The organism is Hyphomicrobium facile, from assembly GCF_900116175.1.
Lineage (GTDB): Bacteria > Pseudomonadota > Alphaproteobacteria > Rhizobiales > Hyphomicrobiaceae > Hyphomicrobium_B > Hyphomicrobium_B facile.
In genome coordinates this window covers 803,368-1,034,053 of record NZ_FPCH01000003.1, presented here as the reverse complement: position 1 = coordinate 1,034,053, position 230,686 = coordinate 803,368, and the positions used below count along the sequence as shown (strand labels likewise).

Genomic DNA, 230,686 nt, shown 5'->3' with positions numbered 1-230,686 from the left:
GGTTCTCGCTCACTTCCCAAATGGGGTAGTCAGTTCCGTTTCTTTCGTGTCCACTACGAACACCGCGAGTAGCTTGGCCGGCTGTGTCTCGCTGGCATTGGCGCTGACGCCGTGACGGTCTCCAGGCAGCTCGGAAAAGTTCTGTCCGGCCTTGTAGATCGTCACTGGTCCGTCGTTGACCTGACTCCGGATCGCCCCCTCAAGAACGGTAGCGTAGATGAAAGCGGATTTCGGATGCGTGTGGCTGGGCGAGTAACCTCCCGGCCCATATTCGACGAGCACGCCCTTAATACTCTTGCCGGGGACATTCGGCAGCTCGTGCTGGTAGACGAGGGTCACCTTCGCGTTCTTCGACTTCGGCGCATCCGCAAGGACGCTGCCGAGCGGCAGGGTAGCGACAAGCAGCGAACAGAGGATACGTTTCATGTCGGGTACGCTCCAATGTCGGCGACCGGCCTTGAATGGGCTCGAACGCAAGTGAGGAAATATGTGGACCTCAAACTGCGTCCAGAATGCCCCGTCGAATGTTAAACGGCATTAAACGTAGCCGGCGGCTTCCTCACAATCCACATTCGCGAAAATTGGGGCCTTCTCGAATGCTCTGAAGGATCAAAATCGGACGCGATGCTCATTGCACCGCGCATCCCTTTTGATGCGTGTCGCGCGGCAGGCCCGATGCTATGATCTCTGACTCTGAGGATCAGGGGAAAGCGGCCCGGCGGTTCGCGGCGATCCGTTGTCATCGAGACGGTGCCGCCAGGCCGATGGTGGAATCCCCACCATCTTCTTGAAAGCGCGGCTGAAGGCTGCCTCGGAACCGTAACCGACTTCGGCAGCAACGCCTGCAATATTGGTGTTACCACCGCTCAGAAGCCCCGAAGCTATCTGCATCCGCCATTTCGCGAGATAGTACATGGGTGGCACGCCGACGAGGTCGGCGAAGCGTTCCGCCAGCACCGAGCGCGAGGCCCCTACGTCTTTGGCCAACTCCCCAATTGTCCAGTTCCGCGCTGGCCTCGCGTGCATCAGCGACAAGGCCTTGCCGACAAACGGGTCGCGCAGACCCGCAAGCCATCCCGCCTGCTCCGGCGAGAGAGTCTCCAGGTGCCGGCGAACCACCTCGATGAACATCAACTCACTCAGTTTGGCCAACACGCTTTCTGCGCCGGCGCGTTTGTTCGCCGACTCGAGCATGGCCACGCGGATAAACTGACTGAGCCAGTTTGCATCGTCACCCTGCTTGGCCCTGACCTTGATGACCGGCGGGAGGTTTTCGAGAAGCGGATTGAATGGCTGGGCGTCGCACGCGAGGTAACCGCAGACGATCTTAGCCGAGACCGGCCCGTCGCCGCCGTAGTTGATGAGGAACGGCAATTGGCCGGCCGCCGCAGCATCGAGCGCGTCGAGCGCGCCGCGATTGGCCCGCATGCCGGGACTACTCGATAGGATATGCGGATCGCTCTTGGTGAAGACTATGACTTCGCCAGCTTCGATCGCGATCGGCTCCTCGCCGACGATATTTGCAAAGCAACGACCTTCGACGATCACATGATACGCGATCAGATGCGCGGCACCCGGCAAGATTTTCGGCAGGATCATTTCTCGCGGCGGCGACTCGGCCGCCCAAGGAGCCGCCGCGATAACGTCAAAGAACGTCCCGCCGGTAAGCCGAACCGTCTTCAAGACATCAGATAGCGCGTCAGCTGCCATTCTATCTCCGCCAGACGCCCGGGCATCTTACCAAGACGCCCTATCAAAAAGCCGAGATTTCCGACGCCGCGTCATGCATCGCGGACGCCTAGTCATTCGCGTCCGCCCCAATGTTCCTTAGGAAACCGACGTCGCGATCGCCTCCAAGATAGGAGCGAACATCATGGATCTTTATCTCATTTGCCGCCCGGGCGCATGGGCAAACATGGCCGGAATCGAAGCCGCTGGCGCCAAATTATCCAAGGCTGGCAACGAAGAGGACTGTCGAGACGCGGTCATCCGGGGACCGACCCGGCAGAGGCAAGCCCACTACCTGAATGATGCAACTGATGCGAAGTAGAAGGAGCAATTGATGATTGAGTCTCACGACGTGCTCGCGCAAAAATCGGAAGAGCACACCACATTTTCCAGCAAGAGCGGCGTCCTTGGTAGGGCAATCTCTTTCCTTTACGGAATCGCCGCCTACGCCATATTTTCCGTCACTTTTCTTTACGCCATCGGCTTTGTTGACGGACTCCTGGTGCCAAAGACGATCGATACAGGCGACGCGACCCCGCTGGCCGAAGCAATCGGCACTAACATTGCGCTTTTGGCATTGTTCGCCATCCAGCATAGCGTCATGGCGCGCCCGCAGTTCAAACGATGGTGGACGCAATTCGTACCGAAATCGATCGAACGCAGCACCTATGTGCTGTTGGCCAGCTTGGCGCTTGCCCTGCTGCTCTGGCAGTGGCAGCCAATTCCGGCAGTAGTCTGGGAGATTGGAGATCCGCGGATCGCAGCGGTGGTGACAGGCTTATCGCTCGCAGGTTGGCTGTTCGCGCTGACCAGCACATTCTTGATCAACCACTTCGAGTTGTTCGGACTGCATCAAGTGACCAGCAATCTCGCCGGCCGGCCCACACCGGCGCCACATTTTCTGACCCCGCTGTTCTACAAGGTCGTGCGGCACCCGCTCTACCTCGGTCTGATCGTCGCCTTCTGGGCAGCACCGACCATGACCGTCGGCCACCTGTTGTTCGCGGCTGGGATGACCGCATACATCTTAGTTGGCATAGCGCTGGAAGAGCGCGATTTGATCGATCTCTTCGGCGAAGAATACCGCCGCTATAAGGACCGCGTGCCGATGCTGATCCCGTGGCGAAAGTCAGTGTAATCGATCTGGCCGCCATTCAGCATTTTTGCCGTCGCGCCCGTCCCGAAAACCGGACTTCTGCAACGGCTAAGAACCGGACGCGATGCTCACCGCATCGCGTCCGAAACTTCAATCAAGCTATTTCCTTCGCGCGCAACCCGTTGATCGTCAGCTCGCCGTCGCGGACTGACACCTGCACCGTGTCGCCGTCCTTCACGTCGCCCGCCAGGATCTTCTCGGCGAGCGGGTCCTGCACGTTGCGCTGGATGACGCGCTTCAGCGGCCGCGCGCCATACGCCGGATCGTAGCCGCGGTTGGCGATCCACGTCTTGGCTTGCTCGTCGAGCTCTATTCTGATCTTGCGATCGCTCAAGAGCTTCTGCAGACGCGCGATCTGGATGTCGACGATCTTGGTCATCTCGCTCCGCTGCAAGCGGTGGAACAGGATGATGTCGTCGAGACGGTTCAGGAACTCGGGCCTGAACTTCGTCCGGACTTCCGCCATCACCTCTTCGCGCACGGCTTCGGTGTCCTCGCCCTCCTTCTGGTTGACGAGATATTCCGCACCGATGTTCGACGTCAGCACGATCAGTGTGTTCTTGAAGTCGACCGTGCGGCCCTGACCGTCCGTCAGGCGCCCGTCGTCGAGCACCTGCAGCAGCACGTTGAACACATCCGGATGCGCCTTCTCGATCTCGTCGAAGAGGATGATCTGATACGGCCGCCGGCGCACGGCTTCCGTCAGCGCGCCACCTTCTTCGTAACCGACGTAGCCCGGAGGCGCGCCGATCAAGCGCGCGACCGAATGCTTCTCCATGTACTCCGACATGTCGATGCGGATGAGCGCGGTGTCGTCGTCGAAGAGGTATCCGGCGAGCGCCTTCGTCAACTCCGTTTTACCGACGCCGGTCGGGCCTAAGAACATGAACGAACCGATCGGCCGGTTCGGGTCTTGCAGCCCGGCGCGGGCACGGCGAACGGCAGTCGACACGGCGACGACGGCTTCCCGCTGTCCGATGACGCGCTTCGAGAGAGCATCCTCCATCTTGAGAAGCTTCTCGCGCTCGCCTTCGAGCATCTTGTCGACCGGCACGCCCGTCCAGCGCGACACGACGGCCGCGATCTGATCCGGCGTCACCGCCTCTTCGACGAGCGCGCCCTTTCCTTCTTGGCTTTCGACTTCCTGCAGCTTCTTCTCGAGCTCGGGGATCCGCCCGTAGCGAAGCTCGCCCGCGCGCGCCAGGTCGCCCTTGCGCTGCGCCTGCTCGAGCGCGTTCCGCAGGTTATCGAGTTCCTCCTTGATCTTCTGCGCCGAACCGAGCTTCTTCTTCTCGGCCTCCCAGCGCTGCGTCATCGCCTTCGATTTTTCCTCGAGATCCGCGATTTGCTTTTCGATGCGGCCGAGACGGTCCTTCGAAGCCGCATCGGTTTCCTTTTTCAGCGCTTCGCGTTCGATCAGCAGCTGCATCAGATCGCGATCGATCGCATCGAGTTCCTCGGGCTTGGAATCGACCTGCATCCGGAGACGCGACGAAGCTTCGTCGACGAGGTCGATCGCCTTGTCGGGCAAGAAGCGGTCCGTGATGTAGCGGTTCGACAGCGTTGCTGCAGCGACCAGCGCGCTATCGGTGATGCGCACGCCGTGATGCAGCTCGTACTTCTCCTTCAAGCCGCGCAGGATCGAGATCGTATCCTCGACCGTCGGCTCCGTGACGAAGATCGGCTGAAAGCGCCGCGCCAAGGCAGCGTCCTTCTCGATGTGCTTGCGATACTCTTCGAGCGTGGTCGCACCGACGCAGTGCAATTCACCGCGCGCGAGCGCCGGCTTCAACAGGTTCCCGGCGTCCATCGACCCCTCGGTCTTGCCGGCGCCGACGATGGTGTGCAGTTCATCGATGAACAGAATGATGTTGCCGCCTTCGGCCTCGACCTCGGACAGAACGGCTTTCAAACGCTCCTCGAACTCGCCGCGATATTTGGCGCCTGCAATCAGCGCGCCCATGTCGAGCGAGAGCAGCCGCTTGTTCTTCAAGCTCTCGGGCACGTCGCCCTTGACGATGCGCTGCGCCAAGCCTTCGGCAATCGCCGTTTTGCCAACGCCGGGTTCACCGATCAGAACGGGATTGTTCTTCGTGCGCCGCGACAGCACCTGGATGGTGCGGCGGATCTCTTCGTCGCGTCCGATGACGGGATCGAGCTTGCCGGTCGCAGCCGCTTCGGTCAGGTCGCGCGAATAGCGCTTCAAGGCATCATAAGCCTGTTCGGCAGACGCCGTGTCGGCCGTGCGGCCCTTGCGGATGTCGTTGATCGCACCGTTGAGCTTGTCCGCCGTGACGCCCGCGTCGCGCAGGATCTTGCCCGCGTCGGTGGAAGTGTCGGCGGCCAGCGCAAGCAGCAGCCGCTCGGCCGTGACGAACTTGTCGCTCGCCTTGTCGGCAAGCTTCTCGGCGGAATCGAAAAGCCGCGCCATCTCCGGCGAAACGTAGACCTGGCCGGAACCGCCGGTCACCTTCGGCTTTTTGGCAAGATCCGCCTCGACCTCGCGCAGCGCCTTCCGCGAATCTCCGGCCGACCGCTGAATGAGGCCGCTTGCGAGACCCTCCGGGTCGTCAAGCAACACTTTCAAGAGATGAGAGGGGGTGACCTGTTGATGATTTTCGCGAAGCGCCAGCGACTGGGCTGCCTGAACGAAGCCCTTGGCGCGGTCCGTGTACCGTTCAAAATTCATGTCGCGTTCTCCAGCGCATTCTCACCACCCCATAAGGCCCGGAAAGAATGCCATGCGATTTGATATTTATCATCCAGGTGCGGACAAAGTCCCAATGGTAGGCATCCCCACCGCCCCGTATGATCAACGCGATATAGGCGCGGGCGGCGCCGGAAAAAGGGGCTCCGAAGGCAAAACCGAGGGAAAATTCGCGGCATGGCAAAGGTTGGTCCCGCAAGGATTGAAGCTCTTTATCGCTACCCGGTTAAGGGTTTGATGCCGGAACCGCTCGAAAGCGTTCCTTTGACCCCCATGCAGACTTTGCCCTTCGACCGTGCGTACGCGATCGAAAATGGACCCGGACCCTTCGATCCGGAAAACCCGCGCCATCTCTCGAAGATCCACTTCGTCATGCTGATGAAGAACGAGGAACTGGCAACGCTCCGCACGGAATTTGACGACAGGACGTCGACCCTCGCTATGGTCAAGGCTGGCATCGAAATCGCCCGCGGCGACCTGCTCACAGAAGACGGCCGCCGCCGGATCGAAGACGCCATAGCGCGGGTCGTCACCTCCGGCCTTCGGGGCCCGCCGCGGATCGTCTCGAGCCCCGGCCACAGCTTTTCAGACGTCGCGGCGAAGTGCGTGCACATCGTCAATCGAGAAAGCGTCGAAGCGCTCGGCGAGATGCTCGGCGCCACCGTCGATGTCCGCCGCTTCCGCCCCAATCTCGTGATCGGCGGCCTCGCGCCTTGGAGCGAACTCGATCTCGTCGGCAAAAAACTTCGTACCGGAAGCGGCACGGTGCTTCAGGTTTTCAAGCGCACCGAGCGCTGCGCCGCGACCAACGTCGATCCCGAGACCGGCGTCCGCGATTTAAAAATCCCATCGTTTCTGTCAAAGACACTCGGACACTGCGATTTCGGCGTTTACGCGCGCGTCGTTGACGGCGGCCACGTCCAGACCGGCGACGACTTCGAAATCACCGGCTGACTCTTATTGTCATCCCGGCCGAAGCGCAGCGCAGAACCGGGACCCAGGCGAAAACCACCTCACTGTCATCCTCGGCTTCAGGCCGAGGATCCATGGTTCAACGCGCGCTTGCTGTTTGATGGATCCTCGGGACAAGTCCGAGGATGACATTGCGTTGGCGTGTGCCCGCGGACTTCCAACACCATCATCCCGGCGAAGGTGGATCCCGGGTCTCGCAAGGTCGCTCGCCCGGGATGACAATCTTCGTGGCCCCTACTCTTGTCATCCCGGCCGAAGCACAGCGGAGAGCCGGGACCCAGGACCGCTCGGCCGAACTCACCCCAGCTCAACCGCACAAAAAAATTCGCCGGCCACGGAGACCGTGACCGGCGAAAAAATGTACACGCTGATGATTGCGCTTATTCCTGGTCGTCGTTTGCGTTCGCAGCAGCCGGCGGCGCAACCGGAGCCTCGGCGGGCTCCTCACGGCGCGGACGGCGAACCGGACGGCGAAGGAATGCCGGCTGCTCCTGCTCGATGGAGGCCGGAGCGGCCGCTGGCGGAGAACGCTCTGCCCGTTCGGGACGTTCAGCGCGTTCAGGACGCTCCGCCCGCTCAGGACGTTCCGCGCGTTCTACCCGTTCCGGACGCTCTGCGCGCTCGGGACGTTCAGCTCGTTCCGGACGTTCTGCCCGCTCGGCGACAGGCTGCGGCGCGCCAACGACCGGCTGCGGGAAACCATTGGCGCCGTCGCGATCACCGCCGTTGGGATTGCCGTTCGGGCCCTGATAACGTTCACGGCGGCGGAAACCGCCCTCGCCCTGATTGTGATTGCCTTCGCCGCCATGCGGACGCCGGTCGTCGCGGTAGCGGTTGTCGCCGCGTTCGTAGCGATCCCCGCGGAATTCTTGCCGGTCGTTTCGATCGTTGCGATCGTTCCGGTCGTACCGCTGTTGGTCGCCCCGATCGCCGCGATTATCGTTGCGATTGTTGTTGAAGCGCTCGTGACGCGGCTGCCGGTTCTCAAAGCGGTTCTGATTGTCGAAGTTGCGCGGCTGCTGCTGCGGGAACTGCGGCTGCTGCAGATCGGGCTGCTGCCCTCCCTGGCCACCAAGCGCCTGCTGAGCGGCGAACTCGTCGCCTTCCTCGTCACCGAACTCATCGCCGTCCGAACCCTCAGGGCCCGCGAGCGAATGCGTGCGGGCGGCCCCGTTACCTATGGGGTCAACACCGCCCTGCTGCGCCATCTGTTCGCGATAGCTGAGGATGATGCGATTGTAGTGTTCCGCGTGCTGCAGGTAATTCTCAGCCAGCACCGGATCGCCCGACGACAGCGCGTCACGCGCAAGCGTTATGTACTTCTCGGCGATATGCGAGGGCGTGCCGCGGATTTTCACATCGGGCCCCGAGCTCTCGAAACTGCGCATCAGGGGATTTTGCGATTTGCGGTTATTGTTATTATTATTGTTGTTGTTTCGACCGCGACCGCGACGGTTCTGTTGACCTTGCCTCATGGGCTCCCGTTCATGCTTGTTGATACGTTGCCACCGGCGCACGCTGATCGGTATGCGGCGCCATGGATCCTCCGATCCAATTCAATAATTCGATTCTAAAGCCACCACTGCCCCACGGACCTCAGTCCCGGCTCTTGCCCCACTGCCTTGCCTTGGGCAAAATCGCAGTAATCCCGTTCATCAACCCTGCAAAAGATACTAGAGCCGTTCTCAAAGGAGCTTTTGTCAGCACACGCGCCGAGTAAAGAAGCTCGACGCTCTACACTCAACGGACCAAGGCGTCCGAGAAAGTTTGCGCTGATGATCTGAGATGGGAAGGCCGGGTTTATCGCCGCTTCAGCGGCACGTCAGCTCCGGGCGCATCCGATCAAACTCTTCACTGCCGATATTACCCCGGAAACGCGTTTCCGCAAATAGAAATGATCGGTTAGGTTAGAGATGTATCTCCATAGCAACAGCTCGGGTATGTCCCCCGAGATCGAGACGCCGGCCGATGGGCCGCGCGCCGACAGCCTTGAACAGGCTTTCCACGGCATCCGCTTGGGTCGAGCCAACCTCGAGAATGACCCTTAGCGGGCACTGCAATTCCAAGGCGTTACGGGCGATCTCACGGTAAACGTCTAATCCGTCTACCCCGCCATCCAAAGCCAGAAGCGGATCGAAATCCTTCACTTCCCGCTCAAGGCCAGCAATCTCTGCTCCGCTTATATAGGGAGGGTTTGAGACGAGGAGGTCGAACGGACCAGCGCAACCGGCGAGACCTGATGTCGCAACGAACGCGATTCGGCCGGCAACGCCCAATCTCTCGGCATTTCCCCGGGCGACATCGAGTGCGGCTAAACTGACATCTGTCGCCACGCCCGTCGCATCGGGAAGCTCGGCCAGCAGCGTCGAAATGAGAATGCCCGAGCCCGTACCGACGTCGGCAATTCTAAGCGGCCGCCCCGAAAGCCCACTCGACCTTATGATGTCGAGGGCGAGATCGATGACGGCCTCGGTATCGGGCCTCGGATCGAGAACGTCCGGCGTCACGGTGAACATCCGGCCATAGAATTCGCGTCGCCCGAGAATCCGCGAAACGGGCTCGTGCGCGAGCCTGCGATTGACGCCGTCGCTGACGATCTCGGCCGCAGTTCCCAAGGGCCGCGAGGATGCCGAAAGCAGCTGCGCGCCATCGATCCCGAGCAATCCCTGCAGCAGAAAACGCGCGTCGCGTTGTGGGCTTTCGAGCCCTTCCTCGGTGAACGCCCGCGTCATTGCCGCCAAAGCATCGGCGACGGTCTGCTCCGGCCGCAGGCGAAGGGAAGCCGGCATGTTACGCCGCACTCAGTTCCGCAAGCATCGTCGCCTGATGATCGGTCACGAGCGCGTCGATCAAGGCATCGAGTCCACCGCCCGCAATGATCTCATCGAGATTGTAGAGCGTCAGGTTGATCCGGTGATCGGTGACCCGGCCCTGCGGAAAATTGTAGGTCCTGATCCGCTGCGAACGATCGCCCGAACCGACTTGCGATTTGCGTGCGTCGGACCGTTCGTTGGCAGCCTTCTCGCGTTCGAGTTCGTAAACGCGCGCCTTGAGAACGGCCATTGCCAGGCGGCGGTTCTGATGCTGCGATTTTTCCGCCGACACGACAACGATCCCCGTCGGCAAATGCGTCATGCGGACGGCGCTTTCCGTCTTGTTGACGTGCTGACCGCCCGCGCCGCCTGCCCGCATCGTATCGATGCGGATGTCTTCCGGCTTGATGTCGACGTCGATGTCTTCGGCCTCCGGCATGATCGCCACGGTGGCGGCCGACGTATGAATGCGCCCGCTCGCTTCCGTCGCCGGAACCCGCTGCACCCGATGCACCCCGGACTCGAACTTGAGCCGCGCAAACACGCCCTGCCCCGTGATCGAGGCGATGATTTCCTTGTAGCCGCCGAGATCGTTCTCAGACGCTGAAATGATTTCCGTCTTCCAGCCCTTGAGGTCGGCATAGCGCGTGTACATGCGGAAGAGATCCGCCGCAAAAAGCGCGGCCTCGTCGCCGCCTGTTCCTGCCCGGACTTCAAGGATCGCGCTTTTCTCGTCGGCGGCATCCTTGGGGAGCAGCGCGATGCGAAGCTGCTGCTCGAGCCCGGTGATGCGCTCCGAGAGGCTCGCGCGCTCCGCATACGCAAGATCGACCATGTCCTTGTCGGCGCTCGGATCGCGAATGAGCTGTTCGAGGTCTTTGTTCTCCGCCTCCGCTTTGCGCAGCGAGTCGATCTGCGCCACGACCGGGCTCAGCTCCGAGAATTCCTTGGTCAACTTCACGTAGTCGGCTTGCGAGACGCCATGGTTCAGCTGATCCTGAATGGCCATCCAGCGTTCGGAAAGACGGTCGAGTTTATCGCGCGGCAGTGCTGACATGTGTTCGTTGGGTTTCGCCGGTGGGCTTAGATGTGGGCTTTGATAACAGGCCGCGAAAGAGCCGCGGGGCGCTCTGAGCGCGAGGGTCGCGCATCAGCCAGCGCGTATCTAATACGAACCGCCGCCAATCCGCAATTTGTCCCCCCGCCGCGACCGGGGATCGTCGACCTCGATATAGCGCATGCCGTCCCGGATGGGGCCGTAATGTTCCTGAAAATAGCTGCTGGCCCAGCGCACGGCCGACCCGAACGGCTTTGATACGGTTTCAAAAATAGACGAATGCAACATAAGGAGCATCAGGCCGAGCGGCAGCGTCACGGCGTAAAGCGCCCGCTGCGGCCGTCGCCGGAACTGATTGAGCGCCTCTTGCGGCAGCCGCTTGGCGCCGTTCGCAATCGCCGAACCGGCGCGCATAAAGTTGGCCGCCTGTACGCTGCCTTGCCGGCCGGGTTGTCTGTCCCTCGGAGGGCTCGCCGGGTTGCCCGGTAGGGAGCGTGGCTCCGACCGCGGAAAGGGTTGCGAGCGCGGAAACGGCTGCCCCTGCGCCTGGGGCGGCGGTGAATAGGCCTGCACCGGAACGTGAACCGGCGCATATTCGCTGGCGGCGGGCAGGCTCTGAACGGGCGCGAAACTGGAAAGATACGAGATCAACTGACCGATAGCATTGAGCGCCGGGCGGCCATTGATGCCGGCCATGGACGTATACGTCACGACGATCGCTGAGGTGTCGGGCCAGTCCGGCAAATACTCGACGTGGCCCGTCTCGAGCGCTTCGATCACCTCCGGGCGAACCTGCAGATACTCCGCCGCCTGCGGCAGCGTCAGCCGCAATGCCCGTCTGAGATCGATGAAGAATTGCCCGATAAGAGCGCGGCTTTCAGCAATTTGCTGATGTTGAGCCGAATCTACGCGCGCCGTGACCGGCCGCGCATACTCATAACCCCCGACCGGAACGGTCTGCTCAAAGCCACGACGCATACAAATTCCGGCATCACGCGCCGGCCCCCAACGTTAAGCATACTCTTGGCTAAAAAATGCTTGTTTGTCAAAGCCCGAGCGCAAAAATGATCAACGTTCGTTAACCGTCGATCGCGACGCGCTCCTTTTCCGCGAATTGCTGCAAGGACATGCGGACGTCTTTCGCACCTTCTTTCAAAACTCCGTCGATGAAAGCGCTCGCCTTGGTGGCATCGAGCGACAGCACCATCGCCTTGATCGGACCGATGGAAGCCGGCGCCATCGACAATGACCGGAAGCCGAGCGCGATGAGCGTCATCGCCTCGAGCGCGCTTCCCGCCATCTCGCCGCAGAGCGTGACCGGCACGTTGTAGCTGTTCGCCGCCGTGACGAGCGTTCTGAGTGCCCTGAGTGGCGCGGGCGCCAGCACGTCGAAGCGGCTCGCGACGCGGGCATTGGTACGGTCCGAAGCAAACAGGAACTGCATCAGATCGTTGGACCCGACCGACACGAAGTCGACCCGGGTCAGAAATGCGTCGAGCTCGAACAGCAATGCCGGAACTTCGAACATGGCGCCGACGAGCACCTTTTCAGGCAGCGGATGCCCGTGCTCGGTCAGAAACGCCTTTTCCCGCTCGATCAGCGCCCGGATGGCCCCGAGTTCATAGCTCGCAGACACCATCGGTATCATGACGCGAAGCTCGCGCCCGGCCGCCGCCTTGAGCAGCGCGCGGATCTGAAGCCGGAAAAGCTCCGGCCGGTCGAGCGCCATTCGGATTGCGCGCCAGCCCATGGCCGGATTTTCTTCCTTCGGCTGGCGAAGGTACGGAAGAACCTTGTCGCCGCCGACGTCGAGCGTCCGGAATACCACGGGCTTGCCGCCCGCTTCGTCGATCACGGCACGGTAAAGCTGCGTCTGCCGGTCGAGGCGTGGAAACGACTCGGACAGCATGAACTGCAGCTCGGTACGATAGAGTCCGATCCCATCGGCGCCGGATTCATCGAGATGAGGCATGTCGACCAGAAGGCCGGCGTTCATCATCAAGGCGATCGGAACACCGTCCTTGGTGATCGCCGGGCGGTCGCGCAACGACTGAAAGCGCTTCTGCCGGCGCGCGCGGAACCGCACCTTGTCGGAATATGCCGAAATGAGCTCGCCCGTCGGCCGAAGGTGAACCTCGCCCGTGACCGCGTCGACGATCGCCGCGTCTCCGGCGGACACCCGGTCGACGATGCCGGTCGCCTGCCCAATTGCCGCGATGCCGAGCGCCTTCGCGACAACCGCGACATGGCTCTGGCTCGACCCGTCTTCGACAACGAGCCCCCGCAGGCGGCTTCGATCGTAATCGAGCAGCTCCGCAGGTCCCATAGTGCGAGCAACGAGGATCGTATCGGGCGGAAGCCCACCGTCGTCCTCGGAACTTTTGAGACGCCCGGCAAGGACGCGCAGCAGCCGGTCGGAGAGATCGTCGAGATCGCGCTGGCGCTCCCGCCAGTATGTATCGTGCTGGCGCAGCATGCGCGTGCGCATGGCGTTTTGAACGCGCTCGACCGCCGCCTCCGCCGTCAAGCCGCCTTCGACAGCTTCGCGCAAACGGCGATGCCAGCCCTTGTCATGCGCGAACATGCGATAGGCTTCGAGCACATCGCGATGCTCGCCGACGTTCGACAGGTGCTCCTGCTCGAACATTTCGTCGATATTTTTTTGCAGCTTGTCGAGAGCGAGATCGAGACGCTCGACTTCAATGGCGGGATTTTCCGCCAGCAGCTGCGTGACGACGATGCGCGGCTCGTGCAGCACCACATGACCGAGCGCGATGCCGTCCGACAGCGGCTCACCTTCGATCACGCCCGGCTGCGAGCGCGATGCTTCGATGGACGCGACCGTACCCGCGACCGCGCCTGAAACGAGGTTTTCCGCGATCACCATCGCGGTCGCCTGCAGCACTTCGACGTCCTCGTCGGAATATTCCCTCGGCGTCCGGTTCTGGATGACGAGCACGCCGAGAACTTGCCCCGACCGCGAAATCGGCACGGCGAGGAGGGAGTGATAAATCTCTTCGCCCGTCTCCGGCCTGTAGGAGAACGCCGGATGGTTCGAAGCCTCCGGCTCGTTCACCGTCACGCCGAGCTCCGACGCGCGCCCGACCAGGCCCTCGCCGCGCTTCAGACGGGTTGTATGAACAGAATCGGGATTGAGGCCTTCAGACGCGAAAAGCTCGAGCGAGCCGTCCTGACGCTTGAGATAGATCGAGCAGACCTCGGCGACCATCACGCCGGCGATCTGGCGGACGATACGGTCGAGCTTCTCCTGCCCCTCGCCGCCATCGGCCATGATCTCGCGCAAATGGCGCATGATCACCCGGAGCGAGGTTTCGCTCGGTAGGGGTCTCGGATCGTCGCGCCGCGCTATCATAACCTTGCCAACCGTCCCGCCGGCAGACTGCTGCCGCAGATTGTTTCATATCCGCAAAGAGACGGGGCTTGGAAGAGCGCCCGTCTAATCGTTGTCGAGGCCGTAGGCGGAATGTAATGCGCGAACGGCAAGCTCCGCATACGCCGCTTCGATCAATACACTGACTTTGATCTCGGACGTCGAAATGGCGTGAATGTTGATGCCCTTCTCCGAGAGCACCTTGAACATCTGCGCCGCGACGCCCGCGTGGCTGCGCATCCCGACGCCGATGACCGAAATTTTCACGATGTCAGCTGAGCTCTTGATGTCGAAATGGCCGATGTCGGCCTTCGCCTTCTTCAAGACGTCGATCGCGCGCGTAAGCTCGGCCGCCTGAACGGTAAACGTCATGTCCGTATGCTTGCCGTCGGCGCCGACGTTCTGGACGATCATGTCGACGTTGATGTTCGCATCCGCGAGCGGCCCGAAGATCCGTGCGGCGACGCCCGGCTTATCGTCGACCTTGAGCAGGGTAACCTTGGCCTCGTCCTTCGCATACGCGATGCCGCTCACGACTTGCTGTTCCACGATCTCATCCTCATCGCATACGATAGTGCCGATATCTTCGATATTGTCGGGGCTGAAGGCCTTCATGCCGTCGGGCGCGACAAAGCTCGAAAGAACGCGTGTTCTGACTTTGTAGACCATCGCCAGCTCGACGGAGCGGGTCTGCAAGACCTTCGATCCGAGGGACGCCATCTCGAGCATTTCTTCGTACGAGATCTTGGCTAGGCGTCTCGCCTTCGGAACGATGCGCGGGTCCGTCGTATATACGCCGTCCACGTCGGTATAGATGTCGCATACGTCGGCTTCGAGCGCGACGGCAATCGCAACGGCGCTCGTATCGGAGCCGCCGCGGCCGAGCGTCGAAATCCGCTTCTCGAGCGGCTCAATTCCCTGGAAGCCGGTAACGACCGCGATTTCGCCGCCCTCGATGGCCTTTTTGATCTGAGCGCCCGGAATTTCGGTGATGCGCGCCGTGCCGTGCGCAGCATTCGTCTTTATGGGCACTTGCCAGCCGGTCCACGAGCGCGCCCTGAGGCCCATGCCCTGAAGCGTGATCGCAAGAAGGCCGGCCGTCACTTGCTCGCCGGTTGCAACCACGGCGTCGTATTCCCGGGCATCGTAAAGGGGAGACGCATCCTTGACCCAGGCGACGAGCTGGTTCGTCACCCCGGACATGGCCGAAACGACGACGGCAACCTTGTTGCCGGCATCGACCTCGCGCTTCACGTGGCGAGCGACATTTTGAATCCGTTCGATATTGGCGACGGAGGTACCGCCAAATTTCATAACTACCGTCGCCATCGGCGAAGCGCTTTCCTTGAGCAAACCCGCTCGGACCCGGATAGGGGCCAAACGCGTAATGAGATTTGGATTGAGTCCGGCGCTTCTTAACCGCTCGCGCGGCCCCCTGCAACTGCCCCAGGGCCCGGCGCCACGACCCGGCAGGCCAAAACCCGGCCGGACCGGACAACCGCTTGACAATACGAGCGCCCGGCTCACGAGTAAGGCTCAAGACCGGAGAGGATAATGACCGCACCGCAACAATCTGGAGCTCCAAAATCTGGAGCTGGAGACCAAACGCTCGATAGCGAAGAGGTTGAGCGTTTTTCGCGTCTCGCGAGCGAATGGTGGAACCCTACAGGGAAATTCCGCCCCCTGCACCAGATCGGCCCCCCGCGCCTCTCGTTCATCCGCGATTCTGCCGTCGCACAGTTCGGCCGCGACGCCAAAGCCCTGAGGCCGTTGTCCGGCCTGACGGCGATCGACATCGGCTGCGGCGGCGGCCTCGTCGCCGAGCCGCTGGCGCGCATGGGCGCAACCGTGACCGCCATCGACCCCTCGGAACGCAATATCGCGATCGCCAAGTCACACGCCGAACCGCAGGGCCTCACAATCGATTACCGCGCAGCCCGCGTCGAAGACCTCGTCGCCGAACGCCGCTCGTTCGATATCGTCGCATGCCTCGAAGTCGTCGAGCACGTTCCGGACCCCGCGAGGTTCGTCGCCGAATGCGTGGCCTTGGTCGCGCCCGGCGGCATCGCCGTGTTCTCGACACTCAACCGGACGCTAAAGGCCTGGGCCCTCGCCATTGTCGGCGCTGAATATGTTCTCGGCTGGCTGCCGCGCGGCACTCATCAATGGGACCGCTTCATCACGCCCGAAGAGCTCGGGCAATATGTCAGAGCGGCTGGATTGGCCGACACGCACTTCGAAGGCATCACGTACAATCCGCTGCAGGATGTGTGGACGCGAAACCCCGATACCGGCGTCAATTATCTGATGTCGGCACGGAAACGCCACTCGGCCTGATCGGGCAAGTAAAAGCGTTGAGCACGGCGCAGCTTCTTGAGGGGACGGCCATGTTTCCAATCGGGGACGACGACTCGACCGTAGGCACCACTCCCGTCGTCACATACGCCCTGATAGTGGCCAACGTCCTTTTCTTTTTGGTCGAACTCAGCGCCGGCGACGCGTTCGTCGAAAAGTGGGCGTTTATCCCAAGCCACTTCAGTCAAAGCCCGGCGACGGAATGGCCGACGATCTTCACCGCCATGTTCATGCACGGCGGCTGGATGCACCTCTTCGGCAACATGCTCTACCTCTACATCTTCGGCGATAACGTCGAGGACAACCTCGGCCCGGTAAAATACCTCGCCTTCTATTTGACCGCCGGCATCGCCGCGACATTCGCCCAATATGTCTTCAATGAAGGCTCAAACATCCCGAACGTCGGCGCCTCCGGCGCCATTGCAGGCGTGCTCGGCGCTTACATTCTGATGTTCCCAAAATCCCGCGTGGACGTGCTCGTCATTCGCCAGGTCATCTCGATGCCGGCGGTGGTCGTCATCGGCTTCTGGATCGTCCTGCAGCTCTTCAGCGGCGTCGGCTCCATGGCAGAGACCGGCGAGACAGCCGATACCGGTGGCATCGCATACATGGCCCACGTCGGCGGCTTTGCCGCAGGTTTCCTAATCGCCTTGCTGTTCAGAAAGCGCGGCGGCCCCTCGCGAACGGCGTGACGCGCCGGAGAAACGTGACGCGAGAAAAGCGAACGAGCCGGAACCAGGTTCCAGCTCGCTCGAAACTTTCAAAGCATTTGAAACCAGAGACGCGTCACTGCTTCCGCAAAGCCCGCTCTCGCATCGGCTTCAAAACCAAGAGCGCGAGAATAGCCGCCAGGATATTCATGGCCGCTGCCACGTAGAACACCGCGTGCCAGCTTCCCGTCGATTGCGTCAGAATGCTGGAGAACGGCACGAGTAGCGCGGCCGTTCCCTTCGCCGTGTAGAGAAGACCGGCGTTCGTCGTCGCGAATTTCGAGCCGAACGTATCGCCGCACGTCGCCGGGAAGAGGCTGTAGATTTCACCCCACGCGAAGAACACGAGACCCGTCAACAGCACGAACATGACCGGATCATGCCCGTAGTGGCCAAGCGCGAGAATGCCGACGCCCTCGATACCGAAGGCGATGAACATCGTCTGCTCACGTCCGATCTTGTCCGAGACCCAGCCGAAGAACGGCCGCGTCACGCCGTTGAGAATGCGATCGAGAGAGAGCGCAAACGTCAACGCCGGCAGCGTAATGCCGAGAAGCGAAACCGGAACGTCCGCAACCTTGAAGTCTTTCGCAATGGGCGCGAGCTGCGCCGTGGCCATCAAGCCACCAGCCGCCATCATCACGAACATCGCATACATGACCCAGAAGATCGGCGACTTCAGCATCTCCACCGGTGAGAATGACCGCTGCGCCGAAACGAGCGTCACTGGCCGAGCCGCGAGCACTTCCTTCGACGGCGACCTGAGCAGAAACGAAGCGATCACGATGACGACGGATTGAAAAATTCCGAAATAGAGAAATGCCGCTTCATATCCGTCGGCGGCAATGACCTTCGAGATCGGAATGATCGTCAGTGCAGACCCCATTCCGAAGCCCGCGGCCGTTATACCGGCCGCAAGCCCGCGCCGGTCGGGAAACCATTTGAGCGCGTTTCCGACGCATGTGCCGTAAACCGCGCCCGCGCCGACGCCGCCGATCGCTTGTGCGACGTAGAGCATCATGAGCGAGTCCGCAAAGGAGTTCATCGCCCACGAAATGCCGACCATGATACCGCCGAACAGCACGAGCGGCCGCGGTCCGAACTTGTCTTCGAGGTAGCCTTCGAATGGTATGAGCCACGTCTCCGTCAGAACGAAGATCGTGAAAGCCCATTGGATCGCCGCCAGCTCCCAACCGAACTTGGTGGCCATCGGATTGACGAACAGCGTCCAACCGTATTGCAGGTTGGCGATCATCGTCATGCACACGACGCCAAGAAGCAGCTGCAGCCAGCGCTTCGACGACGCCGCGGAGACACTTGAGGCGGGAGCGCTCGACTCCGCTTGAATAGTCATAGTGTGGGCCTTCCCTCAGGCTTGTAATTCTTTTTGATTTCGCACTAAAAGCGCTCCGCACATAAATCGTGAAATATCGCGCTCGACAAGTGGAGCGTTGACGCGAACCGGCAACAAAGTTTTTTTGCTGCGCTGCGTAATACGTGAAGGACCAGGTTCAATGAAAATTTGTGTCGTCGGTGCAGGCGGTATCGGGGGCCTGCTTGCCGCACGCCTCGCGCAGTCCGGCGAAGAGGTCACCGTCATCGCTCGCGGGCCCCATCTTGCCGCGATCCGCGCGAATGGACTGAAGCTGATCGAAGAGGACGGCCGCGAAAATGTCTCTCGCATCGCTGCGACAGATAAGATCGCAGAGGTGCCTGAACAGGATTTGGTTATCCTCGGCATGAAGGCGCATCAGGTCGCAGCCGTCGTGCGCGATCTTCCCGCGATGTATGGTCGCGACACCGCCGTGCTCACCGCACAGAACGGAATTCCCTGGTGGTATTTTTTGCGCGTCAGCGGGCCGCACGAAGGCCGGCGCCTCGAAAGTGTCGATCCCGGCGGCATCATCGCCGACAACCTGCCGGCTGAGCGCGTGCTCGGCAGCGTCGTTTATCCGGCAGCCGAGATAACCGAACCCGGCGTTATTAAGCATATCGAAGGCAACCGCTTCTCGATCGCCGAAATCGATAATTCCAAAACTGAACGCATCGTGCGCATTTCCGAGGCGCTCCAGAAGGCGGGCTTCAAGGCGCCTGTCGCGGGTGATATCCGCGCCGAGATCTGGACGAAGCTCTGGGGCAATCTGAGCTTCAATCCGATCAGCGCCCTCACGCATGCTACACTTGAAGATATCTGCAAATTCCAGCCGACCCGGGACGCGGCCGCACGCCTCATGCGCGAAGCCCAATCCGTCGGCGAGGCTCTGGGCGTTCGCTTCCGCATTCCGTTGGAGAAACGCATTGCTGGCGCCGAGGCTGTCGGCCCGCACAAGACGTCGATGCTTCAGGATATCGAGGCAGGCCGCGGCATCGAAGCCGATGCGTTGATTGGTTCCGTCATCGAACTGGGCCAGATCGCAAACGTCCCTACCCCGCAGATCGAGACGGTCTACGCCTGCGTGAAGCTGCTCGCAGCCACGCTGGCACGGGACGGCGGCCGCCTGCGAATCGAGAAAGCCTGAGAGTTGAAAAAGCCCGACGACGCCTTCAAATGGCGAGGCACCGGAGACACGAGTAACAAAATGACAACGAGCACGACCCTTCACGACCTTCTCAAAGCGGGCGCCGACCAAGCCCCGGCGATCAGAGCTTCGGGCGCCGAACCGCTGACGTACGCGGGCTTTCGCACGCTCGTTTTGCGCACGATTGCTCGCCTCAATGAGTTTGGGATAGGCCGCGGAGACCGCGTCGCGATCGTTCTTCCGAATGGCCCTGAAATGGCGACGGCATTCGTCGCGACCGCATCGGCCTCGACCGCCGCACCGCTCAACCCGGGATATCGCGCCGACGAGTTCGACTTCTACATGTCGGACATCAACACGAAGGCGCTCATCGTCGAGGAAGGCAGCACGTCGCCCGCTATTGGCGTCGCTGAAAAACGTGGCATCACCATCATCACGCTGAAGCCCGATCCTGCGCACGGCGCCGGCGCATTCACGCTTTCGACTGCTGCCACCGGCCGCGAACAGCCTGCCCGGCCTGGCCCGGCAGATAGCGACGATACCGCGCTGATCCTGCACACGTCCGGCACCACGTCTCGTCCCAAGATCGTGCCGCTCACCCACGGCAACGTCGCAGCATCCGCTTCGAACATCGCGACGGCACTAAACCTCACGGCCGATGATCGCGCACTCAACATCATGCCGCTCTTCCACATCCACGGACTGATCGCGGGCGTGCTCGCGCCGTTGTCGCGCGGCGGCTCGATCTTCTGCACGCCCGGCTTCAATGCCCTCAAATTCTTCTCGGCAATGGAAGAGGCAGCACCGACTTGGTACACCGCGGTCCCGACCATGCATCAGGCGATCGTCGGCCGCGCCAACCACAATCGCGAAACGATTGCGCGTCACAAGCTGCGCTTCATTCGCTCGTCCTCGTCGTCGCTGCCGCCGCAAGTCATCACCGAGCTCGAAGCCGCATTCGGCGCGCCCGTCGTCGAAGCGTACGGCATGACCGAAGCGTCGCACCAAATGGCGTCGAACCCGATCGGTGGCGTCAGGAAACCCGGTACTGTCGGCATCGCCGCCGGACCCGAGGTCGCCATCATGGACCCCGAGGGCAATTTGCTCAAAGCCGGCGAAGTCGGCGAGATCGTCATCCGCGGCGACAACGTCACTGCCGGCTACGAGAACAATGACAAGGCGAACGGCGAAGCCTTCACCAACAGCTGGTTCCGCACCGGCGACCAGGGCACGATCGATGCCGACGGCTACATCACCATCACGGGCCGCCTGAAGGAGATCATCAATCGCGGCGGCGAAAAGGTATCGCCGCGCGAGGTCGACGAAGTTCTGATGGATCACCCCGCCGTCCTGCAGGTCGTCACGTTTGCCGTGCCGCACGACAAGCTCGGCGAGGACGTCGCCGCGGCCGTCGTGCTGCGGGAGGGCCAGGAAGCAACCGAACGCGAGCTGCGTGATTTCGCCGGCGAGCGCTTGGCCAACTACAAGGTGCCGCGCAAGATTCTGCTTCTGCCGGAAATTCCGAAAGGCGCGACGGGCAAGCTGCAGCGCATCGGCTTGGCGCAGAAGCTCGGCCTCGCCTGAGGCGACAGCACAGGTTGACGATAAAAAGCGCGCCGAGCTGACAGCCCGGCGCGTTTTTTTATGACGGCAATGATCGAAGAAGCTTAGCGATCGGTCGACTCGAGCTGACGGCTCATTGCGAGCGCCAGCAGGGTAACGACAGCGCCTGAGAGCAGGTACCCGCCCGCCGCCATCAAACCGAACTCGCTCGACAGATAAAGCGCGACGAACGGTGCGAATCCAGCGCCGACAAGCCAAGCAAGGTCCGTCGTCAACGCCGATCCCGTGTAGCGATAAGCCTTCGAGAAGTTCGACGCCACCGCGCCCGACGACTGCCCGAACGACAAGCCGAGCAGGATGAAGCCGGACACCATGAAGATGACTTCGCCGACGTCGCCGCCGTTGAGAAGCTGTGGCGCGAACCCGCTGAAGGCAGCAATGGCGGCCGCCGTCGCGGACAAGAGATTTCTACGGCCGACGCGATCGGCCACATACCCCGAGAGAACGATGGTGATGAGACCGACGACAGCGCCAATCAGCTCGATGACCAAAAAGCGCGATGGACTCTGGTCCGTGTAAAGGAAGACCCACGAAAGCGGGAACACGGTGACCATGTGAAAGAGCGCGAAGCTCGCGAGCGGCGCGAAAGCACCGATGATGATGTGCGCGCCCTCGGCACGGATCGTCTCGCCGATAGGCTTCGGCTCGAGTTCCCGCTGCTCGAAGTGCTCCGTGTATTCCGGCGTCACCACCATGCGAAGCCGCGCGAAGAGAGCGACGACGTTGATCGCGAACGCAACGAAGAACGGATAGCGCCAGCCCCAATCGAGGAAATCTTCCGACGACAGGTTCGATGCGAAATATGCGAAGAGCGCTGCTGCGACCATCAAGCCGAGCGGCGCGCCAAGTTGCGGGATCATCGCGTACCAGCCGCGGCGCTTTTCAGGCGCGTTGAGCGCTAGCAGTGCGGGAAGACCATCCCATTCGCCGCCGAGAGCAAGGCCCTGGCCGATGCGGAAAGCCGCGAGAAGAAACGCCGACGCCAAGCCGATTTGTTCGTAGCCGGGAAGAAACGCGATCGCGACGGTCGAGCTGCCGAGCAGGAACAGCGTGATGGTCAGCTTCACGCCTTTGCCGTAGGCGCGATCGATACCCATGAAGATGACGGTGCCGATCGGTCGCGCCACGAAAGCGAGCGCGAAGATCGCAAACGAATAAAGCGTGCCGGTCAACGCATCGAGATGCGGAAAGACGAGCTTCGGAAAAACGAGGACCGACGCAATGGCGTAGACGAAGAAGTCGAAAAACTCCGAGGTCCGGCCGATGATGACCCCGATGGCGATCTCGCCGGGATTAACATCACCGTGACGCGCATTCACGATTCTCGCGTCGCGTTCGAACGTGGCTGAGGCTCCACTCATCGGCCGATATTGCTCCTTGAACCATGCCCAGCTCTGCGCGCAAAGCGTCCGCGAGCCTCTTCGTAGCTTCTTGTCCCGGTCCCAACCGCGAGGGCATTGGGCAAATTGTCCAATGTGCCGGATGCCGCAGCGCCTCTCGCGAGCGCCATTCGCCTTTCCCCATCAGGACGTTGCCTGGGGGTCCTTAGGTTCGGCATGTGTTGAGGGGCGAGCTGCTACGCGCTTCCTCCGTCGGCGTGACACGAACTCCCGCGACCATCTTGCGTGAGCTTGTAGGGCCCGCTCGGGCCCCCGGAAAAAATCATCGCCCTACTTTCCGGAGGCGCGTTTTCCACTTCCGGGCGCACCCGTACCGGGAATAGGCGGTGCCGGACCGAGCTGATAGCCGGCCGGCCCATCCTTCAAAAACTCGCGGTGATGAGAATTTGGCCGATCGATCGGGACGACCGGCGTCGTCTTGTAAGACTTCTCGGCTTCTCTCTGTATCCGAAGGCTTTCGGGCTCCGCATCCGCATAAGCGATCAAGCTGAACGCGCCGAACCCGAGAATAGCGACCACGGCCGCAATGCAGCCGCTGAGGTATGGCATTGGCATCCTAAAGCTCCACAGCTCTCGGAAGCACTCCCCCGCCGCGGACTCAAAATATGCCGGACAGCGCGAAATTCCACACTATTCGGCCAACCCGCGAATGCTCTAAGTCAAAAGATCGTAGAACTGCGATGCGCCGATGCGGAACTAAGTTCAAAAACTTATTCACGAAAGATCAACTACTTTTCGACATTTCACTGCCAACACACTGAAAAATCGCATTAAGTTTCCATCATACTCAGTTTAAACAATTTGTATTCATGATGCCCCATGTCAAAACTCACTGATCCTCCCGACGGCAGCGACAGACCTCCGGTGAGCTATCCGGTCATGCTGACGCTGCTCTGTGCCGTCCTCGTCGGCCTTGCCACCTGGACCATCTTCCTCGTCCGCTGACGCCCGTCCTTGCCAGCCTTGCAGCTTGATCCGGATTCCCCATGTAAATGAGGCGGGTGGGCCCCTGCGTGACGATGAATTATGAGGCTGAAAATGAAAAAACCCATCCTTGCCGTCGCGGCGGCGCTGGTTGTTGTTACGCCTGTCTTGGCGCAAACAGCATCAGGTCAGACGTCTGGAGGATCGGACGTGATCATCCGCACACCGCCGAGCACTGTAAATAGCGGCGATAGAAATGTCGGCTCGCCGGGCCCGACCTATCCGGACCGGCTTAGAAATTACACCAATCCATCGATTTATAATACGCGGCCCGGCGGCGTCCAAAGCGGTGTTGGTGGCGTCGGCGGCCAGCGCCGTTAGCGCCACGACTTTCGCAAAGAATGCGCGAAGCACTTTCTTGATTTGATTCTTGATTTGAATTTCTGATTTTTCTGAATTGCTCGTCGCGATGAAATCGATCATCGTACGAACGATCACGAACGATGATGTATTCTGAAAAGTCGCCCTTGCTTTAGCCGTTCATTAAGTTCGCGCAGGCGACGCTGTTTCGGAATAGCGGCGCTAGGTGCAAGGTAGCCGCGACTTTTCCGCCGGTGAAGGTGAGCGTGCGAAACTTCGCGCGTTCGGATTCCGAGGCTAAAGCATGGATACCACCGCGGCATCGGCTCTGGCCATCGATCTGGCGCGTTTCCAGTTCGCATTCACCATTTCATTCCACATCATCTTTCCGGCACTCACGATCGGGCTCGCAAGCTATCTCGTGGTGCTGGAAGGTCTTTGGCTGTGGACTGAGCAAGTCCGATACCGTGAACTCTATCAATATTGGGTGAAGGTATTTGCGATCGCGTTTGCCATGGGCGTCGTGTCGGGCATCGTCATGGCGTACCAGTTCGGAACCAACTGGAGCGTATTTTCGACCTTCGCCGGCCCGATCACTGGCCCCCTCCTAGCATATGAGGTTCTCACCGCATTCTTCCTCGAAGCGGGCTTCCTCGGCGTCATGCTTTTCGGCTGGCAAAAAGTCGGCCCCGGCATTCATTTCTTCGCGACCATAATGGTCGCCGCCGGGACGTTGATTTCGACACTCTGGATTCTCGCGTCCAACAGTTGGATGCAAACGCCTGCAGGCTTCACGGTGGTTGACAACCAGGTCGTTCCTTCCGATTGGCTGAAAGTCATCTTCAATCCGTCATTCCCGTATAGGCTCGCGCACATGACGGTCGCGGCCTACTTGGCGACGGGACTGTTCGTCGGCGCCGCTGCCGCATGGCACCTTCTGAGGGGCCGATCGACGCCCGCCATACGCACGATGTTCTTGATGGCGATGGGACTGGTTTTGGTGCTGACGCCGATCCAGATGTTCATCGGCGATCAGCACGGCCTCAACACCCTCGAATACCAACCGGCCAAGGTGGCGGCGATCGAAGGCCATTGGGTGAACATCCCCGGCGAGAGCGTCCCGCTCATACTGTTCGGCTGGCCCGACATGGCGGAGGAGAAAACGCGTTACGCTGTCGAAGTCCCATATCTCGGCAGCCTGATCCTGACCCATAAGCTCTACGGCGAGATCCCGGGACTGAAGCAATATCCGCCGGATGATCGACCGAATGCGACGGTGGTATTCTGGACGTTCCGCATCATGGTTGGCCTCGGCATTCTCATGCTCGCGCTCGGCCTCTGGGGCCTGTGGCTGTGGTGGAAGTCCGAGTTGTACACATCGAAATCCTTCCTGCGTTTCGCCTTGTGGATGGGACCGGCGGGACTGCTTGCGATCCTGGCCGGTTGGATAACGACCGAGATGGGTCGCCAGCCCTGGGTCGTCTACAATGTCATGCGCACGGCGGTCGGCGCATCGAACCATTCTGTTCTGCAGCTTTCGATCTCGCTGATCGTGTTCATCGTTTTGTATTGCCTCGTCTTCGGCATAGGCTTCGCCTACATGCTGAAAATCGTTGCGCGAGGTCCGGACGAAGGCGCGGGCCCGGCCGCCGGTTCCATCGATGATCCTTTCCGTCGTCCCGCCCGCCCGATTTCCGGAGCCGACGATGTCGTTCCATCAGCGCCAGGGAATTGACAGCCATGGGCATCGATCTTCCGCTCATCTGGGCACTGATCATCGGCTTCGGCCTGATGATGTACGTCATCATGGATGGCTTCGATCTGGGCGTCGGAATTCTCTTCCCGTTCGTCCCCGCCCGCTCCGATCGCGATTTGATGGTGAACTCCGTCGCGCCGATATGGGACGGCAACGAGACGTGGCTGGTGCTCGGAGGCGCGGGTCTCCTCGCAGCCTTTCCGGTCGCCTATGCGGTCGTTCTGACGGCCCTCTACCTGCCGATCATCGCGATGCTCGCCGGTCTCATCCTTCGTGGCGTCGCCTTCGAATTCCGTTTGAGCGCCGAACGGGCGCCGAGACACGTATGGGATACGTTGTTTTCCTTTGGCTCCTACCTCGCGACCTTTTCGCAAGGCGTCGTCCTCGGCACGTTCATCAAGGGTTTCGAGGTTACGAACCGCGCTTACACCGGAGGACCGTTCGACTGGCTGACGCCGTTCAGCATCTTTACTGGACTGGCCTTGCTCTTCGCCTACGCGCTTCTCGGAGCAACATGGCTGATCATCAAGACCGAGGGCCCGTTGCAGGAGCGCATGCGCGCGCTCGCGCGCCCGATCATCATCACTCTGTTCGTGGCGATCGTCATCGTCAGCATCTGGACGCCCCTCGAGCATCGCGCGATAGCGGAACGCTGGTTCTCGTTCCCCAACATCATTCTGTTTTCGCCGGTGCCGGTTCTCGTCGTCTTGGCGACGCTCGCATTGCTTTGGTCGGTCCAGCGAGACTCCCACGGGCTGCCGTTCGTGCTCGCGCTGGCGCTGATCTTCCTAGGCTATAGCGGCTTGGTCATCAGCCTGTGGCCGAACATCCTTCCGCCGTCGATATCGATCTGGGATGCGGCATCGCCCCCACAGAGCCTTGGCTTCACGCTCGTCGGAGCGCTCTTCATAATTCCCTTCATCCTCATGTACACGGCTTGGGCCTACAGCGTGTTTCGTGGCAAGGTCAGAGCTGGCGAGGGCTACCATTGAAGCCGGGCGCTCCGCGCTGGCGGCCGGCGCGCGGAACGCGTGTCGCCCGCGCCAAAGATGCCGAAATGGAGAGGCCGTCGTGGCTGCGCCGCGTCGGCTGGCTTGTGCTGATCTACGCCGCGGGCGTCGTCACGGTCGGCATCGTCGCTGTTCTTATTCGAATGCTCATGTCGGCCGCCGGCATGACCGTTCCACACTGACGATCTGTTGGCTGAACGCCGAACAACGCGCGGACGCAGTTGGAGAGCTAGCCCTGCCCTTCAGCCAATGGCCGCGCCAAGTGCGCGAAATCGCCCGTCACGCGCTCGTAGATTTCGCGCTTGAACGGAACGATCAACTTCGGAACCGAGTCGAGCGGCGCCCAGCGCCACGTATCGAACTCGGCTTTCGTGCCTTCCTTCGGCAAGATATCGATTTCGCTATCCTCTCCGAGGAAACGCATCGCGAACCATTTCTGCCGCTGGCCGCGATACCGGCCCTTGAGCGCGATGCCGAGCAAGCTGTCGGGAAGCTCGTAGGTGAGCCACTCCGGATGCTCGCCGATCACCTCGGCGTTCGTAACGCCCGTTTCCTCGCGAAGCTCCCTGAGTGCCGCAAGCCGCGGCGCTTCGAACTTCTCGATACCGCCCTGGGGCATTTGCCAGATGTACGCCTGATGATCGCCCGCCCACTTCGGACGGCGACGGCCGACCCACACCAAGCCCTCACGATTGAGCAGCATAATGCCGACACACGTCCGGAACGGAAGCGCATGGTGCGAGAGACTCGGAAGATCAGGCAGCAAAGACATTAGCCGGGCCTGTGGATAACTTGACGCAAGTTTGCGCTATGATTCGTCTATCGTACAGAAAATCATAGCAGTCTTATGACATTAGACTGTCACATAGGGGGCAAACGCCACAAGGCGCTTTTTTGGGCAGCTTTTTCGGAGGCCGGAAGGCCCCCATCACGTCAGCCGCCGCTGCGCGCGAGCGGGGCGAACTCGGCGAGGACATCCCGGTAGACCTCCCGTTTGAACGGCACGATGAGATCGAGAAGATCGTCGGCCGGCGCCCAACGCCAAGCCACGAATTCAGGCTCTCCCTTGGCAGGCATGATGTTGATTTCGCTGTCATCTCCGGTGAAGCGGAAGGCGAACCATTTCTGCTTCTGCCCGCGATATTTGCCGCCCCATGCGACGCCGATGAGATTGTCGGGGAGATCGTAGGTCAGCCATTTCGATAGCTCCCCGATCTGTTCGGCCGAGACGATCGCTGTTTCCTCGAAAAGCTCGCGCCGGGCGGCGGCCGCCGGATCTTCGCCCGCATCGATGCCACCTTGGGGCATCTGCCACCACGACCCGCGTCCCTCGGCGTCGCCGGGGACGTCGGCGCGCCGGCCAACCCAGACGAGGCCGTCGCGATTGATGACCATGAGGCCGACGCAGGGGCGGTATCCAAGCTCGCCCGCTGAGGCCTTCTTCGACTGATCCGCCATGACCCCACCCCTTGTTAAATAGCGCCCAACAAAATGAAGGGCGCCGAATGGGCGCCCTTCAAACCCTAACCTCTGCAGGTTGCTTTAGTTCGGCGTGACCTTCTTGTCATCGTCGGACGGAACCGGAGCCTTGTTGCTCGATCCGGACGTCGGTCCCGTCGTGGTCGGTGCAGGCGACGGGGTCGCGCTGGACGTCTCCGGGCCCTTCGCAGTGCCGTGCAGGAAGTTGATTGCGTACTGCAGCTGCGTGTCCTTGTCGGCGTCCTTGGCGACGTAGGACGACGAACCCGACGGTTCGCCCAGATCGTCTTCCTTCTCGGTACCGTCAGGATTCTTCAGATGGCCGCGAAGGCTCGCCTCGCCGCGCGGCTTCTCGGCGGCGATCTTGTCCTTCATGTCATCCGGCACGGCTTCCTCGACGTTGATATCCGGCTCGATGCCCTTGGCTTGGATCGACCGGTTCGACGGCGTGTAGTAACGAGCCGTGGTCAAGCGGATCGCACCGTTGGCGCCGAGCGGAATGATCGTCTGGACCGATCCCTTGCCGAACGACCGCGTGCCGATGACCGTCGCACGCTTGTGATCCTGCAAAGCACCCGCAACGATTTCCGAAGCCGACGCCGAGCCGCCGTTGATCAGGACGACGAGTTTCTTGCCGTCCGAGATATCGCCCGGACGAGCGTTCGCCCGCTGCGTTTCCTCGTTGTTGCGGCCCTTGGTGAGAACGATGGCGCCCTGCTCGAGGAAGTCATCCGACACCGCGATGGCCTGATCGAGGAGACCGCCCGGGTTGTTGCGCAGATCGATGATGTAACCCTTGATGTTGGGCCCGATCTGCTTGTCGAGAGTCTCGACGGCTTTCACCAGGTTGGCGTGCGTCTGCTCGTTGAAGGTCGTGACCTTCACGTAGCCGATATCGCCTTCGGCACGCGACTTGACGGCGTTGATGCGGATCACATCCCGCACGACTTTCACGTCGAACGGCTCATCCTTGCCCTTGCGCACGACCGTCAGCATGATCGGCGTATTGACCGGACCGCGCATCTTCTCGACGGCCTGTTCGAGCGTGAGGCCGGAAATGGCTTCGTTATCGAGATGGGTGATGAGGTCGTTCGCCATCAGGCCGGCCTTGGCGGCGGGCGTGTCGTCGATGGGCGAAACGACCTTGATGACGCCGTTCTCCATGGTGACTTCGATTCCGAGGCCACCGAATTCGCCGCGCGTCTGAACCTGCATATCCCGGAAATTCTTCGGGCTCATGTACGATGAATGCGGATCGAGCGAGGCGAGCATGCCGTTGATCGCCGCTTCGATGAGCGCGGTATCGTCGGGCTTTTCGACGTAGTCGGAGCGAACCCTCTCGAGTACGTCGCCGAAGAGATCGAGCTGCTTATAGAGCTCTGAATTTTGCGACGCGCTTGCCGAGTACGTCTGAGTGACGTTCAGCAGCGTGGTCGCGCCGGCCAAACCTGTCATCAGCAGGAATGTCCAGAATGCATAGTCGGTCTTGCGCATTAGCCTTGTACCTTCTGCTGACCTGATGCCCACCAGGGATCGGGATCTATAGGACGCCCATCTTTACGAAGTTCAACATATAAAACAGGTCCGCTAACAGGCGCGGGCGAGGAATTCTTTTGCCCACCGCTCATTGTGCCGACAGGCTCGGCAGTCAGCACGAACTGTCCCGGCTGGACGTCGATCTGCGATAGACCCGCGAGCAGCACATGATAGCCGTCGCCCGCGTTAATGATCAAGAGTTGGCCGTAGCTGCGGAATTCGCCCGCGTAGACAACCCAGCCATCACACGGTGATGTAACCTGTGCAGAAGCCCGCGTTTCGATGACCATGCCCTTCGACTGGCCGCCGAATTGGGTGCGCTCGCCGAACGTCAGAGCGCGCCGTCCTTGGGCCGGCAAAGGCAGTTTGCCGCGCGCGTCCGAAAACGGAATAGCAGGTTTGATTCGGCCCGGACTGCCGGTGATGAGGGACGATCCGCCCGGCGCCAATTCGACCATCGCGACTTTCGAGCCGCTTCCCGCGGCCGGACTCGGTGCCGCCGTCGCAAGGTCGGCTTCCGGCGCCGCGACTTTCGTCAGCCCGCCGACCGGTATGGCCTTCGCCTGCGGAGCGGCTGCCGGCGATTTGACGACCTGATTGGTGGCGAGATTGGCGGCAAGCGTTCCGACGTCCGCCGGCTTCGCGTTATCGCTTTCCTGCTCGGGCGGCGGCGGCTTGATGATCTGCGGTCCGGCCGGCTGAGTCTGTCCTTGCGACGCGTCAGCGAGATGCCGTGCCTTGAGTTCGTCATTGTACGCGCCGAGCCCGGTCTTCTCCGTCACGGTCGTATCGAGACGGCTGATCAGCTCCGACAGGTTGGTGACGCTCTTCGTAATGTCGGCGGTCGCGACGCGAACCGACGCGAGTTCCGACTGGCGATCCGCGAGCGTCAGCTTTTTGGCTTCCATGAGGCTGGCAAGACGGGTGCGCGCCTCGTTGAGACGGTCCGTTTCGGCCTGCAGCCTCGCGCCCTCGGTGCGAATATTACCCATCACGCGCTGCAAATCGGCGAGCTGCGTCCCAAGCGTGACCGCCTGGTCTTTCAGATCCGGAAAGGCCGATGACAACAGCATCGCGCTGCGCACCATGCCCAAGGCATCCTCGCGCGCCGTCACGAGGACGGGCGGCGGATTGCGCCCCATGCGTTGCAATGCGGTGAGCAATCCCGCGATCTGCCCATGCCGCTGGGCGAGAGAGCCCTGCACGACGCGTTCCTGCTCTTCGAGTTCTGAAAGCCGCCCCTCGATCGACGTCATCTGCGCTTCGCTGCGCTGAATGAGGGCCGCCGTCTCGACGAGACGGCCGTTCAGCCGTTCGCGCTCGGCGCCGAGCTGCAGGACGTCAGATTGGATCGTCAGCTCTTTGGCGGCATTGGCATCGAGTTCGCGTTTCTTCTCTTCGAGCACCTTGCGCGCGGTGCCCGGATCGGAAGGCAGGGCATCTTCCGCGTAAAGAGGATGGAGCGGAGCGACGGCGAGCGACAGCATCAGTGCGCCGGCCAGTCCCGCACGTCCGGTCGCACCATTCAGGCGAGACCGTCCACTGCGCGACGACGAAAGGTTTTTTGACACGAGGCCTCGGCTCATTGGGCGCACATCGCAGAGTGAGCACGATTTGGGGCGACCCAAACCGAGCGCGCGAATGATGCGGCGGAAAAATTAAGGCATTTACTGCGGAGAGCAAATTTCAAATGCGTAATGCTTGGCAGGCCAAGCCCCGTCCGTGCTGGCCGCCCACCTGTAAGGACTGCCGGTTTAACCACATGAACATTGCTCATCCCAGGTGGAAGGCGTAAGCAAAATCTCAAATCACGGTTCGGATGTAGGTAATGCAAACTATTCTCTACCATGCCACTACGATTGCTGTTTTTGCGGTACTCATCGTGTTGCTGTTCGGCTTCTGGAACATGATGAAGGGCAAAAACCCCAATCTCAGCCAGAAGCTCATGCGGTGGCGCGTTGGCCTCCAGTTTGTGGCAATCCTTATTATTCTTGCCTACGTCTTTGTGACCCACTAATGGCGGGCCGCCTGCCAAAGGCGCTGACGCTTTTCTCTTGCATGAGCCAAACCAGGTTTTCTCACCGATGGTCGTACTCAATCGCATTTATACCAAAACCGGCGATGCCGGGACGACGGCGCTAGGGACTGGCGAGCGCGTTCCGAAGACGTCTCCCCGTATAGCGGCATACGGCACCGTTGATGAAACGAATGCCGTCATCGGCGTCGCTCGCACCCAATTGGCGGGCGAACAGCCGGACGTGGATGCAATGTTGCTTCGCGTCCAGAACGATCTCTTCGATCTGGGCGCCGATCTCTGTGTGCCGGATCGAGGCCAAAAACTTTCCTACGAGCCGTTGCGCATCTCCGATGCGCAGGTGACGCGACTGGAAGGCGAGATCGACCAGATGAACTCTGAACTCGAGCCGTTACGGTCGTTCGTTCTACCAGGGGGGAGCCCTGTTGGCGCGGCACTTCACGTCGCACGGACGGTTTCTCGCAGGGCCGAACGGAAAATGGTCGAATTGGCCGCCCTCCCCGACGAGCCGGTTAGCGCACCCGCCCTCAAATACATTAACAGGCTCTCGGACTTCCTTTTCGTCGCCAGCCGCTACGTCAACGATCGGGGCAAATCCGATATCCTGTGGGTGCCCGGTAAGAACCGGTGACGGGAACGGACGACCGAAGGGCAATAAACCGAGAGACCCGCCAAGCCCTTCTCCGGTAGCCTGAAATGACCCCAAAACTTTAGGACGCCGCGACGCACGCGCCGATTGACTTGAGCAAAACCCACCCGTAGCTTTCGGCCTTCGCAGTTGCGAGAGCTATTTTGTGCCACCGGGCAGGCCGGCCCTTTGGGGCGCAGCCGGTTTGCCCGACTGGACAGCAGGCGCGCTGCAAGAACCTGCGTTCGTCCGAAGCGCGGGAAACAACAACAAGGGAGCGCCGGACATTCTGGCGAATGACATGAAGATCGTTGTCCCGGTCAAGCGCGTCGTCGACTACAACGTCAAGATTCGCGTCAAACCGGACGGCTCCGGCATCGACTTGGCAAACGTCAAGATGTCGATGAACCCATTCGATGAAATCGCCATCGAAGAAGCTGTTCGCCTCAAGGAAAAGAGCGGCGCCAAGGAAGTCGTAGCCGTCTCGATCGGCTCGGCGAAGGCCCAGGAAACGCTCCGCACAGCGCTCGCCATCGGCGCCGATCGCGCCATTCTCATCGAAGTCCCCGAAGGCACGAACGTCGAGCCGCTCGCTGTGGCCAAGCTCCTCAAAGCCCTCGTCGAGACCGAAAAGCCCGATCTCGTCATTCTCGGCAAGCAGGCCATCGACGACGACAGCAATCAGACCGGCCAAATGCTCGCGAGCTTGCTCGACTGGCCGCAGGCCACGTTCGCCTCGAAGGTCGTCCCAGAAGCGGGGTCGCTATCCGTGACCCGCGAGGTCGACGGCGGCCTCGAAACCATCAAGGTCAACCTGCCCGCAGTCGTCACGACGGACCTGCGGTTGAACGAGCCGCGTTACCCATCGCTTCCGAACATCATGAAGGCCAAGAAAAAGCCTCTCGATGTCAAGAAGCCGGAAGACTTTGGCGTCGACATCGCGCCCCGGCTCAAAGTTTTGAAGACGAGCGAACCTGCATCGCGTAAAGCCGGCGTAAAGGTCGGCAGCGTTGCTGAACTTGTTGAACTTCTGAAAAGCCAAGCGGGGATACTCTAATGACGACACTTCTCCTCGCAGAGCTTTCGGGCAATGCCCTCTCGCCGGCAACGGCCAAAACACTTTCCGCGGCGAAGGATCTTGGCGGAGACGTCCACATTCTGGTTGTTGGCTCCGACGTTGGTAGCGCCGCCGAGACCGCAGCCAAACTTGCAGGCGTTTCGAAGGTTCTCGTCGCGGATGCGCCGCAGCTCGCCAAAGGCCTCGCCGAGGAAGTTGCGGCACTCATTCTCTCGATTGCCAAGAACTATTCGGCGATCGTTGCGGGCGCGACCGCATACGGCAAGAACGTCCTGCCGCGCGTCGCCGCCAAGCTCGATGTCATGCAGATATCCGACATCACCAAAGTGGTTTCGCCCGATACGTTCGAACGTCCGATTTACGCGGGCAACGCCATCCAGACCGTCCAATCGTCGGATGCAACGAAGGTGATCACCGTCCGCACGTCCGCATTTCCGGCTGCGAGCGAAGGCGGCTCTGCTGCAATCGAAACGGTCGCCGCTCCCGCCCCTGTCGGCATCTCGACCTTCGAGAAAGCCGAGCTCTCTAAATCCGACCGCCCCGAGCTGACCTCGGCGAAGATCATCATCTCCGGCGGCCGCGGCATGGGGAACGGCGAGAACTTCACCAAATACATTGCGCCGATCGCTGACCGGCTGGGTGCCGCCATGGGTGCCTCGCGCGCCGCTGTCGACGCTGGCTTCGTGCCCAATGACTGGCAGGTCGGACAGACCGGCAAAGTCGTGGCGCCCGACCTCTACATCGCCGTCGGCATTTCGGGTGCCATTCAGCATCTCGCCGGCATGAAGGATTCCAAAATCATCGTCGCGATCAACAAGGACGGCGAAGCGCCGATCTTCCAGGTCGCGGACTACGGGCTCGTGGCGGATCTGTTCCAAGCGCTGCCCGAACTCGACGCAGAACTCCAGAAAGCCGGGCGCTAAGCCCGGCTTCTTTTCACCGCGAAGGACATGCGTTCATGGGGCAAGCTCAGAAGCTGATGGAAAAAGGCAGGGTCGGCGTGAAACCTGCCAGGACGATCAGCAAGGTCGGCATCATCGGTGCCGGCCAAATGGGCAGCGGTATCGCCCACGTCGTTGCCCTGTCGGGCTACACGGTCGCGATGAACGACTTGAAGAAAGAGTCTTTCGATAAAGGCATCGAAGCCGTCCACAAGAACATGGCGCGCCAGATCGCCAAGGGCATCATCAAGGAAGAAGATCGCGACACGGCGCTCGAGCGCATCAGCTTTGCGCCGTCGTTCGAAGACTTCGGAGAGTGCGATCTCGTCATCGAGGCGGCAACTGAAGACGAAGCCCTGAAGCACAAGATCTTCGCGGCGCTCTGTCCCCACCTGAAGCCGACGGCGATGCTGGCCTCGAACACGTCGTCCATTTCGATTACGCGGCTCGCATCGACGACCGACCGCCCCGAAGACTTCATCGGCATGCACTTCATGAACCCCGTGCCGGTCATGGAACTCGTCGAGCTTATTCGCGGCATCGCGACCGGCGATGAGACGTTTTCGACGGCACGCCATTTCGTCGAAAGTCTCGGCAAGACGACAGCCGTCTCGGAAGATTTTCCGGCCTTCATCGTCAACCGCATCCTGCTGCCGATGATCAACGAGGCGGTCTATACGCTCTATGAGGGCGTAGGCACCGTCGATGCGATCGATAAGGCGATGCGCCTCGGCGCGCATCATCCGATGGGTCCGTTGGAGCTTGCCGACTTCATCGGCCTCGACACCTGCCTCAGCGTCATGCAGGTCCTGTACGAAGGCCTGTCGGACTCGAAGTACCGCCCCTGTCCGCTCCTCGTGAAATACGTCGAGGCCGGCTGGCTCGGCCGCAAGACGAAGCGCGGCTTCTACGATTACCGGGGCGAAAAGCCGGTTCCTACGCGATAGAGCCCGACGCGGTAAAGGCTCGGCCGCATAGCGTTGACGTCTATCCCAATACACTGCCCAAAGTGCCCGCCACATCCGCCCGTTCCGCAATCGCCGTCAGCGCCGGATAAACGACCAGCCACGACATTCCGCCGACAAAGAGCGTGACGCCGATCGCAATCGGCCAGGACATTCCCCAAAATATCTTATGGCTCGCCGAAACGAATACGAGGACGGCTGCGTAAGTTGCAAGCGTCAAAACCTGCCAAACGAGGCTGAGGTCGATGTCCGCCTGAGTCTTCAGCGCGGCAAACCCTGTCGCGAACGCAATGAGCGTGACTATGATGCTCACGATTGATCCATAGCTGACGCTCAACACGCAAAGCTTCACATATGACATCGGTGTCCGCCGCAGCGTGCCGAGTGCGCGGCACACGTAATATTGAATGGGCGTCAGGATCGCCATCCCAACGTACTGCACGACCTCGTTCGTCACGACAGTCGCGCTGCTCGCCGTATTAGGAATATTGAAAAGCGCCGCGAACATCTTCGGCACGATGACGTAAGCGAGCGTGAGCTGGAACCCGACCATCGCTGTCAGGAACGCCCAATGCGAGCGATAGTTGGGATCGTCCGTCAGCCGGATGATCGTATCGACGGGGTGGATCAGAAACGAAACGACAACCGGGAAGAAGCTGTTGTCGCGACGGGAACTCAAGAACTCCGAAGAAAGAGCGCTCCAGCCTTCTTTGTCCTGATGGACCGCCGCGGGCGCGCCGCAGCCGCTGCAGAACTTCCCCCGCAATGCCGTGCCGCAATTGACGCAAAATTCGGAACCAGCCGCTTCCGTTTCCGCCATGACCGCGACCCCCGTGCTGCCCCGAGCGGCGATTCTTCTATCACGGCCCCATGTCGTCACAAACTGGCGCACCGGGCCGTTCGGAGTTATGCAGCCGTTTCGGATGTTCAGCACAAGAGACGAAGATGATTGGCAATTCACGCGTGGCATTGGTGACGGGCGCCGGGTCGGGCATCGGCCGAGCTGTTGCTCTGAAGCTTCAGGCCGATGGATTTGATGTCGCTCTCCTGGGCCGGCGGGTCGCCGAGCTGGAAAAAACCGCCGCAGACGCCGTATCTGGCGGTGGCCGTTTCCTGGTCACCCCCGCCGACGTGACCGATGAAACCGCAGTCCACGCCGCATTCGAAAAGGCGCGCGCAGCTTTCGGCCGTTTGGATCTCCTATTCAATAATGCCGGAACCTTCACGCAGGGTGTTCCTCTCGAAGACCTCCCGCTCGAAGAATGGAAGCGCGTCGTTGATGTTAATCTGACGGGACCATTTCTCTGCGCGCGCGAAGCGATCCGCATCATGAAGGCGCAAACACCGGGAGGCGGACGGATCATCAACAACGGCTCCATCTCGGCGCAAGTCCCGCGTCCATTCTCGGCCGCCTACACGGCGACGAAGCACGCCATAACTGGCCTCACGAAATCCATTTCACTCGATGGCCGCGCCGACAACATCGCCTGCTCCCAAATCGATATCGGCAACGCCGCAACGGACGTCACAGCCAAAATGGCGAGCGGGATTCTTCAAGCCGACGGTCGCGTCATGGTTGAGCCGCGGATGGACGTTGCCCACGTTGCAGACGCCGTCCTCTACATCGCCAACCTGCCGCTGGATGCCAACGTGCAGTTCATGACCCTGATGGCGACGGGAATGCCCTTCATCGGCCGCGGTTGATTGAATAACCCGCGGCGCGAGAAAATCCGGCCGAAAGAAACTGCCTGAAACACGTCTTCCGGCCGGTCCCCGCTACTCTGCGACGGTGCAAGGAGGCATTCCTCTCACCTTCGCAGAGTTTTCGTGACGGCTTCAGTTCGGCAAAAGCACGCCGTCGATCACATGGATCACACCGTTCGACTGATTGACGTCGGCGATGGTGATCTTCGCCTTGTCGCCCTTGCCATCGACGACCCACCAGCCGCCCATATTGTCGCCTTCGATCATGATGTGCTCGCCTTCGACTGTCTTGAGATCGAGCTTGCCACCGTTTGCCTTGGCTTCCTTGGACATCTTCGCCGCCGAGTAATCACCCGCCACGACATGGTAGGTCAGTACGTTTGTCAGCTGCGTCTTGTTCTCAGGTTTAAGCAGCGTTGCAACCGTTCCGTCGGGAAGCTTGTCGAATGCGGCATTGGTCGGCGCGAAGACGGTGAACGGGCCTTTGCCCTCGAGCGTATTCACGAGCCCAGCCGCCTTGACCGCCGCGACGAGCGTCGTGTGGTCTTTCGAGTTGACGGCATTCTCGATGATATTCTTCGATGGGTACATCGCCGCGCCGCCGACTTCGACAGTCTTTTCCTTGGCGAACGAATTGGCGACCAAGCCCGACGACAGCGAAAGAGCGAAAACGGCTGCGCCGAGAAGAGAGACGCGATTGACGTTGAACATGGGGTGTTTCTCCGGTTGTTTCATTCGCCTCCCTGGGAGACGCGTCCGGAGTTACGGGATCAGATCGGGAGCAGTTTCAAACAGTGTGCGATTTGTTTTTTGGGTTTCGCGTGATCCAAATTGGCCCAACGCGCGTAGCCGTCCACCGATGACTTGCAGGCCGACTATCTTGCAGGAATAAGCTTGCCCGAAAAAACGACCGGGCCGGTTGGCAGACCGGTCGGCGAGCCGCCTTCGGGCTCGAGGCTCACCGCAAACGTCGCACTTTCGATCACGTCGGGTTTGTAGGCTGCAAGCGTTGGCCGCGTAATTGTCTTTGGTTCATCGATGACGCCCAGGGACTTCGGCGCGCCGAGACTGTCCTGCACAATCCACAACTCGTAGCTCTTTCCCGGTTCCGGTTTGGTAGCGACGGGCTGCACGATCATGGTCCGGTCCTCGATATTGACCGTAACGAGGAAAGCGGGAGAAGCCGCGTCTTTCTGCAGGACAGCGACGAGATTCTGCTGCTTCGGCTTCGGCTGAAAGTCTCTGACACCGAGCGCGAGGATGAGGCTCGCGGCGATAGCCGACGCTGCGATAGCCGTTGTGCGCCAAAGGTTCAGGCGGCGGCGAAGATCGACGATCGTCGCGCTTCCAGCGGAAGGAGTGCCCTTTCCATCGATGCGAGCCTCGATCTTGGCGAGGGCATCCCCAGGCGGCGCAACGGCAGGGACCAACTCAGCCAATGGGGCCAGCCTGCGCTCCCATTCTTGAATGGCAGCGTCAAGCGCCGGCTCGCGCAAGCGCCGAGCCGCAACGGAAGCGCGTTCGCCGGCATCGAGCGTGCCGAGAACGTACTCTCCGGCGATGGCGTCAATGTCGTTGTCATCAGTCATGAGCTGAGACAGCCTTTCAACTGCGCTAACGACCGGCGAAGCCAAGTTTTGATTGTATTGACAGGCTGGTCGTATTTCGTCGCCAGCTCCTCCTCGCGGCTTAAACCTTCGCAATAAGCCAGAACGACCATTTGACGGCGATCCGCTTCTAGCCGGGCCAAACAATCGGCGAGCCGCTTGGAATCTTCGCCACGCATCACGGCAGCGAGCCCCGTCTCGTCACCTGACGGAAAGTCCTGAATTTCGGGATGGTCCTCGATCGACACGGGCGATTTGCGCCTTACCTCGTCGAGGGCGCGGTTGCGAGCGATAGCTGCCATCCAGGCGATAGGTGAGGCTCTTTCAGACCTGAAGTCCCCCGCCCGCTCCCAGATTTTCACGTAAACCTCTTGAAGCACCTCGTCCGCAATGTCCCGGCGTCGCAAGATACGGAGAACAATGCCGTAAAGTTTCGCGCTTGTAGCTGCATAAACTTCAGCGAAGGCTGCCCGATCCTGCCGGGCCACGCGTTGCAGCAGAAACAGTCTCGCGCCGCCGGATCAAATATTTGCACACGGAACAATGGACCTATAACCCGACGGACGGCTGCTCGCCTAGCCGTTTGACACTCTCGTCGACCACAGAAGCCACAGCGCGACGAGAAGCAGACCGATCGCGAGCACACGTCTCACCATCTGCATGCGGTCCGCATTCTGAAGTAAGGGCCGCGCTCTCGAAGCCAAGGCAACGATCCCGCCATGAACGATGGTCGCGACGGCGACGTAAGCCAGCGTCAGGGCCATCGTCTGCGGTAGCAGATCCCGATTGGGGTCGATGAATTGCGGAAGCACCGCAATGTAGAAGACAGCCGCTTTCGGATTGAGAACATTCGTCACGAAGCCGCGAAAAAAATACCTGTCGGCCTTCGCCTGTCCGGCGTCGCCTTCTGCCGCCGTTGGGTCTTCGCCGCGCCAGATGTCGTAGGCCAGCCAGAACATGTAGAAAGCGCCGGCCCAACGGATGAACTCATAGAGCATCCGGGATTCGGAAATGAGCGCCGCGACACCAAGCGCTGCAAGAAGGCCAATCAGAAGAAGACCGGAGGCGACACCGGCAACAGCCGCGAAACCTGCGCGCCGGCCAACGTCAGAACGGCGAGATACGTCATGTTTGGGCCGGGCGTCAGCTCGATCATGAAAGAGAGCCAAAGGAACGCGAGCGGCACACCAAAGACGGCAAGCTCTTGGATGGCGCCCGGCATCGCACTCATCCTATTTCGCTGAAGCCGAAACCTCGTCGACGAGAAATTTCGTGAGGTCGCGTGTCAAGTAATGCACATGCTCAGGAAGTTCGCGCCATTCCCGGATTTTCAGCTGCGCGGGATGATCGATGTAGTCGGAATGAACGAGCACCGTCGTCATCCCGAGTGTCGATGCCGGCACGAGGTTGTGCGGCATATCTTCAAACATCGCCGCCCGTGCCGCAGGAACCGCATGCAGCTTCAGCATCCGGTCGAAGGCTTCGCGCTCGGGCTTCGGCACATATTCCATTGCCGCGATATCGCAGATGTCCTCGAAGAGATCGAGCACACCGAGTTTGCGCGCAACGTTCTCCGCGTGAAGGCGCGAGCCGTTCGTAAAAATAAGCCGGCGCCCCGGAAGGGCTGAGATTGCAGCTGCGAGGTCCGGCATGACCGGAACGACAGAGAGATCGATATCGTGCACATATTCGAGGAATGGACCGGGCGGCAGCTTGTGAACCTTCATCAGCCCGGCGAGTGTCGTACCGAATTGGCGATAGTAGGCTTTCTGCAAATGGCGCGCATGCTCGCGCGGAACACCGATTGTCTTGGCGATGAATTCGCTCATCCGCACATCGACCTGCGCAAAGAGGTTGCAGGACGCCGGATAGAGCGTGTTGTCGAGATCGAAGATCCAGGCGTCGACGTGCTCGAACCCGCGCCTAGCCGCTGCCGGCACGAGCTTCGGCAAACCCGACACTGAGGCCGGAATGGCCATCAGGTCTTGCCCCGCTTGCGCTCGGCGCGCTTCACGAGCGTGCCGACGCCGTGTTCGGTGAAGAGCTCCAACAGCACGCAGTGCGGCACGCGCCCGTCGATCACGACGACGCCTTCGACGCCCGCCTCGACGACCTCGATGCAGCCCTCGATTTTCGGGATCATACCGCCAGAAATCGCGCCGGACTTGATCATGTCGCGCGCTTCTTCGATCGAAAGGCTCGGAATGAGCTTCTTGTTCTGGTCGAGCACGCCTGAAACGTCGGTCAGCAGAAGCAGGCGCTTGGCCTGCATGCGTGCCGCAAGAGCCGACGCGAACGTATCGGCATTGACGTTCAGCGTTTCGCCTTCGCGGCTGATGGCGACGGGCGCGATCACAGGAATGAGATCGGACTTCGAAATCACTTCGACGATGTGCGGATTGACCTCCAGCGGATCGCCGACGAAGCCGATGTCGACCTTCTGCATCTCGTTCGACTGAGGGTCCGGCATTTCGGTGATCTTCTTGGCGATCATCAGGTTGGCGTCTTTGCCCGATATGCCGACCGCCTTGCCGCCTTGCCGGTTGATCGCGGAAACGATCTCCTTGTTGATCTTCCCGCAGAGAACCATCTCGACGATCTCGACCGTCGGCTTGTCCGTCACCCGCAGACCGTTAACGAAATCCGACTTGATCGCGAGCTTCTGCAGCATGCTGCCGATCTGGGGGCCGCCGCCATGCACGACGATCGGATTGATGCCGGATTGCTTCAGGTAAACGATATCCTGCGCGAAGGCTTTGAAAAGCTCCTCGTCGCCCATCGCATTACCGCCAAATTTTATGACGACGGTCTTTTCATCGTAGAGAATCAGATGCGGTATGGCTTCCGCGAGGATACGCGCTTGCTGATGTGCGCTGAGAGGCGTTTCAACCGGCGCCGCGCCAGCATTTCCCGAGAGACTTTTCGTTGACGTCACGCGCTCCCCCTTTTGCCATTCTGTTCGCGCCGGCGGGGAGCCGGTCGCTTCGTCGCGGTCTTATAGCTTCTCGGCCGAATGCCTCAACGGAATTCCCGGGCTTTGCCGCCTGCGGGCGTTACTGACGCAGGCGTTTAGGCCATCTGGGGACGAAAAGTCATTCTACCGTGCCAGGATAATGCCATTGCTGTACCTTGCCATCAGCATGTCCTTTCGGCACGTTAATGCGTTGAGTCCTGGCCAGTCTTGGCCGTCTTGGCCTTCAGTTTGGGAGACGTCGTGGGCGTGACGGCCACAGATATTACGCAGATTCCGATGTCGTCCGATCTCGGTGCCACGCTGGCACGGGGTGCCGACTTTGCCGGGTCGAGCGGCGCGGCAGAGGTTTCGCTCGAGCATTTGCTCGCAGCCCTCTGCGACGATCCCGATGCGGGCGCGGTGCTGGACGCCAGCCAAATCAACGCCGAACGCCTGAAGGCTGATGTCGTCGCGCGCGTCCTGCAAGGCACTGAACCGTCTCCTGAACGTCATGATTCCCTCGGCGTATCGAAGGACGTTCGGCGCATCCTCGAGGCTGCCGCAGCGGCCGCGCGCGGAAGCCGCAGGCGCGATATCAACGGCGCGATCGTGCTCGCCGCAATTGTCGGCGACGCGCGAAGCATGGCCGCACAAATTCTCGAAGCCCACGGGCTGACGTTCGATAACGCCATCCGGGCCCTGCAAGCCGCGCTGGCGCCGCCGCGCGAGGCACCGGCAGCGCCGCCCCCGCCCGTCGCCGACGACGTGCTTGCCCGGGCCCGCGAACGCGTCCAATCCCGTGCGACGCCGTCCTTGCGCGAAATCATGAAGGATATGCCGCGGCCCGCGCCCCCGGCGCCACCCCCGCCTAGCCCATACCCTGCTGCCGCGGTTCCCTCTGCCCCGGCCCCCGCTCCCTCGCCTGAGGAGCTTTCGGTGCCGCTGCCGGAGGTCGTCTCAGCGCCTGAGCCCCAACGCGAGCAGACTCAGCACACTCAAGAGCCAGCCCGGCAAGAGCCCACGTTCAGCAGCACGAGTGCCGCGACCGGGTCACAGCCACAGACCGAAGCCGCGCCTTCACCGGCGCTCGACGCTCCCGCACCCGCGCCGTCGTTTCCAGGGCCGCTCGACCCGCAATTGCCGACTGGCGGCGAGCGCGAAGCGCCCGGAGCGCACCAGCATCGGCACGAACCGAGCTTTGGCGGCGGCGCGCCAGCAGCGCAACCGGAGCGTCCGCAGCCAGGGCGTGCCCAGCCCGAACCGTCGTGGTCTCATCCCGCTTGGCAGGGACAGCAAGCTCCGGCCGCACCCGCGAGGCCGAACGACCAGTCATTTCAGCAGCCCTATCAGCCCGGCCCGGCATCGCCACAGGCGAGCCCCGCACCCCCGCCCGATATTTTCGCGGACCTGCCACCGCGCCCCCAACCTTCGAGGATACAGCCGCCTCCAATTCCGCCCGGAGCGCCGATCCACGGCGGACCCGTCAACCCGCGGATGCGTGGCCCTATGCCTTCCGGTCCCGTGCCTTCGGCTCCAATGCCGTCGGCGCCGATGGGACCCGCACAGGGTGCCCCAATGGCGCCGGGTTCGGCACCTCCGGGTTCGAGATCCGCTCTCGGTCACGATCCTGCATTCCGGGCCGACTCTCCAATGGGCCCGCCTGTTTCGCAGCGCCCAGCGCCGGACGGCAAAGTGCGTCGCAAGGAAAAACGCGCCAAGGGCCAGAACGTCGACACCGGACAGCTCGCGGAAAATATTCCGCGCTCGATGCGCGTCGGCAAAACCTCGCGCGCTGAGATCCGCATCGCCAAATCCTCGGTCAAGGCGCTGACGGAAGGACTCGAAGGGGGTGGCCAAGTCTGGCAGCACGCGGTTGCCGTCACGAAGGCAATGTCGGTTCGCGTTCGCGCGCCCGAAGGCGGATTCTTCATCGAATCCGCATCACCCGAGACGCAATGGATCGAAAGCAATCTGGGCTACGCGAGCGACGATTTCGCGAGCTGGCGTTTTCTGATCACGCCGCAATCGCGCGGCTGGTCGAGCCTGCAGATTATCGTCTCCGCCCGCACGATCGGCGCTGACGGCGTCGCGGCGGAAACCGCGCTTCCCGATCAGACCATTGAAGTAAAGGTCCGCGCCAACATCGCACGAACCCTCACGCGCTTTCTCGGTTGGACGGTCGCGGCGGTCCTCGGTGGCGCGCTCGCAACGTTCGGCGAATCCGGAATGGCCCTAATGCAGAAGGTCCTGCACTGACGTCACTTGCCGTGCGATTCCAGAAGTTGCGCGATCGTTCCTCGCAACTCCTCGAATCCGAGCCCCTTCTCCGATGACGTCGCGATGATGGCCGGAAATGCCGCCGGATGCTTCGCGAGCGCTTTCAGCGTGCGCTCCATGACTTTTTCGAGGTCCGTCGGTTTGATCTTGTCCGCTTTGGTCAGCACGACCTGATAGGACACGGCCGCCCCGTCGAGCAGATCCAGGATCTCATCGTCCGGCGGCTTCAGCCCATGGCGCGCATCGATGAGAAGAAACACTCTGAGAAGCGTTCGCCGTCCGGCGAGATAGGCGCGAATGACCTTGTTCCAGGCCGCCACCTTTTCTTTCGGAGCTTCCGCAAACCCGTAACCGGGCATGTCCACGAGAAAGAGATCGCGCTCCGGATCGGTGAAGAAATTCAGCTCCTGCGTCCGCCCCGGCGTGTTCGACGCGCGCGCCAGCCGAAGCTGGCCGACGAGCGCATTGATGAGGCTCGACTTGCCGACATTTGAACGTCCGGCGAAGGCAATCTCCGGCCGGTCGTCGGGCGGCAGGTGATCAAGATCGGGCGTGCCGCGCGCAAAAGTCCAGGCACGCGTGAAAAGACGCCGGCCCTTTTCTATCTCGTCAGCCGATATCGTCGCGACGTCTGTCATTATCTGATCCGATGGAGCGGCCCCCGCAAAAAGGGGCCGCCTCCGGCAAAGTTATTTGCCGGAGCCGCCACTGGCTCCGAACAATCGTAAAAGCGGAGCAAACGTTCGTTTGAGATTCCCGAATAGATGAATCTCTGCGCCCGCCCGCTTGTTGATCAGCATCTGCTGCGCGATCGAGAGCGTGTTGCTCCACGCCCAGTAGATCACGAGACCCGCCGGGAAGCTCGCCAGCAGGAACGTGAACATCACCGGCATCCACTGGAAGATCTGCTGCTGGATCGGATCGGGCTGCGGCGGGTTGAGTTGCATCTGAACCCACATCGTGATGCCCATGATCAGCGGCCACACGCCGATGTGCAGGAACTCCGGCGTCGCGAACGGAAGCAGTCCGAACAGATTGAAGAGCGACGTCGGATCGGGCGCGGAAAGATCGTGGATCCAGCCGAAGAACGGCGCGTGACGCATGTCGATCGTGACGAACAGCACCTTATAGAGCGCGAAGAAGACCGGGATCTGCAAGAGGATCGGCCAACAGCCGGCAAGCGGGTTGATCTTCTCCTTGCGATAAAGTTCGAAGATCTCTTTCTGCTGCCGCTGCGGGTCATCCTTATGCAGCTCTTTGATGCGCGCCATTTCCGGCTGCATCATCTTCATGCGCGCCATGCTCTCGTACTGCTTGGTGGCGAGCGGATAGAACGCCGCCTTCACGATCACCGTCAGAATGAGAATGGTGATGCCGAAGTTGTGCACGACCCCATTGATGAGCTCCATCAAATGGAAGAGCGGACGCGTGATGAAATAGAACCAACCCCAATCGATCATGCGGTCGAAGCGCAGGATATGCAGCGCGTTCTCATACCCGTCGATCAAAGAAGCTTTCTTGGCGCCAGCGAACAGATGCCCTTCGGTTCCCTTGCGCATCCCCGGCGGCACGGAGAGAGCGCCGCGCAGATAGTCCGTCTGGAACGCGTCCTTGCCGCCCGGATCGCGAGCGGGCAGCGCGGTATACGTCGCGCGATACGGAGCTGTCTGATCAGGAACGAGCGACGTCGCCCAGTATTTGTCCGTTATGCCGAGCCAGCCGCCGATGACATTCTCGAATGTCGTCGGAACGCCGCTTTTGACGGCGTCGGCAAACCTGAACTCTTGAAGACCGTGCTCGCCGGAAACGCCGACGAGACCTTCATGCAGAACCGAAAAGACCTGCGAGGGCGGATGGCCGCTGCGATGCACGCGCGCGTAGGGCATCAGAGTGATCTCTGCACCGGTCTTGTTCTCGACCTCGTCGACGACCTTGAACATATAGTCCTTGTCGACCGAAATGATGCGATGGAACACGACCCCTTGGCCGTTGTCCCACACCAAGCTCACCGGAGTTTCCGGCGTCAGCGTCGTCCCGCTTTCGACCGTCCAAGCCGCGTCGCGGTCCGGCACCTTGATCGCCGAACCCGCTTGGGGCACCCAGCCGAATTCAGCAAAATAAGGATCGATCGAACCGGCAGGCGACAGCAGCGTCACCTTCGGGCTGTTGGGATCGACCGTCTCGCGATATTTCGACAGCACGAGATCGTCGATACGGCCGCTCTTCAGATCGATCGAGCCCTCGAGTGACGGCGTGGCGATCTCGACCCGCGGCGATTGCTTGAGAATTTCTTCGCGCGTCAGCGGCTTTTCAGGCGGCGGCGGCGTTGTGCCGGGAACAGCTGTGGACGGAGGAGCAACCGGCGAGGTGGCGCCGTTGGGCGGGCGCTCGACGTTCGCCGTGCCGTTGTTCTGGGCGTTGTTGAATTCCTGGCGTGCCTGCTCGTGTTGAATTTGCGGGCGCGCGAAAAAGTACTGCCAGCCCATCAGCACCACGATCGACAGCACCACGGCGAGGATCAGGTTGTTCTGGTCTTTGGGATCGTTGGGAGAGCTCATCAAATCCTCAGGGCACGGCGCCGGCGGCAGGGGCCTGGTTCAGGCCCGGAAGCGATGGCGGAAACTGGTCATAAAAGGAAGGGGACACCCAGTCACGCTGAACCTTTTTTATCAACTCGGATTTTATCGGTTCGGACTGGCCTGCTGCGGGCTAGCGCGGACATGGCTTGGCTGACGTCGCCAAGTAGCAGGGCAAACGGACGGTCCAGGGCGGCGCGGCGGGCAACCACGACATAGTCGCAGGACCCGAGTTCCCTTCGTTTGAGGTCTGCCGCGAAAGCCGCCTTCAGGCGGCGGCGAATACGGTTACGTGTAACCGCGTTGCCAATTTTCTTTGTGATCGTGAACCCGAAACGGGGCCCCGTGCCGACGCGCTTCGGCGCGTCGGATCGTTCACGCATTTCAATCAGAAATGCCGGCGTGGATGATCGCCGGCCGCCACGCACAGCCAGAAATTCGGACCGCACTTTGAGCGTTGGCAGGATCGGAATGACAGCCTCCAGAGCCGCGACAAAGCGACAGCGGGGCCTTGGCGCTAGACCCGACTAGGCCGAAAGACGCTTGCGGCCCTTCGAACGACGGCGCGCCAGAACTTTCTGACCACCGGCCGTCAGCATACGCTTGCGAAATCCGTGGCGGCGCTTGCGAACAAGGCGGCTCGGTTGATATGTGCGCTTCACGGAACTCTCCGTCCAAGTCTCTTGAGCCGCACCCAGTGCTGGACGCCGGCATATTGCTTATTTTTTTCCGAGACTTACCAATACACATCGCCCGGGGCTCAAGACCCCAGCAGAGTGCAGATATCTCGGGAATTCGCGCCCTTATAGTCGGGCCGATGGGGCAAGTCAACGAGCGCAAGCCACAGCAACCGTTCTAATCCGAAGGATGATGTCTGTCGTCTGTAATTGCCTGCAAAGCAACCTCGCCGCGCCGCTAGTCGTATATGCCGCAATAAAGCCCTCGCCCCTGCGCGCTTGCTAGCAGGGGATAGCGAGGATCTCCCGCACCCAAAGCGGCACCGGCATATTAAACTATCCCGATGACGCCGTTGGAGACTGACGCCCGCATCTTCCCGGCGAGCATCAAAAGCGCATTCGAATTAGCCGAACCAATTTCATTTCTGGGATCGCCCTTTATGCCCAAGGACACGGCCGACGAAGCCCCTCAGAGCCAAAACATCGAAACCGATTTTTGCATAATCGGTGCGGGCGCCGGTGGCTTGGCCCTCGCCTCGGCCGCGGCCGCATTCGGCCAGCGCGTGGTTCTGATCGAAAAGCACAAAATGGGCGGGGACAGCCTCAACTACGGAGGCGTGCAGTCGAAAGCACTGCTGGCTGCAGCCAAACGAGCCTACGCCATGCGCACCGCATCGCCCTTCGGCATCCGTGGTGTCGAGCCGCTCATCGACCATGCCGCGGTCAATCATTACATCGACGACGTGACGGCGAAAATTTCACCGAACTTTTCCATCGAGCGTTTCACAGGCCTCGGCATCCGCGTCATCTCGGCAGCTGCGAAATTCGTCGACCGGTCGACGGTTGTAGCTGGCGACTACCGGATCACAGCGCGCCGGATCGTCATCGCAACGGGCTCCTCGCCAATCATTCCGCCTATTCCAGGCCTGGCGGATGTCCCCTATTTCACGAACGAAACAATTTTCGACAATACGGGCCTGATCCCGCACCTCCTCATAATCGGCGCCGGAACGACCGGATTGGAACTTGCGCAGGCTTATCGCCGCCTTGGTTCACGCGTGACGGTGCTCGACAACGCCCATGCGCTCGGTGCCGAAGACCCCGAACTCGCAGGCGCGCTCATCACGCGGCTTTCTGACGAAGGCATCGTCATTCGCGAAGGCGTGCAGATAAAGCGCGTCTCGGGCACGGCGGGGAAAATCGTCGTCGAACTTCAAACCAATGCGGCTTCCGAAACCATCGAAGGGACGGCGATCCTCCTCGCAGCCGGACGGAAAGCCAACATTGCCGATCTCGGTCTCGACGCCGCCGGCGTAAAGGTCACGCAAACCGCCATCAAAGTTAACGCCGGATTGAGAACGGCAAATAGTCATGTGTTCGCGATCGGCGACGCAACGGGCGCACCGCGATACGCGCACGTCGCGGGCGAGCATGCCGAGACAGTCTTGCGGAGATCGCTTTTCCGCCTGCCTGCGCGAGCAAAGGCCCGCATCGCGCCACGCGTCGTCTTTACAGACCCCGAACTTGCAACTGTCGGCCTCAACGAAACCGAGGCGCGCGCCAAGTACGGCAGAATAAACGTCCTGCGTTGGCCCTATCACGAGAACGACCGGGCCCAGCTCGAACACGCGACCGACGGGCACATAAAGGTCATAACGTCGAAGCACGGGAAAATATTGGGCGCAGGCATCGTCGGAGCCGAGGCCAGCGAGTTGATTCAGATGTGGTCGCTCGCCATATCCCAAGGCCTCAACATCAAGGCGATGACGGAATGGATTTCGCCCTACCCGACGCTTTCGGAGATCAACAAGAAAGCTGCATTCCGTTACTTTGCAACAGTCCCGAGTAACCCCTTTTTGCGCAAAGTCATCGCGTTACTGGCAAAGCTCGGTTAATGATCTCCGCCAATGGAGAAGTACGATCCGGTGCAGCGCGCAATTACCAACGGCAGCAACCCAGGGACTGACGACCTGAAGGCGAAGACGTCTTTTGCCGGCGCGCCCTGGCATGCCCTGAAGCACCTCTGGGAAAGCCGCAGCCTTCCGGCGAAGCTCATCATCCTCACGGCCGCATTCGTTCTGCTCGCCGAAGCGCTGATCTTTCTGCCGTCGATCGCAAGCTACCGCGTGACCTGGCTTCAAGAACGGCTGACGGCGGCGCAACTTGCTGCTCTAACTTCCGATGCCTTTCCCGGCGGACAAATCCCATCGGCTCTCCGCGCCGATCTCCTTCGAACTGCGCAAGTGCGCGCAATCGCATCGAGGAGTGAAGGCGAGCGCCGGATGGTATTTCCGCCCGAAGGCGACCTGACCATCGACTACGTGTATTACCTGCCGCCCGAGCCCGACACCTTCTGGGAAAGCCTGACGACACGTCTCCAGCAGGCCAAGGATGCAGTGACGACGCTGCTCTCGAGTGATCGCACCATCCGTGTCATTGGTCACAGCGGGCCCGACAACAACGACCTGATCGAAATCGTCATTCCGGAAGCGCCGCTCAAAGCGGCGATGATCCGCTACGGCATGAACATTCTCTGGCTGTCGATCATCCTTTCGGTGCTGACGGCGGTCGTCGTGTATTTTGCGCTGAGCCGCCTGTTCGTGAAGCCGCTGACGCGCATCACGAGCAACATGCTGCACTTTGCGGAAAACCCCGAAGATCAAAGCCGCATCATGCCGGAGACCGGCCGCAGCGACGAGATCGGCATCGCCGAACGCGAGCTTGCAAGCATGCAGCGTCAGCTCGGCAATTTGCTCACTCAGAAGAACCGTCTTGCGCAACTCGGCATGGCGGTTTCGAAGATCAATCACGATTTGCGCAACATGCTCGCGAATGCGCAGCTGATATCCGACAGGCTCGTCGATCTTCCCGACCCGACGGTGCAGCGGTTTGTTCCAAAACTCATTGCGTCCCTCGATCGGGCTATTCAGTTCTGCAATTCATCGCTGCAATTCGGCGGCGTTTCCGAAGCGGCCCCACGCCGCGAATTGATGTTGCTGAAGCCTCTCATCGAAGAAGTCGCCGACAGTCAGGGCCTGCCGCGCGAAGGCACCGTTGCATTCGTCACCGACATGGACGCGAAGCTCAGGGTCGACGCCGATCAGGAGCACCTGTTCCGCGCCTTGAGCAATCTCATACGCAACGCCGCCCAGGCGATCGAAAGTGTTGAAGGTAAAACCGACGGCGAGATTCGCGTTGCCGCCCATCGCGAAGGGCGCAAGGTCATCGTCGATGTGACGGATAACGGCACCGGCATTCCACCAAAGGCGCGGGAAAATCTTTTCAAGGCATTCCAAGGCTCGACCAAAAAGGGTGGAACGGGCCTCGGCCTCGTCATCGCGGCCGAGCTTGTACAGGCCCACGGCGGCTCGCTGAAGCTTATGGACAGCAAAAAAGGCGCGCATTTCCGCATAGAGCTGCCGGATCGGCACGTCGACTGAAACGGCCTCGATAGCGCCCATTCTCGCCCCTCGCAGCGCATCGGGATTAGCGATCAACGCGAAGGTCGGGGGGAGCGCGGCGACTCGTCCGCTAAAGCTCTGTCCGAAGCACTTGCGCTCCGCGACGCGACCCACTAGAGAGGGGTGCTTCGCCGCCCGGCCACACCGCCGGACGGGGCCATCCACCCCAATGCGACGAAAAATGCGCCGGTAGCTCAGTTGGATAGAGCACCAGACTACGAATCTGGGGGTCGTGGGTTCGAATCCTTCCCGGCGCGCCAATTGGACATATCCAGGACACGAGCGCGACATAAGCTCCAGGACACGAGCGCGACATAAGCGGGACACTGGCGTCCGCGATCGACCTCGCGACACTGCGTGAACATCGTCCTAACGGCCTCAAAAGAGGCCCAGGGCGTCTCCAAAAATTCTGACAGAACCCAAAGAGCTAAAGGCTCCCGGCCTGCGAAACCGCACTCTGTCTGGTGGTGCTCGCGGCCCTGGCCGGGTCATGTTTCCAGGAATGACAGGGGCTTCATCCTTCTCAATCGAGCCGTGCGCCGTTGCGGCTGGTAATCCGCGGCGACCCCGCCTTTACGTCTGTCCTGATTTTTTGGGTCTACGTGGATCGACTTCGGAAGTGGATGAGTCTTCCCCGTTCATGATTTGCGAATCGAGACGGTCGATCGTCGGCGCGGCTGTCGACTGATAGTGCTCGCCTCCGGCAACACTGAAGGAGATATCATATCGCTTCGATGACGGCGACGTGCTGACGGAGGCGACGATGATGCTCGACTCTCTCAGCGCGACTTACGCGAAGTAAGGCTACGCCCGCGACAGCCGCCCCGGCAGATGAGCAAAGCCTGGGTTGCGGAAAAGAAGCCCCGCGCCGAAGCCGCGGGGAGTTCCGTTGAATCGCTTGGGATTGCACTGCATGATCCCGTTCTGCTCATTCAGGGAATCAGGGAAGCATATGGCGGCCGAGGGTTTAGCGCATACGATAGGTCCAGCAGTTGTGCTGATGGCGGCAGCCGTGGTCGCAGTTCCGATATTTCGCCGACTGGGCCTCGGTTCGGTTCTCGGATATTTCACCGCAGGCGCGCTGGTGGGACCCTCGATACTCGGACTGTTCGAGGATCCCTCGATGATCCTGCATTTTTCCGAACTCGGTGTGGTGATGTTCCTATTCGTCATCGGATTGGAATTGCGCCCCCAAAAGCTCTGGAAAATGCGCGGCCAGATTTTCGGCCTCGGCCTAGCGCAGGTCCTGATCTGCATGGCGCTCCTCACCCTGACCGGGAAATTCCTGTTCAACCTCGCCTGGGTGCCAGCGTTTGTGGCCGGCGCGGGCTTCGTCCTGTCTTCCACTGCCGTCATCATGTCGATCCTGCAGGAACGTGGGGAACTGGCCGAGCCCGAGGGGCAGAAATCGGTTTCTATCCTCCTGTTCGAGGATTTGATGATCGTTCCTCTGCTGGCTCTCGTCGCCTTTCTGTCCCCTGTTTCCCGCGTCGAAGGCGGGTTCGAAGGTTTCGTTATTGCGGTCGGGGCCGTCGCGCTGCTGATCCTTGCAGGCAGATATCTGCTCAATCCCTTCTTCGCGCTTCTGGCGCGCGCGCGGGCCCGCGAATTGCTCTCGGCGGGTGCCCTACTGATAGTTCTGGGAGCCGCGCTGCTGATGGAGGCGTCGGGCCTGTCAATGGCCATGGGAGCGTTCCTGGCCGGTGTGATGCTGTCTGGTTCCAGCTATCGCCATCAGATCGAGAGCGACATCGAGCCCTTTCGAGGCCTGCTCATGGGTCTGTTCTTTCTCGCCGTCGGCATGTCGCTCGACCTTCAAATCGTCATTGCGCAATGGCCGCTGCTGATCGCTCTTCTTGCGGCCTACGTGGTGGTCAAGGCGATCGGTATCTATACGGTGGCACGCGCGTTCGGCGCCACCAATCATGCCGCCCTGCATCGCACTTCGATGTTCGCTCAGGGTGGTGAGTTTGCCTTCGTGCTTTACCTCGCCGCATCGCAGGGCGGCGTGATCACGGAGATGGAGAGTGCGGTCTTCTCGACCGTCGTCATCTTGTCGATGGCGTTGACGCCGCTGCTTATCATCCTGGCTGACCGGCTGTTGAAGGAGAATGTTTCACTGGACGGAGTCGAAGCGGCGCGGGACCTGAAAGGTCAGGTGCTGATGATCGGTTTCGGACGCTTCGGCCAGGTCGCCTCTCAGGTCCTGCTTTCCAAAGGCGTCGACGTCTCCATGATCGAAAACAATCCCGACCGCATTCGGGAAGCCGGGAAATTCGGTTTCAAGATCTTCTACGGTGACGGAACGCGGCTGGATATTCTGCATCATTCTGGCGCTCAGAGCGCTGAAGTCATCATGGTCTGCGTGGACGATCGCAAGGCGTCGAACCAGATCGTCGAACTGATCAAGGCCGAGTTCCCAATGGCCAAGCTCCTGGTGCGCAGCCGGGATCGAGGCCACTCGATCGAGCTGATCCGCGCCGGCGTGGACTATGAAATTCGCGAGACGGTCGAATCCGCCTTCCTCATGGGCGCCGAGGGATTGAACGCACTTGGTTGTTCGTCCGGAGACGTAGAGCAAGCGCTAGAGGATGTGCGGCGCCGGGATGCGGAACGTCTTATAGAACAAGTGCAAGGCGATATCTTTTCAGGGCGAGACCGGCTGATTACCCAGCCGACGCCGGAACCGTTGACGGTTCCATCCAGCCGTCATGAACGAAAGGACCAGCGCCCATGACCTCGACCGGGCGCGATCCGTCACGCTCGATAGCTTCCAGCGCATTTAAGGCCAGCGATCACTTGCCCGCCGTTACGCCCCGATGCTCCCCAACCCACTTCGTGGCTTTCGAGCACGGCGCAAGAAACGCCGTGCTCCGCGCGCCAGGAACGAACGTTCCTGATTTCAGTCTAACTTTTTCACCGTATCGCTGGCACCACTTTTCCTCAAAACGCGCGCCTGCCCTCTTTCAGGAGACAGCTCAGCGCCCAACTGCTTCAACGCGTCGGACGTGTCGAACCTCTCGAGCATGATTTCAATCAAGACCGGTCCGTCGTTTTTTGCCTGGGCGTGCGCGAGTGCATCCTCGAGTTCGTCTTCGGTTGTCACTCGCCGGCCCCAGCCTCCGCCGAAGACCTCCGGTAGCTTGTGATAGGCCCATGGTTGAATGTCGTTATAAGGCCCCTCGTGGATGACCCGTTCGGTTGTGTAGCCGTCGTTATTCAGGAGAAGCACGATGGCGTTGCTGTTTCGTCGGCAAAGCGAAGAGAGTTCCTGGGCCGTCATCTGAAATGCGCCGTCACCGATGAACGCGACCGGCCGTCGCGACGGATCGGCGATCGCTGCGCCGAGCGTCGCGGGAAGTGCATAGCCGATCGAGAGGTAAAATGCCTGGCCGATAAAGCCGACATCGTGGTGCATCACGAGATCGGCAGCGAGGAAAATCGAGTCACCGGTTTCCGCAATGACCGTCGTGGTCTCACCGATGAAGGCATTGATCCGCTTTGCGACGCGGCTCACTGTCAGGGCGCGGCCGGGCTCGACGGTAAAGCTGGTGTCCAATAACCGCGAAACGCTCGTGAAGGGAGGATGAGATAGACCACCCTTTGGCATGCGGTCAGCCAACCCCACGACCACATCGCCGATCCACACTTGTTCGTATACATGTTGGCTGATCTTCAAGCGCCCGGAGTTCGCGAGGATCATGTGACGACCCTCGAGCCGGCCGGTGTACACACCGAAGTTGATATCGCTGATCCAGGCACCAAGGCACAGCAAGACGTCACAATTCTCAACAATGTCTCGGATCGTCGGACGCGAGGTTCCGCCCTCATAGACACCGATCGCCTGCGGATGAAGTTCGGAAATTACCGTCTTTCCGAGCAGCGTAGTCGCGACCGGCAGGGCGCTCGCCTCAACAAGCCGGCGGAATTCTTGCATCAAGCCGTAACGATGCAGTTCGACGCCACCCAGAATAACCGGTCGGCGCGCCGTTGAGAGAAGCGACATCACCTCATCGAGCGCCTCCCTCAGTGCATCAGGATCGGACGGCGGCCGGGCAGGCGCAGCGAAGGTGCCCGGCGCTTGGCACGGCCGATCAACCATATCGACAGGGATCTCGATCATGATCGGCCGCTTTTCGGCAATGCAGAGGGCCAGCGCACGATCGATCCGCTGTGGCGCATCGACGGCATCGTCTAACAACACAGAGGCCACCGTGATGTGCGAATAGGCATGCTGCATTGTTGCGACATCCCCTACGCCGTGGTGCAACAGCATGGGGGAACGGCGTTGCATCGTGCGCGGCCCGCCGACCAGGACGACCAGCGGCACTTGCTCCGCGTAAGCGCCTGCCACAGCGTTCATGGCGCTGAAGCCACCCACTCCCCACGTGACGCAAATGCAGCCGATGCCGTTGATGCGAGCATAGGCGTCTGCGGCGTAGCCGGCGTTGAGTTCATTACAGGTGCCGACGAATTCGATACCGGACTCGATGAGACGGTCCATGAACGTCAACACATAATCGCCTGGCACGCCGAACGCGTGCTTGAGACCGGCCTGCTTCAGGCGGTCGATGAGATATGTAGCAACCGTCGCTTGCATCGTATTCCTAGTTAGGTGGCAAATCAGAAAGCATCACACAACCTTAGAGCCAGTGAATTCAATTCCTGGACGATCAGCGCTGTCAGCCCGCATATGTTTCGAAAATCGCTAGCGCACGCTACACTATAATGAGAACTCCAGCGCGGCAGTCCCGATTGTTGCTAGTCGGAGCGATGGGATTTCAACAATGCAGGAAAGCAGCGGCAGCTCACCTCGCATCTCCGGTGTCCTTCTGGATCTAGGGGGCGTCATTTATGTGGGCAGTACTCCCATCGAAGGAGCACTTGCGGCTGTCGAGCGGCTGCGCCATGCCGGTCTACCGCTCCGCTTCATCACAAATACGACCAGACGCTCAAAGCGTCAGGTAATGGACGATTTGTGCCGAATGGGTCTGCGTGTCTCAAACGACGAGCTGTTGACGCCGGCCATTCTAGTGCGGGCATACTTGGAAAAGCATATGCTATCGCCATTCCTGGTCGTTCATCGCGAATTGGAAGAGGACTTTGCCGATCTCCCTTCTGACCGCGCAGAGGCGGTCGTTGTCGGAGACGCGGGAGAATACTTCACCTACGACCGTCTCAATCGCGCTTACCGGAAGATCACGGAGGGCGCAGAACTTTTGGCGCTCGCAAAGAACCGAAACTTCAAGGACGCGGATGGCGAATTGAGCCTCGACGCCGGCCCATTCGTCGCCGCTCTCGAATTTGCGACCAACAGTCGAGCCCTGCTGTTTGGCAAACCGTCATCGGATTTCTTCGGCGCTGCCGTCGAAGATCTCGGATATCCCGCGAGCAAGATCATCATGATAGGGGACGACGCAGAAGCCGATGTTGAAGGCGCGATCTCTGCAGGCTTGATGGGCATTCTCGTTCGAACCGGCAAGTATCGTCCTGGAGATGAATCCAAATTGCCCTCTGCTCCCGACCTCGTCGCCGAAAATCTCGAGGAGGCAGCTCAATGGATTTTGGCTCACCGTTAACCTGATGCCGGCGGCTCCGGCAATTTTCCTCCTTCGCCCGAGCGTTCGCCGAGATGGCCTAGGAGGTCCATCGGCAGCGGAAAGACGATAGTCGACGAGCGCTCGCCGGCGACGTCGTGGAGCGCCGCGAAAAAGCGCAGCTGCATTGCCTGCGGCTCCTGCGCCAGTATGTGACCGGCCTCGACGAGCTTCTCCGCCGCCTGCTGCTCACCTTCGGCGTTGATCACCTTGGCGCGGCGGAGGCGCTCGGCCTCGGCTTGCTTTGCGATAGCGCGCACCATGTTCTCGGCGAGATCGATATCCTTGATCTCGATGTTCGCGACCTTGATGCCCCAGGCGTCGGTCTGCTGATCGAGAATCTCCTGGATGGCAGCGTTGAGCTTGTCGCGTTCGGCCAGCATCTCGTCGAGCTCGTGCTTACCGAGTACGGAGCGCAGCGTCGTTTGCGCGAGCTGGCTGGTCGCAGCCATGAAATCCACGACCTTGATGATCGCCCGTTCGGGATCGATGATTCGGAAGTAAAGCACGGCGTTGACCTTGACCGAGACATTGTCGCGCGAGATCACGTCCTGCGGCGGCACGTTGTGCACGACGACCCGAAGATCGACCTTCACCATCTGCTGCACGAAGGGTACGAGGATGATGAGGCCGGGGCCCTTGATCCCGGTGAAACGGCCGAGCGTGAAAATCACGCCACGCTGATATTCGCGCAGAATGCGGATCGCCGCGGACAGGAAGATGAAGAGAATTACGGCGACGAGCAGGTAGGGCAGATAATCGAGCATCATGGGGGCTCTCCTCCGGCGGCTGCCGCGTCCGCCCGGCGCCGCACAATCAAGGTCAGGCCGCTAACGGTCGCCACCTCGACCGTCTCCCCGGGAGCGAAGGTTTCGTCGCCGCGGGCCTGCCAGCGCTCGCCGTTGGCGCGCACGTGGCCTTCGCCCGCCCGCCAGTCGAGGACCTTCGCCGGCAGACCGTGCATTGCCTCGCCGCCAACGCGCGGCGGCCGGCGGCGAGCCCGCCAGAGAGCGCGGCCGACGAAGACGACAAGAGCGAAGACCAGCACACTGGCGAGCGCGACGACAGCCGGCGACAGGTGGAAGCCGGGCGCCTCGACCTTGAACAGCATCGCCGTGCCGAGCAGGAAGGCGGCGAGACCGCCGAGACCGAGGATGACGGTCGGATTGAAGGCCTCGACGATCAGGAAGGTTAGCCCGAGCAACATCAACGCGAGACCGGCATAGTCGATCGGCAGCAGGTTGAGCGCATAGAGGCCGAGAAGAAGCGCGATGGTGCCGACGACGCCGGGCGCCACCGCGCCGGGGCTGGTGAACTCGAAGATCAAGCCGTAGATGCCGACGAGCAGCAAAATGACGGCAACATTCGGATCGGTAATGACCGAGAGCAGACGGATGAGCCAGCCCGGTTGCAGCGTCTCGACGGTGAGGCCGCGGGTCGCCAAATGCTCCGAGGCTCCACCCGTCACGGCGACCGTACGGCCGTCGATCTTCGCCAGCAGCTCGGTCGGGTCTGCGGCGACGACATCGATCACGCCGGCCTGCAGCGCGGCATTGGCCGAAAGGCTCGCAGCCTCGCGCACCGCCTTCTCCGCCCAGTCGGCATTGCGGCCGCGCAATTCGGCCAGGCTGCGGATGAAGGCGACGGCGTCATTGGTCATCTTCGCCGTCATGGCGTCCTGCGAGGGCGCCGGCGTCGCGCCCTTGTCGCTGCCGCCCTGGTCTCCCCTATCAGGCTGGGTGTCAGGCTGGGCGGGAAGGCCCGGCATGGGGGCGCCGATCTCGACCGGCGTCGCGGCGCCGAGATTGGTCCCAGGCGCCATGGCCGCAACATGCGTCGCATAAAGGATGTAAGTGCCGGCACTTGCCGCATGGGCGCCGGACGGGGCCACATAGCCGATGACAGGGATCGGCGAGGCGAGCACGTCGGCGATGATCTCGCGCATGCTGGTGACGAGGCCGCCGGGCGTGTTGAGGCGCAGGATGACAACTTCAGCGCGGCGCTCATCTGCCGTCACCAGCGCCTCCTTCACGTGCCGGGCGGTAGCGGGGCCGATCGCACCGTCGATATCGATCTCAAGGGCAAGCTTGACGGAACTCGCCTTGTCGGCCGCGAAGGGCGGCGAGAAGGTCGCCACTGCAGCGGCGAAAGCCGCCGCAACGAGAAGGGGTGCGCGCTCCAGTTTCACGCCCATAGCTCCCTGCGAAGCCGATCGCGCCATGCGAGAAGCCCACACGAAAGCAGTCAACGCCGCTGCGGATCTACTTATCGAGCGAGCAGCGGCTGAAGTCCGCAAACCTACGCACACGCATCTCCGGCCCCGTCAGGGCAACGAGTCGAAACGTGCTGGCTCGCCTTATAAGCCTGCCGTTCCGCTTCGTCGGCAGCCCGGCGAAAGTCGTCGGCTTCCTTTTGCCAGGCGAACTCATGGTCGAACAGGGACGGAGAGAGGACGAGGACCGCGAAAAATGACATGTGCTCAAGCATCTCCAGCGACGACATTTCGCGCTCAACACTCCGCGCGTCGGCCGTCTCGTAGATGATGCTTTGCGGAAGAGTGGTCCCCATTGGAACACCCTCCAGGCAACACCGGCTCCAAACGCCGGCATTCCATAAAAAACATGGGAAGATCCTGCGAGGGATTCAATGCCCCGGCCTTTACCGGCCGAAGATAATCACACCGTAACGGATCACGCAGCTGCCGCCGTCGGGCGCTCGATCCGATCCGAACCTCCCGTCACGGTAGGCCCATCGCCAGCGCACTTTTCGCATCGTTTCGGAGGGCCTCTAGAGCTAAGATCGCATCGTCGACAAAACGATCAATCTCGGCTGCCGTCATCAAATGCGGAGAAATCGGTAGATCAGCCGCCCGGCTCATGGCGCTGGATTTCACATAGATCTGGACGAACGCCGCTGACGGACGGGCGTCGTCATCGCCTGCTGAAAAATGAAACCCAAACCGACCCTTTGTTTCTTCGATTTGCATCTCGCGTCTCCCACAATCTAGGCGCGCTAGCGCTTCGGACGAACCGGCCAGCATGCTTCAACTCATGCTTCAGCTCGACATCGGTCCGCATTTACGCGACCGCTGAGGGTAGCCCGCCTCCATGAGGACCAATAGCGCCGCCCCCCGCTCGCCCGCTTGTGAATCAGCGGTCGCCTTTGATGTAATGTTCGAGCTGCTCGATAATGAATTTTTGATCCGCGATGACGTTTTTGACGAGATCGCCGATCGAAACCAAGCCGATAACCTCCGTGTGCTCAATGACCGGAAGATGGCGAACGGCCTTCGCGGTCATGATTGCCATGCACTCTTCTACGGTTTGATCGAGCCGAGTGCAGATGACTGTAGTCGACATGATCTCCCGCACCAGCGTCCTGGGAGAGGTCCGCCCCTTCAACACGACCTTCCGGGCGTAATCTCGTTCAGTGATGATCCCGGTGAGAATGCCGCCGTCGATAACGACTAATGCCCCAATCCGATGCTTCGCCATCATCTCAAGTGCGACCAGCACTGAAGCGTCTGGATGAATGTGATGGACTTCACGCCCTTTCTGGGCGAGCACATCTCTCACGGTTGCCATCTTGGGTCACCTCTCGAAATCTCCGGCAACCATCAACGAGCATCTCAAAAACTGCAGCCAATTCGGAGGCTCATACGCCCCATCCAGTGACTGCTAGGACTTGCCCTGTCACTCCGGCAGATGCGTCGCTCGCCAGAAATGCAACGGCTTGAGCAACATCATCGCGTTTCGCCCAATGCTTGAGATCTTTAGGCTTCATCGCAGCGATGTTGGATTCCGTATCTACTAAGCCCGGCGCCACAGCGTTGACACGGATGCCCACGTCACGTCCTTCGAGTGCGAACGTTCTCGTGAGCGCCTCGATGCCCGCTTTGGCGCAATTGTAGGCGACCATATTGGCCTGAGGCAGCCCGGCCCGGGCGAAGTTGATGATGGTTCCACCCCCACTATCCCGCATGCGGACAAAGCCGGCGCGCGAGCACAAGAATGACGACAAAAGATTGTTGTTCATCTCATGCTGCCAGTCATCCAAGGAGTGCTCCACAGCCGGTTTGTAACGCGTGAGCCCGCCCGCCAAGTTCACCAGAATATCGATGCGACCGTACTCTCGAACCATCCGATCGATCGCTTCATTCACTTGTTGCTCGTTAGTCAGATCGGCAGGTAGCGCCAGAACCCGAGCATCACGTGAGCGTAGCTCAGCAGCCCGCGCCTCGACATTGGCTCGATTGCGAGCCGAGATCGCGAGACTCGCGCCAAGGTCAGCGAGCGCTTGGGCTACTGCTACCCCGACCTGTCCGCTTCCACTAACACCCGTAACAAGAGCACATTTGCCGTCCAACCCGGTTGCCATGGCCATCTCCTTTGGCGTTACGTTTCTTGCTCGGCCAGCAAACTAGCTGTCAGTCCGCGTGCGGAACGAAAGCAACATGGGCGACCTTGCTCTCGACAGTTGTGACACCTTCAACGCCTTGCAGCAAACGCACCGCATCGACGATCATCTGTTGATCTGTCGTCGCTCCCGTGAGCAGCACCTTGCCGCTGAAAACGTGCACATCAAGGCAATTTTGAATGGACTTGGCGCCGAACCGTCGATCCATGGCGGCTCGCGCCCGAAACAGGATGACCTGATCCATCAGCACGTTGCGGGATCGCGCGGTCTCCTGAAATGTCGAGCTCTCCACCAGGCGAACGATATGTTCGACGCAGTCTTCGACCGGGACCCGTGCGGTATTGAGCACGATCGCATAGAGCGACGGATCCTCCCAGTCGATGCCAAAAAGCCTTTGCATCGTTCCGTTGTGAGCGGCGTCGCTGCGCTCGATTTCCCGCCGCGCGTTCTCGGCGATGCCAACGCCGAGCCGCTCCATCAGGACTCTTTCACGAAATAGCATCGGCGCGCAGATACGTACGCAGACGACATGCGGAACAGATTTCAGGAGATAGGTGGCGCCCCAGCCCCTGATCAGCACGTTTCCCTTTAGCGCCAGCTCCAGAATCTCTTGAGCGGTACACCGGGACATTTGCTTGCGATCGAGCGTCCACCGCTCCAACAACGACGTCTCGCCTTCGAGAAATCGATGCACGTCGCTTTCCGGCATGCCGGCTCGTTCGGCGATGTCGTGCTCGACGATCTCATGGTGAACAATGGCAAGCCCCAATCGCTTTGCTAGGCCCGCCGCAACTTCGCTCCCGCGCGTCGCCATCTCGCGCGTCATGGCAATGACAGCCATTGTATCCTCCTTTGCGGCATCGCGTGCCGGAGGATGCGCTTGCAGGCCCGATGGCCCGCAAAGGTACTTAGAGCTCGCGCTCGCCGCCCAATGAATCCAATCTGAAGAATTTTAGGCCATTGTTTCCGCCATCGCAACTTGTACGGAGTGTCTTGGCAAGGTTACCGACGCTGGCCCAGGCGGACCGCCCCACACACGCGATGGGCGTATTGCATTGCGGTAACGCGAGCGATCGATCAAATTTTTCGATTCAGGCTCCAGCGTCCTTGAACGCGTTCGACGAACAATTACCTCACATACACCGATGCGAATTCCCATGATGGGACTCGCGATGTCAGCCGAAGGAGGTTGGCAATGGATGCAAGGCAAAACATCACAAGCGATTGGCAGGACTCGGTCAACGTCCTGCTGGGAATTGCACTGTTCATCTCGCCTTGGGCACTAAACTATGCAACGGAAGCCAACGCTGCACTGAATGCACACATCGTCGGGGCCGTCATCACGTTGCTGGCTCTGGCGGCTCTGTTTGCCTTCCGCGTCTGGGAGGAGTGGATCAGTGCAGTCTTGGGAGCTTGGCTGATCGTAGCGCCATGGGTGTTGAGCTTCAGCGGCCATGCGGTAGCGACGCGCACAAGCATAGCGATCGGCATCGCAGCAATCGTCCTTTCGCTGTGGTCGGCGAACGAGCACACTTCAGGGCATATGAGTGCCGGAGGTTGAGGGAGCGGCCCGTTCATGGCCGCCCTTATATGTCGTGAACGGGATCGACATAGCAGCTTTGTCAGGCGATGCGCTCGCTTGGTGAAGAAAGAGCTGCTGTACCCTGACGCGCTGGCAAATGCCAAAGAGACGCTGCACGCGACAGCATCCCATGAGGAGGCGGCCTACAGAGCTTGACCCGCCACCCAGCCGCTGGCCCAAGCCCATTGAAAATTATAGCCGCCCAGCCAGCCGGTCACATCTACCGCTTCGCCAATCGCGTAAAGTCCGCTCACGTTCCTTGCTTGCATGGTCTGCGAAGACAGCTCGTCGGTGCTGATCCCGCCGGCCGTGACTTCGGCTTTGGCGAACCCTTCGGTGCCGGTGGGGCGAAAGCGCCAGTCGGAAAGCCGCCGCTGAACCTGTTCAAGCATTCGGTCGGGAGTGTTTGCGAGCTCCCCCTTGAGCCCTGAGCGCTCAGCCAGAGCTTCGGCGAGACGCGCAGGCAACGCATGCGCCAGCACGGAGCGCAGCGCGGAACGGGGGTAGCTGCGCTTTGCGTCGAGGAGCCAGGCCGATCCGAGCTGTGGCAGAAAGTCGATGCCGATCTCCTCGCCGGGCGTCCAGTACGAGGAAATCTGCAGTATGGCCGGACCCGACAGCCCCTTGTGGGTAAATAGCGCCGCCTCGCGAAATGCGACGTTGCCACATCGCGTCATGACATCGGCCGAGACACCCGACAGCGACTGGAACAGCGACTCGTCTTTCCCAAGCGTCAGCGGCACAAGCGCAGGTCGGGGCGCGAGGACCGCGAGACCGAACTTGCGGGCAAGATCGTAGGCAAATCCGGTCGCCCCCATTTTCGGTATGGACAGGCCACCAGTTGCGATCACAAGTGCGGGCGCGGTGGCCGTCTCATCACCACAGCTGACGCGGTACGTCCCATCTGCGTGATCCACCGCGCGCACACTGCATCCAAGCCTCAGCTCGACGTGTCCTTTGGCGCACTCATCGAGAAGCATGGCGACGATCTGCCTGGCCGAGCCGTCACAGAAAAGCTGCCCCAGCGTTTTCTCATGCCAAGATATGTGATGGCGCTCGACCAGGGCGATAAAGTCTTCGGGGCGAAAGCGGCGCAGCGCCGACTTGGCGAAGTGGGGGTTGGCTGACAGATACCGCTCGGCCGGAGTATGGAGATTGGTAAAATTGCAGCGGCCGCCGCCCGAGATGAGGATCTTCTTTCCCGGCTCGTCGGCATGATCAATCAAGAGAACCTTGCGTCCGCGCTGGCCCGCAGTGAGGGCACACATCATCCCCGCACCACCTGCGCCTAGTATGATTGCGTCGTAACGACTGGATGCTCTAGTGCTCACGGATCTGCTGCGCGACCTCTCTTGACCTCAGCTTTAGTCAGAGGCTGCATCAATACTGTTCCATTGAGTGCGGCAACCCCGCAAATTGCCCTCCGGCAGACGTCCTCTCGATCGCCGACGAGGAACTTTGGGATATTGGGAAAGTAGCTCCGCGACACCCGACGTATAACCTTCCAGGTGGTCGGCCACATGAGCGGCTCGAGCATCACGGATCAGGAGGCAAATATGGCAAACGTCCTGTCCGCCAAAGAGCAGAACCTAATGGATGCGTATTGGCGCGCCGCCAATTACCTGTCGGTCGGCCAGATCTATCTCTATGACAACCCGCTGCTCAAACAGTCCCTCACAAAGGAACACATCAAGCCGCGGCTCCTTGGTCACTGGGGAACGACACCCGGTTTGAACTTCATCTACGTGCACCTGAACCGGATCATCAAGAAGCTCGGCCTTGACATGATCTACATCACCGGCCCCGGACACGGCGGGCCGGGGATTGTCGCCAATGCCTACCTCGAGGGGACCTACAGCGAGGTTTATCCGAATATCACTCGCGACGAAGAGGGCATGAAGCGCCTGTTTACGCAGTTCTCATTTCCTGGCGGCATCCCGAGTCACGTGGCACCCGAGACGCCCGGTTCGATTCATGAAGGCGGCGAACTCGGATACGCGCTGTCGCATGCCTACGGGGCGGCCTTTGATAACCCGGATCTGATCGTTGCCTGTGTCGTCGGCGATGGTGAGGCGGAAACCGGGCCGCTGGCAACGAGTTGGCATTCCAACAAATTTCTCAACCCGGCGTCCGATGGGGCGGTTTTGCCGATCCTTCACCTCAACGGCTACAAGATCGCCAATCCCTGCGTTCTCGCCCGGATTAGTCATGAGGAGCTAGATCACCTGTTCCGCGGCTATGGCTACACGCCGTACTTTGTCGAGGGGCATGAACCGGCAACGATGCACGAGCTGATGGCCTCCACCCTCGATAAGGTCTTGGGTGAAATTCAGCGCATCAAGGCCGACGCGCGGCAGAATGGTTTTGGCGAACGGCCCCGCTGGCCGATGATCGTACTTCGCACGCCCAAGGGCTGGACGTGCCCGAAAGAGATCGATGGTAAGCGCACCGAGGACTACTGGCGCTCGCACCAAGTGCCAATGGGCGAGATGCACGAGAATCCAGCACACGTGCGCATTCTCGAAGAGTGGATGAAGAGCTACAAACCGGCCGAACTCTTCGACGACAGCGGCCGTCTGCGGCCGGAGTTGGCCGATCTAGCGCCTCGCGGCACACGCCGCATGAGCGCCAACCCGCACACCAATGGCGGATTACTCCTTCGCGAACTGCGGCTTCCGAATTTCCGCGATTATGCGGTCGACGTGCCAAGCCGCGGCGCCGTTTTCGCGGAATCCACGCGGGTCATGGGCCGGTTCCTGCGCGATGTGATGAAGCTGAACCTAGAGGAACGAAATTTCCGGCTCTTCAGCCCCGACGAGAACAACTCGAACCGCTGGCAGGATGTGCTCGAAGTCACCAATCGTGCCTGGGTCGCAGAGACAGTTCCTTGGGATGATCATCTGGCGCCTGACGGGCGAGTGATGGAGATGCTAAGCGAGCACCAGTGTCAGGGCTGGCTGGAAGGCTATCTCCTGACGGGCCGACACGGATTCTTCTCATGTTACGAGGCGTTCATCCACATCATCGATTCGATGTTCAACCAGCACGCCAAGTGGCTGAAGGTGTGCAATGGCATTCCGTGGCGGCGACCTATCAGTTCACTGAACTATCTTCTGTCGAGCCACGTCTGGCGCCAGGATCACAATGGCTTCAGCCACCAAGACCCTGGGTTCCTTGATCATGTGGCCAATAAGAAGGCCGAGGTGGTCCGCATCTATCTCCCACCCGATGCCAACTGCTTGCTGTCCGTCACCGATCACTGCCTGCGCAGCCGTAACTACGTCAACGTCGTCGTCGCCGGAAAGCAGCCTGCACCTCAGTGGCTCACCATGGACGAGGCGATCAAGCACTGCGAAGCTGGACTGGGCATCTGGGAGTGGGCCAGCAACGACCGGGGTGGCGAGCCTGATGTCGTAATGGCGTGCTGCGGCGACGTTCCGACATTGGAAACTCTGGCCGCCGTCGACCTCCTGCGAAGGCACGCCCCCGATCTGAAAGTGCGTGTCATCAACGTCGTCAATCTGATGAAGCTGCAGCCGGCCAGCGAACACCCGCATGGTCTCTCCGATCACGATTTCGACGCTCTGTTCACAGCCGAAAAGCCGGTCATCTTCGCCTTCCACGGCTACCCGGCACTCATTCACCGGCTGACCTACCGGCGAACGAACCACAAGAACATCCACGTGCGCGGATACAAGGAAGAGGGTAGCACCACGACCCCGTTCGACATGTGCGTCCTGAACGACCTCGACCGTTTTCACTTGGTAAGCGACGTGATCGACCGAGTGCCGAAGCTCAGGGAGCGGGCCGCTTACGCCAAGCAAGCCATTCGCGACAAGCTCATCGATCACCGGGAATACATCTGCCGCTACGGTGACGACATGCCCGAGATCACCGGCTGGCGGTGGGGACAGGAAGCGGGCTCCGCTGGAGTTCGGTCGACAGAAGCTGACAACGCTTGAACGTGCGGAGGCGAGCGTGAACGTGTTCGCGATCAGGCACGGAGAGACAGAGTGGAGCCTTAGCGGCCAGCACACTGGGTCGACCGACATCCCCCTGACCGACAATGGCCGGCGCCTGGCTGAGCGAATGCGGTCCGTACTGTCGCGGAACGCCTTCAAACTGGTTCTGTGCAGCCCGATGCAGCGAGCCCGAGAGACCTGCGAGCTTGCAGGCTGCGGCGATAACGTCGTCATCGATTCCGACCTCGCTGAATGGAACTACGGGGACTACGAAGGGTTGACGCCGAAGCAGATCCGCGAAGTCGCGCCGGGCTGGCTGATTTTCCGGGATGGATGCCCGGGTGGCGAGACGCCGGAACAAGTAGGTGCGCGCGTAGACCGAGTGATAGCCCGGGCGCGCGCGGTCGGCGGCGACACCGCTCTGTTTGCGCACGGGCACGTGCTGCGCGTGCTCGCGGCGCGTTGGATCAGGTTGTCTCCCAGCGCCGGTCAGCATTTTCTGCTGGATACGGGCACGCTGAGTGTCCTCGGCTACTACCGGGATATCCCCGCCGTGCGCGTTTGGAATGGACCCATCATCGACTGAACCTAAGAGGAGCGCGATCGATGGAGCACGTCATCACCCGAGACCTTTACGATGCTGTCCTCCTGGATCTCGATGGCGTGATCACGGACACTGCCAGCATGCATGCCGCATGTTGGAAAGAAATGTTCGACGAGTACCTTAAGAAGCGGGCGACTGAGCGAGGGGAAGACTTTCGCCCCTTCGACCCCGCGACGGACTACCGGCTCTACGTTGACGGCAAGCCCCGCTTCGACGGCGTTCGCGACTTCCTCGCGTCTCGCGGTATCGCGCTTCCCGAGGGAAGCCCCGACGATCCACCGGATGCCGAGACAGTCGGCGGACTGGGCAACCGCAAGAATGAATTGGTCAACAAGATCATCGAACGGGAAGGAGTCGAGCCTTACGAGGGAACCGTGCGGCTCGTTCATCAGCTTCGCGACAGCGGCTTCAAACTCGGCGTCGTCACGTCCAGTCAGAACTGCAGCGCTGTTCTAAAGGCCGCCAAGTTGGAAGACTGTTTTGACATGCTCGTGGATGGCAATGTGGCCCGTGCGGAGCATTTGGCTGGTAAGCCGGCGCCGGATACCTTCTTGACAGCGGCACGGCTGCTTGGGGTTGAACCGGCACGAACGGTTGTCATCGAGGACGCCATCTCAGGCGTCCAGGCTGGCTCGAGAGGACACTTCGGACTTGTCATCGGCGTCGCCCGCGGGGGCAATGCCAAAGAGCTTGAGCGCGCCGGCGCGCGTCTCGTGACGAACGATCTGGGCGAACTGGTTGAAACGCCGTCGTCTCACGCTGCCTCCTGAGAGGTTTCAGTCCCATGCTGCCAACGGGACGCGAGCATTTTCCGAACTCTGCCCTGGCGAAGAGTGCTCTACGCTCCGGCTCTCTTGGTGACGCAGATACGCCAATGCGCGAGGCGCTTAAACCGACCGCAGAGCCTGGATGGGTGCTCAGTCACGAAGGTTACAACATACTATCCGAGAGCACCCTGGAGTCCCGCTTCGCCTTCAGCAATGGCTTCTTGGGAATGCGCGCCGCTCGCTCCCTTAGCCGGGGCCCAACCTGGGTCGCGTGGCTCGGATATAGCCGATGGGCATCGTGGCCGCGCTGCTACGTCGCCGGCCTTTTCGACGTGCCTAACACCGAGCCACCGGTTTCCGCATTGGTCCCCGTCGCCGATTGGTCCCGCGTACGCATTCTGTTGGACGGTCAACCGGTGCTGGGGTGGAAGGGTGAATTACTCCGGGGCACTCGCAAGCTCGACATGCATCGTGGCTTGCTGCTGTCGACCTGGACCCATCGCACACCGGCGGGCATCACCGTGACCGCGAGCGAGCTTCGTCTGCTCTCCCTCGCGGACCGCTCGACGGGACTGCAGCTTGTACGAATCTTGGTTGACCGCGATGGCGTGGACGTAAAGCTGGAAGCCAGTTTCGCGATGGCAGGGCTCGGCATGGAGCCGATGAGGCTCGAGCGGGATATAGGCGCGTGGCGGACGGAGAGCACAGCTAAGTGTGTGGCAATGACCGGGGCCGCATCGCTGCGGGTCGGGGATAATCCGCTTGCTCCGAACCAACCTTTTCCACTGCAGTGGACTTGGTGTTGGCAGTCCGTTGCCGGACAGGTGGCCGAATTTGACCGCCTGGTCGCAGTGGCGCGCGCCGACACGCCGGAGTGCGATCCGACCTCGCGCGCCGCCGCTCGTGCGCTTGATCGCAACCGCGCACTTGGCTGGCGCGCCGTACTGGCCGCACACGAGGAAGCCTGGAATAAGCGTTGGCTCGCAGGCGACATAATCATCGAGGGCGATGACGATGCACAGCAAGCTGCGCGCTTTGCGGTCTATCATCTGACGAGCGCCGCCAACCCCGAGGACGATCGCGTATCGATCGGAGCGCGGGCCCTAACCGGTGACGCCTATCTCGGCCACGTTTTCTGGGACACCGAGATCTACCTTTTGCCCTTCTACACCGCAGTCTGGCCGGAAGCCGCTAGGGCTTTGCTGATGTATCGCTTTCATACGCTGCCTGGCGCGCGGGCGAAGGCTAAGCATTTCGGCTTCAAGGGCGCACTCTTCGCCTGGGAATCGACTGACACCGGCACCGAGACCACGCCGGAACGTGTGGTCGCGCAGGACGGCAGCGTGGTGGACATACTGACCGGCCGTATGGAGCATCACATCAGCGCCGACGTCGCCTACGCAGTGTGGCAGTACTGGAACGCGACGCGAGACGACGACTTCTTCCTTCGCGCTGGCGCCGAGATCCTACTCGACACGGCCCGCTTCTGGGCGTCGCGCGCGGTGGCCGAGGCGGATGGCAGGCGGCACATTCGCCACGTGATCGGGCCGGATGAATACCACGACGACGTTGACGACAACGCCTTCACCAATGTGATGGCGCGCTGGAACATCAGGCGCGCGCTTGAGGCAATGGATCTGCTACGCGCACGCTGGCCCGAGCATGCCGCCACACTGCAGGACAAGCTGGGACTTACCGAGGATGAGTTTGCGGACTGGCGCGACGCGGTGGCACGCATCGTAGTCGGTCTCGATCCGGCGACGGGGCTCTATGAGCAGTTCACCGGCTTTCATGCGTTGGAATTCATCGATCTCGCCGGCTATACCGACCGCACCGTGCCTATTGACGTGGTGATCGGCCGCCAGGCGACGCGGCGTTCGCAGGTGGTCAAGCAAGCCGACGTAATCGCTCTGATCGCGCTCCTGCCCGAAGAATTCCCCGGTGCCATGGCCGAGACGAACTTTCGCCATTACGAGGCGCGTTGTGCCCACGGCAGTTCGCTCAGCGCGGGAATGCATGCGCGAGTAGCTGCGCGTCTGGGCCATCCGGAGATAGCGCTGAGCTATCGCCGCGAGACTGCGGCCACCAACCTGGACCGCGACCCTAACAGTGCCGGTGGCGTACGCATCGCCGGGCTCGGTTCGCTGTGGCAAGCAGTGGTGCTCGGCTTCGCTGGTCTCGACCTGATGGGCGATACGCTTTCAATCGACCCAAAGATACCACCTCAATGGAAGAGCTTGTCATTCCACGTGCGCTGGAGATGCCGCTCGGTGGCGATCCGCATCGCCGATGGGACCGTGGACGCGACGCTCTTGGAGGGCGACGAGATGGATATGCGGATCGCAGCTGCCACGCGGAAATTGATCGCGGGCGCGACGCTGCAGGTCTCGATAGAAGCTGGCCCGCGATAGATCCGGTCGTTCGGGAGCAGCGCGATGATCCATCACGAACCCCTCAGGCCGCCATCCCATGATTACCCGGCCGACGAGTGGAATATCATCGAGAAAGGGTATCACCCCGAGTTCCTGGCCCAACTCGAAACGGTGATGGCGGTTGGCAACGGGTACCTCGGCATGCGCGGGTGTCCGGAGGAAGGCGGCCCCAATGCCGAGAACGCCACCCTGATCAACGGGTTCTATGAAACGTGGCCGATCGTCTACGGAGAAGATGCCTATGGCTTCGCGAAAACCGGGCAGACGATTTGCAACGTGACCAACAGCAAGATCATCAAATTATTCGTCGACGACGAGCCGTTCTGGCTACCCCACGCGACCCTCAAGCACTACGAGCGCCGTCTCAACATGAAGTCGGGGACACTCGACCGCGAGCTCATCTGGGAAACGCCGGCAGGCAAACACGTCTCGATCACATCCCGGCGTCTGATCTCTTTTGTCCATCGGCACGTCGCCGCCATTTCCTATCGTGTGACGCTGCTCAACGCGGAAGCTTCCATCGTGATCTCTTCGGAGATGGCGACGAATGAATTGAACGTCCGCACCAACCAATTTGATCCGCGACAGGCGAGAGTATTTTCAGGCCGGGTGCTTCATGGCCGAGCGAACTATTCCAGAGATCGTCGCATCGTGCTGTGCCACGCGACCGAGCGGAGTCGTCTAACCCTGACCTGCGCCACCGACCACAAGTTAGAGACCGCGTGTCCGCACGCTTACAAAGCCGTTCACAACGAAGATTTCGGGCAGGTTGCCTTCACGGTCGAGGCGAAGCCCGACTGTCCCATCCATCTCACCAAATACATCGTCTATCACACGTCGCATACGGCTTCGCCCGAAGAACTTTGCGGTCGTGCCGAATGGGCGTTGGACCGCACAACGGCCCAGGGATTTGAGCGCTTACTCGCCGCCCAAGAGAACTATCTCGATGACTTCTGGCACCATAGCGATGTCCAGGTAAAGGATATCCGAGAAGACCGCGCGAAGCGCACGACGATCGAGATCCAGCAAGCGATCCGCTTCAATCTGTTTCACATCCTGCAGGCCTCTGCATGCGCGGATGACGAAGGGGTACCGGCGAAAGGCCTCACCGGACAATCATACGAGGGACATTATTTCTGGGACGCCGAAATCTACCTCCTGCCGTTCCTCATCTATACCTCTCCCCGCATCGCCAGGAATTTACTGACTTTCCGCTACAAAATGCTGCCGCAGGCGCGAGCGCGCGCCAAGGAATTGGACCAGCGAGGAGCAATGTTCCCGTGGCGCACCATCAACGGCGAAGAAGCCTCGGCATACTATGCCGCTGGCACCGCGCAGTACCACATCAATGCAGACATCATGTACGCATTGCGCAAGTACGTGGAAGCAACCGGCGACGAGCAATTCCTGTGGGACTACGGTGCCGAGATGCTCGTGGAAACGGCACGCCTTTGGCTCGACCTAGGCTTCTACTCGGACGCAAAAGGCGGGAAATTCTGCATCAACGCTGTGACAGGGCCCGACGAGTACAACACCGTCGTCAACAACAACGCATATACGAACCTCATGGCCCGGGAGAACCTACGCTTTGCGGCTCGAACTGTTGACGACCTACGCGCGGGGGAACCAGAGGCCTACAGCGTCCTCGTGCATAAGACCGCGCTCGAGCACTCTGAGGTGGCTGCGTGGGCACGGGCGGCAGAGCACATGTACGTGCCATATGATGAGAGGTTGAAGATCATTCCGCAGGATGACAGCTTTCTCGACAAGGAGCCATGGGACTTCCGCTCCACTCCGCGCGATCACTATCCGCTGCTGCGATTTTACCATCCGCTGAACATTTATAGAAAACAGGTCATCAAACAGACCGATGTGATTTTGGCCATGTTCCTGTTGGGTGATGCTTTTTCAACAGAGACCAAAAAACGCAACTTTGACTTCTACGATCCTTTAACCACCGGCGATTCATCGTTGTCGACTTGCGTCGAGGCGATCATTGCCGCGCAAGCCGGCGATATGGAGAAAGCCGTCCGGTACGGGATGGCGGCACTGCTGATGGACCTGGCTGACGTCGGCGGCAACGTGAAGGATGGTTGCCATATCGCATCCATGGGCGGCATCTGGATGTTGCTCACCTATGGCTTCGGAGGCATGCGGGACGACGGCGGGAAACTCTCATTCCGGCCACGCCGCGCGCCGCAGGTAAACGCGATACTTCGGTTTCCCGTGATGTACCGCGGACAGATGTTGGAAGTTGAAATCAGGCAGGAGAAAGTGGAGTACACGCTACGTGAGGGCAAAAGCCTTGTGATACGCCACGAAACGGAAGAAATTCAGCTAACTCGGGAGCATCCGCTAGCCGTTCGGCCAGTGAGCAAGTGGTAAGATCGACGATTGCGGTCACCGGTTCACTAGCTTTCCTTTAGGATGGCAAGCGCCTCGTCGGCAATCACCTGCTCTTCATCGGCAGGAATGACGAAGGCGGCAACTCGGCTTGTCCTGCTGCTGATCCGGAACTCATTCGCGGCGTTCGCGACTGGATCGAGTTCGACTCCAAGCCATGCCAACCGCGCGCAGATCGCTGCACGGATGCTTGGCTGATTTTCGCCGACGCCGGCAGTGAAGACGAGAGCATCAAGACCCTCGAGCGTGGCCGCATGCCTCCCAATCTCACCTGCAGTTCGGAAGGTGAAAAGGTTGATGGCATCCATTGCCTCCGGCCGGCCGTCCTCAAGAAGCACTCGGCTATCGGCACTGATGCCCGAGACGCCAAGGAGACCCGAGCGGTGATAGAGGAGATCTTCGACCTCCGCGAGCGACAGTTTAAAGGCACCGAGTAGGTGCAGCACGACGCCCGGATCGAGCACGCCGCAGCGTGTCGCCATGGGAATTCCGTCCAGCGTCGAGAAGCCCATGCTGGTATCGCGGCTGACGCCATCCTCCAGGGCGCAGAGGCTCGCGCCGCTGCCGAGATGGGCCGCGACGACCTTACCTTTGCACAACTCAGGCACCTTTCGCCCCAGCATGTTCGCGATGTGTTTGTAGGAGAGGCCATGAAAGCCATAGCGCTTGATGCCCTGGTCATGGAGTGCACGCGGCAGAGCGAACCGGCGAACAACATCGCTGTTCGTGCGATGAAACGCAGTATCGAATGATGCCGCCTGCGGCAAATCTGGCCGCACTTGCCGAAGCGCCCGGATCAGCCGCACACTTTGCGGCTGATGCAGCGGCGCTAGCGGGATCAGGCTTTCAATCGCCTTGATCGCATCATCATCGAGTTGCACCGGTCCGCCAAAGAGGTCGCCGCCATGCACGACACGATGACCGATCACCTTGACCAAGGACATGTCAAAGTGCTCGGCGAGATAACCAAATGCCTCCCGCAGTACGCTGCTCAAATCAGCGCCTTCATCAGCCCCCAGTTCAGTCTCGAAGGTCGACGGGCCCTCCGTCACACGAAACGCAAGTGGCCGCTTTTGGAAATCGATGACACCTTTTGCCAATCGGCGCGTACAGCAATCCTCGATCTCAAAAAGTCCGATCTTGACCGATGAGGAGCCCGGATTGAATGTCAGAAGCATATTGTTGCTCATCGCGCTTGCGAGCCTTTGAGCGGCCGCAATGCGGCGACGAGCTTCTTCAACATCGCAACGCGCTGCCTATCCATGCCAAGCGCATGAAAAGGCCGGCGGCGATCCGTTTGAACGGCACTGCTTATGACCATGGCAAAAAGCTGACGCTTCGATCCAAAGCATCGGTGCACGTAAGCGACATCTACACCAACATCTGCTGCGATGTCCGGCAAGACCGTCTCATCTTGCCGAGTGTTTCGCGAAATGCCGCATCGGAACGTTAAAAATCCGTTCACGTTGTAATCGCCGACACCAGGCCAGCGCTCCTTTCCTTCGTGCCTGGCTTCGCGGTGCTGCCATGAAGATCGATGCGAAAGGCGAAATGGCAACTCGAACACTGGAGCCGGCGCCGCGCCGAAGGAGCTACCGCGCACCATGACATTCGACGATCGAGACGCACATGAAGATTGATTCGAAGTCCCGCTGGAAATGGATTGTGGGGGTACTGGCGGCCATTGTCGCCGCCTACGTTCTTTGGAGCGCACTTCCAAGCGGAGGTCTGCCGGCCGGAATAGCCTCCGGCAACGGTCGCATCGAAGCCGTTGAGATCGACGTGGCGACCAAGACAGCGGGACGGATCAAGGAGATCCTGGTCGATGAAGGAGATTTCGTCGAAGCCGGGCAGGTACTCGCCCGCATGGATACCGACCAGCTCGAAGCCCAGCGCAGGCAAGCCGAAGCCCAACTGAGGCGGGCGAAGATCAGTATCGATACCGCGGAGAGCCTCGTGACCCAGCGTGAGGCGGAGCGGAAAGCGAACGTCGCCCAAGTCGAGCAACGCCGCGCGCAGCTTGATAATGCAGAGCGTAAGCTCGCTCGGTCCGAGTATCTCGTTAAGAAGAATACGGTTTCCCAGCAGGTGCTCGATGATGACCGCGCCTCGGAGCAAGCCGCACGCGCAGCCATGGCCGCTGCCGAAGCGCAAGTGGCCGCGTCGGACGCAGCCATTGGATCGGCCAAAGCGGCGGTCATCGATGCCAAAGCCGCCGTGGACGCCGCACAGGCGACGATCGAGAGCATAACAACCGACATCAACGACAGTATACTGAGGTCGCCACGTCCAGGTCGCGTCCAATACCGGGTTGCTCAACCGGGCGAGGTTCTTTCCGCGGGCGGCCGCGTGCTCAATCTCGTCGATCTCGGCGACGTGCACATGACATTTTTCCTCCCGACAGAGCAGGCCGGCCGTGTAGCCCTTGGTTCCGACTCACGCATCGTTCTCGATGCAGTGCCCCAATACGTGCTTCCCGCCAAGATCACCTACGTCTCCGACGTCGCGCAGTTCACGCCCAAGACGGTGGAGACTGAAGAAGAGCGCCAGAAGCTGATGTTTCGGATCAAGGCGCAGATCTCGCCGGAATTGCTGAAGAAATACATCAAATACGTCAAGACAGGTCTGCCGGGCAGAGCCTATGTGAAGTTGTCACCCGACGCGACGTGGCCGGCGAATCTGCAGCTGAATCCACCGCAATGAACGAGCAATCTCCTTCCAGGCTGCCGGATTGCCGGCCGGTCGTTCGAGCAGAAGGGGTAAGCCTCTCCTACGGTAAGGTCCACGCCCTCGACGGCGTCTCGCTCGAGCTACCGCACGCCCGCATGGTAGGCCTCATCGGGCCCGATGGCGTCGGAAAGTCGAGTTTTTTGTCGCTTGTCGCTGGCGTTCGCGTGCTTCAGACCGGTCGTCTTGAAGTGCTCGGCGGCGATATCGCCGACGCTCATCATCGCCAATCGGTATGTCCGCGCATTGCCTACATGCCGCAAGGGCTGGGCAAGAATCTCTACCCGACCCTCTCCGTTTTCGAGAACGTCGACTTTTTCGGCCGCCTATTCGGCCATGACGCGCGAGAGCGCAAACGCCGAATTGCCAATCTCCTGCAGCGCACGGGATTGTCTCCGTTCGTAGATCGCCCCGCTGGCAAGCTTTCCGGCGGCATGAAGCAGAAGCTCGGACTGTGTTGTGCGCTGATTCACGATCCAGACCTGCTCATCCTCGATGAGCCGACCACCGGTGTCGATCCTTTGTCACGGCGGCAGTTCTGGGAGTTGATCGACGATATCCGCCATGACCGGGAGGGCATGAGCGTCATCGTCGCGACCGCTTACATGGAAGAGGCCCAGGGCTTTGACATGCTGATCGCCATGGATGCGGGGCGTGTGCTGGCTACCGGTACGCCATCTGACCTCCTGGCGGAGACCGGTGCTGAGAACCTTGATGCCGCTTTCATCGCGCTCCTGCCTGAGGAAAAGCGCCGGGGCCACCAAGCAGTTGTAATTCCACCTCGCGACGACTCTTCCGACGGCGAGATCGCGATCGAGGCTGAGCATCTCACCATGCGCTTTGGTAATTTCACCGCGGTTGATAATGTGAGCTTTCGCATTCCACGCGGCGAGATTTTCGGATTCCTCGGCTCGAACGGTTGCGGCAAGACCACGACCATGAAGATGTTGACCGGCCTGTTGCCGGCAACGGAGGGGACTGCCAAGCTCTTCGGCCGCGAGGTCGATCCGAATGACATCGGCATTCGCCGCCGCGTCGGCTACATGAGCCAAGCCTTCTCTCTCTATACCGAGCTCACCGTTCGCCAGAACCTCAACCTGCACGCGCGCCTCTTTCAAATGAATCCGGACATCATCCCGGCGCGTATCACTGAGATGGCGCAGCGGTTCGATCTTGCAGACGTGATGGACACCCTGCCCGATGCGTTGCCGCTCGGCATCCGTCAGCGCCTGTCGCTCGCTGTCGCGATGATCCATTCGCCGGATATCCTGATCCTCGATGAACCGACCTCCGGTGTCGATCCGCTCGCCCGCGACGGCTTCTGGCAGATGCTGTCCGACCTGTCTCGCAAAGACAACGTCACGATCTTCGTCTCGACGCACTTCATGAATGAGGCGGAGCTATGCGATCGCATCTCCTTGATGCATGCGGGTAAGGTACTCGTCTGCGACCGACCGGCGGCGATTATTGCCAAGCGCCACGCGCATTCGCTCGACGAAGCATTCATTGCCTATCTCGAAGATGCCATCGGAGATAAAAAGTCGTCATCGCAACCCCCTCCTCCGGATGGCGACGCGAAGGATAGGCCCGCAACACCCCCTGCGGCTCCGCCAGCCAATCGCTTCTTCGATCTCCGGCGCATGTTCGCCTATACGCAGCGCGAGACCTTGGAACTGCGCCGCGATCCGATCCGTGCGACGCTGGCGATACTAGGATCGCTCATCCTGATGTTCGTCATCGGCTACGGCATCAACTTGGATGTGGAAAATCTCACCTTTGCCGTGCTCGATCGCGACGACACGACTCTCAGTCGCGACTACGCTTTGCAGATCGCGGGCTCGCGATACTTCACGGAAAAAGCGCCGATCACCGACTACACCGACCTCGATCGGCGCATGGAGAACGGCGAGATCAACCTCGCCATTGAGATCCCGCCGAACTTCGCCCGCGATATCGCTCGTGGCAAGAACGTACAGATCGGCGCCTGGATCGACGGCGCCATGCCCACGCGAGCGGAGACGATCCGCAACTACGTCGAGGGTATGCACACGAAGTGGCTGAAGCAGAAGGCACGCGAACAGTATGGCAAGGCCGCCGAAAGCACGGATTTCAATCTTGAGGTCCGCTACCGCTACAATCCGGGCATCTTAAGTCTTGTTGCCATCGCACCGGGGGTCATCCCAATCCTGCTCCTGATGATTCCGGCCATGCTCTCGGTGCTGAGCGTTGTGCGTGAGAAGGAGCTGGGATCAATCATCAACTTCTACGCCACGCCGGTGACGCGCATGGAGTTCCTGCTCGGCAAGCAGCTGCCGTATGTCGCGCTTGCCTTTCTGAACTCGGTGATGCTCGCCGCATTCGCGGTCTTCGTCTTCGGCGTACCCTTCACTGGTAGCTTTCCCACCTACGCGGCGGCCGCGCTCCTCTACGTTATCTTTTCGACAGGGATGGGCCTCGTCACATCCGCTTTCATGAAGAGCCAGATCGCCGCAATTTTCGGCACCGTGCTGATCACCCTTATCCCAGCAACACAGTATTCGGGATTGATTGATCCGGTAGCCTCGTTGCAGGGATTCGGCAGATTTATCGGCGAGATCTATCCAACCACCTACTTTATGATCATTACACGCGGCACCTTCTCCAAAGGCTTACACTTCGCCGACCTGACTTCGGCGTTTCTGCCACTGCTCCTTGCGGTGCCCGTGATCTACTGCATCGGCGCTGCGTTGCTCAAGAAGCAGGAGAGCTGACCCATGCGCTTGGACAACATCTTCAATCTCGGCATCAAGGAATTGCGCGGCCTCCTGCGCGATCCCCTGATGATGATCTTGATCGTCTATGCGTTCACCGTGTCTATCTACACGGCCTCAACCGCCGCTCCCGAGACGCTTAACCGCGCCACCATCGCCGTCGTCGACGAGGACCAGTCTCCCGTCTCCACGCGCATCATTACGGCGCTCTATCCACCCTATTTTGTGACCCCCGAGATTATCTCCCAATCAGAGATGGACCACCGAATGGATGCGGGCCGCGATACGTTTGCGCTCGATATCCCGCCAAACTTCCAGAGGGATTTGCTCGCCGGAAGGTCGCCGACCATCCAGATCAACATCGATGCGACGCGAATATCTCAGGCCCTCACTGGAGGCGGCTATCTCCAGTCGATCGTATCGGGCGAGATCACCGAGTTCCTCAACCGCTACCGCGGCCAGTCGAGCCTGCCCGTCGACCTGGCGCTCAGGTCGCGTTTCAACCCGGAACTCAACAACGGCTGGTTTAGCGCCATCACCAATATCATTACGTCGATCACCATGCTGTCGATCGTGCTCACAGGAGCCGCACTGATCCGTGAACGCGAGCACGGCACCATCGAGCATCTCCTCGTCATGCCAGTCACGGCCCTCGAAATCATGCTGAGCAAGGTGTGGTCGATGGCGCTCGTCGTCCTCATCGCATCCTTGGTTGCGCTCGTTGTGGTCGTGCAGGGCCTGCTTCATATTCCGATCGCAGGCTCCGTCACCCTCTTCATGTTTGGCACGGTGCTGATGCTGTTCGCGACCACGTCGCTCGGCATTTTTCTTGCGACCATTGCCGGGTCCATGTCGCAGTTCGGCTTGCTGTTGATTATGGTCCTGCTTCCCCTGCAAATGCTTTCCGGAACGATGACACCACGCGAAAGCATGCCGGAGATCATCCAAACCATCATGCTCGCAGCACCCAACACGCACTTCGTCATGTTTGCGCAGGCGGTGCTGTTTCGCGGCGCGGGCTTCGACGTGGTATGGCCGCAGCTGCTTTGTCTGCTCGTGATCGGATCTATTCTGTTTGTCATCGCGCTGCGACGTTTCAGGGAGTTTCTCAAGTAGTCACCACGTCGAGCGGACGCTCCGCGCGTGATCAGCTGCTCACTCAGCAAGTCCAGCTTGCCGTAGGCCATCGGCAAATATCGAAAAGTGCTCGGGGCGGCTGATCGGCAGCCAAGCCGAGAGATTTGAAACGCGCAGCGCCGGATCGAGCTTCCGCACCTTCTCGATGGCACGCTTTGCGTCCTCATGGCGGCCGCTGAGCGCTCGGGTCGCCGCGATAAGCGCCACGACCATGAGGAAACTCGGGAGATTACCGTACGACCGCTCCGCCCACGTAGAGGCCGTCTCGATACGGCCGGCAAATAGATGCGCCATCGCGATCCCCGCCTGCATCCGATAAAGTTCGGGGTCGACAGGGCTCAGCCGCATGGCTCGTTCAAAGTGTTCGATCGCGCTTTCGCATTCGCCGTGCCAGGTCCGTAGAAAGCCGCCGAGAAACCATGCCGAGGCCAAGTTCGGGTTCAGGAATACGGCCCTGTCGAGCAGCGCGATACCGCTGTCGAGATCGCCTGTTAGATGCGCCAGTGCATGGCCACCTCGCGTCAGGGCCACAGCATCGTCCCTGCCCAATTCGATGGCGCGCCGCGCCAGGCGCTCCCCCTCGGCGATTTCCCGTGCGCTGTCCTCTGTCCAACCGTTGACCTTGCGCCAAAAATAGGACCAAGCCGCCATCGCATGAGCGGCCGCGAACTCGGGATCCAACTCGATACTTCTCCGGAACAGGGACAAAGCCTCCGCGATGGCCTCCCTTGTGCCCCGATGCGTGTGAGCGATCCCGCGCAGGTAGCAGTCGTACGCGTTCAAACTGGCCGTCGGCTTGCTCTTGGCACGCTCGATCTCGGCCAATTCGACCTGAGGCGCGATCGCGCCAACGACGCCTGCTGCGATCTCATCTTGCAGCTCGAAGATATGTTCGAGCTGTCCTTCGAAACGCTCCGCCCAGAGATGAGCGCCGGTCGAAACCTCGATGAGCTGCCCTGTGATGCGGATGCGGTCGCCGGCCTTGCGCAAGCTGCCTTCCAACACGTATCCGACTCCGAGTTCCTGGCCCACTTGCTTCACGTCGACAACCCGGCCCTGGTACGTAAAGCTCGAATTGCGCGCGATCACGAACAGCCAGCGCACGCGCGACAGCGCCGTGATGATTTCCTCCACAACACCGTCTGCGAAATAGGCCTGCTCAGGATCTCCGCTCAAATTCTGGAAAGGCAATACGGCAATGGACGGCTTGCTTGGGAGGGGGAGCGCGGGACGGGGGACGTCTGTCGCTGCGCCGGAAGCCTCAGTCGAGAAACGCTCTGACGCTTGAGCTTCGGTGACTTCACCTACGAAGCGGAAACCTTTTCGAGGGACAGTGCGAATGAGGAACTGATCCTCGCCGCTGTCTCCGATGGCCTTGCGAACCGCATTGATATGGCTGGTGAGCGTCGATTCCGAAACGATGCGGCCGCCCCACACGGCATCGATCATATGATCCTTGCTCACCACATGGTCGCGGTTTTGCACCAGATAGAGGAGCAGATCGAAGACTTGCGGTCCGACGCCTACCGCCTTCGAGGCTCGCGTAAGCTCTCGGCGCTCTGGGTCGAGGACACAGTCTGAGAACAGAAAATGCACGTAAGAGCCCCGCGCGGCAGCAATCTGGAGAGTGTTCGTCTGGGGTACATAGCATAGCTCCGGCCCCTAAGGCGCCCTTGGACGTAATTCCAAGGTAAACCAAAGAGTATTTGAAGGTCGCCGCAAAGCCTTTCGGCGCTCCGCTAGGCAATCTCCAAGCACAGAAGACGCCAGCGCGGCTTCAAATTGGAGATGTCATATGAAAATCGTCGTCATTGGGGGCAGCGGCCTCATCGGATCGAAAGTCGTGGGCTTACTTCGTGGCAAAGGTCATGAGGTTCTGGCGGCGTCTCCGAACACGGGCGTCAACACAATCACGCGCGAGGGTCTGGCCGAAGCGCTGACGGGCGCCGCTGTCGTGGTCGACGTTGCGAATTCTCCGTCGTTCGAGGACAAGGCAGTGCTTGAGTTCTTCGAGACAGCGGGACGCAACCTGCTCGCCGCAGAGGTGGCTGCCGGCGTCGGTCATCACGTGGCCCTCTCGGTTATAGGCGCTGATCGCCTACCTGAGAGCGGCTACATGCGCGCCAAGTTCGCCCAAGAAAGGCTGATCCAAAACTCGAGAATTCCCTACACGATTGTGCGCTCGACACAATTTTTCGAGTTCGTCGGTGCGATCACGCAATCGGCCGGAGATGGTCCCACCATTCGTTTATCGCCAGCGCTTCTTCAGCCGATAGCTTCGGATGATGTGGCTTCGGCGCTGGCCAAGCTTGCCGCGGGCAATCCGGCAAACGGCATTGTGGAGTTGGCAGGGCCTGAGAAGATCCCGCTCGATGAGCTCGCACGCCTGCATCTGGCGGCCAAAGGAGATAGCCGCCGGGTGATCGCGGATGTGCACGCCCGCTATTTCGGCACCGAACTCGACGACCGGTCGCTCACACCAGGCGAGACGCCTCTGCTGGGATCCATCCGTTTTGAGGACTGGCTGCGTCGTTCATCGGCACGAGCCTGATCTCGTCATCCCTCTTCCAGAACGACATCCACAGGTGCTTCAACACCAGGAGATTTACCGTGCTCAAACCAATCTGCATCGCCGCAGCGTTCGTGCTCGGCGTCGCCGCCATCGCCAACGGCACGTTCATGTTGATCGATCCGGAGCGCTGGTATTTGGCCGTACCCGGCGTGACGACAACCGGGCCGTTCAACCAGCACTTCGTGCGCGACATCGGCTTGATCTTTCTGCTTCTCGGAGGTGCTTTCCTCCTCGGTGCTGCACGGCCGGATCTTAGAATTCCGTTCTGGGGCGCGGCAGCGATCTGGCTCTCGGGTCATGCACTCTTTCATTTTTGGGAAGTGGCCGTTGGCATCTGTGGGCCTTCCGCCTTGGCGCGTGACTTTCCGGCGGTGACGGTGCCGGCGATTGTCGCACTCGCAATCACTGCTTGGGCGATGGCCGACGCGCGCAACGCGAGGATCACATCCGTCGGGAGGGTCTCGTGATGAGTGCGCTCACGGGACAGGTCGTCATCACCACCGGCGGAAGCTCCCGCATCGGCCGAGCCGCGGCCCTGAACTGTCTACGAGAGTTTGGATGAAACGAATGCGTACTCACTCAACCCAAGGAGATCCTGAAATGTTGGACGCAAAGACAAACATGAACTTGGACAACACCACGCCTCCCCGGAAATCGAGACCCGACGAATTGGTCCCGTCGCGCTACGCGGTACGGATCGGCGAGATTGACGTGCTGGTGGTCAGCGATGGAGTGTTACCACTTCCAACCAAGATGTTGGGACACAACGCCGACCCGGCCATCCGGGCGGCCTGGCTGAACGACATGTTCCTGCCGCCGGACGCTTTCGACTGGGCGCTGAACGTGGTCGTGGTGCGTAGCGGCGGCAAAACCATCCTCATCGACGCTGGACTGGGATCCGACCCCGACTTGCAGTTGCCGCGAGCTGGGCAGTTGATCAAGCGACTGGAGGCCGCCGGCATCGATCTCGCATCCGTGACCGACGTGGTGCTTACCCACATGCACATGGATCACATTGGTGGGCTCCTCGTCGACGGGGTGAAAGACCGGCTGCGTCCGGACCTGCGGATCCATGTGGCGGCCGCCGAGGTCAAGTTTTGGGAGTCGCCCGACTTCACCCATGCCGACATGCCGGCGGGGTTCCCGGACGCGCTTCGGTCTGCCGCCAAGCGGTTCGCGAAAGAGTACCGCAGCCAGCTGCAGCTGTTCGATGAGGCGTACGAGGTGGCACCGGGTGTCGTCGTCCGTCGCACGGGTGGCCACACTCCCGGGCACAGCGTGGTCCGCCTGGCATCCGGCGGCGACCGGCTGACGTTCCCGGCGACGCCGTCTTCGCGGTCGGATTCGACCATCCGGACTGGCACAACGGTTTCGAACACGACCCCGAGGAAGCGGCTCGCGTACGGGTCCGTCTTTTGCGGGAGCTGGCTGAGACCGGCGAAATGCTGGTAGCCACTCACTTGCCGTTCCCGTCCGTCGGCCATGTGGCAGTCGACGGCGACGCATTTCGTTGGGTGCCGGTCTTCTGGGACTACTGATCGCGTCGTGGGTTAAAGCCGAACCAGACGGCCGCCAAGCACGGCGCCGCCTGCACACTCGCGCGATCCTACAGCACCGCGTCCCAGAAATCTTTTGGGATCGCGGTGTCCTCTTTCTGGAGAGCTATGGTTTGCTATTGCGGGGCTGCAAGGACAGAAGCGCGAGCGCCATCACAACAAAGAGCGCCAGAAAGACCCCGGGCGGATTGGGATGTCATGGGCCGCGAGGTGAAGAACAAAAAGGCGCTTGCCAATCCCGAGGCGCTGGAACTGGTCCTCGAAGAGCTCAGGCATTGGCCCGGCCTTCTTGATATCGCTCGATGGCGATGTCGAAGAGAGTGAGTACGGCAGCGTGACCTTCAGTGTCGTTGATGTGCGTGAGCGCGGTGGCTCCGACGAAGGGCCTCATTGCAGTCATCGCAAGATCGTGCGCCAAATGAAGATCGTTGGTGAATTCATAAGCCGCCGCCACAAGAGCGCCCAAAGCACAACGTCGCTCAGCGTTGCTGTCTATTGGGCCGACCGAAACATCCATCGCATCCCGCCCGAGGTCGCCCCGACACCAACACCGTTGGTCCTCGATCAGGGCTCGGGCCCTCTCCAGAATCTGAACTTTAATCGGCTTCGACATGGCGATCCTCGCCTTCAATCTCCCCCTTCTTTGCTGAACTTAACCCGTCGCGCACAGTACTTCTTGTCGTCGAGGAGAACAATTGCCAACGACCCCTATTCACTTCGCTGGGAAAGAGAGAAAGTGACGATGCATGACTCAGAAGGATATGCTCTCGGCTCGTGAGCGCCGCTTGCGTCGCGGCGCAGCGCGCAAGGGGCTCGCGATCCGTAAGGCGAGCCACGGCCAGGATCGCGGTCGATACTTGGTTGTCGATCCGGAATTTGGCGGGCCCATCCGTTCGCACAGCCGCACACACCCCTATTCGTTCTCGCTGGAAGAAGCCGAGAACTATATTGCCGAATAGAACCGGCCGGGACCGACTTGGGGTCGGGCGTCAGTCCAAGTTCGGAGGTTAGATGATATACATCCGCCTGGGATCGGAATAGAGTGGGCTTCCGGCGTGGCCGTGGGCACCCAAGCGAGGCGGTGCTGTGCTAACAGCCCACCAAAGAAATGGTTCAGAAGTCGCGGAGGGCAATGTCGATGACGCCTCCGACCTTGAAGCCCACGCCCGCAACGTCCCACGCACCGCCCAAGGGGCCGCACTTTGCACCCGCTGGGTATGTGAGCGCGCACTCGCCGAAATAGTTTCCGGCAAAAAGGCGCTTGCGGGCAGCCGATACGCTGTGTTCGCTGAGGCTGCGCTTTTTGCCGGTCGAAAGTGACTGACTAACTGAGGTCGGAAAGCGAGGTATGCCTTGAGTATCGCACCGTCACTCCAAAAGTATCTTGAGGGCCGTGACGTCCGTTATGACGTGGTGACACACGAGCCTACGATGCGTTCTTCAGCGACGGCCGAAGCCGGCGGCATCGCAGAAGACAATCTCGCCAAAGGCGTACTTATACGTCGTAAGGACGGCTACGTCTTAGCGATCATTCCGACCTCCTGCCACGTGAGTCTCGACGCGCTCGGCATGTGGTTGCAGCAGCCGGTAGGCTTGGCGAGCGAAGATGAGGTCGCAACTGTATTCGCGGATTGCGCACTTGGCGCTATCCCACCGGTCGCGGGCGCCTACGGACTGCAGGCCGTGATGGATGACAGCCTCGAAGGGTTCGATGATATTTACTTCGAGAGCGGCGACCATCGCACTCTGGTGCGTTTGAAAGGCCGCGAGTTTCACCGGTTGATGGCTGACGTGCCGCATGCCCACATTGGCGCGCGCAACCATTGACGACACTTGGACCGGAGTAGCTTCCTCCGTCAGGAGTACCGGCATGCGCCCGTGGTTGATCGAGTCCGTCAACACGTTCCGCGTCGTCGTCATGAAGCCCATCACCTGCCGGTAACTTCATGGTTCCACGCATGCTGCGCGCGGTTTGGCAGTGACGACTCCCCGGTTGCGCAACTACTCTGATCTTGTTAGAAAAGTTGCGTCGCTAGACGGCTAGCGTCATTCCCATACGATCCCTGGGGACGACCCCATCTCAAATAGGAGATGGTGGTGTCGCCCGTTCCAGCATTAGCGGCTTGGCTAAGCTTCCGTTTCATCGCGGGAGCAAACGATGCCCGCTAGTTTGCGAAACTACGGCTTAGCAGATCAGGAATTCCGCATCCTTCGTGGGGCCAACCTTGTTGCTCCCGTCATCGGACATTTAGCCGGCGCGCCTCTCTACAAATCTCTCCAGGACGAATGCGGACGGCGGTATCGCAGGAAGCAAGCATGAAATCGCGTCAAAATTTTTGCCTCGAACTGGATTGGAACCTTCTCAAAATATTTTATGGCATCGTCGGAGCGAACGGCGTGTCGTCCGCTGCAAACGTCTTATGGCGAAAGCAGTCCACACTTAGTCTGGCGCTCCAAAGACTCGAAAAGCAACTAGGCAAGACACTGTGCCATCGCGGGCCGGCCGGTTTCGAGCTAACCGACGAGGGACGGATACTGTACGAGTGCGTGAGCGAAGTTTACGCCAAGTTTGACCGCATTCCGGACAACCTCGACAATGCTTCAAGGGACCTTCGGGGTCGACTTCGGCTATGCACCATTAGCAACTTCATCGACGCGAAATTTGATAAGCTTCTGGTTGCATACAGCACGCTATGTCCACTTGTTGAACTCCAGATTAAAGTGGCTCCATGGGAAACGATATCTCGGGCGGTGCTTCGAAACGAGATCGATGTCGGTATCACTGCCGTTCATACGAAGTACAAAGAGCTGCGATACGAGTTTCTGACGCGTGAAGTGCATTTGGTGTACTGCGGGAAGCGCCATCACCTCTTCGGAACTTCTGTTGGATCCGTCGAGGCTTTGTCGGACGAGCCGTTGATTTTAACGGGAGCCGATGAGCCGGATACACTGGCTCACTATCGATTACGTCATGGGCTTGGGAAACGCATTGCAGCGTCGACGCCCAATCTGGAAGAGGCAAAGCGGCTCGCCGTTCTCGGATTGGGAATTTGTCTGCTTCCTGAACGTATGGCTGCAGTGGACGTCAAAAAGGGAACGCTCCATCCCCTTACTCCGAAATCGTTGGGCACTGGATGTGATATCTACGCGATTTCAAACAAGCATGCGCCGAAGCGGCTAGTGACCGAGATCTTCATGGAAGAAGTGGGCCGGAGGCTCAAGCGCACCGAACAAATCTTGCCCGACGAAAAGGCAGAGACTTCGTAAGCCCAGCCTTACTAGCCTGCGATAGAACTCAAGTTCGCACGCTCTTCCCCGTGCCTTCCCGGACATGCATCGACCTAGTCAATGCATAAAATAGCTTTAGGGGAGGTCTCTAATCCGCGTCCCTATGATCTCCTATAGCGGGTCTTTGCATCTTGTGTGTCGAGGTGCGGATCCGCAAAAAAAGAACATATGGGGAGGTGGGATGTCGGAGATGGCTTTAACGGCCGCACCGGATGTGTCCGAATATACGGGCACGATGCGCCGCACTTTGAATTGGAAGCATGCGTTTTGGATAGCGTCCGGCACGCCCGTGCTAGTGCTGTTCTCTATCGGCGCTGTTGCATCTGCCGCCGGCAATATCTCATCCGCCGTATGGATGATGTCGATGCTCATCGGCTTTATTCAGTGTTTCACGTATGCCGAGATATCGGGCCTTTTCCCAAAAAAGTCCGGCGGCGCCTCCGTCTACGGTGCCATTGCCTGGGTTCCCTACGGCAAAATGCTGGGGCCAGTTTCTGTTTGGGCAAACTGGTTCTCTTGGTCGCCCGTTCTCGCGATCGGTTCGGGACTTGCTGCAGGCTACGTCCTAAATCTGCTGTTTCCCGCTGATTCTCTGATCAGAACCTGGCAGATCACATTGTTCGATCTGGGCTTCATTAAAGACGGTGTCGTTGTCCGACTCAACGCGACTTTTTTCCTCGGCTTGGCGTTGATGCTCACGGTTTTCGCGATCCAGCATCGTGGAATTCTAAAAGCGGCGCGAGTGCAGATGATTATCGCCATCGCTGTGCTGCTGCCGCTTCTTCTGATCGGTGTCGTGCCGCTGCTGACGGGAGACATTCGTTCGGAAAACTTCACGCCATTCGTGCCGCTTATCCAGGACGCGGCCGGACAGCCAATGAATGGCGCCTGGGACATGGTTGGAATCACGACTCTGATGGCCTGCCTTTTGTTGGCAGCGTGGTCAACCTACCCATTCGAGACGGCAGTCTGTTATGTGAGCGAGTTCAAGAATCCGGGTTACGACACGGTTCGGGCACTGGTGTATTCTGGCTTGCTATGCATCGCGTTCTACACGCTCGTCCCTTTCGCATTTCAAGGATATTTGGGCCTTAACGGTCTTCTCGACCCAGGAATTTACGATGGCACCGGCGTGGGCAAAGTGATGACCCAAATGATCGGTGCAGGACCCATCCTGGGCAATATCGTCATCGCAACGTTGACATTATCGATCTGTCTGGTGGTGATGACGGCGATGGCCGGCTCGTCACGGACGCTCTATCAAGGTGCCCACGATGGTTGGCTGCCAAAGTATCTCTCGCGGGTGAATAGTCACGGTGCGCCCGTAGCTGCGATGTGGACAGACCTCGTGTTCAATGCGGCGCTTCTGTCGATCTCGGACTACGTTTTTCTCATCGTCCTCGCCAATACGACCTATATGGTCTTCGTGTTCCTCAATCTGCAGGCTGGATGGCTTCATCGCATCGATCGCCCGAATCGAGAGCGGCCGTATCGTGCGCCCGCGTGGCTGTTGGCCGTAGGTGCAGGATGTGGCTTCCTCAATCTTCTCATCATGGGTTGGGGCGCAGACTTCTGGGGGCAGCGCGTTCTGCTGACCAGTCTTATTATCGTTGCTGGTATCATCCCCATTTTCGCCTACCGCCATTATGTGACGGACGGGGGCAGCTTCCCACGTTGGATGCAAGACGACCTGGAGGAAGGAGGCAAGCCCTTAACCCGCCGTGCCGGCCTGTTGCCCTACATAACGCTGCTTGCGGGTGGTTTGACGATCTACGCCGGACACCTACTGGCCACGTATAGTCAGCCTTGACGATCTGTAAGTCAGAACACGAGGAGGTGCCGCGGCCTGGAGCCGTGGCACCTTGCTACTTCGGTTGATGCATATGAGCGCTGCGGCCCTCCTAGCATTGATAAATGCAATGCTATCGATTGAAATTTCGAGAGTGTTTATAATTCGCGATTTGCGGAATCCTCATCGTCACCGACTTGTTTCGAAGGGGATACGAAATGTCTGACGATAGGAAGAGTGGGGATGGTTCCGGCCACCACAAGCATAGACATCACCTACATGGGGTGAAACGGGAAGATACTCACGGCGCTAAGAGCATGGAGACGTTGTCTCGTATTTCCCAGACTAAGCAGGACGAGGAAACGGCCCGGTCGCTGCAGTACGGGCTCGAAGCCGCCTCGTCCGTCATCGATCGCAACATCTCGTTGTTCAGCCGGGGTCATCAGCCGGCGTTTGCCGGCATCAATACCTTCATGAAGGCGCCGTACTGCGAAGACATCCGCAAGATCGGCAACTTCGAGGCGGCCTTTGTCGGCGCGCCCTTCGACTCGGCGACGACCTACCGGCCCGGCACACGCTTTGGGCCGCAAGCGGTCCGCCGGATCTCGGCGCTCTACGACGGCTATTGGTTCGATGGCGGCGTGGATATCTATGAGGAGCTCGATCTTTGTGATGCGGGAGACATCTTCGTCATTCCGGGCAACATCGAGAAGACGTTCGACCAGGTGACCAAGGCCGTGTCGCACATCTACACGTCGGGCGTTTTCCCGATCATCTGTGGCGGTGATCACAGCTTGGGCTTCCCCAACGTGCGCGGCATTGCTCCGCACATCGACGGCAATGTCGGCATCATCCACATCGACCGGCACATCGATATCCAAGAGAAGGATATGGATGAGCGCATGCACACGACGCCGTGGTTCTGGACGACGAACGAGGGGACGCACGCCTCGCATCGCGATCATAGCCACATGCACGATGTCGGCTTGCCCAACTGCCACCCGAAAAATCTCGTGCAGATCGGCATCGGCGGCTGGTACGGCAATCGTCCGGGAACGGCGGTCGCCAAGCGTCGCGGCACCAGCGTGCTGACGATGCATGACGTGCAGCACTACGGCCCGAAGAAGGCCGCCGAAATTGCGCTCGAGATGGCGTGGGAAGGCTGCAAGGCGGTCTATCTGTCGTTCGATATCGACTCGATCGATCCGGGGTTTGCGCCCGGCACCGGTTCGCCCGAGCCCGGCGGACTTCTGCCGCGCGAAGCTTTCGAGATGATCCATACCATCGCGGCGGAAGGCCTTTGCGGCATGGAAGTCGTCGAGGTGTCGCCGCCGTACGACGTCAACGACAACACGGCGCAGCTCGCCTGCCGCGTCGTGCTCGATGTGCTCGGAACTCTGGTGGCGAACGGCAAGCTCGGCCATCGCAGCAAAGTCATGAAATAGGAGGGCGTACGATGAGACATTCACGCGTGCAGCACGTTCTAAAAGCCGTCGGCGCTGGCTCGATTTTGATGGTGGCTGCAGTTGCGCCGGCGTCGGCTCATGTCGGACTCGGCGCGGTCCACACGTTCAGTCAGGGCTTTCTGCATCCCATGAACGGCCTCGACCACATGATCGCGATGCTGGCTGTCGGTCTGTATGCCGCCAATCTTGGGGGACGAGCGTTTTGGCTCGTACCGTTGGCATTTGTCGGCACAATGATCTTCGGCGGCCTGTTGGGGTACTATGGGTGGCCGCTGCCGATGGTCGAGGCTGGCATCGGTCTTTCAGTTGTCGTCATGAGCATGGCAATCGCTCTTGGCGTGCGCCTGCCGACCGTTGCGGCGATGGCGCTTGTCGGAACCTTCGCGCTTTTCCATGGTCACGCGCACGGCAACGAGGGCGTAGGCCTCGGCTTCGCCTTCCTTCCCTATGCTGCAGGATTCGTTGTCGCGACGGCACTGCTCCACGCCTCTGGGCTTGCTCTCGGAGCCGGCTTCAAACATGTGGGCGCAGCGCAATCGAGCCTTTTGAATAGGCTTACGGGCGGCCTCGGAGCAATTGCAGGCATATCCCTACTAACGGGCCTTATGGCGGCCTAGTGATTGCTGTTACCGCAGGCGCACAATCAAATTGCGCCTGCGGATCTTTCTGCTTCCTGAAACGGCAATTGTCGGAGATAGGGCAATAACCGACGTTTAAGTGAGCATCGAACAATCCTTCGCGATTCAGTCGCCCCTCGGATGGTCGATCGCGTGTTCAAGCCGTGAGCAGAGTTGTTCACGTTGGGAAGTGCTTCCTAAGACTTCGTTGCCGGGCGGTGCTTCTTCTTATGGGAGTACTTTGACACAGGCTTATTTGCGCCGTTTGACTTCGACGAACCGGGGTGAGGCCCGGTGCCCTTGGAATGAGCTCTCGGCGCGTCGCGCTTTCGATGGGGATGGGCGCCGGTTTTCTCTTTGTTTCGATCCCGCCATGGCGTCTTCGCGCGCGGACCCGTTTCAGGAACTGACGAGGTTGCGGCTTTGGCCCCGTCGTCCTCCATGGAGGCGCCGATGCGCGAGATCCGCCCCTCGTTGGGCTTCATTGAACTCGCGGCATCCGCGAACTTGTCTGCGAATTCGGCGGCGATCTGGAAGCGTGTGTCGCGGTCGAAGATCTTGATGGAACCGATCTCGGCCTTCGTCACATTGCCGGCGCGGCAGAGAAGCGGCAGCAGCCAGCGGGGCTCGGCGTTACGCTCGCGACCGATATCGACCCGGAACCACACCATCTCACGGCCCTGATCACGAACGGGTCGCGTGGAGTGGCTGTCTCTCGGGCGCGTGCTTGCGCGCTCGTCTCGATCTTGCCGCGCATGACTACGTACTTGCCCATGCTCGCCCCGCTCCCGTGGTGCTCGTGCACGATCGTCGCGCCGCGGCGGACCGGTATCTTCAGTAAGATCTTCCGGCGCAGGAAGCTGGGCACGGTGGATGCGGACCAGGGCGAGAGCAATCTCTTCTGCCGTGCGGTTGGCCTGAAGGGATTTCGTAAGCTTCAGATCCTCGTCGGTCGCGGGATCGGTGAAGATAGAACTGGCCAGAAAGCGCTCCTGATCGCGTGTGCGGATCTCCTCAGCGGTCGGTGCCGCCCCCCACGTGACCTTGAGCTTGGCACCGGCCAGCAGCGCATCGGCCTTACGCCGGCGGTTGAAGGGGACAATCAACATGCACAGCCCCTTGTTACCGGCCCGCCCAGTGCGACCCGAGCGGTGAAGGAGTGTCTCGGCATCGTTGGGCAGATCGGCGTGAATGACGAGCGTGAGAGCCGGCAAGTCGATCCCGCGTGCCGCCACATCGGTCGCGACGAGAACGCGCGCACGGCCGTCACGCAGCGCTTGCAGCGCGTGTGTGCGCTCGCTCTGCGTTAATTCTCCGGATAGGGCCACCGCAGAGAAGCCTCGTTCCAACAAGCGCGCGTGCGTCCGCTTCACGGCTTCACGCGTCGAACAGAACACAATCGCGGCACCGGCCTCGTGAAACCGAAGTACGTTGACGATGGCGTTTTCGGTGTCGCCCGGCACAACGCGAATGGCGCGATAGTCGATGTCGGAATGCTGCTCGTGGCTCTTTACCGTTTCGATGCGAACGGCGTCGCTCTGGTAGCGGCGCGCCAGCGCTTCGATCTCGCGCGGCATGGTGGCCGAGAACAGGAGCGTCTGGTGGGCTTCAGGGGTTGCGTCGAGAATGAATTCCAGATCCTCGCGGAATCCGAGATCGAGCATCTCATCGGCCTCGTCAAGCACAACGGCTGCGAGTTTTGTCAGGTCAAGCCGCCGTCGTTCTAAATGGTCCCGCAGGCGTCCGGGCGTGCCGACCACGATATGGGCTCCAAAGCCGAGTTGGCGGGCTTCCGCGCGCGCGTCCATACCGCCGACGCAGGCCACGATACGCGCCCCGGTGTCTGCATAGAGCCAGTCGAGTTCGCGCTGCACCTGCATGGCAAGCTCACGCGTGGGGGCGATGATCAGGGCCAGCGGCTCGGCGGCTTGCGACAGACGTTCCGCTCCTCCAAGCAGCGTCGGGGCGATGGCAAGTCCGAAGGCGACCGTTTTCCCGGAGCCGGTCTGCGCAGAAACGAGCAAATCGCGCCCCACCGTGTTGGGATCGAGAACCGCGAGTTGCACGGCGGTTGGCACCGAGTAGCCACGCGCGACAATTGCGCGCCCAAGCGCGGGATGAACCGACGGGAAGGTCATGATTGGGAACTTTTCGAATGGAGGAAGCCTGCCGGACTCTACTCGAGTGGCAGGCGCACGTCGCCAAGAGTGTGTTATTTGGCGTGCCTAGCCGTTTTTCGGCATTACCGCTAGCGGGCAGGTTGGCGCGCTTCGAATGTTGGTTAGCCTGCGACAAACTTCGGCCACGTAAGACTTTCGGCCGGCGCTGATCTTTACGCTCTAAACAATTCCGGAATTCGCAGACCATGGATTGCCGCTTACGATTAGATCGGCAAGAATTTTCGCAGCTTTCTGGAGCACCCCGTTGGTTTCGGCTGCAGAGAGGCACACGCGCACGGCGTCGGGAGCAGCCTTCGGATCCAGATTGAAAAATGCTGCCGGGCTGACGCCGACACCGCGAAGCTTCGCTTCGGCCGCAAAGACCTCGCTCTGCCATTCGGCCGGCATATGCAGCCAGACGTGAAACGCGTTCGGCTTTGATGAATAATCCAAGCCGCGGAAGGCCTGTTCGACAATACGTTGCCGCTCCGCATTGCGTGCCCGCTGTGCTTTCTCGAGCTGAACAATGAGCCCGCTGCGCACGAGACGGGCTGCGATTTCGGCTTCGATCGGCGCTGCCATGAGGATCGTAGCGCGCAGGGCTGCACCGACCGCCCGTCGCCACTGCTCGGGAACACGCATGTAGCCGATCCGCATACCCGGACCGCAGCTTTTGGAAAAGCTTGTGATATAAATCGCCTGCGACCTTAGCCGCGCCGATAACGGCTCGCGTCGCGGCGAAAGAAGAAACCCGTAAACGTCATCTTCGATCACCGCAATCTTGTGACGCTCGCAAATCCGCGCGATCGCTTTTCGGCGCGCGGAGGACATGATCGTGGTCGTGGGGTTATGCAGGTTCGGCGTGCAATAGAGGACGCGCGCCGCGCTCATGCGAACGGCCTCCTCAAGAGCATCCGGCCGCAATCCATCATCGTCCATCGCAACACTGACGACGTTCCGGCCGAGCATTCGAGCCGCGGCGCGTGCGCCATAGAATGTCGTCGCCTCCATGAGAATGCTCTCACCGGGCTCCGTCAGAGCGGAAATCGCCATCGCGATGCCGTGCTGGGCGCCTGCACAAACGACGATATCGTCGCTTCCGGCCTTGATACCTAATGTTTCAAGGTACGCGCCTCCTGCAGCACGGTGCGAAACGATGCCGATATCGCTCTGTCTGCCGAGGAGCGCACCGTAGTCCATGTCGCGCGTGACCTCGCTTGCGAGTTCGCGCAAGTTCGCAAGCGGCGGCGCGCCGGCTGGGAAATTATGTGAAAGATCGATGAACGGCGTGTTGTGCGGCATCGAGGGCTGCGACGCCGGAGAGTCGGGAAGCCTCGCAAGGACGAACGTACCCTGCCCGACGCGCGCCTCTGCCAGACCGCGCCGCTGAATTTCCGAATAAGCCCGCGTCACTGTCGTGACATCGATCTCCAATTCATCGGCGAGAGCGCGATGAGTCGGCAGCCTCGCGCCGTTCAGGAGCTCCCCATCGTCGATTGCGCGCGTAACGGCATCGGCAATCGCGATATACCGCGGCCCCTTCAGACGTCGAACTTCAGAAATCCATTTCATCGCGGTCGCAAATTCTCCCGCGATCATTGTATGGATTTATTGAAATCGTTGAAGCCGCTTTGTCTGCATATATTCGGTGCAGAAAGCCGAACCGTTGAGCAGTAGACGCGACGTCAGCAGATCGTTGCATACGTCCTAAGCTGAAAAAGTCCATGATTTCCACGGGCCATTTCAACTGGCGTCGAAATCATCCTTCAGCAAATCCCTGGCACACGCCTTGCAAAATATGCGTCAGGGATTTCGGCTGTATGGATCTTCTTATGTCTGCAAATATCGCGCAATCGGTACCGCAATTTCACATGGTCCCGAACGCGCCCGAACCGGTCGCCACATTCTCGCATGCCGTTGAAGCGGGGAACTTCATCCACGTCACGGGACAGATGCCGACCTATCCCGGCGAACCCGAACGTCCGATCCCTTCGGGCATCGAAGCGCAGACCCACCGCGTGATGGCCAATCTTCAAGTTGTGTTGGCAGGCCTCGGACTCGACTGGTCGAACGTCGTGCGCGCCGGCGCCTATCTAACCGACTTCGAAGAGGACTACGCGCGTTTCAACCAAATCTATTCGAGCTACTTCCCCGCCGATCGACTGCCGGCACGGACATGCATTGGCGTAACGGCCCTGGCGCGTGGCGCGCGCGTCGAAGTCGATCTCGTCGCCTTTCGTCGGCTTCCGCGTTAGAGGGGTCCTGCACGATGAGCGCGACCGATGCGGGCCCAGGATTTCAGCTACGGCGTAGCATCCCTGCGGGACGCTATCGCCTGCTGGCCGTGGTGGGTTTCGTTCTCTGCTTGCTCGTTTGGGGGCTCATCAGCGCGTCAAACATCGTCGATCCGGTTTTTCTTCCCACACCGATCGCCGTCGCGCGCACAATGGTGGAGATCTTCAGCTATCAAACGATCTGGTCGGATCTTTGGGTCAGCTTTGTGCGCGTAACGGTTGGATTTCTTCTCTCCGCCGCGATCGCCCTTCCCGTCGGCATTCTCATCGGATCGTTCAAGCCGATCGAAGCCATCGTCCAGCCTGTGACCGAGTTCGTCCGCTACGTTCCAGTCCCGGCATTGATCCCGATTTTGATGGTGACTCTCGGAATCGGCGAAGAATCCAAATGGGCGCTCATCTTCATCGGCACCTATTTTCAGCTCGTGCTGATGGTTGCAGATGAAGTCCGGCGCGTGCCCTATGAGCTGCTCCAAGTTGCTCAGACACTTGGCGCCACTCAGGGCGAAATCATCCGTCGCGTTCTCTGGCGCTCGGCGATGCCGGGCATTTTCGATGCGCTGCGTCTCTGCAACGGCTGGGCCTGGACGTACCTCATCGTTGCCGAGCTCGTTGCGGCGAACGAAGGACTTGGATTCCGCATCCTAAAATTCTCGCGCTTCCTGCAAACCCCGAAAATCTGGGTCTACCTCATTCTGCTCGGCGCCATCGGACTGCTTCTCGATCTGATGTTCCGTTCGCTCAACCGCTGGCTTTTCAAGTGGGCGGAGACCGGCAAATGAACCCCATCCTCGAGGTACAGGCGGTCTCAAAAATTTATCCGACCGACACGGGCAGCGTGGAAGCCTTGCAACCGACGTCATTCAAGATAGAGCCCGGCGAATTCGTGACGCTCATCGGCCCGTCAGGGTGCGGAAAGACGACGATGCTCTTCATACTCGCAGGGCTCGAAGCGCCGACCGGCGGCTACATGTTCGTCAAGGGCCGCCAGGCCGTTGGACCCGGAGCCGACCGCGGCATGGTCTTCCAGAACTACACACTCTATCCGTGGCTCACGGTCACGGAGAACATTCTCTTCAGCGCGACGCTGAAGACATCTCGCCAGGGCGGAGACGAGCTGAAATCAGCAAAAGAGCGGTGCAACGCGCTTTTGTATCTGATGGGGCTCGAAGCATTTGCGAATGCTTATCCGCGCGAATTGTCCGGGGGGATGAAGCAGCGCGTTGCCATCGCACGCGCGCTGCTTCCACGCCCCGCAATCCTCCTTATGGACGAGCCGTTCGGTGCCTTGGACGCGCAGACGCGCGAAGAAATCCAGCAGCTGACGGCGCTTCTCAGCCGTCACGAAGGCACGACCGTTCTGATGGTGACGCACGACGTGGACGAGGCGCTTTTTCTGTCGACCCGCACGCTCGTTTTCTCGCCGCGGCCCGGCGCGATCGTCGAGGATATTACGGTTCCATTCGGCGATGTCCGCACGCTCGATTTGAAGCTCGCGCCCGAATTCATTTCGCTCAAACGCCGGATGCTCGATCTGCTCCGGCACGAGACGGACAGAAGCCGCAACGATTATCTGCAACGGCTGTTGCAAGCGCAGCAGCCCGAACCACCCCGCATACATAAACTGCGCAAACCGTGAAAGGATTACCTATGAAAGCTGGTTTCCGGGCCTTGGCGGCCGGTCTTGCACTTGCTCTATCGGTGGCTTCATGGTCGTCGGCGGAGGCCGACACGCTGAAGCCGTACAAGGTCGGCTACAACAGCTGGATCGGATACATTTCTCTCTTCATCGCGAAAGAGAAAGGGTTCTTCACGGACGAAGGACTGGACATTCAGATGCAGTCCTTCAGTTCGCCTGGAGACGGCCTTGCGCCGCTGCTTGGCGGTCAGCTTGACGCGCATTTCTCGACCGCGGATAGCGTCATCACCGCGCTCGACAAGGCTCCCGGCCGCTTGGAGATCGTCTACATGACGGATACGTCCGCCGGTGCCGACGCTATTCTCGCCAAATCGGAAATTGCGACGCCTGCGGATCTCAAGGGCAAGACGGTTGCAGTGACGGCTGGTCAGTGCAACGAGTTGCTGCTCCGCAAGGCGCTGACGAAATACGGTCTGACCCCCGGCGACATCAAGATCACCAACATGAACCCCGATGACGCCGGCGCCGCCTTCGCTGCGGGACAGCTCGATGCCGCCGTCACGTGGGAGCCCTGGATCACCAAGGTTCAAGGCGAGAAGAAAGGCCACGTGATCTTCTCTTCGAAAGAAACGCCGAACCTCATCCTCGATATCGTCGCCATCAGCGATAAGACCGCGAAAGGCAAGTCGGATGAAACGAAAGCATTTCTGCGCGCTTTGAACAAAGCCAACGAGCTTGCTATTTCCGACCCAAAGGCCGCTGCCGATCTCGCGGCAAAATCGCTGGAGCTTAAGCCCGAGGAAGTTGTCGACATGCTGCCGAAGGTGAAGCTCTACGGTGCGGCCGATAACGTCACCCAGATGAAGGGCCCCGCAATCGAGGTCGGAAAGGAATTGGCGGCGTTCTTCAAAGAGGTCAAAGTGAACGACGGCATCGTCGACACGTCGAACGTCTTCAATCCCGCATTCATAGGCCAATAAGCGATGCAGCCGCTTTACCGAGCCATACCGGCGGGCAAGGTGCAAACGCACGACACGGCTCTTCTTGTCATCGACATGGAGCGCGACTTCGTCGATGCGGGAGCCATTCAAGAAACGCCGGGCGGGCGGGCTATCGTGCCCGCCATCAACCGCCTCATCGGCTGGGCCCGCCAACACGGACTGCCGGTGATTTTCACGCACGAAATGCACCGGGCGGACCATAGCGACTACGGCATCGAACTGGAGTTCGATCCGGTGCATTGTCTCGAAGGAACTCCGGGCTGCGAGCTCACGGACGGATTGGACGTTCGCCCAGAAGACTGGCGCATCCGCAACAAGCGCCGGTACGATTGCTTCGTCGGAACCGATCTCGATCTCTTGTTGCGCTCACGCGGCATCAAGAATTTGGTCTGCTGCGGAGTGACGACGCACTGCTGCGTCATGAGCACGGTCTACTCGGCGCGGAATCTCGATTATCGTGTCATCGTGCCGACAGATGCGGTCGCCGCCGTTTCACCGGAACATCAGGCGGCGGCGCTGCTGTGCATGAGTGACGTCTTCGCCTATCTCTCGTCGACGGGCGACATTACATCGTGGCCGCTCGCCGCGGGGACTTTTGAAACAGGGACGGCAGTGCAACACCCGTATACCGTTGTCTGATAAATTCTACGCATCGGGCATTCAAGGCTGCGTCACCGCTCCGCATCGCGCCGCCGCCGAGGCCGGAAAAGCGATCCTCGCCGAAGGTGGGACCGCCATCGAGGCGATGGTCGCCGCGGCAGCCACCATCGCCGTCGTTTACCCACATATGAACGGCCTGGGCGGCGATGCGTTCTGGCTCATCAAGCGGAAGGGACACGACCCGATCGTCGTCTCCGGTTGCGGTCGCGCAGCCGAACGCGCGTCGGTCAGCTATTATCGTGATCGCGGATACTCTGCTCTCCCCGTTCGCGGGCCGGACGCTGCGCTGTTGGTCCCAGGCGCCATAGCCAGTTGGCAGTTGGCGCTTGACCTCGTTCCAGAAACACAACGGCTACCGTTGGGGCACCTGCTGCGAGATGCAACCGATTACGCAATGAATGGCTGCCCCGTGTCGCGCAGCCTCGCCGCGACTCTTGAGACCTTTTCACCTGGCCTCCGCACGATCCCTGGATTTGAAGAGGTCTTCCTGCCCGGCGGCCGAGTTCCCGGCGTTGGCGAATGCTATCGCCAAGCCGCGCTCGGCACCACGCTCTCGAAACTCGCAGAAGAAGGGCTCGAAAGCTTCTATCGCGGCGCGCTTGCGGAAACACATGGGCGCTTTCTCGAAATAGCCGGAAGCCCGCTTCGTCTAGCGGACTTTCAATCCTACAAGGCGGAATACACCAAGCCGATCTCGACCGTCATTCGCGCGGGAACGCTCTATAATTCCCGGCCGCCCACGCAAGGATTGGCATCCTTGCTCATTCTCGCGATCTTCGACCGTTTGAGCGTCGAATCCGCCGACGGCAGCTCGTATATCCATCACCTGGTCGAAGCGACCAAGCACGCCCTGACGGTCAGGAATACCAACCTCGGCGATCCGGATTTCATGGTCGCTGACACGTCCGAGCTACTTGCGCCCGATGTCATCTCGGCGGCCGCAGCATCGATCGATGCCGGCAGGGCGTCTCCGTGGCCTGGACCTTCTGCACTCGGCGGCACCGTTTGGATGGGCGCGGCCGATCGCGAAGGCACCGTGGTCAGCTTCATCCAGAGTCTGTTTTGGGAATTCGGCTCAGGTTTGACCTGCCCCGAAACCGGCATCGTGTTCGAGAATAGAGGGGCAGGTTTTTCTCTCGCGCCCGGCCCCAATCAGCTCGCGCCACGAAAGCGGCCGTTCCACACGCTCAACCCGGCTCTTGCCGAACTGACCGACGGGCGCACTATGGCGTACGGCACCATGGGCGGCGATGGCCAACCGCAAACGCAAGCCGCGGTGTTCACGCGCTATGCCATGTTTGATTTCACACTCGAGCGCGCGATTGCAGAACCTCGTTGGCTCCTCGGCAAGACGTGGGGTAACGACAGCTTATCGCTGAAGCTCGAAGGCCGCTTCCCCTTCGAAACAGAAGATCAGCTGAATGATCTGGGACACACCACAGAACGGGTCGCGGACTATTCTGAATCCATGGGTCATGCAGGTGCGATCGTCGTCCACCCTTCGGGGCTGATCGAAGGCGCCAGTGATCCACGATCGGACGGCGCCGCCGTCGCGTTTTGAAGTCCGACATTCCTAAACGGGAGCCATGCGTGACGAAGCACTTCATAGAGGCGAACCCCTACCCCTGGCCGCACAATGGCGACCTGCGCCCAGAGACGACTGCTTTGCTCATTATCGATATGCAGCGCGATTTCTGTGATCCGCACGGATATCTTGCCTCGTCAGGTTATGACATCGCCGGCACACGTGCGATCGTACCGGTGGTCACCTCCGTCTATCAGCAGGTCCGGTCTTGGGGCGGTCTCGTGATCTACACCCGCGAAGGACATCGGCCCGATCTCAGTGACTTGCCGCCGCTCAAGGCTTGGCGTTCGCGGCGAGGCGGAGGCGAGATCGGCACGCCAGGGCCGATGGGACGATTGCTCGTCCGGGGCGAACATGGCTGGGACATCATTGACGAACTCAAGCCGCAATCGGGCGACGTCGTCGTCGACAAGCCAGGATACAGCGCATTTTACGCGACAGATCTCGAACGCATCCTGAGCACGCGAGGGATCAGAAATCTCATTCTGACCGGCGTCACGACCGATGTGTGCGTTCACTCGACGCTGCGAGACGCCGTCGACCGAAATTACGAGTGCCTAGTCATCGAAGACGCCTGTGCCGCAAGCGTCCCCGAGAACCACGCCGCTGCATTACGCACCATCGCAACAGAAGGCGGAATATTCGGTGCCGTGGCGAATTCTGCCAGTCTCAACCTTAAGCCAAAGTCTTAATGCATGCCATCTTGCCAAGGAAATTGAACCGAAGAATGCGAGTTCGTTCACGGATCTCGAGCAGCTTCGAAGGCAATGTCCGCCGACTCGCCATCGAGACATAGCTGCATCATGTGTGCGCCCTCGTCAGGCGCTAGCCCGCCGCTGCCTGCTCGTAGATGTCGTCTTCCTGGGCATTGTGCATGCGGACCAGGGATTCGATTGATTCAATGACCCGCTGAGCATCCCGGATCAGATACTTGTCGACGGCCTCGATCTTCAGGCCGTTCGACAATCTCGAAAGCAATCGCGACAAATGAAGAATTTCGCGGTGCGCACGGCTCATGGCAACAAGCCCAGGAGCGTCATGGAGGATCTTGGCAATGCGCGGATAGACGTTGCTCTCATCGTCGCGTTCGTGTTCGACGATGTTCCGGGCAATCAGTTCGTTGGCCTCAAGGATCAGCGGAACCGCGCTATCAGCAGATGCTTCGTCGAGCGCATCCGCAATCTCCCTCAGACGATCGAGGCACGCCTGAACATCGGTGTGACCCTGCCGAAGAGCACGACTGGCAGCCGTCTGGAGATGCTGCTGACCAAATCTCCATCCCGGAGTCAGAGCACGCAGTGCATTGAGTATGACCGCGACATCAATTGCCTCCTGTGTAAGTGCGCCCTCCACCGGCGTTAAATATCCGAACGCCGCAGCGATCATCGCCATGCCCGACATGCCCATGCCCGCGGCGATGCTCTGAATAGCGATGCGGCGCGTTCGTCGAGCAATCGCAACTGCATCGGAAACCCGATCAAGCTGATCAACCAGAATAACGACGTCGGCAGCCTCTGAAGACGCGCTGGCGCCACGCGCGCCCAACGCAATGCCGACATCGGCGGCCGCAAGAGCAGGCGCATCATTGATGCCATCGCCCACCATGATCGTCGGATGAAGCCGCTGTTCGACGACAACAGCCTCCACTTTGTCGGACGGAACTCGTTCAGCAAGCACGGCATCAAGGTCTAGAGCTGCGGCAATCGTATCCGCCGACTCGGCTCGATCGCCGGTGACCATCATGATGCGCTTCACGCCGGCGGCGCGCAGAGCTTGCACAGCCCTAGGCGTCTCGCGCCGCAATTCGTCAGCCAAGAGAATGGCCCCGATTGTTTTGCCATCCACTGACACAAACACACTCAGCGCGGATCGCCACGATGCCCGGCGAAGCGCGCGCACCGCCCAAGGCGGCGGCCGCCCCTGGCCGTACACTAAGTCGAAGGAACCCACGCGTACTTGGCGACCTTCGACCAAACCCTGAAGGCCCGACCCCATCGTCTCTTTGACCTCCGTCGGCTGAGAAAGCACAAGTCCCCGTGCACGCGCTGCCGCAACGATTGCCGCCGCGACGACATGATGGGAGGCCTGCTCAAGAGAGCCCGCAAGGCGCATGATCTCGTTAGCCGACTGGTGCGGCGCGGTTTCGATGGCAACAAGTCGCGCGCCGCCAACGGTCAGCGTGCCGGTCTTATCGAACATCACAGTATGCGTTCGCGCCAACGCTTCAATCGCAGCACCGCCTTTGACGAGGACGCCGCGGCGAGCGGCTCGGGAGATACCGGCGATAAAGGCAACTGGAGCCGCCAGAATGAGCGGACAGGGAGTCGATGCCACGAGAACGGCAAGACCGCGAATAGGATCGCCCGACCACAGCCAAGCTGCCGTCGCCAACGCAAGCGTCACCGGCAGCAGCAACAACGCATAGCGATCCGCCAGCCGGATGAACGGTGTCTTCGCCGTTTGCGCAGCGGTTACGAGTTTGATGATGCCAGCGTAAGTGCTTTCACTGGCACTCGCTGTCGCGCGCATTTCAAACGTTTCACCCGCGTTAATCGTCCCGCTATGAACGGGATCGCCTTTCGGGCGCGTCACGGGAATGGGCTCGCCCGTCAACGCCGCCTCGTCGAGCGTTGCTGACGCGGCGAGGATGACGCCATCAATGGGAATGACTTCGCCTGCGCGCACCAATACGGTATCGCCGACGGCGACGTCTTCGATCGCGACGTCTTCCAACGAGTCTCCGCGGCGCCGATGAGCGATGCGCGGCGCGCGGTCGGTCAGGGACTTGAGATCGCGTTCGGCGCGCGCGACAGCGAAATCTTCGAGAAGATTCCCGCCCGCATACATGACCGCCACAACGACACCGGCAAGAGGCTGACCCAGCACTAGCGCCGCCGACATTGAGATGAATGCAACTGCATCGACACCCATACGGCCGGCCATGAGGTCGCGAACCATGGACACGAACAGCCCGATGACGACCGGCACCGTCCCGGCCGCCCAAGACCATCTCGCCGCATGAGGATAGCCCGCCGTGTAAAGCAGGCCGCCGACGGTCAATCCGGACAGTGCAACGGCGATCAGGGCTCTGCGTTGCAGTCGTTCCGTAAAAGCAATAGGCACAGTTGAGCCTCGCAAAATCCGGAATGATGGCCGGTGATCTTAAACGACCGTCCCGAAAAGTCTCCCGATCCCAGCCGTTAAAGCCATCGCCAGCGCTCCCCAGAATGTCACGCGGGCCGTCGCCTTCACGATATCCGCACCGCCGGCCTTAGCGCCGACGGCCCCAAGGAGGGCGAGGAAACCTAGAGAGGCGACAGAAACAATGGGCACGAGCTTGTCCGACGGGGAGATCAGAACCATCAACAACGGCATCGAGGCACCGACGGCAAAGGTTGCCGCCGAGGTCAGCGCAGCTTGCACGGGACGCGCCGTGCTGATCTCAGAAATTCCAAGCTCGTCACGAGCGTGCGCGCCCAACGCGTCTTTGGCCATCAGCTGGTCGGCAACTTTCACGGCCAGTTCGTGTTCGACGCCGCGTTTGACGTAGATTTGGGCCAGCTCCTCCCTCTCGAAGTCGATGTTATCACGTAGTTCCTGACGTTCGCGCGCGAGATCCGCTTGCTCGGTGTCCGACTGCGAGCTGACCGAGACATATTCCCCGGCCGCCATCGACATTGCGCCCGCAACTAGCCCCGCGACGCCGGCGACGAGAATATCGCTGGGCTTGGCCGAAGCAGCCGCCACGCCGACGATGAGGCTCGCCGTCGAGACAATGCCGTCGTTGGCTCCGAGCACTGCGGCGCGCAGCCACCCGATCCGATCGACCAGGTGGCTTTCGGGGTGGATGTGGAGTCTGCTCATTTTTGTTTTCTTTCGTTTGTGCTCCTGGGGACAGTCAGAACGCATCAAGGCAGGCGCTTTCGTCCCGTGATCATAGCCTTCACGAGGTTCTCGCCGTGCTCAAGGCTCGAAATGACAACTCCAAGAACATGCAACACCACAAGACCAAGCGTGACGTTTGCTAAGGCTTCGTGAACCTCCTCCATCGGTTTAGAACCCCAGAAGGCATCGGTGGTCATCAGGTATCCGGTGATCGACAGCCCGACGAGCATGACGATCAGCAGAACGATCATCGCCCCGCCTGCGGGATTGTGGCCGACATATCTCGGCGCTTCCAGCCGCGTGCTCTGTTTGAGATACTGGAAAACCGTGCTCGGCCCTTTCACGAAATCTGAAAAACGGGCGTGACGAGACCCGATGAACCCCCAAAGGATCCTCAACGCGACAAGCGCCGCGATGGCATATCCGGCCCACAAGTGCATCCACTCGATCTCATCCCCCGTCAGGAAGGCGACGGCAAATAGGAGGACAAGGCTCCAATGGAAAACGCGGATGAAAGGATCCCAGACCTTCACGTTGGCCGGCGGAGAATAGCCGCCGGCCTCCTGCAGACTGTCAGAGTGACTCATGGATCTCACCCATTGCTCTTCTGATTCTTCCAGTCCGTCCCGACAGGATTGCCCGTTGCAGGATCGATGAAGAATTCGATTCGCGCACCTTGCTTCGTGTCGCGAGCGTAAACCTCAGCACATGTTCCCTTCATCTTGGACTTGGCGACCTCGTAGCCATGGTCTTTGACCAATTTCTCAATTGCCTCGATCGTCATCCACTTCTCTTTGGGCTCGGTCGTGCACAGTTTGCCATAGCTTCCCGCCATGGCATTCGATGCTAATCCAACCAGCAGAGCGGTGGTGATAAGCAGCGTTTTCATTTTGGCTTCCTTCGTAAGTTGTTGGATGTTCGGCCAAACATCAGGCACCAACGATCCGAATTTTGCACCATTCGCGATGATGGCATCCTGATGCTTGGTGTCAGCGTCTCGTCAGGCGCCTAATCGTCAATCTCGACGACGTTCCCGGTCGCAGGATCGAGATGAAGCTCGGACTCCTTGCCGTCCTTGCCCCTGACATCGACCTCCGCGCAGCCCTCCTCGATCTCAATTTTGGAGACCGTGAACCCTTGTTCGGTGAGCTTGGTCTTGAGCTGTTCGGTAGTCAGCCATTGCTCCTTTGGGGCACGCGTGCAGGGTTCGTCGTCCTTGGCGTAGGCGGCAGGGCCGACGACCAGCACGGGCAGAAGGGCTGCAAGAAATAGGGTGCGCATGGTTCTCTCCTCAGAGTATTTGTGGCACCGGACAATTCGGCGCCATGAGTGCACTCTGCAGGAATTGAAGTGAGTTAACGCTGACGGCTGATGTCAGCATCCCATCATCTTGCCGGTTATATCCTGCCCGGCCCTGGGATTTTTGCGCGAGATCAATACCGATGACCCTGCATCCCATTAAAATCTTTATGGTCGCTCTTATGGTGGTCGGTGCTGCGACACGCGCGATGGGCGACGACGACCACGAGAGCGAGACCGAGCGAAGCGAGCACGAGGCGGTGCGAGCAGCCGTCGAACGGGGCGAACTGAAGCCGCTTTCCGTGGTGCTGCAGGCGGTGCTGCCGAAACTTCCAGGCGAGGTCGTCGGGATCGAGATCGAGCGCGAAGACGGAGTTTGGATATACGAGTTTCGCGTCGCCGGCGAGAAGGGCCGCCTGTTCGACGTCTACGTTGACGCTGCGACCGCTCAAATCCTGAAGACTAAGGAGAAATGATGCGGGTGCTGGTTGTTGAGGATGACGCTCGGATCGCAGCCGACGTGTGCAAGGCGCTGCGGGCTGCCGGCTACGTCACCGAGACGGCGTCCGATGGCGAGAATGCCTGGTTTCTCGGAGACACCGAGGATTACGATGCCGTCGTTCTTGATCTCGGGCTTCCGCATATGGACGGCTTGACGGTGCTCAAGAAATGGCGGGAGGCTAAACGGAACCTGCCAGTGATCGCGCTCACCGCTCGCGGGAGCTGGATGGAACGGGTCGAAGGCATCGATGCTGGCGCCGACGACTACCTCCCGAAGCCGTTTCGCATGGAGGAGCTCGTCGCCCGCTTGCGCGCTCTGGTCCGGCGGTCCGCGGGGCATGGGTCTCCGCTCCTCACTGTCGGTGACCTGTCTCTTGATGAGCGGCAAATGCGGGTAAGCTTGGCAGGCGTTCCAGTCGATCTCGCGCCGCTGGAATACCGAGCCATTGCCTATCTCATGCACAATCAGGGGCGCGTGGTCTCGCAAGCAGAATTGAGCGAGCACATTCACGGGTCGGAAGATGCTTATGATTCGAATGCGATCGAAGCCCTGATCGCTCGTGTGAGGCGCAAGATTGACGGTGATGTGATCAAGACCCGGCGCGGTTTCGGCTACATCATCGCTGAGCCAGGTTCATGACTGCCGGATCGCTACAGCTTCGTCTTATCGCTGGAGGGGCAGCGGCTATTATCGTGGCGCTGGTTGTTGCCGGCATCGGATTGGCGCTGCTTTTCGAGCGCCATGTCACACGATCCCTCACGAACGATCTTGAAGTCGATTTGCGCCAGGCGATCGGGTCCTTGGAAATCGACCCTGCCGGTCAACCTCTGCTGAAACGCCAGCCATCCGACCCGCGTTTTTCGGAGCCGCTGTCTGGCCTCTATTGGCAAATCAGTACTGCCGCTGGCGGGATGACGAGATCGCGGTCGCTATGGGATTCCAAGCTGCCACTTCCCCATGATGCCCTGGCCCCCGGTGACGTTCATTATCATCGCGTAATTGGCCCCAGGAACGCCGACTTGATCGCGGTCGAGCGCGCCGTCGTCGTGAGCATGAATAATACTCCGACTCCCGTGCGGCTTATATTTGCGGCCGATACGGCAGGTATTGCCGAGGCTCGTCGCGCGTTTGTCGGCGATCTCGTCCCGGCGCTCGCATTGCTCGGCCTTGTTCTCGGTGCAGCAACCTGGATTCAGATCGGCTTGGGTCTCAAGCCCTTGGAGCGCCTGCGCGACCGGATTGCTGCCGTGCGCCAAGGCCGGTCCGCGCAATTGGAAGGACCGGTTCCGAGTGAGATTGAACCATTGGTCGACGAGATCAATGGTTTGCTCACTGCGCGGACGCTCGAAGTCGAGCGCGCGCGCGGACGCGCTGCCGATCTGGCACACGGCCTAAAAACCCCGCTCGCGGCGCTGGCCGCAGATGCGAGGGTTCTTCAGGAAAAAGGCGATCGCGAAATCGCAGCCCGATTGATGGAAGTCAGTGAAGCGATGGGCCGGCACGTCGACCGTGAATTGGCCCGTGCTCGTATTCGCGGCTCCCGTGGCCTGGGCGGCATCAGTCCGACGCCTATCCGGCCCCTCGTCGAATCGCTGCTTTCGATCCAACGACGTTCCGTCGACAGCAGATCGCTCTCATTTGAAACGGACTTTAGCGGCGAGCCGAGCGTCAGAATCGACAAGACTGATCTGGCAGAGGTATTGGGCAATCTCATCGAGAACGCGGGACGGCATGCACGATCTCGCGTTCGTATCGGATGCCGTGGCGATGGGATGATATACGTGGAAGATGATGGCCAGGGCATAGCAGAAGCTGACCGCGCCAATGCCATTGAACGCGGTAAGCGCCTCGACGAAAAGGGTGACGGCTCGGGCCTAGGTTTGGCCATCGTCCAAGAGGTTCTCGACGCCTACGGGCGGAAACTGACGCTTGAGACGTCGAGCTTCGGCGGACTCCGAGCCGTATTCTAACGCCTGACGTTCCATTCGAGTGTGAGCTACGTACCAACCAAATTCCGATTCTGGCTCGTAGCGTCTGAGAGACTGAACGACCGGTACCGGTCACAGCGGCCAATGGGCTCAGCTGCGAGGTTTCCGGCAGTCGTATACAGAAGCAGACATCAAGGTCTGGCGCGGGAAAGGGACTGCGGTGGGCGAGAATGTTCGTTTTATCTCAAGGCTGCGTGAAAAAAGCCCTTGTTTCACGACGTAGCAGCAATCGCGTTGACGTCGATCTCGACGCGTTGGCATGGAGTTGGCGCGTCCTTTGTAGGATCGCGTTGCTGATTGTCGAGAACGAGCACGAGAGGCTTCGAAGTTGGCTGTAGCGACTGAATTTACGGCTCTGGCGTCAAGTGTGGGCGGCGCGCTGATCGGCGTTTCTGCGGTTCTCCTCCTCTATTCCAACGGGCGCATCGCAGGCATAAGCGGCATCGTGAAAAGGCTGATCGCGCCGGCAGCCGACAGCAAGCCCGCGCAAGCCTTGGCCTTCATCATAGGACTGATCTCCGCCCCCTTCGTCTGGACAGCCGTGACCGGCCATGCCGTCACACAATCGGTATCGACAAATATTCCGCTCGCGGCGATTGCCGGACTGCTTGTCGGATTCGGTGCTGTCCTGGGTGGAGGTTGCACAAGCGGTCACGGCGTCTGCGGACTTTCACGTTTCTCGAAGCGCTCCCTCGCGGCGACAATCATATTCATGGCAGTGGCTGTACTCACCGTGTTCGTCGTCCGCCACATCATCGGAGGTGGCCCATGAGCCTCGTCGTCAACCTTGCTGCAGGGCTGATTTTCGGCATCGGACTTGTCATTTCCGGAATGGCCAATCCTGCAAAAGTGCTGAATTTTCTGGACGTCGCGGGAAGCTGGGATCCCAGTTTGGCTTTCGTGATGCTCGGCGCGATCGCCGTAACAGCCACGGGCTATCATTTTGTGCTTCGGCGGCCAAAGCCTCTTCTTGACTCGGGCTTTCATTTGCCTGTCCAGAATAACATCGATCGACCGCTCGTCATCGGGTCTGCGATCTTCGGACTTGGTTGGGGCCTCTTCGGCTTCTGCCCGGGTCCTGCGGTTACGTCGCTCGGGCTCGCCGCGACAGGTACACTTGTGTTCGTACCAACGATGCTGATCGGAATCGTGGCAGCCAGCCTTGTCCGCAAGCGACCATCGGAAATCAAGGAAGCGTAAGAGCCTATTTTGCTGGTAGCTTGAAAGACGGACATTGGAAGACGCAGGGCACGCTGCGCTGTCAATCAACCTTAATGACGATGCAGGTTCTCGTCTTCATCATCTCCAGCGCGCGAGCTAAATCAATAGCTTAGCTATGTTTCAGCGTCCGCAGAATTCGTCTGGCGGGCGCTCGGCCGAAAGCGAGTCCCGCCGCGAAAGTGCTGTGCACGCGCATCCACGTTTCCGTTCCCATCCAAAGATGGCCCCCAAACCACCGATCAGCACGCGGAGTAGATGCGCATTTCGCGTGACCGTGCTTATTGTCCTCGACAGCGCCAGTCGGGGGAAAGCAGTCATGTCGCATTACCTGTCCTCACTTCCTCTTAGGCTCGGGACGCTCCTGGTCGTCATCGTTCCCACGGCAGCCGCGATGATCGGCACAGTATTCGTCCGACGCAGAGTCGGACTGGAGCGTTTGACGTCGAACAATGAAATCGCCGGCTTCAAATTCGCGACCGTTGGCGTCATCTACGCGGTTCTTTTGGCATTCGCGGTAATCGTCGTTTGGGAGCGCTTCAGCGATGCCGAAACCGCTGTCCTCCAAGAAGCGGGGGCATCCGCAACGATTTATCGACTCTCCCCAGGCCCCGTCCCTGACGCCGTTGCGATACGGAACGCGCTTAGCAACTACTTGGGTCTCGCGATTGAGAAAGACTGGCCGCGAATGGCCGGAGAGGACGCGAGCGACGATGTGCGAAAAGCACTCGATGATCTTTACCTGGCGGCAATTCGCGCAAGCAACGCGAACAGCGGGTCATCGGCGGTATATAGCGAGATCTTCAAACAGCTCGACACCCTTACCCAATCTCGGCGAACGAGAATTCAGCTCGCCGCCGGCGTCGTGCCGAGCGTACTGTGGCTCGTTTTAGTTTTTGGCGCGTTCCTCACGGTTGGATTCACCTTCTTCTTTGGAACCGAAAATCTTAGCGCTCAAGTTTTGATGACAGGCATCCTATCGACAATCGTCTTTATGGGCCTCCTCGTGATCATTTCAATCGATCATCCCTTCACCGGACCCGTGCATATCGATAGCGAAGCACTCAGTAGGGTTCTCACGGATTTCGGCCATCGCACCTGACGCTTGAGGATGCGATCCCTCTTCAATGCCGATGCTGGAAGCGGCGACAAGCGCCGCGCCAACAGTCTGCCACCACGATGGCATTCCTGCGCGGCCAGACCCTGCGCGGCCAGACGGGCTACTTCTTGACGATGGTGTTGATGCCATCCACCTCGGGCTCGGCGACATAGCGCTCGTCCGGGGTGAAGAAATGAATGCGCAGCTTGCGAGTGGCGTCGGCAAAGCCAATGCCCCAGCCCTCGTAAAGCCGCCACGCCGTGATTTCGCCCATCACAGGGAACGTCTCGGCGCAGCCCTCCGCAATCTCGATCTCGTTGCCGCCGATCGTCGCCTCCTTCTTCAGCGTCACCTGACAGCGCTTGCCGCCCGTGTTGTCGCTCACCTCCCATTCGCCATAGATATCGTTGAGCATCTCCGGATGGACGCCGCTCGTGTCCATGAGTTTCAACTCCTGGGCAGCGAGTGGAGAGGCGGAAGTGAGAAGGAGTATCATGAACAGAAAGCGGGAAAAGGATGGCATTGCTGGCTCGATTGATTTCTAGGGTTTTTGTTGAGCGACAAGGACCCGAGCTTACCGATACGGAGCGTTCTGTCCATCGGGTTGATGGCTAAGATTAGAGCGACACTCCCTTTTAGAATTCCAGCGCAACAGCGTGAACCAAAGCGCGCCCAACCGCCGGGCCCCCCTGCAAGCTAGCCGGAAACCTGCGCGCGAAATTCGGACAGGGAATGATCAAGCGCCGCGAGAAGCCGCCTCTTCTCGTCTCCGAAAGCGATCGAGAGGCGGCTGCGCGGCTGACCGAGTTGCACGTCGAACGTCGTCGCTATTCGGCCCGGGGCCGGCTTCAGCACGACAAGCCGCGTTGCAAGCGCCACCGCTTCTTCGATGTCGTGGGTAACCAGCACCAGTGTCTGCCGGCTGCCCGCCCAGAGTTCGAGCAGATGATCCTGAAGCTCGATGCGCGTAAAGGCGTCGAGTGCCGAAAACGGTTCATCGAGCAGGAGAACGCTCGGCTGTGTGACGAGCGCGCGCGCAATCGATACCCTCTGACTTTGACCACCCGAGAGTTCGCGCGGCCAGCGGCGGCCGTAATCGGCAAGTCCAACCCGCGCGAGAACCTCGTCGACCCGCGCCAGCCTCTCAGCCTTTGGGAGGTGAGACAGTCCGAACCCGACATTTTGCCGAACAGTCAGCCAAGGCATCAGCCGCGGTTCTTGAAAGATCATGCCGACCGCAGGATGAGGTTCTTCGATCCGCGCACCGTCGACCGAGACCCAACCCGCTGATGGTCTTTCAAGGCCCGACAGCACACGCAGCAAGGTGCTCTTTCCGCATCCCGAGCCGCCGACGATCACAACAATCTCACCTGCCGTCACATTCAACGAAACGTCATGGAGCGCGACTGTTCCGTTCGGATACGTTTTTCTGATCTGGTGCGCTTCGAGCATCGGTCTTCAATCGCTGGTCGAGAAGGAGTCTTGCCAGCGAAGGAATGGCGCCGCGGCGGTGGACAGCAGCCAATCGGAAGCTTGGCCGAGAATGGCGAATATCAGTATGGCCGTTACGATCTGTTGTGGCTTTCCAAGCTGCTGGCCGTCGACCAAAAGATAGCCAAGTCCTTCGGAGGCGCCCATGAACTCTGCCGCCACGACAAACATCCAGCCGAGGCCAAGACCGCCACGGAGCGCGACGACATAGGCCGGAAGGATGGAGGGTAACAGCACGCGCCGTGTAAGCGCGAACGGCGACAGCCGGAAGACACGCCCAACCTCGACGATTTTACGATCGACCGACAGAATGGCTCCCAGAACACCGAGATACACGGGAAAGAGGACCCCCACAGCGATAAGAGTGATCTTCGAAGTCTCGAAAATTCCGAACCAGAGAATGAAAAGCGGAACCCACGCAATCGATGGAACCGCTCTCAAAGCTTGAAGCGTCGGATCGACGAGCCGGCGCGTGAGCAACGAATAGCCGGCGATGGCGCCGAGTAGCGTGCCGGCGAGCGTTCCGCCACTGAAGCCGGCGAGAACGCGCAGACACGTGGCCTTGATGTGCAGCAACAGTTCGCCGGATTGGGCGAGTTCAACCACCGTTTCGAAAATCCGCGACGGCGGCGGTACGAGACGTCCGTCGGCGACGCCGGTGCGGACGGCAATTTCCCATCCGAGCCCGAGCGTGATCGGCAAAATGAAGCCGGCGAAAATAGGGGCAAGCCCGCGCATCCTTTTCGGATGGCGGGCTTTGGTGCCAGGCTTTTCGGCAATCGAAAAGCCGGCTTGCTCTGCAATGCCCATTGGACTCTAGTTGGAAGCGGTCGAGAACTTGGCGTCAATCAGCGCGTCGACGGTAGCAGCGACATCGACGTCCGGTTTGATCACCTCGGCCTTCTGAAGCGCGAGCCCGGCGGCCAATATCGTGTCCCGCTGCAACGGCCCGATCTTGGAAAACGTGAGATCGGTGCGTTCGCCGAGCTGCTTGGCAATGACCGCGTCCGGAAGCTTGGTTGCCGTTACGAGCGATTTTTGCAGCTCGGCCGGATGGGCAAGCGACCATTCGCGCGCTTTTTCGTAAGCTGCGAGCACGCGCTTGACGACATCCGGATGTTCGTTGGCGAAGGCTTCCCGAACGTTGAGCACACCCCAGCTGTTGGCTTCGCGGTTTCTATGGAAGAGCTTCGCGCCATTCTCGATCTCGGCGGAAGCCATGAGCGGATCGAGGCCCGCCCAAGCGTCGACGTCGCCACGAAGGAGAGCGGCTTTGCCGTCACCATGCTGGAGAACAACAACGGTTACGTCCTTCTCCGTCAGACCTACTTCCTGCAGGGATCGAACGAGAAAGATGTGCGGATCGGTGCCGCGTGTCGCTGCAATGCGCTTACCCTTGAGATCGGCAACCTTGGTTATCCCGGTATCCGGCCGCGTAACGAGTGCCGTCCATTCCGGTCGCGAATAAACGTAAATCGATTTGATTGGGTTGCCGTTGATCTTTCCGACGAGTGCGGCGGCACCTGCAGTCGAGCCGAAGTCGAGAGAACTTGCGTTCAAGAACTCGAGTGCCTTGTTGGAGCCGAGGGACTGAACCCAGCGGATCGCGATCCCATCCTTCTCGAATTCCTTTTCGAGAATCCCGTTGTCCTTGAGCGCCAGGGAAACGGGATTGTACGTCGCCCAATCGATCCTGATCTCCGTGATCTTATCCGCAGCCTGCGCGGCCGAAGACAAGATAAGCGCGATGCCGAGGGCTAGCGATGCCCGGGCCCGGTCCCAAAATTTCATCTTGTCGTACCCCTTTGAACAACCCGAGCAGAGTTCATAAGGGGTCAGCGAGCGAGACTTAACGAAGAAGAAGTGATGACGATATTCCGAGATCGAAACGGATCGCCGCCTGGCGCGCATTTGGAGAGTTTAGCCGTGCTCGCGGGAGTCTCGGTCCTATTCCTCATCGAGGTTGATCGGCCGAATGGCCCGGCGGCAGACCTGAGCCTCGTACTCGTCGAAGGTCCAAAACTTCAGCCCCAGCATGTCCAGGATGGTTGTCGTCGCATAGGCCGCAAGCGTGCTCTCCGCGCTCACGCTGCAAACCCGTAACGCGGCGTGGATCAGCTCGAAGGCCTCGCTTCTTGAATACAACGGCGTCTCGGATGTGCTTTGCGCAAAGACGAGATCGAGAAGAGAGTCGATGCCTCGCTTCATCTCTTCTCGGATCTCGTCGGGATTAATGGTCATGGGCCGCTAGCTGCCCCTATCGATGCTCAACCCGACTGCCGATCAGAACGCTCCGGCAGCGATACGCCGAGATGAGGCGCCCGCTCCGCCATCACCGAGCATTTGCGTCTGAAGGACATCATCTCAGGGCAGCGAGATCTTGCCCTTGAGTCTGCCGCCACCGAGAGTATCCGTGATGCTGTCCATCGTGTACGTGCCGCCGCCGGTTGCACCTTGGTATTTACCTGTTCCACCGGTCGTCTTGTAGACGTTGACTTTAAGGTGTGATCCTTCCTCCCACGTGTCGGTGATGTGGTCACCACCTTTGAGGTTCCGAGTACAGGTGCCGGAGCCCTTCCAACTTCCATCTGGCATGTATTCGTACTTGCCGACGCAATCCTCCGAAGTGAGTGCTTCGCTCTTATCGTCGGGAACGTCGATGCATCGGCCAGCGTAGTCGACCAGCTTGTGCCCCTTTTCGGGCTCCTTAACGTCCCACTTATCGGTCACGCATGCGAGCGCGAATGCCTCCTCGATCGTCGGGCCGGCCTGCACCTGTCCAGTGCCGGCAAAGAGGAGCGCCACGGGAAGGGCGACAACGAGCTTTTGGACGTTCATTTCAATGCTCCATTTAAATTCAATTCTGCTGACGCCGGACGATCCTGAATTTCTGAACGGAGTTATTATTTGATGCTCGCTATCGCTCAGCCGAAGCGCAATTGAGTGTTCTTGGCCGCACGATATTTCAAAATCCAGACCCACCGGCTTTCTTGTTTCCGTCTGCGGAGGAATAATGCCAGGAGAAAGTCTCTACGATAGGATGTTACAGTAACAACCGGCGAACAGAGGGCAGGGACGAGGCCTGACGTGACGAAGCCAATGGATTGGAGCGAGTCAGACAGGAAAGCCATCGTTGGGCAGCTCGACCGCATCTTGAGCAGTGAGTTTTTCAAGCAGTCCGAGCGACGACGACGATTTCTCGCCTACATCGTCGGCGAAGCGCTTGCGGGCCGCGCCGAACGCCTCAAAGGCTATACGATTGCGCTTGATGTTTTTGATCGCCCCGCCTCGTTCGATCCGCTCGTCAATCCGATCGTCCGAATGGAAGCCGGGCGTCTGCGCGACAAGCTCCGCGACTATTACCAGTCGATTGGGCGATTTGATACCATCGTCGTCGAGCTGCCGAGGGGTGGCTATGAGCCGAGAATTGAGATCCGCCGGGAGCCGCTCAATCGACCGGAACGGGAACGATCGGACACCCATTTTTCTACCGTTTCGCCCCGCCTTAAGGAGTTGAATCTCTCGAACACATCGCACAAGCGACCGGATGGCCCTCCCTCCCCCGAAGCCCGCGATGCATTACTTCGCGGATTATCGGCATTTTGGCGGTACACGCGTCAATCTTGCTTTGAGGCGCAAGAGCATTTCTCGCGTGCGATCACGCTCGATAAGAAATACGCCGCGGCTCATGCTTGGCTCGCACGCGCGTTGGTCTTCGAACACAGCATGGGGTGGGAAAGCAGCCACGTATCTGCACTCGGTCTCGCTTACGAGCATTCCAATCGTGCCGTGACGCTCGACGGACAATCGCCGATGGCCCAGGCCGTTCTAGGTTGGACGTTGCTTCACACGAAAGACGGCGTCGATGCGCTGACCGCCGCGCGGCGCGCGTGTTCGCTCGAGCCCAACTTCCCCGATGGACGGCTCTTCTTGGCCCTAGCCCTCGCGGCGCATGGCGATGGAGAAGCCGCAATGCGCAACATGGAAACGGCGATGCTGCTGCAGCCGCATCCGTCGAGCTTTTATTATTATGCGCTCGGCTTGTGTCACTTCGCACTGGCGGAATATGAAAGCGCAATCGAAGCATTTCTTCAGGGCATCGAAATCAACCCGTCGTTCATGCCGAACCATTACACTCTGGCGATTACATATGGCGTAAGCGGCTTGTCGACGGCCGCGCGAGAAGAGGCGGCGATCGTCAAGGCCGACTGGCCCAATGTGTCCAAGAATTTCTTCTTATCGGAACCGTTGGAATCGATCTCCGGAACCGGCAAAAAAAATGCCGGCTTGATTGTCGCCTAACGTTTAAGAGAGCGGGCAAGAGCATCGTCGTCGTCACTCCAAATCGGCATCGGGCTGATTTAGAAAAACCAACACCGCAAGCATGGTCATATAGAATCGGAAAGCCGCCTGTTGGCCGTTCCACGTTCGCGATTCCCACATTGCGAACCATTCGCCACCTATCCCCATGAAGCCGAAGAACCAGACGAGGAACGCAAGCGTACCCCCAGCAATCGCATACCCCTTTGCACGATTGAAGACCTCGGCCGGCGCGCGCCTCGTGCGCCAAAGTGATGCCGCTCCGCTAATGAACAAAATGCCTGTCAGAGCCTCCGCCGTTATGATCGCGGCGTATGCCACTTCCCATAGGACAGGGTTTGAGATCGCGCGGTACTTGAGGTTGCTGTCGGGCAACGTGCTGTCCATGCTGAGCACGTGCTGCACGAACAGGTAGTTCGTCCCGTAGTCTGTGATGTTGTTGAAGGCGATCAACAGGCAAACCGCGCCAAGTGCTGAACACATTATGATCTTGGCATACCGCGTTATGAGCATTGGCTAGTTCCCTGCATTCGATGATTCTCCCCATGAGAGGAAAGCAGGTCTAAGCCCGACATGAAATGCCTGCCTTCGCCTTAACTATCCCAGGATTTCCGAGAGTTCGACCCGCCCGATTTTTTTATTCCCCGATGTAACCATCGCCACGCCGCCATCGAACAACGAAGAGCAGCGTGCATGCCGGCCATGGGGTCCGGGTGGTCACGCCGGTCCGGAGAATTTGGCATGGCCCTACCCATTCGCAGTATCTCTCTCGCAGTCGCTTTAGCCGCTGCAGGCTCGCTGGCGAGCCCCGTTTTTGCCGATGATTCCACGAGCAAATCCGGCAATACCATGCAGAGCGCCGGCATGACCAAGGATCCCGCCGCAATGAAAAAGGATAGTATGGCGCCCGACGCGATGAACAAAGACAGCATGGGTAAAGATGCCATGGGTTCAGGCGCGATGAAGAAGGACAGTATGGGGTCTGACGCCATGGGCCAGACGGCTCATGACTCGATGGCTCCGGAAAAGAAGTAAGGTTCCGGAGAATAGCCGCTCCGCGCTTCCCTCCTCGGGGTGAAGCGCGGAACCCGGATCGTGGCCGCCCTAATAAAATGCGGAGAGCAAATGTCCATCGCTCATGAAAGCGCGGCCTCGCAAGGACCGCTCATCTACCGCCAGGCCCTCATAACGCGGCTCACTCACTGGACGTGGGCCGTTTGCTTGTTCTTTCTGCTGTTGTCGGGGCTGCAGATCTTCAATGCGCATCCGACGCTCTACATAGGCAATCAGAGCGGCTTCGGATTCGATAATGCCGTCCTGAGCATGCGCGCCGTCGACACACCTCATGGCGCCGAGGGACGCACGACTATTCTCGGACACGAATTCAACACGACCGGTGTCTTCGGCGTCAGCGGTTCCGCGGACGACCCGAGCTATCGCGGCATTCCGGCAGCGCTCACAATTCCTTCTTATCGGGATCTCGCAACGGGACGTGTCGTGCATTTCTTCTTTGCATGGCTGCTCGTGGCCACCCTGATCATTTGGCTGACAGCGAGTTTCGCCAACGGCCACCTGCGCCGCGACCTCACACCGACGCGCAGAGATCTGGAAAATTTTCCGAGTGACGTCAGAGACCACGTGCGCTTCCGCTTTCATCACGGCAATAGCTACAACGTCCTCCAGAAACTGAGCTACTGCGCCGTTCTTTTCGTCTTGTTTCCGTTGATCATCGCAACCGGACTGACGATGAGCCCAGGCATCGACGCGGGATTTCCCTGGCTGGTCGAAGTGTTTGGCGGACGCCAGACGGCGCGCACGCTCCACTTCCTCGCGATGTTCCTGCTCGTCCTATTTTTCGTCGTCCACGTGATGATGGTTTTGTTAGCGGGCCCCTTCAACGAACTGCGCTCGATGATAACTGGGTGGTATCGCACAAGCCCCGACAAGAACGCGAGTGAAGAGGAAAAGCCATGAGCAAGATCATGCTGACCCGCCGCAAACTCTTGGTTACGGGCGCCGCCGGGGCTTCATCGCTGGTTCTCGGTGGCTGCGATACGTTCGATTTCCTGAGCCAGAACGATAGCGCCGCTCGGGCCGTTCTCGAAAAGGCAAACGATCTCACCTACCACGCCCAGCGGCTTTTGATCCGCAATGGCGCGCTCGCAACGGAATATTCCGAAACCGAGATTCGCCAGGGCCAACGCCCCAACGGATCGACCGATCCGCAAACGAACGAGTATTTGACGCTCAAGGACAACGGGTTTGCCGATTACCGCCTCTCGGTAACCGGACTCGTCGAGCGGCCGCGAAATTATTCGCTAAGCGAGCTGCGGAACATGCCGTCGCGAACTCAAATCACCCGGCACGATTGCGTCGAGGGATGGAGTTGCATTGCCAAATGGACCGGTACGCCGCTCTCTCGCATTCTTGACGAAGTCGGCTTGAAGCCGAATGCGCGCTTCGTCGTCTTTCATTGCTATGACAAGTACGACGACAACGCCGGTGCGGTCCCTTACTACGAGAGCTGCGATCTCGTCGACGCACGCCATCCGCAGACGATCTTGGCGTACGGGCTGAACGGCGAAAGTCTGCCTGTCGCCAACGGCGCACCGATCCGCGTCCGCATCGAGCGCGCGCTCGGCTACAAGCAGCCCAAGTATGTTCACACCATCGAACTCGTAGATAGCTTCGCCCATATGGGCCGCGGCAAGGGCGGGTTCTGGGAAGACCTCGGATACGATTGGTACGCGGGCATCTAACAACCGGCCATGAGCGGAGTTCGCTTTGATCAGTTTCCTTAAGAACGCCCCGGCGATCTGGGCGCCGATACCGCTACGCCTCATCGTCGGTTATGGCTTCATGGTGCACGGCCTCGCCAAATTGGGACGCGGCCCGGAGCACTTCGCGGATATTCTGAATGCGCTCGGAGTGCCGCTGCCCTACGTCATGTCGTTAGCAACGATTGCCGTCGAAATTCTGGGCGGAGCGATGATTCTGGCCGGAGCGTTCGTCAGCTTGGCGAGCATCCCGATGGCGATCGTTCTGCTCGTCGCCATGTTCACCGTGCACTGGCAGTACGGCTTTAGCTCGATCAGACTGCAAGCGATAACACCTGCCGGAGCGCAGTTCGGCCAGCCCGGCATCGAATGCGATCTTTTGTATCTTGCCTGCCTGGCGGCGCTCGCAATGGGAGGACCCGGCCCTATCTCCGTCGACGCATATCGAACGAATGCGAGAGACGACGTCGACGTCGACGTGCCGGGCCGGGCAGCGGGAATACTTTAGGACCTCATGCCGGCTCTCGCACGCCTTTCGAAAGCGACGCAGCCGAACGCTTCCCTTCGATCAAATCGAACAGCTCTTCGACCCGCCGTCGCTCGGCCTGAGATTGAGGAAGCAGGTAGGCCATCGCGACGTATATCGTCAGATTGACGACGAGCGCGACGGCTCCCGAGGTGAGCCCGTATGCCCATGGCAGGTAACCCGGATACCCAAGCTCAAGAACGACCGCAACGATGAACCCAGCGACCATGCCGGCGATCGCACCGTACTTGTTGCCCCGCTTCCAGAAGATGCCGAGGAACTGCGGAACGGCAAGTTGGATGATCCCCTGATAGGCAAGGACGGCGAGCGAGAAGAGCGCTGGCAACTCCAGACAAGCGAGCCACGACGACAGGATCGTCAATGCGAGCATGCCGAGTTTGGCGATGACGATCAGCTCGCGCTCGCCGAGCTGCCAGTAGTTGCCGACGAGATCGTTGGCGAACTGCGCGCCCGTCGCTTGGATGTTGCCGTCCGTGTGCCCCATGGAAGCCGCGAGCACGATCACGCCCGCGAGTCCGAGCAGCCAAAGCCCTCCGGCTTCCTTGCTGACGATGAACCATACGTCGTTGGGATGCGCCGCGACTCCCGGAATTTGCGATCCCAGCATTCCGAATATCAGCAGCGCAACGCCGAAGACGAGCGACAGCGGAACAGCGAGTGCGGCGGATTTTTTCAGGCTTTCCACACCATCGGCGGTGAAGAGCCGGACGAAGATATACGGCCAGCACCATCCGCCGATCGCGCCCGTCAGGATCAGGCTGAAGAGATATAGCGGGCCCTCTGTCGAACCGATGGACGGTATGGCGAACATCTTCTGATCGAGCGCGTCGAACGTGATGCCGCGTGCAATGACCATCCACACGATAAGGCCGATCAGCACCGCGCTACCGACGATGTAGGCGACGATGCCCTGCGCCATATCGGAGATCACGACGCCGCGCATTCCCATGCGCACCGTCCACACCTGCCGGAGCGCGATGACGGCCACGCCAAGCATGACGGCCTCGGCAAACGACAGCGTCCCGAGCGACATATGCTGGAAAAGCGTACCGAGCGCCTGCATGCCGAGCACGAGCCAGGGCACGCCGGAAATGATGCCAACCACGGCCGCGATCGTCCGGATATGACGCGAGCCGAAACGCAACGCCAGAAGATCGGGCTGCGTGCGAAGATTGAAAGTCTTCCCCCAAATCCATACGGGCTTCGCCATCAAGTACATGAGGACGACGGTGAGCAGACTGTAGGAAAGAACGTAGAACGAGATCACGCCCGCGCCCGCGGCCATGCCGCCGAACGCCGTGAACATCGCACCCGGATACCACGTGTTGAGGAACGACATCGCCTGATAGCGCGCGCCGAAAGAGCGCCCGCCCACAGCGTAATCTGTGAAATCACGATCCTTGATCCCGCTGAGCTGCAGAACGACGATAATGACCGCAAAGAATATTGCGATGGCGCCGAATGTGATGAGCATCAGCCGGCCTCCCCTGAGCGGGCTTCGGCCACATAAGCCACAACGATGCTCGCCGTTATGAAGACGGCTACGGCAACGAAGTAGGTCACGACGGCCGGCAGGCCGAGGATCGCGGTTCTGTTGCCGTCAACAGCCCAATAAATCGGTGGAGCGAGCGCGACGATCGCATCGAGAATGAACCATCCTATGATCCATGGCGCATGTCTGCTGGGATTGGTATTGCCGTCGTCGGACACTGCGAGCATCCCCTCATTGTTATTTTTATGCGCACTTCTTCATTGTGAAAGCTGCAGCTGATGCAGCCTCAGGCATCATGGATCATCCTTGGGCGGCAAAGTCGGCGGAGGCAAAGGCAAGAATTCGAAAGAAGGGCCGCCCCCGCTGAGAAACTTTGTATCGAGAAGTCCGCCGCCGGGTGGATCTCCACCGATACCGCCGCCTATGCGAACCTCCGCGCCGTGAGGATCGTCGTCTCCGTCTCCGGAGCCGAAATCCTTAGGTTTGCCCCAGAGGTGGTGACCGAGCTTGAGCTCGTTTTTGGCTGCTTCGACTTTTTGCGCGAGCGCCGCCGAATAGGGGAGTACGAACGCGCGCGGTACCTGGCTCGGCCGATTTTTTTCGTCCAGTTCCTCGACCCAAAGATGAATGGAGCCGGGTTCGTTGTTGACGATATTGCTTTCGACGACCCGCGCCCACAGCAGTTCAAATTTCGGCGGCATGGCTTCGTAGGCCGACCAACCGAGAAGTCCTTGCAGTTTGAAGAAGACGACGATGTACAGAGCGCTCGTCGCAACGATCGCGCCTGCTTTGGCGCGCACCGGCAGATTGGTTCGCGCCAGCACGATCAACAGCAGAACGCCGAGCGCCGCATACGCAATGGTGAGGCCAAGAATTTCGCTCTGCAGGCTCATTTGCCGTCGCCCTTGTCCATGCCCATGCCGGTCCACACCGTGCCATTGAAAGAGGCGAGCTGGCGCAACAGCGACTTCTGCTCGCGATTGACCTTCGTAACTTGGCCTTCTTTATCCATCGTGAAGCGAACGGCCGTTTTTTCTTCGCCGCTATCGTTGAGCTCGATCGTGTCATAGTGCACGACCTGCACTGTGGGATTGAGCCTCTCGACCTTCACCGAGACCGGAACGGGTTTTCCGGAGGTCGCCGTGAAGTGGTAGACATTCACCGTGTATTCGCCCTGAACGATGCCGCGAATGCTCACGATTTCCTGCCGGATCGGCGAATTGACCTTGGTGTCTCCGACAAGGATGAAATCGTTCGCGCCGCCGCGATCGTCGCGGTCGAGAACCAGGAATCCCGCCTCGCGCCGGCGATAGAAAGCGATGTTTCCGAGCGGGTCTTGCACGAAGAGATCGACGTCGTCTGGATGGTTATCCGGCCACGAAATGGTGATGAGAAATTCGGCCTTGGTGTCGACCTTGCCGCTCTTCGCGTCCGGCGCCACCATCAGAAGCGTGATGAAGAACAGAAAGGCGATGACCTGAAGCGCCTTGAACAGCATCACGCCGAACGGATCGAACGGCTCGTCGCGCGAAGCGAGATCAAACTCGTCGATCATTTGCTTCCCGCCGATTGCCGTTCGAGGGCCGAGACGACATGAACCTCGGTCATACCGACTGCGTGATTGAAGAGCCGGTTCGTGGCGTCATCGAGCATGTAGTACTGAATTTTGATCAGGATCGACCCGACGAGACCCGCAAGCGTGGTGTACATGGCGACCGCCATGCCGTCGCCCATGAGCGTCATGGATGACTTGAGCGCCACGCGATTTTCAGCATCGAGTCCGGCGATGGGCGCCAACATCATGATGAAGCCGACGATCGTTCCGAGCAGTCCGAGCTTCATCAGCGTGTCGCTTGCGAACGAGCCGAAGTGGTTGGATCCCCGCAACTGCCCCGCCAGCCCCCGCAGAAGGAGCGTCTGATCGAGGCGACCGCCTCCCTGCAGACCGGCCTTCGTCGCCAGATTGCGAATATGCGCCGTGACGAGGCCCTTCGGGAGTTCATTGGCGACGCCCGCTGCGCTCTCGTGAAAAGCGAGAAGGCGGCTGTCTGCCGCCACCAGTTGTCCTGCTCGCCGGGCCGCATCGTCTTCGCGGGAGATGATGATGGTCCGCCAGAGGCAGTGCAAGGACGCCCCGATATAGAGCACCCCGATCAACGAAGAGATGTGCGTGCGGTCGCTGACGACCATCTGCTGGATCAGGCCGAAGTGCCAGAGCAGAACCGCTGCAAACAGGGTCACACCAGTGAAGATCATCCAGTGCAGCAGCGGCGTGCGGCGCAGCAATGCCGGCGTCTCAGTCCGAGGGTCGCCCCCAAGAATCTTTCGAAATTCCCCACGATATTCCAAGTTCACATTTCCCACGCCGGTTAAAGCCCCATCCGAGGTCGAGAACTGAGGCCAATACGACGTTTTGGAAAAGGGCACAGGCCACGCAAGACGTTGGGCAAAATGCCCGACAATGGGTTAGGCTATTGCCAATAGGGCTGTTGTCGGTGCCAAATCATCCGGCGCAGAACATGGGGAGCTAAGCCGTGAGTTTGATGGTCCGCCTCGTAGGACGCCTTTTGGCCGTTGTGCTGTTGTGCCTGGCTGGCGCAATCGGTTGGGTTATGATCGATGCCCATCGGTCGATCGACGCCCAAACAACGGCGACCGCGGACCGCGTCAGCCAGCGTCTCACAGGGCTCTACTGGCAAAAACTTGTATGGCGCAACGGCGTAAGCAGGGAGACGCTGCTGCCGATGCCCGAGTGGGAAACGTTGGCCACAGCAAGCATCGTTTCGCCGGGAATTTGTGTGACGGTCAAACCGCCCGGCGTCGATCCTCGTCAACTCTGCAGTCAAATCGAAGCGCTCGGCGAACCCGCCCCTGCCTGGTTCGCGGCAACGTATGATTTCCTCTTCGGTCCGCAGATCGAGCAAAAGCGCTATCTTTCCGTCCGCGACAAGGACGCGGGATACGTCCTGTCCGCCGCTCAGCCGGAAGCCGCGCTGCGCCTCTCCTGGCATCAAGTCTCGATCGTCGTTGCCGTCGCTGTTGCGATGGCGGCAGCAATAACCATCCTCTCGACGCTAATGATCGGGCATGCATTGATCCCGGCGCGAACCATCATCGAGGGATTGCGAAAATTGCAGCAAGGCGACCTCGGGTGGCGGCTGCCGCGGTTCCGTACGACCGAATTCAATCTGATCGCCCGTGCCGTCAACGACCTGTCCGAAGAGCTCGAGCGCACGAACTCGGCGCGCACAGCACTGACGACACGGCTGTTTCAAGTCCAGGAGGAAGAGCGTCGCGCGCTCGCACGTGACCTCCACGACGAGTTCGGCCAGTGCTTGACGGCAACGGCCGCCCTTGCGGCCAGCATCGAAGCGGGAGCCCCGTCCGACCGCCAGGATCTCGTCGAAGATGCGCGCGCCATCACCCGAGCCCAACAGCGCATGATGGAAAATCTTCGGGGCGCGCTCGTGCGTCTGCGTTCACAGAATATCGATGAGATCGGGCTCGAAGCCAGCCTTCGCCAGCTTGTATCGGACCACAACACGCAGTCCGCGTCCCGGGCCGTTGTCCGCCTGAACGTCATCGGCAAGATGACTGCGCTGCCCAAGCAGGTAGCGATCGACATTTACCGCGTCGCTCAGGAGTGCCTGACCAATGCGATGAAGCATGGGTCGCCGACGGAGGTACGGCTGAGGGTGGAGCATGTCGGCGCCGCACGCGACACGATCAGCCTGACCGTGGAAGACGACGGCGGCGGCGACGCCACCAACATCAGCCGCGGCAATGGGCATGGCATTCTCGGAATGCGCGAGCGCATAGCGGCGCTTGGCGGCAGCCTGCACATCGCCAAAGCCGCGAAGGGAATACGCGTAGCAGCCATCATTCCGGTGCTCGGGCCTCCCAATGGCCTGGCGTTCGGTGAGGCGACCGCATGAGTGCGGTCACGATCCTTCTCGTGGACGATCACCCGATCGTCCGCGAAGGCTACCATCGGCTGCTCGAACGCCAGGATGGGCTTCACGTTTGCGCTGAGGCCGATGACGCCGAGCAAGCTTATCGCGCCTATAAGGAACACCGGCCGGACGTCGTTGTCATGGACCTCACGCTGCCGGGCGCAAGCGGTCTCGAAGGCGTGCGCCACATTCGCCAGTGGGACAAAGACGCCAAGATCCTGATCTTCACGATGCACTTGGGCGTCGCATTCGCCCTTAAGGCTTTCGAAGCCGGCGCTTCCGGCTACGTAACGAAGAGCAGCGCGCCGGGAGAATTGGTGAAGGCCGTGAAGGCCGTCGCGGCTGGCGGCCGCTTCTTGAGCGAAGACATTTCGCGAGCGATCGCAGCCGATCGCCTTGCGGGACCCGAGCGCGTTATCGACCAGCTTGGCCCTCGCGAAACCGAAATTCTTCGGCTTCTGGCCTCAGGGCTGACGAGCGAAGCCATCGCAGAGATGCTCAATCTCAGCACGAAAACAGTGCGCAACCATCACTACGCAATCAAAGGCAAGATCGGAGCGCAAAACGATGCGCATCTTGTCTGGCTTGCTGTGAGTGCCGGTCTCGTCACCATCAACGACGCGAGATTTGAAATTCAGCCGTCGTAGATTGGCATTGCCTCACGAGCTTCAGCTCTTGCAGCCGCGCGGACCGCATAGGAGCCGATGCAATGTCAGTGCCCCCACCAACCATTGCATCGGCGCACATCATCAATAGCTCAACTGCGTATCCCAGAAATCGCACTTGTACGCGGCTCTGAAATTCGCAATCGACGTTGTCGAGAGCGGTATGTCCTGGACGAAATATCTGGCGCCGCTTCCGCCTTCGAATTTCGGCCACGGCGAATTTCCAGACCCGTTGGGATTGCCGGTATCCGCGAAGTTCGTCCAAGCCGCAACGATTTGGTCGGACAAGACTGTCTCTTGTTGATTGATCTCTCGCGGCTGACCGGAATTCTGGTCGAGGTTCACGCCCAAATTCCCGCCGTGCCAGTTATTGAAGACGAACTGAATATCGATCGTATGTGCGGCGAGCGGTTTGAAACCGGGCATTTTTGGAAAGTAATACGGCGCATTCTGATAGGTGAAATCATAGGCGTACGTCGGCACCTGAGGCGCCCATAGTTGCACGACGTGAAGCTCGCGACACTTGGTGGGATCGGTCAAGAACCGTTCGTAAGCGAGCATCGGATCGCCGCCGTATGCCGAGAGCGGATACTGAGCCGCGGCGGCGCCGGTGACGGCCGACGCATACTGCGCTGCTGTCATCGGAGCTTGCGGCGGCCCCGAGAAGTATTCCGTAATGCCGGTTATGAACGTGAACTCGTCCTTCACCGCGCCACCCATGATCGGCATCTTGTTGAACTTGCCGCTCGAAAATGCCTGTTGCGGCGTCAAGGGAATGATCGTTCCGTCGACAAAAGGACCTGACGTATATTGTCCGTCAGCGTTCGGCGTGCCCTGAAGCTGAAGAATACGAGCGGCCGTCAATCCGCGCAGACAATTTGCAGCAGCCGCGTTCGATCCCGAGCATCCTGCGGCGGTCCCGAAATTCTTCCCCTTCGTCAGCGCATCGCTCGCAGACGGAAGCGTCGAGAAAAAGCCTGGCGAGCTTTGATAGATCGCTCTGTTGAAGAGCCCGCGGGCCAAGGGCGACACTTGGTTTACTCCCGTGTCGACCGCACCGGCGGACTGGCCACCGAGTGCGACTCGGTTCGGATCTCCGCCGAACGACGCGATGTTGCGCTGAACCCAACGAAGCGCAGCTTGCTGATCGAGAGCGCCGTAATTACCCCAGAGATGGCCTTCGCCATTGATTGCGGGATGCGAGAAGAAACCGAACACGCCTAGGCGATAATTGATCGTCACGACGACCGACGCGACGCCGTCAGGTCCACCTTGCGCAAGTTTGCTTGCATCGTAATCGACAGTCTCCCCGTCGATATTGCCGCCACCGTGGATCCACACGATGACCGGCTTCTTCTTCCCATTGTGACTGCTCCCTGTCGTGAAGACATTTAAATAGAGGCAATCCTCGGTCGTGCTAGACGGACCGGCGAAGGCGCCGAGTTCTGTCACCTGCGGACACGTATTGGCAAACTGCGCAGCGTCTAGCACGCCCTTCCATTTGCTGATCGGTTGGGGCGGCTGCCACCGAAGCTTTCCGACCGGCGGCGCGGCGTAGGGAATGCCCAGGAAAATATTGACGCCGTTCTTGCTGAACCCGCGAACGTTTCCATCGCCGGTGCTGACCGTTGGTCCATCATTGTCCGCCAGTGCGGCTCCGGCAAACGCCACAGCCGCGAAGGACGCCACGCAAATGCCTCGCACAAATAAAGAGAGAGGCGACGAAAGGGGCCAGCGCCCCCGATAATCGGAAGACTTGATCAAGGCAATTACTCCCATTCAAAAATTTCTTTTGTTGATCGCAGCCAATAGCGCGGCGCCGGCACTAGGGCGTCGGCGCTGGATCATGTGCCCGCATGCGGGCCGATCAGTTTTCCGATGAAATGAAAATCGCTGCTACGCTGAGAGCGTACCGATCTCGTCAATGAGTGCACGCACTCATGCTTGACCCATCAAGTCGCTCTCAAAGAAGAGCGAGCGGCGCGTCTCGCAAATTTTTGCGCGGCTGTGCGCTCTCCGAGAGATTCAGTGCACCTCACACCGAGCAATGATTTTGAAAGCGCGCTTCGCTGCTCCTGCTCGCCGAAAATATCGGTCGGCGAGCGCGAACGAACACACTCGGAGAATAAAAAACGCCAAGGAGCAGAGATATGAGTAGATCTTATATTCCGCGTTGCCGCAGCGCATGGAGCAGAAGCGCCTTTGCGCTTTCGCTAGCCGCTGCTGGTATTGCATGCACGCCGGCACTCGCGCACAACGACGATTCCGACGGCAACAAAAAGGGCGGCCCCACGGTCTCCATCAGTGACGGGAAGGTGCAGGGATACACGAAGAATGGCGTCAATGTTTTCTTGGGTATTCCCTACGCTGCGCCGCCCGTCGGAAAGCTTCGGTGGCAGCCGCCGCAGCCTGTAGGCAAATGGAAAGGAACGCTCGACGCGACGCAGTTCGCCAACACCTGCCCGCAAGTCACGGAACTCGGTGCGTTCGCGGGTCCGACGAGCACCACTGAAGACTGCCTCTACCTGAACGTTTTCACGAGCGGCAACAGCAGTAAAAAGAAAGGCGTCATCGTCTGGATCCACGGCGGCGGCAACGTCGACGGTGAATCGAATGACTACGACGGGACGAAACTTGCCCAAGGCGGCCCGGATGGAAAAGAGACCGTCGTCGTCACTCTGAATTACCGCATGGGACTGTTCGGATATCTCTCGCATCCGGCACTGAACAGCGAAGGACATCTGTGGGGCAACTACGGCATCATGGATATTCAAGCCGTGCTTCGCTGGGTCCAACGCAACATCGCGGCGTTCGGAGGCGATCCGAATAAAGTGGCTGTTGGAGGCCAATCGGCCGGCGCGACAGACACCGGCGCGAACGTTCTCTCTCCTTTGGCCGCCAATCTCTTCAACCGGGCCATTTATGAGAGCGGACCTCTGCCAAATCTCCCTGCAGCGGCCACGGCCCAAACAAACGGGCAGAACTTTGCTGCCGCAGCGGGATGCCCCACAACTTCGGGCAAGCCGGCAGCAGCCTGTCTCAGAGATCTGACCGCCGCAAGAATTCTGCAGCTCCAGGGCACGCCGAACGCCAACGGGCCGTACATTACGGGGCCGTTCGTTGACGGCACAGTCATTCCAATTACGCCCGAAAAGGCGTGGACTACCGGAAAGTACAACAAGATGCCGACCATGGGCGGCCGCGTCCGCGACGAAGGGAATTTCGGCATCAGCATTACCGAGTACTTCTCCGGACCGCCTCAAGTACCGATGACTGCGGACCAATTCACGGCCGCGGTGACGAGAACTTATTCCGGCAACGCTGGTCCTGGCGGCGCGCCACCAGCCTACCCGGCTGGAACTGCAACGGCGGTGCTCAATCAGTATCCGTTGTCTGCATACGGAAACGATCCGGTGAAAGCCTACAACAGGGTGACGACGGACGCGCAGAAATGTCAGGCAGATCACGTACTCAATCTTTGGGCGCCACAGATATCCACATACGGATATGACTTCACCTACTCCGACGCGCCCTACTACTTCCCGAAAATGCCGGGCTTCAAACCGAACGCCGCGCATACGATCGACATCCAGTTCCTCTTCAACAACTGGCATGGCGGTCAGCTCGGCGTGAACCTCGACCAAACGACCGGAATGCCTCGCGATCTCAATCAGACGGAAAGCAAACTCTCCGATCAGCTGGTTGCCGCGTGGACCAACTTCGCCGCAACGGGCAATCCGAACGGTTCGGGGAACTCGCCTTGGCCGAAATACGCAGGCGGCAACGCGAGCTACCTCGTTCAGGACATTCCTCTCTCGACGAATGGCCGCTCGAGCTACCGCGCTACGTACAAGTGCGATTTCTGGGATACGGTTTTGCTGTATCCGCTGCAGTAATTTAAGGTCCCGAGCAACCTTAGGGCCGCTTCACCGCGGCCCTATTTTTGTCCCGGCATATGATAGGAGATAACCAGCAGCGCCGTCAGGATCGACGAAAACAAGCCCGCGAGTGCGCCAATGTAAACGGGCAAAAGAGCGCTCGAGAGCGCCGCAACTTCAAAACCCGCAAGACTTCCGGCGATCGAGGCAATGATGGCGAAGATAAAGACGGGCATTGGCAACGCCTGCTCGAACTCGCCGACGCCGAAACCCAATTCGACCAGCGCATTGCGCGACACCGCTGCAGCCACCGTACCTGTCAGTCCGGAAAGGACCGCAAGGAGCGCGTTGGGATCCATCGCGTTACCGAACACCATCCCGGCGAAAGCTCCGACGGCCGTGCCAATGCCGAGGACGACCAGCAAGCTCACAGTCGTTATATCGCCCACAGCACACCTCTTCAGCGATGAGATCCGTCGCACCGGCACAATCCCGACTGTAGCATCGTCCCGCGACGCCTACGCCGTGATGGGAGAAGAGGCGCGGAACGCGCGAAACAAATTGTAAAAATGCATTTGCAAATTTGACTCGACGCCGAAGATCGGTGCCGAGACCCCGATTTTTCAGGATCGGCAACCAGCCGAAGAGATAGGCCATAAGGCGAATTGCGGTGCGCATCGGCGACCGATATCCCGGTCGCGAATGCGTCGCGCTGCTCAGGCTGGCACGCATGGGGGAATCGGAGCCGGGGGCAGGTCATGACCGACATCATCGGCGGGACGAATGACAGTTACGTTGTGATCGGATTTTTCACGCCGGACTATCGGCCGCTGGCTGCGCGCCTCGCCGACGATTTGTCGAAGTTCGATATTCCCCACCATCTCTACGCGACAACGGCTGCGGAGTGGCACGCAGCGACCTTGCTTAAACCTGCGCGCGAGGTCGGATTACCCCGGAAAGACAATCGTCAGCATGGGCGTCGATTGTAGCATCAAAGAACCCATTAGCGTCAGGGCTCGCAATCAGCGCCGACGTCGGTTTGGCCTTCAATGAAATACGAGAGCGCACGGCGCGGCTATACCCCACGTCCAGAGTGACGGTGTGGAGCCCGACAGCCGGAGCAACCAAGCTCCTGGATAATTGGTCGGAGCTTTGCCGGCGAGCCGAAGTGAACAACGACGAAATTCTGCTCATGATTGCTATCGCCAGAACGGTCGGCACATCCCTTCAGGCGCTTCCCGACACGCATCGCGGCCTGGAATGGTCGAAGGCCCCGGCGAATTCCGCAATCGTCCATGATAGCGCCCGGGCAAAAGCGAAAGCCAAGAATGTCCGAAGGCGGCTTCTGCGGGCAACCCGCGAATTCGTAACGATGACGCTGTTCGGTACGACCGTCGCCGATCGCAAACTTGGCAAGCGTCTGTCTTAGAAGCCGGCTCTACTTGAACAACTTCATCGCATCCTCCTCGAGCACGGGTCCGGCGATGTCGATCGAAACGAAGGGCGCCTTGGACGCGACGTCCTCGGCCGACAGCATGATCTGCCCTATCTTCGTCGAAAGTTGTTCGACCGACGCGGCATAAACGAGCCGTCCGATGCCGCACCACAGGATCGCGCCCATGCACATGCAGCAGGGTTCGCCCGAGGTGTAGAGTGTCGTATTCCCCTCCAGCGCATCCGGGCCGTGAGCCGAGAGAAAAGCCCGGATCGCCACCATCTCGCCGTGTGCGGTCGGATCTTTATCGGCGCGCGTCCGGTTGTGGCCACGCGCCATGACCTCCCCATTTTTGACGATCACCGCGCCGAAAGGAAACTCCGCTTTCGCCGCCTCCTCGATCGCGAGCTTCATGAAAACTTCATCGTCGGGCAGGACGGCCGTCTGGCGTGCACCTGCTTTGCCCGAGCCAGCCATCGCGGTTGCGATGAGCGTCATTCCACCTTGGAGCACGGTTCGCCGATGCATTTTGTTTCCCCGCGTTTGTCGATGACGGCCCTAACCGCTTTTAGACTTATTTTGCATTAATCCGATCGAGGCGTTCGGCGAAAATCCACTTCGGCGGGCAGTGTTGTGCAACCGGCACTGAAAGTCCCGGCAGCGCCAGCTTACGACGAATTAAGGAATTACGAACGGGCGTAAATTACGGGGCCCGGCTTGGGGGAAAAGCCGGGCCCCTGCTATCGAAAGCGGCGCTTTGGGTGGGGGGTGAGGGACGGCGCTCGCTCGCGAAAAAGCGGATCCGCCTAACGTGAGAGACCAATACCGATAGGGCTATGGATCCGCTTGGCAAATTATGTTTGTTCCGGATGAATTGCCGGCACCACTCAGCCCGGCGGTCTAGGTCAATGAACATTTGCTAGGCCGGATGGTCTATTGCCAAGCAACCGCCTTTGCGGCGAGGGCTGCGGTGTTCCGCATCCCCGGGGGGCGCGTCGCAAATCCCGCTTGATCTTCGCCTTGATTAGGTTCGAGGCTAACTTCAGCTTGCGGAAAGAAGATAGAGATCCGATGCGGCGCGTTTCGTTAAAAGTCCTGATTGCGGCGGCGATCTCCCTAGTCTCACTTTTGTTGACGATTGCCGTGTCCTACGTGATCGGGCGCGATGCCGTGAGCCGCCTTGAACAAGAGATTGGTCAATCGCTGGCGTTGCTGGCGGATGAAATGCAAGACAAGCTCGACCGCGCCATGTTCGAGCGCCTCCAATCCCTCGACAACATGGCGGCCATCGGCAAGATCTTGCAAAAGACCGACACGCCGGACGCGTTACGCGCCTCGCTTGAGAGATTTCAAAGCGCATACTCCGATTATTCCTGGATCGGGTTTGCCGATCATAATGGCAAAATCCTGAGCTCGACTCGCGGCGAATACGAAGGACAGAACGTCAGCAATCAAGTCTGGTTCAAGAAGGGTCTACACGAACCATATGTGGGCGACGTCAAGCTTCCGGCCCGGCCCGATCACGGTCCGCCCCCGCGAGACGGTCACACGACATCGGATTTTATTGATCTCGCGGTCCCGATCTCGGACTCGGAGTCCACGTTCGGTGTCCTTGGCGCGACCTTGAGCGCCGATTGGGCGGAAGAAGTTCGCGACACCCTTCTCGGCAGCATGAAAGATGCAATTCCTGCCGACGTCATTGTGCTCGACGAAGCGAGGCAGGTCCTTTTTGGTCCGGACGACATAACCGGAAAAACATTGGATCTGCCGAGCATCAGAGCCGCCCGTCCAGGCGATGCCGGTTTTGCCGTCGAACAGTGGCCGGACGCCATGTCTTACGTGACGGGATTTTCAAAAAGCGATGGCTACCGGTCTTATCCCGGCTTGCACTGGATCGTTCTCGTGCGGGAGGATCAGAAACTCGCGTTCGCACCCGTGCGAAGCTTGCAGACAACAATTCTGATATGCGGCGGCATCGTCGCGGCCCTCGCCGCTCTTTTGGCTTGGATACTCGCCGGCAAGCTCTCGCAACCGCTGCTCCAGCTCGCCGATACGGCGGAAGGCCTGCGGCGCGGGCAGAAGCTCGAGTTCCCGCAGGTTGGCGGCTACGAAGAAGCACGGGTCCTGTCAAAATCCCTCAGATCCCTCGTCAAGGAGCTCGACGCCCAAAGAGCTTCCCTTGCGGCCGCAAACCAATCCCTTGAAACACAGGTCCAGGAACGAACGCAGCGACTCGCTGAGCAAAACATCGGCCTCGAGCGCGCAAAGGCCGAAGCGGAACTCGCGACCGAAGCCAAGTCCCGCTTTCTCGCGGCGGCCAGCCATGATCTCCGTCAGCCTCTGCACGCACTGACATTATTCGCGCGTGCGCTTGCGCGCCGTGTCAGCGGCAACGAAGCGACGACGCTCGTTGCGCAGATGGAGGAAGGCTTGCGCGGATTGAAGGGCATGTTCGATGCGCTTCTCAACATCTCGCGCCTAGACGCCAAGCTGATCGATCCGGCGAAAACCTCTGTATCGGTCAGCGAGATCATCGAACGGATTTCGGTTGGCTCGAAAGTCGAAGCCGAGCAGAACGGCTTGAAGTTTCTCAGCCGCTCACGCGACTGGATCATCGAAACGGATGCCGCCCTGCTCGAAACCATTATCCGCAATCTCGTCTCGAATGCCTTGAAATTCACGAAGTACGGCGGCGTCATACTTGCTGCGCGCGAACGAGACGGCGAACGCGTGATCGACGTTTTCGACACCGGCCCCGGATTTCCCATCGAACGCCGCGAAAAGATATTCGAAGAATTTTCGCGCGCCGATCAGCGCGCCTATGGCGTGAATGACGGACTTGGCCTCGGCCTTTCGATCGCGCGCCGCTACGCCGAGCTGCTCGGCATGAAGATCCTCGTCACCTCCCGGCGCGGACGCGGCTCGCGATTTACGATTGTACTACCGAAGAGCAGCATCCTCGAAGGCGCGCGCCGGCCAGAACCGTCGCCCAAGTCCGAGACGGCCATCTACGGCATGAGAATACTCGTTCTGGACGACGATCCCCTCATCGTCGCAGCCCTGATGCGCGATCTCGAAGATCGCGGCAATCTCGCTTTCGGCTACCAAACGGCGGCCGAAGCCGAGAAAGGCCTCAGCAAGGGGCTCGCGATCGATGCAGCCGTGCTTGATTTCGATCTGAGAGGATCGGAAACGGGCCTGGAATTCATCAAACGCATGGCAGCTAGAACGAACACGGATATTCCCGCCGTGATCCTTTCCGGCGGCACTGATTCTGCTACTCTGGCGATACTGGCAAAATCAGGGAGGCCATGGCTTACCAAGCCGGCAGATCCCGAGCTTATCGCTGCCACGCTGAGTGCAATTCTCAATGCTCATAAAGTTTCGCTGAATAGCTTCAATGCCGAGTACGGAGCCAATGCAAGTGCCAGCTAATTTGGAAAAGACCAACGTAGAAAAGGCGATGCCGGTCGCAGAGCGGGATACGGTTCTGGTGGCCGACGACCATGGACTTTACAGGTCCGGATTCAGCTTTTTGCTTCGCGATCGAATGGGATTTCGTTCTGTCATCGAAGCGTCGTCGTTCGACGCTGCGCTCGATCGTCTTGCAGAAACACCAAACGTCGAGCTCGCGCTGTTCGATCTGGCGATGCCGGGGATTTCGGGACCCGAGGGCCTGCGCGTGGTGAAAGAGGCCTATCCCAGCATTCGAGTTGCGATTGTCTCGGGATCGGAAGAACGCAACGACGTCGTCAAGGCCGTTGCCATGGGCCTCAACGGATATGTGCCCAAATCACTGGCGGACGACGAGATCGTCGGCGCGCTGAATGACATTCTGGATGGCCGCGTTTTCGTGCCGCGGTTCATGACGTCGGGCAATGCCGAACACAGAGCAAAGCTCGCAAGCTCCGATACGCCTGCCGCAAAGCGGGACCCCGGCGGTGGAGCCACCAACAAAGCCATTTCACCGCGGCAACGCGACGTCCTGGATTGTGTCCGCCGGGGCCTTTCGAACAAAGAAATCGCACGCGAACTCGACATCGCCGAAGGCACGGTAAAAATCCACCTTGCGGCTCTCTTTTCGCATTTTGGAGCTCGCAACCGCACCGAACTCGCCACGCGGAGCTAAGCTCGCAACAAGAATAACGCGGGCCTATTTTTTACTGCAGCGAAGGCCCGAGATTGTGAAGCAGCCATCGATGCAGAATGTCGGGATCGAATGGCTTCCCGACGACCGGGAATGGCGATGTGACCCAAACGACGTCGGAATGACCGGTCGTGATGATCGTTGGCACCGGATGTCCGATCATCGTGGCGAGGGCGAGCGCATCATTGACGCCCCGCATCTCGCCCTCAATCTCGATGTCCGTAATGATTGCCGAAACATTGGTCAGCCGATGCCCCAAAGTCTGGACGGCCTCGAGGCACGAGCGGGCGGCGATGCAGGAGTACCCCCAGTCATCGATCAGCATGCTCAACGCCATTGACGAGCGATAGTCGTCTTCGATAACCGCGATCAGCGGGCGCGTGGACAGCCCGGCCGACGCCAGCGGAGCACAACCAATGGCCGTCGCTGGCCTAGTGGTGGACATCACGCGGCCTCCTTCCGTTTTTGCCGGTCTCACCACGCAATCAGAGGCGTTTTTTGAATTAAGGCATAGTCAGCGTGAGGCTCTAGGCTTGTCGGACTAGGCATTGAGAGCGGTAGCCGGAGCGCGAAGAATCCGCTTCAATTAAGCGTAATGTACGTTGAACGAACCGGATCAATCCCTATCATATCCGGGGCGCGCCCCGTCCTTGCGGCTTAGGCGTCCTTTCCAGAGAAGTTCGCGATCCCCGGCATGAACGACCCCATCAGGACGGCTCGCAAGCGAGCGAATTGGTACAGCCCCCGATCAATCGGCCGTTCCCTGATCCTGAGGCCGAGAATTTTGATAGCCGCAGCCGTCGGCGTGCTTGCTCTCAGCCTATTGCCGTCTTCGCTTCACGCTTCCGTTCGCGAGGCCATGGCCTGGTGTCTGAGCGGCGCGAGCTACCTCGTGATGACATTCACGGTCATGCGCCAATGCCATTCCGACAAGATCCGCACCCGAGCAGCACGTCAGGATGATAGCGGCGTCGTCATTTTGGTGCTTGTACTTCTCGCAATATTTTCGAGTTTCGCTGCGATTTTCGGTTTGATCTCCGCAGCCAAGGCAGCGTCGAACGAAGGCAAGGTTCTCCTTGTCGGCCTCGCCGCCGCAACGATCGTCATTTCGTGGCTCGTGACACAGGTGAGTTTCACTCTGCACTACGCGCACGAGTACTACGCCCCCAACCATTTCTCCGAACAGGGTGCAAAGGGCATCAACCCATTGACGTTCCCGGCCGATACGACGCCGGATTATTGGGATTTCTTCTATTTCGCCACGTCATTTGGAGCGGCGTCACAGACATCGGACGTGATCATCAACAGCAAGGAGATCCGGCGTTTGACGATCCTCCATGCCATCGTCTCTTTCTTCTTCAACACGATGATACTCGCCCTTACGATCAATCTCGCGGCGAGCTTGGCTTAACGCGCTGCTGCGAGAGCCACCTTCGACTAGAGCTTCTCGACGAAAACGGTGCCGGCGGAATAACCCGCCCCGAAAGAGCAAATGAGCCCGGTGTCGCCGCGAACGAGATCGCCGCTCGCAGTGTGAAACGCGATCATCGACCCCGCCGAACTCGTATTGGCGAAGGTATCGAGAATGATGACGTTCTCTCCGGGCATCGGCTCGCGCTCCAGAACCTTTCGGCCGATCATCTCGTTCATGTTGATGTTCGCCTGATGCAGCCACAGCCGCTTCAGAGCTTTGTGATCGACGCCAATATCGCGCGCGTGTTCGATGATCATTTCGATGACCATCGGCACCACTTCGCGATAAACCTTCCGTCCTTCCTGGACGAAAAGTTTGTCCGCCGCGCCAATTCCTTCCGGAGCACAGCGGTTCAGAAATCCGAAATTGTTGCGGATGTTGTTCGAAAACTGCGTCTTGAGGCGCGTACCGAGGATAGTCCATCCGCCCTTGGCTAAAGCGGCGTCCGTAACGATCACGGCTGTCGCGACATCGCCGAAGATGAAGTGGCTATCGCGATCCCTGAAATTGAGGTGGCCCGAGCAGATCTCGGGATTGACGACGAGGACAGCCTTCGGAGAGCCGCCGCGAATGAAGTCTGTCGCGGTCTTGATACCGAACGTTGCAGACGAGCAAGCGACGTTCATGTCGAAAGCGAAGCCGCCGATCCCGAGCGCGTTCTGAACTTCGACCGCCATAGCCGGGTAAGGCCGCTGCATGTTCGACGCCGCACAAATCACGGCGCCGATGTCACGAATATCGCCGCCCCAATTTGCGATTGCGTCGCGCGCGGCATGAACCGCCATCTCCGCAAGGACCGAAAGCTGTTCGTTCGGCCGCTCGGGTATATGCGGGCGCATGATCGCAGGATCGAGTATTCCATCCCTGTCCACGACGTGTCGGGACTTGATGCCTGATGCCTTCTCGATGAACTCCGACGACGACGGCAACAGCTGCGCGACGTCTCCGGCAGCAATGGCCGCCGCGTTAACAGAGTTGAACTCGCTGACATAGGCGTTGAAGGCCGTAACGAGTTCGTCGTTCGAAATGCTGTGTGGCGGGACGTAGATCCCGGTCGCGGCGATGACAGGTTGATGCACGTGCGTTTCCAGTTTCACTTGATGGGCTTCTAGCAGAGCCCAATTTTTTGTTGTCGTTTGGATGTCATTAGCATGCCGCGCTTGGCGCCAGCGCACGCCATGACGGCGCTTTAACTTTAAAGACGGTTGTTAACGGTTCCCCCCGCTCAGCCGCGCGCGCTCCCTCTGCCATCAGATTTGCCGTTTGTCGATGCTGCCGGCAAGCCGCGAGACCTCTCCTGTTCCCGCGGGAACTCATCGCGCACGATTTTCCTTTGGGCCTCATCGGCTTGTCGCCAGCGGAACAGACCGCCGTCCACCCCGAACCTAAAGCTCGTCCCGAAGACCACAGGGAGACGAGCCCATGTCCGCCGAAATCACCAAGTTGACTGCCGCCGCCTCGCTAACCCCCGCGGCTGCCAAGGATACGACGTATCGCATCGCGGGCGGAAAAGTCGGCGTATTGCTGATCCACGGTCTCTGCGGCACACCCGCTGAAATGCGCTTCGTCGCAATGGGCCTCGCCCGCGCGGGGTACACGGTGCATTGCCCAACGCTCGCCGGCCACGGCGGCACCCGTCAGGACATCGTCAACACCACATGGCAGGATTGGTATCAGAGCGCCGAAGCCGCGCTCGATGAACTGCGAAAAGACTGCGATACGGTGATCGTCGGCGGCCTTTGCCTCGGCAGCATCATCGGCCTTCATCTTGCAGCCAACAACCGCGACAAGGTTCAGGGCGTTGCGCTCTTCTCGCCGACCCTATGGATCAACGGCTGGGCGATGCCCTGGTACACGAAGTTCTTCTCGCTCGTCCGCACCCGCTGGATGGCAAACTTGATGGAGTTTCCCGACGCGGCCTCGCTCGGCATCAAATGCCCGCGCGTGCGTGAGTTCGTTCGTGCCGCGCTTGCTGCGTCCGATGGCTCGGATCTCGGAACGGTCGGCACGCCCGGCGCCATGCTGCTTGAGCATCGCCGCCTCGTCTCGGCCGCAAAGAAGCTTCTTGGCCGAATTGACCAGCCGGCACTCATAGTCCATTCGCGCCAGGACGACTACGCAGACCTGAACAATGCCACTTACGTGCAGGCCAATCTGGCGGCACCGGTCGATCTCGTCGTGCTGGAGGATAGCTATCACATGGTCACGCTCGACAAGGAGCGTCATGTGGTGGTCGAAAAGACCCGCTCTTTCGTCGCGCGCATTGCAGAGAGCATCGGCGCGACAGTCGCTCGTGATACTGAAGCTATGGCAGCGGCATGATCGAGGCAGCGTGACGGTAGCAAAATGCGTTTACACGCTGCGCCATCGTCACGTCGAATGCAGCGCGGCCACGCGGCCGGTCACATCGAGCTCAAAGGAGCCCGTTCAACCCGCTGAGCGCAGCCGCGTCGGGAAACCCTGGATACGCGAAACCTCATTCCAGAGCCCATATACACTTAGCGCGAAATTAGTTGCTATAATACAAACGTCCGCAATTATTGCGACGTCCTGCGCCCATCTTAATGCGGTCTTAAATATTGGGCCGTCGCAAAAGCCAGTAAACAAGGGGTACCGTGAGTGTGTGCGGCAACACCTTGAGCGCGACGTAGAAGAAAATATTGGATATGCCCGGCACAATCACGCGATTGCCGAACATGAAGCCGCGGTAAGCGCTCCGCGCGACGCGATCGGCCGACATCGACGGCAACACCCAACGATAGAGCGACTGTTCAGCACCCATCTCTTGATGAAAGGCCGTATCGACCGGCCCGGGCAGCAGAGCGGAAATCCTGACCCCCTGCCCGGAGTATTCGCTCGCAATCGCCTCCGTCAGTGAAACGACATATGATTTGCTTGCATAGTAAGCTGCCTGGTTCGGGCCGGGGACATCTGCTCCCAGCGACGCGACGTTCAAAACACCACCGCGTTGACGGGCTAGCATGTCGGGCAGCACCGCCCGCGATAGACGCGTCACGGTCTCGATATTAATTGCGATGAGGCGCGAAAGATCAGCCTGCGAATGGCTGAGAAATGGTCCGGCGAGGCCCATCCCGGCGTTATTGACGAGCACGTCGAGATAAAGCCCGGCCCCTCCGAGGCCCGCGGTTATCTTGTCCAGCGCATCGCACTGACTGACATCGCAAAGGATCGTCGTGACCGATGAACCAGTGCGCGACTTGAGATGCTCGGCCGCCGCTTCGAGCTTGGACTGGGTCCGCCCGGCAATGGCCGTTTCATGCCCAGCCTCGATGAAACGCTGCGCAAGAGCCAGTCCGATCCCGCTCGCCCCGCCCGTAATGACGACTGCCGGCTTTAAGTGCGCGACGGCTTTGCGCGCCTCCCGGACGTCGTCCGGATCAGCGGGTGAGCGCCATGGCCAAAGCAGTGAACGCCATGACGCCGAACTGTTCTGCATCTGTTAAGTCGGACCCGTAGTGCTTCCAATTGTGCGGACCCGAGCGTAGGGAAACCCCTGCCTGCCCGCAAGGCGAATAACCCCTGACACCCCCGGGGGATCCTTGACGTCTTTCGTCAAGACAAGCCGATGACAATTTCCGCAATTGCGGCGGCTGACCCCGAATACGCCCCACACAAACCAAATTCTTACCCCTCTCTGCCTCGAACGATTATAAGCGCTTTATAAGCGTTTTGGCGCGGGGAGCGCACCAAAGCGCAGCAGACGGGGAAACGGGACGGTCCGGTGGTGCCGGGTGCCCAAATCAGTAGCGGGTGGGAAACGTGAGATCAGTTTTGTCTGAATTTTGCGCGAACGTGCTTCGCCGTGCGTCAGTCGCTCATGCCGTTGCCGCTTTCGGAACCTCGTTGGTTGCGAGCGCCCTCGCTCCATCAATTGCGCACGCAATGGACAAAGCGGAAGCAGCGGCGCGCCCTCCACTCATCATGCAGGTCTTCGTCACATCGAGAAACGACGACTGCTATGACAGCGGCCAGCTGAAGGCCATCAAACGCCTCACAACGCTGGCCCAACACCGCATCAATCAGGATGGCGGAATTGCCGGACGCAAGGTCGTAGTGAACATTCTCGACGATCAGCGTCTGCCGCAGAGCACGATCGAGAATATGGCGGCCGCCATCTCGGATCCCCAGACGATCGCGATGATTGGCATATCGAACGCAACTCGCGCCCAGGCGGCACTCGATGCGAACGGCAAGGATTTGAAGGCGAGCGGCATTCCGTTCATGTCCGACATATCGGTTACCGACCTCATCAAGGATTACCCCAACGTTTTCACGACTCGCGCGTCCGAGGACGAGGAGCGCATGCCGGTCATCGCCGAGTTTGTGAAACTGGCTCATTTCGAGCGGCCTGCTTTCATCGGCATCCAGTCCTTGCTTGGAAGCACCAATTTCAGTGACAGCCTTAAAGAGTTTCTGAGTGGAGGCCTTGTCGCCGACCATCGGCTGCAACTCACGGCCGACAAGCTCGATCCGGCTGCGCTCGCAGCCGCTGTCGCTGACCTCAAGGCGAAAAATGTCGGGATCGTCTTTCTCGCAGTCGGCGGCGACCGGATGAAGGACGTCGTAAAGCAGTTTCAGGACGCAGGCTTCACGCCGCCGCTATTCGTCGCCGGCCGCGTCGATTCAGTCACGAACCAAGGCGCTGATGCCTACGCGAACGACGTCTATCAGCTTGCCTGGAACGAGCTTCCCGACGGCTATAGCGAGAGACTGCGCGCGCTTATTTCGAGCACGCCATATCCGAGCCAATGGATTTTCGAGGGCGCGAAAAATTCCAGCGCGCCCGGCTGGAAGGACGGAACGTGCAAGCCGCGAGACGAGGACATTCCCCTCAACGTTCTCGATATTCCCAACATGCGTGCGTTGTCGGTTGGCGCACAATACGCCGATGTCGTCAGCCTGATCGCTGAAGCGGCACGCTCGGCGGAAATCACCGCTGAGATACCCGATGTTCGCAACCTGATCGTCGACCAGCTGAAAACCGGTTACGCCTCTGGCCGCGGGATATTCAAGGGACGCTTCGATAACTGGTCGTTCCAGCCGGCATCACGCGCCGCAGCCCGGACACCGCTGATCGTCATGCTGCCCCGCGGCCGCAGCCGTGCGCAGCTTGCACCGATACAGTTCCTTCACCTGCGCGATCAGAGCCTGCAACGGATCGATACGCTTTACGCCGACATAGATCTCATCCATGCCGAACGTATCGACGACTCCGAAAAGACCTTCTTCGCAGACTTCTATCTATCGATGAATGACCGGAGCGGCGCCTCGATCGAGCAGATCGAATTCGCCAACGCCTATCTCGAGCCCGGCTCCAACGAACGTCAGATCACCGTCCGCGCCATTCACGACGGCGGCCAAAGCGCCGCCTATCCCGACCACATGAAAATCTATCAGGTGACGGGCAAATTCGTATACGCGCCGGATCTCAGAAATTATCCGTTCGATACGCAGCGCTTTTCGATCGACCTGCGGCCGAAGCCCGGCAACACACCGTTCATCGTTCAGCCGCCGCCGCAGCAGGTGCGAGACCATGTGGTGAAGGTGGATGGCTGGGACGCGAGAGACCAGTATGTTGGATACGACGTCGACTTCGTTCGCACAGTGGACGCACAAACACTCGAGCCGAGTGTATTTCCATTTTATAAAGCCAGCTTCGCATGGCTGATGAAACGCGAAACGACGGACTATTTTCTCAGGGTCGTCGTGCCGTTGGCCTTCATCCTGATCATCGCCTATTTGTCGATCTTCATCTCGACGCATCACTTCGAGGCCATCGTGACGATACAGGTCACGGCATTGCTGTCCGCCGTCGCGTTGTATCTCGCGCTACCGAAGATCGACGCCAATATCGAAACGCTCTCCGATCGAATGTTCCTGTTCACCTATTTCATGTTGAGCGTGATCATCGCCATCACGATTGCGCGTGAGAACAAGAGGGTCGAACCGATCCGCTGGCTGAAAACGAGCCTGGTCTTCCTTCACATCGTAGCGGTTCCCGCAATGGTCGCCGGGATGGCCTACTACGTCTATCTCGCAAGTTCTGCGTAGAGCCTCCGGTGCCGGTCATGCGCTCAGAAAAGTTTCTTCTCCGAGCGAACCCTGTCCAAGACCCCGGTGAAGGCCGCGACAGCCGGATTGCGCGATTGCGCCGCCCCCGCGCGGCCGCTGAAGGCAGCGACGAGCTCCCACCGGATCCCGGGCTTTCGGAGTGACGTGATGCCGATCTTGGGCGTCGTCGATTGCGCGGCCCGCGCCATGACGAACGTGTAGGGTACGAGAGCGATGCCGAAGCCCCGCGCGACGAGATCGAGCAGCACCTGCACATCGCCAACCTCGAGCGCCGTCTTGCGAGAGACGTTGATGGCGGCGAATGCCCGGTCGACGATCCGCCGCGTTCCCTGATCGAGCTGAAAGTCGACAAACGTCTCGCCCGCGAGGCTGTGGAGCGAAACGCTTTCGCGTCCCTCGAGCGGATGACCCAAAGGGTGGGCAACGACCAGACGATCGGATGCGATCGGCATCGATACGATTTCCCGGCTCTTTTCGTAGAGCGGCAAGAACGCCAAATCGATGCTGCTATCCTTCACCTTGTCCATCAGCTTCGCTGCCGTACTGTGGCAGAGGCGAATTTCGACATCCGGGTGCAGCGCGTGGAACTCTCCGAGCAAGAGCGGAAGATCGAAAAAAGCATTGAGGCTGGCGCACGTCCCGATGCTCAGTGAACCCCGCTCCAAACCGCTGATAGCCGCGACCGCGCGACGCGCGTCTCTGACGCCCGCAATGATCAGCAGAGCCCTCTCGTAGAGCACCTGGCCGGCAACCGTCAGCTCCACCCGCCGCGTAGTGCGGACAAACAGCGGTGCGCCCATTTCCTGCTCGAGCGCCCGAATTGAAGCCGAAAGCCCCGACTGAACGATATTCATTTTGCGTGCAGCTCGGGTGAAGTGCTGCTCTTCTGCGGCAGCGACGAAATGTTTAAGCTGCTTGAGATCCATCCGGTGCGTCCGATTAATCTGCAAATCAGAATAATAACATCCCTACATACTATTGGACAGATGAGCCGTAGACCCCCATTTCTGCCGGTCGGGTGATTGATTTGTATCTCCGTTAACGAGAGTAGATGAAGGTATAATTGAAGCGCGCCCTTCATCGCCGATAAGTAATGCGCGTCAACAGACGGAACCGAAGCCTCATCCTGTTTTGTAGCTGACGCGTCAGATGGTTCCGAATTTCTAGCCGGCGATGTGGAGATTTCTGAAGCATGGCTGCATTGGTGCGTATAGCGCTGCGGTCGCCGTACACATTCGTCGTGTTGGCGCTGCTCATTCTTCTTACTGGTACCTTGGCGGCATTCCGCACGCCGATCGACATATTCCCCGAAATTCGCATCCCCGTCATCGCAACGGTCTGGCAGTATACGGGGCTGCCTCCGGATGAGATGGCTGGTCGAGTGGTTTCGCCGTTCGAGCGCGTCCTAACGACGACCGTCAACGATATCGAACATATCGAGGCGAACTCGTATAACGGCATCGGTATCGTCAAGATCTTCTTCCAGCCGGGCGCCGATATCCGCACCGCCAACGCGCAGGTGACAGCTGTATCGCAGACTATCCTGAAGCAGTTGCCGCCCGGTGCGACACCGCCGCTCATCTTGAACTACAGCGCCTCGACCGTGCCGATAGTGCAGCTCGCACTCGGCGGCGACGGCTTGACCGAACAGAACCTGTCCGACCTCGCCCTGAACAACATCCGCACGCGGCTCGTGACGGTGCCCGGTGCCGCCGTTCCCTATCCCTTCGGCGGCAAGACGCGCCAGATCCAGATTGATCTCGATGATACGGCGCTCCATGCGAAGGGCCTTTCCGCACAGGATGTTTCGAACGCATTCGGCGCCCAGAACCTCATAAATCCGGTCGGCACCCAGAAAATCGGCGGCACCGAATATACGATGCAGCTGAACAATGCGCCGTCCGACATCAGCGCCTTGGGCGACTTGCCGATCAAGGCCGTCAACGGCGCGATGGTCTACATCCGCGATGTTGCCCACATCCGCGATGGAAACCCTCCGCAACAGAATATCGTGCACGTCAACGGCAACCGCTCCGTTCTGCTGTCGGTCTTGAAAAACGGCGCAGTTTCCACGCTCGCGATTATCCAAGGCGTCAAAGACAAGATCCAGGAGATCAAACCGGGGCTTCCCGATGCGCTGACGATATCGCTCCTCGGAGATCAATCGATCTTCGTCCGCGCAGCCGTGCAAAACGTCATTCACGAAGGCGTTCTCGCCGCCGCTTTGACGAGCATTATGATCCTTCTCTTCTTGGGTAGCGTCCGTTCGACGGTCATCATCGCAACCTCGATTCCGCTAGCCGTGTTGGCATCGGTAGCGATGCTGTCGGCGCTCGGCGAAACCTTGAACGTCATGACACTCGGCGGCTTGGCGCTGGCCGTCGGTATTCTCGTCGACGAAGCGACGGTGACGATCGAAAACATCAACTACCATCTGGAGCAAGGAAAGGACGTCGAGACCGCCATCCTCGACGGAGCCGATCAGATCGCGACGCCCGCATTTGTTTCGATGCTCTGCATATGTATCGTTTTCGTCCCCATGTTCTTCCTCGAAGGCGTTGCTCGCTTTCTATTCGTACCGATGGCGGAAGCCGTCGTGTTCGCTATGGTCGCGTCCTTCACACTCTCTCGCACCCTCGTGCCGACGATGGCGAAGTACCTGCTGAAGATGCACGATCCTGACGGGCATAGCAGACCAACCCGCAATCCATTCCTTCTCTTTCAGCGCGCATTCGAACATCGCTTCGAGAGAATGCGTAACGGCTATCATGGCCTTCTCGAAAGCGCGCTTTCACATCGAACGCTCGTTCTGATCTTCTCGTTCGGATTTATCGGCGCATCGTTTTTGCTGGTACCCTATCTCGGCCGCAACTTCTTTCCTCGGGTCGATTCCGGTCAAATTCTGATGCACGTGCGGCTCGATATCGGCACGCGTGTCGAGGAGAGCGCGCGAACGTTTGCGCAAATTCAAGATGCCATTCGTGAAATCATCGAGCCGAAAGACCTCGGCGCTATGGTCGATAACATCGGCATTCCGGTCAGCGGCATCAACATGTCATATAACAACACCGGTGTGATCGGGCCGCAGGATGGCGATATCCAAGTTGCGCTCAATCCGGACCATCGCCCGACGGCCGAATATGTCAAGGAACTGCGCGACGAACTGCCGAAGCGCTTCCCCGGAGCGACCTTCTCGTTCCTGCCCGCCGATATCGTCAGTCAGATTTTGAACTTCGGCGCGCCGACGCCCATCGATCTCCAGATCCGAGGACCGAAGCTCGGCCCGAACTTCGACTATGCCGAGAAGATTTTACGGCAAATCAAACTGATCCCGGGGGTCGCCGATGCGCGCATTCAGCAATCGCGAGAGAACCCAGGCTTCAAGGTGAACGTAGATCGCTCGCGCGCGCAATACGTCGGCGTGACCGAGCGCGACGTTACTGCGAGTTTGAGCACGAGCCTCGCCGGCACGAGTCAGGTCAATCCCGTTTACTGGCTCAACAAGGCGAACGGCGTCACCTATCCGATCGTCATCCAGACACCGCAGTACAAGCTCGACTCGCTGACGTCTCTGGAGAACTTGCCGATCACCGCCGACGGCGCGCCCGCGCCCCAAATTCTCGGAGCCGTCGCCAGTGTCGATCGCATGACGAGCAATGCCGTCGTGTCGCAATACGATATCCAGTCGATGGTGCAGATCCTGACGACGACCGAAGGCCGTGATCTCGGTGCCGTTGCAGCCGACATCCAGAAGATCGTCGATGCCACCAAGGCCGATCTTCCGAAAGGCGCGACCGCGGTGCTCCTCGGTCAAGTGCGCACAATGAACAGTGCCTATACTGGAATGTTGTTCGGACTCCTCGGCGCCATCGTGCTTATATACCTGCTCATTGTCGTGAATTTTCAATCCTGGGGCGATCCGCTCGTGATCATCATGGCGCTCCCCGCGGCCCTCGTCGGCATCGTCTGGATGCTATTCGTCACCGGAACCACACTGTCGGTGCCCGCATTGACGGGAGCCATTATGTGCATGGGCGTCGCGACCGCGAACGCCGTTTTGGTGGTCACCTTTGCGCGGGAGCGGCTGGCGGAACACGGCGATCCCATCCAGGCCGCGCTTGAATCGGGCTTCGTCCGCATCCGTCCCGTTCTGATGACGGCGCTTGCCATGGTTATCGGCATGGCGCCGATGGCATTGGGTCTTGGGGAAGGTGGCGAACAGAATGCCCCGCTTGGCCGCGCGGTGATCGGTGGCCTCTTGTTCGCGACGGCTGCAACGTTATTCATTGTACCGATTATTTTTAGCCTGATGCACCGGCGGAAGTCCGCAAGCTCATCATCGCCGCAAGGTGCAATCCCAGGAGAATTTCATGCAGCATGAGCCCTTGGTGAAGCCACCAGAGAACCGGCAACGGCCGGAGAACCCGTCAGCGAGCCCGCCAGGAAGTCTGGCTGGAAATCCAATTGAGAGGCCTCGGCGATCCCGCTGGAAGATGCCCCTGCTCGCCCTCCTGTTCATCGGCGGCGCAGCCTTGCTCGCCTTTACCGGCATCACAGGCCGCGAAGAGAGCATCGCCCAATTGAAGAACAAGTCTGCCACGCGCGCCATTCCGACGGTCGCCGTTTCGACACCCGCCGTCCAGCCGAGCATAGGCCTGCTCGACCTGCCGGGCCGCTTGGATGCCTACTATCAGGCCGCGCTTTTTGCGCGCGTGAGCGGCTACGTGGCGAGCCGCAACGCCGACATCGGCACACACGTAAAAACGGGAGATGTGCTCGCGACGATCGATGCACCCGATCTCGATCAGCAGCTCTCTCAGGCGGAGTACGACCTGAACAACGCGAAGGCCAACGCCGCCCTCGCCGCCGTCACCAACCAACGCTTCCAGGCGCTTCTCCCGAACAGCTACGTCACCCATCAGCAGGCCGATGAAAAGCTGGCCGACCTCGAATCGAAGAACGCGTTGGTGAAGTCGGCGCAGGCCAACGTAGATCGGCTGAAGGCGCTCACTCAATACAAAAGCATCGTCGCGCCGTTCGACGGTATCGTGACCGTGCGCAATACCGACGTTGGAAATTTGATCAATGTCGGCAGCTCCACCGGCTCGGAAATGTTCGTGGTCGCCGACGTCCACAAACTGCGGCTTTATGTGAACGTGCCCCAGGTGTACGTGCCGATGATTCCGAACGGCACGATCGGCGTGCTGACAGTCCCCGAGCGGCCCGGCAAGAAGTATGAAGCGAAGGTCGAGGCCTCCTCTGGCGCCGTCGATGTCGCGTCCGGCACGACGCGTATGCAGCTCGTTGTCGACAACACCGCTGGTGAGCTGATGCCGGGCGCCTATGCCAGCGTTCATTTGACGGTTGGCAACAAGCACGACGTTTTGGTCATCCCGGCCAGCGCCGTCCTGTTCGATAAAGCGGGTTTACGTGTCGCGACGGTTGGCACCGACGATAAGGTGCTCCTCAAGCCGATCACGATTGGCCGTGACTTGGGGGCGACGATCGAGGTTGCGTCCGGCCTCGCTCCGGAAGACCGCGTGATCGAAAGCGTTCCCGACGGCATCGTCGATGGCGACCGCGTCAACATCAAGGAACGGCCGAATTCCTCGACAGCACCGTCATCGTCGAACGGGCCCACGCCACCCAACAAGGGGTGACTGATCACGAGACCTCGAATAGTGGGGAACACGCGAGTTGGGCCAGGCGTTTCACGCCCATGGAACAACGGAAGGATCATTTCCTCATGAGGGTGAGAATTCTTGCCGGCACCGCCCTGGTGGCCGCGATCGTCCTGAATTCGCCGCTGCGTGCGGAGCCGTCGGCGAACAATATCCCTGCAAATGCGCCAGGCGGTGCTCAAAGCATTGAGCCCGGCAAAGTTGGCCCGGGCAGCGAAAAGAATGCCGAGATTTCTCCGACCTCGCCGGACGTTCCCATCGAGAAACAGCCGCCCCCCGACATAAGCTTGCCAGCGGACTCAGGCGGTGGAGCGAGCTCCGGCGAACAAGGCAGCGGCCCCGAAGGCACGGCGCCGCCCCATGACCCGTCGGCCCCAGGCTTGCAGTGAGCCTGTGAACGGCCGCGAGATTCACGGTTTAATCAAATGAAGACGACCTTTGCGTTGCGCCGTTTGCCAATTCCCGCGGTCGCCGTTGCATCCCCATCGGAAACCGGCGACTAAAAAAAGGGTGTAGACCGACGAATGAGAGGCAACGATGTTGAAGTTTCTGGGCGTCGCAAGCTTTGTATTGGGTCTGGCGACGCTTGTGCCGTCCGCCGATGCTCATTTCCGGCACCGGTGCGACGGATGCCAGCCCTTCCGCCTCGGCTACCACAGGTACGGACCGCCCTACGGCCCGCACTTCGGATTCTACACCTACGCGGGCGACCCATTCGCTCGAGATGATTATTACGATGGCCGCCGCTGCTACTATCTGCACCATCGCAGCTTCTGCCGCGGGCCCCGCCCACTCGAATGGCTGCGCTTCCGCTAAGCCCCGCTCAGGCCATGCCGATCAAGCAAAGCGATAAGAAAAACGTGCCCGGCCGGGCTCACCAGGCCGGCACGCAGACCCGGCGCGGACGGAAATCGTATCCGTTGTCGAAGTAGCAGAAGGTCGTTGGATACGCGCGAACCCGAACCGGAACAGGCACCGGAACCGGAACCGGAACGGCATAAACGGGATAGCGCGGCAGCGCGTAATAGCTACCGGCAGGATAGAAGCCGTAAGCCGGATAGAAACCCCAGCCCTCACGACCGCACCAGCGGCTTGGCGCGCGGTACCCGTAGGGATCGAAATCGCATCGGCGATGGCGTGCCTCAGCCGACGTGGCGACGGCAAAACTCAAGGCCGCGAGCAGCGCGGCGGCATACGTTCTGTAGGACAAGGGGGCTCTCCCAGATGCACTCACGACCTGCATTAAGGGAGGAGCTTAGAAGACGCCGTTAATTTGCGGCGACCCGAGCAAAAGTAAGGTCAACAAACTCTTGAGCGCCCGCGTCTGAGCGAGCGCGAGAACCTCTCATCCAGCTCCGTTAATTGGGCGTCAACCCTATTTGCGAAGCGATCGATTGAATCTCGTGAAGAGATTTCTGATCGATCTCGATGAGCGTTGGCAGCCGCTTCGCCATCTTCTCTTTCAACTCGCTCGGGCAGCCGGGCGCGAGTTTCGACAACGCCTTGTCGACCTCTTCCTTCGCCTGCTTCTCGACGGTCGGACGATCGATTGCCGTATCGATGCACTCATACAGTTTGGCGACCAGCGGTGTCGTCTGGTTGTAGTACTTCTCGAGCTTCTCGGCTTCTGCGTTGAAACCGCAGCGTCGCGCCAAATCGATCTGTTGGAATTGGTCGGCAACTTGCGATCGCATGACGAGCGTCGTGCACGCGTAACCGGTCGCTATGCCGACGTGCTGCCTGCAAAGGCCGAGCCTCATGTCCGCTTTCTGTATCTCGTTGAGCGTGCAGGCCTCAGCGCCGCCATGGACAGAGACGACACCCAAGGCAAGAAGAACAGCAATCGATCTGAAATTCACGGCGTTTGGCTCCCCCAAGCAGATGTTGCCGCCAGCGCAGCAACAGATCGTAACAGACAGATTGTGGCGTGCGGAGTTCGCCGCCGGCTGATGTGACTTTATGCGCATCTCTGCAACGACTGTCGAAGAGCCGCCTCGCTTTTCGCGCGAAGTGTTACGGCCCGGTCACGTTTAGTCTCCTCGCCAAATGGTAGCCTCAATCCGAGTCTGTCATCGGACGTAACGCGAGGAAAGTGCGCGCAAACCAGTATTATAAGTTGCCGTCGGGCGACAAAGATTTCTCGCGTTTCAGACTGCAAAACTTGCGCGCAAATTGGGAGCAGCGCCGTGGGGCTTTTCTAACGGGGAGAAGCCAACATGCAGAAATTCAAAGTCGTCGTGTGGTGTGAGAATTGCCGAAACGACGTCGAAGGATGCTTCGGCGGCGGCTCGGAGACGATAGGCAGCGCATTTGAGACTTGGGACGACGCGCAAAGGGCAGCAACCGAATATTGCGGGAACATGCCCTACAATTACCGCGTCGAAGAAGACGATGAGTACTAGCCGAAGCGCAAGCTAGAGCCGATGGCGCGCTGACGCCGCTTCGTGACACCGTCCGCGGGCGAAGCCTCACACCCGTCCCAGCATAGCGCTAGCGAGATGCACGCTAAGCGCCAGCACTGAGCTGGTCTTGGCAAGAGCGTCAGATCCTGCGCACCCGGCGACCACCTGATCCGAAACAAAAAAGGCGGCCACCCGAAGATGGCCGCCTCTTGTTTGGGTACGCAAAACAATGAGGGGACTAATGGCTTGAAAACCTTTCCAAATCATGAGCGCCGCTAAAATTCGGGCTCCGAGGAAAAGCTGTTAAGAAACCGTGCGTTCCCTGTGGGAGAGTCCGAAAGAGTACAGCGCCAGGAATCCGATTCTGATTCCGTCACATTCGTTGGCGTGATTCGGAACGGGGGGCGTGCCGGGTCATCGCGGTGAGGGAATTGAATGCGCATGTACGGCTATACAACGGAAGAGCTTCACTCGTTTTATGGCGTTCTCGATCGGCTTGTGACGGAGGTTGCCGACCGTGAATTGCAGATCACCGTCTACGATATGATCCACCGGCTGTTCGAAGCGGCCGACACAGGCATTCGCGAGCCAGAACGTCTACGCCAAGCCGTGCTCAGAGGTTGGGTTGCACCCGAGGCGCTAACGGAGACCATAGAGTTGCACCACTGGCGCGCCGCCTGAGGTAGCGCCCTATACAACATCTCCGGCAATTGACCTCGACACCGTGCACGCCGAGCGGGGCGAATTCACCCACGCCGCTCGGGCTTCCGCTCAATCCAGCCGAGAAGGAACGATTTGCGCCGCGTCGGCCGGCGTCCAGTCTCTGCGGTTCGGGACTTCAAACGGGTTGAAGCTGAACCACTCGCGCTTATCGCCGTGTATTTTTTGGATTACCGAAAGGTTGCGCGCCGCTAAACGCATGACCGTGTAGTCCGGCCGGTTAGCGGCAATGTAATTCACCACGGCTTCGATCGCGGGATAGCAGCTGTCATCGAACGCAATGAAGCCGCCTCGAGCGCAAAGCAGATCCGCTAGAACGAAGTCGGCCACGACGTTCTCGAAAAGATGCGAGCCATCTATGAACACAAAGCCCGCTGCGCCCGCCCCGCGCTGCGCGTAAAGTTGGGCTAAGCCGATCTCCGACCGCTGACGGACGCGGCGGAACTTCCGCCCAAACCTCTCCTTCAGATAAGCCTCGACGACTGTCCCGCGGCCGCCCCCGAGCCCAAAGGGGTCGAAAACGACGTGTTCGAAATCGCGCCGGGTGTCGGCAAGTGTGCTGAGAAGAACCGCGCACGACGTGCCCATTCCGAACCCAACCTCAATACTCAACGGCGTCGGGCTTTTTTTGATGAGATAGGAAAGAAGGGCAACCGCTTCGGGCTCCACCTTGACGACGCCCAGTTCATCGCTCCGGCCGTCGGGATGTTTGAACGTTCCCGTATTGAATGCATCAAGGTATCGGGAAACCGGGTCGCGCTTTTCGGCCAGCGCATGAAGCGCGGCAAGGAGGACGTCAGTCGGCGGCAATTCGACCGGCGATATGTCGGCTTCGATTGCTCCAGACTCCCGGAGCCCCCCACCGCGAAAGAACTTGGCTAAGTTCATGGTCGACCCCCCTATCGCGATTTGAGCGCCGCAGACATCTCCATCCGACTGCTGAAAATCATTATTCGGATAATAGTTCTAATACTAGAGGCCGGCATTACGTTCTGCCTTGGCCGATCCGTCTAAGTGTCAGGGCATGACTTTCGCGGCGGGCGAGAACGTCAAGCCGTGCTCAGAGGTTGGGTTGTGCCCGAGGCGCCAATGGAGAGCATTGAGTTGCACCACTGGCGCGCTGCCTGAGGTGCTTATCGGACACTACGAAATTGCGTAGGATTCTCGTTACATTCCTGCGAGGCGGATGAGCGAGGTCGTTCCGCTCCCTTGAAAGAAAATGCGAGACAGCTAACCACATTTTCGGGCGTCAATAATCGTTCACGTCCTCGCGGGCTGTTTTCACGTCGCCCTTCGATCGAAATGTCAAACGCAGTCCGATAAAGGCGCCCATTGCGACGACTGCAAAGATTAGGACGTCTCGCTCCAAGTGGAAATTCTGAGATAGAAATTCGATCAGCGCGACGCTGAATAAACCGATCGCGAGACTGAGGCAGATAAACACGCCGGTTATCATCTCCAGCGCCAAGATCACGACGCCTAAGATGAGAGCCATTTCGTAAGGCTGGAGATCCATCATTATTTCAAAACCAATTTGCTTGCGACGGAAGACAGCGTCTCGAGCAGGTCTGACGGAAGGAGGATCACCTTCGTCGAAGGCTGCGACCCTAAAGTTTTTACGGCCTCGGCTTGGATTTTCTTGATGTCGAAGTTTATCGCCGCTTCCCCGCCATTGTTAATGGCTTCTGCGATGGTCTTGACCGTATAGGCTTGCGCATCGGCCAGAACGCGTTGCGCTTGCGCCTGTTGTTGCGCCGTATACAGCTCCGCATCAGCATTGAGATTGGCGGCTTGCTTCTTGCCCTCGGCCTCGCGAACGAGAGCTCGACGCGTGCGTTCGGCATTCAACTGCAGCTGCATTGCCGTTCTTGTTTCGGCATCGACTTCAACGTCTAGAATCTCGACGCGCGTAAGAACGATACCCCATTCCTCAGTGACGTGCTGGATCTCGGCCTCGATCGTATCTGACAGAACGCGACGGTTCGACTGAACATCGTCGAGGTCCGAATTACCGATCGTGCTTCGAACAATGCCAGTGATGATTGTCTCGATTGCCTGGTCAATATTTTTGATTCGGTACCAGGCCCTGGAGGCATCCGTCACGCGATATAGAATGGCGAGTTTGATTTCGATCTGAACGTTATCTTTGGTGATGCTCGGCACCGATTTGACCGGCAACTGACGTTCGAGAATGTTCTCCTTGTGCGCGATGCGATCGATAAACGGCGTAACGATGTGAACGCCGGCACTGAGGGTTCGGCTATACCGTCCCATGCGTTCGACAAGCCAATTTTCCGTTTGGGGAACGATCTTCAAACTAAGAAAGATGACGAAAAGGCAAATAGCTAGAATCGAAAGAACAACGGTCGTCATCACTTCCCCCACCGAAATGCTCAGCGCAACTTAAACTGATAGGTTAGTGCGTGACAATAAGCGAGCCGCCACGTGTCCGAATATTCGGACGGCAGTTGATGAGCACCTCTGAATTGAGGCCATGGGTAAGCTTCGAACCCGGCTGCCTGCAATTTCCTGATGCGGAGTGGACGCCGCCCGATGGACAAGTCGTTGGGCCGAACGGCGGGAATATCGGAGATATTTGGGACGGGCAGAAATATTTGGGGCCCCCGTCCCAGATGCGGAAGCGTGACCTAAAATTTCGCTCGCATAACGTGCCCCATAAATCGCTTCGCCTGCTTTCGCGCGCGAGACTCCCAGGGGTGGCAGACGCGGAACGGCGAAAGCCGATTGGCCCACTCGTCATCGTTCCCTTCCCAATCATTTGGGTGCGGACGCGTTGGTTTTGAGCCGATATGAACCGTTACGATTTTGAACGGCAGCCGCCGGTTCCGCTCACGCAGAATAGATCGGACGCGTTGGTCTAGGTCGATGACCGATGGGCAATGACGTAGCGCGAACAGCGTCGGCGTGCGGCCGTCGATCACCGACCGAAGCTTTTGACAGAGGTAATCATGCCGCGAGCGGGCGTCCTCGTAGCTTCGTTCAAGGCCGTTCGGAAACTCATGCAGATGTTCTGTCAAAAAGCGTCGATTGAAGACGATCCCGTTTTCTTCAGAAAGGTCGGCTCTCTCGAACATTTCGCGAAAGTCACGTTGCAAGTATTCGATTAGGGCCGATGGCGGCGTGACCTGCATATCGAAGACGCCAGACGAACAGAACTCGGCGCCTAAATGCTCGCGAAGCTGGTAGATCACTTGGCAGCTATTGCCCAAACTTACGGCTTGATGAAATGTTTTCCGCATTATGGCGTCCCCCAACTGCACAGCGAGCATTCCCAAAACCCGCTTGCCGATTGTCACGTTGATAGAAGTGTCAGAGACGCACTTAACGGGGAGGAACGTGCCTCTCGTCGTCCGCGAACTCTTTGGTTCAGCGACCGCTCATACGATGGTCCGGAATTTGACTGGAGACCTTTGAAAACAATGGTGCCGCTTGCGTGACTCGAACACGCGACCCCGTCATTACGAATGACGTGCTCTACCGGCTGAGCTAAAGCGGCATAAAATCGACAAAGCCGGTCGATGCTTGTCGATATCCTGTGCACGAAAATGCTTCGGCACCCTCCAAGCACATAATGCGCCGTTGTCCTTGGTTCCCGGCAAATCGGCCCGGGTGAACCTCGGAAGTCGGCGCATCGCGCATCGAGTTCGAGCGTCCTAGCGCACCAACTCCAACATCGCAAGATGCAAACGCTGTCGCCGGGGCAGTGAGGGCCGCAGAGCCCTAATCTGCTGTTCTGAAAGCGGCTTATTGCGGCGATGCCGGCAAAAACGCCGCACGGAGGGCACGGGAAGCGGCCGGTTCGGGCCGCCTGGTCCTTCGGCCTGAATGTGTCCCAGGATGGCCGCCCGGATCGCGAACGGGACCACATGGCAACCGTGTTGAGCTTCGCGCCTGGCTGAGCCCCCGTCGAACGTCGCGCGAATCGCATTCGCGCGGTTGTTGCCTTTCGTCCACTCGTCCATCCGCCAAACACGCGTTTTGAACGCTCTCGACGTTGGCTCCACAACCAATGCACAGAAATGTTGCGCGCTGACCGCAGTTTGAGTTGTAGACGGATCAATCCCGAGGCACCCCTTAGCTCCAGTATTTGGCGTCTTTTATTGGCGTGAGGGATTTCTAGTCATGGTGAAAGTCTTTGGTATTGCAGCAATCGCAGTGATTTTTACCGGGGGAACGGCAGTCGCCCAACCCGGCCAATTCGAGGGGTTCTACATCGGCGGCATCGCAAGCGCGGTTTTCGACAGTCCGAGTGCCACGCTCTTTGACGATCACGTTGGCGGAGATCCGCCGCTTCATTCCGGCAGCAGAGAACATCCGACCTACGGAGTGAAGGGTGGGTACAATTTTCAGTTCGATCGATACGTCGTTGGTGTCGAGGGCGATTGGCAGTGGGGATCGGGCAAAAACGAAACCGCCATTCTCGACGACGGCGGCCCGGGCATCGATAGCGCCAGCGCCCGGCTTGACAGCCTCGGCACCGTTCGCGGACGCCTAGGCTACACAATCTTCGACAACATGATGGTTTTCGGCACCGCCGGCATCGGCTGGGGCAACGCCGAATACACCTTTCGAGATGCCGACGAGATCTCGGGAAGGATCAAATTCCACTCTAACGATATGGGAGCGGTCTATGGCGGCGGCTTCGAATTGCTCTTCGCCTACAACATCGTCCTGACCGCCGAATATCTGCATTTCGATTTCAACAAGGACAGGTTCATCGCCGATGTTCCCGCACTCAACGGCGGCTCCGACATAGCAACGAGCCTCGGACCGATCGACACGCTGCGCGTTGCAATCAGTTACAAGTTTGGCGGGTACAGCAACGAGTGGGAGCCCGAGCCCGTCCCATTCAAGTAATTTGCGCCGCTCGAAGCGGGACCAGCGCCAGATACAGGCCGCAGCTCGCAATGATCTGCGAGCGCGGCCAAACCGGGCGGCCAACAGGCCGCCTTGTCGAATAGTCGTTAGTTGACCGTGCGAAAGTTTCGACGCGCCACGGGCTGTTCGAGTTCTGGCTCGATGGTATCCGTTCCCGGATCGTCCGGCGCGCGGGGCGTGACATAGACCTGCGGTTCGGGCTTCGCGGCCGGGGCCCGATCCGGAGTCGCCATCCGCCGGGCCGCGGTGATCGCGTCCTCCGCCGCTGGCAGAGGACGAGCGATACCGTTGACTGACGCTTCTGGAAACTGAGCTTTCGGCTCGCCTCCCGCTCCGTTCGGCTTGACCGTAACGGTCACGGGTTCAGCCTCGACGATGTCGCCACCGTCAGTCTGAGCCAGCTTGCTTTCAACGTCATCCGGATTGTCGGGGCGCCCGGCTTCGGAACGCTCGGCACCGTCCTTCGTCGCAACCGGCGCGATCGCGATAAGCTCGTCGATCTTGCTGGCAAGAATTTCACTTCCCTTGCCGTCCGTCGTCTCAACCGGCACGCGCCATTGGAAGGCATCGAGACGGCCGTCGACCGGCGATGTCGGCTCCCAATGATTGGAAATGACGCCGTCGGCCATCCAGGCCGGATCGCGAGCCGCGTTCATCGCCCGCGCCAGCCATTCGCGCACGCGCCCCTTCTCGCCGTTCTCACCGGCTTCGATGCGCGCCATCAGCATCGCGACACGCTGCGTGAGTCGATCGGCAAGAAGCGGCTCGAGAGCCCGGCGGGCTTCGTCGTACAGCCGCGCTTCCGTCGCCGTGGTGGCAACAGCAATGGGGCTTTCGATCGAATGCGGATTGAGGGCCGCAAGCTGGCGCACGCGGTCGAGACGATCGCGCGTGCTGTCGCCGATACGGGCGTAGGCATAGGTCGCCGCAAGATCCGGATGCGGAGATTTCGTCCACGTCTTCTGAAGCACCTTCGCAGCCTTGGCGGTATTGCCGCGTGACGCGAGGATACGCCCGGCGATGACCGCTGCGGGTACGAGGTCCGGCGCGAGCCCGTGCGCTTCGAGCGACCAAGCGAGCGCCTTGTCCGGCGCATCGTCCTCGATGGCGGTAGCCTTCGCCGTAAGGAGAACGGCGCGCTTGCGATCGGCGACGGCCTTCGTGATGTGGCCGCTCTTTTTGGCGTGATCCAGCGTTGCCAGTGCGCCTGACCAATCCTTCTGCTTGCACTGCTGCTCGAAGAGCGCCGTCGACGACCATCCGAGCTTGGGATTGGCTTTGAGCGCCCGATCGGCAAACTGCCGGGCCGCTTCGCCTGCGCCCTCACGCTGTGCTTCGAGGAAAAGCCCACGAAGGCCGAGCTGCTCCGTTTCGGGCGACGCGAGCATTGCTTCGTATATGCGACGCGCCGCGGCGCGATCGCCGGCAAGTTCAGCCGACTGCGCACGCAAGAGATGCGTCAACGGCTCATGCGGCAATGTCTTGCGGGCCTGCAGCGCATAGCGCGAAGCGAGCGCACTGTCGCCCGCCCCGATCGCAATCAAACCGCCGGAAAGAGCATCGAGCCCCTTCTTCTGCCGTTGCCGCAGCAAACGATGGCCGATGGCCGCCGGGCTATTCCAGAGCGCGCGAAAGATGGACCACAAGAACACGAGCGTCGCCACCGCCGCCGCCAGGATGACGACTGCGCGGAAAACTGACGTCTCGATATCGTAGCCCTGCCAGGCGATCTGCAGCGTTCCTGGCCGGTCGGCAAGCCAGGCAAGACCGGACGCGATGAGAGCGATCGTGACCAAATAGATAACGAGGCGCACCATGACGCAAACCCCTTGAAAGATTAAGGCGACTTCGACGTTTGCTGAGAGCCGGTCGCAATAGATGACTTGAGTTGAGCTTCGAGGTTGGCAAGCGCGATATCCACGCTGACGCGCGCGGAAACCTTATCGAGGAACGGCCGCGCCGCATCCTGCGCTTTCGGCGAAAGATCCTTGGCAGCCTCGAGCACATCCGGCAGACGCCCGTCATTCAATGCAACCTGCATACGCCCGACAGTCGCTTCTGTGCTCTTGTCCTCGGGTTTGAGATCGACGCGGCGAACGCGAACGATTGACTTTGCGCCGGCCCATAGACGATCGACGACACCCGCATTCTCAGGCTCGGCGTCGGCATCGATGGCGCGATCGGCGGCAGATCTGAAATCCTTGTTGAGTTCCGCGAGAGATGGAACGCCGGTTTCCTTCAAAGCTTCGAGAGCCGATAGATCGATGGTATTGCCCGCGACTTTCTTGACGTCCGCGAGCTGGCTCGCAAAGTTCTGCCCGCTATCGAGCGCACGCCGCAAATTTTGCAGCTCGAGTGCGAGCACGACGCGCTCGGCACTTTGCTTCCGAACGGCGTCTCCCTGAACGACGTCCTGCACGCTCTTCTCGAGAGCGGCCGTACGATCGGAGAGAGGCTGAACGGCAGCCACGATGTCTGCCGGCTTGGCGGCAGCTGTTTTCAATCCCTCGAACGCAGTTTTGAGGCTCTGCGTCTCGTCTTGGGCAACCTTCAGATCGGCGGCGACGTGGTCGTTCGCAGTTTTCACCGCCGCGATTTCAGCTTCGATACGCACGCCGTCGGTCTTCAAACCGGCGACATCCTTATCGATCCGCTGAGTTCCAGCCCGCGCGGCTTCACTGGCTTCCGTCGCTGCTTGCACACGTCCCTCGACGTCTTTGGCGACGCTGACGCGCAACGCCGTAAGCTGTGTCGCAAGACTGGTTTCGAGATCGGAGACCTTACCGGTCAGCGCCGCGAGTTGTTCGATGCGGTTGGCATTGGGATCGTTGACGCCCGCATCCGCGAGCGCCTTGAACTTATCCTCGACTTTGCCGATACGCTCGATGAGCTGCGGCGAGCCCGCATCCGAGGCCGCCGACGCGAGCGCGGCCTTGGTTTCCGCAACGAGGCGGTTTTGGCTTTCCGTGATGGCCGGGATTTTCTTCGTCGCCGTCTCGAGATCTGAGAGACGGAATTCGATGCTGCTCAAATCCGGAGCGGGAGCAGCGATACTTTGTTTTTTCTCAACGGCTGCCAAGCGCTCCGAAAGCGCGGCGGTTTCATCGTTGGAACCGCGCAGCCCCAGCTGCGGAAGCGCCCATTGATAAGCTGAAAGCGCGAGAACGCCGCCGGCAACGCCGGCCGCGAGGTGACTGAAAAACCCGCCACCCTTCCGGACGACGGCCTCGTCGTCGCTGTCTCGAGCACGGCTGGAAGCGGAAGAAGCCGACGACGTGGCTTCCGCTTTCGCGTTGTCCTTCTTGAGGAACTCCGGCATCGCGTCAGCCCTGACATCGGCCTTGGCATCGGCCTGCGATTGAGCGGCACTCGCCGTCGCAGCGTCAGATGGCTTTTCGGCGTACGATCGTGCCGCCGCGGGAAGGGGCACACTGGCCGCGGAAGCTTTTGCCCCGGCCGACGAAGCACCAACCTTCACCGGGGTGATTTCAACCTCGGTCGCCTTGAGGTCGAGCGTCGCATAAGGCCGCTTGCTACCTGGTCCTGCATTCGATTTGTCGTCTGCCATTGAAGCTTTAGCCTCCACACGGAACTCGCGTAACGCCACCTGATCCCGGTTCGTAGCCGGGCATTCAAGCAAAAATTTTGTCTGGTTGAGATGGCTCAGTTGCCGGGACATCTAACCGGCGATACGCGCTTATTACTCCGCTTTCGAATTTGCCGCGAGACGTTTTACGAGGGCAATCATTTCTTCGAGATTAGGATGTAAAGCCACCAGAACCTTAAAGTCTTTTTCCGTTTGGCCCAAGGCCTCGACGACGCGATCGGAAAGACAGAGATGGGTTACGCCGGAAAGTTGTACCGGCGGCGATAACGCCCCGACGAGCCTCGCCCAGGTTTTGGCAGTGCGCGGCGACATCAGTGTAACCGCATCGATATCGCCGTTTCGGAGTGCCTTGATCATTGGCGGATCCAACGCTTCGGCCGCTACTGACCGATAGGCGTTCACCGCCTTGACCTTAATGCCGGCTTCTCCCAGCGCGCCCTCGACATCGAATGCAACAACGTCACCTCGAAGATACACTGGGCGTTCACCCAGCTCCGCCCGCCGCGAAGCGATTATGGGCACGAGTTCCGCCCCGGTCCCCGGACCTTCGACGACCTTCGTGAAACCTATGCCCCTAGCAACGGCTCCCGTACCGGGACCGACCGCAAAAAACGGCAGGTCGATCAGGGACCCCAAGGCTGGCGTCAACGCATTGCGGCTCGTCGCGATCAGCGACGTCGCATCGCGGAGCGCGTCAGCCGGTATGTCGTTCGACACGATATCGATCAGCGGCGCGAGCGTGACCCGCCAGCCCAGCGCTTCAATGGTTGACTTGAGAGGTTCGGCATCGCCAACCGGTCGCGTGACGATGACGTGCATCAGGCGCTCGATCGGATAAGAAGTGCGGGATCTGCCTCAGCCAGGATTTCATCGGCCGCGGCAAGGCCGAGTTTGGAAGCCTCCTCCGGCGCGCCGGTTCGCGAAACATCATAGACCTGCTGACCATCGGGCGTAAGAATCTGCCCACGAAAGACCATGGTGCCATCTGCGATTACGGCGTGACCAGCGATAGGCGTCCGGCAAGAACCTTCCAGGCGGGCGAGAAATGTCCGCTCGGCGGTAACCGCCAGGGCAGTCATCGGATCGTTCAAAGCGGCAATCAGCGCGGCTGTCGCCTCGTCCCCTTCGCGAACTTCAAGCCCGATCGCAGCCTGCGCCACCGCAGGCAACATCACGTCCATTGAAACCGGCGCCGTGATCCGGTCCTCCATGCCAAGTCTCTTCAGACCGGCCACCGCGAGAAACGTCGCTTCGGCCTTGCCTTCCTCGAGCTTGCGAAGTCGCGTCTGCACGTTGCCGCGAAATTCGACGACGCGAAGGTCGGGGCGGACATTGAGAACCTGTGCCTTCCGTCGCAACGACGACGTTCCGACGATCGCATTGACAGGAAGAGCGCTGAGGTCGGCATGCCGCAACGAAATGAAAGCATCGCGCGGATCTTCGCGCGGCAGCACGCCACCGATGATCAACCCATCGGGAAGCACCGTCTGCATGTCTTTCATCGAATGGACGCCGACATCCACTTCGTTCGAGAGAAGCGCCTCTTCGATTTCTTTGGTAAAGAGCCCCTTGCCGCCGACCTCAGACAACGGCCGGTCGAGCACACGGTCGCCCGTCGTCTTGATGACGTGGATCGTCACGGCGCCTTCCGGCAGGCCATGCGCGGCGGTAAGGCGCGCTTGCACTTCGTGTGCCTGGGCCAGGGCTAGAGGCGAGCCTCTAGTCCCGATGCGTATGCGGGTCGCTTGCAAAAAGGTTTCTCCGGATGCTAGGCGGGGCGCTCCTACCCGGGTGCTGGGATGAGTGCCGGTATTCGGGCGATACTAATGCTCCAAAGGCGCGCGAATTCCAACCTCGCGGCGGCAAGTTCCTGATATATGGTAGAGCTTCCCGATTTTGCTCCCTCTGCCCTGCTCGTACTGGGCATAGAGACGAGCTGCGACGAGACCGCCGCCGCGGTCGTCGCGCGCAATGCGGAAGGCGCTGGCCGCATTCTATCCAATGTCGTGCTGTCCCAATTCGACAGCCACGCCATTTATGGCGGCGTCGTACCGGAAATAGCCGCCCGCGCGCACACCGAATGCCTTGATCTCCTGGTTCAGAAGGCCCTCGACGAAGCGGGCGTTTCCCTAACCGATCTTTCGGCCGTCGCGGCATCGGCTGGACCCGGCCTCATCGGCGGCCTGATCGTCGGCGCGACCAGCGGCAAAGCCCTGGCGCTCGCCACCGGCATACCCTTTCTCGCCATCAACCATCTCGAGGCCCATGCGCTGACGGCCGGCCTGACCGACGCCATCCGCCCTCCGTACCTGATGCTTTTGGTATCGGGCGGACATACGCAGATCCTGTGGGTCGAGGGTGTCGGCCGCTATCGCCGGCTGGCGACGACGATTGACGATGCGCTCGGCGAGGCTTTCGACAAAACGGCTAAGTTGCTGGGCCTCCCCATGCCCGGAGGTCCGTCCGTCGAGAAGGCAGCTCTCAACGGCAATCCGCGACGCTTCAACCTCCCCCGCCCGATGATCGGACGCGAAGACCCGCATTTCTCGTTTGCCGGCCTCAAGACCGCGGTCCGCCATGCCGCCGCAAAAATCTCACCCCTCTCCGAGCAGGATATTGCCGACCTCTGCGCATCGTTCCAGGCAGCCGTTTGTGACAGCGTCGCCGACCGGGTGAGATTGGCGATACGTTCCGTCCTTCCGCTGTTGCCCGAGGGAACGCCGCGAAACTTCGTCGCCGCAGGCGGCGTCGCAGCCAACAAGGCGTTGCGATCAACCCTCGTCGGGATTTCGGATGAGTTCGGTTTCGCCTTCCGCGCGCCGCCTCTCGAACTCTGCACTGACAACGGCGCGATGATTGCCTGGGCCGGAGCGGAACGCCTGGCGCTTGGGCTCGTCGACGGGCTAGACTCCCCCGTCAAGCCGCGCTGGCCGCTTGATCCCGACGCAGCGAAAGCAGCAGGAGCCGGCGTAAAAGCCTAGCGGCAGCGGCCGTCAGAATTGCGTGCTAAGCTGAAGCGGATTTGATCTCGGGGGCACGCTTGCAAATAAATTCGGTGAGCATTGTCGGCGGCGGCGCGTGGGGCACGGCGTTGGCACAGACGTTGGCGCATGGCGGCATCAAAGTTACGCTTTGGGCGCGCGAGCCCGAGGTCGTCGATGACATCAACGAGCGGCACGTCAATCGGACCTTCCTGTCCGGCGTCAGCCTCAATCCCGCGATCCGCGCGACGACCGACCTTTCGGCGGTAGCCAGAGCGGACGCTCTTCTCGCCGTCGTCCCCGCGCAGCATTTGCGGAGCGTGATGGGCAAACTCGCCAAACAACTGGCGGAGAACACGCCGGTCATCATCTGCGCGAAAGGTATCGAGCAGGCGACGGGCCGATTCATGGGCGACGTCCTCGAAGAAGCCGCACCGCAGGTACTGCGCGCGGTGCTTTCCGGTCCAAGCTTCGCGGCCGATGTCGCCCGCGGCTTGCCCTCGGCGCTGACACTCGCATGCCGCAACGAAACCACCGGCCGCGCGCTGACAGCGGCGCTTTCCTCGCGGCAAATGCGTCTCTATTGGTCGAGCGACGTGCTCGGCGCGGAACTCGGCGGCGCCGTGAAAAACGTCCTCGCCATCGCGGCCGGCATCGTCGAGGGCCGCGGCCTCGGAGCGAGCGCTCACGCAGCGATCGTGACGCGCGGCTTCGCCGAGCTTCGCCGCTTCGGCGAAGCGATGGGCGCGCGACCGGAAACGCTTCTCGGCCTCTCCGGGCTCGGCGATCTCATCCTGACTTGCGGCAGCGCCCAGTCGCGCAACATGTCGCTCGGACGCGCTCTCGGCGAAGGCCGCAGCCTCGGCGAGTTCCTCGGCGCGAGGGTATCCGTGGCGGAAGGCGTCTACACCTGCGCGGCTCTTGTCCGCCTTGCACACGAGAAAGGTGTCGAGATGCCGATCGCCGAAGCCGTGCACGGGATCATTGAAGGCCGGCTTCTCGTCGATGAAGCAATCACGGCATTGATGCAGCGGCCACTGAAGGCGGAAGACTGAGCAGACCCGCGCCGGCTTCCTAATCTTCTGCGACCTTTTGCAACGAGTGCACGATATGCGCCCACGCAAGCGCCGATGATCCGCTATGGGCGCACTTGCGGGGCCGATGAGCATTTCCATTATTCCGAAAGCGAGTGCTCACCCGCAGACTGCCTTTACCGAATATCAAGGCATTGCTGACATAACGATCAAACAGATTGGCAACGCGATCCAAGAGGTCGCAAGCCCGCCGCTCGACAGAGCCGCCAAAGTTTCGTGTCGCGTCTAAAACCCCATGCTTTCCGAGCATGGGGTTTTTGCTTTTACAGGCATTCGCTTGAGCAACCCGCCGTTTCGGGCTAGCACCATGCCCCCTACGTAAAGGCCAAGCCCATGACCGCCTTCTGGCTCTTGAAATCCGAACCCGATGTCTTCTCGTGGAACGATCTGGTTTCCCGCGGACCAAAGGGCGAAGCGTGGGACGGCGTTCGCAATTATCAGGCTCGCAACAACATGCGGGCGATGAAAGTCGGCGATCTCGGATTTTTCTATCATTCGAACGAGGGCAAGGAGATCGTCGGCATCCTGCGCGTCATTTCGCCCGCGCATCCCGAAGCGAAAGACGATACCGGCAAGTGGGAGTGCGTCGACGTTGCAGCGGTCACACCGGTGCCGAAGCCTGTCGGCCTTGATGCCGTCAAAGCCAATCCCAAGCTTTCCGCCATGGTGCTCGTCAACAATTCGCGTCTCTCGGTGCAACCCGTGTCCGCCGAAGAATGGAAGGAAATCTGCAAAATGGGCGGTGTCGATCTAAAAGCGCTCAAGGGCTCATGACGGGCCGGCTCGATCCCGCTGATCCTAGAAGCGCCAAACGGTTCATCGTCGAAAATACCAAGCCCATCGCACCACCCCTGGTCCCCGAGATCACGTTGCGGCTTGCGGAAGAGTCGCTGCCGATTTGGCAAAAGACCGAAGACGAACTCGGCGAGCTTAACGTACCCCCGCCCTTTTGGGCTTTTGCCTGGGCCGGAGGCCAAGCGGTCAGCCGATACCTGCTCGATCATCCCGAGATTTGCCGGGGCCGGACCGTTCTCGACATCGGCGCGGGCTCCGGAATTTCTGCAATCGCAGCCGCCAAGACTGGCGCCGCCCGGGTCCTCGCCGCAGATATCGACGGCTTGGCTATCGCCGCCTGCGCCATAAACGCCGAAGCCAACGCCGCCTCGATCGAAACCACCGATGCCGATCTCCTTGCCGGAGAACCGCCGGCAGGCAGCGTGATTATCGTCGGCGACCTCTTTTATGAGCGCCAACTGGCCGGCCGCGTCGTCGAATACATCGACCGGGCAAAGGCCCTCGGATGCTCGGTGTACATCGGCGATCCACGTCGAAGCTATTTTCCGGACGGACGGTTTACACCGCTCGCAGAATATCAAGTCCCGGTAACCCGGGAACTCGAGGATTACGACATTAAGCGCACGACTGTGTGGGGCGGATAGGTCTTGCGGCAGTGCGGTATCAAATCGCGGAATTTTTTTCTGATGTGGCTCGTCGGGGCACCATCGAGCATGTTGTGAAGCGGCGCTGGCCACAGCATAATACGGGAAATGGCCGCTACGCAGACGGCCAACCGGAGGAGCGCTTCTAATGTCGGAAAAAGTTTACGCCGTACCGCCCCAATGGGCGGAGCGGGCTTATGTTAACGCTGATTCCTATGAGGCGATGTACGAGCGGTCGGTTGCCGACCCCGAGGGCTTCTGGTCGGACGCCGGAAAGCGGCTCAATTGGATCAAGCCGTATACGCGCGCCAAGAACACGAGCTTCGCCCCCGCCAACGTCGACATCCGCTGGTACGAGGATGGCACGCTTAACGTTTCGGCTAACTGCGTCGATCGCCACCTCGAAAAGCGGGGCGATAAGGTCGCTATCATCTGGGAGGGCGACAATCCCAACGAGAGCGAGCAGATCACATATCGCCAGCTCCACGAGCGCGTGCAGCGTTTCGCCAATGTGTTGAAGAAGCACGGCGTCAAGAAAGGCGACCGCGTAACGATCTACCTGCCGATGATTCCGGAGGCTGCCTACGCGATGCTTGCGTGCACGCGTATCGGCGCCGTCCATTCGATCGTATTCGGCGGCTTCTCGCCGGACAGCTTGCAGAACCGCGTCGAGGACGCGGATTCAAAACTCATCATAACGGCCGATGAAGCGCTTCGCGGCGGCAAGCCCGTTCCGCTGAAGAAAAACGCTGACGCCGCGCTCGCCCGATGCAAGGGCGACGAAAAGATGCTGGTCGTTCGCCGCACCGGAAATCCCGTGCCGTGGACGGATGGCCGCGATTTCTGGCTGCATGAAGAATTGCTCACCGTTCCTGCCGAATGCGAGCCGCAGGAAATGCGTGCCGAAGACCCGCTTTTCATTCTCTACACGTCGGGTTCGACGGGTAAGCCGAAAGGCGTCGTACACACGACAGGCGGCTATCTCGTCTACGCGTCGATGACGCACCAATACGTCTTCGACTACAAGGAAGACGACATCTATTGGTGCACCGCCGATATCGGCTGGGTTACCGGACACAGCTACATCGTATACGGACCGCTTGCGAACGGCGCGACGACGCTGATGTTCGAAGGCGTGCCGACTTATCCCTCGGCATCGCGGTGCTGGGACGTGGTCGACAAGTGGAAGGTATCGATCTTCTATACCGCGCCGACTGCCATCCGCGCCTTGATGGGTGCGGGCGACTCGTTCGTCAAAGGCTCCAGCCGGGCGTCCCTGCGTCTCCTCGGCTCGGTAGGTGAACCGATCAATCCGGAAGCCTGGGAATGGTATCACCACGTCGTCGGTGAGGACCGGTGCCCCATCGTCGACACGTGGTGGCAAACCGAAACCGGCGGCATCCTCATCACGCCGCTTCCCGGCGCCACAAAATTGAAACCTGGTTCAGCGACGAAGCCCTTCTTCGGCATTCGCCCGGCGCTGGTGGACGACAAGGGTCAATTCCTTGGCGGCGAAGCGCAAGGCAATCTCGTCCTTCTCGATAGCTGGCCCGGACAATCGCGAACCATCTACCGCGACCACGAGCGGTTCGTTCAAACCTATTTCTCTTCCTATCCGGGGATGTATTTCACAGGCGACGGCTGCCGCCGCGATAGCGATGGCTATTATTGGATCACGGGTCGCGTGGATGACGTCATCAACGTCTCGGGCCACCGCATGGGAACGGCCGAAGTCGAAAGCGCGCTCGTCTCCCACCCGAAAGTTGCAGAGGCCGCGGTCGTCGGTTATCCGCACGATCTCAAGGGCCAGGGCATCTATTGCTATGTAACGCTCAACATCGGCGAAAGCGGCGACGAGGCACTGAAGAAAGACCTCGTTGCCCACGTCCGCCGCGAAATCGGGCCGATAGCCTCGCCGGATCTCATCCAGTTTTCACCCGGACTGCCGAAAACGCGCTCGGGCAAAATCATGCGCCGCATCTTGAGAAAGATTGCGGAGGACGATTTTGGCAGCCTGGGAGATACCTCGACGCTATCCGATCCGGCCGTGGTCGACGATCTGATCACCAATCGCCAGAACAGGCGCGTGATCTAGCGCTCGAACCACTCAAAGACCATTGGCGGCGGCATCAGAAATCCGAGGTGATGCCGCCCTTCTCCCAATCGCCGAAACGTGTCGGATCGGGCCCGTCTCTGCCGCCGACCTCACGGGGGGGCTTGGGCTCGGCCGCCAGCGCGATACGCCGCGCTTCCGCCTCTTCCAGCGCCCGCTTGGCTTCCGGTGTCAACACGCGCGGTGCAGGCTGGGCGTCGTCTCGCTGGTCTTCGCCAGCCCGAACTTCGCCTGTGCGATCTTCGCCTGTGCGATCTGCGACCGTCATTATGACAAACGTCCTTTAACCGGCGGTTCCGCGAGCTTTTTCCGCCCGTCGCCTTTATGGAATACTTCAGACACCATATATACGCGGCTGTAAGGTTGCAGACTAGCTTAAGGACCACGTGTCGCGAGTATGATCAAATGCCTATGAACTATGCCAAGACCGCGCTTTTGCTGGCGGCGATGACAGCCATCTTCGTCGCCCTCGGCGCTCTCATCGGCGGCCAGGCCGGCCTTGTCATTGCATTCTTCATCGCGCTCGTAATGAACGCGGTGAGCCTGTGGAAGTCCGACTCCATCGTGCTCCGCATGTTCAACGCCCAGGAGGTCAGCGAAACCTCGGCTCCCGAGCTTTATTCGATGGTCCGCGATTTGGCACGCAACGCCGATTTGCCGATGCCGCGCGTCTACATCATGAACAATCCGCAGCCCAACGCCTTCGCAACAGGGCGCAGCCCTTCGCATGCCGCCGTCTGCGCATCGACCGGCCTTCTGGAGACGCTGAACAAAGATGAGATTGCAGGCGTGCTCGCGCACGAGCTTGCACACGTCAAGAACAGAGACACGCTGACCATGGCAGTCGCCGCAACCATCGGCGGCGCGGTTTCGATGGTCGCGCAATACATGCAGTTCGGCATGCTGTTCGGCGGCAACCGTGGTAACGATCGTGGCGCACTCGGCGCGATCGGCACGCTGGCCGCCATCGTTCTCGCGCCGATGGCAGCTGGTCTCGTGCAAATGGCGATAAGCCGCTCCCGCGAATATCAAGCTGATCGATTGGGCGCGATGATTTGCGGCAAGCCGCTTTGGCTCGCCTCGGCGCTGCGGAAAATCGACAGCTCCGCCCGCCGCATCCCCAACGATCAGGCTGAAGCCATTCCAGCGGCCGCGCATATGTTCATCATCAATCCTCTGAACGGCCACGGCGTCGATAATCTTTTCTCGACACACCCGAATGTTGTAAATCGCATCGCCGCGCTTGAGGCGCTGGCGCGCGAGATGGGCGCAACCGGAATGGAAACGTCTGGTCGCAGCAGCCGTCCGGGTGAAGTCTGGATCGGTGGTCAGAATTATACCAAGCCACCGAACCCCTGGGGCTGAAGTGTCAAACAACACAAATCGAAATGGCCCTCGCACGGCTGCAGTTCGCCCGGGCGCAGCGCGAGCGCACGGCAAGCGCGACCACAAGCCGAAGACGGCTGCCGCCCGCCCGCCCTCGCCCGCCGCCGATGGCCTGAAGACGCGCGACGCCGCCGTCTCCGCGCTCTTTTCCGTTCTGATTGAACACAAGCCCTTCGACGACGTCTTCGCGAGGGCGTCGGCGACACGCGATCTTGCTCCCCGCGATCGTGCGTTTGCGCGTCTCATAGCGACGAGCGCTCTGCGCAATCGCGGCGCGCTGCAGGCCGTACTCCGCACCTACATCGCTAAACCGCTCCCCGAACATATCGGCCGCTTGGACGAAATTCTCCTTGCCGCCGCGGCCCAGCTTCTTCTGCTGCAAACGCCGCCGCACGCAGCGATTTCGCTTGCAGTCGATCAGTGCCACGCCGACACGAACGGCAAGCGCTTTGCAAATCTCGTCAACGCTGTCTTGCGCCGCCTGAGCGAAAGCGGGCCCGGCCGCCTCGCGTCTCTCGATAATGTTGCGCTGACATTTCCTGAGTGGTTGCTCGCGCGCTGGAGCGCCGCTTACGGCCCAGCCGAAGCACGCCAGATCGCGCGCGCATCATTGGTCGAACCGGCCCTCGATATAACGGTCAAATCCGATCCGGAAATGTGGGCGGAACGCATCGGCGCCGTCGTGCTTCCAACGGGTTCGATAAGATGCGCTCAAGCCGGACGCGTCGAAGAGCTGCCTGGATACGATGAGGGCGCGTGGTGGGTGCAGGACGCCGCCGCGGCTCTTCCCGTCAAGCTGTTTGGCGATGTCGCGGGCCTCTCCGTGCTCGACCTGTGCGCGGCGCCCGGAGGCAAAACAGCCCAGCTCGCGGCCCTCGGTGCGAACGTCACGGCTGTCGACAAATCCGCCGGACGATTGTCACGCCTCGGAGAAAATCTCGCGCGCCTCGGGCTCTCAGCGAACACTGTCGTCGGAGACGCGCTGACATTCACGTCCGAGACGAAATTCGACGCGATCCTGCTCGATAGCCCTTGCACGTCGACGGGCACGATCCGTCGCCATCCCGATATCTTGTATCTGAAGCGCCCGGAGGACGTTCCCGCTCTGGCTGCGCTGCAGGCCAAGCTGATCGACCATGCCGCTGGCCTTTTGAAGCCGGGCGGTATGCTCGTTTATTGCACGTGTTCTCTGGAGCCGGAGGAAGGCGAAAAGCAAATCGATGCTTTTCTCGCCCGTCATGCCGATTTCGCACGCCGCCCGATCACGCTGGATGAAGCAACGATTCCGCTGTCGTGGAGAACGAGCGCGGGCGATCTCCGGACGCTGCCGTCGCACTTCGCGGATATGCCGGAAGGCCTCAGAGGTCTCGACGGCTTTTTCGCGGCATCTCTGGTGAAGTCGCCCTGAGCTGACGGTGAGCTAACAGTATGTTGCACCCGCGCGCCTTGTTTTGGCGCGGGTCCAGGGATAATTCAAACGTCTGATCGAGCCGATTTTCGCGCAACGTCGCAGGAGCGTTTCCCCTTGGGCCTCAATGTCACGGAACGGCTGAAGATCCGCTCCCTTTCCGTTGAGCGCCTCCGCCGCCGGGCCGTGACGTTCACACTGTCATCGCCGTTGATGCGTTGGCGCTACGCGGGTAACGGCGCCGATCAGATCCTGATCGTACCGCAAGAACTGCGCGCCGCTGATCCAAGCTTTTGGACAGAGATTGCACACGGCCACTTCGGACTGGCGTCCGAGATCGCAGACCTCAAGGGTGCGTCCGCGTTCCGAGTGACGCCTCCGAGCATAGCCTGGGAGCGGGAACTCCACGGGTTCGGCTGGTTACGCCACTTGGCAGCGACCGAAGAAGAAGAGGCGGCAGCGGCCGCACGAGAGCTTGTTCTCGAATGGATCGCTCTGAAGCGGATCTCGCACGGCATCGCTTACGAGCCCGAGGTCATCGCACGGCGGCTGATCTCGTGGATTTCTCAAGCCAACATGCTGCTCGAAAACTTGGACGCGCGCTCCTATACGCAGATCATGTCGAGCGTGGGCCAGCAGATCGTCGCGCTCCGGACGACGTGGAGAAACGCACCGGACGGTGTGCCGCGCATGGTCTGCCTGATTGCGCTCGTCCTGACGGGACTTGCCGTTTCCGGCCACGACCGGCAACTGAAAGAGGCGGAAGCCGCACTGATCATCGAGTTGAAGCGCCAGATTCTCGACGACGGTGGCCACGTCAGCCGCAGCGCGAGCGTCCTCTCCGATCTCGTCCTCGACCTGCTGCCATTAGGGCAATGCTTCTCCTCGCGCGCGCTTGTCTCCCCCGACGAGATCAACACGGCGGTCAAGAAGTCCTTGCGGTTTTTGCGATTCATGCGCCTTGGCGACGGCATGCTCGCGCGCTTCAACGGCGTCAGCACAGGCTCCCCGGCAGCGCTCGCAACCGCACTCGGCTATTCCAGCGGCGAACTCGACTTCATGCCGGTCGCTCATTCGTCGGGGTATGCCCGGCTCGAACGAGGCCGGACAATCGTTTTCGCCGATGTCGGCTCCCCTCCCCCGCTCGAACTTTCGACACAGGCTCAAGCAGGCGCCCTCTCGTTCGAAATGACCTCGCGACAACATCTGATTTTCGCCAACGGCGGATTTCCAGGCCCCGCCGATCGCGACTGGGATTCCGTTGCGCGCGCGACTGCCAGTCACAACACGCTCTGCCTCGGAGAAACGTCGTCCTCCCGCCTCATCCGCCACGAGCAGCTGGAATCGATGGTCGACGGCCTACCGATCAGGGAACCCGATTCCGTTGCGTTCGAATTTACGGATGGCGCCGAACAAGCCCTGCTGAACGCGAGCCATGACGGCTATCTGAAGCGCTTCGGGTTGATCCATGTGCGCCGCCTCGCGCTTTCCGCCGCGGGCGACAAACTCGAGGGCATCGACAGCCTCGAACCGCCGAAGGGGACGCTGCGCCTGAAGCAGGATCTCCCCTACGCCATTCATTTCCATCTTCACCCCGATTGCGTCTGTCTTTCCGCCGGACACGGCGTTTGCCGCATTACCCTCCGCGACGGCGAAAGCTGGCTCTTCTCGGCCGCCGACGACACCGCTCAAATGTCGATCGAAGAAAGCTTGTTTTTTGTCGACAGCGCCGGCCCGCGGCCGAGCCTGCAGATCGTCCTCCGCGGTACGACCTACGGCGAAACGCACGTCCGCTGGTCGGTCCGCATGGAACGGCCGAACGACCGGCAAATCTGAGCGCCCAAAAGCACGACCAGAACGCGCCCAGAACGCGCGCGTCCAGATCAAACGCGAGCAAAGCGAGGCCAATCGCGCGTCAGATCCACGCGCGGGATAGCCTTGTCCGGCGCACCGTGCTAACCGCGCACGAGCGAACAACTGGGATGCACATGGCCGATCAACGGATACGCCGAGCCCTCCTTTCAGTCTCCGACAAGACTGGGCTCATTTCTTTCGCAACGACCCTGGCGAACCGGGGCATAGAGCTTGTCTCGACGGGTGGCACCGCCGCCGCGCTGAAGGCCGTTGGCCTGGCCGTAAAGGACGTCTCGGAGCTGACAGGCTTCCCCGAAATGATGGACGGCCGCGTCAAGACTTTGCATCCGAAAGTGCACGGCGGTCTCCTCGCCATTCGCGGCAACGCCGTTCACGATGCGGCAGCGCGCAAACATGGAATTTCGCCGATCGATCTTCTCATCGTTAACCTCTATCCGTTCGAAGCGACGGTCGCGAAACAAGCATCCTACGATGACTGCGTCGAGAACATCGACGTCGGCGGCCCGGCGATGATCCGCGGCGCCGCGAAGAATCACGAGAGCGTCACCGTCGTCGTCGAACCGGCCGATTACGATCGCGTGCTGGAGGAAATCGCAGCCAACGACGGCGCAACGACACTCGCATTGCGCAAGGCCCTCGCCGCCAAGGCATTCGCACGCACCGCGGCCTATGACGCCGCGATCAGCAACTGGTTCGCGCGCGAGATCGGCACACCGGCACCCGATTACCGCGCGTTCGGCGGCAAGCTCTCGCAAGCGCTCCGCTATGGCGAAAACGCCCACCAATCGGCAGCACTTTACCTCTCCGCCGAAAATCGCATTGGCGTCGCGACAGCCGAACAGCTTCAGGGCAAGGAACTCTCGTACAACAACATCAACGACACGGACGCGGCCTTCGAACTCGTCTCCGAATTCGATCCCGCCGTACCGGCAGTCGCCATTATCAAGCATGCCAATCCGTGCGGCGTCGCGACCGGAACGTCGCTTGCCGAGGCTTACCGCAAGGCGCTCGCCTGCGATCCCGTCAGCGCATTCGGCGGCATCATCGCACTCAATCAGCCAATCGATGCTGAAGCCGCTAACGACATCACGAAGATCTTCACCGAGGTCGTCATCGCCCCAGGCGCATCCGACGAAGCGAAAGCCATTTTCGCGACCAAGAAAAATCTCCGCCTGCTGCTGACGAGCGGACTCGCGGACTCGCGTGCGGCGGGCCTCAACTTCAAATCCGTCGCCGGTGGCTTCCTCGTTCAGTCGCGGGACGCGAGCAATGCCGATGACCTCGAATTGAAGGTCGTCACCAAACGCGCCCCGACCGAAGCCGAGCTCAAAGATCTGCGGTTCGCCTTCAAGGTTGCGAAACACGTGAAGTCGAACGCCATCGTCTACGCGAAAGGCGGCGCGACCGTTGGCGTCGGCGCTGGTCAGATGAGCCGCGTCGACTCGGCACGCATCGCCGCCTGGAAGGCCACCGAAGCCGCGAAAGCTCAGAGCATTAACGAGCCGCTGACCGTTGGATCGGTCGTCGCTTCCGACGCATTCTTCCCGTTTGCCGATGGGCTGATCACCGCGGCCGAAGCCGGCGTTACCGCCGTCATCCAGCCGGGCGGGTCAATGCGCGATGATGAAGTCATCAAGGCCGCCGACGAGCGCGGCCTGGCGATGGTCTTCGCCGGCGTCCGCCACTTCCGGCACTAGGAAGCCTCACCGGGCAGGACGTGTCCGCACGAACAGCATCATGAGGGCGCCGATGGCGAGAAAGGCCAGCACGGCCGACATGCCAATGCGCTGACTGCCGGTGTGCAGGGTCACGAATGCAACGGCGAGCGGCGCCAGGAATGCCGTTACCTTTCCTGAAAACGCGAAGAGCCCGAAGAACTGCGTGATCTTCTCGGGCGGCGCGATACGGGCAAGCAGCGACCGGCTGGCAGCTTGAACGGGCGCAGCGACGACGCCGACGAGGATGGCGAAGGCGAGGAACACCTGCTCGCCGGGCGACGAAAATGGCGTCGCGCCGATAACCTTCTCGGCAACTTCCGTCGTGTAAAGAATGTGATTTTTATCGACCGACAGAATGCCGAGCGCGCCTGCGATCAACGCCAACAGCGCGACGACGATGACGGTCTTCGGCCCGAGCCGGTCGTCGAGCCATCCACCGAATAGCGCACCGAATGCGCCGACCAGTGTCAGGACTATCCCGAAAATTCCAAGCTCGAGCGGTCCCCAGCCGAATACGGACGCACCGTAGATGCCGCCGAAAGCGAAGATGGCCGTCAGCCCGTCCGTGTAGAGCATGCGCGCGATCAGAAAAATCAGAACGCTCGGCATCGCGGGAAGCGACTTGATCGTGTCCCAAAGCTCAGCCGTCGCAGAACGCTCCGGATGCGCGCCAACGGCCCGCCGCCGGTCCGGTACGAAGAGGAAAAATGGAATGATGAAGATGGCGAACCAAATCGCGGCGAACGGCCCGGTGATGCGGTCGCCCTGATGCGCGCCGCCGTCAAGCTTCAACAGCGGATCGAGCCCGAGAAGCGTTGTCGCTTCACCGGGTATCGGCACCAAGAGGCCGGCAACGAGCGCCAAACTGACGAGACCGCCGAAGTAGCCCACCGCCCAGCCCGTACCCGACAGACGGCCAAGCTCGTCGCGGGGCACAAGGCCCGTCATGATAGCGTTCGAGAAAACGCTCATCAGCTCGGCGGCGAGCGTCGCCATCACGAAGCCCGCGAGCACGATGAGAATGGTCGTCAGATTTGCATCCGGCGTGCCGAGCCACAGAGTGCTGAGGCCCGCAAGGAATACGAGCGACAGGCAGGCCATCCATGGCTTCCGCGAGCCGCGCCCGTCGGCTGCGGCGCCCAATAGCGGGCTGAGGATAGCGATCAGCAGTCCGGCGACGGCCGCCGCATACCCCCACAGCGCCTGGCCACAAGCGGCCTTCTCGCTACCTTCGGCGATCAACGTGCCGCAAGTTGAATTCTGCACGACCGCATTCGCGAAATAGGGACCGAACAGAAACGTCTGCACCAGCGTGTAATGCGGCTGCACGGCCCAATCATAAAGCATCCACGAAACGCGGGCGCGGAGGGGAGCGCGGACCACATCACCCGTCGCAACAGCCGACGCTTGCTCGTCAGAACCGCCGATATCGATCGTCGCCATGTTTTCCCCTCTTCGATCCGCCCGGCCGCGCCACCCGTCACTTAGCCCGGAAGTGTGTCAGCTCCGTAAGACGATAAGGTGATCGGGGAGCTCATTCGGATCGGCGTCGCCCGGCGGGAAGTGCGCAGCAAGCTGATCGCCGATTTGTTTTATCGCGTGCTCGAAACCATCGACCGCGCGCCCCGCGCCGATTTCGGCCGTAAGCTGATCGACGATTTTCTGCCAAGTTCCTTTCGGAACCAGCGCATCGATGCCGCTATCGGCAATGATTTCGACACGCTTTTCAGCGAGCGACACGAAAAGCAGGACACCGGTCCGGCCCTCGGTCGTGTGCAGGTTCTGCGCGAGAAACTGCTCGCTCGCACGCCGTCGCGTGTTCGCATTCAAAATCGACTTCGGCACGAGCGAGATGCGCACGCGCGGATGCCACGCGAGCGCCAGCAGGCCAAGAAAGACAAGAAGCTGAATGAGAAAGATCATCTGCACCGGCATCCACGTGAAATGGATGAACGGCCAGGGAATGATGAGGGCCAGGACCGCGGCCCACATGAACGGGATATGTTGATAGCGGCTACTCTGATCCGCAACGACGGCAACGATCTCTCCCGACGTTTTGCGTTCCGCCGCCGTGATGGCTGCGGAGATGCGCTCTTCGTCGTTGGCACTGATTAAGCTCATCGCGCGCGACCGCCTTTTTGCATCGAATTCGTTTGCCCCTACCAGCTTCCCGAAGCGCCGCCGCCACCGAAGTCGCCGCCGCCTCCAGACCAGCCGCCGCCACCACCGCCGCTGGACCAGTCGCCGCCGCCTCCCCAACTTCCCGAGCCGCCGGGAATGACGACAATTCCGCCCCGGCGCCGTCGCGAGCCGGGCATTCCCGCTTGCACCGCTTGCGCTTGCCGGTAATTGACCCAGATGACGAAGGCGACAATCATCAGAAAAATGGCGAGATGGACGATCGCCCACGGATCGTCTTCCGGCGCCCGCCCGCCCTCGGCGCGACGCTTCACTTCCTCGCTGTCGCCGAGAAGAACCGACTTGATATCGCGGATGCCGTCTTTGATGCCGCCCGCAAAGTCCCCACGCCGGAACTTCGGAAGAATGGCATTCTCGATGATGAGCGTCGACATCGTGTCCGTCATGAACGGCTCGAGCCGGCGGCCAACCTCGATCCGAACCTTGCGATCGTTCGGCGCGACGATGAGGAGGACGCCGTTGTCTTTGCCCTTCTGACCGATCCCCCACTTCCGGCCCAAGCCGACGCCGTAATCCTCGATCGGATAACCCTGCAGGGATTTGACGGTGACGACGGCGAGCTGATCGGTCGAGGTATCTTCGAGCGCTGCGAGATCCTTTTCGATCTCGGCCTTATCTTCGGGTGACAGCAGACCAGCCTCATCGGTCACGCGACCGGCGAGGTTCGGATAGACGGGCTCAGCGAAAGCCGGCGCGAAGAGCACGGGCAAAGCCGCCAACAGCAAGACCAGCATCGCGCGCAGCATCGCGCGACGCCCATCATGCAGCGTGAAAGACCGAGCGGCGGTGAAAGCGCCAGCCATCGGACGAGTTCCTAGCAAAGTTGCAGGCTTTGAGCGCTATGGCTTGCTGAAATCGACCTTCGGAACCTTCTGTTCTTCAGGCGAGATATCGAACGTCGCCATTTCCTTCGCCTGCGGATAAAGCGCCACCTTCCACAAACGGCCGGGGAAGGTCGAGATCTCGGTGTTATATCTTCTCACTGCTTCGATGTAGTCGCGCCGTGCGATGGCGATGCGGTTTTCAGTACCGGCAAGCTCGCTTTGCAGCGCAAGGAAGTTCTGCCCCGACTTGATATCGGGATACCGTTCGACGACCGCCATCAGGCGCCCGAGAGCGCCGCTGAGCGTTGCCTGCGCGTCCTGGAATTTTTTCATTGCTTCCGGGTTCGTCAAAATGTCGGGAGGCAACTGGATATTCGTCGTCTGCTCACGCGCCTTCGTGACGTCGGTCAGAACGCTCTTCTCCTGATCCGCGAACCCTTTCACGGATGAAACGAGGTTCGGAATGAGATCGGAGCGGCGTTTGTACTGGTTCTGCACTTCGCTCCAAGCAGCCTTGGCTTGTTGCTCGTAAGTCGGAATGGTGTTGACGCCGCATCCCGCCATCGAGAGGCCCGCCACGATGATCGCGAGGAACGCGATCGGACGGGCAATGAAAGTTCTTGTCATTGCGATCATGATTTGACGTTCCCCATCATTGAACGGAATCTCTTTCGACAGCCGCTAGTGGACGTGCCGATACGGAGTTTGCAACTCGCATGTTGGTATGGGCTTTCCCGATGGCATTCAAGCGACACCGCGAATACTTCAGCCCATGTAACAGCTAACGGCTTTACCAAGTTGTGGACCAAACCTGCGAGGCAGGTAGCCTTTGCGGTAATCTGAACTTGCCGCCCGAATACTTGAAATTACCGCCGAAAGTCTGACGCCTCGGCTTATCACCAGACATCTATTGGGATTTTCGACGAATTCGCGACGGCGAGCGTGGGCAGTTTGATGGACTTCGTGAGGTCAGGAATGCGGAAGTTTGCAGTATCGGCTTCGGTCCCCATGTCGCTGGTTGCTTCGCTGGTTGTATTGGCGACGGGGCCAGCTTCCGCCGCCAGCAATCGCTGCGGCGAACGCGCCGTCGCCTGCTACGACAAGGTCAGAATTCCTGAGGTCTACACGACCAGAACACGCCACGTGCTCGTCCGGCCCGGCTGGCGCGAAGTTGTGGCGACGCCTGCGGTTGTCAGGAATGTCGCCGTTCCGGTCGTCATGCGTCCCGCCCAATGGCGAACGGTGACGACGCCGCCCGTCTACGGCACGAAACTTGAGCGCGTAATCGTCAGTCAGCAAACCAAACGCTCGGAATTCATTCCGCCCGTCACGCGGCGCGTAGAGCAGACTGTCGTCGTCTCGCCCGGCGGCTTCGCCTGGGAACGTCGCATCGGACCCGACGGCCGGGAAAAGCTGTGCAAGGTGAAAGCGCCGCCCGTTACGAAGACGATCGCGCGAGACGTTGTGGTTAGTCCGGCTCGACGCATTATCTACGTGACGCCCGCAGTCTACGGCGTCGCCCCGCGAACCGTTATGATCAAACCCGCAACTGCCACGCGCGTTTATGAGCCACCAGTCCACGGCGTGATCAACAGATCGATCGTCGTTCGCCCGGCTGCAGCTGAAGTCGTGGATCACCCGGCTGTCGTCTCGGTCCAGCGTGAGCGCGTTCTCGTGCGCGAAGGCGGATACGGTTGGGTGCGATCGAAATAATCGCCCGCAGCCTGCTCCGGGTGCTCGAATAAAACGTCCGCCTGCTGCATTGTTCAATTGCGAAATTCGCCCTCGTGCACCGGCCCCAAGTTGCATAAGTGACACCGAACAAGTGCGGAAATAGCACGGTATTTGGTAGTGGATGCCCATATCTGCGAAGCAGCATTGCGGCAATCGCATTAGAACCAGCGCAGGTCGATCCCAGTTATTTGCGTAGAGCGATCAATGAGGTCGTTTCGCAAATTGATATGGGAGCTCGATATGGACGGTTGGAAGAAAGCTCTTGGCGGCGCCTTAGCCGCAATTGCCGTCGCCGGCTTCTCGGCGAGCGCTGAGGCGCGCGGCGGACACGGCGGTCATTTCGGCCACGGCTTCGGTCATGGCGGGTTTGCCCACGGATACGGAGGCCATTGGCGCGGCCATCGCGGATGGGGCGGAGGCGGCTGGGGATGGGGTCCGGCTATCGGATTCTACGGCCCCTATTACGACGACTACGCCTATTACGATGATTATCCCTACGACGACTATTACTATCGCCGCCGTCATCACCGTTATTATTACAGATAAGCGATCGACCCCGGCCCCCATTGGGGCCGGTTTCGTATCTCGCGCCCGCCCTCACGGATTTTCGGCGGCTAATGCGGCGGACAATGCCCGCGGAGATGTGAAGGAGATATCGAAGTGTATGGGAGTTGCGGCCATTAGTACCGGAATACTGAAGATAAGGACGACCATAATTCCGCAGGCCAACGCCGCTTGAAGAAACTGCACGTAGCGTTTCAACACTGTTGCACCCTTTCCTATCAGCGCGGATGCATTTTCCTCCGGGTGTATGGCCCGAGCGAGTCGTGAGCGAGTCGCAAGAACGGCGCTGCGACGATAGAAATACGGCGCCCGTGGGCGCCGTACTTGAACTTACCACCAGCGGCAGTGACGATGCCCGTGTCGCCACCAGCAATGGCGGTGATGCCGCCAATAGACGTTTTGGGCTACCGGCGACTGGCCGGAAAGCAGCTTGAGCGTATTCACATCGCTGCTGACCGAAGCTGCGTTTGCAATTCCGGCTCCGAGAACCATCGCGACGGCCGCGAGGGCGACACCCAACGTAGTCTTCATGAGGCTTCTCTCCTTGGTTACGAGCGTCGTTTTGACGCCAAGTGAGGAGCTACCTATAGCGACGGGGCCTCGTCCGCTTTCCATACGTTTTCGTAAAGCGAGCGGTGGTCGACTTATATCGGAATGGAGTGTTGCATCGGCGACGAATTGATTTCGCGCGATATGGCGTTGCACAATTCTTGCTGATTTCAGGAGGTATTCTGAAATCTTGTGATACTGGAGCGGGCGAAGGGATTCGAACCCTCGACCCCGACCTTGGCAAGGTCGTGCTCTACCCCTGAGCTACACCCGCATGTCCAGCAGCATCAGCGCCTTGCGGCGGTGGAAGACCCGCCTTATGGCGCAAGTGAGAAACCAATGCAAGGCCCCTTCATAACGAGAATGCGGTCGCTGGTTGAGACATAATGTAAGACCCTCCTCGCAACTTGCTTCCATCCGAATGATAACGTCCCGATCTCAGCATGAGCGACCCCATCGATGCCCCACACGCGCGAGCAACTTTTCTCGGTTTTGGATCACCTCGGAATTCAGACGAAGACGGTTGAGCATCCGCCCGCCTTTACCGTCGCCGACAGCACATCGATCGAGATCGCGCTCCCCGGCGCGCACACGAAGAACCTTTTCCTCAAAGACGATAAAGGAGCGCTCTTCCTCGTGATCGCCAACACCGAGACGCGAGTGGACCTCAAAGCGCTCTCGAAGAGGCTCCCCGCGGGCCGGTTTTCGTTCGGGAAGCCCGAACTGCTGCTGGAAGCGCTTGGCGTGACGCCCGGCGGCGTGACGGCTTTTGCCGCCATCAACGACACTGCGCAGCGCGTGAAGATCGTGTTTGACCAGGCTCTCATGGCCGCGGACACCATCAACTGTCATCCGCTGGAGAACACCGCGACCACCAACATTGCACGGGAAGATCTTTTGCGGTTCATTCAAACTACCGGCCATGATCCCCATGTCATGGTATTGACCGCCTCTTGAAGGTCTGAGCGGCGGCGAGGAGATTGGGTCAATGGAATTCGGTGACAAGAGTTTCGCCGGCGCCCCGGGCGCGGCGGACATCGTAAAGGACGCGACGACCGCGTCCTTCAAGGCAGACGTTCTGGACGCGTCGAAATCGGTCCCGGTTATTGTCGACTTCTGGGCATCGTGGTGCGGGCCGTGCAAGCAATTGACACCGCTGATCGAGAAAGTCGTTCGCAGTTATCGGGGCAAGGTTCGCCTCGTGAAAGTCAACGTCGACGAAAATCAGGCGATTGCCGCCCAGCTACGCGTGCAATCGCTCCCGACGATCTACGCCTTTCGCGACGGCCAGCCGGTTGATGGATTTGTCGGCGCGCAACCGGAAAGCGCCATTAAGACCTTCATCGACCGCCTCGTCGCCGATGATGCCGAACTGGGCATTACCGAAATTTTGAAGGCCGGCGAAGAGTTGCTTGAGCAGGACGACCTGCAGGGCGCAGCTGAAGCTTTCGCGTCCGTCCTTCAGGAGGACAGAACCAACGCCGAAGCCTTGGCCGGCCTCGCGAGCTGCTACATGAAAAGCGGCGACGTCGAGCGCGCCAAGCAAACCCTGGCCCTCGTCCCGCCCGACAAGCGGGAGCTGGCTGTCGTCAAAGGCATCGAAGCCGCTATCCTGCTGGCCGAGAAGGGCGCCGACACCACCGACCTCACCGCTTTGCGGGCACGGGCGGCTAAAAACCCGGCCGACTACCAAGCCCGCCTCGATTTGGCGGTCGGGCTGGCCGCCAGGGGCGACAGGGAAGAGGCCCTTGAACTTCTGCTCGATCTCGTCAGGATGGACCGGAAGTGGAACGATGAGGCGGCCCGCAAGCAACTCCTGCAGTTTTTCGACGCGTGGGGCCCAAAAGACCCGCTTGTCGCAGACGGCCGGCGGAAGCTCGCATCGATCCTGTTCAGTTAGTTTTTCGGCACAAAGCGGAGACGACCGAATTTGACGCTCACGGAACGCTACCGGCGTCCAGCCGACCTGCCCTCGAGGATTCCGGTCTTTCCGCTTCGAGGCGCGATCCTGCTTCCGCGCGCGACATTGCCGCTGAATATTTTCGAACCGCGCTACCTCGAGATGATCGACGGCGTGATGTCGGGCGCCAGGATCATCGGCATCTTGCAGCCGATCGTATCGGGCGACGACGATCAGGAGAGCCCGGTCGAAAAGACGGCCGGCTTGCGTTCCGTCGGCTGCGCGGGCCGCGTGACCTCGTATCAGGAACTCGACGACGGACGCCTCATCATCACGCTCACCGGCATCACGCGCTTCCAGTGCGTCGGCGAGGCCGAAACCGAGATGCCCTATCGCATCATGAGCGTCAGCTACGACAAGTTTGCGAGCGACTTGACGGAAGGCCTCGGCGAAGAACTTGTCGATCGTCAAAACCTCTTGCGCGTTTTGAAAACGTATCTTGAAGCAAACCGCTTGAAGACCGACTGGGCGACGATACAGCGCGCGTCGAACGAATTCCTCATCAACGCTCTGTCGGTCATGTGTCCGTATGGGCCCGAAGAGAAACAGGCCCTCCTCGAAGCGAAGGATCTGAGATCCCGCGCCGAAGTGCTCGTCGCACTCGCGGAAATCGATCTGGCCTCGAACGGCAGCAGCGGTACGACGCTGCAATAGCTAGGGAGAGCACCGATGAGCGAAAGCGAAAAAGCATCCGGCGACACCGGGAATGCCGTCGATCCGAAACTCTTGGAGCTGCTCGTCTGTCCTTTGACCAAGACGCGGCTCGTCTACGACGCCAAGGCGCGCGAACTCATCAGCAAGGCCGCTGGCCTGGCCTTTCCGATCAGGAATGGTGTTCCGCTCATGATTGAGGAAGCGGCGCGCAAATTGACGGACGACGATTTTCGCCGCGCTTGATTTTCATCGTGTCAGAGTGAAGGCAACGGGCAGCTTTCAGCCAACATTTTTTTGAGCACCGCCCTTCCGGCTTAACCACGTCTCTTTAGATTCCGTAAAATACCCAGAGCCGACTGTTGCCCCGAATGCAGGGGCAAAAGCATTGTTGCAAAATCCGGTATACGCGCGGGCCGTTAAGGCGGGAGTGGGCGCAAAACCGTCATCCCGCCTCAGGCGGCAGGCGGTCAGAGCATCGCGCCCGTATGCGGCGATAGCGCTTTTCGCAGGCGTGATCTTGCTCGCGGGCGGACTGACGGCAAGCTGGCCCAAATTTGATTTGGGCTTCGCAGCTGTTCTGGCCGGAACCGCGCTGCTGGTCGCCGGCGCCGTCGCCAGTATTCTGATATCTCACCCATGGACCGAGATCGTCGCCCGCGGCGCGCGATTGCGCAGACGCGACGGCATCCGCAAGTTTGAAGAAATAAAAGACGCGCATTGGCAGCTGTCCGACAGCGCCATTCGCTACCGCCAATTTCTCGATGCCCAGCGTGATTTCGTCGTTCGCCGCTCGCTCGATGGCCGCGTAAGGTTCGCTAACCGCGCCTTCCTTGATGCTTTCGACATCCGCGCGGAAGATATCACCGGCTCGATCTACCGTCCTCCCGTCGTCAGAACGGAGCCACTTGCCGGATCGTCATCCTCGAGCCGGCGTACGCTCGAACTTTTGCGCACGCGCCACGGCAAGAGATGGACTGCGTGGGAAACGAGCGAAGTCAGAGGCGAGACCGGCGAGATCGAAGTCCAAAGCGTAGGGCACGACGTCACCGTCGCGCGTGAGATCGAGGAAAATCTCAAAGACGCCCGCGACCGCGCCGAAGCCGCCAGCAGAGAAAAATCGCGGTTCCTCGCTGCGATGAGCCACGAAATCAGAACGCCGATGAACGGGATCCTCGGCATGCTGAGCCTCATGCGCGATACGCGCCTCGATGCCGAACAGCAGACGCATGCGCGCATCGCCGAAGAGTCGGCGCGTGCTTTGCTGATCCTACTCGATGACATTCTCGATTTCTCGAAGATCGAAGCCGGAAAACTCGATCTCGCAAATGAAGACTTCTCGCTGCAGAATTGTATCGCCCAGGCGATGCAGCTCATGACACCGGACGCCGCCGCGAAGCAACTGGCGTTCACCTCAACGATGTCCGGCGATGTGCCCGAATGGGTGCGTGGCGACGAGATGCGAGTCCGCCAGATCGTCCTCAATCTGCTTTCCAATGCCGTGAAGTTCACCGACACCGGCGGCGTTGCCGTGAGGACTGTGTTGGCCCCGGATAAAGCCGCCGGGTCCCAAGGCGCGGTGCGTATCGCGATCGAAGTGGCCGATTCCGGCATTGGCTTTTCTTCCGAATCCGCAAACCGGCTTTTCGACGAATTCGAGCAAGGCGAAACCGCAACGAGCCATCCGGGCGGCGCAGGACTTGGCCTCGCGATTTCGAAGCGGCTCGCCCAGGCGATGTCGGGAGAGATCGTCGCCAGCGGCGATCCTGAAAAGGGTGCTGTCTTCACCGCTGTGTTGGAACTCCAACGCGGAGTTATTCCGGGCAACGCTGCCGTGGGATCGTTTTCCGGCACCGGCGAACGATCCGGCAACGCGGGATGTTTAGAACATCGGCACCCCTTCAGCGTCCTCGTCGCCGAAGACAACCAGATCAACGCCCTCCTCGCCTGCAAGGTCATCGAGCGCGCGGGCGGCAAGCCAACGGTAGTAGAGGACGGACGCTCCGCGATAAGAGTTGTCTGGGAAACGCTCGAACACAAACGCCCGGCATTCGATCTGATTTTGATGGATCTCCTGATGCCCGACATCGATGGCCTCACGGCCACGAAGTCGATCAAGGCTCTCTATTCGGAGCGAAAAGCCATTGGCCCGTCCTGCCCGCCCATCATCGCATTAACCGCGAATGCCTTCCCCGAAGACCGCGAGCGCTGCCGGATGGCCGGAATGGACGACTATCTCGCGAAGCCGTTCGACGCCCGCGATCTCCATGATTTGCTGCTCAGATGGACGGCCCCCTCGCGTGACGCGGCGACCCCGGCTGCCTGATAGGCATTTATCGAATCTAAAAACTGTCACGGAATCGTGGTAGCGCCATCTCAGGAACTGAGGAAGGATGTGCGCACTATGTGGCAGTCGATCGCAGACCGGGGTAGACGGCGGCCGGGCATTCCCGGGAAGTTTCCGGCAGCGCTCGCAGCATTCGGCGCGGTAAAGACGCCGGCGCTTCGCCTCACCGGATTGGCCCGCGACATCGAACCCAAAATCTACGGCCGCGTCGGCAACCTCGAGGTTCGCCTGGCCCGCACATGGTCGGAAATAAAGCTCGCGCAGCGCCTTCGCTATCAAGTTTTCTACGAAGAAATGTCGGCCGTCCCGACAAGGCTCGCGCAGTTTCGCCGCCGCGACGAGGACGCCTACGACGCACTTTGCGATCACCTTCTCGTTGTCGATATCGATCAGACGAAACCGGGACGCGCTGGACGCCCCGAGAGGCCGAAAGTCGTCGGCACCTATCGTATCCTTCGCCAGGAAGTCGCCGAACGCGGCCCCGGATTCTATTCGGCAAGCGAATACGATATTTCGCCCCTTCTACGGCGCAAAGCGTCGACGCACCGGTTCATGGAACTCGGCCGTTCTTGTGTTCTCTCGCCCTATCGGAGCAAACGGTCGGTCGAACTTCTGTGGCACGGCCTTTGGACGTACGTCCGCGAAAATCGCATCGACGTTATGATCGGATGCGCGAGCTTCGAAGGCATCGATCTCGACGAACACAGAATGGCGCTGAGCTTTCTTCACCACCGGGCATTGGCGCCCGTCGAGTGGCGCTGCCGCGCAAAGGATCGGCTCTATATCCCGATGAACCGCATGCCCGAGGCCGAAATCGACCAGAAGGCCGCGTTGAAGGCGATGCCGCCCCTCATCAAGGCTTACCTGCGTCTCGGCGCGTATTTCGGCGACGGCGCCGTACTCGACAAGCAATTCGGCACGACCGACGTTCTCGTCATCATGCCGGTTGCCAATATCGATCCGCGCTACTTCGAGCACTATGGCACGCCGAACGAGACAAAGAGCCGGATAGCCGTCGACGCCTGATCGGCCTGCGCGTCTGCTCTTAGTTGCGACCCGCCCCGTAGGCCGCGAGCGCCGCCATATTGACGATATCGGCGTCGGTCGACCCGAACGTGCAGATCTGCACCGGATGCGAAAGACCGACGACGATCGGCCCGATGAGTGTCGCGCCGCCAAGCTCTTTCATCATCTTCGTTGAAATCGACGCGGCGTGAAACGCCGGCATGACAAGAACGTTCGCTGTGTCCGACAGGCGGCAGAACGGATAGTGATCCATCAGCGAGCGATTGAGCGCAACATCGGCAGCCATGTCGCCGTCGTACTCGAAATCGACAAGACGCTCGTCGAGAATACGCACCGCTTGCCGGACTTTCTCCTGGCGCTCGCTCTTCGGCTGTCCGAAATTCGAGTAAGCGAGCAGCGCCACTCTGGGCTCGATGCCGAAAGCGCGTGCGGTGCGCGCGGCCTCGACGGCGATATTGGCGAGTTCCTCCGCCGTCGGCAAATCATGGATGCTGGTGTCGGCGACGAGAACGGCGCGGCCGCGGCTCAATACCAGCGAGACGCCGATGACGTGACGTCCCGGTTTTGGATCCATGACGCGATGAACGTCGGAATAGACGCTGGTCCAGTTGCGCGTGACGCCGGAAACCATCGCGTCCGCATGGCCATGCGCCACCATCAACGCGCCGAAAACATTGCGCTCGTTGGTGACGAGGCGTTCGCAATCGCGCTTCAGATATCCCCGGCGCTGCAGGCGCGAATAGAGGAAATCCGAGAACTCTTCGAGAAACGGCGAAGCCGTGGTGTCGATCAACGCGAATTCTTTTCTGAGCGGTATGCCGAGTTCGCGAAACCGCTCGGTGACGACCTTTTTCGAACCGATAAGGATCGGCTGCCCGAAACCCTGCTGCAGAAACGTGTTCGCCGCGCGAATGACGGCATGATCCTCGCCCTCGGCGAAGACAACCCGCTTCGGATCGCTGCGAACCGCATCGAATGTCGATTGCAGCCAGCTCGCGACGGGATCGAGGCGGCCCCTCAACCTTGCAACATAGCCTTCCATATCGACGATCGGATTGCGCGCCACGCCGGAATCCATTGCGGCTTTCGCAACGGCCGCGGAAACGTGCGGCAGAAGCCGCGGGTCGAACGGCGCAGGAATGATGTACCCCGGCCCGAACGTCGGGCGCTCTCCAAGAAAGGCGGCCGCGACCTTATCGGGAACCTCGGCGCGCGCGAGCGCCGCGATGGCTTCCGCTGCGGCGATCTTCATCGCGTCGTTGATCGTCGTCGCGTGAACGTCGAGCGCGCCGCGAAAGATAAAGGGGAAGCAGAGAACGTTGTTGACCTGGTTTGGATAGTCGGAGCGGCCCGTCGCCATGATCGCGTCCGAGCGGACGGCCTTTACTTCTTCCGGCGTAATCTCGGGATCAGGGTTTGCCATCGCGAAAATGATCGGCTTTGGTCCCATCGTCGCGACCATCTCTTGCGAAAGCACGCCGGCTGCCGATAGCCCAAGGAAAATGTCTGCGCCTTCGATGACCTCCGACAGCACCCTCGCATTCGTCTTCTGCGCGAAGGGCGCCTTGTAGATGTCCATGAGTTCCTTGCGGCCCTCATAGACGACGCCTTCGATATCGCAGACGGTGATGTGTTCGCGCTTGAGGCCGATCATCACGAGCAGATTGAGACAGGCGAGCGCTGCAGCACCCGCGCCGGCACAGACGAGCTTCACGTCGCCGATGTCTTTCTCGACGACCCGGAGCCCATTCAGGATGCCCGCCGCAACGACGATTGCCGTCCCATGCTGATCGTCATGGAAGACCGGGATATCGAGCAGCTCTTTGAGTTTCTCTTCGATGACGAAACAGTCGGGTGACTTGATGTCTTCGAGATTTATGCCGCCGAACGAGGGTCCAAGATAACGAACGGAGTTGATGAAGGCCTCGGGATCGGCCGTGTCGATGAGGAGGTCTATGGAATCGAGGTCGGCGAAGCGCTTGAACAGCGCCGCCTTGCCTTCCATGACCGGTTTTGCGGCCAGCGCGCCGAGATTGCCAAGTCCGAGAATAGCGGTGCCGTTCGACACCACCGCAACGAAGTTGCCTTTGCTCGTATAGGCGTATGCGTCCCTTGGGTTCTCCGCGATCGCCAAAACCGGGATAGCAACACCCGGAGAGTAAGCGAGCGAAAGATCGCGCTGCGTCGCCAAGGGCTTCGTCGGCGTAATCTCGAGTTTGCCGGGCTTGCCGCCCGCGTGAAAGGCGAGCGCTTCCTGAGCCGTAACTTGGGCTGCGCGACGAAGGGAGGCCATGTTGTCGGACCGTTTATCGATTTTTGCGGGCGGCATTGCTGCTGAACCACACATCAGGGGAAAAGTGCCGGCACGATAGGTTGCAGCAGACGATACAGCAACCTATGCATATCCGACGCTTCGATCGGGGCGATGGAGCGTCTCACGCTGCGCCATCGATCAAGGCCAATGGGGCAAATTGAAACGTAGTCACTTGATGTCCAGAACCGACGTGCAGCGCAAGAGCAGGCCACCCGAATCGGAGCCGCCGGCGGCAGCCGAAGTGTCGCACAGCGAAGGTGAACCGGCCGTCTCCTACGAGGCGACGCCGTCGATGGCGCAGTACCTCGAAATCAAGGCAGCAAATCCGGACAGCCTGCTTTGGTACCGCATGGGAGACTTCTACGAGCTTTTCTTTGAAGATGCGGTTACCGCGTCCGAAGCCCTATCGATCGTTTTGACGAAGCGCGGCAAGCACAGGGGAAACGACATCCCGATGTGCGGCGTCCCCGTGCACCGGGCCGACGAATATTTGCAGCGTCTGATTAAGAAGGGGTATCGCGTCGCCGTTTGCGAACAGCTCGAAGATCCGGCTGAAGCGAGAAAGCGCGGCGCCAAAGCTGTCGTCAAACGCGATGTCGTGCGTCTCGTCACGCCCGGCACGCTGACCGAAGAAGCTCTCCTTGACGCCAAAACCAGCAATTACTTGACCGCGGTTTTTGGCTCGTCACCAGGCGCACACGCAAGCGACCCGGCCCAATCGCGCGTCGCGCTCGCCTCGCTCGACATCTCGACGGGCGAATTCGAGGTGGCCGAGATATCGGCCCTCGATCTCGCCGGCGAGCTCATTCGCCTGGCGCCGGGCGAAGTGCTCGCCGCCGATACGCTGCTTGCCGATCAAACATTCGTCAGGGCCGTTGAATACTCGGGCGGCAAGACGACGCCGATCCCCTCCGCTTATTTCGACAGCACTGCCGGCACACGCGATCTCAAAGCCTGCTTGGGCGTTGCCGATCTCGCGGGCTTCGGAGCGTTCTCGCGCCGCGAGCTGGCGGCGATCGGCGCAGTTCTGAAGTACGTCGACCTGACCCAAATGGGGCAGAAGCCGCTTATTCACGCCCCGCGCCGCACCGGCAGCGCCTGCCTCTTCATCGATGCAGCGAGCCGGACGAGCCTGGAGTTGGTGAAGTCGTCATCCGGCGACAAGTCGTCGTCGCTGCTCGGCGCCATCGACCGGACGATAACCGGCGCAGGCGCCCGCGAATTGCTTGCGCGAATCTCGAGCCCCCTGACCGATCCGCTCGCAATCGAAGCGAGGCTCGACGCCGTCAGCTGCTTGCTTTCCAATCGCCGCCTGATGGACGACCTCCGCTTTCTCCTTCGCGGAACGCCCGATCTCGCACGCGCCTTGCCGCGACTGGGTTTCGGGCGCGGCGGCCCTCGCGATTTGGCAGCCGTGCGCGACGCCCTGGAGGCGGCCGGTGAAGCTGCAGCCATGCTGACGGCGGCGACAGGACCGCTGCCCCTGCCGCCCGAACTGCAATCGATCCGCTCGCGTCTTACAGCTGTTCCGCCATCGCTCGCTTCCGCACTCGACAGCGCTCTCGTCGACGATCCGCCGCTTCTCAAACGCGACGGCGGCTTCGTCAAAGACGGCTACAACGCCGATCTCGATAAGGCTCGCGCATTGCGGAACGATAGCCGCCGCGTGATGGCTGACCTCGAAGCGCGCTACATCGAAGAGACGGGCGTCAAGACGCTTCGCGTCCGCCACAACAACATCCTCGGCTTCTATATCGAGGTGACGCAGCTCAACGCCAAACCGCTGATGTCCCCGCCTCTGTCCGATCGTTTCAGGCATCGCCAAACGATGGCCAACGCGGTGCGATTTGCGACCGCCGAGCTGCTCGAAACCGAAGGCCAGATCGCATCTGCAAGCGAACGTGCACTGAGCTTGGAGCAGGAAATTTTCGCGAGCCTCGCACAAGACATCGGAACCGCAACGGAGGCGCTCGGCGCGGCCGCAGGCGCACTTGCCGAACTCGACGTCTACGCGGCGCTCGCCTCCCTGGCGCTCGAACAAGGCTATGTGCGGCCGATCACCGACCAAAGCTCGGCATTCGAGATCCGCGGCGGCCGCCACCCGGTCGTTCAGCAGGCCCTCGCGAAAAGTGAAGGCGCGGCATTCATCGAAAACGACTGCGTCCTGGGCAGGGGCGGAGCCGCAGCGCCCCCGGGATTCGACGAGCTGCCGGACGCCCGCATATGGCTTGTGACCGGCCCGAACATGGCCGGTAAATCGACCTTCCTCCGCCAGAACGCCCTCATCACGGTAATGGCGCAGATGGGCTCATACGTGCCCGCACGATCCGCACACATCGGTATCGTCGACCGGCTATTTTCGCGCGTCGGCGCGTCCGACGACCTGGCGCGCGGGCGCTCGACCTTCATGGTCGAAATGGTCGAAACGGCCGCCATCCTTAATCAGGCGACCGAGCATTCCCTCGTCATTCTCGATGAAATCGGCCGCGGCACCGCGACGTTCGACGGGCTATCCATCGCCTGGGCAACCGTTGAGTATCTACACGGAATAGCCAAGGCGCGGGCCCTCTTCGCCACCCACTATCACGAGTTGACCGCGCTTGCGCGACGCCTCGACGGGATCGCAAACGTCACCATGGACGTTGCCGAATGGCAGGATACCATCGTTTTTCTGCATAAAGTTAAGCCCGGCGCCGCCGACCGCTCGTACGGTATCCAGGTCGCGAAGCTGGCCGGCCTCCCGGACGCCGTTGTCTCCAGGGCCCGTCAGGTTTTAGAGCGATTGGAGAAGGCGGATCGGCGCCCGCGCGTCGACAATGAAGGTATTGACGATCTACCTTTGTTTTCAGCCGCGCGGCCGAGGGGCGCAGCTACGGCCAATGAGCCTTCAGCCGTTGAAAAGCTGCTCACCGCCATGCATCCTGATGAACTGTCGCCAAAGGCGGCGCTTGAAAAGCTTTATGAACTCAAGGCTCTTGCCGAAGCCCAGAAGAAGACAAAGCCTTGACCGACGAAACATTCAATGTGCTGGTCCCCCCGCCTTACTTCGACACAGTCGCGGCGCGTCGCGAGCTGACCGCGCATTTCAACGCGAGTCCGTCGCCGTCTGAAGCACGGCCCAAGGTCCTCGACAGCCTGAAGACCATTCTCAAGAACGCCCGGGAATCTGCACGAACCGCGCTTGAGGCCGACGGCAACGGCAGACGATGCGCGAGCGGCCTGAGCCTGTTTCAGGACGAGATGATCAGGCTGATCTACGATTACACGGTAACGCACGTCTATCGCGCGACCAACCCGTCCGACGCCGAGCGAATGGCGATCGTCGCGACGGGCGGCTATGGACGCGGCCTCCTCGCGCCGGGCTCCGACATCGATCTCCTGTTCCTGCTCCCCTACAAGCAGACGCCATGGGGCGAGAGCGTCGCCGAATACATGCTCTATCTGCTCTGGGACTTGGGCTTCAAAGTCGGGCACGCCACACGTACCGTCGAGCAGTGCCTGAAGCTCGGCCTCGCTGACATCACGATCCGCACGGCCCTTCTCGACTCCCGCCTCATCCTCGGAGACAAGCAGCTTTTTGCAGAGTTCGAGGATCGTTTCCGCTCTGAAGTCGTCACCGGCACGGCGCGCCAATTCATCGACGCCAAGATGGCCGAACGCGATGAGCGAACGCGGCGCGCAGGTGAAAGCCGCTACAAGGTCGAACCGAACATCAAGGACGGCAAGGGCGGCCTCCGCGATCTGCACACGTTGCATTGGCTGTCGAAATACATCTTCAACCAGGACGTCGGCGCCGCAGCGGTTGAGGCCGGAGTATTCACGCCCGAAGAGGTGCAGACTTTCCGCCGCTGCGAGGATTTTCTCTGGCGCGTTCGCTGCTTCCTGCATTTCCTGACGGGACGCGCCGAAGAAGTTCTGTCGTTCGAGGTGCAGCCCGCGATGGCGCAAAGCCTCGGCTATACGTCGCGCGAAGGACTCCGCGCGGTCGAGCGCTTCATGAAGCATTATTTTCTCATCGCAAAGGACGTCGGCGACCTGACGACGATCCTCTGCGGCGCGCTAGAAATGCAGCAGCTGAAGACATCGCCCGGCTACAAGCGCCTGCTCAACCCGCTGAGCTGGAAGATGCGGCGCGAAGTCCGCCAGAAAACCGATTTCCGCATCGACAACGATCGCCTGAACGTCGCCGACGCCGACGTCTTCGTCCGCGATCCAGTCAATCTCATCCGCTTCTTCGCGCAGGCTGCGAACACCGGCGCTTACCTGCATCCGGACGCCATTCGCCTGCTTCGCAGCTCGCTTCGACTGATCGACGACAAGCTGCGGCACGATCCCGAGGCAAACAGCATATTTCTCTCGCTGCTGACTGCGCACGGCAATCCGGAAGCCTCGCTCCGGCACATGAACGAAGCCGGAGTTCTCGGCCGCTTCTTGCCTGAGTTCGGCCGCATCGTCGCGATGATGCAGTTCAACATGTATCATCACTACACAGTCGACGAGCATCTCTTGAGAACGCTCGGCAACATCGTCGCCATCGAGCGCGGCGACCTCGCTGCCGAGCTGCCGCTCTCGACGGCCGTCTTCTCCTCGCTTCAAAATCGCCGCGCCCTGCTCGTTGCGGCCTTCATTCACGATATCGGCAAGGGCCGAAAGGAAAACCACTCGACGGTCGGAGCACGCATCGCTCGCAAGATCTGCCCGCGACTGGGCATGACGGCCGCCGAAACGGAGCTCGTGGCGTGGCTCATCCAAGAGCACCTGACGATGAGCAACTTTGCCCATTCACGCGATATATCCGATCCCGATACCATCCGCGCGTTCGCCAACATCGTGCAGAGTCCGGAGCGCCTGAAAATGCTCCTGCTGTTGACCTCTGCCGATATCATGGCCGTCGGCCCCGGCGTCTGGAACGGCTGGAAAGGCCAGCTCCTGCGCACGCTTTATCACGAAACCGAACCGCTCGTTGCAGGCGGCCATACGCAAGCGCCGCGCGGCGAGCGGATTGAACAGGCGCAGACGGCTTTGCGCAACGCCCTCTTCAACTGGCCGGCGAGCGACGTCGACGATTTCATCGCGCGGCACTATCCGAACTATTGGCTCCGAACCGATCTCGCGACGCAAATCGAGCATGCGAACGTCGTGCGCGACGCCATGCGCTCGCAGACGAAATTCGCGACCGCGGTCAAAACCGATTCCTTCACCGCGATAACGGAGCTGACGGTCTTCGCGCCGAACCACGCGAGGCTTCTCTCGCTCTTCGCCGGAGCCTGCGCCGCAGCCGGCGCCAACATCGCGGGTGCGCACATCACGACGACGCGGGACGGCTTCGCACTCGACACGTTTTTGCTCAATCGCGAATTCCGTGACGACGAGGACGAGCTTCGCCGTGCACGCCGCATCATCGAAACGATCGAGCGCTTGCTGACCGGCAAGGAGCAGCTTGCGGGCCTCCTGCAAAAGCGGCGCCTTGGCACGAGAGGCGTCGAGGCCTTTACCGTCGAGCCGGAGGTCGTCATCAACAACGCCCTCTCCGATCGCCTGACGGTTCTCGAAGTTTCCGGCCGCGATCGCCCCGGCCTCCTCTACGAATTGACGTCCGCTCTCTCGGATCTATCGCTCGATATCGCCTCGGCGCACGTAACGACGTTCGGCGAAAAGGCCGTTGACGTGTTTTACGTGACCGATCTGGTCGGCAAGCAGATCGTCAACGAAGCGCGCCAGAACGCGCTCCGGACGCGACTACAGTCCGTTCTCGATCCCGATACCGATCCTGTGAAAACTGCATCTGAACCTGCCCGCGCCTAACGGACGCGGCGAATGTCCTCGGAACGCCCGAAATGGGACAAATGCAACGAGACCTCGACGTGACTTGTCGGCCACTCCTCACAATTGAGGCCGCCCGACCATCAAAATGCCGGATGTCTGCCGGCCTAAGCCGGTCTAAGAGGGCAGCCTGCTGCCTTGGCAAAACGCGAACCGTAAGCCGTTCAATCGATGAAACTCTATAAATCGTTCGCGACCGTCGGCGGCTTGACCCTTCTGAGCCGTGTATTCGGCTTCATGCGCGACATCCTGATCGCAGCGACCCTCGGCTCCGGATGGGTGGCTGATGCCTTCGTCGTCGCCTTCCGCTTTCCCAACCTGTTTCGCCGGCTGTTCGGAGAAGGCGCCTTCAACTCTGCTTTCGTGCCGATATTTGCCAAGAAGCTCGAAGGCGACGGCAAGGATGCAGCCCGCAGGTTTGCCGAAGACGCGATGGCGGGCCTTCTCTTCATCCTGCTGATCGTCACGTTCGTTTCGGAAATCGCCATGCCCGTGCTGATGTACGGCTTGGCGCCGGGCTTCGACGCCAACCCAGAGAAGTTCGATTTGGCCGTGCTCCTGACACGGATCACGATGCCGTATCTGCTGTGCATGTCGATCGTCGCGTTGATGTCGGGCGCGCTGAACTCCGTCGGCCGCTTCGCTGAAAGCGCATCGGTTTCGATTGTGCTCAACGGCGTCATGATGATCGCGACGCTCATCGCGTTGTGGTACGGCTACAAGGCAGGCCCCGAAGCCGGCATCATCCAGGCATGGGGCGTCTTCGCGGCAGGCTTCCTTCAGCTCGCGCTACTGATATGGGGCATGCGCCGTGCGGGCATGCATCTCTCCATCCGTCGGCCGCGGCTGACGCCGGACGTGCGCAAGCTCGTGCGCCTCGGCATCCCCGGCGTTATTTCCGGCGGCGTGACGCAGCTCAATATCGCGATCGGAACGGTCATCGCATCGCTCCAGCCCGGCGCCGTTTCCCATCTCTATTATGCAGACCGGATATACGAATTGCCGCTGGCGATCGTCGGCATCGCCATCGGGATCGTGCTGCTGCCCGACGTTTCGCGCCAGCTCAGAATGGGCAACACCGCAGGCGTGATGGACAGCCAGAACCGCTCGCTGGAATTCGCGCTCCTGCTGACGATCCCGGCAGCTCTCGCCCTTGTTGCGATCCCGACTGACATTACCCGCGTTCTCTTCGAGCGCGGCGCGTTTGGCCCCGAGGACACCAAAGTTACGGCATCGGTGCTGGCGTTGTTCGCGCTCGGCCTTCCCGCATTCGTGATGATCAAGGTCTTCTCGCCGGCCTATTACGCTCGCGAAGACACGACGACGCCGATGCGCTACGCAACGATCAGCCTCACGGCGAACACGATCGGTTCGATCGCGCTGTTCTTCCTGTTGCGCCATCTCGGCATGATGCCCCAGCTCGGCATTGCCATCGCCACCACCCTTGGCGGCTGGCTCAACGCCTATCTCCTGTGGTCGACCTTGCGGCGTCGCGGCGACTTCATTGTCGACGCGCGGATCAAGCGGAACATTCCGCTGATCCTGTTTTCGAGCGTTGCCATGGTCGTCGCCCTGCTGGGCACGAGCCACGTCCTCGCACCTTATCTCGATCGTAGCGGCGGGTTTTTCGTCAAGGCGTCCTTCCTGGCGCTCGAGATCGGCGTCGGACTGGGTGTTTTCGCCTTCTTGGTTTTCGCGACCGGCGTCATGTCCATCGGCCAGCTCGGCCGCCTGACGCGGCGCCAGAACTAGCAACCAGAACTAGCAACCGGAACGAGCCGAAAGCCTTCGCTCTTGCGCGGCGGGCCTCCGCACGCGATAAGGCCGCCGGATCCCTTCAACACGGTACGTACTCCAATGAAAATCACGCCGCGCGTTTTCTCCGGCATGCAGCCGACCGGCAGCTTGCATCTCGGCAACTATCTCGGCGCGATGGTCAACTGGATCAAAATGCAGGAGACCCACGAGTGCATTTATTGCGTCGTCGATCTGCATGCGATCACCGTGTGGCAGGACCCGGCGGAACTCAGGAACGCGATCCGCCAGGTGACGGCGGCCTATATCGCCGCCGGCCTCGATCCGAAGAAAAGCATTCTCTTCAACCAGTCGCAGGTTAGCGCCCACGCTGAGCTCGCCTGGGTCTTCAACTGCGTCTCCCGCCTCGGCTGGCTGAACCGCATGACCCAGTTCAAGGAAAAAGCCGGCAAGGACCGCGAGCAGGCATCCGTCGGTCTTTACGCCTACCCGAACCTGATGGCCGCCGACATCCTCGCTTACCGGGCAACGCATGTGCCCGTCGGCGAGGATCAGAAGCAGCACCTGGAGCTCGCCCGCGACATCGCCCAGAAGTTCAACAATGATTTCTCGGCCTCGATCATCGCCGAAGGCTTCGCGGACGGAATTTTCTTCCCGCAGCCGGAGCCGGTCATTACGGGCGCCGCGACACGGGTCATGAGCCTGCGCGACGGCTCGAAGAAGATGTCGAAGTCCGATCCGTCCGACCTCTCGCGGATCAACATGACGGACGATGCCGACACGATCGCCAAGAAGATTCAGAAGGCAAAGACCGACCCCGAGCCGCTGCCAAGTGAGGAAGGCGGCTTTTCGGGCCGCCCGGAAGCGGAAAATCTGATCGGAATCTACGCGACTTTGGTCGACAAACCCGTCGACGCCGTGCTGGCCGAATTCGGCGGTCAGCAATTCTCCGCGTTCAAGAAGGTTCTGGCCGACGCGCTCGTCGCGAAGATCGAACCCATCGCGAACGAGATAAAGCGGTTGACCGGCGATCCGGCCGAGATCGATCGTATTCTCGCTGACGGATCTTCGCGGGCGCGAGAAATCGCAACCCCCATCATGGGCAAAGTCAAGGACATCGTCGGCTTCATCAGAAGCTGACGAAATCTCCCGCACTGGCCGTTGCAGCGACTGCCGAGGAATGGCAGCATCGCGCCCATGAAACCTCGCCGCTCGTTCGAAGAAGGCCATCGCCGCAAATTCCTGATCGTCGTCGACGAGAGCCAGGAATTCGAAAGCGCGCTCTATTACGCGGCGAGCCGCGTTCAGCGCTCGTCAGGCCTGATCGTCATGCTTTACGTGATCGAGCCGAGCGAGTTGCAGCATTGGGCCGGCGTTCACCAGGTCCAGCTGGACGAAGAGACGACCAAGGCAAAGGCGCTGTTCCGCCTTTTCCGGCGAAAGCTCGCACACGCCGGATTTGAGAGCGTCGAGACCGAGGACGTCGTGCGCGAAGGTCGCACCGCCGAAGAGATCAACCACGTCATCGCCGAAGACGAAGACATCGCCATCCTCGTGCTCGGGGCCTCGATAGACGCCAAGGGGCCAGGCCCTCTGGTCGCGTCCTTGGCGACGGCGCGGGCGACCGGCGGCTTCGCCGTACCCGTAACGGTCGTCCCAGGCCAACTTTCACTCGCGGAAATCAAGGCTTTGGCCTAAATTGACGCCCTGGCAGCCGAGGGGCGATACCTCGACATAGGCAGCCGCCATACCTATATTTCACGCATTCCAATCCTGCCCGTGCGATACGGCGCGCGTGGAGCAACGACCACGAAGTGAGGCAATATGTTTATTCAAACGGAAGCCACGCCCAATCCGGCAACGCTGAAGTTCATTCCGGGACGAGACGTCCTCGCGGACGGCACTGCAGATTTCCGCACGAAGAGCGATGCATCTGCATCTCCGCTCGCCACCCGGCTCTTTTCGATCGAGGGCGTTGACGGCGTCTTCCTTGGCTCCGACTTCATTTCGGTCACCAAGGGCGACATCGAATGGCAGCATCTGAAGCCGATGGTGCTGGGCGCAATCATGGAACATTACATGTCCGGCGCGCCCGTCTCCGAAGGCGAAGACGCCAACGACAACGCTTCGGAAAGCTACGACCCGGAAGACGAGTCGACCGTCGCGACGATCAAGGAATTGCTCGAGACGCGTGTGCGCCCGGCCGTCGCCCAGGATGGCGGCGATATCACGTTTTCGGGCTTCCGCGACGGCGTCGTCTATCTCCACATGCGCGGCGCGTGCTCGGGTTGCCCGAGTTCGACGGCGACGCTCCGGCACGGCATCGAAAACCTGCTGAAGCACTTCTGCCCGGACGTGCAAGCCGTGCAGGCGGTCTAAGGCGAGATTTCATCCCTTCGAACCCCGCTTCGGCGGGGTTCTTCGTATCTGCACTTCAAAACGCACGGGACATATACGGGACATAATGGCTGAACCGCTCGATCAAACCACACTCGACCAACTGTTCGACAACGCCCGCACCAACAACAGATGGCAACCCAAGGAGGTACCCGACGCCCTCCTGCGCCGGATCGTCGAGCATATGAGATGGGCTCCGACGAGCGCTAACTGTTCGCCGGCCCGTTTCGTCTTCCTCAAATCGCCGGAAGCAAAAGCGCGCCTGAGGCAGCACCTCAGCGCCGGCAATGTGGATAAGACGATGGCCGCACCGGTAACGGCCATTATTGCGTACGATTTGAACTTCTACGAAGCACTGCCGAAGCTCTTCCCGCATACGGACGCCAAAAGCTGGTTCACGGGCAAAAAGCAGCACGCAGATACAACCGCGTTTCGTAATGGAACGCTCCAAGGCGGGTACTTCATTCTCGCAGCGCGCGCCCTCGGGCTCGACTGCGGTCCAATGTCAGGCTTTCAAAATGCGGGGGTAGACGCAGAGTTCTTTACCGGAACAGAAATTAAGTCGAATTTCCTCTGTAATTTGGGGTACGGGGATCCGGCGGGGGTCCACCCGCGCTCACCACGCTTCACGTTCGACGAAATAGCCAAGGTCATTTAAAAGCTCCGCCAGGAATGAACATACTTTCGCTCGACACCTGTTTCGATGCTTGCTCGGCCGCGGCGGGCCGTGGGCTTCGCACCCTCACCCCGGGCATCGCTTTTGCCTTCGAGCCCATGCAAACGGGGCACGCGGAGCGCTTGCTGCCGATGATCGCAACGGTGATGACGGAGGCCGGACTAGAATTTAGGTCCCTCGACCGTATCGCACTGACCTACGGGCCTGGCACGTTTACCGGCACGCGCATTTCCGTCTCCGCGGCACGCGCGCTGGCGCTCGCGACAGGCGCTGAGTTCGTGGCCATTTCGAGCCTCCGATTGATGGCGATGAGCGCGCGAATTCCCGCTGCCCCGACGCGGCGCATCGCCATCGCAACCGACGCACGGCGCGGCGAGGTCTATTTCGAGGTTTTCGATCGCCACTCGATGCAAACCGTCGTCGAGGCGCAATGCGCGACGATTTCCGCCGCAGCCAAGTTGCTGGGACAAGGACCGGTCGTCATCGCGGGTAACGGCGCCGAGCTGCTCGCAACCGAAGCCAATCGCGGAGGAGCAGAGGCGACGGCTATCCTGCCCGACCTGCTTCCCGACGCTCTCGATATGCTTTTCCCCGCTTGCGAGCTTCCCGTCTCGCGAACGGTGAAGCCGCTCTATCTCCGCGCGCCCGATGCGAAGCCCCCAGCGCCGAGCCCATTCATCGGAGCCGGGGCATGACGAACGTCACGCCGTTCCGAAATTTGAAGCATGCGAGCATGCTCTGGGCGGCGCCGGATCGAGCCGAAGAAATCGCAACGTTACACACCAAACTTTTCGATCCGCCTTGGGATGCCGCAGCGATCAAATCGCTTCTGGAACACCCGGCGGCCACCTCCCTGATCGCCGTCGCGGGCGGCCAGAAAAAAGCGGTCATCGGCTTCTTGATCGGCCAGCTCGCCGCCGACGAGGCCGAGATCCTCTCCATCGGCGTGTCACCCGACTGGCAGCGCGTCGGGCTCGCGACCGGCCTCCTCGAAGGTTTGATGCGCGCAGCGCGACGCGGCGGCGCCAAGCGCATATTCCTTGAGGTTGCAGAGGACAACACAGCAGGCCTCGCCCTCTACCGCAAGCTTGGATTTGTCGAAGCCGGACGGCGAAAGCGCTATTATGAACGGCCCGGCAACGCCCGCGTCGATGCCCTGACGCTCGTTCTGACGCTCGAAGATTCTGAACAGCCGGCCTGATGTAGACGCGCAGCCTTGTCACTGCCTATAACCCGGCCATACTCCGGCGACGAGGAATAGTCGCCCTTAAGCCAAAGCCTAATCGCTATGACCCTGCCGGCCGCGAAATCCGAGACGTCTATCGAATCGCGATGCGCGGAATGCGGACTGCGAATGACGGGCCAACGCCGCGTCATCGCCCAGGTGCTCTCGTCCGCCACCGATCATCCCGACGTCGAAGAGGTGCATCGCCGCGCCCATACGATCGATCGCAGAATTTCGCTCTCGACAGTTTATCGCACGCTCAAGCTGTTTTCCGCGAAAGGCATTCTCGAACGGCACGAATTCGGCCACGGCCGTGGACGCTACGAAGCGGCGCCGCGCGAGCATCACGATCATCTCGTCGACATCGAGAGCGGCCGTGTGATCGAATTTTCGAATCCCGAAATCGAGGAGCTGCAGGAGCGCATCGCACGCGAACTCGGTTTCGAGCTGGTCGGCCATCGGCTGGAACTTTATGGCGTGCCGCTCGCGAAGAAGAAGCCTTCGAACCGGAAAGGCTAGCGACGCAATGGCAAACGGCTCACTTCGCGCCTCAGCCGTACTCGCAGCTTTCTTGGGCTTCACCGTGCCGCTGATGCCGGTGCAGGCACTCCTGTTGAAGATCGCCCCCAAAGCCGCACGGCGCTTTCCGAATTGGTACCACAACCAAGTTTGCCGGATACTCGGGATAACGCTCGAGATCGATGGCGCGGTCGTCGAAGACGCGCCCGTGCTCCTCGTTTGCAATCATACGTCCTGGCTCGACATCCCCGTGCTCTCGGCACTTGCGCCCGTTTCGTTCGTCGCCAAGCTGGAAGTCGGGGGCTGGCCCTTCGTCTCAGCGCTTGCGCGCCTGCAGCGCTCCGTATTCGTCGATCGGACGCGACGGCAGGCAACAGGCGATGCCGCAGCCGAAATCATGACGCGGCTGAAAGAGGGCGACACGATCGTTCTCTTCGCCGAGGGAACGTCGAGCGACGGCAATCGCGTGCTCCCGTTCAAAACGTCGCTGTTTGGAGCCGTCTCGGGCGCGGCCGCGCCGTCGGACCCGCAGGTCGTCGTCCAGACCGCAGCCGTCGTTTATACCCACGTCCGCGGCATTCCGTTGACGCGCGCCGACCGCCCACGCATCGGCTGGTACGGCGACATGGAGATGACGTCGCACGCCTGGGGCGTTTTGCAATCGGGGCCGATAACGGTCACGATCAAGGTCGGAGCACCGGTTCCCCTGAGCGAATTCAAGGACCGCAAGGATTTGGCCCTGAAGACCGAACGGGCGATCCGTACTGATGTTCTCGGCATCCTCCGCGGCCGCCCGGGCGATCCCGGCCTCGTTCCCGTCGAACCGTCTCAGGAAAGCCGCCGGCAAAAGCTCGCATTGCCGCAGGCCCGCAGCGAGAAATGGACATAAGCGCGTCTTTCTATGCTATGCGCTGGTCCTACGAGTTCATGAGCAAATAACACCATTTCGAGCCGGCTATTCACGTGCAGCGCGCAAACACGAAAACCTATTTTCTGAAGACGTTCGGCTGTCAGATGAACGTCTACGACAGCGAGCGCATGGCGGAGGCCTTAGCGCGCGACGGCTACAGCCAGACCGATGACGTGGGCAATGCCGATCTGGTGATCCTGAATACCTGCCACATCCGCGAGAAAGCCGCCGAAAAAGTCTATTCCGATCTGGGGCGCATCCGCGACATCAAGGACACGCGCAAACGCGACGGCAAGGAAACGGTGATTGCGGTCGCCGGCTGCGTCGCTCAGGCCGAAGGATCGGAGATCACGAGGCGTCAACCCGCGGTCGATCTCGTCATCGGGCCGCAAAGCTATCATCGGTTGCCTGAGCTGATCGTCCGCGCCGAAACCAAAAGCGAGCGCATCGTCGAAACGGAATTTCCGGGCGACGAGAAATTCACCGCGATGAAGGCGCCGCGCCGCATCTCTTCGCCGTCGGCGTTTCTCACTGTCCAGGAAGGTTGCGACAAGTTCTGCACGTTCTGCGTGGTGCCCTATACGCGCGGCGCGGAGTTTTCCCGTCCCGTCGCCAAGCTCGAAGCGGAAGCGCGAGAGCTTGCAGCTGCAGGCGCAAAAGAGCTGGTTCTCCTCGGCCAGAACGTCAACGCCTATCATGGCGATGCCCCATCGGGACGCGCCGTGGGCCTCGCGGAATTGATCCGCAGGCTGGCCGATATCGACGGCATCGAACGCATTCGCTACATGACGAGCCACCCGCGCGACATGAGCGACGATCTGATCGCCGCGCACGCCGAGGTGCCGCAGCTCATGCCGTTCCTGCACCTCCCCGTGCAGTCCGGCTCCGACCGCATGCTGAGGGCCATGAACCGCAAGCATCGCGCCGCGGAATACATCGATCTGATCGCACGCGTTCGCGCGGCCAGGCCGGATATCGCCCTATCGAGCGATTTCATCGTCGGCTTCCCCGGCGAAACCGAAGAAGACGCCGAAGAGACGATCGCGCTCGTAAAGGCCGTCGGCTTTGCTCAGGCCTTTTCGTTCAAATACAGCCCGCGGCCCGGAACGCCCGCCGCCAGCCTCGAAGTCCAGGTGCCCGAGGACGTGAAGACCGGGCGGCTGCATCGGCTCCAGGCACTGCTGGATGAGCAGCAGGGCGCCTTCAACGCCAAGACGCTCGGAAGCACCATGCCTGTGCTTTTCGAGCGCCCTGGGCGCAACCCAGGTGAATTCATCGGCAGGTCACCCTATCTACAGCTTGTCCATGCGGTAGGAGATGGCAATTTCACAGGCCGGACGGCCAACGTGGCGGTAACGGAAACCCGGCGCGTCAGCCTGTCAGGTGTCATACCTGCAGCATAAGCGGGTTATACTGATCCAGATCGGTTGTCGTTTGAGGTTGGCTGTGCGTTAACCACACCGGAGCATGCCGAACCTCTTTGTCACATGCTAACGTTGGGATAGTGGTCGATTCGAATTTGAGAGATACGGCTAGAAGAGCACGAGCAACCAGCAAGGGAGTGTCAGGATTGGCAGCATTCCGCGGGTCCTCCGCGTCGGCCTCGAAACGGCCCAATAAGCCGGAATTCGAAGATGCTCGCGTCGTTGTACCCTTTGAAGACAATCGGCTGCTCACGCAGTTGCTTGGGGAATACGACAGCCACCTGGCCCTCATAGAAGACCGTTTAGGTATCGACGCGCATGCCCACGGCAACGTCGTCATCCTGACGGGACCGGCAACGTCCTGCGCCAATGCGCGAAGTGTGCTGGAACGCCTCTATTCCCGAATTGCAAAAGGCGAAACGATCGGCCCCGGCGATATCGACGGGCTGATCCGTCATGCCCGCGCCGAAGGAACCGCGTCCGAGGGACAAGCCCAAGTCGCCACGCGCCGCCGCGTCGTCAAAGCGCGCACGCCGACACAAAGCACCTATATCCGCTCCATCGATAAGCACGACCTCGTATTCGGTCTCGGACCGGCAGGCACCGGCAAGACCTATCTCGCCGTTGCTTTCGCAGCCCAGTGCCTCGAACGCGGGCTTGTCGAGCGCATCATCCTTTCGCGTCCCGCCGTCGAAGCAGGCGAGCGCCTCGGTTTTCTGCCAGGCGACATGCGCGACAAGGTCGACCCATATCTGAGGCCGCTCTACGATGCCCTTTATGATGTTCTGCCGCCCGAAAAGGTCGAGCGCGATATCGAAACCGGCGTCATCGAAGTTGCGCCGCTGGCGTTCATGCGTGGCCGTACACTGGCCAACGCTTTCGTCATTCTCGACGAAGCCCAGAACACGACCAGCATGCAGATGAAGATGTTTCTGACCCGCATCGGCGAAGGATCGAAAATGGTCGTGACGGGCGATCCGTCGCAGATCGATCTACCGCCGGGAACGAAGTCGGGTCTCGTCGAAGCCGTCGATCTGCTCGGCGATGTGGACGACATCTCGATCGTGCGGTTCCTCGCCGGCGATATCGTCCGTCGTGATCTTGTCGCCAAGATCGTCGATGCCTACGATCGGCCGAAGGACATCTGACTCCAAAAACCCATGCCGCCGTCTGAAAAAGTATCTGCTCCGGTCTTCGAGATCGAAATCGTCGAAGATGACGGCGACTGGTCACGCGTCAGCAACCTGGATGGCGTCATCGAGGACGCCGCCCGCGCGGCAATTCTCGCGGGCAGCGACGGCTTGCAAACGGCGTTCGTGACCATCGCCCTATCCTCCGACGCCATCGTCGCCGATCTCAACGAACGTTTCCGCGGCAAAGCTAAGCCCACGAATGTATTGTCTTTTCCAGCTGGCGGCGACGCTTCTGACGCCCAGCTCGGCGATATCATCATGGCGTTGGAAACCGTTGAACGCGAAGCCCTGGAACAGGGCGTGCCGTTCGAACACCATGTGCAACACTTGGTGGTGCATGGCGTGTTGCATCTTTTAGGTTATGATCACGAGACGACCGCGGACGCGGAACGTATGGAAACCATTGAAATTGAAATACTTTCTAAATTGGGCGTTGCAAATCCCTACACGGGCGCACTGGAAACCGGTACAAATGAGTGACCGGACTTCCACCCATGGCCATGACCGACAACACACAGCATAAGACAGTGTCCGACACCCTAGACGACGACAGTCGATCCTTCGGTCCGCACGGCTGGCTGCAGACGGTTCGCGCCAAGCTTGGACTTGTCGTGCCCCAGAATGTCCGCGACGCACTCGAGGGCGCTCTCAAGACCGGCACTTCGGCGAACTTCACCGACGCCGAACGCAAAATGCTCGAACGGCTCCTGCGCTTCGGCTCGAGCCGCGTCGCGTCGCTGATGATCCCGCGCGCGGATATCACCGCCCTCGACGAGGACGAGCCGATCTCCGAGCTCCTTCAGACATTCAATGAGGCCGGCGTCTCGCGCATACCGCTCTTCCGCGAAACGCTCGACGATCCGCGCGGCATGATTCACATCAAGGATGTGCTTCGTTGGCTAATGGCGGAAGCGACGGGGCAGCCCGTCAAAAATGCCAAGACCGATCCGGACGCCGAGAAGCCCGCGGCTAATTTGTTCGATCTCAGAAGCGTCGATCTCAGCCGTCCCATCACGACGGTAAAAATTCGCCGGCAGATCCTCTATGTGCCGCCGTCAATGCCCGCAGTCGATCTGCTCATCCGAATGCAGTCGACGCGCATCCACATGGCCCTCGTCGTCGACGAGTACGGCGGCACCGATGGCCTCGTCACGATCGAGGACCTGATCGAACAGGTCGTCGGCAACATCGAGGACGAGCACGACGATGACGAGGAAACCAACATCGTCGTCGATCCGAAGCTCGGCATCGTCGCCGTCGCCCGCACGCCGATAGAAGAGCTTGAGAAGCATCTCGGCGTAAAGCTGGTGCCCGATGACGAAGAGACCGAAGTCGACACGATCGGCGGTTTGATCTTCTCGATGCTCGGGCGCGTCCCGGCGCGCGGCGAACTCATCCGTCACCCGACCGGTGTTGAGTTCGAAGTGCTCGACGCCGATCCCCGGCGCGTGAAAAAACTCAAGGTCCATCCGCCGCGCGCGCCCGTCACCAACACGAAGTCTTTGCCTGAAACGCCGAAGGCGTGATGGACGCCACAATCGCAAATCCGCAGCGGATATCGGGCATTCGCACCGGTATAATGGCGCTTCGCGGCTGGCGGCGAATGCTCGCAGCCTTCGTTGCAGGCGGACTTTCGGCGCTGTCGTTCGCGCCGATTTTCGCCTTCCCGATTCTCTTCCTGACGTTGCCCGTCTTCGTGTGGCTCATCGACGGCAGCACCAATTGGCGTCGCGCATTCACAGCCGGTTGGGCGTTCGGCTTCGGCTATTTCTTTTTCAATCTCTTCTGGATCGGCGAAGCCTTCCTTGTGGAAGCCGACAAGTTTGCGTGGCTCCTGCCGTTCGCAGTGACGCTATTGCCCGCAGGGCTTGCGCTGTTCTGGGGTCTCGCCGCCGCAGCCGCGCGCGTCTTCTGGTGCGAAGGCATCGGCCGCGTTTTCGTCTTCGCCATAGCGCTTGCCGTCGCCGAATGGCTGCGCGGACATATCCTGACCGGGTTCCCCTGGAACCTCGTCGGTTATGCGCTGACGTACCCTCTGCCGCTGATGCAGAGCGCGGCGCTCTTCGGCGCCTATGGGCTGACCGCAATCGCGCTGTTCGTATTCCCGGCGCCGCTCGTGGCACTCGGCGACAGCCGCGGTCCGCTTTCGCTGCGGAAGATCGGTGCCGCCGCAGCGCTCGCAGCAGTGCCCATCGGCCTCCTCCTCGCCTATGGCCTCTGGCGATTAGCGGCGCCGCAAACGTTTGTGCCCGATGTAAAGCTCCGGATCGTACAGCCGAGCGTTCCCCAGCGCGAAAAATGGATGTCGGAATATCAGCGCCGCATCTTCGACGATCACATCGCGCTCTCGCTCGAAAACCCGGCGGGAGAGAAGGATTCGCTTCAGGGAATCACGCACCTCATCTGGCCGGAAGCGGCCATGCCCTTCTTCCCGCTGGAAGCGCCCGTCGCCCTCGACATTCTGGCGAATATTCTGCCCCCGGGAACGACGCTCATCACGGGCGCCCTCCGCCACGACCCGTCACCAGCCCCCGGCACAGCCGCTGCACCCGATGCCCGCGCGCTGAACAGCATCCTGGTCTTGAACGAGCGCGCCGAACCGCTGGCGACCTACGACAAGATCAATTTGGTCCCGTTCGGCGAATATGTGCCCTTGGAAGCCGCGCTTTCCAAGGTCGGCATCCAAAAGCTCACGCACGGCCGCGGTTCGTTTGCGGTCGGCCCGGAGCCCCGGCCGCTGATGACGATTCCGGGCCTGCCGCCCGCTTTGGGCCTCGTCTGCTACGAGGCCCTCTTTCCCGGAAACATAGTCCAGGGAAGCCAAAGGCCGGGCGTTCTGATGAATGTCACGAACGACGGCTGGTTCGGCGCATCGACCGGCCCCTACCAACACTTCCACCAGTCGCGGGTTCGCGCCGTGGAGGAGGGCGTCCCCCTCGTCAGGGCGGCGAATAACGGCATTTCCAGCGTCGTCGACCCCTACGGACGCACGCTCCAATCGCTGGGATTGGATGTGCGGGGTCAGATAGATAGCGCCCTGCCGGAGGCCATTTCTCCGCCTCTCTACGCAAGGCTTGGCGACTGGACCTTGGCGCTCATTCTGGCAGCTTTCGCGGGGGCCGCTTTCCGATTTCGGAAAAATGGTCGTTAATCAAAGTGTTGAAGTCAACTTGTCGCGGAGGCGGTCAAACATTGACGCCCGTCTCCCGTGCACCTAGGAAGTGCAGAGCCTTTCTCGATGGGAACTGGTGGCTGTACGCGTGATGGTGAACGAAATATCTATCGAAGACGAAACAAGCGAAGAAACGCCGAAAGGTTCTCGTCGCGCTAATCCGATGGACGTCCATGTCGGCTCACGCGTGAGACTGCGGCGGATGCTTCTCGGGATGAGCCAGGAAAAACTTGGCGAGCATCTCGGACTGACATTCCAGCAAGTCCAAAAATACGAGAAGGGCGTCAACCGCATCGGCGCGAGCCGGCTGTTCGATCTCGCCCGCGTTCTCGGCGTACCGGTGCAGTTCTTCTACGACGAGGCCCCGCTGGGCGCCCACGCCGCAAGCGTTCAGATGCCAGGCTTTGCTGAGACCCAGCCCGACGAAAGCTATGTCGTCGACTTTCTTGGCACGCGCGAAGGGCTCGAGCTGAACAAAGCCTTCGCGCGTATCACAGATCCGAAGGTGCGCCGCTCGATCGTCGATCTCGTTCGCGCGCTGGCTGGCGAAGAAAGCTGAAGCGGAGCTTGAGCACTTCGATATTCGGCTGAGCCTCCAGTTTGGCAGAAGGGTCGCTAGGTCGCGGCCAGTTTGGCGCGCGGCCGCACGCGCTGGCTTGACCGAATCCACCAAGATTGCGACAAACCGGCGCTTTTCAAGCGGCCGGCATGACAGGCATTCGAAGACAACCGGCAACGATCGCCGAGACCTAATTTTTCAACACGGGGGCCACAGTGGCGCGCAAGTCCTTCCTTTTCACGAGTGAATCCGTCTCTGAAGGTCACCCGGACAAAGTCTGCGATCGCATTTCCGATGAAGTCGTCGACGCGTTCTATCGCGAAGGCGCCAAGGAAGGCCTCGACCCGTGGAGCATCCGCGCCGCCTGCGAAACGCTCGCGACGACGAACCGTGTCGTCATCGCCGGTGAATCGCGCGGCCCCAAAAGCGTAACCGTCGCCGCCATCGAGGACCTGACGCGCAAAGCCATCAAGGATATCGGCTACGAGCAGGAAGGCTTCCACTGGGCGAACTGCAACATCGAAGTTCTGTTGCATTCCCAGTCGGCCGACATTGCAGCCGGCGTCGACGCCAAGCAGCCGACGAACCAGGAAGAAGGTGCGGGCGACCAGGGCATCATGTTCGGGTACGCCTGCAACGAGACGCCGGAATTGATGCCGGCGCCGATCTACTACGCACACAACATTTTGCGCGACCTCGCAATCGCCCGCAAAGCCAAGCAGGGCGATGCCGCTAAGCTCGGCCCGGACGCCAAGAGCCAGGTCACCGTTCGCTATGAGAACGGCAAGCCGGTTGGTGTCACCCAGATCGTCGTCTCGCACCAGCACATCGTCGAGGATTTGAGCTCGCGTCAGGTGCGCGAGATCGTCGAACCCTACGTCCGCGCGGCGCTCCCCGACTCTTGGATTTCGAAAGACACCGTTTGGCACATCAACCCGACGGGCAAGTTCTTCATCGGCGGCCCCGATGGCGACACCGGGCTGACCGGCCGCAAGATAATCGTCGACACCTACGGTGGCGCAGCGCCCCACGGCGGCGGCGCATTCTCCGGTAAGGATCCGACGAAGGTTGACCGCTCCGCAGCGTACGCCGCGCGCTATCTCGCGAAGAACGTCGTTGCGTCGGGCATCGCGGACCGCTGCACGATCCAGCTGTCGTACGCCATCGGCGTCGCCAAGCCTTTGTCGATTTACGTCGATACCCACGGCACGAGCAAAGTCGATGAAGCCGCGATCGAGAAGGTGCTCGGCGAAGTCATGGATCTGACGCCGCGCGGCATTCGCAGCCATCTCGATCTCAACAAGCCGATCTATGCCCGCACCTCCGCTTATGGACATTTCGGCCGCCCGGCTGAAAAGGACGGCGGCTTCTCGTGGGAAAAAACGGATCTTGCCGCCAAGATCGCCAAGGCCGTTTCCTGACGCTAACGAACCGGGCCTGTGAGATTCAAAGGCGGCTGCGCAAACGGCCGCCTTTCCTTTTTGATGTGATGTAACGCGCAAATGTCGGCCGACGACCACGAATTGAGATCATTTGGACGAAGGCGCGGGCGAAAGCCGAGCGCGCGCCAAGTCTCGCTTTTGCGCGAAGATCTGCCCCGGTTTTCGTTTGACCCCGCGAAGCCGCCGGAAGGCTTCCGGCAGAATTGGCTCGAAATCGGCTTCGGCGGCGGCGAGCACCTCCTCTGGCAGGCCCGCCAGAACCGCGACGTTGCGCTGATCGGCTGCGAACCCTTCGAGGACGGCGTCATCAAGGTTTTGACCGCCGTCACCACCGAAAACTTGGAAAACGTGCGCGTTCACATGGGCGACGTGCGCGAAATTTTGAAGTCCGTCGCCCCGGGCACGATCGATCGCGCCTTTATCCTCTTTCCGGACCCCTGGCCGAAGCGAAAGCATCGAAAGCGCAGGCTGGTTAATTCTTCCCTGCTGAAACTTTTAGCGCGCGTCATGCGGCCGGGCGCCGAACTGCGCATCGGCACCGATATCGGCGACTATGCCCGCACGATGCTTGAAGCTTTTGCGACGGAACCGGCCTTTGAATGGCAGGCAGCGACCCCCGCCGATTGGCGTGATCGCCCGCTCGACTGGCCGGAAACGCGCTACGAGGCGAAGGCGGTGCGGGAAGGTCGCCGGCGCTATTATTTCCGCTTTCTGCGCCGATAGCGGCAACCGAGCCTTGCACAAAGGCGAAATCTCGCCTATTTAGCAGTCATTCCAATAACACGTCGATCCGATAGAGAGTGGACCGCAAGGCCCGCTCCGGACGAACTTTAAGCTCGGGAACGCCATTGCAGGATACCATCGCCAACAGCTCGGCATCGCCGTCGGAACAGAATTCCGATACCGGCCGCTTTCTGCGCGAGACAGGTCTTGCAGCAGACGTTGCAGCTGTTGTCGAACCCGTGCTCGAAGATCTCGGCTTCCGGTTGGTCCGCGTAAAGATTCAGGGCGACGGCCGCGACCGCACCGTCCAGCTCATGGCGGAACGTCCCGACGGCTCGATCAACGTCGACGACTGCGAAGCGATCTCGAAAGCGCTTTCGCCGGTGCTCGATGTCAACGACCCTGTTTCGGGTGCCTATCGCCTCGAAGTTTCATCGCCTGGCATCGACCGCCCGCTCGTTCGCCCGAGCGACTTCGAGGATTGGTCGGGTCACGAAGCCAAGATTGAGCTGAATGAAGCGATCGACGGTCGTAAAAGGTTCAAGGGCGTGCTCGAAGGTTTCGAGGACGGCGAAGTCCGGATCAAAACCGATACCGGCGAGCATGGCGTTCAGCACCTCGGCCTGCCGGTTCATTTGATATCCGACGCCAAACTCGTTCTGACGGACGAACTTATTCGCGAAGCACTACAACGCGCCAAAGAGCGCCATTCCAATCGGCCCGGTGACGGCGCCGAACTCGACGAAGACGACCTGGAGGATTGACCTATGGCCATGGCAGGCATCAGTGCCAACCGGCTCGAACTTCTGCAAATTGCAGATGCCGTCGCGCGCGAGAAGACGATCGACAAGAAGATTGTCATCGAGGCGATGGAAGACGCCATCCAGAAGGCCGCTAAGTCGCGCTACGGAGCCGAGAACGACATCCGCTGCGAGATCGACCCGAAGACCGGCGAAGCAAAGCTGACCCGCGTCCTCGCAGTCGTCGACGAAGTCGAGAACGACGCGACGCAGATCAACGTCCAGGACGCCAAGAAGCGCAACCCGGATGCCAAAGCCGGCGACATGATCGCTGAAACGCTTCCCCCCTTGGAATTCGGCCGCGTCGCTGCCCAGAATGCCAAGCAGGTCATCGTCCAGAAGGTTCGCGAAGCCGAACGTGACCGCCAGTTCTCCGAATACAAGGACCGCAGCGGCGACGTCATCAACGGCACCGTGAAGCGTGTTGAGTACGGCAACGTCATCGTCGATCTCGGCCGCGCCGAAGGCATCATCCGTCGCGACGAAATGATCCCGCGCGAAAACGTTCGCCTCGGCGATCGCATCCGCGCCTACATCTACGAAGTTCGCCGCGAGCAGCGCGGCCCGCAAATCTTCCTGACGCGCGCTCGCCCTGAATTCATGTCGATGCTCTTCCGCGCCGAGGTCCCCGAGATCTACGACGGCGTCGTCGAGATCAAGTCGGTTGCCCGCGATCCGGGAAGCCGCGCGAAAATCGCTGTGATCTCGAAGGATTCCTCCATCGATCCGGTCGGCGCTTGCGTCGGTATGCGCGGCGCTCGCGTGCAGGCCGTTGTGAACGAGCTGCAGGGCGAGAAGGTCGACATCATCCAGTGGAACCCGGACGCGGCGAGCTTCATCGTCAACGCGCTCGCGCCCGCTGAAGTCACCAAGGTCGTTCTCGACGAAGATTCAAATCGCATCGAGGTCGTCGTTCCCGAAGCCCAGCTATCGCTCGCGATTGGCCGCCGTGGCCAGAACGTGCGCCTGGCCTCGCAATTGACCGGCTGGGACATCGACATCCTGACTGAGCAGGAAGAGAGCGAACGCCGCCAGAAGGAATTCGCCGAGCGCACACAGCTTCTCATGGATTCGCTCGACGTCGACGAGGTCATCGCCCAGCTTCTCGTGACCGAAGGTTTCGCGACGATCGAGGAAGTGGCTTACGTCGATATCGCCGAAATCGCGCACATCGAAGGTTTCGACGAGAACACCGCCGAGCAGATCCAAAGCCGCGCTCGCGAATATCTCGAGCAGCAGGAAGCCGATCGCGATGCGAAGCGCCGTGAGCTTGGCGTCGCCGACGAGTTGGCCGAGATCCCTGGCATCACGACCGCGATGATGGTCGCGCTCGGTGAAAACGGCATCAAGACCGTCGAAGATTTCGCCGACTGCGCGACCGATGAACTCATCGGCTGGACCGAGCGCAAGAAGGACAAGGACAAAGAAAAGGACAAGGACGGCGACGCGCGTCACGCTGGCTTCCTCGATGGGTTCGAGCTGTCGCGGACGGACGTCGAAAACATGATCATGGCCGCTCGCGTCCACGCGGGCTGGATCAAAGCTGAAGATCTCGAAAAGCCCGCTAGCGACGACGAAACCGAAGCTGCCGGTACCGGCAGCGTCGGCGCCGAAGGCTAACGGGAATGTCCGGAGAGGCAACAAACAGGCGTGATGGCAAAACGGCAAAATCGGCCTACGCAGAACCGGACGGAGCAAGGCTCCGTCCCGGGTTCCGAGCGGCTGTGCGCTGTCACGCGCCGAGCCCTTGATCCGGAAAACCTGATCCGCTTCGCTTTGTCGCCGGACGGGATAATCGTACCGGATCTCGACCGGCGTTTGCCGGGCCGCGGCGTCTGGGTCGGCTGCGAACGGGGCCTCATCGAAAAGGCTGTTTCGACACACGCCTTCTCAAAAAGCCTTAAAATGAAGGCCGAGGCCCCGGTAGATCTTGCAGAACGAGTAGATGATCTTATCGTTAAGCGCGTTGCGGGAATGCTGTCCCTCGCCAATAAGGCGGGCAGCGTTATCGCTGGATTTGAAAAAATTTATGCCGCGCTCGAGAAGAAGCCAGTAAGAGCGATACTCCATGGCTCTGATGCGGCCTTGGACGGACGAAGTAAAATTGATCGAAAATACAAGGCCATTCAGGCCAGCCGGGGCGCTCCTGCCGCAATTGTCGATGTTCTGACCATTGCGCAAATGAGCTTGGCCATTGGCCGCGGAAGTGTGGTACATGCTGCCCTCACTCCCGGAGGACTGTCGGATCGGTTTCTGGAAGAGGCGGAGCGGCTTCTGCGCTACCGGTCTTCTGCGATTGAGGCCACCCCAGTGGCCACGGACGAAATTTCTGAACTATCTAGCTGAAGGCTGAACGGATAACGCATGACGGATTCGAACGACCAGACCGATAAGACCATCCGGGTCGGAACGCGCAAGCCGCTGTCGCTGCAGCGAACGGTCGAGTCTGGCCATGTGCGGCAGAACTTCAGCCACGGGCGGTCAAAATCCGTCGTGGTCGAGAAGAAGAAAACTCGCAGGCTCGGCACAGAAGCCGAGGCGAGCTCCCCGGCAGCGACCGAAACGATCGAGCGGCCAACGCCGCCCTCGAGAGTTCCCCCGCCAGCGCCCCAGCATCATCAGTCGAGCGCAAACGAACGTTCTGCAGGCCGCGTCCTCTCGAATGAGGAACGCGCCGCACGCGAACGCGCGCTTGCCGCTGCCCGCGCCGACGAACCCCGGACGGAAATCGAGCCGGTCCGTTTCGAGCCGGTTCCGCGCCCGCCCGAGCCGCAGCCCCGCGCCGAGGCTACTGCCCAGCCGGCACAAAGCGAGCCCGCACCCGCTCCCGCCGCAGCAGCACCTCCTGCCGCAGCGTCTGCACCTTCGCAGCCCGCCGCGTCGCCGGCACCGTCCGCGCCGGTTGCGCGCGACAACAACGCTCCGCAGCGTGAATATCGTCGCGACTCCGGTCCGTCGTCATCGCCGCGCGGAGAAGGTGGCCGTCCGCCATTCCAGAGAACGCCAAATCGGCCGTCAGCCAACACGGCATTCATGCCGCGTGGCGAAGCGGGTCGTCCGCGCGAAATAGAGCTGCCGACACCCGCACGTCGTGGTGCTCCCGCTGCGGATGCGACGACGATCGAAAAACCGACGCGTCCCGTACGCCCGCCCGTTGCTCGCCAGCAGGTCGAAGAAGACGATCGTGGCAAACGCGGCCCCGGCGGCGTGAAAGTCGCACGTCCGGCCGTCAAGGTTCAGGACGACGGCCGTCAGCGTCAGAAGCTCACGATCACGAACTTCGACCGCGAAGCCCAGGTTCGCTCGCTCGCCTCTCTCAAGCGCAAGCGCGAGAAAGAAAAGCTCAAGGCGATGGGCATTCAGCAGACCCGCGAGAAAATCTCGCGCGAGGTCATCATTCCTGAGGCCATCACGATCCAGGAATTGTCGAACCGTATGGCCGAGCGCGCCGTCGATCTCATCAAGTATCTGATGCAGCAAGGCGCGATGCATAAGATCACCGACGTTCTTGACGCGGATACGGCTGAACTCATCGTTCAAGAGTTCGGTCATACGCCGAAGCGCGTCTCGGAAGCCGACGTTGAAATCGGTTTCGTCGGAGAGAAGGAAGGCGACGAGACCGCCCTCGAACATCGCGCCCCGGTCGTCACGATCATGGGCCACGTCGACCACGGCAAGACGTCATTGCTCGATGCGATCCGCTCGACGAACGTTGTGTCCGGTGAAGCCGGCGGCATCACCCAGCACATCGGTGCCTATCAGGTGATGGCGCCGAACGGCGACAAGATCACGTTCATCGACACACCTGGCCACGAAGCCTTCACGGCTATGCGTGCACGCGGTGCGAAGGTGACCGACATCGTCGTGCTCGTCGTCGCAGCCGACGACGGCGTGATGCCCCAGACGGTCGAGGCGATCAATCACGCCAAGGCCGCGAAGGTGCCGATCATCGTCGCGATCAACAAGATCGATAAACCGCAGGCCGACCCGAACCGCGTCCGCACCGAACTGCTTTCGCACGAAATCGTCGTCGAAAGCATGGGCGGCGACACGCTCGAAATTCCGGTCTCTGCGCTGAAGCGCACCAACCTCGACAAGTTGTTGGAAGCGATCCATCTGCAGGCGGAAATCCTCGACCTCCGGGCGAACCCGGCGCGTACGGCTGAAGGTGTCGTCATCGAAGCGAAGCTTGAACGCGGTCGTGGCCCTGTCGGCACCGTGCTCGTTCAACGCGGCACGCTGCACGTCGGCGACATCATCGTGGCCGGCATGGCGTGGGGACGCGTTCGCGCACTTCTCAATGACCACGGCGCGAATATCGCAACTGCCGGACCGTCGGTTCCTGTCGAAGTCCTGGGCTTCGACTCGGCACCCGAAGCGGGCGATCAGTTCGCCGTTGTCGAGAACGAGGCACGCGCCCGCGAGCTGACCGATTATCGCGTCAGAAAGCGTCGCGAGACCTTGGGCTCCGCCGGTACGAAGAGCTCGCTCGAGCAGATGATGCAGCAGCTCAAGGACGCTGGCCGGAAGGAATTCCCGCTTGTCGTCAAGGGCGACGTGCAGGGTTCGCTCGAAGCCATCGTTGGCGCATTGAAGAAAGTCGGCAACGACGAAGTCGAAGCGCGCCTCGTGCATTCGGGCGTCGGCGGCATCACCGAATCCGATATCGCTCTGGCAGCTGCGGCGAAGGCCGTCGTCATCGGCTTCAACGTCCGCGCCAACGCGCAGGCGAAGCAGGCAGCCGATGCTCAGGGCGTCGAGATCCGCTATTACAATATCATCTACGATCTCGTGGATGAGGTGAAGGCGGCGATGTCGGGCCTTCTGGCTCCGACGAAGCGCGAAATCTTCCTCGGCTACGCCACGATCAAGCAGGTCTTCACCATCACGAAGGCTGGCAAGGTCGCCGGTTGCGTCGTCACCGAAGGCAAGGTCGAACGCGGCGCCAAGGTTCGCCTGCTGCGCGACAACGTCGTCATCCACGAAGGCACGCTTTCGATCCTCAAGCGCTTCAAGGACGACGTCAAAGAAGTCACCGCCGGTCAGGAATGCGGTATGTCCTTCGCGAACTACCAGGACATCCGCGAAGGCGACCAGATCGAGTGCTTCCAGGTCGAGACGATCGCCAGAACACTCTAATCGTCCACGTAAGCCGCCGTGCGGGATATTCCCGCGCGGCGTAGCTTCGTTGACGCCACGCTTGCTTCGCTCTCTCTGAGCCGAAGTGTTTGTTCAATTCGAATGAAAGAGGCCGCGCGCGGTCCCATCCTGCGGCGGTCGGAACATGACAGATCAGACGATTGAGCTGCCTCTGCGGCTGACATTCCGCCTGACGCGCGCTGATATCGCGGCGTACGAGCGTCTGCCGCGCGAACTCACAAAGTCCGGCACGCTTGCATTCTTTGCGACGATCTTCGCTTGCGGCATGGCGCTTGCGGTTTTCGACGAGCAACTCGAAGGCCTCATGCCGGAGATGCTCGCCGGCTATAGCCATATCATTTTCTCGGTCATCGCCGGAGCGATCGGTTTTGCTGCTTTCAGCCTCGCGCTGACGTTGCTCTCGTATTGGCGCATCGCACGGGCTGAGTATCCGCCCGAGGATACGGAAATCGAAATCTCAGAAGACAATTTGAAAATCAGCGACGGCCGGCCGGCGCGGATTCTCGAATGGAACAGCGTTGCGCGCGTCATTGACGCACCGGCGCATGTGTTTCTGTGCCTGACGCCGCGAAGCGCGGTCATCGTGCCGCTACGCGCCTTTCAATCGGTTGCTGACATGCGCGCGTTCGCCGATTTATCAGAAGCCCTATCGCGCGGAGCCGACGGCGATGCCTGAGCGAGGAAGCTAAGAATGCGATCCAAGACCAAATCTGTATCGGCGAAAGCGCCTTCGCAGCGCATGCTGCGTATTGGCGAGCTTATCCGGCATAAACTCTCGGAGCTGCTGTCGCGCGGTGAGATCCACGACGACGTACTGGCATCGCACGTCATCACGATCCCCGAGGTTCGCCTGACGCCGGACCTCAAGCTCGCGACGGTTTACGTCATGCCGCTTGGCGGCAACGACGTGCGGCCGGTCATCCAGGCCCTTGCCAAAAACAAGAAGTTCATCCGGAGCGAAGTCGCGGCGGCGCTGAACCTGCGCTACGCGCCCGATCTGCGCTTCCGCGAAGACGAAACATTCGAGGAAGCGACGCGGATCGATCGCCTTCTCGATAGTGAACGAGTTCGGCGCGACGTCGAAAAAAAAGATTGAACCTTCTCTCCCGTTCCTGATGGGAAGAAGCATTGAGAGAAAAGATGGCACGACGCAAAAAAGGTAACGCCGTTAACGGCTGGCTGGTCCTCGACAAGCCGATCAACATGACATCGACGCAGGCCGTCGCCGCTGTGCGCCGCGCATTCAACGCGCAGAAGGCCGGGCATTCGGGAACATTGGATCCGCTGGCGACAGGCATTCTTCCGATCGCGCTCGGCGAAGGAACAAAAACCGTCTCGTTCGCGGTCGACGGCGAAAAGGCCTACCGCTTCACGGTTCGTTGGGGCGCCGAGACCGAAACCGACGATACCGAAGGCAAGATATCGAAGACGAGCGACAACCGCCCGGCACGCGCCGACATCGAAGCGCTGCTGCCTCGCTTCCACGGCGAGATCATGCAGGAGCCGCCCGCATATTCTGCGATCAAGATCGCCGGCGAACGCGCCTATGACCTTGCACGCAACGGCGAGACGGTCGTGCTCGAGCCGCGTCCCGTGTTCATCGACAGCCTGACGCTCGTCGATATGCCCGATGAGGCGACAAGCGTGTTCGAAGCCCGCTGCGGAAAAGGCACCTATGTGCGAGCGCTGGCACGCGACATGGGCCGCATCATGGGTTGCTACGGCCACGTTATCGCGCTGCGCCGGACGCAGGTCGGCCCATTCGACGAGGGCCGTGCGGTGGCGATGGAAACGCTTCTCGCAGCCGCCGAGTCGGGCGATCCCGATGAAGTGTTGAAATACCTTCTTCCCGTCGAGTCGGCGCTCGCCGATCTGCCGGAGCTGCTCGTCTCGCAAAGCGATGCAGCCACGCTTGCACGAGGCCAGACCGTTTTGATCCGCGGCCGCGATGCCCCGATCATGTCGGGCCCCGCCTACGCCACGTCCAAGGGCCGGCTCGTCGCGCTCGGAGAACTCGCAAAGGGCGCGCTCCACCCGACACGCGTCTTCAATCTCGGGTAGCCGCGCGCTCAATCGGCTTAACGCATTGAAGATACTTAGGAATTTATGCTCGAATTCAAACTCGCCTTTGGCGGGCATTCGTGTATAAGTACCGCATCCGCGCGGGCCTCGGGTTTCCGCGCGGCTTTCGTTTGCGACCCAGCTGGACGACATCCCGGCTGGCGCCGCTTGATCCAAACTCCAAATCTGAAAGGAGAATTCGATGTCGCAGGTAGCACCGCACAGGCGTGTGGCGAAGACGGCCGTCATCAAAGACAGCGCAACCAAGGCCAACGACACCGGCTCGCCGGAAGTTCAGATCGCCGTGCTCACGCACCGCATCAACGAGCTGACCGAGCACTTCAAGCTGCACAAGAAGGACAACCACTCGCGCCGCGGCCTTCTCAAGATGGTCAGCCAGCGCCGGCAGTTGCTCGACTACGTGAAGGCCAAGGACAACGCTCGTTATCAGAAGATCATCGAGAAGAACGGCATCCGCCGTTAATTCGCGCGCTCATTTCAGCGCTTCAGTCAGGACAGGCCGATGGCCAGTCACACGAATCGATAAACAAGAAAGCCGCCGGCGCTCGACCGCGCCGGCCGCCCATAGCGCTCGACCGGCATGAGGCCGGCGGGCTGACCGACCGAACAGAAAAGCGAAAAACGAAAGATTGAACATGTTTGACATCCATCGCGTCGAAATTGATTGGGGTGGCCGCAAGCTGAAGCTCGAGACCGGCCACTACGCCCGCCAGGCGGATGCTGCGGTCATGGCGCAGTACGGCGATACGACTGTGCTGGCGACCGTTGTCGGCGCCCGGTCTGCAAAGCCCGGAATCGATTTCTTCCCGCTGACCGTGAATTATCAGGAACGCACCTACGCCGCCGGCAAGATCCCTGGCGGCTACTTCAAGCGCGAAGGCCGCCCGAGCGAGAAAGAGACGCTGACGTCTCGCCTGATCGACCGTCCGATCCGCCCGCTCTTCGTCGAAGGCTTCAAGAACGAGACGCAGGTCGTCGTAACCGTCCTCTCGCACGACCTCGAGAACGATCCCGACATCCTCGGCATGGTTGCGGCTTCCGCTGCGCTCACGCTTTCCGGCCTGCCGTTCCTCGGCCCCATCGCCGGCGCGCGCGTCGGCCTGATCAACGGTGAGTTCGTACTGAACCCGATGATCGATGAGATGAAGGACAGCGTCCTCGATCTCGTCGTCGCCGGCACGAACGACGCGGTAATGATGGTCGAATCGGAAGCCAAGGAACTGCCCGAGTCGCAGATGCTCGAAGCCGTGATGTTCGGCCACAAGCACATGCAGCCGGTCATCCAGGCGATCATCAAGCTCGCCGAGAAGGCCGCCAAGGAACCGTGGGACATCAAGATCCCCGACAAGGCGAAGTACGCCGCTCAGGTCAAAACCATCGCCGAAACGACCCTCAAGGAAGCGTTCTCGACGAAGGAAAAGGCCAAGCGCCAGGACCTCGTTTCCCAGGCGAAGAAGCAGATCACCGAAGGCATTTCCATTCCGCCCGACAACCCCGATGAGAAGGTTCTTCTCACCGACGCGTTCAAGTCGCTCGAGATGGACATCATGCGTGGCGACGTCCTGAAGACGAAGCGGCGCATCGACGGACGCGACCTGAAAACGGTTCGCCCGATCCTTTCGGAAGTTCACGTCCTTCCGCGCACGCACGGCTCAGCCCTCTTTACGCGTGGCGAGACGCAGGCGCTTGTCGTCGCGACGCTTGGCACCGGCGAGGACGAGCAGTTCGTCGACAGCCTCGAAGGCACGAAGAAAGAGCGCTTCCTGCTGCATTACAACTTCCCCCCATACTCGGTCGGTGAAGTTGGCCGCATGGGATCGCCCGGCCGCCGCGAAATCGGTCACGGCAAGCTTGCTTGGCGAGCCATCCGTCCGATGCTCCCCGCGCAGGAAGAGTTCCCCTACACGCTGCGCGTCGTCTCGGAGATCACCGAGTCGAACGGCTCCTCGTCGATGGCAACGGTCTGCGGCACGTCTCTCGCTCTGATGGACGCTGGCGTGCCGTTGAAATCGCCGGTCGCTGGTATCGCGATGGGTCTGATCAAGGAAGGCGACGACTACGTCGTTCTTTCCGACATCCTTGGCGACGAAGATCATCTCGGCGACATGGACTTCAAGGTGGCCGGCACCGACAAGGGTGTCACGTCGCTGCAGATGGACATCAAGATCACGGGCATCACCGAAGAGATCATGCGGATCGCCCTCGATCAGGCGCAGGAGGGTCGTCTCCATATCCTCGGCGAAATGTCGAAGGCGCTGACAGGTGCCCGCACCGAACTCGGCGAATACGCGCCGCGCATCGAAACCATCAAGATCCCGGTCGACAAGATCCGCGAAGTCATCGGCTCCGGCGGTTCGGTCATCCGCGAGATCGTCGCCGAGTCGGGCGCCAAGATCGACATCGAGGACGACGGCACGGTGAAAATCGCGTCCGCCAACCGCGAGTCGATCGAAAAAGCTCTCGCCCGCATTCGCGGCATCACGTCCGAGCCTGAGGTCGGCCAGATCTACAAGGGCAAGGTCGTGAAGATCATGGAGTTCGGCGCATTCGTGAACTTCTTCGGTTCGAAGGACGGCCTCGTTCACATTTCGCAGCTGTCCCAGGGACGTCCTGAGACCGTCGGCGAAGTCGTGAAGGAAGGCCAGGAAGTTTACGTGAAGCTTCTGGGCTTCGACGATCGCGGCAAGACCCGCCTGTCGATGAAGATCATCGATCAGACGACCGGCCAGGAAATCCCGCGCGCTGAAGGCGAGCCGGAAGAAGTCTTCGAAAGCCGTCCGCCCCGCCGTGAAGGCGGACGCGGTGGCGATCGCAATCGCGGCCCGCGCCGCGAACGCAACTAAGGCGACGCTCGCCTAGAATTGAAAAAGCCGCCGGATCATCGATCCGGCGGCTTTTTTTATGGCTCACTCACGTCGGCCAGAGTCGGCCAGAATCGTATCCCGGCCGGGGCGACTGCAATCAATACCACCAGCACTTGCCGTGCTTGCAGACGTGGTTCGTGCATTGGACGCGGCCGATGCCTTTAACATGCTTGTGCCAGCCGTTCAGGCCCTTACGGCAGGTCCGGTGCCAGAAGTGCGCTTGTTCTACAGTGGACTGAGCGGCCCCGACGCCCTTCAGCGTGCCAAGAGATCCACCGGTCGCTGCAATGCCTTGTGACGCAGCGGACAACACGCCCACCGCCACCATCGCTGCCACGAGCGAAAGTTTTCGAGCCATTCGGCTACTCCTCTCCCCTGGAGGCAAAGCCTCCTGCCAAGTTTTACGGGGCGACGCTAGCAGGGGAGAATAATGACCGCTATCGGAACAATAACGGCGGAGAAGCTATGCGGTGTCTGCGTTGCAACTCGGCGTCAGGCTTTCGCGAAATGCGGCACATCTGGCCAGAAAACCCGTGCTTTTTCACTCACTTCGTCCGGATCACCGGTTGTCAGCAACGTCAGCGTGCCGCCTTCGCCGCCATCCAGGTAATTCGTTCGGCGCGCGAGATAATCTTCAAAGCTGTCGGCCACGACCTCGGGCTGGGAAAGAATGCGCGTGAACGGCGGCAGATATTTCCTGAACAAGGGCTCGACGAGCGGAAAGTGCGTGCACCCAAGGATTGCGCGATGCGGCGGCAAATTCCCGGTTTGACCGAGGAGACCGGCAACGCCGTCGCGGACCAGCACATCGAGCTCCGCCAGCGGACGTTTGTTCTCGATCGCGCCCGCAAGCTCCGAGCAGATCTGCTGGACGACCGTAACCTTCGGACAGCGCTTGCGGATCTCTTCCGCGTAGACGCCGGATGAAATCGTCCGCGTCGTCCCGAACACGCCGATGGTGTCGGTATTGTACTTCTGCGGATATTGCGGCGACGTCACTGCCCAAGGCGTCTGCGTTGCAGCCTCGACGGTCGGAGCGACGATGCCGAGCACGTTGTGCGCGCCCGCCCACTTGCTCTCCGGCAGCCACTGTTGCTGCAAGCGCCGGAGCGCCACGGCCGTCGCGGTGTTGCAACCGAGAAGCGCGAGCTTCGCCCCGCGCGCAAACAACTGCTCTACGCAATCCCGCGTAAAATCGACGATGTCTTCCGAAGGCCTGTCGCCGTAGGGAACGTGGGCATGATCGGCGAGATAGACGAAATCGACGGTCTTGAATCGCTCGACGAGCGCTCGAAGGACGGTCAACCCGCCAAGACCTGAATCAAATACCCCGATCATGGCCGCAGTGTTTGCGACGCCCGCTGGCGAACGTCAACGGCCGCGAAATGTCACTCCGCAGCAGCCGAGGGCGAACGGCTGGCCGTCTTGCCTTCGGCGTCGTGCTCCTTGAGGCCTTCGAGCGAAGGCATCGACACGGTGTTATAGCCGCAATCGACAAAATGAACTTCGCCGGTAACGGCGCCGGACATTGGCGACAGCAGATAGAGTGCGGAGCCCGCAACCTCATCGAGTGTCGGCGTGCGCTGCAGCGGCGAGTTATCGCGCTGGAAATTGAAGATCACGCGCGCGTCGGAAACACCGGCGCCCGAAAGCGTGCGCATCGGACCGGCGGAGAGCGCGTTGACGCGGACGCCCTGCGGCCCGAGATCGGCCGCGAGATAACGGACGGATGCTTCGAGCGCGGCCTTCGCGACGCCCATGACGTTATAGGACGGCACCCAGCGCGTCGCGCCGCCGTAGGAAAGCGTGATGAGCGAGCCGCCGTTCGGCATCAGCGCTGCAGCCCGCTTCGAGATTTCGGTGAAGGAGAAGCACGAGATCACCATGGAGTTGATGAAATTCTCGCGGCTCGTATCGGCGTAGCGCCCTGCAAGCTCTTTCGGATCGGAATAGGCGAGTGCGTGAACGACGAAATCGAGACCGCCCCATTCTTCCTTGATGCGCGCGAAGACATTGTCGACGCTCGCAAGATCGAGGACGTTGCATTCCTCGATGATTTTCGAACCGAGCGATTGCGCGAGCGGCAGCGCCCGGCGGCCGAACGCGCCGCCCTGATACGTGAAGGCGAGTTCTGCACCTTGGCCCGCAAGCGCGCGCGCAATGCCCCAAGCGATCGACCTATCGTTGGCGACCCCCATTACAAGACCGCGCTTGCCCGCCATCAAAGGGCCAGGCTTTGCGATATCGAAGTGGGTCATAGGAAGCCTCGTTTTGTCACCAAAGGTACGCCCGCGAACGTCAAACCAGCCGGCACCGCGCTTGTATACTCTCATAGCCCTCTACCGTCCGCCGCTACGCACTTCCTAGCGGCGACCAGGAAAGCTTCAGTTACTCACGCATCATGCCGGCGGAAAATCAGAGTGGCATTTGTGCCGCCAAAACCGAAGCTGTTCGACATCACACAGTTAAGTTCCGCGTTGTCTATACGCTTCAGAGCGATTGGCATATCGGCGAAGGCTGGGTCAAGTTCGTCGATATTGGCGCTCTCGCAGATGAAACCGTTGTTCATCATGAGAAGCGAGAAAATCGCTTCCTGTACGCCGATCGCGCCGAGCGAATGCCCCGTTAACGATTTCGTCGCCGAGATGACCGGTGCCTTGCCGCCGAACACCGTGCGGATAGCATCGATCTCCTTCGCGTCACCAACGGGCGTGCCCGTTCCGTGCGGATTGAGATAATCGATTTCCGGCAAACCTTTACCGTCAAATCCCTTGAGCGCCAAGCGCATGCAGCGCTCCGCACCCTCACCCGACGGCGCAACCATGTCGTAACCATCTGACGTTGCGCCGTAGCCTGCGATCTCGGCATAGATCTTGGCGCCACGGGCTTTCGCGTGCTCCAGTTCCTCGAGCACGACGACGCCAGCGCCGCCTGCGATGACGAAACCGTCGCGATTCTTGTCGTAGGCGCGGCTCGCCCGCGACGGCGTGTCGTTGTAGTGCGTCGACATGGCGCCCATCGCGTCGAAGAGATTCGACAAGGTCCAGTCGAGTTCTTCGCACCCACCGGCGAACATGACGTCCTGCTTGCCCCACTGGATCATCTCGGCAGCATTGCCGATGCAGTGCGAGCTTGTCGCGCAGGCCGATGAAATCGAATAGTTAACGCCCTTGATCTGAAAAGCCGTAGCGAGCGCCGCGGACGGGCCCGAGCACATGGCCTTCGGCACCTCGAACGGTCCGATTTTCTTCGGCCCCCCGGATTCGAGCGTAACTTCAGCCGCCTGAACGATGGCACGCGTGGACGGTCCGCCCGAACCGACGATGATGCCGGTGCGTTCGTTGACGACGTCGGACGCCTCGAGACCCGCATCGCGGATGGCTTGATCCATCGCGATCCAATTCCAGCCGACACCCGCCCCCATGAAGCGCTTGGGCTTCCGGGGAACCATCGTCTCCCACTCGATATGTGGGGCTCCGTGGACTTGGCATTTGAAGCCCAATTCGGCGTACTTCTCTGCACGAGAAATACCGGACTTCGCCTCTCTCAACGAAGCGAGAACTTCTTGGGTGCTGTTCCCTATCGAGGACACCACACCCATGCCAGTCACAACTACGCGCCGCATGCGCTCGTTCACTCCTGCGGTTCCTGCTGCCGCCCGCTTTGACAGCCGGGCCCTCTGCGCAAACGCTTAAGGACCTTCGCTCGACTTGAGTAGGACCCTTAGATCCTTGGCTGTGTATATCACCTCGCCATCGGCCTTAAGGACACCGTCCGCCTCTGCGAGCTTCAGCTTCCGGGCAATGACCCGTTTAATGTCTATGACATATTCGAGCAGTTTTACGTCAGGCGTAACTTCACGCGTGAATTTGACCTCGCCGACGCCGGAAGCCCGGCCTTGGCCCGTGAGACCGAGCCAGCCCAGATAGAACCCCGTCAATTGCCAGAGAGCGTCGAGGCCGAGGCACCCCGGCATCACCGGATCGCCCTTGAAATGGCAGGCGAATAGCCAGTCCAGGCGCTCGTTGCCAGCAACTTTGAGCTCGGCGACGATAAGGCCTTTACCGTGTGCGCCGGCGGTTTCGGAGATCGTCGCGATGCGATCAACCATAAGCATCGGCGGAAGCGGCAATTGCGCATTCCCCGGGCCGAACAGTTCGCCGCGCCCGCAGGCCAGCAAATCATCGAATTCGAAGCTCGAACGGCGTTCCGCCACTGGTCCCCTCGTTTCATGGCCGACTATGCGGTGTTCGTTCACATTATGCTCCGGGAAGGTCAAGATAAGGGGGGTCGTAACATACGCCTACCCTTGCGCCTAGCAGTGCTGGCCGCTGCGTGTAACAGGGCGTTGACCGGTCTTAAAGACCCTTTCTCGCCGTAAGTTGCGGCTTTTAAGGCAAGTGACTATACTCATCGTAATTCGGCGCGTTTCGTAGGGACTAACATCATGTTGGTCCAACGTGGGGACGCAATCACGGTTCTGCAAACGCAAATGACTGATAAATCTCCGGCAAGCATGGCAACAGAAGCACCGCTCTCCACGCCAGAGCTCCTGCGAAAAGCGGGCCTCCGGCCGACGCGCCAGCGCATGACGCTCGGCAAGCTGCTGTTCGAGGGTGGCGACCGCCACGTAACGGCCGAGCAGCTTCATGCCGAAGTCGCGGGCCTCGGAGAGCACGTCTCGCTCGCGACGGTTTACAACACCCTGCACCAGTTCAAGCGCGCGGGGCTCTTGCGCGAACTGGCGATCGAAGGCTCGAAGGCCTACTTCGACACCAACACATCCAATCACAATCACTTCTTGCTCGAGCCGAACGGCGAGCTGATGGACATCCCGGGCGATGCGATCACCGTCGCCGGCCTCCCCGAGCCGCCCGAAGGCCTCAAGATCACGCACGTCGATGTGGTCGTGCGCCTGACGAAGGCTTGAGACCAAAAACCCGGCCGTATCGAAAGGCCTGATCGTCTCGCTCACCGGTTAGCGCAAGCAACGGCTTACTTGAACGTCTCGCCTTCGTAGACGCCCCAGAGCTTCTTCTGCTCGATGTAGCCGCTGTATTGGTCGACCGTTACGCGGCACCAGCGCCCGTCGCACATGTGCAGATCGGCGATAACGCCCGCTTCGACATTCGCGACCACGTTCGTATGCTCGCTATCGCTCGCCATGATCGGCACCAGCGGCGGCGAAGTCCCGGTCTTGCGTTCCCAAGGCAGAACGAGGCCCGTTCTCCGGCCCGACAGCAACGACTGCAAAACCCAGCCCGTGGCGCCTTCGGCATCGCGGACCTGCCGCCAGATCTCGAATTCCTTGATGACTTCCAGCGGAAGTCCCGCACGCCGGTAGACCCATGAGGTCGGGTAATCGGTCCCCGGCCCGTTCCTGAGATTGACCCTGTCAGACTTGAGGCTGACGAAACGCGGCACCGGCAAGCCGCTCCCGGCGAGCGCCGGCGAATCAGCCGCCACCGCGCGCCCAGGGATCACCAGAGGCGCTACCAGGACCAAAGCGATTGCTGCAGCTGCGAGGACTGCCCGGCCGCCCGTCGCCCTGACGCCCGCCATCTTGGCCTTTATAGCCCGAACGCCGGTCGCCCAGCCGCTTCCAAGCGGCAGCCGCAACCCCGCCCGCGGCCGGGCGTGTCTATGCTCTAGGAACGATATTGTCATTGAAGCGGCCTGTAACCCCGCGTGTAACCCGCGCTCGGCAAAGAAAACGGCTAGCGTGCCTTCGTGTTAGCGTCCGCAACTGATTTCAGGACTTTGTCTTCGCGAAGACCATCTGATAGACACGGGGCCGCACTTTCTCAAGCGGCCTCGCAAGGGTCATGTGAACGCCGCGATTTTCTTGCAACGGGAAACGAATGCCCACCCCCCAGAAGAAACCTGTTGTCGTCGTCACCCGCAAGCTTCCCGATGTCGTCGAGACACGGATGTGCGAGCTTTTCGACACGCGCCTCAATCTCGAAGACAAGCCTCTCAGTCAGGCTCAGCTGGTCGAAGCCGTCAAAACCGCCGACGTCCTCGTGCCGACGGTGACTGACCGCATCGACCGTGCCGTGCTGACGCAAGCCGGCCCGAAGCTCCGCCTGATCGCGAACTTCGGAACGGGCGTCGACAACGTCGACCTCGATACCGCCCGCAACCGGGGCATCCTGGTCACCAACACGCCCGGCGTGCTGACCGAAGACACTGCCGACATGACGATGGCGCTCATCCTCGCGGTGCCCCGGCGCCTCGCCGAAGGCGCAGCGTACATGCGCGACCCCGCGACAAAATGGTCCGGCTGGTCGCCGACATGGATGCTCGGACACCGCATCTACGGCAAGCGGCTCGGCATCGTCGGCATGGGCCGCATCGGCCAGGCGGTTGCGCGCCGCGCCAAAGCGTTCGGCTTGCAGATCCACTATCACAATCGCCGTCGCGTCATCGAAGAGGTCGAGGCGGAGCTCGAGGCGACGTTCTGGGAAAGCCTCGACCAGATGCTGACGCGCGTCGACATCGTGTCGATCAACTGCCCGCATACGCCCGGCACCTATCACCTGCTGTCGGCACGGCGGCTCAAGCTGCTGAAACCGTCGGCTTACATCGTCAACACGGCGCGCGGCGAGGTCGTCGACGAGAACGAGTTGGCTCGCCTTCTCGAAGCGGGCGCGATCGCGGGCGCGGGCCTCGACGTGTTCGAGCACGAGCCAGCCGTCAATCCGCGGCTCTTGGCGTCCGACCGCGTCATCGCCTTGCCGCACATGAGCTCCGCGACGATCGAAGGCCGCGTCGACATGGGCGAGAAGGTGATCATCAACATCAAGGCGTTCGCCGACGGGCACGCACCACCCGACCGCGTTCACCCCGCGATGCTCTGAGCTGAGTATTCCCGGCGGCGCTTGTCGTCGCCGCCGGTCTCAAAATTTCAGTCTCGAATTTTTCTGAAAATTATTCTGCGGCGCACGCCGGATTGGCGGCAACCTGCCCCGATGCAAGATCGGTAATCGTCGGATCTCGTCCCGTCAGAGGATTGTCCGGATCCCAGGCGATTGTGACGACCTCGAACCGCGTGGCGAGCGCATCGTAGATGAGCAGGCGTCCGGCAAGGCTCTCGCCGAGACCCAATAGCTCTTTCACGACTTCCGTTGCCTGCAACGTCCCGACGACTCCCGCGACCGGCCCGAGAACGCCGACCTCTTCGCAATTGGCGACAAGCCCTGCCGGAGGCGCTTCCGGAAAAACGCAGCGGAGCGACGGATAAGGGTTCCCTTGCGCGTCGTTCTCGTGCGGCTTGAACAGGGAGACGTAGCCGTCGAACGATCCCAGCGCCGCATAGGCAAGCGGCCGCTTCGCGAAATAGCACGCGTCCGAAACCAGATAACGCGTCGCGAAATTATCCGAACCGTCAGCAACGATGTCGTAGCGCGAGATGATCGCGAGCGCGTTCGATGCGTCGATGCGCTCCGCATAAGTCTCGACAGTGACGTGCGGATTGATGCGAAGGATCGCGTCACGAGCACTGTCGACCTTCAGCCTGCCCGCATCCTCCGTGCGATGCGCGATCTGGCGCTGAAGGTTGTCGATTGAGACGGTGTCGTCGTCGATGATGCCGATCGTTCCGACGCCTGCCGCCGCAAGGTACGTGACGACCGGCGAACCAAGTCCGCCGGCGCCGATAACGAGTACGCGCGCCGCCTTGAGTTTTTGCTGCCCCGGAGCACCCACGTCACGCAGAACGAGGTGGCGTTTGTAGCGCTGCACTTCGTCTGACGTGAGCTGTGCCATGAGTCCCAATAATCTTTCGCGCGGGTAGCGAGTGGCTTAGGTCTTCGGCTGCGGATCGACGAAGAGCTCGCTGGAGAAATAGCGCTCCGCAGACGACGGCGCAAACGTGACGATCGTCTTGCCTGCGAATTCCGGCCTTTCGGCGACGGCAATCGCCGCGGCGACATTGGCGCCCGTCGAGATGCCGCCGGGAATACCTTCGACCTTTGCAACAGTGCGCGAAACTTCGAATGCGGTATCGCTCGAAACGGTGACGACCTCATCGATCAGGCTTTGGTCGAGGTTGCCCGGAATGAACCCGGCGCCGATGCCCTGGATCTTATGCGGGCCACGCGGCTGACCGGACAGGATCGCGCTGGTCGTCGGCTCCACCGCAATCACCTTGAGACCCGGAATGCGCTTCTTCAGGACCTGGCCGACACCCGTCAGCGTGCCGCCCGTGCCGACACCGATCACGAGCGCATCAACTTTGCCCTTCGTGTCGTTGTAGATTTCTTCCGCCGTCGTCTTTGCATGAACGAGCGGGTTCGCCGGATTGTCGAACTGCCCGGGGATGACAGCATCAGGAAGCGTCTTCGCAATCTCTTCGGCGCGCGCAACTGCTGCCGGCATACCGCCAGCGCCCGGCGTCAATTCCAGTTCCGCGCCGAGGTGGGACAGAATTTTTCTGCGCTCGATCGACATCGTCTCGGGCATGACGAGAATAAGTCGGTAGCCGCGCGCCGCAGCGACGAATGCGAGACCGATACCCGTATTTCCGGACGTCGGCTCGATGAGCACCGTCTTACCCGGCTTGATGCGGCCTTCCGCTTCCAGTGCGTCGACCATAGCGACGCCGATACGATCCTTGACCGATGACAGCGGATTGAAGAATTCGAGCTTCAGCAAAATGTCGGCATTGAGTTTCGCTGCTGCCTTGATCTTCGAGAGTCGCACGAGCGGCGTATGACCGATCGTTTCAGTGATGCTCTCGTAGACGCGACCGCGTCCCCAGCTCTTCGTGGCTTCGAGTGTTTTGATTTCAATCGTGTCTGTCATGGTTATCTCGATTCGCCCTCGGATTGACGCGCTCACAGTGCGCAATATGGGAACGGTTCTCGCAGGTTCGAGTGTCGCCCTCAAGAGGTGAGGAAGGCGCATAGAGGCCCATAAGCATTGCACTTTTTGTGCTTAACGCGCCTGCGCGCGATCTCACGATTTGGATTTTTTTTGCGCCTTGCCCGATCGTTTGGCAACGGCTTTCCGCCGCCCGGTCCCGTCATGGGATGGGGCCTCGCTAATACCCGTAGACCCGAAACCGCCCGCACCCCGTTTCGTTGCTGTCAGCCTTTTAGCCTCGCGGAGTTTTACGCGCGCAACCGGAGCAACAATCATTTGCGCGACCCGTTCACCACGCGCCACGACAAACGGGTCAGTCCCGTGATTGATCAAAATGACAGCGACTTCGCCACGATAATCGGCGTCGATCGTGCCGGGGCTATTGAGAACTGTCACGCCGTGCTTCACGGCAAGCCCCGATCGCGGACGCACCTGCGCTTCCATTCCGCGAGGGAGTTCGAAGATCAAGCCTGTTGGGATGAGCGCGCGTGCTCCCGGCGCGATGGTGACGGAAACATCGTCCGGAACAGCCGCCACGAGATCGAACCCCGCAGCGTGTTCTGTCTGATAATCAGGAAGCGGAAGACCCTCTGCGTGCTCGAGACGCCTGACTTTGACCTTCATTCAGCAGCCGTACGCTTGGCGTGAAGCTGCTCCGCGGCGCGCTCCATGAGTTTTCTCGCAACCTTCGCCTTGCTCATCTCAGGCCAGCTCTCCACACCGCTTGCGGTGATCAAATGTACGGTATTGTTTTCGCCGCCCATCACACCCGACGACGGCGAAACGTCATTGGCGACGATCCAGTCCGCGCGCTTGGATTTGAGCTTCGCCTGGGCGTGGGTCAACACATTCTGTGTTTCAGCCGCGAAACCGATGACAAGCCGCGGCCGCTCAGGCCCCGGTCGTGCGATCATCTTCAGGATGTCCGGATTTTCCGTGAGCGAAAGCGTGGGCGCACCCGTCTTCTCGGACTTCTTGATCTTTTCGGTCTGGATGGTCTCGACGCGCCAGTCGGCAACGGCCGCCGCGAAAACGGCGATATCGGCGGGCAATGCGGCCTTCACCGCTTCCAGCATTTCTGCAGCCGTCTTGATGCGGACGATTTCGACGCCGGCCGGTTCGCTGAGCGAAACGGGGCCGGTGATCAGCGTTACCCGCGCGCCGAGTTCGGCCGCCGCGGTCGCGAGTTCGAAGCCCTGTTTGCCCGATGAGCGGTTCGCGAGATAGCGGATCGGATCGATGGGTTCGTGCGTCGGCCCGCTCGTGATGATGACGTGGCGTCCTTCAAGCACGCCGCCGCGGGACGCACCCGCTTCGAATGCGCCTTCTATGGCAGCGATGAGTTCTGGAACCTCGACGAGACGGCCAGGCCCAGCTTCACCGCGCTCCGCCATCTCGCCGACAGCCGGCCCGATGATCCGGACGCCGTCGGCCTTGAGCTGCGCAACATTCCGGCGCGTCGCCGGGTTGCGCCACATCGCAGGGTTCATGGCGGGTGCGAGAACGACGGGCTTCTCGGTCGCAAGCAGAACGGCCGTCGCGAGATCGTCGGCGTGGCCGCCGGCCATCCGCGCGATGAGATCGGCCGTCGCCGGTGCGACGACGATCAAATCACTGTCACGCGCCAGCCGGATGTGTCCGATCTCCCGTTCCTCGTCGAGATCGAAGAGGTCGGTCAGCACCCGCTCGTTCGTCAATGCGCCAACGGAAAGCGGCGTCACGAAATGATGGGCGGCCTTCGTCATCACGGCACGGACGCTATGGCCGCGCTCTCGCAGCCGCCGGATCAAGTCCAGGCACTTATAGGCAGCAATTCCGCCACCGATGATCAGTAGGATACGCTTGGCCGACGACAAATCGTTAAGTCCCGTTACCGCTCGATAGGAAGCGCAATTTAGCACATTCCCCGAAGCGTGAGGTTAAGCCATTCGCCAAGACGGCA

At 60.4% G+C, this 230,686-nt stretch carries 212 protein-coding genes, 3 tRNA genes and 2 pseudogenes; 123 read left to right on the top strand and 94 right to left on the bottom strand.

Annotated features, from left to right (window positions below; genetic code table 11):
* Positions 1-9 precede the first annotated feature (9 nt).
* A complete protein-coding gene (locus BM399_RS18035; protein ID WP_092869075.1) occupies positions 10-426 on the bottom strand; it encodes a cupin domain-containing protein in 417 nt (138 codons plus the stop codon).
* A 252-nt stretch (positions 427-678) separates the two neighbouring features.
* Positions 679-1,710, bottom strand: coding sequence for an AraC family transcriptional regulator (locus tag BM399_RS18030; protein ID WP_092869074.1), 1,032 nt, complete (start codon positions 1,708-1,710; stop codon positions 679-681).
* 436 nt (positions 1,711-2,146) lie between these two features.
* Here BM399_RS18030 and mddA point away from each other — a divergent pair, with 436 nt between their 5' ends.
* On the top strand, positions 2,147-2,866 hold the full coding sequence (gene mddA, locus BM399_RS18025) for a methanethiol S-methyltransferase (RefSeq protein ID WP_425284103.1): 720 nt from the start codon (positions 2,147-2,149) through the stop codon (positions 2,864-2,866).
* 112 nt (positions 2,867-2,978) lie between these two features.
* On the opposite strand, the gene clpB is transcribed toward mddA, so the two are convergent.
* Entirely contained in the window at positions 2,979-5,573 is a 2,595-nt protein-coding gene (gene clpB, locus BM399_RS18020) for an ATP-dependent chaperone ClpB (protein WP_092869072.1), read from the bottom strand.
* A gap of 195 nt (positions 5,574-5,768) precedes the next feature.
* On the opposite strand from clpB, the gene BM399_RS18015 reads away from it, so the two are divergent.
* Positions 5,769-6,545 (top strand): MOSC domain-containing protein, encoded by a 777-nt coding sequence (locus BM399_RS18015; protein WP_092869071.1) that lies wholly within the window; start codon positions 5,769-5,771, stop codon positions 6,543-6,545.
* Between the two features lie 398 nt (positions 6,546-6,943).
* On the opposite strand, the gene BM399_RS18010 is transcribed toward BM399_RS18015, so the two are convergent.
* The 6 genes from BM399_RS18010 to BM399_RS17985 all read right to left on the bottom strand — a co-directional run bounded on the left by BM399_RS18010 (position 6,944) and on the right by BM399_RS17985 (position 15,153).
* A complete protein-coding gene (locus BM399_RS18010; protein ID WP_244531338.1) occupies positions 6,944-7,951 on the bottom strand; it encodes a DUF4167 domain-containing protein in 1,008 nt (335 codons plus the stop codon).
* Positions 7,952-8,470: 519 nt separating this feature from the next.
* On the bottom strand, positions 8,471-9,352 hold the full coding sequence (gene prmC / locus BM399_RS18005; RefSeq protein ID WP_092869070.1) for a peptide chain release factor N(5)-glutamine methyltransferase: 882 nt from the start codon (positions 9,350-9,352) through the stop codon (positions 8,471-8,473).
* A 1-nt stretch (position 9,353) separates the two neighbouring features.
* The gene (prfA, locus tag BM399_RS18000; protein ID WP_092869069.1) at positions 9,354-10,433 is read right to left on the bottom strand and encodes a peptide chain release factor 1; all 1,080 of its coding nucleotides are present in this window, start codon (positions 10,431-10,433) and stop codon (positions 9,354-9,356) included.
* 108 nt (positions 10,434-10,541) lie between these two features.
* Positions 10,542-11,411 (bottom strand): helix-turn-helix domain-containing protein, encoded by an 870-nt coding sequence (locus BM399_RS21425; RefSeq protein ID WP_244531337.1) that lies wholly within the window; start codon positions 11,409-11,411, stop codon positions 10,542-10,544.
* Positions 11,412-11,511: 100 nt separating this feature from the next.
* On the bottom strand, positions 11,512-13,806 hold the full coding sequence (ptsP, locus tag BM399_RS17990; protein ID WP_092869068.1) for a phosphoenolpyruvate--protein phosphotransferase: 2,295 nt from the start codon (positions 13,804-13,806) through the stop codon (positions 11,512-11,514).
* 84 nt (positions 13,807-13,890) lie between these two features.
* Complete coding sequence (locus BM399_RS17985) at positions 13,891-15,153, bottom strand: aspartate kinase (protein ID WP_092869205.1); 1,263 nt, start codon at positions 15,151-15,153, stop codon at positions 13,891-13,893.
* A gap of 225 nt (positions 15,154-15,378) precedes the next feature.
* Here BM399_RS17985 and ubiG point away from each other — a divergent pair, with 225 nt between their 5' ends.
* Together ubiG and BM399_RS17975 are read left to right on the top strand one after the other, a co-directional pair.
* Positions 15,379-16,161 (top strand): bifunctional 2-polyprenyl-6-hydroxyphenol methylase/3-demethylubiquinol 3-O-methyltransferase UbiG, encoded by a 783-nt coding sequence (gene ubiG / locus BM399_RS17980; RefSeq protein WP_092869067.1) that lies wholly within the window; start codon positions 15,379-15,381, stop codon positions 16,159-16,161.
* Between the two features lie 50 nt (positions 16,162-16,211).
* Complete coding sequence (locus BM399_RS17975) at positions 16,212-16,871, top strand: rhomboid family intramembrane serine protease (RefSeq protein WP_092869204.1); 660 nt, start codon at positions 16,212-16,214, stop codon at positions 16,869-16,871.
* A gap of 94 nt (positions 16,872-16,965) precedes the next feature.
* Here BM399_RS17975 and oxlT read toward each other — a convergent pair whose 3' ends face one another.
* Complete coding sequence (gene oxlT, locus BM399_RS17970) at positions 16,966-18,243, bottom strand: oxalate/formate MFS antiporter (protein ID WP_092869066.1); 1,278 nt, start codon at positions 18,241-18,243, stop codon at positions 16,966-16,968.
* A 160-nt stretch (positions 18,244-18,403) separates the two neighbouring features.
* Between oxlT and BM399_RS17965 the strand changes: the two genes are divergently transcribed.
* Both BM399_RS17965 and BM399_RS17960 read left to right on the top strand, forming a co-directional pair.
* Positions 18,404-19,408 carry a ketopantoate reductase family protein gene (locus BM399_RS17965; RefSeq protein WP_092869065.1) on the top strand — a complete coding sequence of 335 codons (1,005 nt, stop codon included), beginning with the start codon at positions 18,404-18,406 and terminating at the stop codon, positions 19,406-19,408.
* A gap of 60 nt (positions 19,409-19,468) precedes the next feature.
* Positions 19,469-20,992, top strand: coding sequence for an acyl--CoA ligase (locus tag BM399_RS17960; RefSeq protein WP_092869203.1), 1,524 nt, complete (start codon positions 19,469-19,471; stop codon positions 20,990-20,992).
* Positions 20,993-21,075: 83 nt separating this feature from the next.
* Here the strand turns inward: BM399_RS17960 and BM399_RS17955 are convergent, their stop codons facing one another.
* Entirely contained in the window at positions 21,076-22,392 is a 1,317-nt protein-coding gene (locus BM399_RS17955; RefSeq protein WP_092869064.1) for an MFS transporter, read from the bottom strand.
* A 309-nt stretch (positions 22,393-22,701) separates the two neighbouring features.
* Positions 22,702-22,986 (bottom strand): hypothetical protein, encoded by a 285-nt coding sequence (locus BM399_RS17950; RefSeq protein WP_143117860.1) that lies wholly within the window; start codon positions 22,984-22,986, stop codon positions 22,702-22,704.
* Positions 22,987-23,250: 264 nt separating this feature from the next.
* On the opposite strand from BM399_RS17950, the gene BM399_RS21525 reads away from it, so the two are divergent.
* The 5 genes from BM399_RS21525 (at position 23,251) to BM399_RS17930 (ending at position 26,663) form a co-directional block, all read left to right on the top strand.
* Positions 23,251-23,376: a hypothetical protein gene (locus tag BM399_RS21525; RefSeq protein ID WP_280140589.1), complete on the top strand. Its 126-nt coding sequence runs from the start codon at positions 23,251-23,253 to the stop codon at positions 23,374-23,376.
* A 93-nt stretch (positions 23,377-23,469) separates the two neighbouring features.
* The gene (locus BM399_RS20990) at positions 23,470-23,736 is read left to right on the top strand and encodes a hypothetical protein (RefSeq protein ID WP_143117859.1); all 267 of its coding nucleotides are present in this window, start codon (positions 23,470-23,472) and stop codon (positions 23,734-23,736) included.
* A gap of 346 nt (positions 23,737-24,082) precedes the next feature.
* On the top strand, positions 24,083-25,450 hold the full coding sequence (locus BM399_RS17940; protein ID WP_425284102.1) for a cytochrome ubiquinol oxidase subunit I: 1,368 nt from the start codon (positions 24,083-24,085) through the stop codon (positions 25,448-25,450).
* A 5-nt stretch (positions 25,451-25,455) separates the two neighbouring features.
* A complete protein-coding gene (gene cydB, locus BM399_RS17935) occupies positions 25,456-26,463 on the top strand; it encodes a cytochrome d ubiquinol oxidase subunit II (protein WP_092869060.1) in 1,008 nt (335 codons plus the stop codon).
* Entirely contained in the window at positions 26,460-26,663 is a 204-nt protein-coding gene (locus BM399_RS17930; protein WP_244531336.1) for a DUF2474 domain-containing protein, read from the top strand. The genes cydB and BM399_RS17930 overlap by 4 nt, the downstream gene beginning before the upstream one ends.
* 47 nt (positions 26,664-26,710) lie before the next feature.
* Here BM399_RS17930 and BM399_RS17925 read toward each other — a convergent pair whose 3' ends face one another.
* The 4 genes from BM399_RS17925 to BM399_RS17910 form a co-directional block, all read right to left on the bottom strand.
* Positions 26,711-27,244: an RNA pyrophosphohydrolase gene (locus BM399_RS17925; protein WP_425284101.1), complete on the bottom strand. Its 534-nt coding sequence runs from the start codon at positions 27,242-27,244 to the stop codon at positions 26,711-26,713.
* A gap of 170 nt (positions 27,245-27,414) precedes the next feature.
* On the bottom strand, positions 27,415-27,939 hold the full coding sequence (locus BM399_RS17920) for an RNA pyrophosphohydrolase (RefSeq protein WP_092869058.1): 525 nt from the start codon (positions 27,937-27,939) through the stop codon (positions 27,415-27,417).
* An 84-nt stretch (positions 27,940-28,023) separates the two neighbouring features.
* Positions 28,024-29,454: a S41 family peptidase gene (locus tag BM399_RS17915; RefSeq protein ID WP_092869057.1), complete on the bottom strand. Its 1,431-nt coding sequence runs from the start codon at positions 29,452-29,454 to the stop codon at positions 28,024-28,026.
* Positions 29,454-31,067 (bottom strand): peptidoglycan DD-metalloendopeptidase family protein, encoded by a 1,614-nt coding sequence (locus BM399_RS17910; RefSeq protein WP_244531335.1) that lies wholly within the window; start codon positions 31,065-31,067, stop codon positions 29,454-29,456. The genes BM399_RS17915 and BM399_RS17910 overlap by 1 nt, the downstream gene beginning before the upstream one ends.
* Positions 31,068-31,324: 257 nt before the next feature.
* On the opposite strand from BM399_RS17910, the gene BM399_RS17905 reads away from it, so the two are divergent.
* The 5 genes from BM399_RS17905 (at position 31,325) to BM399_RS17885 (ending at position 35,125) form a co-directional block, all read left to right on the top strand.
* The gene (locus BM399_RS17905; protein WP_092869055.1) at positions 31,325-31,513 is read left to right on the top strand and encodes a twin transmembrane helix small protein; all 189 of its coding nucleotides are present in this window, start codon (positions 31,325-31,327) and stop codon (positions 31,511-31,513) included.
* 67 nt (positions 31,514-31,580) lie between these two features.
* Entirely contained in the window at positions 31,581-32,162 is a 582-nt protein-coding gene (locus BM399_RS17900) for a cob(I)yrinic acid a,c-diamide adenosyltransferase (protein WP_092869054.1), read from the top strand.
* 298 nt (positions 32,163-32,460) lie between these two features.
* Positions 32,461-33,216: an electron transfer flavoprotein subunit beta/FixA family protein gene (locus tag BM399_RS17895; protein WP_092869201.1), complete on the top strand. Its 756-nt coding sequence runs from the start codon at positions 32,461-32,463 to the stop codon at positions 33,214-33,216.
* Entirely contained in the window at positions 33,216-34,160 is a 945-nt protein-coding gene (locus BM399_RS17890) for an electron transfer flavoprotein subunit alpha/FixB family protein (RefSeq protein WP_092869053.1), read from the top strand. Before BM399_RS17895 ends, BM399_RS17890 begins: the two co-directional genes overlap by 1 nt.
* A 35-nt stretch (positions 34,161-34,195) precedes the next feature.
* Complete coding sequence (locus tag BM399_RS17885; RefSeq protein ID WP_425284096.1) at positions 34,196-35,125, top strand: 3-hydroxybutyryl-CoA dehydrogenase; 930 nt, start codon at positions 34,196-34,198, stop codon at positions 35,123-35,125.
* Between the two features lie 40 nt (positions 35,126-35,165).
* On the opposite strand, the gene BM399_RS17880 is transcribed toward BM399_RS17885, so the two are convergent.
* A complete protein-coding gene (locus BM399_RS17880; protein ID WP_092869052.1) occupies positions 35,166-35,963 on the bottom strand; it encodes a zinc ribbon domain-containing protein in 798 nt (265 codons plus the stop codon).
* Positions 35,964-36,088: 125 nt separating this feature from the next.
* Here BM399_RS17880 and BM399_RS17875 point away from each other — a divergent pair, with 125 nt between their 5' ends.
* Positions 36,089-36,847 (top strand): SDR family oxidoreductase, encoded by a 759-nt coding sequence (locus BM399_RS17875; protein ID WP_092869051.1) that lies wholly within the window; start codon positions 36,089-36,091, stop codon positions 36,845-36,847.
* Positions 36,848-36,979: 132 nt separating this feature from the next.
* On the opposite strand, the gene BM399_RS17870 is transcribed toward BM399_RS17875, so the two are convergent.
* From BM399_RS17870 to argB, 6 genes are all read right to left on the bottom strand, one after another.
* The gene (locus BM399_RS17870; protein WP_244531334.1) at positions 36,980-37,582 is read right to left on the bottom strand and encodes a fasciclin domain-containing protein; all 603 of its coding nucleotides are present in this window, start codon (positions 37,580-37,582) and stop codon (positions 36,980-36,982) included.
* Between the two features lie 140 nt (positions 37,583-37,722).
* A complete protein-coding gene (locus BM399_RS17865; RefSeq protein WP_092869049.1) occupies positions 37,723-38,436 on the bottom strand; it encodes an anti-sigma factor in 714 nt (237 codons plus the stop codon).
* Positions 38,433-38,960, bottom strand: a complete 528-nt coding sequence (locus BM399_RS17860) for a sigma-70 family RNA polymerase sigma factor (RefSeq protein ID WP_092869048.1) — start codon at positions 38,958-38,960, stop codon at positions 38,433-38,435. Before BM399_RS17860 ends, BM399_RS17865 begins: the two co-directional genes overlap by 4 nt.
* 69 nt (positions 38,961-39,029) lie before the next feature.
* Positions 39,030-39,623, bottom strand: coding sequence for a LysE family translocator (locus BM399_RS17855; protein WP_342028756.1), 594 nt, complete (start codon positions 39,621-39,623; stop codon positions 39,030-39,032).
* A gap of 63 nt (positions 39,624-39,686) precedes the next feature.
* Entirely contained in the window at positions 39,687-40,433 is a 747-nt protein-coding gene (locus BM399_RS17850) for a pyrimidine 5'-nucleotidase (RefSeq protein WP_092869047.1), read from the bottom strand.
* Positions 40,433-41,389: an acetylglutamate kinase gene (argB, locus tag BM399_RS17845; RefSeq protein ID WP_177228202.1), complete on the bottom strand. Its 957-nt coding sequence runs from the start codon at positions 41,387-41,389 to the stop codon at positions 40,433-40,435. The genes BM399_RS17850 and argB overlap by 1 nt, the downstream gene beginning before the upstream one ends.
* Positions 41,390-41,674: 285 nt before the next feature.
* Here argB and BM399_RS17840 point away from each other — a divergent pair, with 285 nt between their 5' ends.
* The gene (locus tag BM399_RS17840; protein WP_244531333.1) at positions 41,675-43,663 is read left to right on the top strand and encodes a Clp protease N-terminal domain-containing protein; all 1,989 of its coding nucleotides are present in this window, start codon (positions 41,675-41,677) and stop codon (positions 43,661-43,663) included.
* Positions 43,664-43,665: 2 nt separating this feature from the next.
* Here BM399_RS17840 and yihA read toward each other — a convergent pair whose 3' ends face one another.
* From yihA to rpmH, 4 genes are all read right to left on the bottom strand, one after another.
* Positions 43,666-44,322: a ribosome biogenesis GTP-binding protein YihA/YsxC gene (gene yihA, locus BM399_RS17835; protein ID WP_092869046.1), complete on the bottom strand. Its 657-nt coding sequence runs from the start codon at positions 44,320-44,322 to the stop codon at positions 43,666-43,668.
* 51 nt (positions 44,323-44,373) lie between these two features.
* Entirely contained in the window at positions 44,374-46,242 is a 1,869-nt protein-coding gene (yidC, locus tag BM399_RS17830; RefSeq protein ID WP_092869045.1) for a membrane protein insertase YidC, read from the bottom strand.
* Positions 46,243-46,334: 92 nt separating this feature from the next.
* Positions 46,335-46,709, bottom strand: coding sequence for a ribonuclease P protein component (rnpA, locus tag BM399_RS17825; protein WP_280140587.1), 375 nt, complete (start codon positions 46,707-46,709; stop codon positions 46,335-46,337).
* Between the two features lie 78 nt (positions 46,710-46,787).
* Positions 46,788-46,922 carry a 50S ribosomal protein L34 gene (gene rpmH / locus BM399_RS17820; RefSeq protein ID WP_092869043.1) on the bottom strand — a complete coding sequence of 45 codons (135 nt, stop codon included), beginning with the start codon at positions 46,920-46,922 and terminating at the stop codon, positions 46,788-46,790.
* A 455-nt stretch (positions 46,923-47,377) separates the two neighbouring features.
* Here rpmH and BM399_RS17815 point away from each other — a divergent pair, with 455 nt between their 5' ends.
* The 4 genes from BM399_RS17815 (at position 47,378) to BM399_RS17800 (ending at position 53,135) form a co-directional block, all read left to right on the top strand.
* A complete protein-coding gene (locus tag BM399_RS17815; protein ID WP_092869197.1) occupies positions 47,378-48,832 on the top strand; it encodes a dihydrolipoyl dehydrogenase family protein in 1,455 nt (484 codons plus the stop codon).
* Between the two features lie 12 nt (positions 48,833-48,844).
* Complete coding sequence (locus tag BM399_RS17810; protein ID WP_092869042.1) at positions 48,845-50,377, top strand: sensor histidine kinase; 1,533 nt, start codon at positions 48,845-48,847, stop codon at positions 50,375-50,377.
* 204 nt (positions 50,378-50,581) lie between these two features.
* Positions 50,582-50,658 (top strand) — tRNA-Arg (locus BM399_RS17805).
* A gap of 692 nt (positions 50,659-51,350) precedes the next feature.
* Positions 51,351-53,135 carry a monovalent cation:proton antiporter-2 (CPA2) family protein gene (locus BM399_RS17800; protein WP_092869041.1) on the top strand — a complete coding sequence of 595 codons (1,785 nt, stop codon included), beginning with the start codon at positions 51,351-51,353 and terminating at the stop codon, positions 53,133-53,135.
* A gap of 165 nt (positions 53,136-53,300) precedes the next feature.
* Here the strand turns inward: BM399_RS17800 and BM399_RS17795 are convergent, their stop codons facing one another.
* Entirely contained in the window at positions 53,301-54,998 is a 1,698-nt protein-coding gene (locus tag BM399_RS17795; RefSeq protein ID WP_092869040.1) for an alpha-keto acid decarboxylase family protein, read from the bottom strand.
* 187 nt (positions 54,999-55,185) lie between these two features.
* Between BM399_RS17795 and BM399_RS17790 the strand changes: the two genes are divergently transcribed.
* Positions 55,186-55,977 (top strand): TIGR01458 family HAD-type hydrolase, encoded by a 792-nt coding sequence (locus BM399_RS17790; protein ID WP_244531332.1) that lies wholly within the window; start codon positions 55,186-55,188, stop codon positions 55,975-55,977.
* Here the strand turns inward: BM399_RS17790 and BM399_RS17785 are convergent.
* From BM399_RS17785 to BM399_RS17755, 7 genes are all read right to left on the bottom strand, one after another.
* Positions 55,974-56,765: a slipin family protein gene (locus tag BM399_RS17785; RefSeq protein ID WP_092869038.1), complete on the bottom strand. Its 792-nt coding sequence runs from the start codon at positions 56,763-56,765 to the stop codon at positions 55,974-55,976. The genes BM399_RS17790 and BM399_RS17785 overlap by 4 nt on opposite strands.
* Positions 56,762-58,183 carry an NfeD family protein gene (locus tag BM399_RS17780; RefSeq protein ID WP_425284095.1) on the bottom strand — a complete coding sequence of 474 codons (1,422 nt, stop codon included), beginning with the start codon at positions 58,181-58,183 and terminating at the stop codon, positions 56,762-56,764. The genes BM399_RS17785 and BM399_RS17780 overlap by 4 nt, the downstream gene beginning before the upstream one ends.
* 110 nt (positions 58,184-58,293) lie before the next feature.
* Entirely contained in the window at positions 58,294-58,563 is a 270-nt protein-coding gene (locus BM399_RS17775; RefSeq protein ID WP_092869036.1) for a hypothetical protein, read from the bottom strand.
* A 169-nt stretch (positions 58,564-58,732) separates the two neighbouring features.
* Complete coding sequence (locus tag BM399_RS17770; RefSeq protein ID WP_092869035.1) at positions 58,733-58,981, bottom strand: hypothetical protein; 249 nt, start codon at positions 58,979-58,981, stop codon at positions 58,733-58,735.
* Between the two features lie 163 nt (positions 58,982-59,144).
* A complete protein-coding gene (locus BM399_RS17765) occupies positions 59,145-59,579 on the bottom strand; it encodes a CBS domain-containing protein (protein ID WP_092869034.1) in 435 nt (144 codons plus the stop codon).
* Between the two features lie 70 nt (positions 59,580-59,649).
* A complete protein-coding gene (locus BM399_RS17760) occupies positions 59,650-60,372 on the bottom strand; it encodes an SDR family NAD(P)-dependent oxidoreductase (protein WP_177228201.1) in 723 nt (240 codons plus the stop codon).
* A 49-nt stretch (positions 60,373-60,421) separates the two neighbouring features.
* A complete protein-coding gene (locus BM399_RS17755) occupies positions 60,422-61,252 on the bottom strand; it encodes a cytidylate kinase family protein (RefSeq protein ID WP_092869032.1) in 831 nt (276 codons plus the stop codon).
* Between the two features lie 354 nt (positions 61,253-61,606).
* Between BM399_RS17755 and BM399_RS17750 the strand changes: the two genes are divergently transcribed.
* Entirely contained in the window at positions 61,607-61,972 is a 366-nt protein-coding gene (locus BM399_RS17750; RefSeq protein ID WP_092869031.1) for an SPW repeat protein, read from the top strand.
* A 164-nt stretch (positions 61,973-62,136) separates the two neighbouring features.
* Here the strand turns inward: BM399_RS17750 and BM399_RS17745 are convergent, their stop codons facing one another.
* Complete coding sequence (locus BM399_RS17745) at positions 62,137-63,324, bottom strand: BaiN/RdsA family NAD(P)/FAD-dependent oxidoreductase (protein WP_280140585.1); 1,188 nt, start codon at positions 63,322-63,324, stop codon at positions 62,137-62,139.
* 225 nt (positions 63,325-63,549) lie between these two features.
* Between BM399_RS17745 and BM399_RS17740 the strand changes: the two genes are divergently transcribed.
* The 5 genes from BM399_RS17740 to BM399_RS17720 all read left to right on the top strand — a co-directional run bounded on the left by BM399_RS17740 (position 63,550) and on the right by BM399_RS17720 (position 72,143).
* Positions 63,550-65,955 (top strand): phosphoketolase family protein, encoded by a 2,406-nt coding sequence (locus BM399_RS17740; protein ID WP_092869196.1) that lies wholly within the window; start codon positions 63,550-63,552, stop codon positions 65,953-65,955.
* 16 nt (positions 65,956-65,971) lie between these two features.
* The gene (locus BM399_RS17735; protein WP_092869029.1) at positions 65,972-66,541 is read left to right on the top strand and encodes a histidine phosphatase family protein; all 570 of its coding nucleotides are present in this window, start codon (positions 65,972-65,974) and stop codon (positions 66,539-66,541) included.
* Positions 66,542-66,561: 20 nt separating this feature from the next.
* Positions 66,562-67,329: an HAD family hydrolase gene (locus BM399_RS17730; protein WP_092869028.1), complete on the top strand. Its 768-nt coding sequence runs from the start codon at positions 66,562-66,564 to the stop codon at positions 67,327-67,329.
* 104 nt (positions 67,330-67,433) lie between these two features.
* Positions 67,434-69,737, top strand: a complete 2,304-nt coding sequence (locus BM399_RS17725) for a glycosyl hydrolase family 65 domain-containing protein (RefSeq protein WP_092869027.1) — start codon at positions 67,434-67,436, stop codon at positions 69,735-69,737.
* Positions 69,738-69,761: 24 nt separating this feature from the next.
* Positions 69,762-72,143 carry a glycoside hydrolase family 65 protein gene (locus BM399_RS17720; protein WP_092869026.1) on the top strand — a complete coding sequence of 794 codons (2,382 nt, stop codon included), beginning with the start codon at positions 69,762-69,764 and terminating at the stop codon, positions 72,141-72,143.
* 26 nt (positions 72,144-72,169) lie between these two features.
* On the opposite strand, the gene BM399_RS17715 is transcribed toward BM399_RS17720, so the two are convergent.
* Complete coding sequence (locus tag BM399_RS17715; RefSeq protein ID WP_092869025.1) at positions 72,170-73,351, bottom strand: acetate/propionate family kinase; 1,182 nt, start codon at positions 73,349-73,351, stop codon at positions 72,170-72,172.
* Positions 73,352-73,790: 439 nt separating this feature from the next.
* Here BM399_RS17715 and BM399_RS17705 point away from each other — a divergent pair, with 439 nt between their 5' ends.
* Genes BM399_RS17705 through BM399_RS17695 form a run of 3 tightly spaced genes read left to right on the top strand, consistent with a single transcriptional unit; the run spans position 73,791 to position 78,754 of the window.
* Positions 73,791-74,864: an HlyD family secretion protein gene (locus BM399_RS17705; RefSeq protein WP_092869024.1), complete on the top strand. Its 1,074-nt coding sequence runs from the start codon at positions 73,791-73,793 to the stop codon at positions 74,862-74,864.
* Positions 74,861-77,638, top strand: a complete 2,778-nt coding sequence (rbbA, locus tag BM399_RS17700) for a ribosome-associated ATPase/putative transporter RbbA (protein WP_092869023.1) — start codon at positions 74,861-74,863, stop codon at positions 77,636-77,638. Before BM399_RS17705 ends, rbbA begins: the two co-directional genes overlap by 4 nt.
* Before the next feature lie 3 nt (positions 77,639-77,641).
* The gene (locus BM399_RS17695) at positions 77,642-78,754 is read left to right on the top strand and encodes an ABC transporter permease (RefSeq protein ID WP_092869022.1); all 1,113 of its coding nucleotides are present in this window, start codon (positions 77,642-77,644) and stop codon (positions 78,752-78,754) included.
* Positions 78,755-78,793: 39 nt separating this feature from the next.
* On the opposite strand, the gene BM399_RS17690 is transcribed toward BM399_RS17695, so the two are convergent.
* The gene (locus BM399_RS17690) at positions 78,794-80,371 is read right to left on the bottom strand and encodes a winged helix-turn-helix domain-containing protein (RefSeq protein ID WP_092869021.1); all 1,578 of its coding nucleotides are present in this window, start codon (positions 80,369-80,371) and stop codon (positions 78,794-78,796) included.
* Positions 80,372-80,570: 199 nt separating this feature from the next.
* On the opposite strand from BM399_RS17690, the gene BM399_RS17685 reads away from it, so the two are divergent.
* The 3 genes and pseudogenes from BM399_RS17685 (at position 80,571) to BM399_RS17675 (ending at position 82,885) form a co-directional block, all read left to right on the top strand.
* The gene (locus BM399_RS17685; RefSeq protein WP_092869020.1) at positions 80,571-81,326 is read left to right on the top strand and encodes an SDR family oxidoreductase; all 756 of its coding nucleotides are present in this window, start codon (positions 80,571-80,573) and stop codon (positions 81,324-81,326) included.
* A gap of 59 nt (positions 81,327-81,385) precedes the next feature.
* Positions 81,386-81,814, top strand: coding sequence for a hypothetical protein (locus BM399_RS17680; RefSeq protein ID WP_092869019.1), 429 nt, complete (start codon positions 81,386-81,388; stop codon positions 81,812-81,814).
* A 133-nt stretch (positions 81,815-81,947) separates the two neighbouring features.
* A pseudogene (locus BM399_RS17675) lies at positions 81,948-82,885 on the top strand (MBL fold metallo-hydrolase).
* Between the two features lie 286 nt (positions 82,886-83,171).
* Here the strand turns inward: BM399_RS17675 and BM399_RS17670 are convergent.
* Positions 83,172-83,516 carry a DUF6197 family protein gene (locus BM399_RS17670; protein ID WP_092869018.1) on the bottom strand — a complete coding sequence of 115 codons (345 nt, stop codon included), beginning with the start codon at positions 83,514-83,516 and terminating at the stop codon, positions 83,172-83,174.
* A gap of 133 nt (positions 83,517-83,649) precedes the next feature.
* Here BM399_RS17670 and BM399_RS17665 point away from each other — a divergent pair, with 133 nt between their 5' ends.
* From BM399_RS17665 to BM399_RS17640, 6 genes are all read left to right on the top strand, one after another.
* Positions 83,650-83,862: a hypothetical protein gene (locus BM399_RS17665; RefSeq protein ID WP_092869017.1), complete on the top strand. Its 213-nt coding sequence runs from the start codon at positions 83,650-83,652 to the stop codon at positions 83,860-83,862.
* A 472-nt stretch (positions 83,863-84,334) separates the two neighbouring features.
* Complete coding sequence (locus BM399_RS17660; protein ID WP_244531331.1) at positions 84,335-84,730, top strand: aminoacyl-tRNA deacylase; 396 nt, start codon at positions 84,335-84,337, stop codon at positions 84,728-84,730.
* Between the two features lie 489 nt (positions 84,731-85,219).
* Positions 85,220-86,170 carry a LysR family transcriptional regulator gene (locus BM399_RS17655; RefSeq protein ID WP_177228200.1) on the top strand — a complete coding sequence of 317 codons (951 nt, stop codon included), beginning with the start codon at positions 85,220-85,222 and terminating at the stop codon, positions 86,168-86,170.
* A gap of 202 nt (positions 86,171-86,372) precedes the next feature.
* Complete coding sequence (locus BM399_RS17650) at positions 86,373-88,001, top strand: trimethylamine N-oxide permease (RefSeq protein ID WP_092869014.1); 1,629 nt, start codon at positions 86,373-86,375, stop codon at positions 87,999-88,001.
* 296 nt (positions 88,002-88,297) lie between these two features.
* Positions 88,298-89,425 carry an agmatinase family protein gene (locus BM399_RS17645; protein WP_092866481.1) on the top strand — a complete coding sequence of 376 codons (1,128 nt, stop codon included), beginning with the start codon at positions 88,298-88,300 and terminating at the stop codon, positions 89,423-89,425.
* Between the two features lie 11 nt (positions 89,426-89,436).
* Positions 89,437-90,063, top strand: a complete 627-nt coding sequence (locus BM399_RS17640) for a HupE/UreJ family protein (protein WP_092869013.1) — start codon at positions 89,437-89,439, stop codon at positions 90,061-90,063.
* Between the two features lie 197 nt (positions 90,064-90,260).
* Here the strand turns inward: BM399_RS17640 and BM399_RS17635 are convergent, their stop codons facing one another.
* Entirely contained in the window at positions 90,261-92,201 is a 1,941-nt protein-coding gene (locus BM399_RS17635; RefSeq protein ID WP_092869012.1) for a DEAD/DEAH box helicase, read from the bottom strand.
* Between the two features lie 201 nt (positions 92,202-92,402).
* A complete protein-coding gene (locus BM399_RS17630; RefSeq protein ID WP_177228199.1) occupies positions 92,403-93,794 on the bottom strand; it encodes an aminotransferase-like domain-containing protein in 1,392 nt (463 codons plus the stop codon).
* Between the two features lie 260 nt (positions 93,795-94,054).
* Here BM399_RS17630 and BM399_RS17625 point away from each other — a divergent pair, with 260 nt between their 5' ends.
* From BM399_RS17625 to BM399_RS17595, 7 genes are read left to right on the top strand one after another with little or no spacing between them, the layout of a single operon-like run.
* A complete protein-coding gene (locus BM399_RS17625) occupies positions 94,055-94,477 on the top strand; it encodes a RidA family protein (RefSeq protein ID WP_244531330.1) in 423 nt (140 codons plus the stop codon).
* Positions 94,478-94,491: 14 nt separating this feature from the next.
* Entirely contained in the window at positions 94,492-95,298 is an 807-nt protein-coding gene (locus BM399_RS17620) for an ABC transporter permease (protein WP_092869010.1), read from the top strand.
* On the top strand, positions 95,295-96,155 hold the full coding sequence (locus BM399_RS17615; RefSeq protein WP_092869009.1) for an ABC transporter ATP-binding protein: 861 nt from the start codon (positions 95,295-95,297) through the stop codon (positions 96,153-96,155). The genes BM399_RS17620 and BM399_RS17615 overlap by 4 nt, the downstream gene beginning before the upstream one ends.
* Before the next feature lie 11 nt (positions 96,156-96,166).
* Entirely contained in the window at positions 96,167-97,135 is a 969-nt protein-coding gene (locus tag BM399_RS17610; protein WP_092869008.1) for an aliphatic sulfonate ABC transporter substrate-binding protein, read from the top strand.
* Between the two features lie 3 nt (positions 97,136-97,138).
* Positions 97,139-97,795 carry a cysteine hydrolase family protein gene (locus BM399_RS17605; RefSeq protein ID WP_092869007.1) on the top strand — a complete coding sequence of 219 codons (657 nt, stop codon included), beginning with the start codon at positions 97,139-97,141 and terminating at the stop codon, positions 97,793-97,795.
* Positions 97,788-99,377: a gamma-glutamyltransferase family protein gene (locus BM399_RS17600; protein WP_092869006.1), complete on the top strand. Its 1,590-nt coding sequence runs from the start codon at positions 97,788-97,790 to the stop codon at positions 99,375-99,377. The genes BM399_RS17605 and BM399_RS17600 overlap by 8 nt, the downstream gene beginning before the upstream one ends.
* 29 nt (positions 99,378-99,406) lie before the next feature.
* Positions 99,407-100,093 carry a cysteine hydrolase family protein gene (locus BM399_RS17595; RefSeq protein ID WP_092869005.1) on the top strand — a complete coding sequence of 229 codons (687 nt, stop codon included), beginning with the start codon at positions 99,407-99,409 and terminating at the stop codon, positions 100,091-100,093.
* A 133-nt stretch (positions 100,094-100,226) separates the two neighbouring features.
* On the opposite strand, the gene BM399_RS17590 is transcribed toward BM399_RS17595, so the two are convergent.
* The 5 genes from BM399_RS17590 to BM399_RS17570 form a co-directional block, all read right to left on the bottom strand.
* Positions 100,227-102,524 carry a heavy metal translocating P-type ATPase gene (locus BM399_RS17590; RefSeq protein ID WP_425284093.1) on the bottom strand — a complete coding sequence of 766 codons (2,298 nt, stop codon included), beginning with the start codon at positions 102,522-102,524 and terminating at the stop codon, positions 100,227-100,229.
* A gap of 39 nt (positions 102,525-102,563) precedes the next feature.
* Positions 102,564-103,265 carry a VIT1/CCC1 transporter family protein gene (locus tag BM399_RS17585; RefSeq protein ID WP_092869004.1) on the bottom strand — a complete coding sequence of 234 codons (702 nt, stop codon included), beginning with the start codon at positions 103,263-103,265 and terminating at the stop codon, positions 102,564-102,566.
* A gap of 44 nt (positions 103,266-103,309) precedes the next feature.
* On the bottom strand, positions 103,310-103,873 hold the full coding sequence (locus tag BM399_RS17580; RefSeq protein WP_092869003.1) for a cytochrome b/b6 domain-containing protein: 564 nt from the start codon (positions 103,871-103,873) through the stop codon (positions 103,310-103,312).
* A gap of 5 nt (positions 103,874-103,878) precedes the next feature.
* Positions 103,879-104,175: a PepSY domain-containing protein gene (locus BM399_RS17575; protein WP_092869193.1), complete on the bottom strand. Its 297-nt coding sequence runs from the start codon at positions 104,173-104,175 to the stop codon at positions 103,879-103,881.
* A 119-nt stretch (positions 104,176-104,294) separates the two neighbouring features.
* Positions 104,295-104,567 (bottom strand): PepSY domain-containing protein, encoded by a 273-nt coding sequence (locus BM399_RS17570; protein ID WP_092869002.1) that lies wholly within the window; start codon positions 104,565-104,567, stop codon positions 104,295-104,297.
* 161 nt (positions 104,568-104,728) lie between these two features.
* Here BM399_RS17570 and BM399_RS17565 point away from each other — a divergent pair, with 161 nt between their 5' ends.
* From BM399_RS17565 to BM399_RS17540, 6 genes are all read left to right on the top strand, one after another.
* Entirely contained in the window at positions 104,729-105,061 is a 333-nt protein-coding gene (locus BM399_RS17565; RefSeq protein WP_244531329.1) for a PepSY domain-containing protein, read from the top strand.
* On the top strand, positions 105,061-105,726 hold the full coding sequence (locus BM399_RS17560) for a response regulator transcription factor (protein WP_092869191.1): 666 nt from the start codon (positions 105,061-105,063) through the stop codon (positions 105,724-105,726). Before BM399_RS17565 ends, BM399_RS17560 begins: the two co-directional genes overlap by 1 nt.
* Positions 105,723-107,057, top strand: a complete 1,335-nt coding sequence (locus tag BM399_RS17555) for a sensor histidine kinase (protein ID WP_092869001.1) — start codon at positions 105,723-105,725, stop codon at positions 107,055-107,057. Before BM399_RS17560 ends, BM399_RS17555 begins: the two co-directional genes overlap by 4 nt.
* A gap of 346 nt (positions 107,058-107,403) precedes the next feature.
* Entirely contained in the window at positions 107,404-107,847 is a 444-nt protein-coding gene (locus BM399_RS17550; RefSeq protein ID WP_092869000.1) for a YeeE/YedE family protein, read from the top strand.
* Positions 107,844-108,275, top strand: coding sequence for a YeeE/YedE family protein (locus tag BM399_RS17545; RefSeq protein ID WP_092868999.1), 432 nt, complete (start codon positions 107,844-107,846; stop codon positions 108,273-108,275). The genes BM399_RS17550 and BM399_RS17545 overlap by 4 nt, the downstream gene beginning before the upstream one ends.
* Before the next feature lie 337 nt (positions 108,276-108,612).
* Entirely contained in the window at positions 108,613-109,395 is a 783-nt protein-coding gene (locus tag BM399_RS17540) for a bestrophin-like domain (RefSeq protein WP_177228198.1), read from the top strand.
* Between the two features lie 118 nt (positions 109,396-109,513).
* On the opposite strand, the gene BM399_RS17535 is transcribed toward BM399_RS17540, so the two are convergent.
* From BM399_RS17535 to BM399_RS17510, 6 genes are all read right to left on the bottom strand, one after another.
* Positions 109,514-109,915, bottom strand: coding sequence for an AprI/Inh family metalloprotease inhibitor (locus tag BM399_RS17535; protein WP_092868997.1), 402 nt, complete (start codon positions 109,913-109,915; stop codon positions 109,514-109,516).
* A gap of 173 nt (positions 109,916-110,088) precedes the next feature.
* Positions 110,089-110,844: an ABC transporter ATP-binding protein gene (locus BM399_RS17530; protein ID WP_092868996.1), complete on the bottom strand. Its 756-nt coding sequence runs from the start codon at positions 110,842-110,844 to the stop codon at positions 110,089-110,091.
* A 6-nt stretch (positions 110,845-110,850) separates the two neighbouring features.
* Positions 110,851-111,693: an ABC transporter permease gene (locus tag BM399_RS17525; RefSeq protein ID WP_092868995.1), complete on the bottom strand. Its 843-nt coding sequence runs from the start codon at positions 111,691-111,693 to the stop codon at positions 110,851-110,853.
* 6 nt (positions 111,694-111,699) lie between these two features.
* A complete protein-coding gene (locus BM399_RS17520) occupies positions 111,700-112,674 on the bottom strand; it encodes an aliphatic sulfonate ABC transporter substrate-binding protein (protein WP_092868994.1) in 975 nt (324 codons plus the stop codon).
* A gap of 156 nt (positions 112,675-112,830) precedes the next feature.
* Complete coding sequence (locus tag BM399_RS17515; RefSeq protein WP_092868993.1) at positions 112,831-113,124, bottom strand: hypothetical protein; 294 nt, start codon at positions 113,122-113,124, stop codon at positions 112,831-112,833.
* Between the two features lie 123 nt (positions 113,125-113,247).
* The gene (locus BM399_RS17510; protein WP_092868992.1) at positions 113,248-113,721 is read right to left on the bottom strand and encodes a hypothetical protein; all 474 of its coding nucleotides are present in this window, start codon (positions 113,719-113,721) and stop codon (positions 113,248-113,250) included.
* Between the two features lie 249 nt (positions 113,722-113,970).
* Here BM399_RS17510 and BM399_RS17505 point away from each other — a divergent pair, with 249 nt between their 5' ends.
* Entirely contained in the window at positions 113,971-115,185 is a 1,215-nt protein-coding gene (locus tag BM399_RS17505) for a tetratricopeptide repeat protein (protein WP_143117858.1), read from the top strand.
* Between the two features lie 33 nt (positions 115,186-115,218).
* Here the strand turns inward: BM399_RS17505 and BM399_RS17500 are convergent, their stop codons facing one another.
* Complete coding sequence (locus tag BM399_RS17500) at positions 115,219-115,716, bottom strand: DUF2165 family protein (protein WP_092868990.1); 498 nt, start codon at positions 115,714-115,716, stop codon at positions 115,219-115,221.
* Positions 115,717-115,944: 228 nt separating this feature from the next.
* Here BM399_RS17500 and BM399_RS17495 point away from each other — a divergent pair, with 228 nt between their 5' ends.
* The 4 genes from BM399_RS17495 (at position 115,945) to BM399_RS17480 (ending at position 118,488) form a co-directional block, all read left to right on the top strand.
* Positions 115,945-116,238, top strand: coding sequence for a pentapeptide MXKDX repeat protein (locus BM399_RS17495; RefSeq protein WP_092868989.1), 294 nt, complete (start codon positions 115,945-115,947; stop codon positions 116,236-116,238).
* Positions 116,239-116,328: 90 nt separating this feature from the next.
* Positions 116,329-117,177 (top strand): cytochrome b/b6 domain-containing protein, encoded by an 849-nt coding sequence (locus tag BM399_RS17490; protein ID WP_092868988.1) that lies wholly within the window; start codon positions 116,329-116,331, stop codon positions 117,175-117,177.
* On the top strand, positions 117,174-117,962 hold the full coding sequence (locus BM399_RS17485) for a molybdopterin-binding protein (RefSeq protein ID WP_092868987.1): 789 nt from the start codon (positions 117,174-117,176) through the stop codon (positions 117,960-117,962). The genes BM399_RS17490 and BM399_RS17485 overlap by 4 nt, the downstream gene beginning before the upstream one ends.
* Positions 117,963-117,987: 25 nt before the next feature.
* Entirely contained in the window at positions 117,988-118,488 is a 501-nt protein-coding gene (locus BM399_RS17480; RefSeq protein ID WP_244531328.1) for a DoxX family protein, read from the top strand.
* 4 nt (positions 118,489-118,492) lie between these two features.
* Here BM399_RS17480 and BM399_RS17475 read toward each other — a convergent pair whose 3' ends face one another.
* The 5 genes from BM399_RS17475 to BM399_RS17455 form a co-directional block, all read right to left on the bottom strand.
* Positions 118,493-120,001 (bottom strand): sodium:solute symporter family protein, encoded by a 1,509-nt coding sequence (locus tag BM399_RS17475; protein ID WP_177228197.1) that lies wholly within the window; start codon positions 119,999-120,001, stop codon positions 118,493-118,495.
* Entirely contained in the window at positions 120,001-120,246 is a 246-nt protein-coding gene (locus tag BM399_RS17470; RefSeq protein WP_210186971.1) for a hypothetical protein, read from the bottom strand. Before BM399_RS17470 ends, BM399_RS17475 begins: the two co-directional genes overlap by 1 nt.
* Positions 120,247-120,312: 66 nt before the next feature.
* A complete protein-coding gene (locus BM399_RS17465) occupies positions 120,313-120,912 on the bottom strand; it encodes a hypothetical protein (RefSeq protein ID WP_092868986.1) in 600 nt (199 codons plus the stop codon).
* Positions 120,909-121,574, bottom strand: coding sequence for a hypothetical protein (locus tag BM399_RS17460; protein WP_092868985.1), 666 nt, complete (start codon positions 121,572-121,574; stop codon positions 120,909-120,911). Before BM399_RS17460 ends, BM399_RS17465 begins: the two co-directional genes overlap by 4 nt.
* Entirely contained in the window at positions 121,571-122,275 is a 705-nt protein-coding gene (locus tag BM399_RS17455; protein ID WP_092869187.1) for a MotA/TolQ/ExbB proton channel family protein, read from the bottom strand. The genes BM399_RS17460 and BM399_RS17455 overlap by 4 nt, the downstream gene beginning before the upstream one ends.
* Before the next feature lie 287 nt (positions 122,276-122,562).
* Between BM399_RS17455 and BM399_RS17450 the strand changes: the two genes are divergently transcribed.
* Both BM399_RS17450 and BM399_RS17445 read left to right on the top strand, forming a co-directional pair.
* Positions 122,563-123,954, top strand: coding sequence for a sensor histidine kinase (locus BM399_RS17450; RefSeq protein WP_342028760.1), 1,392 nt, complete (start codon positions 122,563-122,565; stop codon positions 123,952-123,954).
* Positions 123,951-124,619: a response regulator gene (locus BM399_RS17445; RefSeq protein ID WP_092868983.1), complete on the top strand. Its 669-nt coding sequence runs from the start codon at positions 123,951-123,953 to the stop codon at positions 124,617-124,619. Before BM399_RS17450 ends, BM399_RS17445 begins: the two co-directional genes overlap by 4 nt.
* 102 nt (positions 124,620-124,721) lie before the next feature.
* On the opposite strand, the gene BM399_RS17440 is transcribed toward BM399_RS17445, so the two are convergent.
* Positions 124,722-126,416 (bottom strand): carboxylesterase/lipase family protein, encoded by a 1,695-nt coding sequence (locus BM399_RS17440; RefSeq protein WP_092868982.1) that lies wholly within the window; start codon positions 126,414-126,416, stop codon positions 124,722-124,724.
* Between the two features lie 371 nt (positions 126,417-126,787).
* On the opposite strand from BM399_RS17440, the gene BM399_RS17435 reads away from it, so the two are divergent.
* On the top strand, positions 126,788-128,533 hold the full coding sequence (locus BM399_RS17435; protein WP_092868981.1) for a carboxylesterase/lipase family protein: 1,746 nt from the start codon (positions 126,788-126,790) through the stop codon (positions 128,531-128,533).
* A 41-nt stretch (positions 128,534-128,574) separates the two neighbouring features.
* On the opposite strand, the gene BM399_RS17430 is transcribed toward BM399_RS17435, so the two are convergent.
* Positions 128,575-128,946, bottom strand: a complete 372-nt coding sequence (locus tag BM399_RS17430; protein ID WP_143117857.1) for a hypothetical protein — start codon at positions 128,944-128,946, stop codon at positions 128,575-128,577.
* A 327-nt stretch (positions 128,947-129,273) separates the two neighbouring features.
* Between BM399_RS17430 and BM399_RS17425 the strand changes: the two genes are divergently transcribed.
* Together BM399_RS17425 and BM399_RS17420 are read left to right on the top strand one after the other, a co-directional pair.
* Positions 129,274-129,504, top strand: a complete 231-nt coding sequence (locus BM399_RS17425; RefSeq protein WP_092868979.1) for a hypothetical protein — start codon at positions 129,274-129,276, stop codon at positions 129,502-129,504.
* A gap of 179 nt (positions 129,505-129,683) precedes the next feature.
* Positions 129,684-129,944, top strand: coding sequence for a hypothetical protein (locus BM399_RS17420; protein ID WP_092868978.1), 261 nt, complete (start codon positions 129,684-129,686; stop codon positions 129,942-129,944).
* A 9-nt stretch (positions 129,945-129,953) separates the two neighbouring features.
* On the opposite strand, the gene BM399_RS17415 is transcribed toward BM399_RS17420, so the two are convergent.
* Positions 129,954-130,478 carry a nucleoside deaminase gene (locus tag BM399_RS17415; RefSeq protein ID WP_092868977.1) on the bottom strand — a complete coding sequence of 175 codons (525 nt, stop codon included), beginning with the start codon at positions 130,476-130,478 and terminating at the stop codon, positions 129,954-129,956.
* A 543-nt stretch (positions 130,479-131,021) separates the two neighbouring features.
* On the opposite strand from BM399_RS17415, the gene BM399_RS17410 reads away from it, so the two are divergent.
* Positions 131,022-133,385, top strand: a complete 2,364-nt coding sequence (locus tag BM399_RS17410) for an ATP-binding protein (protein ID WP_092868976.1) — start codon at positions 131,022-131,024, stop codon at positions 133,383-133,385.
* Positions 133,375-134,079, top strand: coding sequence for a response regulator (locus tag BM399_RS17405; protein ID WP_244531326.1), 705 nt, complete (start codon positions 133,375-133,377; stop codon positions 134,077-134,079). The genes BM399_RS17410 and BM399_RS17405 overlap by 11 nt, the downstream gene beginning before the upstream one ends.
* A 31-nt stretch (positions 134,080-134,110) precedes the next feature.
* Here BM399_RS17405 and BM399_RS17400 read toward each other — a convergent pair whose 3' ends face one another.
* On the bottom strand, positions 134,111-134,542 hold the full coding sequence (locus BM399_RS17400) for a DNA-binding transcriptional response regulator (protein ID WP_092869185.1): 432 nt from the start codon (positions 134,540-134,542) through the stop codon (positions 134,111-134,113).
* 339 nt (positions 134,543-134,881) lie between these two features.
* On the opposite strand from BM399_RS17400, the gene BM399_RS17395 reads away from it, so the two are divergent.
* A complete protein-coding gene (locus tag BM399_RS17395; RefSeq protein ID WP_244531325.1) occupies positions 134,882-135,508 on the top strand; it encodes a DUF1345 domain-containing protein in 627 nt (208 codons plus the stop codon).
* 26 nt (positions 135,509-135,534) lie between these two features.
* Here the strand turns inward: BM399_RS17395 and BM399_RS17390 are convergent, their stop codons facing one another.
* On the bottom strand, positions 135,535-136,650 hold the full coding sequence (locus BM399_RS17390; RefSeq protein ID WP_092869184.1) for a beta-ketoacyl-ACP synthase III: 1,116 nt from the start codon (positions 136,648-136,650) through the stop codon (positions 135,535-135,537).
* A gap of 343 nt (positions 136,651-136,993) precedes the next feature.
* Between BM399_RS17390 and BM399_RS17380 the strand changes: the two genes are divergently transcribed.
* Positions 136,994-137,893, top strand: coding sequence for an alpha/beta hydrolase (locus tag BM399_RS17380; RefSeq protein ID WP_092868973.1), 900 nt, complete (start codon positions 136,994-136,996; stop codon positions 137,891-137,893).
* A gap of 250 nt (positions 137,894-138,143) precedes the next feature.
* Here BM399_RS17380 and BM399_RS17375 read toward each other — a convergent pair whose 3' ends face one another.
* On the bottom strand, positions 138,144-139,028 hold the full coding sequence (locus BM399_RS17375) for an SDR family NAD(P)-dependent oxidoreductase (RefSeq protein WP_092868972.1): 885 nt from the start codon (positions 139,026-139,028) through the stop codon (positions 138,144-138,146).
* Between the two features lie 446 nt (positions 139,029-139,474).
* Between BM399_RS17375 and BM399_RS17370 the strand changes: the two genes are divergently transcribed.
* On the top strand, positions 139,475-141,643 hold the full coding sequence (locus BM399_RS17370) for an ABC transporter substrate-binding protein (RefSeq protein WP_092868971.1): 2,169 nt from the start codon (positions 139,475-139,477) through the stop codon (positions 141,641-141,643).
* Positions 141,644-141,666: 23 nt separating this feature from the next.
* Here the strand turns inward: BM399_RS17370 and BM399_RS17365 are convergent, their stop codons facing one another.
* Positions 141,667-142,590, bottom strand: a complete 924-nt coding sequence (locus BM399_RS17365; RefSeq protein ID WP_092868970.1) for a LysR family transcriptional regulator — start codon at positions 142,588-142,590, stop codon at positions 141,667-141,669.
* Between the two features lie 266 nt (positions 142,591-142,856).
* On the opposite strand from BM399_RS17365, the gene BM399_RS17360 reads away from it, so the two are divergent.
* The 4 genes from BM399_RS17360 (at position 142,857) to BM399_RS17345 (ending at position 148,161) form a co-directional block, all read left to right on the top strand.
* Positions 142,857-146,045 carry an efflux RND transporter permease subunit gene (locus BM399_RS17360; protein WP_092868969.1) on the top strand — a complete coding sequence of 1,063 codons (3,189 nt, stop codon included), beginning with the start codon at positions 142,857-142,859 and terminating at the stop codon, positions 146,043-146,045.
* Positions 146,046-146,157: 112 nt separating this feature from the next.
* Entirely contained in the window at positions 146,158-147,324 is a 1,167-nt protein-coding gene (locus BM399_RS17355; protein WP_177228196.1) for an efflux RND transporter periplasmic adaptor subunit, read from the top strand.
* 86 nt (positions 147,325-147,410) lie between these two features.
* Positions 147,411-147,734: a hypothetical protein gene (locus tag BM399_RS17350; RefSeq protein ID WP_143117856.1), complete on the top strand. Its 324-nt coding sequence runs from the start codon at positions 147,411-147,413 to the stop codon at positions 147,732-147,734.
* A 148-nt stretch (positions 147,735-147,882) separates the two neighbouring features.
* A complete protein-coding gene (locus BM399_RS17345; RefSeq protein WP_092868966.1) occupies positions 147,883-148,161 on the top strand; it encodes a hypothetical protein in 279 nt (92 codons plus the stop codon).
* 58 nt (positions 148,162-148,219) lie between these two features.
* Here BM399_RS17345 and BM399_RS17340 read toward each other — a convergent pair whose 3' ends face one another.
* Positions 148,220-148,555 carry a hypothetical protein gene (locus tag BM399_RS17340; protein WP_092868965.1) on the bottom strand — a complete coding sequence of 112 codons (336 nt, stop codon included), beginning with the start codon at positions 148,553-148,555 and terminating at the stop codon, positions 148,220-148,222.
* A gap of 148 nt (positions 148,556-148,703) precedes the next feature.
* The gene (locus tag BM399_RS17335; RefSeq protein ID WP_143117855.1) at positions 148,704-149,204 is read right to left on the bottom strand and encodes a hypothetical protein; all 501 of its coding nucleotides are present in this window, start codon (positions 149,202-149,204) and stop codon (positions 148,704-148,706) included.
* 357 nt (positions 149,205-149,561) lie between these two features.
* Here BM399_RS17335 and BM399_RS17330 point away from each other — a divergent pair, with 357 nt between their 5' ends.
* Entirely contained in the window at positions 149,562-149,747 is a 186-nt protein-coding gene (locus tag BM399_RS17330; protein WP_092868963.1) for a hypothetical protein, read from the top strand.
* A gap of 441 nt (positions 149,748-150,188) precedes the next feature.
* On the top strand, positions 150,189-150,428 hold the full coding sequence (locus BM399_RS17325) for a hypothetical protein (RefSeq protein ID WP_143117854.1): 240 nt from the start codon (positions 150,189-150,191) through the stop codon (positions 150,426-150,428).
* A gap of 90 nt (positions 150,429-150,518) precedes the next feature.
* On the opposite strand, the gene BM399_RS17320 is transcribed toward BM399_RS17325, so the two are convergent.
* The 5 genes from BM399_RS17320 to BM399_RS17300 form a co-directional block, all read right to left on the bottom strand.
* Positions 150,519-151,355, bottom strand: coding sequence for a class I SAM-dependent methyltransferase (locus BM399_RS17320; RefSeq protein ID WP_092868961.1), 837 nt, complete (start codon positions 151,353-151,355; stop codon positions 150,519-150,521).
* Between the two features lie 361 nt (positions 151,356-151,716).
* Positions 151,717-151,962 carry an NfeD family protein gene (locus BM399_RS17315; RefSeq protein WP_143117853.1) on the bottom strand — a complete coding sequence of 82 codons (246 nt, stop codon included), beginning with the start codon at positions 151,960-151,962 and terminating at the stop codon, positions 151,717-151,719.
* 23 nt (positions 151,963-151,985) lie between these two features.
* A complete protein-coding gene (locus BM399_RS17310) occupies positions 151,986-152,840 on the bottom strand; it encodes an SPFH domain-containing protein (RefSeq protein WP_092868959.1) in 855 nt (284 codons plus the stop codon).
* A gap of 275 nt (positions 152,841-153,115) precedes the next feature.
* Positions 153,116-153,784 (bottom strand): DUF1796 family putative cysteine peptidase, encoded by a 669-nt coding sequence (locus tag BM399_RS17305; protein WP_143117852.1) that lies wholly within the window; start codon positions 153,782-153,784, stop codon positions 153,116-153,118.
* A gap of 124 nt (positions 153,785-153,908) precedes the next feature.
* Positions 153,909-153,984, bottom strand: a tRNA-Thr gene (locus BM399_RS17300).
* Between the two features lie 626 nt (positions 153,985-154,610).
* Here BM399_RS17300 and BM399_RS17290 point away from each other — a divergent pair.
* Entirely contained in the window at positions 154,611-155,345 is a 735-nt protein-coding gene (locus BM399_RS17290) for an outer membrane protein (protein ID WP_092868956.1), read from the top strand.
* A gap of 107 nt (positions 155,346-155,452) precedes the next feature.
* Here BM399_RS17290 and BM399_RS17285 read toward each other — a convergent pair whose 3' ends face one another.
* From BM399_RS17285 to hemC, 4 genes are all read right to left on the bottom strand, one after another.
* Positions 155,453-157,183 (bottom strand): heme biosynthesis protein HemY, encoded by a 1,731-nt coding sequence (locus BM399_RS17285; protein ID WP_092868955.1) that lies wholly within the window; start codon positions 157,181-157,183, stop codon positions 155,453-155,455.
* A gap of 20 nt (positions 157,184-157,203) precedes the next feature.
* The gene (locus BM399_RS17280) at positions 157,204-158,934 is read right to left on the bottom strand and encodes a COG4223 family protein (protein WP_092868954.1); all 1,731 of its coding nucleotides are present in this window, start codon (positions 158,932-158,934) and stop codon (positions 157,204-157,206) included.
* A 132-nt stretch (positions 158,935-159,066) separates the two neighbouring features.
* Positions 159,067-159,792, bottom strand: coding sequence for a uroporphyrinogen-III synthase (locus tag BM399_RS17275; RefSeq protein ID WP_092868953.1), 726 nt, complete (start codon positions 159,790-159,792; stop codon positions 159,067-159,069).
* The gene (gene hemC, locus BM399_RS17270) at positions 159,792-160,724 is read right to left on the bottom strand and encodes a hydroxymethylbilane synthase (protein WP_092868952.1); all 933 of its coding nucleotides are present in this window, start codon (positions 160,722-160,724) and stop codon (positions 159,792-159,794) included. Before hemC ends, BM399_RS17275 begins: the two co-directional genes overlap by 1 nt.
* Before the next feature lie 159 nt (positions 160,725-160,883).
* Between hemC and tsaD the strand changes: the two genes are divergently transcribed.
* The 5 genes from tsaD (at position 160,884) to acs (ending at position 166,582) form a co-directional block, all read left to right on the top strand.
* Positions 160,884-161,954 (top strand): tRNA (adenosine(37)-N6)-threonylcarbamoyltransferase complex transferase subunit TsaD, encoded by a 1,071-nt coding sequence (tsaD, locus tag BM399_RS17265; protein ID WP_177228211.1) that lies wholly within the window; start codon positions 160,884-160,886, stop codon positions 161,952-161,954.
* Between the two features lie 59 nt (positions 161,955-162,013).
* A complete protein-coding gene (locus tag BM399_RS17260; RefSeq protein WP_244531324.1) occupies positions 162,014-163,009 on the top strand; it encodes an NAD(P)H-dependent glycerol-3-phosphate dehydrogenase in 996 nt (331 codons plus the stop codon).
* Between the two features lie 372 nt (positions 163,010-163,381).
* Entirely contained in the window at positions 163,382-163,822 is a 441-nt protein-coding gene (locus tag BM399_RS17250; RefSeq protein WP_092868949.1) for an EVE domain-containing protein, read from the top strand.
* Positions 163,819-164,487 carry a class I SAM-dependent methyltransferase gene (locus tag BM399_RS17245; protein WP_092868948.1) on the top strand — a complete coding sequence of 223 codons (669 nt, stop codon included), beginning with the start codon at positions 163,819-163,821 and terminating at the stop codon, positions 164,485-164,487. The genes BM399_RS17250 and BM399_RS17245 overlap by 4 nt, the downstream gene beginning before the upstream one ends.
* A 148-nt stretch (positions 164,488-164,635) precedes the next feature.
* Positions 164,636-166,582: an acetate--CoA ligase gene (acs, locus tag BM399_RS17240; protein ID WP_092868947.1), complete on the top strand. Its 1,947-nt coding sequence runs from the start codon at positions 164,636-164,638 to the stop codon at positions 166,580-166,582.
* A 34-nt stretch (positions 166,583-166,616) separates the two neighbouring features.
* Here acs and BM399_RS17235 read toward each other — a convergent pair whose 3' ends face one another.
* Positions 166,617-166,868: a DUF1674 domain-containing protein gene (locus tag BM399_RS17235; protein ID WP_092868946.1), complete on the bottom strand. Its 252-nt coding sequence runs from the start codon at positions 166,866-166,868 to the stop codon at positions 166,617-166,619.
* Between the two features lie 137 nt (positions 166,869-167,005).
* Between BM399_RS17235 and htpX the strand changes: the two genes are divergently transcribed.
* The 4 genes from htpX (at position 167,006) to purH (ending at position 172,966) form a co-directional block, all read left to right on the top strand.
* Positions 167,006-167,965, top strand: a complete 960-nt coding sequence (htpX, locus tag BM399_RS17230; protein WP_177228195.1) for a zinc metalloprotease HtpX — start codon at positions 167,006-167,008, stop codon at positions 167,963-167,965.
* Position 167,966: 1 nt separating this feature from the next.
* Complete coding sequence (locus BM399_RS17225; protein WP_092868944.1) at positions 167,967-169,394, top strand: RsmB/NOP family class I SAM-dependent RNA methyltransferase; 1,428 nt, start codon at positions 167,967-167,969, stop codon at positions 169,392-169,394.
* 117 nt (positions 169,395-169,511) lie between these two features.
* Positions 169,512-171,230, top strand: a complete 1,719-nt coding sequence (locus tag BM399_RS17220; protein WP_092868943.1) for a heparinase II/III family protein — start codon at positions 169,512-169,514, stop codon at positions 171,228-171,230.
* A 152-nt stretch (positions 171,231-171,382) separates the two neighbouring features.
* Positions 171,383-172,966, top strand: a complete 1,584-nt coding sequence (purH, locus tag BM399_RS17215) for a bifunctional phosphoribosylaminoimidazolecarboxamide formyltransferase/IMP cyclohydrolase (protein WP_092869182.1) — start codon at positions 171,383-171,385, stop codon at positions 172,964-172,966.
* A 6-nt stretch (positions 172,967-172,972) separates the two neighbouring features.
* Here the strand turns inward: purH and BM399_RS17210 are convergent, their stop codons facing one another.
* From BM399_RS17210 to BM399_RS17195, 4 genes are read right to left on the bottom strand one after another with little or no spacing between them, the layout of a single operon-like run.
* Positions 172,973-174,430 (bottom strand): MFS transporter, encoded by a 1,458-nt coding sequence (locus BM399_RS17210; protein ID WP_092868942.1) that lies wholly within the window; start codon positions 174,428-174,430, stop codon positions 172,973-172,975.
* Between the two features lie 57 nt (positions 174,431-174,487).
* Positions 174,488-175,108 carry a TPM domain-containing protein gene (locus BM399_RS17205; protein WP_092868941.1) on the bottom strand — a complete coding sequence of 207 codons (621 nt, stop codon included), beginning with the start codon at positions 175,106-175,108 and terminating at the stop codon, positions 174,488-174,490.
* A gap of 38 nt (positions 175,109-175,146) precedes the next feature.
* On the bottom strand, positions 175,147-175,989 hold the full coding sequence (locus BM399_RS17200; protein ID WP_092868940.1) for a TPM domain-containing protein: 843 nt from the start codon (positions 175,987-175,989) through the stop codon (positions 175,147-175,149).
* 36 nt (positions 175,990-176,025) lie between these two features.
* Entirely contained in the window at positions 176,026-176,646 is a 621-nt protein-coding gene (locus BM399_RS17195) for a LemA family protein (protein ID WP_092868939.1), read from the bottom strand.
* Positions 176,647-176,985: 339 nt separating this feature from the next.
* Here BM399_RS17195 and BM399_RS17190 point away from each other — a divergent pair, with 339 nt between their 5' ends.
* Positions 176,986-177,723: a hypothetical protein gene (locus BM399_RS17190; protein ID WP_143117851.1), complete on the top strand. Its 738-nt coding sequence runs from the start codon at positions 176,986-176,988 to the stop codon at positions 177,721-177,723.
* A gap of 225 nt (positions 177,724-177,948) precedes the next feature.
* On the top strand, positions 177,949-178,290 hold the full coding sequence (locus tag BM399_RS17185; RefSeq protein WP_177228194.1) for a hypothetical protein: 342 nt from the start codon (positions 177,949-177,951) through the stop codon (positions 178,288-178,290).
* A gap of 348 nt (positions 178,291-178,638) precedes the next feature.
* On the opposite strand, the gene BM399_RS17180 is transcribed toward BM399_RS17185, so the two are convergent.
* On the bottom strand, positions 178,639-178,839 hold the full coding sequence (locus BM399_RS17180; protein WP_143117850.1) for a hypothetical protein: 201 nt from the start codon (positions 178,837-178,839) through the stop codon (positions 178,639-178,641).
* A 217-nt stretch (positions 178,840-179,056) separates the two neighbouring features.
* Positions 179,057-179,131: transfer RNA gene (locus BM399_RS17175), tRNA-Gly, on the bottom strand.
* A gap of 185 nt (positions 179,132-179,316) precedes the next feature.
* On the opposite strand from BM399_RS17175, the gene BM399_RS17170 reads away from it, so the two are divergent.
* The 6 genes from BM399_RS17170 to olsB all read left to right on the top strand — a co-directional run bounded on the left by BM399_RS17170 (position 179,317) and on the right by olsB (position 184,841).
* The gene (locus tag BM399_RS17170) at positions 179,317-179,814 is read left to right on the top strand and encodes a prolyl-tRNA synthetase associated domain-containing protein (RefSeq protein ID WP_092868936.1); all 498 of its coding nucleotides are present in this window, start codon (positions 179,317-179,319) and stop codon (positions 179,812-179,814) included.
* A 31-nt stretch (positions 179,815-179,845) separates the two neighbouring features.
* Positions 179,846-180,757 (top strand): thioredoxin, encoded by a 912-nt coding sequence (gene trxA, locus BM399_RS17165; RefSeq protein WP_092868935.1) that lies wholly within the window; start codon positions 179,846-179,848, stop codon positions 180,755-180,757.
* A 30-nt stretch (positions 180,758-180,787) separates the two neighbouring features.
* Entirely contained in the window at positions 180,788-181,471 is a 684-nt protein-coding gene (locus tag BM399_RS17160) for an LON peptidase substrate-binding domain-containing protein (RefSeq protein ID WP_092868934.1), read from the top strand.
* A gap of 15 nt (positions 181,472-181,486) precedes the next feature.
* Entirely contained in the window at positions 181,487-181,714 is a 228-nt protein-coding gene (locus BM399_RS17155) for a Trm112 family protein (protein WP_092868933.1), read from the top strand.
* A 184-nt stretch (positions 181,715-181,898) separates the two neighbouring features.
* Positions 181,899-183,794 carry an ATP-binding protein gene (locus BM399_RS17150; RefSeq protein WP_244531323.1) on the top strand — a complete coding sequence of 632 codons (1,896 nt, stop codon included), beginning with the start codon at positions 181,899-181,901 and terminating at the stop codon, positions 183,792-183,794.
* 78 nt (positions 183,795-183,872) lie between these two features.
* Positions 183,873-184,841, top strand: coding sequence for a l-ornithine N(alpha)-acyltransferase (gene olsB / locus BM399_RS17145; RefSeq protein ID WP_092868932.1), 969 nt, complete (start codon positions 183,873-183,875; stop codon positions 184,839-184,841).
* A 19-nt stretch (positions 184,842-184,860) separates the two neighbouring features.
* Here olsB and BM399_RS17140 read toward each other — a convergent pair whose 3' ends face one another.
* On the bottom strand, positions 184,861-187,134 hold the full coding sequence (locus tag BM399_RS17140) for an NADP-dependent malic enzyme (RefSeq protein ID WP_092869179.1): 2,274 nt from the start codon (positions 187,132-187,134) through the stop codon (positions 184,861-184,863).
* Positions 187,135-187,330: 196 nt separating this feature from the next.
* On the opposite strand from BM399_RS17140, the gene mutS reads away from it, so the two are divergent.
* The 28 genes from mutS (at position 187,331) to pnp (ending at position 219,858) form a co-directional block, all read left to right on the top strand.
* A complete protein-coding gene (gene mutS, locus BM399_RS17135; RefSeq protein ID WP_092868931.1) occupies positions 187,331-190,162 on the top strand; it encodes a DNA mismatch repair protein MutS in 2,832 nt (943 codons plus the stop codon).
* Positions 190,159-192,960 (top strand): [protein-PII] uridylyltransferase, encoded by a 2,802-nt coding sequence (locus BM399_RS17130; protein ID WP_092868930.1) that lies wholly within the window; start codon positions 190,159-190,161, stop codon positions 192,958-192,960. Before mutS ends, BM399_RS17130 begins: the two co-directional genes overlap by 4 nt.
* A gap of 189 nt (positions 192,961-193,149) precedes the next feature.
* The gene (gene murJ / locus BM399_RS17125; RefSeq protein ID WP_092868929.1) at positions 193,150-194,730 is read left to right on the top strand and encodes a murein biosynthesis integral membrane protein MurJ; all 1,581 of its coding nucleotides are present in this window, start codon (positions 193,150-193,152) and stop codon (positions 194,728-194,730) included.
* A 105-nt stretch (positions 194,731-194,835) separates the two neighbouring features.
* A complete protein-coding gene (gene trpS, locus BM399_RS17120; protein WP_092868928.1) occupies positions 194,836-195,873 on the top strand; it encodes a tryptophan--tRNA ligase in 1,038 nt (345 codons plus the stop codon).
* 57 nt (positions 195,874-195,930) lie between these two features.
* On the top strand, positions 195,931-196,431 hold the full coding sequence (locus BM399_RS17115; protein WP_092868927.1) for a universal stress protein: 501 nt from the start codon (positions 195,931-195,933) through the stop codon (positions 196,429-196,431).
* A gap of 126 nt (positions 196,432-196,557) precedes the next feature.
* Positions 196,558-197,112 carry a NifU family protein gene (locus BM399_RS17110; protein ID WP_092868926.1) on the top strand — a complete coding sequence of 185 codons (555 nt, stop codon included), beginning with the start codon at positions 196,558-196,560 and terminating at the stop codon, positions 197,110-197,112.
* A gap of 85 nt (positions 197,113-197,197) precedes the next feature.
* Entirely contained in the window at positions 197,198-197,788 is a 591-nt protein-coding gene (locus tag BM399_RS17105; RefSeq protein WP_092868925.1) for a malonic semialdehyde reductase, read from the top strand.
* Between the two features lie 14 nt (positions 197,789-197,802).
* Positions 197,803-198,501, top strand: a complete 699-nt coding sequence (gene tsaB / locus BM399_RS17100) for a tRNA (adenosine(37)-N6)-threonylcarbamoyltransferase complex dimerization subunit type 1 TsaB (RefSeq protein WP_092868924.1) — start codon at positions 197,803-197,805, stop codon at positions 198,499-198,501.
* Complete coding sequence (gene rimI / locus BM399_RS17095) at positions 198,498-199,007, top strand: ribosomal protein S18-alanine N-acetyltransferase (RefSeq protein WP_092868923.1); 510 nt, start codon at positions 198,498-198,500, stop codon at positions 199,005-199,007. Before tsaB ends, rimI begins: the two co-directional genes overlap by 4 nt.
* Before the next feature lie 87 nt (positions 199,008-199,094).
* Positions 199,095-199,550, top strand: a complete 456-nt coding sequence (locus tag BM399_RS17090) for a Fur family transcriptional regulator (RefSeq protein ID WP_092868922.1) — start codon at positions 199,095-199,097, stop codon at positions 199,548-199,550.
* Between the two features lie 7 nt (positions 199,551-199,557).
* Positions 199,558-200,439 (top strand): lyso-ornithine lipid O-acyltransferase, encoded by an 882-nt coding sequence (gene olsA, locus BM399_RS17085; RefSeq protein WP_092868921.1) that lies wholly within the window; start codon positions 199,558-199,560, stop codon positions 200,437-200,439.
* Between the two features lie 74 nt (positions 200,440-200,513).
* Positions 200,514-201,863 carry a tRNA (N6-isopentenyl adenosine(37)-C2)-methylthiotransferase MiaB gene (miaB, locus tag BM399_RS17080; protein WP_092868920.1) on the top strand — a complete coding sequence of 450 codons (1,350 nt, stop codon included), beginning with the start codon at positions 200,514-200,516 and terminating at the stop codon, positions 201,861-201,863.
* Positions 201,864-202,030: 167 nt separating this feature from the next.
* A complete protein-coding gene (locus BM399_RS17075; RefSeq protein ID WP_092868919.1) occupies positions 202,031-203,032 on the top strand; it encodes a PhoH family protein in 1,002 nt (333 codons plus the stop codon).
* A gap of 12 nt (positions 203,033-203,044) precedes the next feature.
* Positions 203,045-203,557 (top strand): rRNA maturation RNase YbeY, encoded by a 513-nt coding sequence (gene ybeY, locus BM399_RS17070; protein WP_092868918.1) that lies wholly within the window; start codon positions 203,045-203,047, stop codon positions 203,555-203,557.
* 14 nt (positions 203,558-203,571) lie between these two features.
* Complete coding sequence (locus BM399_RS17065) at positions 203,572-204,603, top strand: hemolysin family protein (protein WP_092868917.1); 1,032 nt, start codon at positions 203,572-203,574, stop codon at positions 204,601-204,603.
* On the top strand, positions 204,603-206,228 hold the full coding sequence (lnt, locus tag BM399_RS17060) for an apolipoprotein N-acyltransferase (RefSeq protein WP_092868916.1): 1,626 nt from the start codon (positions 204,603-204,605) through the stop codon (positions 206,226-206,228). Before BM399_RS17065 ends, lnt begins: the two co-directional genes overlap by 1 nt.
* Before the next feature lie 112 nt (positions 206,229-206,340).
* Positions 206,341-206,808, top strand: coding sequence for a helix-turn-helix domain-containing protein (locus BM399_RS17055; protein WP_092868915.1), 468 nt, complete (start codon positions 206,341-206,343; stop codon positions 206,806-206,808).
* Positions 206,809-207,023: 215 nt separating this feature from the next.
* The gene (gene metK / locus BM399_RS17050; RefSeq protein ID WP_092868914.1) at positions 207,024-208,229 is read left to right on the top strand and encodes a methionine adenosyltransferase; all 1,206 of its coding nucleotides are present in this window, start codon (positions 207,024-207,026) and stop codon (positions 208,227-208,229) included.
* A gap of 159 nt (positions 208,230-208,388) precedes the next feature.
* Entirely contained in the window at positions 208,389-208,973 is a 585-nt protein-coding gene (trmB, locus tag BM399_RS17045; RefSeq protein WP_244531321.1) for a tRNA (guanosine(46)-N7)-methyltransferase TrmB, read from the top strand.
* Positions 208,974-209,098: 125 nt separating this feature from the next.
* Complete coding sequence (gene rimP / locus BM399_RS17040) at positions 209,099-209,737, top strand: ribosome maturation factor RimP (RefSeq protein ID WP_092868912.1); 639 nt, start codon at positions 209,099-209,101, stop codon at positions 209,735-209,737.
* A 3-nt stretch (positions 209,738-209,740) separates the two neighbouring features.
* A complete protein-coding gene (gene nusA / locus BM399_RS17035) occupies positions 209,741-211,393 on the top strand; it encodes a transcription termination factor NusA (protein WP_092868911.1) in 1,653 nt (550 codons plus the stop codon).
* A 33-nt stretch (positions 211,394-211,426) separates the two neighbouring features.
* Positions 211,427-212,119 (top strand): RNA-binding protein, encoded by a 693-nt coding sequence (locus BM399_RS17030; protein WP_092868910.1) that lies wholly within the window; start codon positions 211,427-211,429, stop codon positions 212,117-212,119.
* Positions 212,120-212,137: 18 nt separating this feature from the next.
* Positions 212,138-214,912, top strand: coding sequence for a translation initiation factor IF-2 (gene infB, locus BM399_RS17025; RefSeq protein ID WP_092868909.1), 2,775 nt, complete (start codon positions 212,138-212,140; stop codon positions 214,910-214,912).
* 145 nt (positions 214,913-215,057) lie between these two features.
* On the top strand, positions 215,058-215,609 hold the full coding sequence (locus BM399_RS17020; protein ID WP_092868908.1) for a YcxB family protein: 552 nt from the start codon (positions 215,058-215,060) through the stop codon (positions 215,607-215,609).
* Positions 215,610-215,624: 15 nt separating this feature from the next.
* On the top strand, positions 215,625-216,029 hold the full coding sequence (gene rbfA / locus BM399_RS17015) for a 30S ribosome-binding factor RbfA (RefSeq protein ID WP_092868907.1): 405 nt from the start codon (positions 215,625-215,627) through the stop codon (positions 216,027-216,029).
* Between the two features lie 44 nt (positions 216,030-216,073).
* Positions 216,074-216,994: a tRNA pseudouridine(55) synthase TruB gene (gene truB / locus BM399_RS17010; protein WP_092868906.1), complete on the top strand. Its 921-nt coding sequence runs from the start codon at positions 216,074-216,076 to the stop codon at positions 216,992-216,994.
* A 202-nt stretch (positions 216,995-217,196) separates the two neighbouring features.
* Positions 217,197-217,478, top strand: a complete 282-nt coding sequence (rpsO, locus tag BM399_RS17005; protein WP_045834620.1) for a 30S ribosomal protein S15 — start codon at positions 217,197-217,199, stop codon at positions 217,476-217,478.
* Positions 217,479-217,650: 172 nt separating this feature from the next.
* Positions 217,651-219,858 (top strand): polyribonucleotide nucleotidyltransferase, encoded by a 2,208-nt coding sequence (gene pnp / locus BM399_RS17000; protein WP_092868905.1) that lies wholly within the window; start codon positions 217,651-217,653, stop codon positions 219,856-219,858.
* Positions 219,859-219,976: 118 nt separating this feature from the next.
* Here pnp and BM399_RS16995 read toward each other — a convergent pair whose 3' ends face one another.
* The 5 genes from BM399_RS16995 to fabA all read right to left on the bottom strand — a co-directional run bounded on the left by BM399_RS16995 (position 219,977) and on the right by fabA (position 224,095).
* Positions 219,977-220,237 carry a hypothetical protein gene (locus BM399_RS16995; protein ID WP_092868904.1) on the bottom strand — a complete coding sequence of 87 codons (261 nt, stop codon included), beginning with the start codon at positions 220,235-220,237 and terminating at the stop codon, positions 219,977-219,979.
* A gap of 134 nt (positions 220,238-220,371) precedes the next feature.
* Complete coding sequence (locus tag BM399_RS16990) at positions 220,372-221,217, bottom strand: glutamate racemase (RefSeq protein WP_092868903.1); 846 nt, start codon at positions 221,215-221,217, stop codon at positions 220,372-220,374.
* A 50-nt stretch (positions 221,218-221,267) separates the two neighbouring features.
* On the bottom strand, positions 221,268-222,137 hold the full coding sequence (gene fabI, locus BM399_RS16985; protein WP_092868902.1) for an enoyl-ACP reductase FabI: 870 nt from the start codon (positions 222,135-222,137) through the stop codon (positions 221,268-221,270).
* Positions 222,138-222,271: 134 nt separating this feature from the next.
* A complete protein-coding gene (gene fabB, locus BM399_RS16980; protein ID WP_092868901.1) occupies positions 222,272-223,504 on the bottom strand; it encodes a beta-ketoacyl-ACP synthase I in 1,233 nt (410 codons plus the stop codon).
* Positions 223,505-223,570: 66 nt separating this feature from the next.
* Positions 223,571-224,095, bottom strand: a complete 525-nt coding sequence (gene fabA / locus BM399_RS16975) for a bifunctional 3-hydroxydecanoyl-ACP dehydratase/trans-2-decenoyl-ACP isomerase (protein ID WP_092868900.1) — start codon at positions 224,093-224,095, stop codon at positions 223,571-223,573.
* Between the two features lie 300 nt (positions 224,096-224,395).
* On the opposite strand from fabA, the gene irrA reads away from it, so the two are divergent.
* Positions 224,396-224,809, top strand: coding sequence for an iron response transcriptional regulator IrrA (gene irrA / locus BM399_RS16970; protein WP_092869178.1), 414 nt, complete (start codon positions 224,396-224,398; stop codon positions 224,807-224,809).
* Between the two features lie 65 nt (positions 224,810-224,874).
* Here the strand turns inward: irrA and BM399_RS16965 are convergent, their stop codons facing one another.
* Entirely contained in the window at positions 224,875-225,441 is a 567-nt protein-coding gene (locus tag BM399_RS16965; RefSeq protein ID WP_092869177.1) for an SH3 domain-containing protein, read from the bottom strand.
* Positions 225,442-225,740: 299 nt separating this feature from the next.
* Here BM399_RS16965 and BM399_RS16960 point away from each other — a divergent pair, with 299 nt between their 5' ends.
* Entirely contained in the window at positions 225,741-226,739 is a 999-nt protein-coding gene (locus tag BM399_RS16960; RefSeq protein ID WP_092868899.1) for a 2-hydroxyacid dehydrogenase, read from the top strand.
* Between the two features lie 70 nt (positions 226,740-226,809).
* Here the strand turns inward: BM399_RS16960 and BM399_RS16955 are convergent, their stop codons facing one another.
* The 4 genes and pseudogenes from BM399_RS16955 to coaBC all read right to left on the bottom strand — a co-directional run bounded on the left by BM399_RS16955 (position 226,810) and on the right by coaBC (position 230,600).
* Positions 226,810-227,646 (bottom strand): HesA/MoeB/ThiF family protein, encoded by an 837-nt coding sequence (locus BM399_RS16955; RefSeq protein WP_092868898.1) that lies wholly within the window; start codon positions 227,644-227,646, stop codon positions 226,810-226,812.
* Between the two features lie 36 nt (positions 227,647-227,682).
* The gene (cysK, locus tag BM399_RS16950; protein ID WP_092868897.1) at positions 227,683-228,684 is read right to left on the bottom strand and encodes a cysteine synthase A; all 1,002 of its coding nucleotides are present in this window, start codon (positions 228,682-228,684) and stop codon (positions 227,683-227,685) included.
* A 243-nt stretch (positions 228,685-228,927) separates the two neighbouring features.
* Positions 228,928-229,368 (bottom strand): annotated as a pseudogene (gene dut, locus BM399_RS16945) (dUTP diphosphatase); the annotation flags it as partial.
* Positions 229,365-230,600, bottom strand: coding sequence for a bifunctional phosphopantothenoylcysteine decarboxylase/phosphopantothenate--cysteine ligase CoaBC (gene coaBC, locus BM399_RS16940; protein WP_092868895.1), 1,236 nt, complete (start codon positions 230,598-230,600; stop codon positions 229,365-229,367). The gene coaBC and the pseudogene dut, both read right to left, overlap by 4 nt.
* Positions 230,601-230,686: the final 86 nt, after the last annotated feature.

Coding starts and splice junctions, on each gene's coding strand:
- BM399_RS18035 (WP_092869075.1), bottom strand. CDS start 426: ATGAAACGTATCCTCTGTTCGCTGCTTGTCGCTACCCTGCCGCTCGGC.
- BM399_RS18030 (WP_092869074.1), bottom strand. CDS start 1,710: ATGGCAGCTGACGCGCTATCTGATGTCTTGAAGACGGTTCGGCTTACC.
- clpB (WP_092869072.1), bottom strand. CDS start 5,573: ATGAATTTTGAACGGTACACGGACCGCGCCAAGGGCTTCGTTCAGGCA.
- BM399_RS18015 (WP_092869071.1), top strand. CDS start 5,769: ATGGCAAAGGTTGGTCCCGCAAGGATTGAAGCTCTTTATCGCTACCCG.
- BM399_RS18010 (WP_244531338.1), bottom strand. CDS start 7,951: ATGCGCAGTTTCGAGAGCTCGGGGCCCGATGTGAAAATCCGCGGCACG.
- prmC (WP_092869070.1), bottom strand. CDS start 9,352: ATGCCGGCTTCCCTTCGCCTGCGGCCGGAGCAGACCGTCGCCGATGCT.
- prfA (WP_092869069.1), bottom strand. CDS start 10,433: ATGTCAGCACTGCCGCGCGATAAACTCGACCGTCTTTCCGAACGCTGG.
- BM399_RS21425 (WP_244531337.1), bottom strand. CDS start 11,411: ATGCGTCGTGGCTTTGAGCAGACCGTTCCGGTCGGGGGTTATGAGTAT.
- ptsP (WP_092869068.1), bottom strand. CDS start 13,806: ATGATAGCGCGGCGCGACGATCCGAGACCCCTACCGAGCGAAACCTCG.
- BM399_RS17985 (WP_092869205.1), bottom strand. CDS start 15,153: ATGGCGACGGTAGTTATGAAATTTGGCGGTACCTCCGTCGCCAATATC.
- ubiG (WP_092869067.1), top strand. CDS start 15,379: ATGACCGCACCGCAACAATCTGGAGCTCCAAAATCTGGAGCTGGAGAC.
- BM399_RS17975 (WP_092869204.1), top strand. CDS start 16,212: ATGTTTCCAATCGGGGACGACGACTCGACCGTAGGCACCACTCCCGTC.
- oxlT (WP_092869066.1), bottom strand. CDS start 18,243: ATGACTATTCAAGCGGAGTCGAGCGCTCCCGCCTCAAGTGTCTCCGCG.
- BM399_RS17965 (WP_092869065.1), top strand. CDS start 18,404: ATGAAAATTTGTGTCGTCGGTGCAGGCGGTATCGGGGGCCTGCTTGCC.
- BM399_RS17960 (WP_092869203.1), top strand. CDS start 19,469: ATGACAACGAGCACGACCCTTCACGACCTTCTCAAAGCGGGCGCCGAC.
- BM399_RS17955 (WP_092869064.1), bottom strand. CDS start 22,392: ATGAGTGGAGCCTCAGCCACGTTCGAACGCGACGCGAGAATCGTGAAT.
- BM399_RS17950 (WP_143117860.1), bottom strand. CDS start 22,986: ATGCCAATGCCATACCTCAGCGGCTGCATTGCGGCCGTGGTCGCTATT.
- BM399_RS21525 (WP_280140589.1), top strand. CDS start 23,251: ATGTCAAAACTCACTGATCCTCCCGACGGCAGCGACAGACCTCCGGTG.
- BM399_RS20990 (WP_143117859.1), top strand. CDS start 23,470: ATGAAAAAACCCATCCTTGCCGTCGCGGCGGCGCTGGTTGTTGTTACG.
- cydB (WP_092869060.1), top strand. CDS start 25,456: ATGGGCATCGATCTTCCGCTCATCTGGGCACTGATCATCGGCTTCGGC.
- BM399_RS17920 (WP_092869058.1), bottom strand. CDS start 27,939: ATGGCGGATCAGTCGAAGAAGGCCTCAGCGGGCGAGCTTGGATACCGC.
- BM399_RS17915 (WP_092869057.1), bottom strand. CDS start 29,454: ATGCGCAAGACCGACTATGCATTCTGGACATTCCTGCTGATGACAGGT.
- BM399_RS17905 (WP_092869055.1), top strand. CDS start 31,325: ATGCAAACTATTCTCTACCATGCCACTACGATTGCTGTTTTTGCGGTA.
- BM399_RS17900 (WP_092869054.1), top strand. CDS start 31,581: ATGGTCGTACTCAATCGCATTTATACCAAAACCGGCGATGCCGGGACG.
- BM399_RS17895 (WP_092869201.1), top strand. CDS start 32,461: ATGAAGATCGTTGTCCCGGTCAAGCGCGTCGTCGACTACAACGTCAAG.
- BM399_RS17890 (WP_092869053.1), top strand. CDS start 33,216: ATGACGACACTTCTCCTCGCAGAGCTTTCGGGCAATGCCCTCTCGCCG.
- BM399_RS17885 (WP_425284096.1), top strand. CDS start 34,196: ATGGGGCAAGCTCAGAAGCTGATGGAAAAAGGCAGGGTCGGCGTGAAA.
- BM399_RS17880 (WP_092869052.1), bottom strand. CDS start 35,963: ATGGCGGAAACGGAAGCGGCTGGTTCCGAATTTTGCGTCAATTGCGGC.
- BM399_RS17875 (WP_092869051.1), top strand. CDS start 36,089: ATGATTGGCAATTCACGCGTGGCATTGGTGACGGGCGCCGGGTCGGGC.
- BM399_RS17870 (WP_244531334.1), bottom strand. CDS start 37,582: ATGAAACAACCGGAGAAACACCCCATGTTCAACGTCAATCGCGTCTCT.
- BM399_RS17865 (WP_092869049.1), bottom strand. CDS start 38,436: ATGACTGATGACAACGACATTGACGCCATCGCCGGAGAGTACGTTCTC.
- BM399_RS17850 (WP_092869047.1), bottom strand. CDS start 40,433: ATGGCCATTCCGGCCTCAGTGTCGGGTTTGCCGAAGCTCGTGCCGGCA.
- yihA (WP_092869046.1), bottom strand. CDS start 44,322: ATGACAGACGTCGCGACGATATCGGCTGACGAGATAGAAAAGGGCCGG.
- yidC (WP_092869045.1), bottom strand. CDS start 46,242: ATGAGCTCTCCCAACGATCCCAAAGACCAGAACAACCTGATCCTCGCC.
- BM399_RS17815 (WP_092869197.1), top strand. CDS start 47,378: ATGCCCAAGGACACGGCCGACGAAGCCCCTCAGAGCCAAAACATCGAA.
- BM399_RS17810 (WP_092869042.1), top strand. CDS start 48,845: ATGGAGAAGTACGATCCGGTGCAGCGCGCAATTACCAACGGCAGCAAC.
- BM399_RS17800 (WP_092869041.1), top strand. CDS start 51,351: ATGGCGGCCGAGGGTTTAGCGCATACGATAGGTCCAGCAGTTGTGCTG.
- BM399_RS17795 (WP_092869040.1), bottom strand. CDS start 54,998: ATGCAAGCGACGGTTGCTACATATCTCATCGACCGCCTGAAGCAGGCC.
- BM399_RS17790 (WP_244531332.1), top strand. CDS start 55,186: ATGCAGGAAAGCAGCGGCAGCTCACCTCGCATCTCCGGTGTCCTTCTG.
- BM399_RS17785 (WP_092869038.1), bottom strand. CDS start 56,765: ATGATGCTCGATTATCTGCCCTACCTGCTCGTCGCCGTAATTCTCTTC.
- BM399_RS17775 (WP_092869036.1), bottom strand. CDS start 58,563: ATGGGGACCACTCTTCCGCAAAGCATCATCTACGAGACGGCCGACGCG.
- BM399_RS17770 (WP_092869035.1), bottom strand. CDS start 58,981: ATGCAAATCGAAGAAACAAAGGGTCGGTTTGGGTTTCATTTTTCAGCA.
- BM399_RS17765 (WP_092869034.1), bottom strand. CDS start 59,579: ATGGCAACCGTGAGAGATGTGCTCGCCCAGAAAGGGCGTGAAGTCCAT.
- BM399_RS17760 (WP_177228201.1), bottom strand. CDS start 60,372: ATGGCAACCGGGTTGGACGGCAAATGTGCTCTTGTTACGGGTGTTAGT.
- BM399_RS17755 (WP_092869032.1), bottom strand. CDS start 61,252: ATGGCTGTCATTGCCATGACGCGCGAGATGGCGACGCGCGGGAGCGAA.
- BM399_RS17750 (WP_092869031.1), top strand. CDS start 61,607: ATGGATGCAAGGCAAAACATCACAAGCGATTGGCAGGACTCGGTCAAC.
- BM399_RS17740 (WP_092869196.1), top strand. CDS start 63,550: ATGGCAAACGTCCTGTCCGCCAAAGAGCAGAACCTAATGGATGCGTAT.
- BM399_RS17730 (WP_092869028.1), top strand. CDS start 66,562: ATGGAGCACGTCATCACCCGAGACCTTTACGATGCTGTCCTCCTGGAT.
- BM399_RS17725 (WP_092869027.1), top strand. CDS start 67,434: ATGCGCGAGGCGCTTAAACCGACCGCAGAGCCTGGATGGGTGCTCAGT.
- BM399_RS17720 (WP_092869026.1), top strand. CDS start 69,762: ATGATCCATCACGAACCCCTCAGGCCGCCATCCCATGATTACCCGGCC.
- BM399_RS17715 (WP_092869025.1), bottom strand. CDS start 73,351: ATGAGCAACAATATGCTTCTGACATTCAATCCGGGCTCCTCATCGGTC.
- BM399_RS17705 (WP_092869024.1), top strand. CDS start 73,791: ATGAAGATTGATTCGAAGTCCCGCTGGAAATGGATTGTGGGGGTACTG.
- rbbA (WP_092869023.1), top strand. CDS start 74,861: ATGAACGAGCAATCTCCTTCCAGGCTGCCGGATTGCCGGCCGGTCGTT.
- BM399_RS17695 (WP_092869022.1), top strand. CDS start 77,642: ATGCGCTTGGACAACATCTTCAATCTCGGCATCAAGGAATTGCGCGGC.
- BM399_RS17685 (WP_092869020.1), top strand. CDS start 80,571: ATGAAAATCGTCGTCATTGGGGGCAGCGGCCTCATCGGATCGAAAGTC.
- BM399_RS17670 (WP_092869018.1), bottom strand. CDS start 83,516: ATGTCGAAGCCGATTAAAGTTCAGATTCTGGAGAGGGCCCGAGCCCTG.
- BM399_RS17665 (WP_092869017.1), top strand. CDS start 83,650: ATGACTCAGAAGGATATGCTCTCGGCTCGTGAGCGCCGCTTGCGTCGC.
- BM399_RS17660 (WP_244531331.1), top strand. CDS start 84,335: ATGCGTTCTTCAGCGACGGCCGAAGCCGGCGGCATCGCAGAAGACAAT.
- BM399_RS17655 (WP_177228200.1), top strand. CDS start 85,220: ATGAAATCGCGTCAAAATTTTTGCCTCGAACTGGATTGGAACCTTCTC.
- BM399_RS17650 (WP_092869014.1), top strand. CDS start 86,373: ATGTCGGAGATGGCTTTAACGGCCGCACCGGATGTGTCCGAATATACG.
- BM399_RS17645 (WP_092866481.1), top strand. CDS start 88,298: ATGGAGACGTTGTCTCGTATTTCCCAGACTAAGCAGGACGAGGAAACG.
- BM399_RS17640 (WP_092869013.1), top strand. CDS start 89,437: ATGAGACATTCACGCGTGCAGCACGTTCTAAAAGCCGTCGGCGCTGGC.
- BM399_RS17635 (WP_092869012.1), bottom strand. CDS start 92,201: ATGACCTTCCCGTCGGTTCATCCCGCGCTTGGGCGCGCAATTGTCGCG.
- BM399_RS17630 (WP_177228199.1), bottom strand. CDS start 93,794: ATGAAATGGATTTCTGAAGTTCGACGTCTGAAGGGGCCGCGGTATATC.
- BM399_RS17625 (WP_244531330.1), top strand. CDS start 94,055: ATGTCTGCAAATATCGCGCAATCGGTACCGCAATTTCACATGGTCCCG.
- BM399_RS17620 (WP_092869010.1), top strand. CDS start 94,492: ATGAGCGCGACCGATGCGGGCCCAGGATTTCAGCTACGGCGTAGCATC.
- BM399_RS17615 (WP_092869009.1), top strand. CDS start 95,295: ATGAACCCCATCCTCGAGGTACAGGCGGTCTCAAAAATTTATCCGACC.
- BM399_RS17610 (WP_092869008.1), top strand. CDS start 96,167: ATGAAAGCTGGTTTCCGGGCCTTGGCGGCCGGTCTTGCACTTGCTCTA.
- BM399_RS17605 (WP_092869007.1), top strand. CDS start 97,139: ATGCAGCCGCTTTACCGAGCCATACCGGCGGGCAAGGTGCAAACGCAC.
- BM399_RS17585 (WP_092869004.1), bottom strand. CDS start 103,265: ATGAGCAGACTCCACATCCACCCCGAAAGCCACCTGGTCGATCGGATC.
- BM399_RS17580 (WP_092869003.1), bottom strand. CDS start 103,873: ATGAGTCACTCTGACAGTCTGCAGGAGGCCGGCGGCTATTCTCCGCCG.
- BM399_RS17575 (WP_092869193.1), bottom strand. CDS start 104,175: ATGAAAACGCTGCTTATCACCACCGCTCTGCTGGTTGGATTAGCATCG.
- BM399_RS17570 (WP_092869002.1), bottom strand. CDS start 104,567: ATGCGCACCCTATTTCTTGCAGCCCTTCTGCCCGTGCTGGTCGTCGGC.
- BM399_RS17565 (WP_244531329.1), top strand. CDS start 104,729: ATGACCCTGCATCCCATTAAAATCTTTATGGTCGCTCTTATGGTGGTC.
- BM399_RS17560 (WP_092869191.1), top strand. CDS start 105,061: ATGCGGGTGCTGGTTGTTGAGGATGACGCTCGGATCGCAGCCGACGTG.
- BM399_RS17555 (WP_092869001.1), top strand. CDS start 105,723: ATGACTGCCGGATCGCTACAGCTTCGTCTTATCGCTGGAGGGGCAGCG.
- BM399_RS17545 (WP_092868999.1), top strand. CDS start 107,844: ATGAGCCTCGTCGTCAACCTTGCTGCAGGGCTGATTTTCGGCATCGGA.
- BM399_RS17540 (WP_177228198.1), top strand. CDS start 108,613: ATGTCGCATTACCTGTCCTCACTTCCTCTTAGGCTCGGGACGCTCCTG.
- BM399_RS17535 (WP_092868997.1), bottom strand. CDS start 109,915: ATGCCATCCTTTTCCCGCTTTCTGTTCATGATACTCCTTCTCACTTCC.
- BM399_RS17530 (WP_092868996.1), bottom strand. CDS start 110,844: ATGCTCGAAGCGCACCAGATCAGAAAAACGTATCCGAACGGAACAGTC.
- BM399_RS17525 (WP_092868995.1), bottom strand. CDS start 111,693: ATGGGCATTGCAGAGCAAGCCGGCTTTTCGATTGCCGAAAAGCCTGGC.
- BM399_RS17520 (WP_092868994.1), bottom strand. CDS start 112,674: ATGAAATTTTGGGACCGGGCCCGGGCATCGCTAGCCCTCGGCATCGCG.
- BM399_RS17515 (WP_092868993.1), bottom strand. CDS start 113,124: ATGACCATTAATCCCGACGAGATCCGAGAAGAGATGAAGCGAGGCATC.
- BM399_RS17510 (WP_092868992.1), bottom strand. CDS start 113,721: ATGAACGTCCAAAAGCTCGTTGTCGCCCTTCCCGTGGCGCTCCTCTTT.
- BM399_RS17500 (WP_092868990.1), bottom strand. CDS start 115,716: ATGCTCATAACGCGGTATGCCAAGATCATAATGTGTTCAGCACTTGGC.
- BM399_RS17495 (WP_092868989.1), top strand. CDS start 115,945: ATGGCCCTACCCATTCGCAGTATCTCTCTCGCAGTCGCTTTAGCCGCT.
- BM399_RS17490 (WP_092868988.1), top strand. CDS start 116,329: ATGTCCATCGCTCATGAAAGCGCGGCCTCGCAAGGACCGCTCATCTAC.
- BM399_RS17485 (WP_092868987.1), top strand. CDS start 117,174: ATGAGCAAGATCATGCTGACCCGCCGCAAACTCTTGGTTACGGGCGCC.
- BM399_RS17475 (WP_177228197.1), bottom strand. CDS start 120,001: ATGCTCATCACATTCGGCGCCATCGCAATATTCTTTGCGGTCATTATC.
- BM399_RS17470 (WP_210186971.1), bottom strand. CDS start 120,246: ATGCTCGCAGTGTCCGACGACGGCAATACCAATCCCAGCAGACATGCG.
- BM399_RS17465 (WP_092868986.1), bottom strand. CDS start 120,912: ATGAGCCTGCAGAGCGAAATTCTTGGCCTCACCATTGCGTATGCGGCG.
- BM399_RS17460 (WP_092868985.1), bottom strand. CDS start 121,574: ATGATCGACGAGTTTGATCTCGCTTCGCGCGACGAGCCGTTCGATCCG.
- BM399_RS17455 (WP_092869187.1), bottom strand. CDS start 122,275: ATGATCTTCACTGGTGTGACCCTGTTTGCAGCGGTTCTGCTCTGGCAC.
- BM399_RS17450 (WP_342028760.1), top strand. CDS start 122,563: ATGGTCCGCCTCGTAGGACGCCTTTTGGCCGTTGTGCTGTTGTGCCTG.
- BM399_RS17445 (WP_092868983.1), top strand. CDS start 123,951: ATGAGTGCGGTCACGATCCTTCTCGTGGACGATCACCCGATCGTCCGC.
- BM399_RS17440 (WP_092868982.1), bottom strand. CDS start 126,416: ATGGGAGTAATTGCCTTGATCAAGTCTTCCGATTATCGGGGGCGCTGG.
- BM399_RS17435 (WP_092868981.1), top strand. CDS start 126,788: ATGAGTAGATCTTATATTCCGCGTTGCCGCAGCGCATGGAGCAGAAGC.
- BM399_RS17425 (WP_092868979.1), top strand. CDS start 129,274: ATGACCGACATCATCGGCGGGACGAATGACAGTTACGTTGTGATCGGA.
- BM399_RS17415 (WP_092868977.1), bottom strand. CDS start 130,478: ATGCATCGGCGAACCGTGCTCCAAGGTGGAATGACGCTCATCGCAACC.
- BM399_RS17410 (WP_092868976.1), top strand. CDS start 131,022: ATGCGGCGCGTTTCGTTAAAAGTCCTGATTGCGGCGGCGATCTCCCTA.
- BM399_RS17400 (WP_092869185.1), bottom strand. CDS start 134,542: ATGTCCACCACTAGGCCAGCGACGGCCATTGGTTGTGCTCCGCTGGCG.
- BM399_RS17380 (WP_092868973.1), top strand. CDS start 136,994: ATGTCCGCCGAAATCACCAAGTTGACTGCCGCCGCCTCGCTAACCCCC.
- BM399_RS17375 (WP_092868972.1), bottom strand. CDS start 139,028: ATGCAGAACAGTTCGGCGTCATGGCGTTCACTGCTTTGGCCATGGCGC.
- BM399_RS17370 (WP_092868971.1), top strand. CDS start 139,475: ATGGACAAAGCGGAAGCAGCGGCGCGCCCTCCACTCATCATGCAGGTC.
- BM399_RS17365 (WP_092868970.1), bottom strand. CDS start 142,590: ATGGATCTCAAGCAGCTTAAACATTTCGTCGCTGCCGCAGAAGAGCAG.
- BM399_RS17360 (WP_092868969.1), top strand. CDS start 142,857: ATGGCTGCATTGGTGCGTATAGCGCTGCGGTCGCCGTACACATTCGTC.
- BM399_RS17355 (WP_177228196.1), top strand. CDS start 146,158: ATGCCCCTGCTCGCCCTCCTGTTCATCGGCGGCGCAGCCTTGCTCGCC.
- BM399_RS17350 (WP_143117856.1), top strand. CDS start 147,411: ATGAGGGTGAGAATTCTTGCCGGCACCGCCCTGGTGGCCGCGATCGTC.
- BM399_RS17345 (WP_092868966.1), top strand. CDS start 147,883: ATGTTGAAGTTTCTGGGCGTCGCAAGCTTTGTATTGGGTCTGGCGACG.
- BM399_RS17330 (WP_092868963.1), top strand. CDS start 149,562: ATGCAGAAATTCAAAGTCGTCGTGTGGTGTGAGAATTGCCGAAACGAC.
- BM399_RS17325 (WP_143117854.1), top strand. CDS start 150,189: ATGTACGGCTATACAACGGAAGAGCTTCACTCGTTTTATGGCGTTCTC.
- BM399_RS17320 (WP_092868961.1), bottom strand. CDS start 151,355: ATGAACTTAGCCAAGTTCTTTCGCGGTGGGGGGCTCCGGGAGTCTGGA.
- BM399_RS17315 (WP_143117853.1), bottom strand. CDS start 151,962: ATGGCTCTCATCTTAGGCGTCGTGATCTTGGCGCTGGAGATGATAACC.
- BM399_RS17310 (WP_092868959.1), bottom strand. CDS start 152,840: ATGACGACCGTTGTTCTTTCGATTCTAGCTATTTGCCTTTTCGTCATC.
- BM399_RS17290 (WP_092868956.1), top strand. CDS start 154,611: ATGGTGAAAGTCTTTGGTATTGCAGCAATCGCAGTGATTTTTACCGGG.
- BM399_RS17285 (WP_092868955.1), bottom strand. CDS start 157,183: ATGGTGCGCCTCGTTATCTATTTGGTCACGATCGCTCTCATCGCGTCC.
- BM399_RS17280 (WP_092868954.1), bottom strand. CDS start 158,934: ATGGCAGACGACAAATCGAATGCAGGACCAGGTAGCAAGCGGCCTTAT.
- BM399_RS17275 (WP_092868953.1), bottom strand. CDS start 159,792: ATGCACGTCATCGTCACGCGACCGGTTGGCGATGCCGAACCTCTCAAG.
- BM399_RS17250 (WP_092868949.1), top strand. CDS start 163,382: ATGACCGCCTTCTGGCTCTTGAAATCCGAACCCGATGTCTTCTCGTGG.
- BM399_RS17245 (WP_092868948.1), top strand. CDS start 163,819: ATGACGGGCCGGCTCGATCCCGCTGATCCTAGAAGCGCCAAACGGTTC.
- acs (WP_092868947.1), top strand. CDS start 164,636: ATGTCGGAAAAAGTTTACGCCGTACCGCCCCAATGGGCGGAGCGGGCT.
- BM399_RS17235 (WP_092868946.1), bottom strand. CDS start 166,868: ATGACGGTCGCAGATCGCACAGGCGAAGATCGCACAGGCGAAGTTCGG.
- htpX (WP_177228195.1), top strand. CDS start 167,006: ATGCCTATGAACTATGCCAAGACCGCGCTTTTGCTGGCGGCGATGACA.
- purH (WP_092869182.1), top strand. CDS start 171,383: ATGGCCGATCAACGGATACGCCGAGCCCTCCTTTCAGTCTCCGACAAG.
- BM399_RS17210 (WP_092868942.1), bottom strand. CDS start 174,430: ATGGCGACGATCGATATCGGCGGTTCTGACGAGCAAGCGTCGGCTGTT.
- BM399_RS17205 (WP_092868941.1), bottom strand. CDS start 175,108: ATGAGCTTAATCAGTGCCAACGACGAAGAGCGCATCTCCGCAGCCATC.
- BM399_RS17200 (WP_092868940.1), bottom strand. CDS start 175,989: ATGGCTGGCGCTTTCACCGCCGCTCGGTCTTTCACGCTGCATGATGGG.
- BM399_RS17195 (WP_092868939.1), bottom strand. CDS start 176,646: ATGATCGCAATGACAAGAACTTTCATTGCCCGTCCGATCGCGTTCCTC.
- BM399_RS17190 (WP_143117851.1), top strand. CDS start 176,986: ATGCGGAAGTTTGCAGTATCGGCTTCGGTCCCCATGTCGCTGGTTGCT.
- BM399_RS17185 (WP_177228194.1), top strand. CDS start 177,949: ATGAGGTCGTTTCGCAAATTGATATGGGAGCTCGATATGGACGGTTGG.
- BM399_RS17180 (WP_143117850.1), bottom strand. CDS start 178,839: ATGAAGACTACGTTGGGTGTCGCCCTCGCGGCCGTCGCGATGGTTCTC.
- BM399_RS17170 (WP_092868936.1), top strand. CDS start 179,317: ATGCCCCACACGCGCGAGCAACTTTTCTCGGTTTTGGATCACCTCGGA.
- trxA (WP_092868935.1), top strand. CDS start 179,846: ATGGAATTCGGTGACAAGAGTTTCGCCGGCGCCCCGGGCGCGGCGGAC.
- BM399_RS17155 (WP_092868933.1), top strand. CDS start 181,487: ATGAGCGAAAGCGAAAAAGCATCCGGCGACACCGGGAATGCCGTCGAT.
- olsB (WP_092868932.1), top strand. CDS start 183,873: ATGTGGCAGTCGATCGCAGACCGGGGTAGACGGCGGCCGGGCATTCCC.
- BM399_RS17140 (WP_092869179.1), bottom strand. CDS start 187,134: ATGGCCTCCCTTCGTCGCGCAGCCCAAGTTACGGCTCAGGAAGCGCTC.
- mutS (WP_092868931.1), top strand. CDS start 187,331: ATGTCCAGAACCGACGTGCAGCGCAAGAGCAGGCCACCCGAATCGGAG.
- murJ (WP_092868929.1), top strand. CDS start 193,150: ATGAAACTCTATAAATCGTTCGCGACCGTCGGCGGCTTGACCCTTCTG.
- trpS (WP_092868928.1), top strand. CDS start 194,836: ATGAAAATCACGCCGCGCGTTTTCTCCGGCATGCAGCCGACCGGCAGC.
- BM399_RS17115 (WP_092868927.1), top strand. CDS start 195,931: ATGAAACCTCGCCGCTCGTTCGAAGAAGGCCATCGCCGCAAATTCCTG.
- BM399_RS17110 (WP_092868926.1), top strand. CDS start 196,558: ATGTTTATTCAAACGGAAGCCACGCCCAATCCGGCAACGCTGAAGTTC.
- BM399_RS17105 (WP_092868925.1), top strand. CDS start 197,198: ATGGCTGAACCGCTCGATCAAACCACACTCGACCAACTGTTCGACAAC.
- tsaB (WP_092868924.1), top strand. CDS start 197,803: ATGAACATACTTTCGCTCGACACCTGTTTCGATGCTTGCTCGGCCGCG.
- rimI (WP_092868923.1), top strand. CDS start 198,498: ATGACGAACGTCACGCCGTTCCGAAATTTGAAGCATGCGAGCATGCTC.
- BM399_RS17090 (WP_092868922.1), top strand. CDS start 199,095: ATGACCCTGCCGGCCGCGAAATCCGAGACGTCTATCGAATCGCGATGC.
- olsA (WP_092868921.1), top strand. CDS start 199,558: ATGGCAAACGGCTCACTTCGCGCCTCAGCCGTACTCGCAGCTTTCTTG.
- ybeY (WP_092868918.1), top strand. CDS start 203,045: ATGCCGCCGTCTGAAAAAGTATCTGCTCCGGTCTTCGAGATCGAAATC.
- BM399_RS17065 (WP_092868917.1), top strand. CDS start 203,572: ATGGCCATGACCGACAACACACAGCATAAGACAGTGTCCGACACCCTA.
- lnt (WP_092868916.1), top strand. CDS start 204,603: ATGGACGCCACAATCGCAAATCCGCAGCGGATATCGGGCATTCGCACC.
- BM399_RS17055 (WP_092868915.1), top strand. CDS start 206,341: ATGGTGAACGAAATATCTATCGAAGACGAAACAAGCGAAGAAACGCCG.
- nusA (WP_092868911.1), top strand. CDS start 209,741: ATGGCCATGGCAGGCATCAGTGCCAACCGGCTCGAACTTCTGCAAATT.
- BM399_RS17030 (WP_092868910.1), top strand. CDS start 211,427: ATGGCAAAACGGCAAAATCGGCCTACGCAGAACCGGACGGAGCAAGGC.
- infB (WP_092868909.1), top strand. CDS start 212,138: ATGACGGATTCGAACGACCAGACCGATAAGACCATCCGGGTCGGAACG.
- BM399_RS17020 (WP_092868908.1), top strand. CDS start 215,058: ATGACAGATCAGACGATTGAGCTGCCTCTGCGGCTGACATTCCGCCTG.
- rbfA (WP_092868907.1), top strand. CDS start 215,625: ATGCGATCCAAGACCAAATCTGTATCGGCGAAAGCGCCTTCGCAGCGC.
- truB (WP_092868906.1), top strand. CDS start 216,074: ATGGCACGACGCAAAAAAGGTAACGCCGTTAACGGCTGGCTGGTCCTC.
- rpsO (WP_045834620.1), top strand. CDS start 217,197: ATGTCGCAGGTAGCACCGCACAGGCGTGTGGCGAAGACGGCCGTCATC.
- pnp (WP_092868905.1), top strand. CDS start 217,651: ATGTTTGACATCCATCGCGTCGAAATTGATTGGGGTGGCCGCAAGCTG.
- BM399_RS16995 (WP_092868904.1), bottom strand. CDS start 220,237: ATGGCTCGAAAACTTTCGCTCGTGGCAGCGATGGTGGCGGTGGGCGTG.
- BM399_RS16990 (WP_092868903.1), bottom strand. CDS start 221,217: ATGATCGGGGTATTTGATTCAGGTCTTGGCGGGTTGACCGTCCTTCGA.
- fabI (WP_092868902.1), bottom strand. CDS start 222,137: ATGACCCACTTCGATATCGCAAAGCCTGGCCCTTTGATGGCGGGCAAG.
- fabB (WP_092868901.1), bottom strand. CDS start 223,504: ATGCGGCGCGTAGTTGTGACTGGCATGGGTGTGGTGTCCTCGATAGGG.
- irrA (WP_092869178.1), top strand. CDS start 224,396: ATGGCAACAGAAGCACCGCTCTCCACGCCAGAGCTCCTGCGAAAAGCG.
- BM399_RS16965 (WP_092869177.1), bottom strand. CDS start 225,441: ATGGCGGGCGTCAGGGCGACGGGCGGCCGGGCAGTCCTCGCAGCTGCA.
- BM399_RS16960 (WP_092868899.1), top strand. CDS start 225,741: ATGCCCACCCCCCAGAAGAAACCTGTTGTCGTCGTCACCCGCAAGCTT.
- BM399_RS16955 (WP_092868898.1), bottom strand. CDS start 227,646: ATGGCACAGCTCACGTCAGACGAAGTGCAGCGCTACAAACGCCACCTC.
- cysK (WP_092868897.1), bottom strand. CDS start 228,684: ATGACAGACACGATTGAAATCAAAACACTCGAAGCCACGAAGAGCTGG.